This window comes from Arthrobacter sp. P1_C12_2, from assembly GCF_056406415.1.
In genome coordinates this window covers 280,230-508,023 of record NZ_JBFUAF010000001.1, presented here as the reverse complement: position 1 = coordinate 508,023, position 227,794 = coordinate 280,230, and the positions used below count along the sequence as shown (strand labels likewise).

Below are 227,794 nucleotides of genomic sequence, written 5' to 3'. Positions count from 1 at the left end.
CCGAGGCGCGGGACATGCTCATCGGCGCGGGCGTCTGGGTGCCGGGCTACGTCCCGGCGACGCGGATGCGGCCGCCGGCGCGGGACGCGGGGCAGCTCCTGCTCACGGCCGAAGCGCTCGCGGTGTCCCGCGAGCGGCCACGGCGTGCCGGGCTGCGCGACGGCTTCCGCACCATCGCGCCGCGACCGGTCCAGTCCGGGGTCTCGGTCCAGGTCCGCGCCGGCGAGGCCCTGACCATCACCGGACAGAACGGCACGGGGAAGTCCACCCTGGCGCTGACGCTGGTCGGTCTCCTGCGGCCCGTCGCGGGAACGGTCTCGGCCGCGGCGGAGCTCAGCGATGACGCCGGAACCGATCCCTACCGGTGGAAGGCCCAGCAGCTGATCGCCAGGATAGGAACCGTCTTCCAGGAACCCGAGCACCAGTTCGTCACCGGCAAGGTCCTCGACGAGCTCATGTTCGGCCCGCGCCACCTCGGCTACGGCGAAGACCGCGTGGACGAGCTACTGGAGCGGCTGCGGCTGACGGAGCTCGTGGACGCCAACCCCTACACGCTCTCCGGCGGCGAGAAGCGGCGCCTTTCGGTAGCCACCGTGCTGGCGGCGCACCCGCAGGTGCTGGTCCTGGACGAACCCACCTTCGGCCAGGACGCCAATACCTGGGCCGAACTCGCCTCGTTCCTGTCCGAGCTCCTCGACGCCGGCACCGCCGTCGTGTCCGTGACCCACGACGCCGAATTCAGCGCCGTCCTAGGCGGTACCGAACTCCGGCTCCGGCCACGGGATACTGCCACCGCGGATGCTCCGGGCCCGGATCTTGAGTTGCCGGAGGGGGCCTCGCCATGAGGGACGCACTGAGCCTGCGCGGCAACCATGCGCTGCTGACCCGCGCCAACCCGCTCGCCAAATTCACGGCGGTCACCCTGATCACCCTGGTCCTGGCGCTGTCCATTGACTGGGTCTCGGCGTCGGTGGCGCTGGCCTTCGAACTGCTGCTCCTGCCGCTGACCGGCCTGACCGTGGCCTTGCTGTGGCAGCGCGGCTGGCCGCTGATCCTCGCGGCGGCGCTGGGCGGCTGGAGCACCGCCATACTCTCACCCGACGCCGGATCCGTCCTGCTCGACGCCGGGATCTGGTCCATCAGCGCCGGATCCCTGCAGTTGGGGATCGGCTTCATGCTCCGCGGGCTCGCGATCGCGCTGCCCGCGGTGCTGCTGATGAGCTGCACCGACCCCACCGACCTGGCCGACGCCCTGGCCCAGAACGCAAAACTGCCGCACCGGTTCGTCCTGGGCACACTGGCCGCCATGCGGCTCGTCGGGATCATGGCCGAGCAATGGCAGACCATCGGCATGGCCCGGCGGGCACGCGGCGTCGGCTCGAGCGGCAACCCCTACCAGCGGTTCCGCGCCGCACTGGGCCAGAGTTTCGGTTTGCTGGTGCAGGCGATCCGGAGCGCCTCGCGGCTCGCGGTGACCATGGAAGCCCGCGGGTTCGGCGGCGCCGCGCGGACCTGGGCCCGGCCGTCCACGTTCAGCGGACTCGACGCCTGGGTGCTGCTCGGCGGACTCAGCATCGCGGCTGCCGCCGTCGCCGCGGCCCTCGGCGCGGGCACCTGGAACCTCGTCTTCCTCACGCGCCAGTAACCGGCGGTCGCGCCGCAGACGGGCGCCCTCCGCCGGTTCGACGGGGATCGCGCCGCCGGTTATCGCATGATGCGGGTATTTGTGTGAGATTGGCGCCATTCCGGCCGCAATTGCGGCAATTGATAAATCATGCGTGATATTTTCGGGGCATGACTCAACCGACTGCTGAACACGTAGGCATCCTGCTCCGCGAGGCGCGCGGGGCGAAGGGCTGGACCCAGGGACAACTCGCCGCCGAGCTCGGCACCAGCCAGAGCGCCATCGCCCGGATGGAACAGGGCAAGCAGAACCTGAGCCTGAAGATGATCCAGCGCCTCGAGAAGATCGTCGGGCACAGCATCGTCAAGGTGGGCCGACCCCAGATGACCCACCTCCGCGTCGAGGGCGGCCGCACGCTGGCCGGTGTGGTGGACGTCAACAGCAGCAAGAATGCCGGCGTCGCGCTGTTGTGCGCCAGCCTCATCAACCGCGGCACCACCACCCTGCGCCGGCTGGCCCGGATCGAGGAAGTCAACAGGATCGTGGAGGTGCTGATCAGCATCGGCGTCGAGTGCACTTGGCTCAACGCGAACGACCTCCAGATCCGCCGCCCCGCAGTCCTGGACCTGGCATCGATGGACGTCGAGGCCGCCCGCCGGACCCGCAGCGTCATCATGCTGCTGGGCCCGCTGCTGGACGAGGCCGACACCTACCGGCTGCCCTACGCCGGCGGCTGCGACCTCGGCACCCGCACCGTGCAGCCGCACATGCAGGCACTGCGCCAGTTCGGCCTCAGCGTGGAGGCGAAGTCCGGATTCTATGCGGTGCAGGCGCCGCCGTCGGACGGTCACGACCGCTCCTTCGTGCTGAGCGAACGCGGCGACACTGTCACCGAGAACGCCATTATGGCCGCAGCCCACCGCCGTGGCACCACCATCATCCGCAACGCCAGCCCCAACTACATGGTGCAGGATCTCTGCTTCTACCTGCAGATGCTCGGCGTGGACATCGCGGGGGTTGGCACCACCACGCTGAAGATCACCGGCCGCCCCTCGATCGATGCCGACATCGAATACTTCCCGTCCGAGGACCCGATCGAGGCGATGAGCCTCATCACCGCCGGCATCGTGACCAACTCGGAAGTCACCATCCGCCGCGTCCCGATCGAGTTCATGGAAATCGAACTCGCCACGCTCGAGCAGATGGGCCAGCGGCTCGAGGTCTCCGGAGAGTACTTTGCCCGCAACGGCCGCACCCGCCTGGTGGACGTCACCACCAAGCCTTCGGTGCTGCAGGCGCCGGAGGACAAGATCCACCCCATGCCGTTCCCCGGCCTGAACATCGACAACCTGCCCTTTTTTGCGGTGATCGCCGCCAACGCCCACGGCCAGACCATGATCCACGACTGGGTCTACGAGAACCGGGCCATCTACCTGACCGAGCTCAACAAGCTCGGCGCCCAGGTGCAACTGCTCGATCCGCACCGCATCTACGTCAACGGGCCCAGCAAGTGGCGTGCGGCCGAGGTCGGCTGCCCGCCGGCCCTCCGTCCCGCCGCCTGCCTGCTGCTGGCCATGCTGGCGGCCCGCGGCGTCTCGGAGCTGCGGAACATCTATGTCATTGAGCGCGGCTATGAGGACCTGGCCGAGCGGCTCAACACCATCGGCGCCAAGATCGAGTACTTCCAGGACTAATCCCAGACTGAGCCCCAGCAACGCGCCGGTCAGATCGCGCCGGTCAGATCGCGTCCGTCCGAAGGGGCGGCATGGGCGCGGCCTGACCACGCGTTGGTGTGGGGCATTTCGGCGGATCCTGACGCACAATAGATTCATGCGCACCTTCGGCGTGGAGGAAGAACTGCTGATAGTGGACCCCGAATCGGGGATGCTGCTTGCCCTCGCCGACCTCATGCTGCCGAGCCTGGTCCCGCCGCAGCAGGAAGCCGCCAGGGTTCTCGCAGCACAGAATCCGGTCCACGAAGGCGCCGACTTCAGCTACGAGCTCAAGCTCGAACAGATCGAGACCCAGACGCATCCGTGCCTGGAGTACACGGAACTGCTCCGGCAGCTCAGGCGTGGCCGGGCCCTGGCGGACCAGGCCGCCCGGGCGCACGGCGGGCGCGTCGCAGCATTGGCCACCTCGCCCCAGGGCTCCGCCACGCACCTGACCCCGAATCCGCGCTACATGACCATGCAGCAACGCTTCGGGCTCACCGTCCGGAACCAGCTGACCTGCGGCCTCCACGTCCACACGTTTGTGGAGTCCCCGGAGGAGGGCGTCGCCGTGATGGACCGGATCCGCGACAAGCTCGCTGTGCTGATAGCACTCAGCGCGAATTCCCCGTACTGGAACGGGGCCGAGACCGGATTTGAAAGCTACCGCACGCAGGCGTGGAACCGCTGGCCGGGATCGGGTCCCACGATGATCTTTGGCAGCCTGCCCGTCTACCGCCGCGTGATCACCCGGCTGGTGGAAAGCGGCGTCCTGATGGATGAGGGGATGGTGTATTTCGACGCGCGGCTGTGCCGCCAGCATCCCACCGTGGAGATCCGGGTCGCGGATGTCTGCCTGCGGGCCGAGGATGCTGCCCTGATTGCCGTGCTGGTGCGCGCCCTCGTGGAATCGGCGGCGCGGGAGTGGAACGACGGCGTCGATCCCGCCCCGGTGCCCACCCTGCTGCTGCGGATGGCCGCCTGGCAGGCCAGCAACTGCGGACTGCGCGGGGAGCTCCTGGACTTCGGAACCTTCACCCCTGCACCGGCCGCGGACGTGGTCAGGGCGCTCGTGGACTTCGTGGCCCCGGTGCTTGAGGAGCAGGGCGAACTGGAGCTGGCGCGCGAGGGCGTCGAGCGGATCCTGGCGGAGGGCACCGGTTCGCAGCTGCAGCGCGGCCCGTTCCGGGCCGGCGGGCTGCCCGCCGTCGTCGAACGGGCCATCGAACTGACCACCCAGGGGGCCATCGCCGAGGGACCTGCCGACAACCGTTCGCCGCTGGGGCGGTTGCGCCCGGCCTGACTCGGGGCCGGGGCAGGAACGGGCGCCGAAGCAGGAACGGGAGCCGGAGCCGGCGGCCCTAGACCTGTTTGAGCGCCTGGCCGAGGTCGCGGATCAGGTCCTCGACGTCCTCCAGGCCCACCGAAAGCCGGATCACGCCGTCGCTGAGCCCGATCGCCGCGCGGCCTTCCGGGCCCATCGCGCGGTGCGTGGTGGTGGCCGGGTGCGTGATGAGCGTCTTGGCATCGCCGAGGTTGTTGGAGATGTCGATGATCCGCAGCGCGTCCAGGAGCGCGAACGCGGCCTCCTTCGCCGTGCGGCCCGGGGCGGGCTGCAGTTCCAGGGTGAGCACGGTCCCGCCGGCCTTCATCTGCTTCGCGGCGAGCCGGTACTGCGGGTGGGACGGCAGCAGCGGGTACTTCACCCAGCTGACCGCAGGCTGTCCTTCGAGCCATTCGGCCAGCCGCAGTGCGGAGGCCGAGGAATGGTTGACGCGCAGGGCCATGGTCTCCAGGCCCTTGGTGAGCACCCAGGCGTTGAACGCCGACAGCGCCGGACCCGTGTGCCGCATGAGCTGCTTGACGGGCCCGTCGATGAATTCCTTGGTGCCCAGGATGGCCCCGCCCAGGACCCGGCCCTGGCCGTCGATGTGCTTGGTGCCGGAGTAGACGATCACGTCCGCGCCGAGGTCGCCGCAGCGCTGCAGCAGCGGCGTGGCGAAGACGTTGTCGACCACCACCGTGGCGCCGGCCGCATGTGCCAGTTTGCTCACGGCCGCGATGTCCACGATTTCCTGCATCGGGTTCGACGGCGACTCGAAGAACACCGCCGTGGTCGGCTCGGACAGTGCGGACTGCCACTGCTCCAGGTCCGGGCCGTCAACAAAGACCGCCTCGACACCCCAGCGCGGCAGGATCTCGTTGAGGATCACGAAGCACGAGCCGAACAGCGAGCGGGCCGCGACCACCCGGTCGCCGGCCGCCAACAGCGCGCCCAGGGCGGTGAAGACGGCGGACATGCCGGACGCCGTCGCAAAACACGCCTCGGTTCCCTCGAGCAGCCGGAGCCGTTCCTGGAAGGTGGCGACGGACGGGTTCCCGTAGCGGGAGTAGACGAATCGCTCATCTTCCCCGGTGAAGGCGCGCTCGGCGGCGGCCGCGGACTCGTAGACGAAACCGGAGTTGAGGAAGATCGGCTCGGTGGTTTCCTGGAAGCCGGTGCGGTCCAGGCCGCCACGGACAGCCTGGGTGTCGGCCGCCCAGCCGGCGGCGTCGGGATTGAAAGTCACTTAAATCTTTCCGAGGTTGGTGGGCAGGCCGCGGTTCTTCCAGCCGTTGACGGTGCGTTCGCCAAAGCGGTCGGTCTCGCCTTCGAAGCCCTCAAGAACGTTGTACGAGGTGTAGCCGGCGCCCGTCGCGGCCGTCGCGGCGGCGATCGACCGGGCACCGGAGCGGCAAAGGAACACCAGCTCGACGGCCGTGTCCTCCGGCGCCTGCTGTCTTAGCTGTTCCACGAAGTGCGGGTTCGACGTGCCGCCGGCGAGGTTCCACTGGATGAAGAGCGGATCCTTGCGCCCTTCGCCCGCGGTGTCCGGGATGCCGATGTGGGCCCATTCGCCCTCGGTCCGGACATCCACCAGGACGGCTCCCGCCTCCAGCTTGGCCCACGCCTCATTCGGGCTGAGGTCTCCGGCGTAGCTCATGCGTGGCCCGCGAATGCCTCATCGGCGCCAAACTCGTCGGCGTCGAGCTCATCAACGGCATTGGCCACGGCGGCGTCCGCACTGGCAATCGCGGCCGGCAGGACCAGCGCCTGCGCCACGATCACGGTGCTGCCGTTGAAGCTTGCGGCGGGGCTTCCGTGCAGCACATAGCCCTCGGCCAGGGCGGCCGACACCCGCTCACAAAAGGCGCGGTCATCCGCGCCGGTGAACAGGCGGTAGGCCAGCCTTTCCTCGCCGGCAGTCGGCGCGCTGGGGGCTGTGCCGGGGGCTGTACTGGCGGCTGTTGTGGGTATTGACGTGTCGGGCACGACGGATCTCCTCTTTCACGCTTGCAGCTCGAATGGTCGATATGCCGAGTATTCACCTGAGGCACCCCGCCGCGAAAGGGAGGGTTGCCGACCGGCCAGTCAGGGCTTGGCACCGGTTCTCATTACTCCCCAAAAACGTAACACCTACGACGCCGGCCCGCACCGCCGCCGTCGTCATGTTCCGTAACCGGACCGCCCCCTCTGACTGGCGCAGCCTGGTGTCGCCGGCGTGCGGCGTGCCCCGGACGAGTAGTGGCGCGCTCCAGTTTCGGGTACTGTCCACTCGTGCCTGCCGGGACGTTTCGCCGTCTACTGGGGGATAGGTCGGACGTGTCGGCCGGAGCTGCAGGGTGATTCGCGCAGTCCGTGAATCGGGCGGCCCGTGAAACCGACTCGTCTGTCCGTCAACAAGTTTTGTCTGAGCATCGTTGGCTGGAACCGTCGGAGCCGCAACCGCGGCCCGGCCGGTGACGGCGGAATGGAGCAATTGTGGGCCCGCGCATACTCGTTACCGGGATGGCCAGCGCCGCCGGACGGACCGTCGCGGCCCAGCTCGAGGCCCGCGGCCTCCCGTACCTCGGCTCCGACGCCCGCGCCGAAGCCCGCCAGGCCGGGGAGGCTTCCGCCGCCGCCGCGGTCAGGCTCCTGCCGGCGACGGACCCGGATATGGTCCTAGATCTGCGCCGGCTGGTGGACCGCGAGGCCATCAATGTCATCATTCCGACCCTCACCGTGGAACTCCCGGTCCTGGCAGCGGCCCGCGCCGGATTCGCCCAGGACGTGCGAATCATCGTGGGCGACCCCGCCGCGGTGGCCCTCGCCAACGACCACCTGTTCACCACTTGGGCGTTGGAGGCAGCCGGCATTCCGGTGCCCCGGTTCGCGGTTCCGGGCGACCTCGCCGCCGCACCGGCATCCCTCGCCGGCCTCAGCGGCCCCGTGGTGGTCAAGCCGCGGGCCTTCAAAGGCTCCCATGGTATTCACCTGCTGGCCGGCACCGCTGCCGTCAGCTGGAAGAACATGCCGGCGGGGCAAGTGGTCCAGGAGTTTATCCCGGGCGCCGACTACGTGTGCCTGGTGTTCGGCACCCCGGCGCGCAACGCGATGGCCCCGGTGGCGGTGGTCCTCGAAAAGACCAGGACTCCGTATGGACGCGCCGGCAGCGACGAGGTCAGCCGCAGGGTGCCGGCGAACCAGGCCGGAGACGTGCGCAAGCTGGGCCTGGCCGCCGTCCGTACGCTCGGGCTGACCGGGCCGGTCCAGGTCCAGATCCGCCGCCGCGCGGACGGGACGCCAGTGGTGCTGGGTGTCTGCGCGACCCTCGGGGAGAACAGCACGTGGGCCCCGGAAATGCTCGACGCCGTGCTGGCAACCTTCATGCTCCCAGCGTTCAACCCGGCCTCCTTCCGCCGGTGCCCCGCAGTTCCCGCGGACGCCCTGGGGTGAGCCCGCGTTGCTATTCGATAGTGGCGAAGAGGGTGTTGAGTTCGGCCGTGAGCTGGCGTCGCAGTTCCGGGGTGCCGATTTCCTGGCCGTCGATGTGGTTCACGGGGGCCAGGAGCCGGATGCTGGAGATCAGCCAGACCGCGTCGGCGTCCAGCAGGTCCTTCGGCTCAAGCGGGCCGTAGCCCAGCTCCCAGCCGGCAGCCTTGGCGGCGGTGAACAGGGCGCCCTGAGAAGTGCCGGGCAGGATGCCGCTGTCCAGCTGGGGCGTGATGAGCCGCCGGATTGTGCGGATGCCGCCGGCGCCGTCGTCCGAGGTTTCCAGGTGGGCCAGCAGAACGGTCGACGTCGGTCCCTCCAGGACCCGGCCGTCCGCGGACGTGAAGATGACGTCGTCGGCGCCCTGCCGGTGGGCGTAGCGCAGCGCCGCCATGTTTACGGCGTAGGAAAGGGTCTTGGCGCCGAGCAGGAGCCAGGGGGCGCGCTCGCCGACTTCACTGTCGTAGCCGCGGTCCAGCAGGATGACGTCAATCCCGGTCTCGCGCTGCCGGCGGCCCGCGGCCGCTGGGGCGGAAGCCTGGACCCAGCACGTCGGGGCCGCCGCGCCCTCGGGCCCGCGGGTGACAATGAGCTTCACCACAACCTCGTCCTGGTCCGGGCCGCCCGTTGCGGCCGCGGCGGGTTCCTCCACCCGGAACTCGCGGATCGCGGTTTCCACCGCCCGCCGCCACGCGTCCTCGGCCGGGATGTCCAGCTCCAGCAGCCGGGCCGAGCCGGCCAGCCGGGTCAGGTGCGCCTGGATCTTGCGGGGCCGGCCGCCGACGGCGAGCAGCGATTCGAAGACGCCGTCACCGCGGGTGGCGCCAAGGTCGGTGGCCATCAGTTGCGGCTGCGACGCGTCGGCAACGCGGCCGCCGTCGAACGCCGGGTCGAGGAAGACCAGCACGGTCGCGGGCGCAGGAACAGAGGCAGGAGGGGTCATGGTTACAGCTTAGTCTCGGGGGTCCCGGGATAGGATTTGCACACTGCCCGTTCCGGAACTGTTCCGCGGGCCTGTACTTTGAGGGGTTCGCCTGTGCTTTGGCCACTTCCGCTGGCGGAGACGTTACCGTCCTGGGCGATTCTGATCCTGACCCTGCTCGACTTCGCCATCCGCGTGCTGGCACTGGGCATCATCCCCGGAAACCGGCGGCCCACCACCGCGATGGCCTGGCTGCTGTGCATCTTCATTGTGCCGACCCTGGGCCTGCTCTTGTTCTTGCTGTTCGGCAACTTCCGGCTCTCCCGCCGGCGCCGTGCCCAGCAGGATGCCGTCAACACCCGGATCCGGGCCGGGACGTCGGACCTGGAAGAAATGGAAAGCCGTTACGACGGACCCGAATGGGTGGCGTCCGCCGCTGAACTGAACAAAACGCTGGGCTCGCTGCCGATGGTGGACGGCAACAGCGTGGAGTTGCTGCCCGGATACCCCGACTCCATCAAGGCGATGGCCGAGGCTGTCCGCGGCGCCAAATCCTTCGTCAACGCCGAGTTCTACATCATGAGCACGGACCACGTCACGGACGATCTGTTCACCGCAATGGAGGAGGCGGCGGAGCGTGGCGTCGAGGTCCGCGTCCTTTTCGACCACCTTGGCTCCATTCGCATCAAGGGCTACAAGGAGCTCAAGGCCAGGCTCAACGCAAGCAAGATCCTGTGGCGGCCCATGCTGCCGCTGAACCCGTTGCACGGGCAGTGGCGTAGGCCGGATCTCCGCAACCACCGCAAGATCATGGTGATCGACGGCGAGATCGCCTTCACGGGATCCCAGAACCTGATCGAGCCGTCCTACAACAACCCCAAACACCGCAAAGTGGGCCGCGAATGGGTGGAGCTCATGGCCTGCATGCGCGGGCCGATTGTCACCACACTGAACGTAGCCTTCGCGACCGACTGGCTCAGCGAAACCGACGAATCCCTTGAAAGGCAGCTGGAACACCGGCCCGAGCCCCACCCCGGCAACATCACCGCCCAGGTGGTACCCAGCGGCCCGGGATTTGTCACCGAGAACAACCTGCGGCTGTTCAACACCCTCATTTACTCGGCGCAGCACAGGATCTCGCTCTGCAGCCCCTACTTCGTCCCGGACGACTCGCTGCTCTACGCGGTGACTACGGCGGCGCAGCGCGGCGTCGAAGTGGAGCTCTTCGTCTCGGAAAAGGGCGACCAGTTCCTCGTCCATCACGCGCAGCAGTCGTACTACAAGGCCCTCCTCGAGGCAGGCGTGCGGATCTACCTTTACAAGGCGCCCTTCGTGCTGCATGCCAAGCACTTCACGATCGACAACGAGGTAGCCGTGCTGGGCTCCAGCAACATGGACATGCGCTCCTTCTCTCTGAACCTCGAGGTGTCCGTGATGCTCCTCGGTGAGGACATCGTGCAGAGGATCCGCGCCGTGGAGGACACCTACCGTGGCATTTCGCACGAACTCCTGCTGGAGGACTGGATGAAACGGCCCATGAAGGTCAAGTACGTGGACAATGTCGCGAGGCTGACGGCAGTCCTGCAGTAGTCCGGGCGTCCGGCTGCACAGCCTTCGGCAAGCCCTGGGGAAATCAGCCTCGGGGAAACTCAGCCTTGGGGAAACTCAGCGCCGAGCGCCGAGAGGACGCCGAACGCTTTGGTCCGGACTTCCTCGTACTCCTCCTGCGGCGACGAATCGGCGGTGACGGCGCCGCCGACGCCGAGACTCAGGTCCGCGGTGCCGTCGCCCAGGGCGCTGACGACGAGGGTCCGGATCGCCACGGAAAGGTCGGCGGCCCCGTTCAGGGAGAAGTAGCCGATCGCTCCGGAGTACACACCGCGCGGCGCGGCCTCCAGCCGGTCCAGGATGGCCATGGTGCTGACCTTCGGGGCGCCGGTCATGGAGCCGGCGGGGAAGCAGGCGGCAACCGCCTCGGCCCGCGGCAGTCCGGGCCGCAGCCGGGCATCGATGGTGCTCACCATCTGGTGCACGGTGGCGTAGCTCTCGATCGCGCACAGCCGGCTGACGGCCACCGAACCCGGGACGGCGAAATGGCTGAGGTCATTGCGCAGCAGGTCCACGATCATGATGTTTTCCGCGCGGTCCTTGGCCGAAGACTCCAGTTCCTGCCGCAGGGCGGCATCCGTCCCCGGTTCCGCATCCCGGCGGCGCGTGCCCTTGATCGGCTCGGCCCGCATCCTGCCGTCCGCGGCAATCTGCAGGAAGCGCTCCGGCGACGTGCTCGCCACGGCGAGCCCGCCGAACCGCAGAAAGCTGGCGAACGGGGCAGGGTTCCGGTGCCGTAGGTCCAGGTAGGTCGGCCACGGATCCAAGCCCTGAGGCCCCGCGGGCGAGGCAGCCGTGAGCACCGTGGTCAGGCAGACCTCGTACGTGTTGCCTTCCGCGATCTCACGCTGGGCCTCGGTGACCTTTGCCTTGTAGCCGGCTTCCGTGTCGCGGGCGGCGAAGCGCGGGGCAGCGGGTTGCAGGGCACTGGACCCGAACGCCGTGGACCCGGGGCCGGGCGCCGACGTGGCCGTGGCGACGGCCGTGCGGGCCGCCTCGAGCCAGTCCCCGGCGTCGGGCGCGTCCAGGGTCAGCAGCCAGGCTGTACCCTCGGCATGGTCAAGGACCACGGCGCGGCCGGCGAAGATCAGGCAGGCGTCCGGGGTGGTGGCGGCCACGTCGTTGCCGCCGGTTTCGCGTTTGAGTTCATAGCCGAGGTAGCCGAGCCAGCCGAGGGTGAACTCGCACGGGTAAGCCTCGGGGGCACGGAGCGCCCGGCGGCCCCACACGCCGTCGAGCCAGCGGAAGAACGGGCCATCGGTGGTCACGGTGGCCTGGCCCGTGCTGACGCGGGTCCGTCCGGAACTGTGCCGGACGGCCTGGCCGAAGCGGCCGCCGTCGTCGGCCAGGATGCTGAAGCGGCTGCGCTCCGCGGCCTGCGGGGCGAGGCCTGCCGGGTCAAGGGAGGAGTCGAGCCACACGGCGTTGGTTGAACCGCCAAAGAGCGCCGCAAACAGCTGCGCGGCCTCGGGCCGGGCGTCGATCCGTTCCGCCAGCAACTGCAGCCCCCGCCGGGCGGCGAGTTCGGGCAGCAGGGCGGAGGCGACTGCGGGAAGGTACTGCAACGCCTGCAGGACATCGTCCGGGGCGGTGCCGTCCGCAAGGTTGAGCACGTGCACATCCGCCCGGGCCGGGACGTCATCGGCCGCCAGCCACTCCGCTTCCTGGGCAGCCCACTGGTCCCAAAAGGGTTCGTACGTCTCGCCGTCCCGGGCCAGCGCCCGGGCCCGCCGGTCCGCGTCGGAGGAGTCCGCCCAGATCACGGCGTCCAGCAGGGGCACCGCGGCGGCTGCGGCGGCGCCGACGCCCTCCACCAAGACGATTTCGGCAGGGCGCGTGGTGCGGGCTTCGCCGTCGTAGTGCCGCTCCCAGTCCCAGCTGACCCATTCCGCGTTCTCCCCGCGCCGCAAGGGCGAAAGCACGGTGGTGACGTAGCGTTCGATCCCCGCCGCCAGCCCGTTCCAGCCGGGATAGATGTCCTCAAGGTGGAACAGCGAGACCTTGTGGTGCTCCCTGAGCCGCGCCGCCAGTTCGATGGCCAGGGTGGTCTTGCCGGAGCCGGACCGCCCGTCGATTGCGATGATGACGGGTGCGGGGCTCATGAAGTAGAGCGTACCGGCTGCCCTGCATTGGGGTGATCACTGCCGTGACGGTGCCCGTCCTGCCGCTCCAGCTCGGTGCGCACGTGCTGCACAATCCCCGGAATGGAGCCCCGGATGAGGTTCCAGGTGATGTCGAAGTCGGTGTGGCCGCCGTACCACGGGTCCTCGATGCCCTGCTCCAGCGGGTCCTTGTCCGCCACGGCGGGGTCGAAGCTGCGGAGCATCCGGATCTTGGCCAAGGATTCCCGGTCCGGTGCCGCCTGCCGGAGCCAGCCGTAGTGGTCGACGTCAAGGGCCAAGATCAGGTCCCGGTTGGCGAACCATTCGGGCCGCCATTCGCGCGCCACGTGGCGGTCCGAAGCGATGTTCTGGGCTGCGAGTTTTCGCGCGGCCCGGTGGTCGATGGGCCGGCCCGCCTCATACGCGGTGGTGCCGGCGGAATCGACCACAGCCCCGGTGAGGTGCTCGGCCCGGAATGCCTCCGCCAGCATGAGTTCGGCCATCGGGGACCGGCAGATGTTTCCGGTGCAGACCGCGATGATCCGGTACTGGCTCGACGTTGAGGTCATAGCTAAGCATGAACGATCCCGGGCCTCTTGGCTAGCTGGCCTCCGCGATGTGTTACAAAAAATGTCAACTGACATTCAGCTTCTGTCATGCCTGTTCCCGGCGGCAGGCTCGTCGCGTGCTGCCGGGCCAAGCCCAAGGTGCCGGACCAGCGCGTCGAGGACCGGCAGCTGGCCCTTGACCAGCCTGGACCGGGCTGCGGGCTCGGCGGTCCATTCGGCGCGGTCGATCTCGGGGAAACTGCTGATCGTGCCGGATCCCCTCGGCCACTCCAGTGTGAAGGTGTTGCTCACGATTCGTTCGGGCTGAAAGTCCGATTCGGCCGTGAAGACCGTGATGATCTTGCCGGAGGGCTGGCGGAAGTCGCCGAGCCGGTGGTACTCGGCGACAGGTGCCGGCGTGCCGATTTCCTCCGCGAACTCGCGGTGCGCAGCCGCCAGCGGGTCCTCGTCGGCCGGGTATTCACCCTTGGGGATGGACCAGCCCTGGGCGTCCTTGCGGGCCCAGAACGGTCCGCCCATGTGGGCTATCCAGACCTCAAGCTGGGGTGCACTCCCGGACTGGAGCGCACCGTTAGGCGGGGACGCACTCCTTAGCCGGTACAGCAGAATGCCGGCGCTCCGAACGGTCATGGCACCTCCTGCCCCAAGGGTATTCCTCTTGCCCGAATCCGGCCCGAGTCCGGCCCGGAACCGGGCATGCGATCAGGCCGCGGGCCCCCACAGCGCCTTGCGGAGCAGTCCCTTGAGCGCCGCGATCTCGGTGCCGTTGAGCCCCGCCAGCGCGGCGGATTCCGCCTCCCGCGCCGCAGCCTCGGCCTGCCGGAAAATGGTTGCCCCGTCCGCGGTTGCTGAGACGATCTTGGCGCGCCGGTCCTGCTTCCCGGGCGCCCGGATCACCAGCCCGCGCTTTTCGAGCTCGTCAATCAAGGCGACGATCTGGCTGGGATCCAGGCTGAGGAATTCGGCCATCTCCCGCTGGGTGGGCTCCAGCTCGCTGTTGGCCAGGGCGAGCACCGAATAGGAGCGCTCCTTGAGTCCGAATCCGGCCAGTGCGCGGTTGTTCAGGACCGAGCCGGCGGCATGGAGTTTGGCCAGCAGGAAGCCCGCGTCCTGGCTGATGGTCGCCGCCTTGAGCTTTTCTGCCGGTTCGGTGTCCAGCTGTTCGTCTGCTTCGGTCGCCATGCCCAACTCCAATAGTCCCAAAAATAAATCATTGACTTTTTCAACTATCCATATTTTCATGGATGCAGAACAGCATCCCATGCCGCAGGGCCGGATGCACACGGCAGCTAGCAAAGGAGCGGCAATGAGCCTGTCAGGAAAAGTAGCAATCGTCACCGGAAGTGGCCGGGGCCTCGGCCTGGCCTACGCCCGGGAACTGGCCCGCCAGGGCGCCGCCGTCGTCATCAACGATGTGGACGCCGGCGTCGCTGCGGAAGCGGTCCGGACCATCGAGTCCGACGGCGGCCGGGCCGCCGCCGTCGTGGCCCCGGTGGGCAGCTCCGAGGTCGCCCGGCAGCTGGTGCAGGCGGCCGTCGCGGAGTTCGGCCGGCTGGACATCCTGGTCACCAATGCGGGCATCCTGCGGGACAAGAGCCTGCTGAAGATGACCGACGAGGACTTCGACGCCGTGATCAACGTCCACCTGCGCGGCACCTTCACCTGCGCCCGGGAGGCCTTCGGCTACTTCAAGGAGCACGGCATTGCCGGCCGCATCATCACCATCGGCTCCCCGACCGGCCAGCGCGGCAACTTCGGCCAGACCAACTACGCCGCTGCAAAGGCCGGGATCGTGGGCATGGTCCGCACCTGGGCACTGGAAATGAAGAAGGCCGGGGTCACCGCCAACGCCGTCATCCCGGTGGCCGCCACCGCCATGACCAAGACCGTCCCGTACTTCCAGAAGGCCGTCGAGGCCGACGAGCGCGGCGAGGCCATGCCGGCCTTCTTCCGCCACGACCTCGGCTTCGGCACGGCCGGCGACGTCGCCGGGCTGGTGGCCTTCCTCGCCTCCGACGCGGCGTCTTCAGTTACCGGCCAGGCAATCGGCGCGGGCGGTGACCGGCTGCAGCTCTGGACCCACCCCGAGGCTGCGGCCACCGAATACCGCGACGGCGGCTGGGGCTACCAGGACCTCGTGGACAACTTCGGCGTGCTCTTCGGGGACAAGCTGCAGAGTGTGGGCGAGGACTTCCTGCCGCTGCCGGAAGAACTGAAGCCCGAACCGGCGGAGGTCGGCTAGCCATGCCCGCGCGGCGCTACGAACTCGGCATCGACGCCGCCGCCCTGGACGCGATCGACATGCACGTCCACCTCGAGGTGGACGGCCACGGCCACGGGTCCTTGCCCGCGGCCCTGACCGAGGCCTCCGCCAAGTACTTCAAGGCCGAGGACCGGACGCCGTCCCTGGACCGGATCGCCGAGGTCTACCGCGAACTAAACATGGCCGCCGTCGTCTTCACCGTCGACGCCCGGACCCAGCTCAAGCACGAGCCCAACAGCATCCCCGAACTCATCGCCGGCGCCGCCCGCAACAACGACGTCCTGATCCCCTTCGGCAGCGTGGACCCGCGCACCGGCGCCGACGCCATCCAGGGCGCCAAGCACCAGGGGATCGACCTCGGCGCGCGGGGGTTCAAGTTCCACCCGAGCCTGCAGGGCTTCGACCCTTCGAACGAGCAGTTCTACCCGCTCTGGGAAACTCTTCAGGAGCTGGGCCTGCCGGCCATCTTCCACACGGGCCAGAACGGCATGGGCGCCGGTCTCCCCGGCGGGTACGGCATCAAGCTGGCCTATTCCAACCCGCTCCTGCTCGACGCCGTGGCCGCGGACTTCCCGGAACTGCAGATCATCATGGCGCACCCCTCGGTGCCGTGGCAGGACGAGGCCAACTCGATCGCCACGCACAAGGCGAACGTGTTCATCGACCTCTCCGGCTGGTCCCCGAAGTACTTCCCGGAGTCCCTGGTCCGCATGGCCAACTCGGTCCTGCAGGACAAGGTCCTCTTCGGCACCGACTTTCCCCTGATCACCCCGCAGAAATGGCTGGGCGCCTTCGCGGACCTGCCGCTCAAGGACGAGGTCCGGCCCAAGATCCTCAAGGACAACGCCGTCCGCCTGCTCGGGCTCGGTGGCTGAGAATGTCCGTCGAGACCGCGCCCCAGAAAGCAACGCAGAAACGCCTCTACAGCGTCTGCGACTACTACGATGCCGAGTCCCTCCTCACGGACGGGGAGCGGAGAGTGCTGGGACGGCTGCGGGAGTTCCTGGACACCCAGGCCCGCCCGCTCCTGGCCGACTACTGGGAGCGCGGCGAATTCCCGGACCAGCTGGCCCGGCCGCTGATCGATCTGGACCTGATGGAACCGGCGGAACTGACCGGCGCCCCGGGTGCCGAGCAAGAACCCGCCCGGGGAATCTACCAGGGGTTCCGGATCTTCGAACTCGCCCGGACGGACGCCTCGCTGGCCACCTGGTACACGGCCCAGGCCGGGCTGTTCCGGACCGCCATCCGGGTCGGCGCCTCCGCGGAACAGCAGGCCGAGTGGATGCCCAGGGTCATCGGCTTCTCGCTCAAAGGCGTCTTCTCGCTGACCGAACCGGAGTCCGGCTCGGACATTGCCGGGGGACTCGCGACCACCGCCCGCAGGGAGTCTGGCCCAGACGGCGACACCTGGGTCCTGGACGGCGCCAAACGCTGGATCGGCGGCGCGGCAACGGCCGACGTCCTGGCCGTCTTCGCCCGCGACGCAGCCGACGGGCAGGTCAAGGCGTTCCTCGTGGACCGTGAGGCCGCCGGCGTCACCCTGGAGAAGATCCGCGGCAAGACCGCACTGCGGATGATGCAGAACGCCCACATCACCCTCGACGGCGTCCGCGTCCCCGAGGCCAGGCGGCTCCACAACGTGAACTCGTTCCGGGACGTGGCCGCGATGCTGCGGGCCATGCGCTCGGACGTCGCGTGGATCGCCACCGGCATCCAGGCCGGGGCCTTCGAGGCGGCGCTGAAGTATGTCACTCAGCGTCAGCAGTTCGGCCGCCCGCTCGCGTCCTTCCAGCTGGTTCAGGAAAAGCTTGCCCGGATGCTGGGAAACCTGACCTCGTCGCTGTCCCTCGTGGTCCGGCTGACCGAACAGCAGGCCAAGGGCATCTACCGGGACCAGGACTCCGCCCTGGCCAAGATGCAGACGTCCTTGCTGATGCGCGAGACTGTCGCGCTGGCCCGCGAAGTGGTGGGCGGCAACGGCATCACTCTCGAATCCGACGTCGCGCGTTTCCATGCCGATGCCGAGGCCGTCTATTCCTACGAGGGCACCCACGAGATCAATGCCCTGATCGTTGGCCGCGCCCTCACCGGCGAAAGTGCCTTCACCCGCTGACGCTCTTTACCCGCTGACGGCGCGTCCCGCCGCCGTCGTTCGACTCATCCAAACCATCACAGGAGCCAAAGATGCCCAACCTCGTCGTCGACTTCGACAAACTGCTTACGCTCGCCGGCACCGACCTCGGTGTCACCGACTACCGCGAAATCACCCAGGAACAGATCAACAAGTTCGCCGATGCCACGGGCGATGACCAGTGGATCCACGTGGACCCGGAGCGCGCCAAGGATGGCCCCTTCGGCGCCCCGATCGCCCACGGCTTCCTCACCCTCTCGCTCATCATCCCCTTCTGGGGCGAGCTGTTCGACGTCGACGGCGTCACCACCAAGGTCAATTACGGCCTCGACAAGGTCCGCTTCACCTCCCCGGTCAAGGTGGGTTCACGCATCCGCATGCGGGCCACGATCGCAGAGGTCACCGAGGTCAAGGGCGGCGCCCAGATCAAGGTGGCCAACACGATCGAGATCGAAGGCCAGGAGCGCCCCGCCGTCGTGGCCGAGTTCCTCGCCCGCTTCTACAAGTAAGCCGCCACAGCCACTTCACCATCCCTCTGCCATAAGGAACAACGATGTCCCAAATTTCGCAGTTGCAGGCCATGGACGCAGGTACGCGTCGCCGTGAAGCACGGACCGTCATTGCCTCCAGCTATCTCGGCAGCACCATCGAGTACTACGACTTCCTGCTCTATGCCACGGCCGCCGCCGTGGTCTTTCCCAAGGTGTTCTTCGCCGGCGCGGACGWGTGGGTGGGGGTGGTGGCCGCCTACGGGACGTTCGCCGCCGGCTATGTGGCGCGGCCCCTCGGCGGCATCATTTTCGGCCACTTCGGCGACAGGCTCGGACGCAAGAACATGCTGATTGTCTCGATGCTGGTCATGGGCATCGCCTCCACCCTGATCGGGCTGGTGCCCGGCGCCGCGGTGGCCGGAGCGTGGGGTGCCGTGATGCTCGTGATCCTCCGCGTCTGCCAGGGCATTGCCGTCGGCGGGGAGTGGGGCGGCGCCGCCCTCATGGCGCTGGAGCACTCGGAATCGGGCAAGCGCGGCTTCGCGGCCTCGTTCGTCAACGCCGGCGCCCCCACCGGCGCGGTGCTGGGCACCCTGGTCATGGGTGCCTTCGCGGCCCTGCCCAACGAGCAATTCCTGGCCTGGGGCTGGCGCGTGCCGTTCCTGCTGTCCTTCGTCCTCCTGGGCGTCGGCATGTTCGTCCGGCTCAAGGTCTCCGAAAGCCCTATCTTCAAGGCGGCACTGGAACAAGAGAAGGCCGAGCGGGAAAAGGCCGAGCAGGAGCAGGCTAAGCGGGACAACGCCCAGCCGCAGCGGACAGCGCAAGGCAGCGCGCCCGTGCGCCGCGAGATTCCCCTCCTGCAGGTCCTTCGCCGGCCCAAGACCCTGATCTTCACCATGCTGGCCGGTGCGGCCGGGTTTGCGCTCCAGGTGGTGCTGGCGACGTTCTCCGTGACCTATGCCGTGTCCAAGGGTGCGGACCGACAGGGCGTGCTGTACGCCTTCGCGGCAGCCTCGTTCGTGTCCATCACCTTCGTGATCATGGGCGGTCGGCTCTCCGACAAGCTGGGACGGCGGCCCGTGATGATCGGCGGCCTGGTGCTCTTCATCCTCTACCTCACGCCGATGTTCCAGCTCCTGTCCTCCAACAACATCGGGCTGATCTTCGTGGCTTTCGCCGTCGGCCTGATGATCCACTCCACCCTTTTCGGCCCGCTCGCGGCCTTCGTATCCGAGCAGTTCGGCACCACCTCGCGCTACACCGGCGCGTCCCTGGGCTACCAGCTCGCCACGCTGCTCGGCGCGGGCTTCACGCCGGGCATCGTGGCGCAGATCTTCAAGGATTCAGGACAGGACACCTCCGCCGTGGTCTGGTACCTGGCCATCATGTCCCTCGTGTCGATCGTCTTCATCCTGCTGACGCGCGAGCCCAAGAACAACGATCTGCAGGCTGTCGGGTCCTGACCGGCCCGCAGGCGCTACCGTCTAACTAGAAAGGATTTGCCGTGGAGAATTTTGGCATCGGCTCGTGGCTGCAGCGGCGCCGCCCGAAGTCGGGCACCAAGACCGCCGTCATCGCAGGGGACATGGAACTCAGCTACGTCCAGCTCGCGGATCGTTCCACCCGGCTCGCCAACGCCCTCCGGGACCGCGGCGTGGCCAAGGGCGACAGGGTGGCCTACCTGGGCGAAAACGATCCCTCCTTCCTGGAGACCCTGTTCGCCGCCGGCATGGCCGGGGCGGTCTTCGTTCCGCTGAACACCCGGCTCGCTCCACCCGAAATCCAGTTCCAGCTCCGGGACAGCGGCGCCGTCCTGCTGGTCCACTCGGCGGCGCTCGCGGTGCTCGCCGAACGCGGCTCGGCGGAGACCGCTGTGGGTTCGCGGATCGTCGTCGACGACTCAACCGTCCCTGACAAAACAGTGCCCGACAAAACAAGGCCCGACGGCGGCGCTGACGGCGGCGCCGCGGCCGGGGGAACCGCCGTGGAGTCGTTTGAGGCCGTGATCGCCTCCGGTGCGGCGCTGGCGCCGGACGAGCCCGTGGGCCTGGACGATGCCGCCATGATCCTTTACACCTCCGGAACCACGGGAAATCCCAAGGGCGCGCTCCTGACGCACGGCAACATCACGTGGAACTGCGTCAACGTACTGGTCGATTTCGATTTTGCCTCCACCGACGTGGCCCTCATGATCTCCCCGATGTTCCACGTTGCCTCCCTTGACATGGGCGTCCTCCCCACGCTCCTGAAGGGCGGCACCGTGGTCCTGGAAGCCAAGTTCGATCCCCGCCGGACGCTGGAGCTGATCGAGCGGCACCGCGCAACCACCATCAGTGGGGTGCCCACCACCTACCAGATGTTGTGCGAGCACCCGGACTGGGACGCCACGGACCTCAGTTCGCTGAACAAACTGACGTGCGGCGGTTCCGCCGTGCCCATGCGGGTCCTGGAAGCCTACGAACGGCGGGGACTGCGCTTCTCCAACGGCTACGGCATGACCGAGACGGCACCGGGCGCCACCACGCTGCCGGCGGCCCGGTCCCGGGACAAGGCCGGTTCCTCGGGACTGCCGCATTTCTTCACCGACGTCCGGGTGGCCGATCCCCTGGACCCTGCGGCGGGCCCGGCCACGCCCGGAACCGTAGGGGAGATCCAGATCAAGGGCCCCAATGTCATCCGCCAGTACTGGAACCGGCCCGAGGCCTCGGCAGATTCCTACACCGCGGACGGCTGGTTCAAGTCCGGTGACATGGGCTACAAGGACCCGGACGGTTTCGTGTTCATCTCGGACCGGCTCAAGGACATGATCATTTCCGGCGGGGAGAACATCTACCCGGCCGAGGTGGAGCAGGCGATCGCCGAGCTCGACGCCGTCGGCAGTGTCGCGGTGATCGGCATGCCGGACGAGAAATGGGGCGAGGTGCCGCGGGCCGTGGTGTTGCTGCGGGAGGGGGCCAGGCTTACGGAAGAGCAACTGCGCTCCCACCTGGAGGGCCGGCTGGCCCGGTACAAGATCCCCAAATCCGTGGTTTTCGTGGACGAGATGCCGCGGACAGCGAGCGGCAAGATCCGCAAAGCGGACCTGAGGAAGCTCACGCCCGGCCACGTCTGACGGGAGCCTGGACGCCGTCGGCACGAGCGTACGACGCAAGGAAAGCCGGGGGCCGCGGTGACGCAGCCTCCGGCTTTCCTCGTGCCCGGTCGTCGGGCCGTTAATCGACCGTGAAGATCCTGATGACCACTCGGCCGGGCTGCCGTTCGCCCGTCCCGAGGGTGAGGCGTGTATTCAGCCATTCCAGGGCGGGGGAAGCGGTGGTGAGTCGTGGCCAGCAGCGGAAGTAGATCCTTGAAGGATCGACGGCGGCGCCGGAGTTCAGCAGTTCGATGTCCCCGACGCTTCCGTGGCGCAGCGCTGAATTGTGCACGAAGATCCGGTGGCCGTCGTCGGTTTCCAGGACGTACCGGGCGTCGAGCTCCGTCAGGGTGGGGCTCCGGAGGAGCTGGTAGTCCGCGCCGCCCGGGAGGACACGCCCGTTCAGGGCCGGCCCGCTGACCGTTCCGCCCGTGATCGGGATGACGCGCCGGTGGCCCTCCGGCGTGGGCCCGACGTCGATCGGCTCGCCGACGGTGACTGAGAGTTCCGCGAGGAAGGTCAGTCCCGGCGCTTCCGGGACGCCAAGAAATGGCGCGCTCACAGGATTCCAGCCGTCAGCCGGCTGGGGTAGTCCGCGCCGAAAAGTACGGTCTGCGTGGCCACAACCGCTTCGGCGGAGTCATAGGCCAGCTTGCCCGTGTTGAGGTTCCGGTCCCAGCGCGGGTGGCAGCTGGACGTGACTTGGACGCGGAGCCGCTCGCCGGGGGCAAAGGTGTAGGCCGTCTGCCAGAGGTTTACGGTGTATTCATATGGTCGGCCGCGTTCGATCAAAGACGGCGCGTGGCCCGGCTGGTACAGCCCTGTCCCTGCATGGCTTTCCCGCCAGGAGGCGCGGACAATGCCGTCGGCAATGCCCAGGGATGTGCCGTCCGGAGCGACCCGGCAGAGCCGCACCACGAAGTCCGTGTCCACGGCGGTGGAGGCCGCGAAGAACGTGGCGCTGACCTCGCCGAACAGCGTGACCGGCTCCTCGAACGCCTCTGACGTAAAGGTGAGGACGTCGGCGCGGGCCTCCACGGCATGCTGCACGGCCGGCCCAGCGGGAAAGACCCCGTGGATCATGGTTGCGCCGCCTGCGGTGGGGACCGGATCCAGGGGGTCGTAATCGTATTCGACAGACCCGTCGGATCCCGGTGTGTCCTGCAGCGACCCGTCCCCGCCGAGGAACCAGGAGCGGTGGCTGCGCGGGGAAGGCAGCTCATTAAAACCGCGCCACTGGTTTTCGCCCATGAAATAGAGCAACACGGCCGGGACGTTGCGGAGCCGCTCGGGTTCGTCCTTGAGTACGGCGTCGAACCAGGCCGTCTGGAGCCCGGAAAGATCCCCCAGACCGTTCATCATGCCCCCGGCCGCGTTTAGTCCGAAGCTCACCTCGGGGTAGCCGCCGGAGAAGTTCGTGTGGGACCAGGGGCCCACGATAAGCCGGGGCGCAGGCGCAGCCCCGGCACGGCTGTGCTCGAGCTGCATTGCGTACTGGGAAAGGGTGCTGGGGCAGAAGATGTCGAACCAGCCGCCGATATGCAGCGTGGGCAATGACACCGGCCTGATGGAGGCTTCGTCCCACAGGCACGTGAAACTGTTCCCCGGCGATTCACCGGCCGAGGGAAGGACATGGCGGTTCATGAACGTGCCAAGCCGCCCCGAGAGGTCGCGCAGGGGCAGGGTGCCGAATGCGCTGCCGTCGGAAAATGAGCGGTCCAGATCCAGCCACGTCTGGAATTCCTTGCCCTGCAGTTCCGGGTCGCCCGCAAATTCGCGGAGGAGCTCGTTGGCTGAGATAGAGGCGTGCCCCCAGCTGAACCGGCTGCCGAGCTCGTAGGCGCCGCCGCGGTACAGGGAGCCGTTGTTCGCGTTGGCCCCGGCGGAGATGCCGGGCGAGAGGGCGGCGAGGCCGCTCGGAGCCAGGGACGCCGCCCGCCACTGCGTCTCCGCGAAGTAGGAACGGCCCCACATCCCCACGGCGCCGTTGGAGTACGGCAGCAGGGCGGCCCACTCGACGGTTGCGGCGCCGTCGGACGCTTCATTGGCGGACGGGTCGAAGTCCCCGTCGGAGCCGAAGCGCCCGCGGCAGTCCTGCATGATGACCACGTAGCCCGCGGCCGCGACCGTTACGGGGTTGAGATAGGCGGAGTTGACGGAGAGGTCGCGTCCGTAGGGCGTCCTGGTCAGCAGGACCGGGCACGGTTCCCCGTCCGCCGGGCGGTACACCGTGGATCGCAGGATGGCGCCATCCGGCATCTGGGTTTCGACGTCTTGTTCAATGAGCACTGGTTTTAGCGCGGTGCGCGGTGTCACGGAAGGTTCCTCACTGGTTTGTTCAGGGGCTGTAGTTTGTTCCGGGACAGTGCCGGAGGGGAGCGGCCAGGTGCTGCCCGGCCGCTCCCCTCCGCACTGTCCGGGAATCAGGATCTAGGCGTTCGCGGATTCCTTGGTACCCAGCGCCTCGGTGGGGACGTTGTAGGTTTCCTTGACCCAGATGGCGGTGACGGCGGCCGAAGCAAGGCAGCAGGACGCGGTGAACGCGGCCACGGGAATCCACCCAGTGGGACCAGGTTGGACGATGGCCGCGGCGATGGCCGGCGCGAAGCCCGTGACCACAAGGCCCAGCTGCGAGGCCGTGGCCGCGCCGGAGTAGCGGATCTTCGTAGGGAACATTTCGGCCGTCATGGCCGGGCCCAGCGGGTTGACCATCCCGTAGCCCACGGTCATGAACAGGATGCCGCTGGCGAAGATCAGCGGTATGGATCCTGTGCTGATCGACCAGAAGTAGGCGAAGGCGGCCACGGCGCAAATGATGTTGCCGGTGATGAAGACCGGCTTGCGGCCGATCCGGTCGGCCAGGATGCCGGCGTAGGGCTGGGCGATGATGCCCAGGGCGGCCGTGGCGATGGTGACCCCGAGCATGGCAGCGGACGGGATTCCGAATTTTCCGGTCGCGTAGGCCAGCCCGAAGGCCGCGAAGACCGAAGACACCACGCTCCAGAGCCCAAAGAAGATGACTTTGACGATGGTGCGCCAGTGATCGCGGAGGACCACCTTGATGGGCAGTTCCTTCTCGGTTTCCGCTTCTTTCGCGGCTTCAAACACCTCGGATTCGGGCAACCGGAGGCGGATGTAGAGGCCGACGGCGACCACCAGGATGCTGGCGAGGAAGGGCAGCCGCCATCCCCAGCTGAGCAGGTCCTCCTGCGGAAGGAGGGACACGGCGAGGAAAGCCAAAGAGGCGAGCATGATCCCGGCGACGGCGCCGGTGTTGACCCAGCTGCTGTAGAAGGCCCGCTTGTTGCTGGGGGCATGTTCCATGGTCATGGTGACGGCGCCGACGGATTCGCCGGCGGCGGAGGCGCCCTGAAGTGCGCGCAGGACGATCAGGAGGACCGGCGCGGCCGCGCCGATGGCGGAGGCCGGCGGCAGGCAGCCGATGAGGAAGGTGGCCACGCCCATCACCACGAGCGTCAGGACCAGCATCTGGCGGCGTCCGATGCGGTCGCCGTAGTGGCCGATGACGCTGGCCGCGAGGGGACGGACGACGTAGCCGATGCCGATGGTGGCCATGGACAGGATGGTGCCGAGGGCGGGGTCGATGCCGGGGAAGAAGATCTTATTGAAGATCAGGGCCGACGCCGAACCGTAGATGAAGAAGTCGTAGTACTCCAGGGTGCTGCCGATGAAGCTGGCGGTGGCGGCGCGGCGGGCATGTTTGGTTCCCTCGCGGGAAGCGGGGCGGACCTGTTCCGCGGGCGGCGTCAACGGCGTCGGCGGAACGATGGGACCAGCGGTCATTGCGGATCTCCTAGGTGGGCAGGGATGTAGCAGGGGAAAGGTGGGGCTGGGGAAGATCTGGGGCTCGCATGCTGAGCAGGGCGGCGGGGTCGGCTGTGGCCTCCGTCACTCTGGTGCAATAGTATGCACTTAGACTTGCGCCCGTCAATCTAAGTGCAAAATAAAATGGTGACGGATGTGACTGGCATGATGGAGGCGTGATGAGCGAGCGGCCGGACTCCGTACCCGGCATGGACCCGGACCTGGCCATCGACTTTCCGCGGCCTTTGAAGGGGCCGTCCACCCAGCACCAGTTGCTCACCCTGCTGGTTGACTACTGGTTCCAGAGCGAGGAATGGCTGCCGTCCCGGCTCATCGCCGCCCTGGCCTCGGGCCTGGGGATCACGGCGTCGGCGTCGGCGACGGCGTTGAGCCGCCTGGCGTCCCGGGGCGTACTCGAACAATCCAGTGCCGGGCGTACGTCGCGCTACCGCATCACGCAGGGCGCGCGGAACCGGCTCCGTCACGGCCTCGAGCAGGTCTCCGTCTTCGGCGAAGAGTCCCGCCAGTGGGACGGCCACTGGACCGTCATCGCGTTTTCGATTCCGGAGACGTCGCGGGATGTCCGCGAAATGTTCCGCTCACGCCTGCGTTGGCGCGGATTCGCGCCGCTGTTCGGGGCGCTGTGGGTCTCTCCGCGGGACCACTCCGAGGAACTCGAAAAAACCTGCAGGGGCTACGGCGTGGACGACTACGTCATCTTCCGCACCGCGGAAGCCAGCCTCCGCGGCAAACGCCTCGTCGAGGCCTGGTCGCCGCGGGAGTTCAGGGAACAATACCGGCCGTTTACCGAAAAATTCACGCCCTGGGCCGAACGCCTCGACGCAGGAACAGTCAGCCCGGCGGAGGCCTTCAAGGTCAGGACCGAACTGATGGACGCGTGGCGGGCGTTCCCCTGGAGTGACCCGGACCTTCCCGCCGAGCTCCTGCCGGAGGCCTGGCCCCGGACTGAGGCCAGGGAACTCCTCGTCCGCCTCTACGACGGGCTCGCGGACGCTGCCACTGCCTACGTCGAAGAAGTGGTGGCCCGGGAAGCGCCCGAACTGGCGGGCACGGCGCGGGCATTGTCGGTGACACCCGGGCTCTGATCCGGTCCTGGATCCGGACTGTGATCCGGTCCGGCGATCGGCCGCCCGCGGCGCCTAGTGGATCGCGGCCAGCAGGATGCCTACGCCGACGAAGAGCCCGCCGAAGGTCCGGTTCAGCACCTTCTGTCCGCCGGCGTCGCGGGTGAAGCGCTGGAAGGACCGGGCCGCCGCCGCAAAGAAGAACCACATGACCAGGACGTCGATCACGATCACGGTGGCGGCCAGGACCATGTACTGCGGCAGCAGCGGCTGTTCCGGCCGGATGAACTGGGGCATGAAGGCCAGGAAGAAGACCACGGCTTTGGGGTTGAGCAGATTGACCCAGAGGCCGCGGCGGAACATGGAGAGGCCCGGTTCGTTGCGCAGGGCGGCTGCCTTCTCCTGGTCCAGGTCCGGTTTGTGCAGGAACTGCCGGATGCCCAGGTAGACCAGGTAGGCGGCGCCGGCGTAGCGGATCACGTTGAAGGCCACCGGTGAGCTCGCCACGAGCACCCCGACGCCGAGGGCCACGATCAGGATGTGCACCACGAGGGCGGCCTGCTGGCCCAGGATGCCCCAGAGGGACCTGCGGAATCCTGAGTTCAGGGAGTTGCTCATGGTGTTGATGGCGCCCGCGCCGGGAGTGAAGCTGATCAGGACGCCGGCGCCGGCCAGGGCCAGCCAAAGGGAGGGTTGCACCAGGCAAGTTTACGGTCCCGGCCGCTGCGGGCCTGCTTGATGACGGGAGTCAGTCGCGGCGGAGGCCGTAGCTGAGAATCATGTTGCCTTTGCTGGTCTGCTGGGACGACTGCAGCTCCAGCCGGGTGAGGGGATCGCCGTCGTTGAACAGCCGCCGCCCGCTGCCCGCGACCACGGGATGGACGATCAGCATCAAGGTGTCGAGCAGCCCGGCGAACAGCAGCTGGTGGACCAGGGAAATGCTGCTGAAGATCCCTATTTCGCCGCCGTCGCTGTTCTTCAGAGCCGCCACGAAGTCCTCCAACGGGCCCTCGATCAGGCGCGAGTTCTGCCACTCCAGCTCTCCGGCCAGGGTCCGGGAGGCCACAAACTTCGGCAGCGGGTTGATGAACCCGGCGAAATCGGCGTCGCTTTCGGCGCTCGGCCAGTATTCTGCCCACTGCTGGTACCCCACACGGCCCAGGAGTGCGGTGTCGATCCGGCCCATCATCTCGCCCATCCCGGCACCCAGTTCTTCGTCGAAGCTGTCGAATTGCCACAGGAACGGGTCTTCAACCACGCCGTCCACAGAACAGAAAAGGCCGGCCGTCAATTTGCGCATGAGGGTTCTCCTTGCCGTGGGTCTCGAGTGCACCGCGGATATCCATGCGTGGGTCTCCAGTGCAGGTCTCCAATGCACCCTATCTGCAGACCCCGAAACAGGGAATGGCTGCCGGTAACTCGCTGGCAAACGCCCCGGAGACCGGCTGTGCGGCCAGGATCGCAGGCCTTAGGCGTGCCCCGGGGCGCGCCCAAGGCCCGCTAAGGGTTAGCCGTTGGACGTGTAGCCATCCGTGGCTGCACCGCCCGGGCCGCCATGGCCGCCGCCGGGGCCGCCCTGGCCTTCCTGGGTTGCGGTCACGGTGAAGTTCGCATCCAGCAGGACGGTCGCGGGCGTGCCGTCCGCCTTCGTGATGTGGGCTTCGTAGGTGGCGCCGTCGGCGTCGGTCTCCATCCTTTCGATCGTCGCGTCCGGCTGGGCGGCCTTTACCGCCGCCTCGACCTTCGTGGCGGTGTCGCCGGTGAGGACCTCCTCCGTCTTCCCGTTGGCCTGGTGCGGGCCGCGCTGGCCGCCGGTGCCGTAGCCGTCGGTGGCCTGGGTCGAGGACGAGCTGCCGGTGGAATCGGCAGCCATCGCGGGGATGGCCGACGCGCCGATGGCGCCACCGCCGATCACCGCAGCGAGCATGATGCCCGCGGTGGCCTTGTTGATTCTTGCCATGGTGTTACTCCTTTGCTGGGGCCCGGATGCCGGGCCGGCCGAGTTTTCGGCCTGTACCCAGCCTCAGCGCGGCAGGTATGGCAGCACTTAGGCGGTGCTGTGCCGGCGCTGTGAGTGCCGACGCGTTTAGCCGCATTTGCCCAGCTTCGAATGAGCCCAGTGGACCATGGTCCTGGGAAGGTCATCGTGATTCGGATATTGGTCAAAATAGGAGAGCGCGCGGGCAGACATATAGCCCGTTTCGTCGATGGCGAAGTGGCCGATCAGCTGCATGCCCCGTTCTGCTGCCTTCGATTCCAATGCGTCTGCCTCGTCCATGATTGGTTCCGAGAAGTCGTATTCGCTGAATCTGCCAGGGTGTGCGATCGCAAAGTACTTGGTGAATTCCGGATTCAGCGCCGCCAGGACAGCATCGTGGAAAGGGGTCAGGGAACCAGCAAAATCTTCGGCCATGACCTCGACGGTGTCCAAACGCATTTCCTCGTCCACACATATCAGCACCAGCTTTGGCATGAGCTTGCCGTCCTGGACGATATACGGGCGGGCGAGATCCTGGAAGTCATAACCTGCTTGGATGATCATTCTTTGATGCTAGAAACCGCACGTCTCCGGCCCCAGAGCCAGACACGCCTATGTGGAAAAGGCCTGCGCCTCAGGCCCGGGCGATGACCTCGCCGTTGGGAATCAGGAACCAGCCGTCGTCGGTGGAGCCCCACCGGTGCCAGCCCGCGGAAATCCGGGCCAGGTCCGCCTCGCTGGCCAGGCCGTACTCGAGCGCCTGGTCGGCAAAGGAGGAATGCAGCACCCGCTCGCCCCACACCCGGGCCTGCCAGCGCCGCTCATGTCCGGTGGCGTAGAGCCAGTTGCTGCTGGACGGCGCCACGTCCGTGAACCCGGCAGCCTGCGCCCAGGACACGAGCCGGCGGCCGGCGTCGGGCTCGGCTCCGTTGCGGCGGGCGATCCGCTGGTAGAGCTCCATCCAGTCATCGAGCTCGGGGATGGCCGGGTACCAGCTCATGCCATGGAAGTCGGCGTCGCGCACCGCCACGATCCCGCCGGCCTTGGCCGCCCGGCGCATCTCCCGCAGGGCCGCGACCGGGTCCGTGAGGTGCTGGAGGACCTGATGGGCGTGGACGACGTCGAAGGACTCCTCCGGGAAGTCGAGGTCGTAGATGTTGCCGGTGGCAAAGCCGACATTGTCCACGCCGCGCTCGACGGCGAGGGCCGCGGCCTGGGCGATGATGTCGGGGGAGCGGTCCAGGCCAGTGACGCTGCCCGGTGCCACCAGCTCCGCGAAGTCGCACGTGATGCTGCCCGGCCCACAGCCGACGTCGAGGACGGACGCCCCGGGCGTGAGATGCGGGATCACGAACGCCGCCGAGTTTTCCGCCGTGCGGGAGGCATGGGCACGGACCACCGACTCGTGGTGGCCGTGTGTGTACACGTCGTCAGGCTGCTGCGCACTCATAATGGAACGCTACCCTCCCGCGGTCAGAAACGGGTGGACCGCTGCGGGTCGGCCGGTGCCGGGACAACAGGCAGGCAGTTTTTTGCGGCTGGCCGTCAGTTTTGCCGCTTCCGGCGCCGGGGATTCTGCGGATGAATGGAGGGGTGGAAATCAACAACAATAATGACGGCAGCGGCAGCGGACTGGGCCTGTTCCGGGCCACCGGAATCTATGTCGGGGCGATCCTGGGCTCGGGTGTCCTGGTGCTTCCCGCCATCGCAGCCAGGGAGGCCGGTCCGGCGTCGCTCCTGGCCTGGGCCGTCCTGCTGGTGTTCTGCATTCCGGTCGCCTTCAGCTTCGCGGAAATGAGCCGCCAGCAGCCCGACGCCGGCGGGATCGCCCACTTCGTCAAGCGTGCCTTTGGGCGCCGCGCCTCGGTGGTGGCCGGGTACCTCTTCTACTTTTCGATCCCCTTCGGCGCCCCGGCAACGGCCGTGATCGGCGGCAACTACATCGCCCACGCCGTCGGCGGCGGCCGGGAAACCGCGGTCCTCGCGGCGGCAGTGATCCTGCTGGCTGCCTTCGCGAGCAACGCCGTCGGCATCAGGGTTTCCAGCCGCATGCAGTTGGCGCTCATGGTGCTGCTGGTGGGACTGCTCGCGCTCGCCGTCGTGCTCGCGGCGCCGCACGCCAAGGCCGAGAATTTCCAGCCCTTCGCCCCGCACGGCTACTGGGCGGTCGGCGGCGCCGCGAGCCTGCTCTTCTTCTGCTTCGCCGGCTGGGAAGCCGTCTCCCACCTGGCCGGGGAGTTCCGGAACCCCGGGCGCGATCTCCGGCGCGCCACATGGCTCACCTTGATTGTGGTGGGCGCGGTCTACATCGGCGTTGTCGCCGCCTCGGTGGCCGTCCTCGGCCCGGAACTGCCCGCTACGGCGGTGCCCGTCGCGGCGTTGCTGGAGAAAGGGTTGGGCTCACTGGCGGCCCCGCTCACCGCGGTCGCCGCCGCCGTGCTGACGTTCGGCCCCATCAACACCTTTGTGGCCGGCGCCAGCCGGCTCGGTGCCGCCCTGGCGTCCGACGGCGTGCTGCCGCCCGCCCTTGCCCGCGGCGCCGGGCGGGGAAAGGTGCCCGCCGGAAGCCTGGTAACCCTGGCCGTCCTGACGCTGCTGTCCTTCACCGCCGCCATCGCCGGAATCACCGACATGCAGTTCCAGATCGGAGCCGCCTCGGCGTGCTTCACGGCCGTCACCGCCTTTGGGCTGGCGGCCGGCATCCGGCTGCTGCAGCCGCGGACCGTCGCCTGGTACGGCGTGATCGTGGCGGCGGCGGTCATGGTGGCCGTCCTGCTCTTTAGCGGCTGGGCGCTCGGGGTCCCGCTGGCACTGGCAGCGGCCGCCGTCGGCGTCGGCAGGCGCTTTGGCCGGAGACCGGAGCCGGAGGCGGCGCACGAAGCAGCGCAGCCGGTACCGGCTGGCCAGCCGCAGGCGGCTGCGCACCTGTGACGGCGCCTGCTGCGCATCAGCCGGGGCGGTGCTCCGGCCCCGGGCCGCGGGCGGCTTCTTCGCCGGCCCGGACGGTGGCCTCGATCATGGAGTTCATGAACCGGGTAACAATCTCCAGTTCCTCCGGCGTGAAGTTTTCCATCGCCGTGCCCATGTGGCGGGCCAGCGGGAGGAACATGGCGCTGCCGTCGCGGTAGGCCTTGGGGGTCATGCGCAGCTGCACCTGGCGGCGGTCCGCGCCCTCGCGCTCGCGGACCACGTGGCCGGAACTGTGGAGACGGTCGATCAGTGCGGTGGTGGCAGGGGAGCTGAGGTTCAGCTCTTTCCGGAGCACTCCGGGGGTGACAATCTGGTCCCGCGCCGCGTGCCGCATGATCACGGCGAGGGCGTTGAGATCCGTGCGGTGCATGTCATTGCGGCCGCCGGCGGAGTCCACGTAGCGGTTGGCTTCGAGGGTGAATTCCTGCAGGAGCCGGACGAGGGGCGGCGGGCCGGCCGCTTCGGGCGGGCCTGCGGATTCGGATGGGCCTGCGCCTCCGGGCGGGCCTGGGTCCTCGGATGGGCTTGCGTTTCCGGATTGGCCCCGGGATTCGGCTGACACGGCGGACCTCCTTCATCCCTTGGTGCGGCCGCGATGCCCTGACCGCGGCGGCTCGGCGCTGTCGACGGCGCCTTTGGGAGTTTACTTCAGTGTCTACTGCAGGGGCTTCACGCGGCGGCCTGACGCCGGGCGTGCTTCCATTCTCCCGGTAATTCGCAACCCCAGCTTATCTCTATGGTAGAGATAGTCTACTATGGAGTTGATTCTTGACCTCAGCCCGCAGCGCATCCCGGAGGGACACATGAAACCGACTTCGCCCACGACGACGCGCGTCCCGTTCTGGCTGCGCTGGCTGATTCCCGCAGTGCTCGTCGTGGCCTGGCTGGCGATCGCCGGCGTCGGTGGCCCGACATTCGGCCGCCTGAGTGAGGTGTCATCGAACGATCAGGCATCGTTCCTTCCCGCCGGGGCGGAGGCCACCGAGGCCCAGGACTGGCAGGCCAAGTTCCGGGACTCCAGGGAGATCCCCGCCGTGATCGTGGTGGAGAGCGACTCCGCCTTCACTCCGGTCCAGCTCCGCGAGGCCGCGGCACTCAAGGACAGGCTGGAGGCCCTGCAGGCCGGCAGCACGGTGATTGGCCCCATCCCCTCCGAGGACGCCAAGGCAGTCCAGTTCGTGGTGCCCATTGCCTCCTCGGCGGAAGTGAAGGCGGTGGTCAAGGAACTGCGCGACGAGCTCCGGGCATCCGCGCCGGCAGGAATGCAGACCTTCGTCACCGGTCCGGCCGGGCTTACGGCGGACCTGGTGAGTGCCTTCGCCGGAATTGACGGCATCCTGCTGCTCGTGGCCCTCGGGGCCGTGTTCCTGATCCTGCTGATCGTCTACCGTTCCTTGCTGCTGCCCGTCATGGTGCTCTTCACCTCCGTGTTCGCGCTGTGTGCCGCGATCCTGCTGGTGTTCGCCATGGCCAAGGCCGGCTGGATCCAGCTGAACGGCCAAAGCCAGGGCATCCTGTCCATCCTGGTGATCGGCGCGGCCACCGATTACGCCCTGCTGTACGTGGCTCGGTTCCGCGAAGCCCTGACCCGCACCGCCGACCGGACGGCCGCCGCCCTCGCCGCGTGGAAGGCCGCCTGGGAACCGATCCTGGCCTCCGGCGCCACCGTGATCATCGCACTGCTCTGCCTGCTCTTCTCCGACCTCAACTCCAACAAGGCCCTCGGCCCCGTGGCGGCGGCGGGCATCCTATGCGCGCTGTTCGCGGCCCTGACCCTGCTGCCGGCCCTGATGGCGCTGCTGGGCAGCGCCGCGTTCTGGCCGTTCCGGCCCAAGCTGCTGCCGGAAAATCGGCGGGAACCGGAACTGGTCACGGGGCTGGAGGGCCAGAAGGGGCTATGGCGGGCCACCGGATCGCTCGTTGCCCGCCGGCCGCGCACCGTCTGGGTTGCCTCGGTCCTGCTGTTGCTTGTCGCCGGTGCGGGCGTCCTGCAGCTCAAGGCCAACGGCGTGGCCCAGACTGACGTCATCCTCACCGCCTCCAATGCCGTGGACGGCCAAGATGCCCTGGGCCGGCACTTCGACGCCGGGTCCGGCAGCCCGGCGGTGATCGTGGCCGACCAGGCAAAGGCCCTAGAGGTGCTGGAGCGGGTCAAGGCGAGCAGCGGCGCCGGGAACGCCTACCTGCTGGCCGAAGGCGGCGTCCCAATCATCACCGGGGCCCCGGGCGCTCCGACGGCCCCCGCGGTCCGGGACCGGAAGGTCTTGATCAACGCGACGCTGGACCACGCCGCGGACTCCACCGAAGCCGAAAGTGCCGTGGTGTCGCTCCGCCAGGAACTGAAGAATATCGACGACGGCGTATTGGTCGGTGGCGTGACGGCGACGGCCCTGGACACGAACACCACCGCCCAGCGTGATCTCGTCACCATCATCCCGGTGGTCCTGGGCGTAATTCTGCTCATCCTCATGCTGCTGCTGCGCTCGGTGCTCGCGCCGGTCCTGCTGGTCGCCTCCGTGGTCCTGTCCTACGCGGCGGCGATGGGCGTCGCAGCCTTCGTGTTCAACAACGTCTTCGGCTTCCCGGGGGCGGATGCAACAGTGCCCCTGTTCGGCTTCGTCTTCCTCGTGGCGCTGGGCGTCGACTACAACATCTTCCTGATGAGCCGCGTCCGGGAGGAATCCCTCAAACACGGCACCCGGACCGGCATCCTGCGCGGCCTCGGCGTGACGGGCGGGGTCATCACCTCCGCCGGGGTGGTCCTGGCCGCCACGTTCGCGGCCCTGGGCGTCATTCCGATCATGTTCCTGGTCCAGCTCGCCTTCATCGTCGCGTTCGGCGTCCTGCTGGACACGGTGCTGGTCCGCTCCCTGCTGGTGCCCGCGCTGGCCTACGACATCGGCCCGCGGCTGTGGTGGCCCGGCAGGCCCGGCCGGGCCGGGAACGATGCCGCGGCCCGCGACGGCGCTCTGTCCTCCCGGGCGGCGCCCTCCCGGCCGGCAGAAAATCCGGCTGAAAATGAGGAGGCCGGCGTCCGCTAGGCAGAACCGAAGACCGCAGCCGCCGTCACTGTCCCTGGTCCCCCCACCAGGCCACGGTGGCGGCGGCTGCCTCGTGCAGCGGGGTCGGCGTTAGTCCCAGGGCGGCCTGGCTCGCGGTGGAATCCATCACGAACGGGTGCTCGAACTGATACATCGTCTCGGTCAGGTCCCGCATATCGGGGGAAAACACCCCGATTGCCTTCACCGCCCACCCGGGTACGCCGGTGACACGCGGTGCCCGGGCGCCGGCCGCCTGGGCGAATGCCCCCGCGATCTCGCGCTGGGTCAGTGCAGGTCCGGTGGGCGCATGCCACACCCGGTTCCACACCTGAGGCCTGTCCGCCGCCGCAATCATGGCGGCCGCGAGGTCCGGGACGTACGTGAAGGAATGCGGCTGGTCCGCCCGTCCGATCACCTGCATGGGCTTTCCGGCCGCGACGGGCCGGACCATGCGCTCGCCGGCGTGCGAATTGCGGACCCGCGGCCCGAAGAAATCGCTGGCAACCACGCTCACGGTAGCGGTGGGGGACTCCGCGCGGGCCGCGAGCAGCGCGGTCCGTACTCCGCGCTTGCCGCCCTGCGCCTGCCGCGGGCCGTCCTCGGTCATGACCTTCTCCGGGGCGCTGTAGGAGTACAGGCTTTCCGGAAAGACCACGACGGCGCCCGCCGCGCCCGCCGCGGCGAGCACGTTCTGCTCGGCGGCCGGCAGTTCCCTGGTCCACACATCGGCGTTGTACCGCGATCCGTGGATGCAGTGGAAAACGGCCGTGGCGCCGTGGAAGGCCTCGCCGAGCCGGGCGGGCTCCGAAACATCGACAGACAGCCTTTCGACCAATGGGTGGGAGGGTCCGCTGCCGGACCTGGTGAGGAGGCGCACGCGGTGGCCCGCCGCGGCAAGTTGGTCCGCGACGGTCCAGCCCACCGGGCCGGCCCCTGTGACGACATAGAGCCTGGACGATTGGTGCCCGGAGGCTACGGGTTGGGACATTCCGATCTCCTTTGAAGTTGCGAGAGCGGTGCTCTCCCATTCAGGATGCGACGCCGGGGCCGCAAAGTCAAGAGCAGTGCTCACATTTGTTGACAGTGCTCTTGTTTGTGGAATGCTGGACTCATGCCAGAAGACAGGATTGAAGCCGCGACAGGCGCCGACGGCCCCACCGGAACCGCGGCCGCGACGGCGCGGCCGCGCACCCCACGCGAGCGCGCCCGGGCCCAGACCGTCGCCGATATTGTCCGGCTGGGCCGGGAGCATCTGGCGGTGCACGGGGCCGCCGCGCTGTCCCTCCGCGCCGTGGCCCGCGATCTCGGCGTCGTCTCCTCGGCGGTCTACCGCTACGTGGAGAGCCGTGAGGAGCTGCTGACCCTTCTCCTGATCGATGCGTACAACGAACTCGGCGATGCAGTGGATGCCGCCATCGGGGCCGTGCCGGAGGCTGATTTCGGCGGGCGCTTCGCGGCGCTGGGCGGCGCGGTGCGGGAGTGGGCGCTCCGGGAGCCGTCCCGCTACGCCCTGCTCTTTGGCAGTCCGGTGCCCGGTTACCGGGCCCCGGCGGAGCGGACCACCGGCCCCGGGACCAGGGTGATTACGGCCCTCATTGGAATCCTCGACGGCGCCTTCCGGGCCGGGCGGCTCGCCGGGACCGGCCGGCGGGGTCCTGCCGTGGCTGCCGGACTGGCCGGGGACCTGGCGAAAATCCGTGCCGAGTTCGGCCTGGCGGTGCCGGATGACCTCCTGGCCCGCGGCGCGCTGGCCTGGACCTCACTTTTCGGTGCCGTCAGCTTCGAAGTTTTCGGCCAGTATGGCGCCGATACGTTCACCGCCCGGGAGGAGCTCTTCGGCCACCACCTGGCGGTGCTGGCCGACGTCGCGGGGCTACCGCCGGCCGGAGTTGACCCGTAAACCAGGTTCCCCTGTTGCCCTGCCGTGGCGCTCGATAGACTGCCCCTGCGCCCGCACGGGCGCGCCCGATGCGTCCAGGAAGGATCCATCCATGTCTGAAGAGAACAGGCCTGCAGAGAACAGGCCTGAAGAGAACACGCCTGAAGAGAACGTGTCCGGAAAAGCGGCGTCCCAAAACGCCGATGCGGGTCCCACCGAGGATGAAGCGGAGGCCGCGGCGCCAGAGGGGTCGTATGTCGAGGGCGACTACGGCTCCGCCGGCACGGCAGGCGAAGTCCCGCCCACCGCCGTCGAAGGGGCGTATGCGGCAGGGGACTACGGCAGCGCCGGCGTGGCCGAAGCGGCCGTCGTCGGCGAGGTGGAAGGCGACTACCCCGAGGGCGACTACGGCGAGGACGGGGTCTCCAGTGAACCCGCCGGCGTCGCCGAGGAGGGCGAGTATCCCGAAGGTGACTACGGGACCGCGGGAACGTCCCGTCCCGAGCGCGCCGGCCGGCCGGCAGCAGAAGAGCCTGGCGGTGACGACGCCGCTCGGGGCGACAACTAGCGCGAAGGAAGTTTGCGGGACCAGCCGGCTGGGGCGCCGGCTGGTCTGCGGCATGGGTCCGAGTGTCGGCGCTCTGTGCGCCCGTGCTCAGTGCGCAGGTTCGCGCAGGGCGAAACGCTGCCCGGGAAGCGCCAGAACGGCTGTAATCCGCGGGAATCCTGGCGGTGATGACTGACCGCGGGCCGGACTCGAAAGCAAAGTTGAGCCGATGTCGCTCAACTTTGAATTGACTTATGTCCGCGTCTGGGTAAAGTTGAGTGTAGATCGCTCAATAACGGTCGGACCCTTTGCGGTTAGAAGCATTAGAAGCACTGTGGTCCGCGGCCATCTCCGCAAGATTCCCAGGAAAGTAAGGAAGCAATCCATGTCACGTGCAGTAGGTATTGACCTCGGAACTACTAACTCCGTCGTCTCCGTTCTCGAAGGTGGCGAGCCCACCGTCATTGCCAACGCCGAGGGCGGCCGCACCACGCCGTCGGTTGTTGCCTTCTCCAAGTCCGGCGAGGTCCTGGTCGGCGAGATCGCCAAGCGCCAGGCCGTCAACAACATTGACCGCACCATCGCGTCCGTCAAGCGCCACATGGGCACTGACTGGACGGTCGCCATTGACGACAAGAAGTACACGGCGCAGGAAATTTCCGCCCGTATCCTCATGAAGCTCAAGAACGACGCCGAGTCCTACCTCGGTGAAAAGGTCACCGACGCCGTCGTCACCGTGCCGGCCTACTTCAACGACGCCCAGCGCCAGGCCACCAAGGAGGCCGGGGAAATCGCCGGCCTGAACGTCCTGCGCATCGTCAACGAGCCCACCGCGGCCGCCCTGGCCTATGGCCTGGACAAGGGCAAGGAAGATGAGCTCATCCTGGTCTTCGACCTCGGCGGCGGAACGTTCGACGTCTCCCTCCTTGAGGTCGGCAAGGACGAGGACAACTTCTCCACCATCCAGGTCCGCGCCACCGCCGGTGACAACCACCTCGGCGGCGACGACTGGGACCAGCGCGTCGTGGAGTACCTGCTGAACCAGCTCAAGGTCAAGGGCATCGACCTCACGAAGGACAAGATTGCCCTGCAGCGTCTTCGCGAAGCCGCGGAGCAGGCCAAGAAGGAACTCTCCTCCTCCTCCAGCACCAACGTTTCCCTCCAGTACCTGTCCGTCACCCCCGACGGCCCGGTCCACCTGGACGAGCAGCTGACCCGCGCCAAGTTCCAGGACCTCACCAAGGACCTGCTGGACCGCACCAAGAAGCCGTTCCAGGACGTCATCAAGGAAGCCGGCATCAAGCTCTCCGAGATCGACCACATCGTGCTCGTCGGCGGCTCCACCCGCATGCCGGCCGTCTACGACCTCGTCAAGGAACTGGCCGGAGGCAAGGAGCCCAACAAGGGCGTCAACCCCGATGAGGTCGTCGCCGTCGGCGCAGCCCTGCAGGCCGGTGTCCTCAAGGGTGAGCGCAAGGACGTGCTGCTGATCGACGTCACTCCGTTGTCCCTTGGCATCGAAACCAAGGGCGGCATCATGACGCACCTGATCGAGCGCAACACCGCCATCCCCACCAAGCGGAGCGAGACCTTCACCACCGCGGATGACAATCAGCCGTCCGTAGCCATCCAGGTCTTCCAGGGCGAGCGTGAGTTCACCCGCGACAACAAGCCGCTGGGCACGTTCGAGCTGACCGGCATCGCGCCGGCTCCCCGCGGTGTCCCGCAGGTCGAGGTCACCTTCGACATCGACGCCAACGGCATCGTGCACGTTTCGGCGAAGGACAAGGGCACCGGCAAGGAACAGTCCATGACCATCACCGGCGGCACCGCGCTGTCCAAGGAAGACATCGACCGCATGGTGCACGACGCCGAAGAGCACGCGGCCGAGGACAAGGCACGCCGCGAGGCAACCGACACCCGCAACACGGCCGAGCAGCTCGCCTACTCCGTGGACAAGCTGATCGCCGACAACGCCGACAAGCTGCCCGAAGAGGTCAAGACCGAGGTCAAGGCCGACGTCGACGCCCTCAAGAAGGCCCTCGAAGGCACCGATGACGCCGCCGTGAAGACCGCGTTCGAGAAGCTGCAGGCTTCCCAGAGCAAGCTCGGCGAAGCCATCTACGCCCAGGCCGGTTCCCCCGACGGCCACGCCGGTTCCCCCGACGGCCACGCCGGCGCTCAGGGTGCCCCCGCAGGCGAGCACGCGGCCGGCTCCGACGAGGACATCGTCGACGCCGAAATCGTTGACGAAGACGAGAAGAAGTAATCATGCCGCACCACGGTAACGAAGAAGAGCACGGTTCTTCCGAGAACCCGAGCCGCGGCAACGAGCAGGAGAACGAGCCGCAGAAGCCGGTGATCCACGACAACCGCAAGGTTGATCCGAAGACCGGCCAGGCCCGCCACCCTGACCAAGAGCACGCCGGTGCTGCGGACTCCGGTTCCGGGGACGCCCTGTCCCAGGCGGAGGACATCCTCAACAGTGTTGAGGTGCCCGCCGAGGAGTCGGTAGCGCAGGGCGTTGACGCGGCCGCGGCGGAGGAGCTAAGGAATGACCTCCGCCGGCTGCAGGCCGAGTACGTCAACTACCGCAAGCGTGTCGAGCGCGACCGCGCCGTGGCGGGCGAGATGGCCGTCATCGGCGTCCTGAACGCGCTGCTGCCGGTACTCGACGACGTCGACGCAGCCCGCCAGCACGGTGACCTCGCGGACGGCCCTTTCGCCGCGATCGCCGCCAAGCTGGAGGCTGCGCTGAAGACGTACGGACTGGTCCGCATCGATGAGACCGGCGTGGAGTTCGATCCGACCATCCACGAGGCCCTCATCCAGCAGCCCGGCACGGATATCGAAATCGACACCGTCAGCCAGGTGCTGCGCTCGGGCTACAAGTCGGGCGACCGCGTCCTCCGCGCGGCCCAGGTGATAGTCGCAGTTCCGGCGTAGTCACCTTCGCGAAGCGAGACAAGGGGCCCCGCCCCTCCGCCGGGTGGCCAAGGATCTGCGATCCTCGGCCACCCGGCTCCGGCAGGCCCGATGCCACTCCCGGGCCCCTTGTCTCGCTCCGCTCAGCGGTTGTCTCGCCTAAGGTGAGATGAGCGCAGCGAAGTTGGATAGGGGGCTGCGGCGTGGCGGGCACCGCGAAGCGGGCACGGCCCCCTATCCAGCGGAGCTCCAACGCAACAAAGAATTAGAGAGGAAACGCCATTGGCTAGCCAGGACTGGGTGGACAAGGACTTCTACAAGATCCTTGGTGTCGCCAAGGACGCTTCCGACGCCGACATCAAGAAGGCCTACCGCAAGCTTGCCCGGCAGCATCACCCGGACAGGAATGCGGGGGATGTCGCGTCGGAGAAGAAGTTCAAGGACATCTCCGAGGCCTATTCCGTGCTCTCGGATCCCGATGAGCGCCAGCAGTACGATGCCATCCGGGCCATGGGCGGCGGCGCACGCTTTGCTCCCGGCGGAAGCGGCGGCGCTGCCGGCGGAGCTGGCTTCGAGGACCTCTTCGGCGGCCTGTTCACCGGCGGTAGCGGGCGCCATTCCGGCGGCTTCAGCACGGCCGGCGGCATTCCGCCCGAGTTCGCAGATCTCTTCGGCGGCGGCGGATTCGGTGGCGGGGGCCAGTCGTTCCAGCGGGCTCCGCAGAAGGGCTCGGACCGCACCGCGTCCACGTCGATCTCGTTTGCCGGATCAATCCGCGGCACCACGATCGGCCTGCGTGAACCGGACGGCGAGGTCATCGACGTCCGCATCCCGGCCGGCATCAAGGACGGACAGAAGGTCCGCGTCCGCGGCAAGGGGCAGTACGCTCCCGCCGGCAACGGCGACCTCATGGTCACCGTCTCGGTGAAGCCGCATGAGTTCTACGTCCGCGACGGCGACAACCTCCGGATCCACGTTCCGGTCTCCTTCCCGGAGGCGGCCCTGGGTGCGGACATCGAGGTTCCGACGATCGACGGCGACAAGGTCAAGGTCAGGGTTCCCGCAGGGACGCCCTCGGGCAGGACGCTGCGCGTCAAGGGCCGTGGCGTCAAGCACGCCAAAGCCACCGGCGATCTGCTGGTGACAATCGACGTCGCTGTTCCGCGGAAGCTGAGCAAGGAAGCGGAGCAGGCCGTGAAGGCCTTCGCCGCGGCCACCGCCGATGAGGACGTCCGCGCGGGCCTGGCAGCCAAGGCCCGGCTCTAGGAACGGGATCCAGTCATGGGCATCGACTTCGATCAGCCGATCTTCGTCATCTCCGTTGCCGCGGAACTGGCGGACATGCACCCGCAGACGCTGCGCCAGTACGACCGGCTGGGTATCGTCTCGCCCAGCCGCGCCCCGGGCAAGTCGAGGCGCTACTCGCAGCGGGATGTGAACATGCTCCGCGAGGTCCAGCGGCTCTCCCAGGAGGGCGTCTCGCTGGAGGGCATCAAGCGGATCCTGCAGCTGGAGAACCAAGTGGCCGCCCTGCAGCGCCGGGTCAGCGAACTGACTGAGGAGCTCGGCCGGCGCCGCCAGGGGGCCGATTCGCGGATCTTTGCCGCAGGAACTGCCGGCGACGTCGTCAGCCTGGCCCGCGGCAAGCGTCCGCAGGCGAGGTCTCAGGCGCTGGTGGTGTGGCGGCCGCGGGGCATCGACTAGGACAAATCGACTAGGACAAACAGCGGTGCCCGGGACCATTGGTCCCGGGCACGCTGTTGTTGCGTCCGGCGGGTTGCTGCCGGTGGGCTTACTTGCTGGCGGCGATGAGCTGGTCGACGGCGGCGCGTTCGCGCTTTCCCCAGGTTTCCCGGGTGACCAGGGCGGCGATGAGCCCGATGGCTCCGCATGCCATGTAGACGATTGCCACGCCGCTCCAGCCCCAGGCGGCGGCCGTGGCTGCTGCGATGAGCGGGATGAAGCCGGAGATTGCGGCCGAGAACTGGTATCCGATGGAGGCTCCGGAGGTCCGGGTGTTGGCGGGGAAGAGCTCGGAGAACCAGGCGCCTTGGGCGCCGGCGAGCATGTCGTGCAGGATCGGCAACCCGACGATGTACGCGAGGATGACCAGGAACGGGACGCCGGTGTTGACCATGAGGAACATCGGGAAGCCAAAGAGGATAATGCCGGCAGTGCCGATGATGTAGAGCCGGCGGCGTCCGATCCTGTCCGTGAGCCGGCCCCAGAGGATGGTGGTCACCACGCCCAATGCCGCGGCGAGCACCAGCCCGGTTAGGCCCGTCTGGCGGTCGACCAGCTTGTTGGCGACGATGTAGGAGAGCAGGTACGTGACGATCACGTAGAAGCCGCCGGATTCTGCCAGCCGAAGGCCGATGACCCGCAGGATCGTGCGCCAGTCATTCTTGATGACGGTCAGGAGCGGATTCTTGACGAGTTCGCCTTTGGCTTTCGTTTCCTCGAACTCGGGGGATTCGCTGACCTTCATTCGGATGATGATGCCGGCAATGATCAGGACGGAGCTGGCGAGGAACGGCACGCGCCAGGACCATTCGTTGTTCCAGCCGGTGGTGGCAAGGAAGACGAGGTTGGCCAGCAACAGGCCAAGCGGGACACCAGCCTGCGGAATGCCGGTGTAGCGGCCGCGCTGTCGCCATGGAGCGTGCTCAAAGGTCATCATGATGGCGCCGCCCCATTCGGCGCCGAAGGCCAGGCCCTGGATGATGCGGATCGCGACGAGCAGGATTGGGGCCAGGACGCCCACCTGCTGGTAGGTGGGCAGGACGCCGATAAGGAAGGTCGCGGCACCCATGACCAGCAACGCGCCGACCAGGACCGGTTTGCGGCCGTACTTGTCGCCGAGGAAGCCGCCGATCAGTCCGCCCAGCGGCCGCATGGCAAAGCCCACGGCGAGGGTGGCGAACGCCAGCAGGGTGGCGGCGACGGGGTCCTGGCCGGGAAAGAATGCGGTGCCGAAATAAAGCGCGGCGGCCGTGCCGTAGGCGAGGAAGTCATAGTTTTCGATCGTCGTGCCGACGGCACTTCCGATCGCGACCTTGAGCTTGTCCGGTGAACCGTGTTCAGCCTGGCGGGTCTGTGTTTGCGTGAGCGTGCTCATCAGCGTCCCTATCTTTTCGATATGGGCGGGGGATTTTCCCCCTGTCCCGGGTGCCGAGGGCCCTGCACCGGGCGACGCCGTCAGCGGGCGTCAGCGCGGGTGGTTCGGTTCCTCGACGTTTCCAATGTTGTAAAAGCTGCGGATGTGGTCCCCCACAGCGCGCCTGGACTCATTCGCGTCCCGTCGCCGGATGGCATCGAGAATGTGGCGGTGTTCGCTGCGAACGACTGTGGCGGTTTTCTTCCAGTCCTCCAGCCGCGCATAGGCCTCGATCATCTGGCGGTTGATTGCGGTCCGAAGCGAGCCCATCAAGTGGGAGGAAAGTGTGTTGCCTGTTGATTCGGCGATCCGGACGTGGAATGCGGCGTCCAGTCGGTTGAACTCTGCGGTGGAAATGTCGGGTTTATCCATCGCATCCAGGATCAGTTCCAGTTCGTGGTGGTCCTGTTCGCTGGCCCGCACCGCGGCTTCCTCGCAGCACCAGGTTTCCAGTGCGATCCGCGTTTCAAGAACCTCTTTCTGGTCGAATTGACCCAGTGCGAGCTGGAGCTTGAGCAGGTTGACGAATCCGGATCCCGGCTCGCCGACCAGCACTGCCCCGCCTTCGGCCCCGCCTCCGGGGCGGATGTCCACGATGCCCAGGGCCTCAAGGACCCTGAGGGATTCCCGGAGCGATGGCCGGGAAACTCCCAGAAGTGCCGAGAGGTCCCGTTCGCTGGGCAGCTTGTCACCTGCCTTAAGCCTGCCGTCCAGGATCCTGTCCTCGATCTGGGACATCACCTGTTCGTAGGTCCGGACTCTTTGGACCGGTTCCCATGCTTCTGCGCTCATGTTCGACCACCTCGTTGATTGCCATGCCGCCAGCCGACCGCCGGCGGCATTTCCATCGTAGCCTCGGCCTGAAGGTCTGACCTATGCGTGCGTCAGCATCTCGGCCCGGAATTCCGTCTCCAGCTGCCGCCGTATCTGGACCGCCAGGAGGGTTTCGTCGGCGTCGACGTCGTCCCAGGAGACGGTGCCGTCCTTGGGGACGTCGCGCTTGAGTTTCATCCCGTGCGCCAGGCCCAGCGGCAGGGCGTTGCGTTCCAGGGAGATCCGGGCCGGAGCCAGCTTGCCGAACGCGGTGTAGCCGCCTTCGCCGTCCAGGATTTCGCCCGCCTTGAGGTCCTTCTTTGCCGTCGTCATGACGTCGCCGCGGAAGCCGGTCGGTGAACCGGTGGCCTCCCCACGCAGTACGGCCGAGGCGATACTGACCCCCAACTCGAGTCCGATCATGTGATACGGGCGGTACAGCGATCCGTACCGGCCGGTGGGGTCGGTCTTGACGCCGTATTCGGCGAAGCACTGCACTGCGTAGTCGGTCTTGGCCTCGAAGGTGACATAAACGCCCCAGCGCAGGTCGCGCTCGACTTCGGTGCCGTCCCGGTTCAGGCTGGAGGCGATCTCCACGGTGCCGCGCCGGGTCAGGATCCCGCCTACGGACTTTTCGCGGTACACGTTCGGCAGGTCATCCACGCCGGCCGGAGGGAAGAAGAGCCCCTCGTCCTGCGGGGTGAGCCCCGTGCCGTTGGCCACTGCCGCCATTTCGATCGCCGACTTGGTGCCGTCCAGGAAGGAGTTGAACATCTTGGGGTTGAAGTCACCGGACGCAAGCTGCTCGTCACTGAAGCCGTAGTAGTTCCATACGGTGTCCGGGGTGGAGTAGTTGTACTCCGGGAGGTACTTGGTGCCCTTGCCGGCGGCGACGATGTCGAAACCGACCGTGCGGCACCAGTCGACCATTTCGCAGATCAAGGCGGGCTGGTCGCCGTAGGCCATGGAGTAGACCACGCCGGCGGCCTCGGCGCGGCGCTGGAGGATCGGGCCCACCATGCAGTCGGCCTCGACGTTGACCATGATGATGTGCTTGCCGTTGTCGATGCTTTGCACGGCATGGGCGGTGCCGACGATCGGGTTTCCGGTCACCTCGAGGATGACCTCAACTTCCGGGAGCCTGATGAGGTCCGCGGAACTTTCCGTGACGAAGGTGGTGCCGTTGCGGAGGGCCTCGGCGAAGTTCTTGGCGGCATAGCGCTCGGCCGGCCAGCCCGTGCGCTGGAGTGCGCCCCTGGCCTTGGGAACGTCGATGTCGGCAACGCCGACAACGTGGATCCCTTCCGTGTTGAGTGCCTGCGTCAGGAACATCGAGGCGAACTTTCCGGCGCCAATGACGCCGACCCTGATGGGCCCCTGCGTGGCGGTTCGCTTCTGCATAAGCGAGTAGAGATTCATGTGGCTACTTCCTCGTAGTATCGCTGGGAGTCATTTGGTCTGTTGGTCAGACCATCTGGTCTTGTAACCATGACACGCCCGCAGGGAATGTGTCAACCATCACGTTTTTCGGTTACGTGGCGCAGGCCCGTGGCGGGACGCGTCGAAGACTGAATCCGGACTTAACGCAAGAGTGCCCGGGACCTGGGGGGTCCCGGGCACTCTCGTTGTTAGAAGCGTGAAGTGCTGGTGCTAGTGAAGGTGGCGGTGGCGAGGGGGTTGCCGGCGATGTCCTTGATCCCGTCCGGCGGAGAGTAGGACGGCGCCGCAGCGAGCTGTTCCGTTCCGTTGACGGTTCCCGAGCGGGTTCCGAGCGTGATCGTCAGTGTCTTGGCGCCGGCGTTCCAGCTCAGGGACGAGGCGTTCGAGCCGTTGCCTCCGTAGCTGAGAGTGCCCGAGCCGTGGTAGACGCCCGCCAGCGCCACCGAGCCGATTCTCGACGTCGTGCATCCTGCGCTTGTCACTGTGACGCTGAGGATGTTGGCGGGACTGACATTGACCGTGACCTGGCCGTTCCCGTTCACGGTCCCGTCGGCACCGGCGGCCCATTTGCTGCAGATTGTTGAGGCGTCCATGGACTTAGAGAAAGTGATGGTGACGTTGTCTCCGGGATCAAGCAGCCCCTGGGTGCTGCCCTTTGGGCCGGATGTGCCGGCGTCCGCCAGCGCTACCGCTACCACAGTCGGCGCGGTTAGGTCCTTGAAGGAGGTCGCCGTGCCGGGCGCCGCGGGATTGCCTTGGTTGCCCGCTGTGTCGGTGGCGACCGCCCGGTAGGTGACAGTTCCGGCGTTGAGCCCCGTCAAGTTGACGGTGGCGTTCCAGACCCCGGAGCTGTCCGCGGTCGCCGTGGCGGGGACGGCGTGCGCCGGCACTCCGTCGGTCACAGACAGGGCAATGGATGCGCCGGGCTCGGTGGTGCCGCTGACCGGCACCGCCGCGACGTTGCCGATGTTGACGTAAGCGGGAGCAACCACTGTTGGAGTGCCTGGCGGCGTGGTGTCCACGGCGGTTACGGCGGCTACGGCGCTCCGGGCGCTCTCGGCTCCTTGCCATGGCCCGAACACCGGGGTGACCGTGTAGTACCAGGTGCCGGTGGGGACCCCCTGGTCCACGCAGCCGAGCCCGGCAATAACCGTGACCGCGCAGGTTCCCCCGGCGGTGACCTTGTTACCTCCGGAGGCGGAGGCAAAGCGTGCCACCGTGTATCCGCTGACAGGACGGCCGGCCGCGGTGGTGCTGGCATTCCACGCCAGCGTGACATTTCCCCCTGACACCGTGGCCGACGGCGTGGCGCCGGCGGCCACGGCATCTGCGGCGGCCGACGCGGATCCTCCGGGGGAGAGGGCCGTCCAGAAGGCGTTGGCCCCAGGGCCGGCCCACGAGAGGAGGGCAGCGCCGGCAAGGATGACGGCGATGCGGCTCCGGATGCGCGGGCGTGCCTGGCGGGTGTTGTGACGGCTCATCGCCGGGCCTCCACGGTGACGGGGACTTTGAAGGTCGCGCCCTGGCAGGCGGACTGTGACTGGTCGGACATGCTGGCCGCGCCCGGCAGGGTGACCAGCAGGGAAGAATGTGCCGGGATGGTGACGGCCGGGGCGAGCGGCGCGGCCGGGGCAGTGAAGGAAACTCCCGTGGTGAGGCATCCGGCATGGGCGGCATCGGCCGAGACCGGCCCGCTGGCGGCCACCGAGTACAGCCTTACCGCGAAGGCGTTGGGGTTGCTGGTCCGGAGGATGACGTCCGCGGTGCCGCCCGGAACCAGGCTGGTGCCGTTCGAGTCGCCCGCCACCAACGCGTCGACGGTGACGTGCATCGTTGCGGCGGCTGCGGCGCCGGAACCAGCGCCGGTGGTGGCCCAATAGGCGTAAGCCGTCCCCCCGCCGGCCAGCAGGCAGAGCGCGGCGGCAGCGGCGGAGGCAGATCCGGCGAGCCTGGTGCCGCGCAGTATGGATCGTGTGGATTGCATGTCAGTTTCCCTGCCCTGATCCCGAGTAGGCCAATTGGAGTACTGCACCCTTGCAGCCGTCCTGCAGGTGAGGAGTGTCGAGCATTGCGATCCGCGGCCATTGGGCTGGCGGCACGCCAAGTTGCGAGAGTGAGCTGCTGCCCGACGGAGCCGTCAAGGGATAGCGTCCGCTGTACTGCATCACGGAATAGTCCTGTGCGGTGCAGGGCAGGTTGGCAGCAATCGCCTTCGCCGTTCGGACCACACCCGTGATCGAGACCGTCAGGTTGCCGACGTCGATGCCCTTGTCAGGGTTGGTGAATCCGAGATCCAAAGACCGGCTTGTGCCTGGCGCCAAGAGGCCGGACACGTCGCCCGATAGCCCGAACACGCGCAGGGGCGCCTTGACCCGCAACTGGGTTTTTGCGGCAGCCGACTGGATGGCTCCGCTCTGTCCCGAGAGTGTCAGCTCGTAGTCTCCCGCGGCAGCGGTGGGTGCCGTGGATACGTTGATGCTGAGCTGGGCCGTGCTCCCGGCCGTCAGCTTTACGGACGACGGCGCCAAACTGGCCGCTGCCCCCGCGGGGAGACCGGAGGCAGCCAGCAACACCGTGCCGGCAAACCCGCCCGTGGAGCTGACGGTGGCGGAGTAGCTCGTGGCCTGTCCCTGGTCCACGTTCCTGCTGGACGGTGTGATCTGCACCAGGAGTCCAGGCTTTTGCGGGGCCGACTGCTGCCCCGCCGCGTAGAGCGTGCCCGCGGGCAGGAAGATGGCCAGCAGGCCAATGATGAGGACGCGGCCGGCGAGGCCCGCATGTTCCTTGGCGAGCCGGATGAACCGCAGTGGATGCTGCATTCCCTATCCTCCTTGGACCCGGCGGCCTTGCGCGGATCGTGGGTGTCGACGGTTGCTGATGAGTTCTTGCGCGGTGGCCCGAAGGCCGCCCCGGGTCCGGGTGTMCGGCACCCGGGGACACCAGCTACACGCTGCCGACGTTGACCGTGACGACGGCGGACTTGCAGGCATCCTGGTTGGCGGCGTTATTGAGGAACGTCAAAGTTCCGGCGCCGACCTGGGTGCCCGTGCTTTTCGCCGCGACGGGAGAGTTCGATGTGTCGGCGCTGACCGTGAACCAAGCCGGCAGGCACTCGGCCGCGCTCGTGGTGACCGTCGCGGTGAGGGCGCCGACCACCGTGCCGGTGTTGGTGCTGTTGTCGGCCGTGTACGTCACGGGCACCGAGTTGCCCGGGGCCAGTCCGGCATCGAAGCTGGCATGCAGGGCCACGGTGCCGCCGCCGACGGAGTTGGCAGCCGCGCCGCTGCCGCTGCCTGTGGTGGTCCAGTAGGCGTAGGCAGTGCCACCGCCGACGGCCACGAGGGCGACCGAGGCTGCAACGGCGATGACCTTGCTCTTCTTGGTGAGCTTGCGCATTTGTGAGACTCCTTGTGTGGGTGGCACCCGGACAGGAGTCATCAGGCCTGAGCCGCATGTCCCCCAATCCTGCGGTTGCCTCGCTGAATCGATGGCCCAATCGTTGCGGCGAACCGCGGACGGTACAACGCGTAGTTTGTACTCGTCTTTTGGCTCCAGCACTACGTGCCTCCGGGGAAAGTACTCGTGGTCCGGTGCGGACAGCCTCTGGGATCCGGCCGGAAAACACCCACACGGCGACGCTTGGAGGCAAATATTGGCGCGAAACTACCTGCCTGCGGCCGGTGCCGGGCCGTTTGGCCCCGTCAGGAGTAGCCGAGCAAGTAGTCTGCTTTTTGTTCGAACAGCCGGCCGGCAGGCTGTGGGACGAATCCGCCCGGGCAAGTATCCACAGGAGCGAACTGAGTACACCGGAACACAAACAGGTAACCGGCCATCCGATAGTCGGGTACCTGATTTGCGTGACATCCTGCCCGGGTCGCGCGTTGAATTGGAGTGTCAGAAAATGCTGGCGTGACACGCTCACAGCTCCTACGGGAAGCCCGGGCGCGGAGCCAGCGCAGGAGCAGCGTAGACGCCGGGGGGCATCGCATGCATGATTCAGCTGAGTTTGATCCGTCCACTGTCGATCCTTCGCTGTTTGATCCGCCCAGGCAGGATTCGCCCCTCCGGGGCGGGTCCTGGCTGCGGCCGGCTGCGCTGACGGGCACGCCGTGAACCCGGGGCTCCAGGGGGCCGTCTTGTTTGCCGGTTCCCTGCCAGGGCACATCCTGCTGGCCCTGGGGCAGGCCCTCGTGGTCGTTTGCCTGTGCTTCGACTTCGTCCGGGCGGTGTCCGCACCGCGGTCCCACAGCCGGTACGTTGCCAACACCTGGTTCCGGACACTTGCCCTGCCGTCCATCCTGATCATGGCGTGCAGCGTGCTCCTCGATGCCGCCTCTGGCGCTTGGCCGGACGTCGCCGCCGGAGTGTTCATCATGGTCGCCGTGATCTTCCGGTGGCATCATGGCACCGACGAAGACAGCTGGTGGACGGGCAAAGGCAAGGCCCTGGGCCGTTGGCTCCGGAACCGGGCGGCCTCCGGGTCCATGGTTGCTCCGGCCACGGCCTGAAAAAGCCCTTGCTGTCCGGGCGTCCCAGGGTGTCCAATCCTTAACACAAGGCCCTGCGGGGCACGAGTGGATGCGACGCCGGGAGGTTCTCATGCCGTCGAAAGGCGCCAAGACGCCGTCAAGGGGGCCGGTCCGGGGTACGTCTGACCTCAGGCGGGCAGACGCCAACAGCATCGCGCCGCCCGAGCAGCCGGACAAGATCCGCAATGTGGCACTCGTGGGGCACTCCGGTTCCGGAAAAACGATGCTCACCGAGGCCCTGCTGTCCGCCACCGGAGCCATCACCCGCAAGGGCTCGATCGCCGAGGGCACTACCGTGAGCGACTCGGATCCTTCCGCTATCGCGCAGCAGCGCTCAGTGGCGCTGGCGGTGGTGCCGGTGACGGTGGGGGATATCAAGGTGAACCTGCTGGACACTCCGGGCTATACGGATTTCATCGGCGAGCTGCGTGCAGGGCTGCGTGCGGCGGATGCGGTGCTGTTCGTCGTCTCGGCCACCGACGATGTCGACGCCTCGACCACGGCGCTCTGGAGCGAGTGCCAGCGGCTCGGGATGCCGCGGGCCGTAGTGATCAGCCGCCTGGACCATCCGCGCGCGGATTTTGACACCGCCGTCGCCCGCTGCCGCCTGGCGTTCGGCGACTCGATCGTTCCGCTCTACCTGCCGGTCCCCGCGGACGGTGCCGTCACCGGGCTGCTGGGACTGCTGACCGGGACGGTTTCCGGGTACGGTCCGGCGGAACCGGCGCCGGCCACCCGGGCCGCGACCGGCGTCGAACTTGGCGCGGCGGAGTCCGCACGGGGCGCGCTGATCGAGGGGATCATTGCGGAGAGCGAAGACGAGACGCTCATGGACCGCTACCTCGGGGGCGAGGATATTCCCCCTGATGTCCTGATCGCCGATCTGGAGACGGCCGTGGCCCGCGGGTCCTTCCACCCGGTGCTGCCGGCGTCGGCGGAGTCCGGGCTCGGCCTGGCGGAGCTGCTCGAGGTCCTCGTGCGTGCGTTCCCGACGCCGGCGGAGCGCGCCGTCCCGTCGGCGACAGACCTCGCCGGGGTGCCCGCCGGCCCGCTCGGCTGCGATCCCGACGGCCCGCTGCTCGGTGAAGTGGTCCGCACGACGATCGACCCGTTCCTTGGCCGGGTCTGCCTGGTGCGCGTCTTTTCCGGCGTGGTGCGGGAGGACGCCGCCATCCATGTGGGCGGCCGGGGCATGGCGGACCGCGGCCACGAGGACCACGACAGCGACGAGCGCGTCACCCACCTGTACTCGCCGCTGGGATCGGGACTGCGGCCGGTGCCGTTCTGCGTCGCGGGGGACATCTGCGCGCTGACTAAGCTGGGCACCGCCGAGACCGGCGACACGATTTCGGCCAAGGAGCTGCCGCTGCTGGTCGCCGCCTGGGACATGCCGGACCCGCTCATGCCGGTGGCCATCGAAGCCGCCACCCACGGCGATGAGGACGCCCTGGCCAGGAACCTGGGGAAGGTCACCGCCGGGGACCCGACGCTGCGCGTGGAACGCAACTCCGAAACCCACCAGCTGATCCTGTGGTGCATGGGCGAGGCGCACGCCGACGTCGTCCTGGGCAGGCTGCGGGACCAGGGCGTGAACCTGCAGACCGTCCCGGTCATCACGCCGCTGCGGGAGACGTTTGCCGCGCCGGCCGCCGGGCACGGGCGCTATGTCAAACAATCCGGCGGCCACGGCCAGTACGCGGTCTGCGACATCGAGGTGGAACCCCTCGACCGCGGCGCCGGGTTCGAGTTTGTCGACAAGACCGTGGGCGGAGTGATTCCCGGGCCGTTCATCACGTCGGTGGAAAAGGGCGTGCGCGCCCAGATGCAGAAAGGCGTCTCCGCCGGGTTCCCGGTGGTGGATATCAAGGTGACGCTGACCGGCGGCAAGACGCACAGCGTGGATTCCTCCGATGCGGCCTTCCAGGCTGCCGGGGCCCTGGCCCTCCGGGAAGCGGCGGCGGCCACCCGCATCCAGTTCCTGGAACCGGTCTCATCCGTGACCATCAGCGTTTCGGAGGACCATGTGGGCGCCGTGATGAGCGACTTGTCTTCCCGGCGGGCACGGCTGACCGGAACGACCTCCGCCGGGGCCGACGGCACCGAGATCAGCGCCGAGGTTCCGGACCAGGAACTGCTGAGATACGCGGTGGAGTTGCGGGCCCTGACTGCCGGCAGCGGCCGGTTCCGGCGCAGCTACCTGCGGCACGAGCCCGTGCCGCAGGCGCAGCACTGAATACCTGTGTTGATGAAAGCTAGCCGCCCAACAGTGTCAGGAACCCCTCCAGCTGCTCGTTCAGCCCGAGCTCCATCTGGCCCTCAGGGGCGAGTGCCGCCGCGATCTGCGCGCCGAGGAGGAAGTTGAGCAGCTGCCCGACCAGCGCGGCGTCGGCGACGGCTGTGGATACGGCGCCGGATTGTCGCGCCTCGGCCAGATACTGACTCATCGCCGCAATCCACTGCTGCATTGAATCCCGGTGGATCCGGGCCTTGCCGGGATCGTTGATGGCTTTTTGCCAGAAGGGAATGACAATCCGGGCCTCATTGATCCGCTCCTCATCCAGGGGCAGCACCTCAACGCAAAACGACCTCAAGGCCACGAGCCCGGACTGCCCGGCGGTGACCTCCGCGATGCGTTCGTTGGTGCGGTTGAAGACGTGCCCGAACGCGAACGTCAGGAGGTCATCCTTGGTGGGGAAGTAGGGCTTGAGGGCCCCGTTCGCAAAGCCGGCCTCGAGGGCGATTTCGCGCATGGTGGCGCTTTCAATGCCGAGCCGGGCGATGATTCGCCACGTCGCGTCGACGAGTTCAAGCCGCCGCTGGTCGTGGTCGACAATCTTTGGCACCGGGCTGCTCCCCAAAATATTGGCGTCGGACTCTTGTGGCACATCGTACGGTTCCGTAGTCTCTACAACTTTAGAAAATAAAGTTCTGACCCGCTACCTAGCCCGGCTCAGCCCTGCAGCCCCGCAGCAGAGCAGGCTGAGCCGGCCGGGGCCCGGCTGAACGTCAACGGATGAACAGCGTCAGTCGTTGAACAGCCCCGCCAGGTCCTCCGCCGTCAGGGCGCCGCCGGTGAGCGCGTCCCCTTCCATGACGTCGGCGAAGAGCTGGGATTTCTTCGCCTTGAGCGCCATGACCTTCTCCTCGATCGTGTCCTTGGCGACGAGCCGGTAGACCATGACGTTCCGGGCCTGGCCGATCCGGTGGGTCCGGTCCACGGCCTGGGCCTCCGACGCCGGGTTCCACCACGGGTCCAGCAGGAACACGTAGTCGGCCTCAGTGAGGTTCAGGCCGAAGCCGCCGGCCTTGAGGCTGATGAGGAACACCGGCGCGGCGCCGTTCTTGAACTCGTTCACGACGTCGGTGCGGTTGCGGGTGCCGCCGTCGAGGTAGCAGAACTCGATGTTCTCCTCGACCAGCCGCTCCCGGACCTTGCCCAGGAAGCCGGTGAACTGGCTGAAGATCAGGGCCCGGTGTCCTTCGGCCACCAGGTCCGCGAGCTGCTCGAACAGGACATCGAGCTTGCTGGAGCGCACCCCGGACAGCGAAGGATCGATCAGCGAGGGATCCAGGCTCAGCTGCCGGAGCAGGGTCAGCGACTGGAAGATGGTGAACCTGTTCTTGTTGACGTCCTCAATCAGGCCCAGGATCTTTTGGCGCTCCCGCTGCAGGTGCGTCTGGTACACCTTCTGGTGGCGCGGATTCAGCACGACTTCCAGGATCTGCTCCTGCTTGGGCGGCAGATCACTGATGACCTGCTCCTTGGTGCGGCGCATCATGAGCGGCCTGACTCGCCGCCGGAGCTTGTCCAGCTGCCCCTTGTCGCCGTTCTTCTCCACCGGCTTCTGGTAATACTCGGCGAACCGTTTGGGACTGGAAAAGAGCCCGGGTGCCACAATCGAGGTGAGCGCCCAGAACTCCATCAGGTTGTTCTCCAGCGGCGTGCCCGTGATGGCGAGTTTGAAGGCGGCGGGCAGTTTTCGGGCGCACTGGTAGGCCTTGGACTGGTGGTTCTTGACGAACTGCGCCTCGTCCAGGACCAGGCCGGCCCAGGTCTGGGAGGCGTAGGCCTCGTAGTCGATCCGGAACAGGGCGTAGGAGGTGATGATGATGTCCGCGCCGGCCATCGCCTCGGCCGGGTGCGTGCCGCTCTTGGCGAAGGTTTCGCCGATGGCGCGCACGCTGAGCCCGGGCGCGAACCGAGCCGTCTCCGCCTCCCAGTTGCCCACCACACTGGTGGGGGCGACGACGAGGAACGGGGCGGTCCCCGCGGTCCCCTCGGCGGCGTCTTTCGCGGCGCAGATAAGCGCGAGGGCCTGCACGGTCTTGCCCAGGCCCATGTCGTCGGCCAGCACACCGCCGAGGCCGTGGCGGTACAGGAAGCTCAGCCAGTTGAAGCCCTCAAGCTGGTACGGGCGCAGCTCGGCGTTCAGCGACCCGGGCAGGGGAAGGCCCTTGATGCCGCCTTCGAGCAGGCCGCCAACGGACTCGCGCCACGCGGTGGCCTGTTCCTCCACGATGCCCAGATGCGCGAGCTCGTCCCACAGCCCGGCCTGGAAGCGGCTGATCTGCAGCGGCGCGTCTTTGTCGCCGGGGTTGTCCTGCAGGGAGCGGGCCTCGTCGATCAGCGCCCGCAGCTGGTGCAGCTCCGGCAGGTCCAGCGAGAAGTACGCGCCGCTGGGGAGCAGCATGCGGGTCTGGCCGGCGGCGAGGGCGGAAAACAGTGCCGCGAAGGAAACCGGCTGGCCCTCCAGGGTGATGACGATGCCCAGATCGAACCAGTCGCGGCTGTCCGTCGCCTTCGTGGAGATCGCCACCACCGGGGCTTCTTCGGCCTCGCGGTAGTCCGCAATCTCGCCGGACGTATCCACGGAGACGTCGGGGAGGTCGCGGAGCCGGGGGAGCACGTCCTCGGTGAAGGCGAGCGTATCCAGTCCGGCCAGCTCTGCCGTGGCGGCCAGGCGCGGCGTGCCCCAGCCGCCGGTCGCGGATTCACCCAGGGCAGGCACCACGTCCCAGGGCTGCCCGACCGCCTCAAGGACGCGGGCCTCGGCGGGGTCGTCCCGGTAGCCGTGATCGCCCGGATGCCGCCACAGCGGCTGCGCCGTGACGAGGTTCCCGGACGTGTAGTGCCATTCCCAATGCAGCCGGACCCGGTGGTCCGCCCCGTAGTTGGCCAGCAGGGACAGGGTGGGGACGGCGAGCGTGGGCAGTTCCACCGACTCGTCGGAGGCCGTAACCCGGGCGGTCTGCTTGAGCTTGGGGTAAAAGCCGGTCAGGAACCGGCTTTCGTCCCGTGCGGGGATGTGCAGGGTGGTCCCGCCCGTGACGAAGGTCAGCAATTCCTCGCTGAGACCGCTTTCCAGCGGGGCAAGGGTGATGACGGGGTCGGTGGGGGCGACGCCGGGCAGGGTGTCGGCGTCGGTAGCCAGGAAGATCCCGTGCGCCGGGCGGCCGATGGTGCCGACCGACGCCGGATCCACCACCTCGCCTTCGACCGTGATGGTCGGCGCGAGCTCAAGGCCGCCGTCGTCCCCGCCGGTGCCGAACCGCGCCAGGTTCAGCCCGACGGCGGCAGGCTGCTCGACCAGCCGCACTGGCTCCGTGCCGCGGCTGTGCACCAGGGCGACACCGATCTTCTGGGCCTGGGACAGCAGGCTCCACAGGTTCTTGCCGGCGTAGGTGTTCAGGCCCAGCCACAGCCCGGTGCCGGAGTGCTGGCGGTTCGCCACGGCGGTGTGCGAGGCCAGGAATTCCTGCATCCACTCAACATGCGCTTCGTTGCATTCGCGCCGGTAGTTCAGGTAGCTCAGCGTGCTCCAGGAGACGTCGCCGCGGATCCACTTGCCTTTGGCCCCCATGATGACGGGGCGTGCCTTGAGCTGGCGGACGCTGCGGAGCGGATCGCGGCGTCCCGTGTAGGAGAAGTGCGGGGCGGGTTCCTCGACGTCGAACTGGAGCGCCAGCGGGGTGCCGTTGGCCGACGGCGTGATCCCCGGGTGGGCGATCAGGGGGCTTAGGGCCTGCTCCCAGTCAGCCATTTCCGGCGGCGCGCTCTGGCGGGACAGCCGTGTGCTCTCGGCGGGGGCCAGCAGCTGCAGCCGGGTGGCCGGGTTGTCTTCGGCCGAGAAGAGCAGGGCCGCCACGTGCTTGCAGTCCTTGCGGACCGGGCAGCTGCAGACGCCCACCGTGCAGCTCCAGCCGCCTGCCTTCCGGACTAGCTTCGCCGTCGTGGAGTAGGGCACGTCGGAACCGCCCCGGACCTTGCCCAGCAGCAGGCCCGTGGCGGCGTCGAAGGAGATCCCGGAAACGCGGCTCCCCATGGCGTAAGCGAGCCCGGCCGCGAGGGAGCGGTCGTTGATCGCGGGAGTCTGTATCGCCAGTGCCGCACTCTCGTCCGGATGGGATGGCATGTGCGCGCTACTTTCGGCAGGTGGTCATCTGATCCATCTTACCGAGCCTGCCGGGACCCTGGAACTTCGCCCCTGCCCGCCGAACCGCCGCTCAAACTTCGCCTGACGTTCAACTGGGGCTCGGCTGCCCGCCGTGAAGTCGGACCTACCGTGGAGACGTCCGGAGTATCAGCAGTGCCAGCAGTAAGGATTCCGCATGACCAACGGCGAGCCCACCATCCAGTCCGCCCACAGCTACCCGACAGTGCTGACCACGGAAAGCCTCAAAGGCGGAAACGAGGACGTTGTCGACGCGAACGTCAACGTGGTCAACGCCATGTTCGAGGAGTTGCTGGACGCGGACGAGATCTCCCCGGCCGCGCTGCGCAGCTACTACGTGGACTTCTACCTGACGCAGGCGCTGGCCGGCGGCTTCGCGCAGTACGTGTTCACCGCGCCCGAACGTGAGGAAGTCGATCCCTACGTCCGGGAAGGCCTCGCGGCCATGGGTGCCGCCGCACACCTGGACCTCTTCAACCGTACGGTGGCCGCCTTTGGCGCCCTGGCCGACACCGACGTCGATGCCTACCTCGACGGCGGCACAGAGGGAGACGAACCGGGGGACGGGGTCTCCGACGCCGTTCGGCACATTGAAGAACTGGACGGGGAATTCGAGTCGCTCCTCGCGACAGAGGACATCGGAGCGCTGAACGCCGCCTGGCTGCGCGGCCAGGCCGACTTGCTGGTCCTTTCCGACGACGACCTCGACGCCCACATTGCCGGGCGGGTGGCCCGGATTCCCGACCTTGCGGAGCGCCAGGCGGCAGCCGCCGAGGAAGCACTCCTGGACGCGCCGGAGTTCGAACAGATCATCCGGGAGCTGTGCGACATTGCGGGCCACAGCCTGGAGCGGATCACCATGGGTGATCCGAATTACGAGCACAACGGAGAGACCACCCTGGCCTGGCACTTCACCACGGAACAGGGCGATTTCCTCATGCTGGAGGACGACGACGAGGCCTTCATGCTCAATCCGCGGACCCAGGAAATCCTCGCGGCCGTGGAGTTTGAAGAGACCGTGGAGTTCGAAGACACAGCGGAGTTCGAAGAGGCCCGCGCGTAGGCGGCCTTCCCCGATAGTTTTTCCGGTGCGGCCGGCGCCTGCCCCCAAATGCAGGCGCCGGCCGTGCCGCGCTTAATATCGGTCAGGTTCCCGGTCCCGGCCCCGCCCCGGGAACCGCACTGGGCGGATCCGCGGCCCGTGGGCCTACCCGGCAGGCGGTGCGGTGATCATTTCCCCGGAGGGTGACACGAGGTACCAGACCCCGCCGACGCCCTGGCCCGTGGTGTCTCCGGCGGCCTGGTCCTTGGAGAAGTAGTAGATCGGCATCCCGTTGATGGTTATCTGCATCTTTCCGTCAGCCGTTGGGATGGTTCCGACCTTGCCGGTGACGCCGTTGACGGTGGGAGTCGCCGTCGTCGAGGTGACCGGGGGCCACGACGTCAGGCAGTCGCCGGTGCAGGCGCTGGTCCCGGAGTCCTTCGTGTTCTTGGTGAAGTAATAGACGCTCAGTCCCTGGTCGGCCACGACGATCTGGCCCGCCTTGGACTCGCCCACCGAGAGCTCCGCGGCGGCCATGGACGCTGAGGCGGAAGTCGCCGGCGCGCTGGTCTCTGCGGGAGCGGTGGTGGCCGGCGCCGCTGACGTCGGAGTCGTGCTCGTTCCACCGCCGCAGCCGGACAGTAGCGCGGCAAGAGCGAATGCGGACAAGCCAATGCTGAGGTGCTTCTTCATTGCTGCTCCTAGACTCGAGCCAGCCCAACTCGGAGGCCGGCGCTACGAGATAGGACGCCATGGAGCGCGGAATGGTTCACGGCGGAGCGGACATGTTCGTGTCGGGCCGTCCTGGGGCACACTGAACTATTGGGTCTGCCCGTACGTCATACAGGGGCAGAACAAGAATTTCCGGGAGGTGGGCCATGCCGCTGGACGAAGACGTCGTGGCTGTGATTTACCGCGACCACGGGACGGCCTTGAAGCGCTTTGTCCTCAGCGTGTCCCGGGATTCGCAGCTCGCGGACGACGTCGTCCAGGAGACCGTGCTGCGGGTCTGGCAGCAGGCGCCGCAGATCACCGGCAGCCTGCGCAGCTACCTGTTCCGGACGGCCCGCAACATCATGATCGACAACTACCGCAAGGCCCAGCGCCGCCCACAGGAAGCCGGCGAACGCGATGTCCAGGCCCTCCCGGACGGCGCCGCCGGCGCCGGGCGCATCGATGACCTGCTCAACAAGGTGCTGATGGAAGAGGCGTTGCTGCGGCTCAGCGCGGAGCACCGCGAAGTCCTAGTCGCGCTCCACTACCGCCGCTACACAGTCCAGGAGGCAGCCGCCCAATTGAAGATCCCCAGCGGCACGGTGAAGTCCCGGGCGTTCTACGCCGTGCGGGCCCTACGAACAATCCTCGACGAAATGGGGGTGGAGCAGTGAACGGGACCGAGCTGCATCAACTCCTCGGCGCGTACCTGCTCGGCGGGCTGGAGCCGGCCGAAGCCGCGGCCTTCGAACAGCATCTTGCCGTGTGCGCGGACTGCCGGCAGGAGCTGGACGAACTTGCCAGCCTCCCCGCGCTGCTGGACGCGATCCCCGTGCCCGACGCCGTCGCGCTCACCGCCGCGGCTGCGGCCGCCCGGGAACGCGCGCTGGTTCCGCCAGAACCCGAACCCGTCCCGCGCCGGCTCCTGGACGAGCTCGCCGCCCGCCGCCGGAAGGTGCGGCAGCGGTGGACGGCGGGGGTGGCCGCGGCAGCCGCCGCATGCCTGGGGCTGGGAATCATGGTCGGTCCGCTGCTGAACCAGGCAGCCAAACCGGACGCGAGCTATTCCGTGGCGGCCAGCAGCGGGCTCGAGGTCACGGTGGGGCTCGTCAAGAAAACCTGGGGCACCGAGCTGGCGGTGGACGGCCGCAGCCTGCCTGTCGCCGGGACCCTCTCGCTCTGGGTGAAGGACCGGGACGGCGGCGTGGACCGCGCCTGCGCGTGGACAGCCACGCCCACCGGCAGGGTCCGGATAACCGGGGCGACGCCGGTGCAGCTGGCGAAGATCGCCAGTGTAGAGATGCGCGACGAGCAGCAGCAGACCGTGGCTGTCATCGCCGTGCCTCAGGGTTAGCCCACTCCTGGCGGCACGGCGGTCCGTCCGGCCGTGATCTGGTTCGGCGCGAGCCTACATCTTCGCGAGCTTGGCCCGCACCGCCATGTAGATGCCGTAGCAGATCAGGCCCACACCCACTGCGGCCAGCAAATACACGCCGAAAGGCTGCTCCCGCAGGGCTTTGAGGCTGCCGTCTAGGCCGGTCGACTCTTCCGGATGCGCCTTGACGGTGGCGATGATGATGAGCAGGCCCACCAGCAGCAGGGCGAAGCCCTTGGCGACGTAGCCCACGACGCCCACGATGGTCACCGCAGTGCGCGCCTGCGGCTGGGACGGCATACGCAGGTACTTGATGAAGGACTTCTTGAAGCCGCGGATCGCGTAGACGATCCCCGTGACGGCTACCGCGGCGCCGATGACCACCAGGAGCGCCACGCCGCCCGGAGCCTTCATGAGGTTTACGGTCATATCGGAAGTCGACTCGCGGTTGTCGGAGCCGGCCCCGGTGGCGACCGACGCGAGCGTGAGCGCGAAAAAGGCGTACACCACGGCCTGCAGCGCTGCCTTGAGCTTCTTGCCGACCTTTTTCTTGGTCGGCAGATGCCGGAAGTCGAAGATGGCGTCGGACGTCTGCCAGATGGCCAGCGCAACGCAGGCGACAAAAGAGGTCCAGAGCAGCAATGGCCCGGCCGGCTGCCCGGCGAGCTCTTCCACCGCGCCGCTGACGTCGGCCTGGCCTTGGCGGCCCATTGCGAGCCTGATCGCGACCACCCCGATGAGGAAGTGCAGCAACCCAGACACGGCGAATCCGGCCCGCGCTGCGATTTCGAGGGGCTTCGAATTGGTGACGTCCTCGGCGACGTCCGCGGCGTCCTTCATTTCTTCTTTGATGATCGTTTCCTTAGTGCTGCCCAGCGTGGTTCGTTCCGTAATCGTGCCACGCCAAGCCGCTCAGGAACAGATGCCTGCGGGCCCGGGGTGCCTAAATTCTGCGGTAGCTGAGGTCGAAGATCAGGCGCCCGGCTTCGTGCGCCTTGTTCTCGAAGCTGGTCAGAATTCTGCCGTCAAAGCGCGGCGCCCAGCCGCCGGTCCCGTCGACGCCTTCGTTGGGTCCGGTGTGCTCGGTGCTGACCGGCGCCCGGCCTTCCTTGACGGGTGCGCCGCCCACGCGGGACTCGACGCCGGATTCCCACACCTGGGTCAGGGGGCTGTCCGCTCCGGCGCGCTCGCCCTCGTGCGGGTTCTCGAACTCCGTGGAAGCCGCCATAACTTCGCGGACGTGAACGGCGTAGTTGGACCAGTCGGTCGCGATCCGGAAGGTCCCGCCAGGCTTGATGGCCCGGGCGGCGAGATCAGCGAAAGCCGGCTGGATGAGGCGGCGCTTGTGGTGCCGGGACTTGTGCCACGGATCCGGGAAGAACACCCATAGTTCCGTGACAGAACCGGCCGGGAGCATGGTCGCGAGCACCTCGGGGGCGTTCGCCTCGACCACCCGCACGTTGCGCAGTCCGCGGCTGTTGATTTTGATCAACGTGTTGGCCAGGCCGGGGGTGTAAACCTCCACGGCCAGGAAGTCCGTGTCCGGGTTCTGCTCCGCGGCGTGGCAGACGGCGTCGCCCAGTCCTGAGCCGATCTCGACAACCAGCGGAGCCGTGCGGCCGAATTCGGCCTCCGCGTCGAACACGTAGTCCGGGTGGACAGAGGTGTTGGCGACGTGGCGGGGGACCTCAACCGCCCAACGGTCCGCGTGTTCCTCCCAGGCCGCCTGGCGGCGACCCTGCAGTCGCGTGCCGCGGCGCACGAAGCTCACCGGACGGCCTCCGTACGTGCCGAACGAGGCCTGGCTGCCGGGGGTCACGGGGCGCGGCAGCTGGGTCTCGTCAGGGGCGCCGGACTCCGGGTCTGCCGGCGTGCCGGGGGATTCTGGGGATTCGCTCATCCCTTCCAGAATAGTTGAGTTCGCCGGGCCGGGCCGCCCGGGGGATCCGCGGCCTCCCGCTGGGGGCGGTGAGACAGACGATTAGTACTTCATGGCCCGGATCGAGGCTGAAAACGCAGCGCGGGGTGTCCGATTTTCTTTAATCAGGCCAAATGAATTCTTTCCCTCGTCACGCAATTGATAGACGATAATTGCAAGTGGTCCGGCCTCTTTCGCGGCTTCTATCGCGGCAGGCACGAACTGGGCCTGGTCCTCGGAAGTCCACTTTCCCGCCACCTGCAATCCGAGTTCCGCGACAATGACGGGTTTCCCGTACCGACGCTCGGTGTCGGCGATGCGGATCGGCAGCTTCTGGATCTCGGTGAGGTTATCGGCAGGGTACGTGTCCAGAGAAATGACATCCAAATTCGCCTGGATGCCGTCAAAGTACTGTTGCCAGCGACTCTGGGCCGCATCGGACATGGGCCATCCGGTTGAGTTTGTGGTGACCAGAATATTGGGGTTGACGGCTTTAACGGAATCGCGGGCGATCCTGAGTACGGACGCGAGGTCTTGCAGGTAGCGGGCCGTGATCCGGGTGACGGGTTGATGTACCAACCTGAAGTGTGATGAGTCTGACTCGTTGTAGACCTGCCAGACGGTCACCTTCCTGGCATATCTGCCTGCAATTGCGGACCAGTACTCTTGCATGATTGCTTTGTAGTCCGCGAATGTTGTGGACGGCTCATTTGCGCCATCGGCAAGAACAAGATGAATTTGCAGTCCTTTGGAGTACGCGTAGTCCACCGCCTCGTCATACTGCGTTAGTGCGGCCTCAGACCAGTGGATGGACCGTGGGCCGCCCCGAACGGCCATGACTTCCCAACCAATGATGCCCATCCGGACCCACTTCTGTCCGTTGGTGACGAGCATATCGATGTCCTTCCGGAAGTCTTCCAGGCCGGGACCGTGGCCGGTGGCGGAGAACGAGACCATGAACCCAAATCCGGCTGAAGGGGCTGCGCCTGGACCAACCCATTGGATTTGAGGGGCAGTGCCGGCAGACGCGGTGACAGCCCGGATTGGGGCCGCCGCCGTGCTGGTGGCGAGCAGGACGACAAAGATGGCTGCGGCAACCGCGAGCATGCGCGGGGATGGTCCAACGCCATTCATGTCGATTCCTGAGTTGACGCGACGTCGAATCCTGCCGCGACCCGATCCGCTGCCGGGTGCTTTAGCAGGGCCGGGCGACGGCCAGCGGCCTCCCGGTACACGCTCAGGTAGTCTCTGCAGACTGAGGGCCAGCTAAGTTGCGGGTGCACCGCTCCCCGGACGGTGGAGCAGAGGGACTCGAATTCAGCCGAGGTCCACAGGGCGATGATTCCATCTGCGATGCCTCGCGCGTCCACCCCGGGAGCGATCAGCAACGGCGATACGCGACTGACGACTTCCGGGTTGGCAGCAACGGGAGTCACCAGGGGGACCGTGCCGCAGGCCATGGCTTCGACCGTCGAGAGGCCGAATCCCTCCAGATTGCGGGTCGGCGTTACAGCGATGTCCGCCTTTCGGTACCACTCGCGGAGTTCCACTTCGCTGATTCGGCCCAAAAGGCTCACCGAATGCCCCAGGCCCAACTCCATTATGACCTTTTGCAACCTTGGTCGCAGGGGGCCATCCCCTGCCACCGCAAGTATGGCTGTGGGCGCGTGTTCGAGGATTGGCGGCATGGCGCGCAGGAGTTCCTCGACGCCCGTACGGCTGACTAGCCTCCTTGCGGTGAAGATTAGCGGACCAGGACTTGTCCGCAGGCCCTCGTCTTCAGCGAGGGGCGAGAACCAGCCGGTGTCCAGGCCGCCAGGGATTCGAGTGATCGTGTCCGGATTTTGCCGCGTGAGGTCGCACACCTCCTGGGACACGAACTGGCTCAGGGTCACCACGCGCACTGCCGTCTTGAGAACGCGCCTTTCGGCCAACTTGAAGCAGCCGACGAGGACACCGAGGGCCCACTGCGGAAAACGGTAGCTGCCTTGGCGTTCATCCAGAATTTCCTTGTAGACGGGTGCATGGCACGTGTACACGTACGGAATTCTCTTCATGACAAGAGGCAACATGGGAAGGGGAAAATGTCCGTGGATCACGGTTCCGCCCGGGTAGCTGGTCCTCAGTGCCGCGCCCAGCGCCTCCCGGACTCCCCTCGTCACGTAGTAGGGGTACTTGAGTGCGAACAGTGCGTCTTCTTTGCGTGGCACCTTGTACCGCATTACCTTTACGCCATCGGGACATTCCTGAACGTCGGGCTGATCGGGCGACGTCATCTTGGAAATGACGGTTACTGCGTTGCCCTGGCGGACCAGTTCCTTCGACAGTTCGCGCACATATCTTTCCAGCCCGCCAAGCTTGTCCGGAGCAATAGCATTCGTAACCATTACGATGTGCATCTGACAGGATTTTCCGTTCATTGTGCCACTCCCTTGCAGTGCTGGGTGCCGACAGGCTCATTCAAAACTTATGTAGTTTCCGCGGCGGGTCAAGGGGGCTTTTAAACCCTCCATAAAAGCGCGTTGGCGGAGCACAAAGCCGGACCACGTGTCCTTACGCAAGGTCACCCGGGCAACCATCCACAGCTGCATGTACGCATATCCCGATACGCGCTGGAGTGTGTTGCAGCGTTTTCTCGCGACCACTACCCAGTTTTTCGAGATAGAATGCACTGTAAACGGCGAAAGGTAGCCGCCGGTTAGACTACTCGCCTTGTGAATTATTTTATGTTCACCGCTTACCCAGTAATCAAATCCCGCGGTTTTGGCCCGGATTGCAAAGTCAACATCTTCGAAATAGACAAAGAAGTCTTCATCCAGGGCGCCGATGTCACGGAAGACGCGTTGGTGAATCAACAGGCAGCTGCTCGGCGCGTATGGCGTAGTACGAACACCCGCCGGTGCTGTATCTATGGGGGCACCAATATTTTCATGCCGTACTCTCATCCCCTGGTACGGATAAATTGAGCCCCCGCAGTACCAGACGCTGTTTTCCGGCTCTGTTCCCTCGATCGTTGCACTGAGAATGTTTATGCCACGCGTATCGGCGGTTTGCACAAGGCCAGAGAGGGTGCCGGCAGGAACAACGGTGTCATTGTTGATGAGAAATATCCATTGTGCGCCGTCGGCCAATGCCCTGACGATTCCGGTATTGTTCCCACCCGCGGCCCCAAGGTTGCTTCCGTTCGGGATAACTGTCAGGTCCAGAGCCTGCTCGAAGCTGTGGGCTATCGCAATCGAGTCATCGGTTGAACCATTATCTACCACATATACTCTGATCCGTGGATAGCAGTCATCGCTTATTAGGCTTGTGAGGAAGTCCGCGAGCACCTCAGCGCTGTTGTAGGTCACGGTTACAATTGACGGTCCGGCGGTCATCTCGGTGTTCGGAATTTCGGTGTTTGCCGCTGCCTCGTTCATTATTTCCCTTCCCCTCACCCGGATGCGTGATTGCTGGCGACTCTGCTCCCGGTCAAGGGCAAGGCCCCAGGAAGCTGATCTAGGTAGCCGCGACTGGATTCATTGCAGTGACTTTCAATAATCCCTAAAACTGCTCTGAGCTCGTCCTTGGTAATATTCGGACTGCTGGGCAGCACAAGCCCGTTTTTGAAGAAATGCTCGGCCGTGCCGTTGACGCACCGTGGGATGCTCATCTCATCAGCGAAGAGAGGCTGCAGGTGCATTGGCTTCCAGATTGGTCGCGTCTCAATGCCCTCTAGTTGGAGATGGCAGGACAGGGAATGAGCACTAAATGCGGACTCCTCAGGGTCTACAACTATTCCCGTCAGCCAACAATTATCTCCATCATCAGCTCCACCGAAAATACTTAGCCCGGATAACCTGGCACACAGGTCCCTGTACGCTGATCGAATTGAACGACGGTGCGTGAGGAACTCCGGCAGTCGTTCTAGCTGCGCCCGGCCGAGAGCTGCCAGAACATTCGACAGGCGATAGTTATAACCGACCTCGGTGTGCTCATAGTGGACGACCGGCTGACGTGCCTGCGACGAAAGATAGCGGGCGCGTTCGATAAAAGGTTTATCGTTGGACAGCAGTGCGCCGCCGCCCGCCGTCGTGACGATCTTGTTGCCGTTGAATGAAAAGACGGCGCAGTCTCCGAATGACCCTGCCGGACGACCGTTGCGGCTTGCCCCAAGCGACTCGGCTGAATCGGAAATGACGGGCACACCGTAGTGTGCCGCGATTTCGCCTATCGCTTCATAATCGGCGACCTTGCCCAGCATGTCGACGACGAGGACTGCGCCAATCCTGGCCCCCGAGGAAGCGAGTCCTTGGAGAGCAAACGCCAGCAGTTCTGGATCCATGTTTCCTGTTTGGTCGCAGTCGACGAAATACGGAACGGCGCCGGCGTACATTATTGCGTTCGCCGTTGCGATAAACGTCATGGTGGAGCAGGGGACGACATCTCCCTTGCCCACTCCCGAACATACGAGCGCAAGGTGCAGGGCCGCAGTGCCGGAGCTCACCGCGAGAGCAAATTCGCGGCCGGCCAGGGCTGCCACTTCCTGCTCGAAGTGGACGAGTTCTGGGCCCATAGGCGCAACCCAGCCCGACCGAAGGGCCCGAATCACGGCTGCCTCCTCCGCGTTCCCAACATCCGGTGTCGACAGATGGATCTTGTAGTCGGTGTAATTCTGGCTCGGGTTGATTGAGGCGTTCATGATCCGGTTCCCATCAGCTCGGGTTCCAACTCAGCGGGATTGGCCGCTGAATAGGGGGATTTTTGGGGGGTGATAGCGGCCACGGCAACGATCGATCCGCCGGACTGCCGGATGAGCTCGGATGTCTGCCGCAGCGACCGCATCCGAGGCCTCTTTAGCGGGGTTGTCAGAATGACGTCGCCGCCCAATTTGAGGAAGGTGTGCGTATTGGCGTCCACGTTGATGCCCCGGGCGGCCACGATAACGACGTCGGCGGCATCCGTGACCATGAGCAGAGCCGCCTCCAGATGTTCGAGGGTCAGGACGCCGCCCTCGGACATCTGGAGTCTCTCTGGTGTCAGCACTTCCAAGTCAGCAGGCCGACCTGGCGACGATCCGGCCAGGGACCCGTTGTGCTCGATGGCTTCTGCGGTGTCGGCGGTCGGAGCCACTACGACGCAATGCTGACCGCTTGCCAGGCACGTCGCCGCCAATCCCGCTGCCACAGATGCGGACGATGTATCCACCGCCGTCGGTACTACCACCAGGACGCGGGGGCGGCTGGCGAGGCTGCCCAGGCCAAGGCGCGAATAGAGATGCGCGTACGGATTATTCTGTCCCCCAAACCGACCACCACCGCCCCGCCGGGCGCTGCCCCGGGGGCGAGATCCTGACTGGACGGAGGCTTCGCCATTCGGAGAGGGAGGCAACACAGCGACGCTGTCCGTCCCGGTGGCGCGGGCAATATCCCGTGTGTCGCGGGCATAGGGCGTGTAGACACCCCACAGAAGGACGGCAAGTAGTCCGACGGTCAGGCCTGCCACGGCTCCTGTTAAGGCCGTGGCCCGAACAGGAGGACCCGAGGCTCGGTCGGGGGCGACCGCGGCCTCCACGATGTCGACCTGAAGGACGGGGTTGTCTTTGTTCTCGAGCCGCGGTGCCACTTCGGCGTACGCTCGCGCGACGCCGTTGGCCAGCGCGGCAGCGTCGTCTGGATTGGCCGCCTGCGCGGTGAGCATAATCAGCACCGTGGCCGCATCCACCCGTGCTGATACCCGGGTGGAAAGGAGGTCTGTCGTCGCGTCCAGCCCAAGGGACTGACGGGCGTTGTCGAGAACGGGCTTTGATTCGATCAGAGCAACATAGGTGGGCATTCGCTCCCTGACGAAAATGCTTCCTTCATTTGGATCGGTGATCTTGGGGGCCGTCAGAATCAGCTGCGCCGAAGCCTCATACGACTTCGGAAGGAGCGCGCTCCCGGCTACGGCCGCAATTCCTCCAAGAAGTGAGCAGGCGACCATCACCCACCAGTACCGTCGAAGGGAGGAGAACAAGAATTCGATCGTCATGGGGTCACCCTTTTGTAGTATCCGAGTACCTGTCTGTGAAGTTGGGGCGCTGCTTTGGCGAGCGAGAGTGACGCTGCCAATGTGAACTTGCCTTGGGTTGCGAACCAGAACAGGTCCCTCCACTGGATGCGTGCGCGTGTCCAGGCATGAACTTCTCGGGCGAGCTCGCTCTGACCGCCGTCGGAAGCGGATCCATTGATGAGGGACCAGTACACGACGCTGTAGACAAAATGCTTGCGGAGCGCGTGGGCGGTCCGGGCGTCGAAGACTTCATCCAAGACCGGAAATACGAAGCCCGGCAAGGCGGTGAGATCCCAAGCGCTGGGCCGCAGCGACCCGGTGACTGACTCCGGACGACGGCAGTAGTTGTAGAGCGGTTCCTTGACAAACGCGACGCGCCTTGCGCGGCGCAGCAGCTCTGGCATGATGGCGGCGTCCGAGTAGGTGTTGCCCGGGCTCACAACGCCGTCCCAGAGACTCCTCGCGATGAGCTTGTTTGTTTGAAACGCCAGCAGCTCCCCCCGTGCCAGTCTCGATAAGGCCTCGCGGCCGGTGGAAACGGAGTGCCTCGGCGACCACTCGCTCAGCACCTTGCCAGTGCCCGTGGCCAGTCGAACCCTCCTCATCTGTGCCATGGCAATCTCGGCGGAGTTCTCGAGGGCGGCGTCAAGGATGCGCTGGAGCATCTCGGGTTGGGCCCAGTCGTCGCCATCGACAAACCAGATCCACTCACCCCGGGACATGCTGATGCCGGTATTGGTCGCAGCGGCGTAGCCCTGGTTCTTGTCTCTGGCGATGACGCGCACTTTGCTGAGGGCTTCGGGACCTTCGCACCGCAAAGTGCTGTGCACTTTCGACAGCGAATTGTCAGTGGATGCGTCGTCGATAATGATCAGCTCGAAGTTACGGAAAGACTGGCCGAGCACGGAACGAACGGCGCGTTCTACAAGGTCCTCGGTGTTGTAGACCGGCATGACGATTGTGACAATCGGATTCACGAGGCCTCCCCGGTCCGAACGTCGTCAGAGATGGATTCCGGGAAGCGGTTTCGAGCGAGAAACCGCCGGTATGACCAACCAAGCAGACACGCAATGAGGACCTCGGTCGCGCACACGCCGCCGGCCGCTCCCAAGGCCCCGAAATTCGAACACAGAATGGGCAGCAGGAGGAGGTGGAACACGGCTGCAGCAATCAGCACCCGCGAGGAGATGCGGGCTTGTCCGTAGGCAATGAGCGCCAGAGTCAGGGCCGTCGACACCCCCGTGACACACAGCGCTACCCCGAGCAACTTCGCCACAGGGACAGCTGCTTTGTAGTCGTTCCCCAGGTACCAGGGGATAACGACGTCGGCGGTGAGAATCAACCCTATGCCGGCGAGGCCGTAGGCAACGATCAGGCCGGTGAGTATTCGCCGCCGCAGCGTGCGGCCGTCAGCGGCTCCGATCGAGGCGCTCATTCGGGGAAGCATCGACTGCTGGACTCCGCCAAGGATCCCCCTGAGGGCATTCGAGAACCGTTCGGCCGCGCCGTAGAAGGCGACCTCTTGGATCACCGAAAAGGCGCCGAGGAGAACAGTGTTCATGGCGGAAATCACTATGGTGGCCACGGACCCAATGAACAGGGGAAAGCTTTCCCTGAGGGCGCTCAAGCCCCCTTTCAGGGTTGGCCGATCCATCTGATGACAGCGGATCTTTGCCAGGAATGCCCAAGATCCTACGGCGGCGATGGTGGCCGGCGCGAACTGCCAAAAGATGGCCCAATTGACATCGGAAGGTGAAGTCACCGTCAGGAGCAGGCCGCCGAGGGCAATAAGACGCGAAGAAGCATTGAGCACTGCAAAAGTCTTGATCCGGCCGATGCCCTGTAAGAGCCATGTCGGGTACGCTACGTCCCCCGCCGTGAGAAGGATGCCGATGAGATACAGCTGCCAATGATCCCGGAGCCCCGGGGTCAAGAACACGACAAATCCAAGAACTGCGCCCCCACCCACGAAAAGGAGAGCCTTTGCCGTCACAGTTGCCGCGACAATCGACGCCCGTGCGCTGGCCGTCGCGGCCAGCGAAACGCGCCGCAAAGCGCTCATGGCGAACCCGAAATCGACGAACAGCACGAGCACATTGACTATTGCCATGGCCAACAACAGTTGTCCGAAGCCGTTAGTACCCAGAATGTGGCTGAGGATGGGAATCGATATGAGGGGATAAACAACGGAGCTCAACTGACCGAGGGCGACGACGGCGGCGTCCCCGCCGAGCCGGGACTGACCATGCCGCTGAGCACCGGTTTGAGTCGTCAAGACCTTCATGACGGCCCCCCTTGCACGGTCGGGCGCGAGACATACACGTCCATGGACCGTTGAGCCAGGTTACGAGTATCGAAGAACAGCCGGCTGCGGACCAGCGAAGCGCGGCTCATCCGCTTCAACCGTTCATCGTCCACTAGCAAGCCGGTTACATAACGAGCGAGTTCCTCGGGCGAAGCAGCGAGATATCCGGTTTCTCCGTGATGCACGACGTCAGTCACGCCAGCGACCTTCGACGCGACGATGGGAAGTCCCAGTCCTTGGGCCTCGAGCAGGGCCAGCGGCATGCCCTCGCCGCGCGAGGTAAACAAGAGGACGTCCGCGAGTGCCATTTCCTGGCGAAGACGCTCTGGCCCCAGCCAGCCGCTTACCTGAATCTGCCCACTGTCGTCATTCAACAAGGACCTTTTTCCGTCACCCAGCCATAAGGCCTGAAGTTCGCCGCGGTGATTCGCCGTGAAGTCATTGTCGATGGCCTTAATAGCTGCGCTGAACAGGGCGGGAGCCTTCTGCTCGGCAATGCGTCCGACGTGAATGACCCTTCGTGTTCTCGGGTATGTTTCCGTTTGAGGGTCCTCTGTTGTGAGCCTTTGCCTGTGCAGGAAATCAGCGAGAGCCGCATTGTCGACGGCGTTGGGTAAGACAGAAACATGCGCGTGTGGCAACGCTTTTCGCGCGATTGCGGCCTCTGAATCGGAAACCACCACGACGCTGGCACCCCGCCGAGTAGCCGCTCTCTCCAACGCGAGGTAAAGAATCTTCTGGAACGTGGGGAGATCGTTGCGGGCGAAAGCGAAGCAATGCGGGCTATAGACGGTCTGGTCGCTGGTGCCTGTCAGCGTCGCCGCTACCCGTCCGATGAAACCTGCGCGTGATGAATGGCAATGTATGACGTCGTAGTGTCCCGAGCGCAGTGACCTAAAGAGCCGGAAAGACAGTGCCGCCAGGCGAGCTACGCCAGTCGATGAAGACCACTGCTGCAAGAACACGCGGGGGCCCAGTAGCCTCTGTATGTCTCGCGGGGCCGGAGTGTCCGCACGGCGGACGTAGGCAAACGTGACCGGCCCAAATAGGTCCGAGGTTGACTGTGCCCGCGCGAGGGTCGCGACAGACGTCAAGACGCCTGCGGAACTCGCGTCCGTGACGTGCAGAATCTTCACGGCAGCGCCTCCGAAGCGTGCAGGGGAACCAGGGTGAGGAACAACGGCAACAGTGGCGTCAGATGTTTCACATATGATCCGTAATCCGGCTCGAAGATGGCCTGAACCGACACGACAGCCAGCAGCAATGCCGCCCCTCTTGTTGCCCTGAGCGAACGTGAATCCCCGCCCCCGCGAGGGGAAAAAGTGTCGTTTGGTGCCGCCGCCCCCGTGGCCTTCCGTGAGCGGAAGATGCTGGACCCTGCTGATATCCAGAGAAACGCGATCATGGCGCCGGAAACGACATGAAACAGGTTTCGTGACAGGAGAAGCTGGACGGGAAAGAGTAGTCCCAGAAGGGTCAGTATGGCACTGGGTACCATTGAGAATTGGGCGCCTGACAACGGGCTAGTTATCAGCGAAGCAACCTCCACGCCGGCCCGTGAGTCGTTGACCTCCTCCCGAAAGTCGGTGAGGCCCTGGCCGAGCACGTTGGCAAAGAACACTTCCATCAGCCAGTACAGCAGTATGAGAATGCAGGCCATCCACGCCGGATGGCGGGTTCTCGGCAGCAGGGCTCGCCAGACGACGTAGAAACCGGCTACGAAGAACCAGTACGGACGAAAGAGCACGGCGTAGACGACAGCAGTTGCGACGAAGAAGACTTCTGCCGCCAGGCGCCGGGGCATGGTCATCATCAGCGGTACCAAGAGGAGCGGAACCGATTCTTTGGTGTACTGCGCCAGATACACGACAGCGCAAAGAAAGCAGGCCGCTAAAACGATGAGTCCGACAGCGCCAAACCGTGCAATTTCGGACCACCGCGCAGCCGCGAAGACCGCGACCGAGAAGATGATGAGTGTCAGCAAAGCGTCGACGGCCGGCTCGTAACCGAGATTGAGAGCCCTGTAAAAGGTCGCGGTGTTCCGGAAGGACTGAGACTTCTCCTCGTCAGCCAGGGGACTCGATATGTTCAGCAGTATGTGGTGATCGTCGAGCAAGAAGCGACCCGGGAGGAAGCGCCGGGCAAGCAGCGCCAATGTGCAGGCAATGCCTGCCAAGGCTACGGCGAACAGCTGGGCAGGCGCCCCTGGAAAGAGCCGCGGTGCGGTCAAAACTGTAGTCCTGCTCACTGGGCACCCTCGCCCGCGATGACGGCACGGGCGGTGCGCGCCAGGATGTGCAGGTCTTCCGCGATCGACCAATTGTGGGCGTAGTCGATGTCCAGCTGCTGGGCTTCTTCCCAGCTAAGGCGTGAACGGCCGCTGACTTGCCACAGTCCGGTCATCCCGGGCCTCACACCCAGCCTTTGCGCCGCATCCCCGCAGTACAAAGCGACTTCGGCCGGCCGTTGCGGCCGGGGGCCCACGAGGCTCATGGAACCGGCAAAGACATTGAAAAGCTGCGGTAGTTCGTCCAGGGAGTAGCGGCGCAGAACGGCTCCCAGTGGCGTGATTCGGGGGTCATCGTCGACCTTGAACAGGGGCCGGTCATCCTTGTGTTGCGCGTGCAGCAGAAGGTGGAGTTGCGCGTCGGAGCCATCGGTCATCGATCGGAATTTCAGGATCCTGAAAATTCGCCCGTCCTTGCCCACGCGGTCCTGCAGGTACAGGACCGGCCCGGGGCCGCTCCATTTGACGGCCAGCGCGAGCATGAGGAGCAGCGGGGCAAAAGCGAAGATCAGCAGCGCCGAGCCGACTACGTCGGTGGTGCGCTTCGCGAGTCTCTGGCCCAGCGACCGGGCCGGCGCCGAAATCTCAATGACAGCATGTCCGCCCCGCACGGTGCAGTGGATCCTGTGTTGACGCAGGGCACCACCGTCCATGGGAAAACGCAGGCTGGCGTGCTGTTCCCTCAGCTCCCAGCCAAGGCTGCTGCGCAGCGGCCCGGAAAGGCCGAGGTCTCCAATGACTTCTACAGCACACGCATCGAAATCCCGTGCTTGGGAGCTGATGTCGGCGACCAGCCTGCCTGGGTCGGCTATTTGGGACTCGCTTAGCTCCATAAGCCGCACAATCGCTCCGGCCGTGCGCCTCGGCCGGAGATGCTCCTGCTGGCGCGTGACCACCAGGACCCGCGGCGGATCGAGCCGCGTGAGCAGGATTCTGGCCAGGGCGCTGATGAGCGTCAGCTCAACGATGACCTCCACGTAGCTCAGTTCGCTCTGATGCTCGCCCAGCACGACCGCGATGAGGGTGCAGACAGCGAGGGCGGCGGTCCCGGAACGGACGCTGAGGCCGAGCGAGGAGACTGCGTACCGCTGGGACGAGAATTCGCCTAATCGGGAGAAAGCACCCATCGCGATTGAACAGATCAACCACGCGGTGAGCCAAATTGAGGGAAGCAAAAGGTCCGAAAGCGATACAGCGGGGGAGCCTGCGGCGTAAATCAAGAGAACGCAAAAAGCTAACTCCAGGTCAGTGGTCACAAGAAGGAGCGTGAAGCGCTGTGCTGACCAGAGCCGACGCCGGTTCGCGCCCCGCGTCCGGGCTGTGCCACTGTTGCCAGGGGCCGAACTCGTGATGAGGCGCTGAGCCCAGGACCACAATCGGCCCAGGCTGGCAATGACGCCAGGAGAGCGGGCCGGTTGCGGCCCGTGGCCCGCACTCCCGGCCCCGGGCGGCTCGGGGATCGCTTCCGATGCAATATGCGGATTCACAGTTCCTCCTGAGTGCTGGCTATTCTCCCGGCGCCGACTCTCTTGACGCCGACGGCACTAAAACGCCGATTTCGCGGTGCCGGTTGACCGGAGATGATGCTGATTTTGGGGTGTCGCGTGGACACGCGAAAGCCTGGCGTTGGGCATGACGGGATAGAGCGCTACCAAGACACTAAGACCAATGGTTTAGCGGCCCCGAGCGCTGATGTGCCCCGGAGCGAACGTGCGGGCGGCGTGCGCCCGCTTGTGCCAGGAAGTCACCGCTGAACCGGTACCTGTGGCACGCCCATTCCCCCATACGCAAGCCGGCCCCAAACGGAACTTGCGTGAACCGCGGCGCTGTCTGGATAGCGCGCTGCGCTGTTCTAAAGAGACGCGATTAGAACGAGCCAGCCTGGGATCGAATCCTCCGGCGCGGACCAGCAGTGCTTACGTCTGCTGGGTACGGTCAATCTATTGGCGCGAGGCAAAGGCCCACACGAGTATTCAGTACTTGCTTTTTCTTCGGTGGACTACTTGGTTAGTCAAACGCCGTCAAGTCGGCACTTACGCCGCCAGGCCCGCGAAGGGGTGGCGGCTTGGCCCAACTGGGTCGCGTTTGTTCACGAAATGGGCGCCCGGAACGCCAACGTATACGAGTCAGCTGGAATCGCTCGCTGACCCTCCCAAAACAAGATGAGCTATCAGTTGTTGCTGTTCTGAGCTTTCCAGAACAGCAACAACCGATAGCTCAACCGGGCCGGACGGAAATCAGAGGGTGAGGTCCTTGCCCTTCGTTTCCGGAATGGTGAAGACGAACACCGCGGAGATGGCGAGGAGGATCACGGCGTACACGTTGAACAGCTGCGGCATCTGTACGGTGGTGCCGAGCCACTGCTGCAGATAAGGCGCGGTTCCGCCGAACACCGCTACGCAGATGGAGTAGGGGACGCCGACGCCGACCGTGCGGATGCTCGTGGGGAACAGTTCGGCGTAGACGGCCGGGACGATCGCCGCGCTGGCGGCGATGAAGATCAGCATGACGGACATGCTGACGGCCAGCTGCCAGGCGGAATCCTTGAGCAGCGCGGTCATCGGAAAGTGCATGACGCCTGCGCCGATCGCGCCGGCCCACAGCACCTTCTTGCGTCCGATCCGGTCGGACAGCTTGCCCCAGAAGGGGAGTGCCGCGATGAATACGATGTTGCCGACCACGCCGGCCCACAGGGCCTCACCGCGGTCGATCTTCAGGGCGGTGGTGGCGTAGCTGGGGGCGACGACGCCCCAGATGTAGTAGATGACGGTCAGGCCGACGGTCAGGCCGATCACCTGGAGGGCCTGCTTGCGGTGGCGGACGATCTGCGGCCAGATCGGAGCGCGCTTCTCGGCCGCGGCAACGCCGTCGAAGACATCCGTTTCGTGCAGCCGGGACCGCATGATCAGAGCGTAGAGGCCCATGGCCGCGCCGATCAGGAACGGGATGCGCCAGCCCCATGCGTTCATGGCTTCGGTGCTCAGGGCCATGTTCAGCACGGCACCCAGCAGGGTTCCGAACAGGATGCCCACAGTGCCGGAGGTGTAGATCAGGGTGGCCCAGAAGCCGCGGTGTTCCTTCGGCGCCATTTCGGACAGGTACGTCTGCGACGACGGCAGCTCGCCGCCGTGGGCCAGGCCCTGGATCAGGCGCGCCACAAGGAGCGTGAGCGATGCCCACACGCCGACTGCCGCGAAGGTCGGCGCGATGCCGATCATCAGGCTGCCCACCGACGCGAGCCCCACGGCCAGGGTCATGGACGCCTTCCGGCCGATCCGGTCACCGATCCAACCGAACAGGAAGCCGCCAAAAGGGCGGGCAACGAAACCGACGGCGAAAATCGCCAGCGTGGACAGCACCGCGGACGCCGGGTCCGACTTGCTGAAAAGCTGGCTGGCGATGAACGGCGTGAACGTGGCGTAGATGGCCCAGTCGTACCATTCGACGGCGTTGCCGATGCCGGTGCCGATGAGCGTCTTGCCGGTGGATGTTCGGGTTGCCGCCGGTGTAATCGCGGGTGCAGTCATGGTCTTCTCCCTCGGGGGTGGGGGCTAGGAAAGGGCGGAGGCGGCGGCAACAGTGTTGGCCGCGGCGGGAGCGTCGGCTGCGGCAAGCGCGGCCAGCCTCGAAATGGCGAGCTCCGCGTAGAGCGCGGCGCCGTCAGCCAGCACGCCGTCGTCGAACGTGGCGTACGGGGAGTGGTTGAACGCGGATGTGGCGTGGTCGGCGTCCCGGGGGACGGCGCTCAGCCCGATGAACGTGCCCGGGACCTCGGCGAGAACCCGCGAGAAGTCTTCGGAGCCGCTGAGCGGGGTGGCCCAGCGGGCGAGCCGGGAATCGCCGAACAGGCCCGCAATGACATTCTCCGCGGTGTGCGTTTCGTCCTCGTCCGTGATGGTGAGCGGATACTCCTGCTGGTAATCGACGTCGACGTCGAGGCCGTGCGCCGCCGCGATTCCCTTCAGCAGGCGCGGCACGGCGTCCATCATTTTCTGCCGTGCTTCCTCGGAGAAAGTCCTGATGGTGGCCTCGATGCGTGCGGTTTCCGGGATGATGTTGCGCTTGGTGCCGGCCTGGAGGACCCCCACGGAGAGGACTACGGGATCGAACATGTTGAACTGTCGGGTGATCATGACCTGGAGGGCGGTGACCATCTCGGCGGCCGCCGTCACAGGGTCCTTGGCCGAATGCGGGGCCGACCCGTGGCCGCCGGCGCCGAGCACGGTGACCATCAGGCCGTCGGAGGAGCTGAGCATGACGCCGGGCTTGGTGCAGAACGTGCCGTGCGGTTCCAGGGCGGAAAACACGTGCATGCCGTAGGCGGCGTCGACACGCCGGCCGGCGGCATCCAGCACGCCTTCGCGGATCATGTGGCTGGCGCCGTCGAAGCCTTCCTCGCCGGGCTGGAACATCAGGACGACGTCGCCGGCCAGCTGGTGCCGGCGTTCGGCCAGGAGCGTGGCGGCTCCTGCCAGCATGGAAGTGTGCAGGTCGTGACCGCACGCGTGCATGGCTCCGTCGATCCGGGAGGTGTAGTCCACGCCCGTCTTCTCCTGCACGGGAAGGCCGTCCATGTCCGCGCGCAGCAGCACGGCCGGGCGGGGGCCCGCTTCGGCTCCGGATCCCTGGCCGCGCAGTACCGCGGTGACCGACGTCGTGTCCTGGCCCAGGGTGATCTCATAGGGAAGCCCGTCCAAGGCCTTGAGCACCTTCTCCTGGGTGCGGGGCAGCGTCAGGCCGATCTCGGGTTCCCGGTGCAGTTCATGGCGGAGCCGGGCAAGGTCCGCCTGCATTTCCCGGGCATCTGCGGTGATCGGCACGTGTTCTCCTTGTTTGTCGAAATCGCTGGGCTGTCACATTGGCTTGCTTAGCGTCCGGTGAGGACTCCTGCGTCTATTCTCAAGTGACATGGTTCACACACGGATAAAGGCCAGAAAAAATGCAAAAAGTGGCCTTTGCCGCAGGTTTCATGCATGAACGAAGGGGAACATGACGGAACTCAGCGAGGAGGACCTCGCCCTGATCAACGTGCTGCAAATTGCCCCGCGCCTGAGCTGGGCGGATGCTGCCCAGGTGCTGGGCGTGCACGCCACCACGCTCGCCGCCCGTTGGGAGCGGCTGCTGGACTCTGGCGTTTCCTGGATCACCGCCCACCTGATCGGCGACCCTCAACAGATGTGCCTGGCGTTCGTCGCCGTGGATTGCGAAATGCACCGGCGCGAGGAAGTCACCGCCAGGCTCGCCGAGATGCCGGAAATTGTCACGGTGGAGGAGGCGGCCAGCCACCGGGACCTCATGCTGACCGTCATTACGCCCTCCCTGGACGACTTCAGCCTGAAGGTCATCTCGCGGCTGAAGGAGATCGACGGCCTCCTCAAATATCAGACCGCCCTGTGCACCAGGCTGCACGCCAGCGGCGGCTCCTGGCGGCTGAACGTGTTGAGCCGCGCGCAGCAGTCCGCCGTGCGGGCATTGGCTGGTCCCGAGGCCACCGGGGTTGTCCAGGCTGTCGCCCGGGAAGCGTTGCCGGAAAACCACCTGGCGCTCCTGCCGTTCCTGGCCAAGGACGGACGGGCCACGGCGGCGGACATTGCCCGCGGCCTGGGCAGGCACCCTGCCACCGTCCAGCGCCAGCTCAACCGCGTGCTCGCCAGCGGCATCCTGTCATTCCGGTGCGAGGTGGCCCAGAAGTTCTCGGCCTTCCCCGTGACCTGCCAATGGTTCGTCAACGTCCCCGCCGGGCGGCACGAGGCGGCCGCTGCCGAGCTGAGGACCATGCGGAACGTGCGGCTCAGCGCCTCCACCACGGGGCCCACGAACTTCGTGATCATCATGTGGCTGCAGTCCCTGGCGGACGTCATGAACATCGAGGTGGCGCTGCAGCAGAAGGTGCCCGGGATCGAGCTCGTGGAAAGCGTCGTCATGCTGAGCACCGTCAAGCGCGTGGGCTGGATGCTGAACCCGGACTCCCGGGCGAGTGGCGCCGTCGTGGTTCCTGCCCAGGGGTTCGACGAGGCGGACTGACGGCGGCGGGGTGGAAGGACAACCGGAACACGGCGCGCCCTGGTTGCGCGCCCCGGTTGTAAGCTGTGGCACGTGCCACGAACTGATCCGCCACCTCATCAGGAATCCCGTCCGACCCCCGTCCCGGAATCCGCCGGCATCTTCCACCGCAACTACGTTCTGGTGACACTCGGCGCCTGCGCGCTGGTGTTCCTGGCAGCCTTCGAGTCCCTGGCGGTGACCACCATCATGCCGCTCGTCAGCCGGGAACTGAACGGCGCAGGCCTCTACGCATTGGCCTTCGCCGGGCCGCTCGCCACCGGGGTGATCGGCATGGTGGCCGCGGGCAGCTGGTCGGACCGCAAGGGGCCCGTGGCGCCGCTCCTGGCCGCGGTGGCCATGTTCGTGCTCGGCCTGCTCATCGCCGGTACCGCCGGAACCATGCCGGTCCTCGTGTCCGGGCGGCTTGTGCAGGGGCTCGGCGGAGGCGGGCTCACCGTGGCCCTGTACGTGGTCATTGCCCGGGTCTACCCGCCGGTCCTGCATCCGAAAATCTTCGCCGCCTTCTCCGCGGCCTGGGTCATCCCGTCCCTCGTGGGTCCGTTCGCGGCCGGCGCCGTGGCGCAACTGGCCGGCTGGCAGTGGGTCTTTCTCGGCGTGGTCGGACTCGTGCTGCCTGCCCTGCTCCTGACGGCCCCTGCCCTGCGCGGCCTGAACGGCAGCCCTGGCGCCGCCGGAGATTCCCCGGCCACGGGGCCTGCGCCCGGCGGCCGTTCGCCGGGTGGCCTTGCCAAGTTGGCGCTGGCGTCGCTGGCAGCGCTCGCCGTGCTGGGCCTGAACCTGTCCGCCGCGGTACCGGGCGCCGGCGGAGTGCTGGCGGCGGCCGCTGTCGCCGTCGCGCTCCTGGCCGTCCGTCCCCTCATGCCGCACGGAACGCTGACCGCCCGGCGCGGCCTGCCGAGCGTGATCCTCACCCGCGGGCTCGCGTCGGCGGCGTTCTTCGGCGCCGAGGTCTACCTGCCCTATCTGCTCGTGGAGCGCTACGCCTTCGCCCCGACGTTTGCGGGCCTCACGCTCACCGGCGGCGCCATCGCCTGGGCGGCGGCGTCGGCCATCCAGGGCAGGCTGGGGACCCGCCTGGAGCACCGGAGGGCGGTGCGGATCGGCTCGGCCCTCGTCCTTGGCGCCGTCGTCCTTGCCCTCGTGACCACGGTGCTGGCCTGGCCGGCCACCGTCGCGATCGCGGGATGGATCTTCGCCGGGGGTGGCATGGGCCTGATGTATCCGCGCCTGAGCGTCATGACCCTGGCCCTCTCCACCAAGGACACCGAGGGCTTCAACAGCTCGGCGATGTCCATCTCGGATTCCCTGGGCGGTGCGCTGGCCCTCGCCGGCACCGGGATCGTGTTCGCCGCATTCGCGACGGCGGCGCCGGCGGCGTCGTTTGCTGGAGTCTTCGCGCTGACCGCAGTGATCGGGATCGCCGCCGTGGCCGTCGCGCCGCGAGTCGCCGTCGTCCCGACCGCCGTCAGGACACGCGCGTAACGGCACGCCACCATAACGGCACAGCACCATAACGGCACAGCACGGCAGGGGAGCCCCGGCCGGATAATCCGGCCGGGGCTCCTGTGCATCACGGTTCAGGCAGCCGCGTGGGCTTCCTCCTGTGAGCGGACGGCCTTCCATTCCACAATCCGGGCCTGCTGCAGCGGGGACTTGCGGTTGAAGTGCCAGGCCGCGCCCAGCAGCAGGAACCACACGGGTGCCACGAAGAGGGCCAGACGGGTGTCATCGGCCTGCCCCAGCGCCACCAGCATGAAGACGAAGAACGCGAGCACCACGTACGGCATGAAGGCTGAGCCGGGCATCTTGAAGGCCGAAGCCTCGTGCAGGGCCGGCCGCCGACGGCGGAACGCGATGTAGCTGATGAGGATCATCGACCACACAAACATGGTCAGCACCGAGGCCACGGAAGTGACGATCGTGAACGCGCCGATCACGGAGTCGCCGGAATAGAGCAGGACAAGGCCGGCCAGCAGGAAGATGCAGGAGAACAGCAGTGCGTTCTGCGGTACCTTGCGGACGCTGAGCTTTCCGAATGCCTTGGGCGCGTTCCCGTCCTGGGCGAGGCCGTAAACCATCCGGGACGTTGAGTAGATTCCGGAGTTGGCGCTGGAGGCGGCGGAGGTCAGGACCACAAGGTTGATGACCACAGCGGCAATCCCCAGCCCGGCCAGGGTGAACATGCCGATGAACGGGCTGCTGGCGGGGTCGATGGTGCGCCACGGATTGACAGCCATGATGACCACCAGGGCGCCCACGTAGAACAGGAGGACACGGACCGGGATCGAGTTGATGGCCCGCGGCAGGTTCTTCTCCGGGTCCTTGGTTTCCGCGGCGGCTGTGCCCACCAGTTCGATCCCGGCGAAGGCGAAGATGGCGATCTGGAAGCCGAGGACGAAGCCGAACATGCCGTGCGGGAACATGCCGCCGTCGTTCCACATGTTGGCGAGGTTGGCTTCAGCGCCGTTCGGGGACGTGAAGTGGGTGGCGATCATGACCGCGCCGGTGATGATCAGGGCCACGATGGCGACCACCTTGATGATGGCAAACCAGAACTCTGCTTCACCGAACGCCTTCACGGTGGGGAGGTTCAGGAGGATCAAGACCACGGGCGTGAGCAGCGCCGGGATCCACAGGGGAGTGCCGGGCGCGAGCTTGTCCACGTAACCGGCAATGGCGACGATGTCCGCCACCCCAGTGACCACCCAGAAGAACCAGTAGGACCAGCCGGTGAAGAAGCTGGCCCACGGGCCCAGAAGATCACCGGCGAAGTCGCTGAAGGATTTGTAGTTCAGGTTGGAGAGCAGGATCTCGCCCATGGCACGCATCACGAAGAACAGCATGAAGCCGATGATCATGTAGACGAAGATGACGGACGGCCCGGCGAGCGAGATGGTCTTCCCGGACCCCATGAACAGGCCGGTGCCAATTGCGCCGCCGATGGCGAGCAACTGGATGTGGCGGTTGCCGAGGGCCCGGGCGAGGTGCGGCTCGCGGTTCCCGGCGCCGGAGTCACCGTTGGCGGAGGCGGCAGTGTCAGATTCTGAAATGGCCGGAGCGGCCGAGGTGGTGCGTTCAGACATGAGGCTTCTTCCTTGTCACAGGCGGCCGCAGCGGGCGGGGGTTCCGCAGTGCGGGCCGCACGGATCCGTCAGAGTGTGACGGAGGTAACAGTTTTGGCGGGTAGATCAAGGTTAGGGCCGGTATTTCGTGGTCCCTGTTGTCGTGGCGGCCCGCGCCTGAGGCCCGGCCGGCCGGTGATGTGCCGCCGCGCTCCCGGCGGGGCGGAACTCCCGGAAGGCGCGGGAGCGGACCTGGAACCCGCATCCTTCGCGGGCCCTAGGGGGAATTGCGACGCCGGCACGGCCGCCCACTGCCGGCTCCGGTATCGCATTTCCTCGGATCAGCCGCCTGCGGGCAGGTTCGACAACTGTCGACCATCTTAGCTTCAGTTGTCGTCCGGTGTCTTTCGTCACATTTTTGCGCAGGGACGACGGCGACGGCGGCGGCCTGTCGGCGCTGGCCGCGGCTGGCCGGCCGCCCAGTTGCGCCGCCTAATTGCGCGGCGCGCGGACGCTACTCCTTGCCGAAGCCGTCCTTGAGCTTCCGCGTGGCGTCCCTGATGTTGTCCCCGATGTCGGCCGCTGCGTACTTGACCCGTTTGCCGGCCTCCTGCAGCTTGGCCGGGCCCTGCCCGTGCTGGCCTTCGCGCTTGAGGTCCTCGTTGCCCAGAATCCCGCCGGTATCTTCTCTGGCAGCACCGATGTGGTGGATGACGGTGAGGTCAGCCTTGCGGTCGCTTCCCATGATGTTCCCTTTCCCATAATTGCCTAACGCCAACGGTGGTTCGGCGCAGGTCCGGAAGTGGATGGCCCAGCAATGTGTCGAATATAAGGAAATTTGAGGACCGGTTCGGCGGCGGTGTCCGATGAGTCAGGGTGGGCCCATCGCGGCAGCCGCGAACGCTGGCCCGGCAGCCTACTGGGCGGCCAGGCGGGTGGCCCGCAGCACGGCATCCGTGAGGGACACCGCCTGGCCGTCGGGTCCGACGGCGCTGCGGCGCCGGCTTGCGAGGGCCTCGACGCGCCAGAGCGGTTCCTCGATCCGGAGCTCCCGGGCGAGGTCTTCAGCGGTGAAGAACTTCTCCGGCGTATGGTGCGCACCCCACGGAGGCAGTCCGTCGGGGTGATGGCCGACGATCAGCAGCGTTCCGCCGGTCCGCACCGCGGCCGCGGCGAGCTGCAACGCCTGCTGCCACGGCATCTGGGTGGAATGCAGGAACTGGGCGGTGACGAGGTCGAATATCCGGTCCGGGACCCATGTGGCAAGATCCTGCTGCACCCACTCGATGGCGGCGTCCTGTCCCCGTTCCCGGGCGTGGACGGCCGCCCGTTCCAGGGCGACGGCAGAAACGTCCAGGCCAGTCACCCTCCAGCCGCGGGCAGCGAGCCAGATGGCGTCCGCACCCTCGCCGCACCCCAGGTCCAGAGCCTCGCCGGGAGGCAGGTCCGCCACCTCCGCGACGAGCTGCGGATTCGGCTCCCCGCTCCACATCTTGGCGCGGCTGCTGTACTTTTCATCCCACATCCGGGCTGCGGTGCCGGGTGCCGCATGCTCGACGGCGTCATGCGCGGCCGCGTCATGGACGACCGCGTGGTGTTCGGCAGCGCCATGCTCGGCGGCGTCATGCGAGTGGCTGTGGCTGCGTTTTGTCATCGGTTCCCCTTAGCTGCTGCGCGTGGATGACCAGGATGAAGCCAGCGGCGACCATTCCCGGCGTCGTGCACCGTCTCCTCTTGTCGCCTGGCCCGCCCACCATGGTCCTCCCGGACGCAATGGCGGTCAATACACTGTCTGGGATTCCCTTCGAGCGCCGCGACGGCGGACGGACACGTGGAAATCACGCTCCCGAAACGATTTCGAAACGTGTGTCGTGAATGCTGGGCACAAGACATTGAACGCTGGGGAAGGGCAATGATCATGGACGTTGACGAAGCACGGCAGATCCGCAGCTCCGCCGAGTTGAACGTGGGGGATGAGATCGAGGCGTGGCACAACGGGAAGCTCTTCCATCGGGGCGCGGTGACCCGGACCGTCACGGGTGTGGAGCTGTTCTGGATCCTGGATGCCCGGACCGGAGCCCGCCGCCTTATCGACGCCGAGGCGCTCGTGATCCTCCGGCCGGCCGGGCCGGGCCAGGCTCAAACACCGTCACCGTCACCGTCGCCGTCACGGGCTCCCGACCGCACGGCCGCCGGGTCCTCCCATGTTCCGCTGTTTCAAGCCCCCAGTCTGGCGGGTTAGGCCGGGCCGACGGTCACGGATGCGGGCCCGGCCCGGCTGGGTGATAGACTGCTATAACTTGATGTGCAGTGATGCCCACTCTCGATTCGGTTGACCGGCTTCGGTCCATCAGCCGGATCCCTGCCGGAATCCTTCGGGAATCCGCACGCAGGGAGTGGGATTTTTTCATGTGAGAGGCACATCCTGCGTCGATGAACGCGTTCCATTTGGTCCCGGCGGCCGCTTGCTGAAGTTTGGCAACAGCCCGGTTGATCACCTGACTTTTCTTCGGCGAACCCTTGAGCCAACCGGCATCGGGGGCCGATATCCGCATGGATACCGCCTGAAAGACTTTGAAACACATGACTACATTTGCTGCCCTCGGCACGCCCAAAGCACTTGCCGACACCCTGACCGCCCAGGGGATCGTGGAGCCCTTCCCGATCCAGGTCAAGACCCTCCCCGACACGCTGTCCGGACGCGACGTCCTGGGCCGCGGCCGCACCGGCTCCGGCAAGACCATTGCATTCGCCATCCCGCTTGTGGCACGACTCGCCGAGCGGGAAGCCAAGCACTTCCGCAAGCCCGGCCGCCCGATGGGCCTGGTCCTGGCTCCGACCCGCGAGCTGGCCACGCAGATCAACGCGACCATCGAGCCGATGGCCAAGGCCATGGGCCTGACCACCACCGTGATCTACGGCGGCATCTCCCAGGCCCGCCAGGAAAAGGCCCTGCGCGCCGGCGTCGACATCGTCATCGCCTGCCCGGGCCGCCTGGAGGACCTGATCCGCCAGCGCATCCTGACCCTCGAAGCAGTCGAGATCACCGTCCTGGACGAGGCCGACCACATGGCCGACCTCGGCTTCCTCCCGGTGGTCAAGAAGCTCATGGACATGACCCCCACCCAGGGCCAGCGCCTGCTGTTCTCCGCCACGCTGGACAACGGCGTGGACAAGATCGTCCAGCGTTACCTGTCCAACCCGCTGACCCACTCCGTGGATGACCCGCAGGCCGCGGTGACCACCATGGAACACCACGTGCTGGTGGTCAACGACCAGACCGTTAAGAAGCAGCTGATCGTCGAGCTCGCCTCTGGTGCCGGCCGCCGCGTGCTCTTCATGCGCACCAAGCACCACGCCCGCAAGCTGGCCAAGACCCTGACCGACGCCGGCATCCCCGCCGTCGATCTGCACGGCAACCTCTCGCAGAACGCCCGTGACCGCAACCTGGCCGAGTTCTCCTCCGGCGACGTGCGCGTCCTGGTGGCCACCGACGTCGCGGCCCGCGGCGTCCACGTCGACGACGTCGAACTGGTCATCCACGTGGATCCGCCCACGGAACACAAGGCGTACCTGCACCGTTCAGGCCGTACGGCCCGCGCCGGTTCCGACGGCACCGTGGTCACGCTGACCCTGCCCGAGCAGCAGTCCGACGTCAAGAAGCTGATGAAGGCTGCCGGCGTCGAGGTCAACTTCGAGCGCGTCACCGCCAACTCGCCGCTGGTTGCTGAACTGGTTGGCGAAATGGCCGACAAGATCGATCCGCGCACCCGCGCCGCCCTGTTGGCCGCCAAGGCCGCGCAGCACGGCGGCGGCACCTCCACCGGTGCCAACGCCGAGCGCAAGCGCGCCCGCCGCACCACCCAGGCTGCACCCACCGCGGGTGGCCGTGGTGGCCGTGGCGGACGCGGACGCGTCGGAGCCGAGGCTCCCCGCACCGATCTGCCGCGCGCCGAGCGCCGCGCCGTCGCCTATGAAGGTCAGGCTGCTGCCCGCAACGCTGCAGAGCGCGTCGCGGAGAAGAATCAGGACCGTTCCGATGCCGAGCGCGCCGAGCGCCGGAATGCGCGTGGCCGTGGCCGCACCACCGCCTATGCGCACCACAACGACGTTCCGGCCGCCGGCGGCCGTGCCGCGTCCGGCCGCGGTTCGGACGGACGCGCCGCAGAGGGACGCAGCGACGCCCGGGGCGCTTCGGCTCCCCGCAGCGGAGCACCCCGCACCGGTGGCGCTCCCCGCGCCGGCGCTTCGACCGGCGGCCAGCGCGGCGGACGTCCGGCAACCGGCCAGCGTGCAGCTGCCGGCGCCAAGTCCGCTGGCAGCAAATCCGGAGGCAGCGCGGCTGTCTGGTCCTCCAACACCGGCGGCACCTCGGGCGGATCCTACGCCGGCGGCGGCAACGGCCGCTCCGGTGAAGGACGTCCGGCCCGCAGCGCCGGCCCGCGCCGCGCGTCGGCTCCGGCCTCGAACGAACGCCGCAGCCGCTAAAGTCCGCTTGCTCGCTACTTAAAGTAGCTGGTGACGCGCATAATGCCGGTCGCTACGGGAATTCCCGCAGCGACCGGCATCATGCGCAGCGCAATCCACGAAGCGCAGCGCCAGCTACCAGCCGCGGGCGCGCCACTCTTCCAGATGCGGCCGTTCCGCGCCCAGGGTGGTGGGTTTGCCATGGCCCGGGTGCACCAGGGTGTCATCCGGGTACACGTCGAACAGCCGCTCGCTCACATCGGTGATCAGCTGGGCAAACCGCGCCGGATCCTTTTGCGTGTTGCCTACCCCGCCGGGGAACAGCGAATCGCCGGAGAAGATGTGTGCCGGCCCCGCGGGGTCCTGGTACACGAGGGCGATCGAACCCGGTGTGTGGCCACGCAGGTGCACAGCAGTCACGTCGAAGCCGTCGAAGTTGCCGACGTCCCCATGATCCAGCAGTACATCGACCGGCACCGGCAGTTCCGGGGCATCGTCTGTCCCGGCCGCCGTTTTTACACCCGTGGCTTCCACCAGGCCCGGCAGCGCCCGGACATGGTCCCAGTGCTGGTGGGTGGTGGCAACCAGCGCCAGCTTAGGCGTCGCGGAAGTATCCGCGGCGGCGTCCGCGAGCAGCCCCTGGATGGCGGCCAGATCATCGGCCGCATCGATCAGGAGCTGCGCTCCGGAGGCCTTGGCGGTGAGCAGGTATACATTGTTGTCCATCTCGCCGACCGAAATCCGGCGGATGGTGATGTCACGTAACGAGTGAATGAGCGAGTCCATGGGCTTCAGTCTACGGAGGCGCTATTCACGGCCCTGGGACACCCAGTTGGGGTCCGCGGAGCGGGAGCCGACGACGGCGTCCGCGGCGGCGTCGAGCGTCTGCAGTTGCGCTGCGGTGAACTCGAGCGTCAGGGCGCCCAGGTTTTCGTCGATCCGGTCCGCCTTGCGCGTGCCGGGAATGGGGACCACGGGCAGTCCCAGTTTCCGGCCCTGCGCGAGCAGCCAGGCCAGAGCCACCTGGGCGGGAGTTGCAGCCTGCCCGGCAACGCTTAGTTCGGCCGCGACCGCCTGTACGGCCGCCACCACACCCTGGTTGGCGCCGGCAGCGTCCGCGGCGAAACGCGGGATGTTGCGGCGGAAGTCGTTGCTGCCCAGAGTCGAGGCGTCCACGGTGCCGGTGAGGAATCCCCGGCCCAGCGGCGAATAGGGCACAAAGCCCACCCCGAGTTCGGCTGCGGCGGGAACCACGTTGCGTTCCACGTCGCGGCTCCAGATGGACCATTCGCTCTGGACCGCGGCGATCGGGTGGATGCTGTTGGCCTCACGCAGCTCCCCGGCCGTCACCTCTGACAGGCCCAGATGCCGCACCTTGCCGGCCTGCACCAGCGCCGCCATGGCCTCCACGGTTTCCACTATCGGAACGCGGAGGTCACGGCGGTGCAGGTAGTACAGGTCAATGGTGTCGGTGCCCAGCCGTTGCAGGCTGCGGTCCACCGCCTGCCGCACGTAGGCGGCGTCGCCGCGGATGTCCGTGTAGCCGGCCGACGGTGTGCCCACGAGGCCGAACTTGGTGGCCAGCTGGACTTCGCCGCGGCGATCCCTGAGCAGCCGCGCTATCAGCTCCTCGTTGCTGCCGCCGCCGTAGATGTCCGCCGTGTCGATGAAGCTGACGCCGGCATCCACCGCATGATGCAGGGTCCGCAGGGCCTCGGCCGGGTCCACCTCGCCGTAAACAGGGGTCAGGGCCATGCCACCGAACCCCAGTGGGCTGACCGTGAGGCCGTCGCCGAGCTGGACTGTTGCTGCCGTCATCTGGGTCTCCATTCGCGCACTGACTAGTGCCGTAGTAGTTCCGTCCCTGCCAAGAACCCCGGGGTGCGCGCGGCTATTCCGGCTTTAGGGTGTTGGCGCGCCGGAAGATTCTCCCCACCTTTGACTGCTGGGCCGCCAGTACGACGGCGCGCCGCTGGGACACGCCGTCGTGCTGCCTCAAACGTGGGGAGTTTCCGCGGGGGAGGACGGCTGCACGGCATCCACTGCCGGTTTCGGCGCCGGTTCCGGCGCCGGCAGGAGCTTCAGGCCCGCCGCGCAGCCGACGATCCCGGCGATGAAGAGCAGCTTGAGTGGACTGGCCGGTTCGACGCCGGTGGCCATCGCCCAGCCGACCGTCAGTGCGGCGCCGATCCCCACCCAGACGGCGTAGGCGGTGCCGAGCGGAATGCGCTTCACGGCCATGCCAAGCCCCGCCATGCTGAGGGTGGCCGTCACGGCGAACACGAGAGTCGGCAGCGGGCGGGAGAACCCGTCGGACAGGCCCAGGGCCGTGGCCCAAACCGCCTCCAGCAGGGCGGAAGCGAGCAGGATCATCCATGACATTGCAGCTGATTTCACCATGGTCACGCCACCAGCTTCAGGCCGACGACGCTCGCGGCAATCCCGCCAAGCAGCAGGATACGCGCCGCGGTCGGGCGCTCAACTTTGGCGAAAATCGCGTAGCCGGACGTCAGGACGACGCCGACCCCCACCCACACGGCGTAGGCCGTTCCGGTGGGGATGGACTGCATGGCGACCGCGAGGCCGCCGGTGCTGGCGAGGACGGAAACGAGGAAAACGAGGGCCGGTACCAGCCGGCGGCGTTCGCTCGCCTGTGCGGTCCGGTGCAGGGCGGCGGCCCAGACGGCCTCCAGCGCCCCGGCAAGAATGAGTATTAACCACGGCATGACAGCTCCTGTGGCCAGTCTTGTCGCGTGCCGGGTACTGAACCGTCGTCCGGAGGCCCGGAAACGGGGGCCTTGACCTCCAAGTTTAGCAAAGCCGAGTCAGAGTCCTTTGTCCCAGTCCCGCGTCACAGCCCGACTGCGTCGCTCCAGACTGTGAACGTGCGCCCCACCCGGTAATGCGAGCACGGTTCGTGCGGCGCGGTGAGGTCGCCGGCGTCGATATCGGACGCCGCCGAGACCACGGCCCGGCCGTCGGCGGTGGCTAGGGTGGCCCGGCCGCCGATCCGCCGCAGGGCCGCCATGGCCCCGCGCTCCAGGCGCTGAACCGTGACGTCGATGCCCACGATTCCGGCGACCGGGCCGCCCGGGCGGGTGAACACCGGGTGTGTGAAGGTCAGGACGTACTCGTCGGTGCAGAGGAAATCCACATACGGCCCGGTGACATGGGCCCGGCCTGTTTCCACGGGGATCCGGAACCACTCGGCCTTGACGTAGCGGCTGATGGAGTTGGGACTGAAGTTGGCCAGTGCGTCGACGTGTTCCAGGTCCGGGCCCTGCCACCAGGCGATATAGCTGCGTTCTGGCCCGAGCAGGCCGGCATTGGCGATGAACCCCGCGCCGGCCGCGTAGCCGCCGGGCAGCTGCACCAGTTCCTCGACCACCGGACGGATGAGCTTGTCCACTGCCGTGCCCGTGACTTTGCCGGATATGGCGGCCAGGGCCGCCCCGGTGTCGGCAGCCCACGCCGTGAGGCGGTGCTCGATGCCGGCGATGGTCGCGTCGAGTTCGGCGGCGGCCAGTTCGGCCGACGCTGCTTCCGGCGATGGCAGGGACGCTGCGGTGGGGCCTGCGGTGGAGGTGGTTTCGGACATGGTTGCTGCCTTAGTTCGAAGGTGCCGGACATTTGCGGTCAATAGTGTTTCGCCTGCTCCGTCAGCAGCCAGTCGGTGGTGGCGGAGATGAGGGCCTTGACCCCCGTTTCGGCGGCGCCTGGATCGTGGGCCTCGATGGCCGCTGCCACGTCGTCGAGGATCACGGTGGTGCGCCCTCGATAGCCGGGGTCGGCGCAGGGCAGCAGCGTGAGGGTGCCGAGATCGGCCTGTAGTCGGATGAGCTCCCGGGCGAGCCGGGCGGAGCGGGCAATGGCCGCGACTTCCAGCAGGAACTCCGAGAGGGCCAGACGCCAGCTCAGGGAGTCATCGTCCGCTGCGGGGATGAACGAGCGCAGCGTGGCGATGTCGGCGGCGTCGGAGCGCCGGGCCGCCACCCCCGCGCAGGCCGCGGCGATCGCCTGGTAATGCAGGGCGAGGTCCGTGATCTGCAGCCGGCTCAGCTCATGCAGTTGCGCCAGTGCCCGTTCCCGGGAGGGCAGCACGTCGTCGGCGATGAAGCTTCCGCCGCTGCGGCCGCGTGCGGTCCGGATGATTCCCGAGGCGCGCAGTTGGGAAAGGGCCTCCCGTGCCGTTACTGCGGACACTCCCAGGGCCGCGGCCAGCTCGGTTTCGTTTGGCAGCCGCTGGCCGCTGGTCAGCAGCCCGGTCTCCACGGCCTGTTCGATCCGGCCGCACACTTCATCCACAAGCCCGCGTGATTTGATCGGCGTGAACACCGCCGCCAGGCTCCGGGAGGCGCCATTCGGCGACAACAACATCCGGGCCTCCCTTCCCTCCGGCGGTATCCGGCTGCCCCGTCCGGGGTATCCATGCAGCTTCCGCAGGCGGCGCCGCCGCGCGTCGCCCGGGCTGATGTCATCCTAATCCGGGCTTTGCCGGAGGGTCTATACATAAAACCTATGAAGTAATAGCATTTGGCCCAGCAGCCCGGTGTGGACTGGATCACATTCCGCTGCGTGGCTCTCCTGTGGACGATCCGGCAACGGAGTAAGGCGCAATCCATGACCGAAACACTGGCCGCCGGCACCTCGACCGGAAGCGAAGGGGTTCCGGCGATCCGCCTGCGCAAGCTCACCAAGGTTTTCGGGGACACCGTCGCGGTAAATGGCGTGGACCTGGACATCCGCCACGGGGAATTCTTCTCCATGCTTGGCCCGTCCGGCTCCGGCAAGACCACGGTCCTGCGCTTGATCGCCGGCTTCGAGCTGCCGACGTCCGGAAGTATCGAACTCGAGGGCAAGGACGTCACGGGGAGTGCGCCTTTTCAGCGGGACGTCAACACCGTCTTTCAGGACTACGCGCTGTTCCCGCACATGTCCCTCGTGGACAACGTGGCCTACGGGCTCCGGGTGCGCGGCATGCCCGGGAACCAGCGGCGGGAGCGGGCCAGGGAGGCCCTGGACCGCGTCCAGCTCGGGAAGTTCCTCGGCCGCAAACCCGCCCAGCTCTCCGGCGGCCAGCGGCAGCGGGTTGCCCTTGCCCGGGCCCTCGTGGTCGAGCCGAAGGTCCTCCTCCTGGACGAGCCGCTCGGTGCCCTGGACCTCAAGCTCCGGCAGCAGATGCAGGTCGAACTCAAGGAACTGCAGCGCTCGCTGGGCATCACCTTCATCTTCGTCACCCACGACCAGGAGGAAGCCCTGACCATGAGCGACAGGATCTGCGTCTTCAACAACGGCAGCATCGAACAGATCGGTACCGCGCACGAAATCTACGAGCGCCCCGGCGGCATCTTCGTGGCCAACTTCGTCGGCACCTCCAACATTTTCGACGCCGCCCAGGCCCAGGCGGTCTATGGCCGGCCGGATCCACTTTGCATCCGTCCCGAGCGGCTGCGCGTCGCTTGGACCGGCGAACCCGAGCACCGTTCCGGCACCACCTCCCGGCGCGGGACGGTGACGTCGTTCGTCTACGTCGGGCACGCCACCCAGGTGCGGGTGCAGCTCGACGGCGGCCCCGCCGTCGTCGCGCTGGTGCCGGAAAAGCTGCCCGGCAGCGACGCGGAGCTGGTGAACGGGCCCGTCACGGTCAGCTGGGACGACGACACCGTCGTTTGGCTTCCGGCCCGCGGCACCTGACGCCGGGCCATGCCCATACATCGATTCACCCCCCATCGAAAGGCAAGGATCATGGCACCAAGAACGAAGGCCTCCCTCGTGGTCGGGGTGGTTGCGGCGGCAGCCCTCGCGCTGGCAGCCTGCGGAACCAGCGGCGGATCCGCCCCGTCGGCGCAGCCGGTCAAGACCGAGATCGGCTCCGGTGAAGGCCAGGTGTCCATCCTCGGATGGCCCGGCTATGTCGAGGATGGCAGCAACGACCCTGCAGTCGACTGGGTGCATCCGTTCGAGCAGGAGACGGGGTGCAAGGTCAGCTTCAAGCCGTTCGGCACCTCGGACGAGGCCGTGACGCTCATGCGCACGGGACAGTACGACGTCGTCTCGGCCTCCGGGGATGCTTCGCTGCGCCTGATCGCCGGCCAGGATGTGCAACCGGTCAACATGAGCCTCCTGAAGAACTATCCGGACATCTATCCGTTCCTGAAGGACAAAGCCTGGAACACCGTCAACGGCGTTAACTACGGAATGCCCCACGGTTGGGGCGCCAACCTGCTGATGTACTCCACGAACAAGGTCACGCCGGCGCCAGCCTCCTGGAGCGCAGTGTTTGACGACGCCGCCAAGAACACCGGCAAGGTCACGGCCTACGATTCGCCCATCTACATCGCCGATGCCGCCATGTACCTCATGACCCATAAGCCGGACCTGGGCATCAAGAACCCCTATGCCCTCGACAAGGACCAGCTGGCCGCCGCCGTCGACCTGCTCAAGCAGCAGCGCACGCATATCGGCGAGTACTGGAGCGACGTCGTCAAGGAAGTCCAGGCGTTCACGTCCGGGAGCACCGTGATCGGCACGACCTGGCAGGTGGGGGCCAACATCGCGACGGCCGACGGCGCCAAGGTCGCAACCCTCGTACCTGTTGAGGGTGCCACCGGCTGGTCGGACACCTGGATGATCGGATCCAAGACCAAGAACCCGAACTGCGCCTACAAATGGCTCGACTACATCGCCAGCCCCAAGGTCAACGCCCAAGTAGCGGAGTACTTTGGCGAATCCCCGGCCAACACCAAATCCTGCGGGCTGACCAAGGATCCCAAGCACTGCGAGACGTACCACTCCGGTGATGCGGCCTACGCCGACAAGCTCTGGTACTGGACCACCCCGGTGGCCGAGTGCCTCGATGGCCGCAAGGACGTCAAGTGCACCGACTATTCGGAATGGACCAAGGCCTGGACGGAAATCAAGGGCTGATTCCGGCACCGCCGCACCAGAAGCGCAATGAAAAAGCTGGCCCCGGCGGCTGGCAGAGATTAAGGCGAGATGGCACAACAGATTCAACAGTTGCCGCCCGGCCCACCCCGTCATGCCGGGGCTGTACCCCGGGCGAAACCCAACGCCTTCTCGGCGTTGCTGCACCGCTCACCCCGGCTGAGGCTCGCCGCGCTGATCACAGCCCCGGCGGGCTGGCTGGTGCTGGTGTACATCGCTGCCCTGGCGGCACTGCTAATCACCGCGTTCTGGACCGTGGACACCTTCACTGGAGAGGTGTCCACGGAGTGGACCACGGAGAACATCGTCACGGTCCTGACGGATCCGGTGTACCAGCGGATCACGCTGCGGACTTTGTGGATCGCGGTGGCGGTTACCGTGATCGACATGATCCTGGCCCTGCCCATCGCATTCTTCATTGCCAAGGTGGCTCCGGCCCGCTGGGAGAAACTGCTGGTGGTGGCCGTGCTGATGCCGCTGTGGGCAAGCTACCTCGTGAAGGCCTACGCCTGGCGGAATGTCCTTGCCGAGGGGGGCCTGCTGGAGTGGTTGGGCGCGCCGATCGGCCTCTCGTCCCCGGGCTACGGCGAGACGGCTGTCATCCTGACCCTGTCCTACATCTGGCTGCCGTACATGATCCTGCCGATCTACGCGGGCTTTGACCGGGTACCCGACTCCCTGCTGGAGGCCTCCGGGGACCTGGGCGCGAAGCCGCTGACCACCATGCGCCTCGTCATGCTTCCGCTGCTGGTCCCCTCCATCATCGCGGGCACGATCTTCACGTTCTCCCTGTCCCTGGGCGACTACATCACCGCGCAGATCGTCGGCGGGACCACGCAGATGCTGGGCACCGTTGTCTACGCGAACGTCGGGGCGGCCAACAACCTGCCATTCGCCGCCGCGGTCTCCCTGGTTCCGATCGCCATCATCATGTTCTACCTCTTCATCGTCCGCCGCACCGGCGCCCTGAACAACCTGTAGCGAAAGGCGCGGCATGAGACTTTCCCGTAGCGCCAAAGTGGTCTTGGGCTTCATCACCGTGCTGGTGCTGTTGTTCATCTACGTCCCGCTGATGCTGGTGGTGGTGAACTCGTTCAACGCAGACCGGACTTTCGGCTGGCCGCCCAAGGGCTTCACGCTGGAATGGTGGGGCAAGGCTTTTGACTCACCCGGTGTCCGGGACGCTGTCCTGTCCTCCGTGTGGGTGGCAGTGGTCGCGACCTTCATCTCGCTGGTGCTGGGGACGCTGCTGGCGATCTCACTGCAGCGCTATGAGTTCTTCGGCCGCGACGTCATCAGCCTCCTGGTGATCCTGCCGATCGCACTGCCCGGCGTTGTCACTGGCATTGCCCTGAACAACATGTTCACCACCATTCTTGGCGTCCCGCTGAGCCTGTGGACGGTGGTGATCGCCCACGCCACGTTCTGCATGGTGACCGTGTTCAACAACGTCATCGCGCGGCTCCGGCGAACGAGCCCAGGCCTGGAGGAAGCTTCCGCCGACCTTGGAGCCGGTGTCTTCACCACCTTCAACCTGGTGACATTCCCCCAATTGCGTTCCGCCCTGCTGGCCGGCGGCCTGCTGGCTTTCGCGCTGAGCTTCGACGAGATCATCGTGACCACGTTCACGATCGGGGCCGGCGAGACCACGCTGCCGATCTGGATCCTGCAGAACCTGTTCCGGCCGAACCAGGCACCCGTGGTCAACGTCGTCGCCGTCGTGCTGATCGTGGTTTCGATCGTGCCCATCTGGCTCGCCCAGCGCTTGTCCGGGGACTCCGTGCGTGTCAGCGGCGCCCGGGTGAAGGCGGACGAGCGCTAAACGCCGGGTTCCGCAGGATCGATCGAGATGACGGCCAGGAATCCGCGGCCCACGATTTCCGGCGTCGCGGTATCAGAGCCGACGACGGCGTCATAACGGCTCAGTTCGACAAGCTCCGGCTCCGGGGCGACGGCGGCCGTCGGCCCGGTCGGAGTGCCGGCGTCGGGCCCGGGGCCGCCGGCAGCCCCGGGGCTGACGGTCCCCTGCCCCTGCAGGAGGATGGCGAACTGGCCTTCGAACACCGGATGGGCGCGCTTCTTGGACAGCTCGATGATGGACGTGTAGCCCTTGAAGGCGCCGTTGCGGGTGATGACGTTCAGATCGCGGATGTCGCCGGTGGGCAGGGCCCCCGCCGAGTCCGCGTCGCCGGAGAACCGGAACGGCCGGTACTTCTCCAGCGGGTGCTCGGCCCCGTCCACGCTCAGGAGCAGCAAGTCGCCGTCGATCACGGTCAGCACGCGGTCCATCCCGGCGAAGGCGGAGAAGGGGCCGGCCTTGGAGACTTCGGCAATGCTGACGCGCCAGTCCCATGCGTTGTCCGGCGCAGTGTTTTGCGGGGCGGTTTGCACGGACGGGGTCCGGGGATGGCGCGCCACTTCACGGGTCACCCCGCCTCCGTTGCGCCAGGGGTGGGCTTTGAGCTCGGCGTAGCGGATGATCTCCATGGCCTCAGCCTATCGGCCCGTCCCCGGGCGCCGGCCCCCGGGACGGCCCCCCGGGCACTGGCCGCCGGCCGGGCTGCCCACGCTCATGCCGACGCCGGTGCCGACGCAAAGTCGGCGTCGGCGGTCCGGGCTTGCTAACGTCAGAAGCAGGAAGCGTGCAGAAGGAGCCCGAATGTTTGTCAAAGTGTGCGGCCTGAGCACCCCGGAGGCGGTCCGCGTCGCGGCCGGCGCCGGCGCTGACGCTGTCGGCTTCGTCCTGACCCGCAGCCCCCGGGAGGTCACGCCGGAACAGGTCAGGAACCTCCTCACCCACGTCCCGAACGGGCTGCCCGCGGTGGGGGTGTTCCGGCACGAACCGGCCGGCGACGCCGTCGCCGTCGCCCGTGAGGCGGGTCTGGTCTGGGTCCAGCTCCACGGGGACCGCTCGCCCGCGGACGTCCGGACGGTGCACGACGCCGGGATGAAACTGATCAGGGCCGTCACCATGGCCGCCGCCGCGGAAGCTTTCGACAACTGGGGTGAGGAACTGCTCCTGATCGACGCCGCCGTGCCAGGCTCAGGCGAGGCCTGGGACTACGGCTCGGTCCGGGCAAAGGCTCTTTCCGGGCGCAAGTGGCTGCTCGCCGGCGGTCTGGATCCCGCCAACGTGGCCCGGGCAGCGGCGGAGGCCGGGGCGTGGGGCGTCGATGTGTCCTCCGGCGTCGAGTCGGCACGCGGCATCAAGGACCTGGCCAAGATCGGGGACTTCGTGCGGGCGGCCAAGGCGCCGGAATGAGGCTGGGCCGCCCGCGGACCATCTGGGGAACTAGGAGCGTTTGATGACGACGTCATCGATGTATTCGTCGCCCTTTTGCCGGTTGTGCTCGGCCCCGAGCTGAACTTTGCTCAGGCTGGTCCCCAGCATTTTGACGCTCGTGCTGCTGTATCGCTGCACGCCGTCGAACCATACCTGGATGGTTGACGTGTTGCCGTTGGCGGTCACCCGCATGGACACATGGTGCCAGGCGCTCAGGGAGATGCTGCTGGAGATCAGCTTTGTGTAGACAAAGGTGCCACTCGGTGACGTGACCCGGAGCCACAGCTGCCCGTTGCTGTTGTAGCGGTAGATGTCCGCGACCCGGGTGGAGCCGGAGAAGAAGCGGAAGTACGGGACGTCATTGCCGGAAACGCCGGCAACAGTGATATTGAACCAGCCGTCTGCGTACGAGGTCTTGGTCCCCGAGGAGAACGCCGGGGAGGAGAGGTTTGCGAGCGAGCCGGAATCGGTGGTCACGTGCAGCTTGGCTGCATGCGTGCCGGTATGCGGGCGTGAGGTGGACATCGTTGCGGTGCCGGTGCCGGACACTTTGGGGACGAGGCCGCAAAAGCCGCTCGCTTCAAAACTGGTGGCGAGCACAACGGTGCCGGGATAGGAGTTCGTCGGTGCGGGGCTGCAGGTTGCGGCAGTGGCAGCCTGGGCGGAACCGAAGACAAGGGAACCGGCTACGAGCATTCCGAGCGTCCCAACCATGCTGAGTGTTCTGAGTTTTCTCATTGAAGGTACTTTCCGTGATTGGTTCGACTTGTTGATGTCCGCTCGTGCCGCGGCACCGGGCGGGCGGCTTCTGTCATGCCAGCTGCGCCAAGTGCACCAACTGCATGACCACCGCGACGCCGACTATGGCCAGCAGGGCTGCGGTGATGATCACCACGACGCGCGGGAGTGCCTTGTCCGGCTGCAACACGCGGAGCACATCGCAACTCACGAGTGCCGTCATTGTGGCCAGTCCTGTCAGGAAGATGATCATTTCGCATGCACCAGGGCCCGCTTTGGCCTCTTGAGCTCAAGGCCCAGGAAGACGAGGGTCATGGCCGCCAGGAGGCAGACGCCCGCCGGCGGTGACCAGAGACGTGCATAGATCATCGCCGTCGCCACGAGGGTGGACATCGCGAGGCTGAAGGCAATTGCGATGGCGATGCTGAGGGGGAGCGCGCCAGTGGCCTGGGCTGAGCGCGGGGGGTCGAAGCGGAGGAGCAGCACCAGCGCTGTTCCAGGCCCGGCCAGCATCAGCAGTCCTATCACCGCCAGGCGCAGGCCCTCGGGGCCGACAAACGAGAGCGGTATGGCTGCTACGGCGACGGCTGCCGTCGCATAGCTCACGTAGCTGCGTTCAGTTGCCATTGCTAAACTCCTTCGATGTGAAAAATCACGCCGCCTGCGTTTTCAAAAACCTTCGTCCAGCCCGGACTGGTGGCGCATGTGGCGGTAAAGCGTTGAAGGTCGCCGGTGGGAGTCGAACCGCGAAGTTCGGCTGCCTCCTGCTGGCTTTCGGTAACGATGAGGTACGCGCCCGCTTTGTGGGCGATCTGGTTGGCCGCGTCACAGCTGAGCGGCGCGGCGTTGGGAATGGGCTCGGCAGCAACGAGCGCCCGGTAGTCATAGTCCGCGTAGTGCTGGTATCTCCACGGGGTGTTGCGAACTGCCTCAATGAGGACGGCACCGGCGGGCGCAGTCGAATAGAGGTGGTTCACTAAGGCGATTTCGTCGTCGTTGAAGCTTTCCATGCCGTCATTTCCGTAGCGGGAAACGACAGTGGCTGTCGCCAGTACCGCGCCCATCAGCAGCAGCGCAAGGGCTCGGCGCAGACTCAGTCCGGCGGTACTGTCTGACATCAGCGGCAGCACCACCAGGCACACGGCGAACGGAAGGCTGAAGAGGTACAGGCGCAGGAGCAGTTCACCGCCATAGGGCTGGAGGGGAACCAGGACCAGCGGCGCCAGCGCCGCGGCCCCGGCCGCCAGCCACGGTGCCTTCCGCCGGTAGCCCACTATGGCGCCGGCAACGGCAAGCACCCAGACCAGGGCGACCTCGGCCATGCGGGTGTAGACGACGAACATATGGGCATCGCTGCCTGAGACCCTGGTGCTCAGCGCGCCGACGCTGTTCGCCCCGATGTCACCGAGCGAGCCGAGCAGCTGGCCGAAATGCCCCTCCATGAATGTGGACGCCGCAAAGAGCAGCCAGCCGACGGGCAGGACTACGGCCAGCACCGGCAAGAAGCGCAGCCGGAGACGGCCGGTCAGCAGCAGCGCGGCCAGGATGGGGATCACCGCGAAGGGGCTGAGCTGGTGTGAAGCCGTCATGGCCAGCAGGATCAGGGCGCAGACGACCACGAGAATCGCCGTGTCCGCCCGGTGCGGCTCCGCGGCGCCATACCGGGGGACTGAGCTGTCCAGTTTGCTGACAGTGCGGGCAAGCCATCTGGTGAACCTGGTGCGTTCCGTGGGCCAGGCCCATCCGCCGAAGACACTGAGCAGGCAGGCGACCAGGGTGAGCAGGAGGAGGAAGGAATAGGCCTGCGGCGACAGGTAGTCCTGTCCAATCCAGCTGGCCAGGTAGAAGATCCAGACAGCCGCCCACGCCTGGCGCGGATTTGCCGTCAACCGCCGGGCCAGGGCCAGCAGTGGCGCGAGCAGGAGGATGTTGATCCCGACCGGCGCCCAAGTTGCGATACCGAAAAGGTCCTTGGCGCCCGTCGCCCCGGAGAGCATTCCCAGTACGTTGAAGAATCCGGGCCAGTTGAAGTAGGCGTCTAGGGTCGGATCCAACTGGCCCGATTGGCTAATGGTGTCGGCAATGCCCAGATGCCGGAAGCTCGCCTCGAGCCGGGGCAGGCCATGGATGATGGGGTCAGCGCCGTCGAGGAGAACCACTGTGACCAGGAGCTGCCAGGTCAGAAGAGCCGGGACCAGGCGGCGGAGTCTCAGCGAGGCCACAAATCCGGCGAGGCTGAGCACCAGCGCAACGAAGTAGGCAGGCGGGAGGACGCCAATGAGCCCGGCCCCGCCGATCTGAAAGACATCGACCTGGTTCATGCTCCACACGCCGAGGCCGAGCGCGGCCGCGGCTGCCGCGGCCAGGGCACCGATGTGCCACGACGGCGTGAGTCCGAGGTTGCGGTGGGTGGGCGGCTTGGCACCGCCGACGTGCGCATGCGCCTCATGCCGATGGGCGGTGCCCGCCGGGAGGCTTGTTGCCGTTTCGTGTGTCATCATTTCTCGATTCAGGTCGGCTGGTGGCGCGCCGCTGAAGGAATCTCGCCTGCGGTGGCGGCGGGCTTCATCCGGGTCAGGGTGATCAGACGCCAAGCGGCAATCAGCGAGGCCGCCGCTTGGGCAACGGCCCAGAGGACTGAGACGCCGGTGAGGCCATATTGCTGGGCCACGGCCGCGGCGGGTGCCACGACCAGAATGGCGGCCAGGGCGGCGACTACCGTGGATTCCAAAAGCCGCCCTTGGGCCCGGCACAGCCCGTAGTAGACCTGGGTCACGCAACTCAGGAGGAGTGCCGGAACGAGTACAGGAATGAGGACCCACGCGGACGCGTACTGCGGCCCGAGGAAGCCCAGCAGCAGGGGCCCGGCCAGCATCAGTATCAGCCCGGCCACGAGAGTCAACAGGAAGCTGGCGCGTAACGCGGAGGCGAGGAGGCCCGGCCGCGCGCGTGTTCCCGCGAGGGCCGTTTGCAGGGTAAAGCCGGCGGACTGCGGCACGAAGAACACCGCCATGGCCATCATCCACACCACGTACCAGGCGGCAGTCGGCGCCGGGCCCAGAGTGGCTGCAACGATGAGCGGGAGCAGGTAGCCCGGCGCGCGGTCGGCGAGCGTGAGGGCGTGGTTGGGAAGCCCCGGCTTCAGGAGTTGTAGGGCCGGGCGCGGCCGGAAGCCATGCTTCCAGTCGGGGGAGACGTGGGCCCGGGCCAGCTGGCGCAGCCCTACGAGGACGCTGGCCAGCGCGCCGGCGGCAACGGCGCCCACAATCACCGGCAGGTCACGGAGTCCGACGGCGAACGCGGCGGCCAGGAAGAGGAGCTGCACGAAGGACTGCGCGAGGCTTCTGACCAGCGTACGGTCGGCCCGTTCCTGGGCTACGCCCACGTGGTCGAGCTGGTAGGCGCTGGCGGCGAGCAGTGCCGTGGCCAGGAAGAGAACCGTGACCAGGGGGTCTGCCCAGGCGACGCCCACGCCGGTGCCGAGCCAAGAGGTGACGGCAACCAGCAGGCCCGCGCCCAGCAGGGAGAACGTAGCGACGGTAAGCAGACCGGTGGCGATGAGGCGCCGGCCGCCGTCAGTTTCCGCGGGCAGGAGCGTCAGCGTGGCGGGCCCGACCCCGAACATCCCCAGCTGCACGGTCAGGAGCGCGGCGGCGACCACCGCGGAGCCGAGACCTATTTGCTCCGGCGGGAGCACGAGGGCCGCGAGCGCCCAGAACAGGAAGCCCGTCACCATGGGGGCGATCCTCGCGGCGGCCAGCCAGGCCGCGTTCCCGCCGACCGAGATGGGCTTGTGGGCCGGGCGCAGGAGCTCGCCGGCCATGGCGCGGTAGTTGTAGAGCAGGAAGCCCATCCAATACGGCAGGAAGCGGGGTGCGCGGACCAGGGACAGGCCCACGCCCCGCACGGTGGCCAGCAGGGGCAGCATCACCAGCCAGCCGGCGCGACGGTGCTTGCGGACGGTGCGGGCCATCCCGGCCCCGTCCTGGAGCCACTGGTCGCGGGCGTAGTCGAACGTGTCGTCGAACCGGTGCCTGACCACCACGGAGTCGGAGACGCCGAGCCGGTACCCCGCCTGCTCCAGCCGGATCCGAAGCTCCACATCTTCCCCGGAGCGGAAGTCGTCGTCGAACCCGACGTCGAGCAGCACGTCACGGCGCATCAGTGTGGCGCTGACGCCAAACCACCTGCGCACCCGGCTGTGGTTGTGGTGCCAGGCCAGCGCAGCCCCCCAATACCCGGGACCGTCGGCTTCGCTGGCCAGCCCGAATTGCAGGCCGTCGTAGCCGCCGGCCTCGAATTCAGTTAGCAGCCGGGGCAGACTCTTCGACGGAAGGACGACGTCGGCGTCGATCAGGGCGACTACTTCACCGGTGGCGCTCCGGGCGCCGAGCATCCGTGCGGCCGGCAGGCCGCGTCCCTCATCGGAGATGACGGTTGCCCCGCAGTCGCGGGCGATTGCGGCAGTGTCATCGGTCGAGCAGCCATCGACCACGATCATTTCGTGCGGGTGTTGGCTGCGGATCGACTCCAGGCACTCGCCCAGCCAGGCTGCGGCATTGCGCGCCGGAACGACAACCGACACCTTCAGATCGCTCACGTGGCCTCGCCTCACTCATCCAGTTTTGAACGAACCAGATTCGCGATGAAGTCAGAGGCCTGGTCCGCTGACCAGGCGGCGGGCAGCCGGAGCAGCCAGCAGGGAACGTCCTCCAGGGCCCGGCGCACCACGGCCGCCTTCTGGCCAAAATGCTCCTCCAGGGGTACGAGACTGGTGGCGCCGAGGGCCTCGACGAGGCGCCGCGAGACCATGGGCAGTTCCGAATGGAAGTTGCCGACGATCCGGGACGTCATCCACTCCGCGCTTCGTGCTTCCAGCCGCGCGTCCGCCCCGTCGAAGCGCTCGAGGAAGATGGCCAGCTGTGCGGGTGCGGCGGACGAGATCCGCTGCGCCCCGAAAACATGCTCCGGCTGCACCATGCGGTGCTCGGGGGACCAGCGCCGGGTGAACGCGGCTGTTTTCGGATAGCGAACAATGACCGGATGGACCGCCGTGGCCAGATGGGCGACAGGCGTCGTCAGCCATCCGGGCGCCAGGGGCTTCCGCGTTCCCCGGAACATGTCCGGGTAGATGTCGCGGTGGTGGGGCTTGATGAACATCGGTTTGGCATAGCCCATGAGCATTCCGCCGGCGCCCATGAAGGCCCAGTCGTCTGCCATGAACCGCACGTCGGGCATGGCCACCAGCTTCGCCACCGTACTGGTCTTTCCCACGCCTCCCCAGGCGGGCAGGAGAACCCCGGAGCCCCGGAAGTCCACGACGGCGGCATGGATCATCGCCGTCTCCTCCTGGACACACAGCCGGTCCAGCAGCGGAATCACAGAGGTCAGGAGCTCGCCGGCGCCTTCGATCCGGTACCCGTCCTTCGTCTCGACAATCTGGACTCGGTCCGCCGGAATATAGAGGGACTCCCCGGTGAACCGGTAAGCATCCTCCGCATGCGACTGGCTCGAAATCGGCGATATCTTGGCGCCGATGGTGATCCGCCGCGGCGCGGCGGAGTCGCCCAGGAACGGGGCGAGCATGTCCCTCAGTTGCGGTTCCCCTGGCGTTCCTGCCTCCACGTCGATGCCCACGATCCCGTGGACGTCGAAGGAGGCTCCGGCAGAGGCGCCAATCGGCTGTTTCACGTCGCGCTCAGGTTGGCTCATGATCCAAGCTTTCTGGGGTCGGGTTCCTGCGGTCGGGTGGTTCCGGGTGCAGGGCCTGCACCGGGTGGTGGTGTGCGGGGACGGGCGTTGGACGGTTCACTGGACTTCCCTCCACGGCTCTTCCGTCGACACCGCGGCCGCTTTGGCCGGCGACGGCGCCGTAGGCAGGCGGCGGCCGCGCACATAGCCGGTCGCGGTGGCCGCGAGTACGGCGATGATGGTCGCCGCACGGCCGAGCCCGGCACGGTCCCCGCCGCTGAGCCAGCCGCGGATTCCGGCAAACACCGCACGGGGCAGGACCTGCCGAACATAGCGCCGTTCGGGGCCAAGTGCCCGTTTGTGGCCGACCACCCTGCTGACCTGCGCCTTGGAAATCCCTTCGCCCCAGGAACGGGCAAGCATGTAGCGCAGGGTGCCGCGCTCGACCGGAACGTGGTGGTGCACCAGGGCCGCGGGCTCATAGACCACCCGGGATCCGGGAGCTCCGATCACCGCGCGGATGCACAGTTCGGTTTCTTCGCAGCCCAGCGGCACGGCGTCCTGGCGGCCCAAGGCTGTGTTGAAACCGCCGACCCGTTCCAGGACATTGGCGCGGAAGGACATGTTCGCGCCGATGACATTGCGGACCTCGGTAGCGACTTTGGGCATTCCCCGGTACGTGCAGCCGACAATCCAGTCGAGCTCGTTGGCGAAGTGGCCCGGTCGCCCGGCTTCCCAGAGCGGCTCCACCCTGCCGCCCACCGCCAGAACGTCGGGATCGTCGTACATCGCCGCGAGCCGCTCGAGCCAGTCCGGCGCGGCTTCGGCGTCGTCATCGAGGAAGGCCACGATCTCTGCCTTGGCAACGCCCGCTCCGGTGTTGCGGGCGCCGGAGAGACCCTTGGGTCCGGTGTTCTCGACGATTACGGCGTCCGGGACGGTAAAGATCAGGCGCTTGTACAAGTCCACGTTGTAGTCGACGACGACGATCGTCTGCTTGGGCGGTGCGGTCTGGGTGCGGACCGAGTCCAGGGCGCCCATCAGCCGGTCCCACCGGTCCTCCGAGTAGGAGCAGATGACCACGGATACTGCCGGAAGGCTGGAGTCATCGGACATCCTATTCGCCTGCCCGTACGCCCAGAACGCTGCTGGGATCGGTGGGAACGTGTGGGAACACTTCGTTGGGGTACTTGTACTTGACCCGACGCAGGGCTTCGGGGCGGGCGCCGGCGGTCGGGGCCTCCCAGCTCACGCGCTCGCGGGCCAGGGTGCGCAGGACCCGCCAGCCGTCCCGGAACGTGTGCAGGTTGGACTGCCCGGAGATGCGGGACAGTTCATGGCTGGGAACCTCGGCAATGCGCAGACCGGCCCTTGAGGCCCGCACAATCAGTTCAGTTTCGATCTCGAACCCGTCCGACTCCAGCTCCAGAATGTCAACGCATTCGCGGCGCAGGGCGATGTAGCCGTAGCAAAGGTCCGAGTAGTCGCTGTGCAGGACAGTGTTGGCGAGCCGGGTGAGCATCTTGTTTCCCCCGCTGCGCAGCCATGTGAGATCGTCTGAGCCGCCGCCGGTCACATAGCGGGAGCCTTTGACGAAGTCGTATTCGTGCTGGAGTGGAGTCACCAGCCAGCCGATCTCCTGGGGGTCCATGCTGCCGTCGCCGTCGAGCATGACGATGATGTCGCCGGAGGCCGCGGCGAATCCGGCCCGCACGGCGTTTCCTTTGCCGGGGCGGGGTTCTGCCACCACCACGACGTCCAGGCGCAAGGCCCGGGCCACATCTACTGTGCCGTCCAGGGAACGGCCATCAACGATTACCACCTCATCCACATAGGAGGGCATACGCCGCAGTACCCACGGCAGGTTCATTGCCTCGTTCAAAGTGGGGATCACCACACTGACCGAGGGATTTGCCGGCGGGGGCGTCGTTTGGGGGCGCACGTTCGGCTTGAGATTCGGGATGGACACTGGCCTCACCACTCAATGACGTATTCTGCTCGTCGCAACTGCAGCGCTTTCCGACTCCTCCAACCGGAAATTAGACCCAAAGCTGACGCTGTTCGGTTGTCGACAACTTAGTGAAATACCCCAGGGTTAAAGTTTGGTCACGCCACCTTGCATTAACCTTGGATTAACTTGAACATTCAACTAAAAATGGTGCAAAACTGTTGATGGACGATTGCCGCCATGCGACACTGGCCGGATGCGGACACCCGTTATAAGGGGGCGCGTGCCGGCAGGACGCCGGCGTCTCCCCACCTTCAGGATCATGGCGGTTCCCGCCATGATCCTGGGCCCGGTCCTGGCGCTGGCGGCGTGCGGCGCGGATGCCGCTCCCCAGGGCGAGCGGCCGCTGTTCACGTCCATTTCGGCGTCGCCGCCGGCTCCGCCGCCCGCCGGAACAGGGCCCCAGCCCGGATTGCAGTCGGTGGCGCCTACTGAGCCGCCGGGGGGCGGCGACGCCTCTGCCACCCCTGCGCCGGAGAGCGCGCCGGCGTCCCAGCCTGCCCGGACATCGGCACCGCCTCCGGACCGGACCACTGACACTGCCATGTCGGGGGATCTGCCCGGATGGAGGAACGTCTTTGTGGAAGACTTCTCCGGCGGCGACGTCCCCTTGGGCTCCTTCCCCGGTCCGCTTTACCGGGACCGGTGGAGTGCCGGGTATAAGGACGGAACACCGGATACGGACGGACAGGTCAGCGGCGGAAAGTCGGGCTACTACCCCTCGAAAGTCCTGAGCGTCAAAAACGGCGTTCTGGACTGGTTCATGCATTCGGAAAACGGTGTCTTCATGGGTGCCGCGCCCACCCCCAAATTCCCGAATGCCAGTAAGAATCCCCCGAGGGCCAACAGCATGCTGTACGGCCGCTACTCAGTCCGGTACAGGGGGGACGCCATGCCTGGCTTCAAGACGGCGTGGCTCCTGTGGCCGGATAGTGGCATCTGGCCGCGGGACGGGGAGATCGATTTCCCCGAAGGTGACCTCGGAGCAATCCTGACGGCAGCTGCCCATTTCATGTCCTTGGATCCAAAACGGTTTGAACAGTTCTTTTCCAATAAAGTTTCCACGGACTGGCATGTGGCCACGACGGAGTGGACACCCGGACGCGTTGAGTTCTTCATTGACGGACGATCCATCGGCGCGAGCACAACGGACGTGCCCTCGACGCCCATGCATTTCATCCTGCAGACCGAATCCTGCCTGCCTCTGTGTCCGGCTCCTGAAACCCAGGGCCACGTCTACTTGGACTGGGTCAGCATCTGGGTGCCGGCCTGAGCCCCCTTGGGGCGCCGCCGGCGGCCCACCTGCCGCCAAATGCCGGCGGTCTGCCGGCGCCCGAACCGTCGGCCGAATATCGGCGGCAGATTACCGGCGGAGGGTAAAAGAATCCGAGAAGCTGTAGCCGTCGGCGGGAATGAACCGGGCGGCAAGTTCATCCGCCGTCGCCGTGACATCCAGGGTCCCAAAGGCCGGGTCCTGGTTCTTTCCGGATGTGCTGGCGAAATAACGCATCTCGGGGTCCTCGGATCTCACGTTGTAGAGTCCGACGCCGCCAACGCCGACGGTGGCGAACACGGTCCCTGAGCCCTGGGCCATGGCGCCATCGGTATCGGCCAGGCATCCGGAGGTGAAGGTCGCGGGAACGAGTTGCGCGCAGCCTCCGCCCGTGGCCAGTTGATGCGTCCGCTGATAGACGTGGTCGTGGCCGGACAGGACCAGGTCCACCTGCTTTTCGATCAGCATGTTCGTGAAGTCCTGCCCCGCCTGGCAGTCGTAGTTGCCGACGCTCAGGCACGGGGTATGCATGCCCACCACCGTCCAGGGGATGTTCTGCGATTTGGCCTCGTCGATGGCGTCCGCGGTCCAGCGCCAGCGTTCGCTGCCCCTTGAGTAGTCCAGTTGCTCCCCGCCACGGAAGTCGATGCCGGGGGAGACCAGAATGAAGCGGACCACCGGATTCTGCTCGGGGACATCGACGCGCCATTGGACGCCGTATTCGCCCTGGAGGYCGGGCATCTTGTTGGGCAGGCACTGGACATATTTCTCGATGTCGCCGTCGCGGCCGTCACTCTCGTGGTTCCCGGTCACCAGCTGGTACGGGAAGTTCTCGCCGAGACGGGCGGTGACCATGTCGCAGAACTCCTGTTCGAATCCGGCCTTGTACGCGAAGTCGCCGAGGGCGAGGTTCAGGTGGGGCTTGAGGCCGGAAACTACGTCGAGCACTTTCTTGGCGCCCGCGCCGACGCCGATGTCCCCCTGGGCGGTGAAGTGCACGGGCTCGCCGGCCGACGGCGCGGCAGACGACGACGGCGGGGCCGACGGCGGCGGTGAGGACGACGGCGGAGCGGACGACGGTGTGCTGGGGCTCGGGCGCGGTGCGGGTTCCGGCGGGTCGGGCTGGCAGGCAGAAAGAAACAGACCCAGGATCAGCAGGCAAGCGCCGATACCCGCCTTGCCACGTTTCCCCAGGGACCCGGCCACTATTCCTCACATCATTTGGTCTATCAGGACTTGGTTTGATCAGGACTGCGCGAATGGTTCTGCGAAATTAGGTGATTGCCCGGCATTTATAGGCCAGAGTAACCCGGCCGTGAAGCGAAGGCCAGAGAACGCATCGGCCCCGGATAACTGGATCCGCCGTCGGAAATCCGGACACCGCAAGCCGGCGTGGCCGCTGGCGAGTCGCGTGCCGCGTGTTCCGCGTCGGGACCGGCGGGACCGGCGGGACCTAGCCCGGGACGGGCTTCCTCGTTAGCATGCAGAGTGGGGAAATACCCCGACCGCCCGGCGGGACAGGCCCGCCACCGCTCGAAGGAGACCGTTGTGACTCTGCCCGAAGGTTTGACCCCCGGAGTGTGGACGCTGGACATGTCCCACAGCGAAATCGGCTTCAGCGTCCGCCATGCAGGCATCAGCAAGGTCCGCGGCCGGTTCAACGAGGCCTCCGCCGAGGCAAGGGTGCGCGAGTCGCTGGCTGACGCAAGCCTTCACGCCACGGTCAAGACCGCCAGCTTCGATTCGGGGGACGCCAACCGCGATGGCCACGTCCGCGGCCCGGACTTCTTCGACGTCGAGCAGTACCCCGACATGACATTCCGGGCCACCGGGATCCGGGGCGACGGGGACGACTATGTGCTGACCGGCGAGCTCACGATCCGTGGCGTCACCAAGCCCGTGGAACTTGAAGTCGAGTACACCGGCGTGGCGGTGGACCCCTTCGGTGCCACCCGGGCCGGATTCAGCGCCGAGGCGGACATCAGCCGGAAGGAATTCGGCCTGACCTGGAACGCCGCCCTCGAAGCGGGCGGCCTGCTGGTCAGCGACAAGGTCAAGATCAACGTCGAGGCTGCCATGGTCAAGCAGGCCGATACCTAAGCACCGATTCCTAAGCGCCGAAGAGCCTGGCCCAACCCGGGGCCGGGCACCCCCGGGCCGGTCTCGGGGGGAACCTCTCCGGGCCGGGCGCCAATGCCAGTGAAATTTCCGGGTTAAGCCCTGATCCGAATGTCACTCCTACGGGCGAGAATGAATGCATGAAGACACTCCTGAACATCATCTGGCTGGTCTTTGGCGGCCTGTGGCTGGCCCTTGGATACTTCCTGGCCGGCGTCGTCTGCTGCGTGCTGATCGTCACCATCCCGTGGGGGCTGGCCTCGTTCCGCATCGCGTCCTACGCACTGTGGCCGTTCGGCCGCATGGTGGTGGACAAACCCGGCGGAAACGGCATATTCGCCCTGCTGGGAAACGTCGTCTGGCTGCTTGTGGCAGGCATCTGGATCGCGATCGCGCACGTCGTCACGGCCTTCGCCATGGCCATCACGATTATCGGCATCCCGCTGGCGATCGCCAACCTCAAGCTCATCCCCATCTCGCTGATGCCGCTCGGCAAACAGATCATCCCGAGCAACACCCCGTATGTGACCGCCTACAGCCCCAGCCGGCGCTAGGTCGGCGGCAGCGCAGCCGGCGGGGGCCGAGGGGCGCTTCCCTGTCAGTTCAAGCAATCCAAGGGAGAGGACCATGAGCGAACCGGCGTCCGGGGACACGGACCTCATGCTGGTCATTGTCCGCGAGTTCAGGGCCCCGATCCTGGGTGTGTGGTCCGCGTTGACGGACCCGGACCAGGCCCCGCAGTGGTGGGGGCCGCGCGGCTTCCATGTCCCGCGTGAGAGTGTCGACGCGGACCTCGAAGTCGGCGGCCTGTACCGGGCCTGCATGATCCAGGACAGCACCGGGCAGCAATTCTGGTGGAGCGGGGTGCATACCGACGTTGAGCCGCCGCACCTGTTCATGTTCACCCATGCCTGGGACCGGCCGGACGGCACCCGCGGCTTCGAGACCGAGGTGACCATCCGGCTGGAGGAGATCGACGGCGGCACCCAGATGACGTTCACCCAGGGGCCGTTTGACTCCGCGGCCAGCCGCGACCGCCACGGCGAAGGATGGCGCGAGTCGTTCGACCGGCTGGCGAATCACCTCAGCGTTGCCGCCTGAGCGTCACCGGCGGCCGGTGGGCGGCCGGTGGCCGGCCGGTACACCGCTCATGCGAGTTCGCCCTGCAGGTTCCGGCGGGCCGCCTCCAGCCAGAGTGTCCGGCCGCGGTCGGTGTGGAAGAGCGGATCAAGCTGCAGCAGTTGGCGGACGACGGCGGCGCGGCCGGCGGCGAAGTCGGCGTCGCCGATATGCGCGAAGTCCTCCCTGACGGCGGCGCGGTAGCGGGCGTAGGCCGCCGGTTCTCCGCCGAGGACGGAGAGATCGGCGTCGCTGAGCAGGGCACCGCCGTTGTCGCCGGGCTCCGGACAGTGGTCCGCCGTCAGCAGCACCAAGCGCACCACTTCATCCACCTCGGCGGCCGGGAGACCGGCATGCCGGAGCCGGTCTTCGGCCAGCCGCGCCGATTCTTCCTCGTCCTGTCCCGCCACGCCGCGGTAGACGGCGTCGTGGAACCAGGCGGCCAGCAGCACGACCCGGGGCGGACCGGGCGGATCACACAGCAGGTCCAGGGCCTCCAGCACCGCCAGCAGATGGGTGCGGCCGTGGTACTTCCGGTGCTCCTCGCCCCAGCGGTCCAGCAGGTCCAGGAAGAGGGCGTCGTGGCCCGGCAGCGCCTCATTCCAACGGTTCAGGAGCGGAACCCGGAGGGACTTTCCGCGCCGGCGGGCCGGGATCCGCAAACCGCTGGCGATCAGCTTGCGGACGAGGACCCGGCCCTCCACAGGGATGGCGCCGGCAGCCACCAGGGCCTCGTACCGGGCCTCGGCGACGTCGTAGTGGTCGCCGTCGAACGCCCGCTCTGGGATGCCGGCGGCTGCGGCGAACGCGTGCAGCTCAGCGAGCGAGGTGTCCGAGACGAGGTGGGAGAAGCGGGTTCCGTGGGCTGGCCATAGCGGCGGATCGAGATAAATCAAGTTCTCCACCTCCTGGGCCTCTGCGCTTCTCATCGTAGGCCCTGGGAAACGCAAAAAGACCCCCAAAGGAGATTATCCCTTGGGGGTCTTTCGCTGGTCGCCTTACGCGGTGAGGCCGAAGGCGGGCCGGCGCAGGTCGTAGACGTAAGGACCGTCATATCGTCATGGTTTCGTCATGCGGGGGGCGAAACCAGCGCCTTCGGCGTCTCTTCCGGCGGCCTCGAACCCCTTCTGCCACAGGGCGCGCTCGCGTTCGGCGTGCATCCGCCGGGTGGGAGTCCACCTCGGCAGGTAACTGGGTTCGGGCGGGGACTGGATCGGCCAGGGCTGGGCGGGCTTAAGCGCGGGCAGGGCCTTGACGGCCTTTGACTTGACGGCCTTCGGCGGGCGAACCGGCTTCGGGTCCCGGCTCATGAAGAACACAAACATCCAGATGATGAGTCCGGCCAGGACGAAGGGCCAGAGGTAGACCAGCAGCCAGATGATGAACACGACCAGCAGGAAAACGGGGATCCACATGGCAACTAGCCCTCCGACTTGCCCCTTGAAGGATTAATGCTTCATTTTCCCACGTCAGTCGGCCTACGGGTAGGGCCGGCGTCAGCTCTGCCAGAGGATTTCGAGCCGGGAAGGGTCCAGCGTTGCTCCCCGCGGGATGCGCGAGCCGACGCGGACGTGGTCGATGCCTTCCTTCAAGAGTGAGCGGCGTGCCTCGACGTCGTCCGTGGCGTTCCAGGCTTCGCGGAGCGTGCGCCCGGTCGGCAGTATCTCTCGGGTGATGGAGGACGGGATGCTCCGGAGGGCCGTGCGCCGCGTCGGACGCGTCCGGCGGGGTTCACACCGCGACGGCGGGGCGGATGTTCTGGTTGCCGCGGAACACGTTCCCGGGATCAAACTCGCGTTTCACCTCTGCCAGCCGGTTGTAGTTTTCGTCGCCATAGGCCGCGCGGATCCGGGCTTGTCCTTCGTCGCCGATGAAGTTCAGCCAGACGCCCCCGGTCGCGTAGGGGGATATTTCCTGGCGGAAGCGTTTGACCCACGCCTTCGCTTCCTGGCCGCCCTCTGGAGTGTCGCCCAGGCCGAACGGGTGGCTCACCCAGCTGGCGCTCCGGTTCAGCAGCGGGGTGGCCGCGGCGGCAGGCCCGCTCACCGCCCCGCCCCAATGGGCTATCAGCTGCTGGGAACTTGGTCCTGGGAGGTTCCGGGCCGATTCGATGATGACGTCCAAGGCGCCGTCGGAGAGTTCGTCGTGATAGTCAGCGCTCCAGTAGTTGTACTTGCCCGGCGGGTCGTCGAGGGAGCACTGGAAGTCTGCGTAGTCGGTATCCTCCACCAGGTCCACAGCCGGGCCAAGCTCCCGGTAGGCCTTGGCGTGTTCTTTGCCTTCCTCGGCATCCCCGGCGAAGACGTACACGACATACACCGCCATCTTGCCCACCATGTTCGGGGGCACGAAGGGTTCCGCCGGTGCAATCCCGTAGATGAGGGTGGCGGACTCTTCGTTGGGAGCCGCAACGGCAAGGTCCCGGTACCCGCGGCTGAGTTCCGGCGCCGCATCCCCCGGCCACATCAGCACTCCGGCGTGTACTTTTGGCCCGAGCTGGTGCAGGCCGAAGGTGAACGATGTGACGACGCCGAAGTTCCCGCCGCCGCCGTGCAGGGCCCAGAACAGTTCGGGATTCTCCTGGGCGCTGGCCGTCACCTGCTCGCCGGTGGCCGTGACCAGATCCACGGAGACGAGGTCGTCGCACGCGAAGCCGAAGGCGCGCTCGAGCCAGCCGGACCCGCCCCCAAGCGTGAAACCGGCGAGACCCGTCGTGGAGACCCGCCCGCCTGTGAGGGCGAGGCCGTGTTCCTGGGTGGCGCGGTCAAACTCGCCGCAGGTCAGGCCTGCGCCCACCGTGGCAGTGCGGGCCTCCGGGTCCACCCGGGCGGATTTCATTGGACGAACGTCGATCACAAGGCCGCCGTCGTTCATGGACATGCCGGCCACGGAATGGCCGCCGGCCCGGACCGCGACATCGAGGCCGTGTGTCCGCGCATACGCCAACGCCTCGGCCACCCCTGCCGAGTCGGCACACGGGGCAATGACGGCCGGATGGCGGTCGATCATGGCGTTGAAGAGTCGTCGTGTTTCGTCGTATTCCGGATGACCCGGCCTGACCCACCTCATGGCAGTGCTCCCTCGGTGACCGCGGCTCCGCCCCACTTTTCGAGCTTACGACTGCGCGCCAGTTGTGGCTACGGCCTGCTGCTTGGGCTGCCGGGGTTAGTCGCGGGCCCGTCAGTCGCGGACGGCGCGGACCGGGTGCTGGCTGACGATGGAGACCCGGTTGAATGCGTTCATGGTGATCGCCAGCCAGCTGACGGCGGAAAATTCGTCGGCCGTCAGGTGCCGCCGGGCCTGTGCGCCTTCGCGGTCGCGCGCATGGGCGTCAGAGATGGTGGTGATGGCCTCGGCCAGCGTCAGGGCTGCGCGTTCTTTTTCGGAGAAAAGAGTGGTGTCGCGCCATGCGGAGAGCACGGCCAGTCGCTGGGCCGATTCGCCGTTCTTGACGGCATCGCCCACGTGCATGTCCAGGCAGTAGGCGCAGCCGTTGATCTGCGAAATGCGGACATTGAGCAACTCGATCAGCGTCCCGTCCAGCCCGGCCTCGGTGGCGGCTTCCTTGGCTTTCAGGCCCAGCCCGTTGAGTGCGCGCCAGACAGCAGGGTGCGCCTTGTCGAGGAATACACCCCGCTGCTCGGAATTCTGCGGTGCCGCCGTCTCATTCATGGATTCCACAATACCGACGAGCTTCGGCACGGCCCGGAGCGCCGTGTGACAATTTTGTCAAACATGTGACAAGCTTTGGGGGTGGGAGTGTTTGGTTCGGTGGCCGGTTCCTTGGGGGACCCAGCCACCGAACCGCTCCTTCTGTGGCCGCATCTTCCGTGGCCGCATCTAGCAGCGTGGTACATGTCCAGTCTTCGGGCCCGGGAATGGGCACAACGGGACCATGTCCACCGGTGCGGGCCAGCGGAGGGCATGTCCCGTGGCCTCACGTGCACGGACTAGCCACAGTGGAAGCAGTAGAAGCAGTAGTAGGAGCAGCAAGAGTAGCCGCCCGGGCCAGTTCGGCCCCCGCGGCCTGCATGGCTGCCGGGGTTCCGGCCACGATGATGCCGGCAAAGCTGTCCGCGTCGTCGCCGAGGTCCGGATCCACCGATCCCACCACGGCGTACACCGGTTTGGCGCCGGCGCGGGCCAGGATCGCGGCAATGATCTTCCCCTGGCCGGTCTGGGAATCCAGCCGGCCCTCGCCAACCACCACCGCGCTGCTCGCGGCCAACTGCGCGTCGAAGCCCAGCAAATCCAGCACATAATCGGCGCCCGACACCAGGCTGGCGCCGTGACGGGCCCACATGCCGCCGGAGAAGCCGCCGGCCGCGCCCGTCCGGTCCACCAGGCGGGGATCGCGGCCGAAGTCCCGGGCGAACTCCGCCGCGAGCAGCTCGAGTCTGCGCGTCAGCAGCTCAACCGCGGCCGGATCCGCGCCCTTCTGCGGCCCGAACACGCGTGCGGCGTCCGAGAATCGTGTCGTGACATCGCTCAGGATCACAAGCTCGGCGCCGCGGAGCCCGCCGCGTTCCTCGATCGCGGCGATGGCGCCGGCCCCGCCGTCGGTGGTCGCCGAGCCACCTGCCGCCACGACGATGCGGCGGGCGCCGTGCCGGGCGGCCTCCGCAATCAGGACCCCGGTGCCGTACGTGCTTGCTGTCAACGGGTCCCGGTCGCCGTCGGAGGGCAGGTTCAGGCCGCTAGCGAAGGCCAGCTCGACGACGCCGGTCCCGTCGGCGGCCAGCCCGATCTCCGCCTCGACGGGGTCACCCCACGGCCCCGCGGTGCTGATCCTGACCGGCCGGGCATCCAGCCCGCGGACCAGGACCCCGAAGGTGCCCTCGCCGCCGTCGGCCACGGGCAGCTCGCGGGCCGCCGCGCCGGCCATTCGGATCCCGGCCGCGATGTGCCCGGCCACCTCGGCCGCGGTGAAGGTGCCCTTGAAGCTGTCCGGGGCCACCAGGATGCTCATCGGCTCAGAACCCTACGTTGTCCCGGCCCTTGAGCTGCAGCATCTGCCGCGCCTCGTCGGGGGTGGCAATCTCAAAATTGAGGGCTTCCAGGATGGTGCGGATCCGGGTGACCTGCTCGGCGTTGGACGCGGCGAGCTGGCCGGGACCGATCCACAGGGAATCTTCCAGGCCCACCCGGACGTGGGAGCCCATGGCGGCGCCGATCGTGGCGAGCGGCATCTGGTTCTTGCCAGCGCCCAGAATGGACCACTCATAGTCCTCGCCGAGCAGCCGGTCCGCGGTGCGGCGCATGTGCATGAGGTCCTCGGGGTGCGCGCCGATGCCACCGAGCAGGCCGAAGACCGACTGGACGAACAGCGGGCCCCTGGCGAGTCCGCGGCCGTGGAAGTGCGCGAGGTTGTTCAGGTGTGAGATGTCGTAGCACTCGAATTCGAAGCGTGTGCCGTTCCGGTTGCCGATGCCCAGGATGGTCTCGATGTCCTGGAACGTGTTTTTGAAGACGAGGTCGCGGCTCTTTTCGAGCCCTTCGCGCTCCCAGTCGTGGCCGAACTCGGTGAAGCGTTCCAGCATCGGGTACAGCCCGAAGTTCATCGAGCCCATGTTCAGCGAGGCGAGCTCGGGTTTGAACAGCGCCGCCGGCTGCATCCGCTCCTCGACGCTCATGTGCGGGGAGCCGCCCGTGGTGATGTTGATGACGGCGTCGGTGTTGCGCTTGAGCTTGTCCAGGATCGGGGCGAAGTGCTCCGGGTCCTGCGAGGGGCGGCCGTCTTTCGGGTCGCGGGCGTGCATGTGCACAATCGCGGCGCCCGCCTCGGCGGCGCCGATGGCGGCGTCGGCAATCTCGTCGGGGGAGACCGGCAGGTGCGGGGACATGGACGGGGTGTGGATGGCGCCGGTAACGGCGCTGGTGATGATGACCTTGCGGGCGGCAGCCATGGGAATGTCTCCTTGGTGGGCGGGGCAGAATGGGTCGGGGGGCGGGTGCGCGGGCGGCGGACCGGATCCCCAAAAGGCGGGGCCGGATCCCGGCGTCAGTTCAGGTCAATAGAGTTTTTCGGTGTTGCCGTCCACGGCGAGAGCCTGGCCGTTGACGTTGCGGGCCATGTCGCTGGCCACGAAGACGGCCATGTTGGCGATGTCCTCGGCCTCGATCAGCCGGCCCAGCGAGGACTGGTTGTGGTACAGCGCGGATACCTCGTCCGCCGGCAGGTCCAGCATCCGGGCTTTGGCGCCGATGACGGCGTCGATGCGGGGGCCGTTGACGGCGCCGGGGCAGATGGCGTTGACGCGGATGCCGTCCGGGCCAAGTTCGATCGCGAGGGTCTTGGTCAGCCCGACGACGGCCCACTTCGACGCCGAGTAGGCGCTGCGGCCGGCCATGCCCAGCCGCCCGGCGGCCGAGGACAGGTTCACGATGGAGGCGCCGCTGCCCTCGCGCAGCAGGGGCAGGGCATGCTTGATGCAGAAAAACTGGCCATGGATGTTGACGTCGAAGGTCGCCTTCCACGCCGCGGCGTCGAGGGATTCCAGGGGGCCCGTGGGCCCGGCGATGCCGGCATTGTTGACGAGGACGTCCAGCCCGCCCATTTCTTCCCGGACAGTGTTCATGAGCCCGCGGACCTGGTCCTCGTCCGAGACATCGCTGACCGCGGCCAGCAGCCCGTTGACGCGGGCCTTGTCGACGGCGTCGGGGTCAATGTCGGTGACGAAGACGGCGGCTCCGAGTTCCCGGAACTTGTTTGCGATGGCCACGCCGATGCCGTTGGCTCCGGCGGTGACCAGGACGCGCTTGGTGGTGAAATCCATGAGTATTCCTTGCAGTGAGATGGCTTGCGGGGCCCGTTCCGGACGCGCAGTGGGGCGCGTCCGGAACGGGCGGTGGGAGCAGCGGGTCAGTGGGCGGCCGTGACAGTCTCGGGCTTTTCCGAGCCGCGCTTGAGCAGCAGGGACAGCAGCGCGCCGATGATGCACATGGCCACGATGAACCACAGGCCGGAGAGCTTGGAGCCGGTGGCGTCCTGCATGAAGCCCATGACGTAGGGGCCGAGGAAGCCGCCGCAGAGGCCGATGGTGTTGACGAATGCGATGCCGCCGGCGAGGGCGGCGCCGCTGAGTCGTGTGGCCGGGTAGGTGAAGAGGATCGGCTGCAGGGCGAAGAAGTTGAAGGCGGCGAGGCAGAAGCCGATCATGCCGAGCAGCGGGCCGCCGACGGCACCGAGCGCGAAGCCGGCGACGATCCCGGTCATGGTGCCGGTGACGAGCATCCGGGAGCGGCGGCCGTCGGTGGCGAACCGGGGGACCAGCAGGGCACCGGCCGCGGAGAAGATCCAGGGGATGGCCGTCAGCAGGCCGATCTGCAGCGGGTTGAGCTTGCCGTAGGTGCCGATGATGGAGGGCAGGAAGTAGGACAGGGCGTAGACGGCGATCTGGTGCGTGAAGTAGACGCCGACGACGAGGAGGATCTGCTTGTCTTTCAGGACATCGCGGAGCCGGTGGTTGCCGGAGGCCTCGGCACCGGCGGTTTCCTCGGCGGCGATGCGGGACTCGAGATCGGCCGCTTCCTCGGCGGTGAGGAACGTCGCCTTGCTGGGGCGGTCCGGGAGCTTCTTCCAGACGACGTACGCGAGGATGCACGCCGGGAGGCCTTCGACGAGGAACATCCACTGCCAGCCGTGCAGGCCGCCGAGCCCGTCCAGGGTCAGCAGCAGGCCGCCCAGCGGGGCCCCGACAATGTTGGCGATGGAGACGCCGAGCAGGAACATGCCGTTGGCTTTGGCGCGGTCCTTGACCACGAACCACTGCGTCAGGAAGTACATGACGCCCGGGAAGAGTCCGGCCTCGGCCACTCCGAGCAGCATCCGCATGATGTAGAACGACCATTCGCCCTGGACGAAGGCCATGCCGGCGGCAATGATGCCCCACGTGATCATGATCCGCATGATCCAGAACCGGGCGCCGACCTTGTGCATGATCAGGTTGGACGGAATTTCGGACAGGGCGTAGGTCAGGAAGAACAGTCCGGCGCCGATGCCGTACGCGGTGGCCGAGATGCCGAGGTCGATCTCCAGCCGGTCCTTGGCCATGCCGATGTTGGTGCGGTCCAGGAAGGCCATGATGTAGGCGCCGATCAGCAGCGGCATGACGCGGCGTAGGATCAGGCCGTTAATTTCCTGCGGTGTGCGCATCTTCTTTGGTGCGGTTACAACTGACATGGGTCGCGTCCTTGGGTCGGCGGGATACGTGGTCGGTTCGGGCGTGCGGAAAGTGGGCAAGCGGGAGGTGCGGCCGCGGTAGTGCGCGCGGCGCGTGGTTCGTCAGGGACTCGTGGACGTCTGGGGCTGGCCGCGGACGGGCCGGCGTGTGGCGCCTGGCCTCAGATGTCCGGCGGCGTGCAGCCGCACGTCCGCCCGATATGCAGGCGGTGCCGGCACACTTTCGAGGTGTAGGTGGCGGACGGGGAATCGATGCGTTTGAGCAGCATGGCGAACGCCTCGTTGGCCATTTCCTGCTGCGGTTGGACGATGCTGGTCAGGTTAATCAGGCCGGAGCGGCTGTGGGGTAGCCCGTCGCAGCCGGCGACGGCGACGTCGTCCGGGATGCGCAGGCCGCGCGACAAGGCGTATTCCATGACGCCGATGGCAAGTTCGTCGCTGCCGCACACCACGGCCTGCGGCGGCGTTCCGGCGGAGAACAGCCGTTCGGCCGCCAGCCGGCCGCCCTCGTTGTTGACCCTGGTGCTGATCTTCCGGTCGCCGCTGATCGTGATGCCCGCCGTGGCGGCGGTGCGGACAAACGCCTGCTCGCGGGCCAGAGAGGCCGTGGAGAAGCGGGGTCCGATTACGGTGGCGATTTCGGTGAAGCCGTGGCTGAGCATGTGCTGCATCAGCGTGGTGGCTGCGGCGTCGTCGTCGATCCCGACGAAGTCCGAATCGAGGAAGTCTGCCCGGCGGGACAGGCACACGTAGGGGATCCGGGCCGCCCTGAGGGTGCGGAGTGCGGTGGCGTCGTCCCGGAGGGAGGCGGCCAGGATGATGCCGTCCACGTTGCGGTGCGCGAGCGTCGAGGTGACCTGGGCGAGCACCGCCGGATCGTCCTGGGTGGTGGCGACGAATACTTCGTAGCCGGACTCCGCCGCGGCCGTGATGACGCCCTGTGCCCAGCGCGGAAACATCGGATTGATGATGTTCGGCAGGATCAGCCCGATGACCCGCGTCCGCTGCGGGTCGGTTGACTGCGAGGGCTTACGGGGCCTGAAGCCGAGCTCGTTCGCCACGTGGATGATGTGGCGCCGGGTCTCTGGCGAGACGCCGCCCTTGCCGTTGAGGACGTAGGAGACCGCGGCCGAGGAAACCCCTGCGGCCCGGGCCACTGCGGCGGCCGAAACCGGCGCCACGGGGCCGTCCACGGTGGCGCTTGTGGCGTGTTCGTGCATGTCCGGCCCTCCTTCGCGTCGGTTCGAGTTGCTGTGACTCCAGTTACAGTAAGGAGGCCGCCGATCGTTAAGCAACGTTAAGTCATTCTTGCCGGCCGGGTGGGGCCGCGGCGCTGGACATGCTCATTGGTGGCACCCAGGCCGACGGGACATGTCCATTCTTCGAGCCCAGGCCGACGGGACATGTCCATTCTTCGAGCCCAGGACCAGGGGACATGTCCAGCCTTGGGCCCAGGCGGTGGACATATTGGGACTATGTCCAGTCTTCGGGCCGAGGGGAGGGCATGTCCCGGCGGGGAGGCGGGGGTGGGTAAGTGCGGGGACGGCGGGGCGCCCGGGGCCGAGGGGGCATGTCCACCCGGGGACCGCGGGCAGTGCCCCTAGACAGGCGTTTCGCTGTCGGCAAACATGGAGCCAGCGTCCCTCACGTCAAACTTGAGCGATGTAGACTCAACTCTAATATCAAGCCCATTCCGGAAGGAGCCCTCTTTGGACGCCAAATTCACCACCAAGAGCCAGGAGGCCCTCGCCGCGGCCGCCATGAACGCCTCGACGGCGGGCAACCCGCAGCTCGAGCCCGCTCACTTGCTCAAGGCGCTCATGGACCAGCGGGAGGGTGTCGCTGTCGCACTGCTCCGGGCCACCGGCGCCGACCCGGACGTCGTCAGCGTCCAGGCGAGCACTGCCATCAAGGCCCTGCCGTCGACGTCCGGGAGCAGCGTGCAGCAGGCGCAGTTGTCCCGGGCCGGGCTGCAGGCGGTCAAGAATGCCCAGAACGAGGCCGAGCGGCTCGGTGACACCTTTGTTTCCACCGAACACCTGCTGCTGGGCCTTGCCGCCGGGAGCGACGGAGTCGGGAGGCTGCTGCGCGAGGCCGGCGCTTCCCATGAGGCACTGCTGGCCGCGCTGCCGGGCGTCCGCGGCGACCGCAAAGTGGACAACGCGGACCCGGAAAACTCGTTCCAGGCGCTGGAGAAGTACGGCACGGACCTCACCGCGGTCGCCCGCTCGGGCAAGCTGGACCCGGTGATTGGCCGCGATGCCGAGATCCGGCGCATCATCCAGGTCCTGAGCCGCCGCACCAAGAACAACCCCGTCATCATCGGCGAGCCCGGCGTCGGCAAGACCGCCGTCGTCGAGGGCCTTGCCCAGCGGATCGTCGCCAACGACGTTCCCGAAAGCCTGCGCGGCAAGACCCTGATCGCTCTGGACCTCGCCTCGATGGTGGCCGGTGCCAAGTACCGCGGCGAATTCGAGGAGCGGCTCAAGGCCGTCCTGGAGGAAATCAAGAACTCCGAGGGCCAGATCGTCACCTTTATCGACGAGCTCCACACCGTGGTCGGGGCCGGCGCCACCGGGGACAGCTCCATGGACGCCGGCAATATGCTCAAACCCATGCTGGCCCGCGGTGAGCTGCGGCTGATCGGTGCGACCACGCTGGACGAGTACCGCGAGAACATCGAAAAGGACCCCGCACTGGAGCGCCGGTTCCAGCAGGTCTACGTCGGCGAGCCCAGCGTGGAAGACACCATCGGCATTCTGCGCGGCCTCAAGGAACGCTACGAGGCCCACCACAAGGTCTCCATCTCCGACTCAGCCCTCGTGGCGGCCGCGACCCTTTCAAACCGGTACATCTCCGGCCGTCAGTTGCCGGACAAAGCGATCGACCTCGTGGACGAGGCGGCGTCCCGGCTGCGCATGGAAATCGATTCAGCCCCGGAGGAGATCGACCAGCTGCGCCGCCAGGTGGACCGCCTGACCATGGAGGAACTGGCCCTGGACAAGGAGACCGATCCCGCCTCGGTGGAACGTCTCGCGGCCCTGCGCGCTGACATGGCGGACAAGAAGGAAGAGCTCGCGGGCCTGAACGCCCGCTGGGAGGCCGAGAAGGCGAGCCTGAACCGGGCCGGCGACCTCCGGGCCAAACTCGATGAGCTGCGTTCCAAGGAAGAAAAGGCCGAACGTGAGGGGGACTTCGAGACGGCGTCCAGGATCCTCTACGGCGAGATCCCGGCCCTGGAACGGGAACTGAACGCCGCCGCCGCGGCCGAGGCGGCCGTGCCGGACAAGTCCGGGCAGATGGTGGCCGACCAGGTCACCGCCGACGACATCGCCGAGGTGATTTCGGCATGGACCGGCATCCCTGCGGGGCGCATGCTCCAGGGCGAGAGCCAGAAGCTGCTGAACATGGAGCATGTCCTGGGCGAACGGCTGATCGGCCAGAAGAAGGCCGTCGCCGCGGTCTCCGACGCCGTGCGCCGCGCCCGCGCCGGGATCAGCGACCCCAACCGGCCCACCGGCTCGTTCCTCTTCCTCGGCCCCACCGGCGTCGGCAAGACCGAGCTTGCCAAGTCCCTCGCGGACTTCCTCTTCGATGACGAGCGCGCGATGGTGCGGATCGACATGTCCGAGTATTCGGAGAAGCACTCCGTGGCCCGGCTCGTCGGGGCGCCTCCCGGGTATGTCGGCTACGAGGAGGGCGGCCAGCTCACCGAGGCCGTGCGGCGTCGGCCGTACTCGGTGCTGCTGCTGGATGAAGTGGAAAAGGCCCACCCGGAGGTCTTCGACATCCTCCTGCAGGTGCTCGACGACGGCCGGCTCACCGACGGTCAGGGCCGCACCGTGGACTTCCGCAACGTGATCCTGGTGCTCACCTCGAACCTGGGCAGCCAGTTCCTGGTGGATCCCAACCTCGACGCCGCGGCCAAGAAGAACGCCGTCATGGCCATGGTGAACGCCTCCTTCAAGCCGGAGTTCCTGAACCGGCTCGACGAGGTGGTGCTGTTCGATCCGCTGAACGTGGAGGAGCTGTCCCGAATCGTGGAACTGCAGGTCAAGGAGCTGGGAGAGCGGCTCAAGGGCCGCCGGCTGAGCCTTGAGGTTACCGAGGGTGCCCGCGCCTGGCTGGCCGTATCCGGCTTCGATCCCGCGTACGGCGCGCGGCCGCTGCGGCGCCTGGTGCAGCGCGAGATCGGCGACCGGCTGGCAAAGGCCATCCTGGCCGGCGAAATCACCGACGGCGACACCGTCCTGGTGGACACCGCGCCGGACCTGATGGAACTGACCATGGGCGGGCTGGAGGACAGGGACCTGTCCGACGGCGGCGCGGCCGCCGGTAGCGGGCTCTCGGTCCGGCGCAAGGAGTAGGCGCCACCGGCCAGAGTGCGCTTAGCGCCACTGGCAGCCGGGCGCGTCCCGGCTGCCGGTGGGCTGAATCCGTGCGTCTTGCCAGCGCTCTAAGCCGGGTAAGGCTAGGGCAGCAGGGACTCCTTGATGACGTTTCCGGCGTTCGTCACGGCGTAGCAGTCGACCCGTCGGTCGCCCATGTCCCAACTGCGAGGGCTCGGGTAGGCCAGCTTGTAGCTCAGGTCGTAGTCACCGGCCTTTTGAGTCAGCGGAGCCACCTTGCAGGCATTGCGTGCTTTCTGCTTGAGCTGGTCCCGGCCGGGGTACGAGTCATCCGACCCGTATTTTTCCACGGCGACCAGCTGCGCCGAGTGACCGGTGGCGCAATCCACAACGGTGGACTGTTGCGCATCCGGATCGAAGTCCTTGAAGCAGTCCCGCAGCTGGAAGTCCAGGGGGCTGACGCCTTCCAGCGGCAAGGCTCCGCGGCTGGCCGGGGCCGACGCCGACGAAGCTGCGGGTACCGGGCTGCCGTTTTCCGGGGAGGCCTGGCCGTTGCCGGCAAATGCGGCCACAGCCCACCAGACCAGAAGCGCAACGGCGACCAGAACGGCCGCGGCCACGCCGAGCCGCTTTGGCCCTTGCCGGCGGATCCGGCGGACCAAGGGGCGTGCCCGCCGTGCCAGCGCTTTCTTGGCGCGGGCGAGGGTGAGTCGCGAGGGTCTCGCCTTCTTGGCGCCGGCGAGGGTCAGACCCGAGGGTCTCGCCGCTGGGCGTGCCGCCGTAGGATTCGTGGACCGCGCAGGGTCGGCTGTGATGACGGGCACGGCGGACGTCGGCGGCCTCGAAGGCGGCGGCGGGATGGACCCGGCGTCGTTCCTTGGATTCTCTTCGGTCACTGAGAAATTCACCACTTCCGTGCGTCTTTGCCGGGGCTGGAAGCCCGGCGTAGCGACCCTTTTCTGGGCGCACATCACGAAACTCTATCGAAGATGCACGGCAACGCGCATGCGCCAGCGGCTAAGGCCACCGTTGCGGGAGGCGCCACACTGTCCACAGGGGGCGGGCCGGGGAGCAGTTGGCGCCGAAAGCATGTAATCTAGGTGTACGACAAATTGACCAAACATTCCGGGGCCTCACCGATCGCCAAAGGTGACCACCTCCGGTCCAAGTACAAAAGGGGGTCACGCCATGGGGCGCGGCCGTCAAAAGGCAAAAGCTACCAAGCAGGCTCGGGACATCAAGTACTACTCCCCGAACACTGACTATTCGGCCCTTCAGCGCGAGCTCACGGGCCCGGGGAGTCGTGCCACGAGCCACTTCGCGGATGACCCGGTCGAGCCGGATTATTCAGCGTATGTGGATAAGTACGCGGACGATGTGGAAGACGACGACGACGAGGTTGATTCCCGTCGTATAGGTTAGTCGACGCTTCCTTCCGGCAGTTTTCTCCGGGGGATCCTTCCGGCACTGCGGTGCCAGCCAAAGATTTTCAGGCCGCCGGCCACACCTGTAACAGGTGTGGCCGGCGGCCTTTCTTGTGCCAGCAGCGTACTGTGCCGCGACCCGCCGTGACTCGCCGCGGCCGGTCACTTCGCCCCGCGCTTCGCCGCAGTTTTGCCGACGCAGTTGTCTCCGGCGGGGCCCCGGGCTAGGTTGTTCGTGCCGGATTTACCCGGACGCGACCCGATGCCCCGGAAGGACTGCCATGACCATTCGCAAAGGATTCGCCGAGGGTGAGCTCTGCTGGACGGACCTCCAAACCAGTGACGTGGAGGCGGCGAAGGCCTTCTACGCCGAGGTTTTCGGCTGGCGGTATGAAGACCTGCCCACCCCGGACGGACGCAGCTACGCGAAAGCCTTCCTCGGCGATGACTTGGTTACCGTGCTCGCACCGCAGAACCCCCAGCAGGAAGCCGCGGGCGACGCGGGCCGGTGGAACGTGTATTTCGCAATCGACAACGCCCGGGACCTGGTTGCCGAACTGGCCCATTCCCCCGGGCAGCTTGAATTCGGCCCCGAGGGGATCGGTGACACCGGCGTCATGGTGTTCTTCGCCCCGCCCGGCGGCGGAACCACCGGGGCCTGGCAGGCGGGCAGCCACTTCGGAGCCGGCCGGAGCCAGGAGGCGGGCACCCTGGCCTGGGCAGAGCTGCTCACGCCGGAGCCGCAGGCCGCCGTCGGCTTCTTCCAGCAGCTCTTCGGGCACGAGGTGACCGAATACCCCCAGGACGACGGCGGCACCTACACCACGCTTATGGTCGGCGGCGCCGAAGTGGCCGGCATCGCCCGGGTTCCCGGCGATGCGCAGGACACTCTCGAGCCGGGATGGCAGGTCTACTTCGGCGTCGCCGACGTCGCGGAGGCGGTGCAGGCCGCGGTGGCCGCGGGCGGCACCGTGCTGATCGAACCGGACGAGGTCGAGGAAGCCGGCACCATCGCCACCCTCAAGGACCCGCAGGGCGGCGTCTTCAGCCTGCTGGAGGTCTAGGGCGGCGGCTTAAGAACATCGAGTGCTCCCCAACTGCCGTTTTCAGAGCTGAAAACGGCAGTGTGGGCCCACGCCGGCAGGGTTCCCTGGCCGAGCTTGCGAGGCGAGGGAGCCGGCGGGGAACACTCGACGTCGGTACGGGCCCGCTTAGGCGTAGGCGTTGACCAGCCGGACGGCGCCGCCGTCGACGCCCTTGGCGCCCTGGACGTAGTCCGGGCCGGTCTTGAGGATGGAATCCGAGTTCTGCTCGACGGTGCCCATGACCCAGGACGGCAGGCCGCGGTCGTTGAGCCGGTTGACGGCGGCGTCGGCCGCTTCCGGCGACACGATGGCGACCATGCCCACGCCGAGGTTCAGGGTGCGCTCGAGGTCGGCCAGCGGGACGTTGCCGAGCTCGGAGACCAGCTTGAAGATGGCCGGAAGCTCCCAGGTGGAGCGGTCGACGGTGGCCAGCAGGCCCTGCGGGAGGACGCGGGCGAGGTTGGCCGCGAGGCCGCCGCCGGTGACGTGGCTGAAGCCGTGGACGGCTTTGCCGGCGGCGGAGCCGTTGACCGGGAAGGTGCGGGCGAGGTCCAGGCAGTCCGCTGCGTAGACGCGGGTGGGCTCGAGGAGTTCCTCGCCCAGGGTGCGGCCGAGTTCGGAGACCTGGCGGTCCAGGGCCCAGCCGGCGTGGTTGATGACGCGGCGGACCAGGGAGTAGCCGTTGGAGTGCAGGCCGGAGGAGGCCATGCCGATCACCACGTCGCCGGCGCGGACGCGGTCCGGGCCGAGCAGTTCGGAGGCCTCGACCACACCGGTGGCGGCACCGGCGACGTCGTACTCGTGCTCACCGAGCAGGCCGGGGTGTTCGGCGGTTTCGCCGCCCACCAGGGCGGTGCCGGCGACCGAGCAGGCGGCCGCGATGCCGCGGACGATGTCGGCGATGCGCTCGGGGACCACCTTGCCGCAGGCGATGTAGTCGGTCATGTAGAGCGGCTCGGCGCCCACGACGACGATGTCGTCCACCACCATGCCGACCAGGTCGAATCCGATGGTGTCGTGGATGTCCATGGCCTGCGCGATTGCCACCTTGGTGCCGACGCCGTCGGTGGAGGTGGCCAGCAGCGGGCGCTTGTACGTCAGCAGCCGGGAAACGTCGTAGAGGCCCGCGAACCCGCCGACGCCACCGATCACCGAGGCGTTGTGGGTTGCCTTGACGGCGTCCTTCATGAGTTCGACGGCGCGGTCTCCCGCTTCGACGTCGACGCCGGCGGAGGCGTAAGTGATGCCGGCGTTCTGGGCGGCGTTCATGTCAGCGGCCGGGGAGGCGGAAGTCATACTGGCTCTTTCTTGTCGGCTGTGGTGACGCGGTCGGCATCGGTGAGCAGTTCTTCGAATTCGGAGTCCGGCCCAGGATCGCAGCCGGTGGCGCCGGCCTTCTCGGCCGGATCATCGGAGATTGAGGTGCCGGGTTCGGCGTCGGACGCTGCGGAGGCCGCGGGCGCCGCCGGCGCCGCGCCGGAAACAGCCGCGGCGGGCGGGAGTCCGCCGAGGTCGGTGCGCTCGAGCAGGTTCTTGCCGAGCTTGTCCGCGCCGGGCAGTGCGATCGGGTACTTGCCGGTGAAGCAGGCGGTGCAGAGACGCTCACGCGGCTGCCGGGTGGCGTCGATCATGCCGTCTTCGGAAATGTAGGCGAGCGAGTCGGCGCCGATGGCCTGGGTAATTTCGTCGATGGTGGCGCCGTTGGCGATCAGTTCCGCCCGGGAGGCGAAGTCGATGCCGTAGAAGCAGGGCCACTTGACCGGCGGGGAGGAAATCTTGATGTGGACGCTTGCGGCGCCCGCTTCCCGGAGCATCCGCACGATGGCGCGCTGGGTGTTGCCGCGGACGATCGAGTCATCCACCACCACAACACGCTTGCCGCGGATCACGGACTCGAGGGCGTTGAGCTTGAGCCGGATGCCGAGCTGGCGCAGCGTCTGCGAGGGCTGGATGAACGTGCGGCCCACATAGGAGTTCTTCACGAAGCCGTGCGCGAAGGGGATGCCGGACTCCTCGGCGTAACCCACCGCCGCGGGGGTGCCAGATTCAGGCACCGGGATGACGATGTCAGCTTCCTGGGTGTTTTCGCGGGCCAGCTGGCGGCCCATTTCCACGCGGGATTCGTACACCGAGCGGCCCGCAATGGAGGCGTCCGGGCGGGCGAGGTAAACGTATTCGAAAACGCAGCCGGCCGGCGTCGCCTCGGCGAAACGCTCCGAGCGGACGCCGTCCTCGTCGATCGCGATGAACTCGCCGGGTTCGATTTCGCGGATGAAGCTGGCGCCGACGGTGGCGAGGGCGGACTGCTCGGAGGCAACCACCCAGCCGCGTTCGAGCCGGCCCAGGCACAGCGGGCGGATCCCGTAAGTATCGCGGGCCGCGTAGAGGGTGCCCTCATCCATGAAGACGAAGCAGAAGCCGCCCTTGATCTTGGGCAGCAGCTCCATGGCGGTCTGCTCGAGCGACTTGCCCTCTTCGCCCTCCAGGAGCGCGGTCACCAGCGCGGTGTCCGACGTGTTGCCCTGCTTCATCTCGCCGCTGAGGTTTCCGCCATTGCGGTCCTCGATCATTGCCTTGAGCTCGGCCGTGTTGGTCAGGTTGCCGTTGTGGGCCAGGGCCACGGTGCCCGTGGACGTCGCGCCCAGGGTCGGCTGGGCGTTGGCCCAGTGGCTCGCGCCGGTAGTGGAATAGCGGCAGTGGCCGACGGCCAGGTGCCCGGTCAGGGTGTTCAGCGTGGTCTCGTCGAAGACCTGGGAAACGAGGCCCATGTCCTTGTAGACGTTAATCCGCTTACCGTCGCTGGTTGCAATACCAGCCGACTCCTGACCGCGGTGCTGCAGTGCATACAGCCCGTAGTAGGTGAGTTTTGCTACTTCTTCACCGGGTGCCCAGACCCCGAAGACGCCGCATGCGTCCTGAGGGCCTTTTTCGCCTGGGAGAAGATCATGAGAAAGTTTTCCATCGCCGCGTGCCACTGGTCGATTATCTCACGATGTGCGCTAAGACTTTTCCGGCAGCCGGTTTATGACCTGACGCCCGGCTCAGGCGCCGTTCTCGTCGTCGTCGGCTTCCGGTGCGGACTCGACGACGGCGTGCTCGGCGCGGCGGACGCTCAGCCGGTCCAGCACCAAGGCGGTCGCGGCACCCAAGATTACGCCGCCGGCGGCGCAAAGGACCATGAAGAAGCCGAAGACCGAGCTGGCGTCGTAGCTAGCGTCGCCCGGGAGAGCGTAGGCGATGATGGCCGCCACGGCCACGCCCACGAGGCCGCCCAGGATCAGGAAGGGCACATATTTGGGCGCCCGGCGGACGGTGACCTCGCGGCGCTCCGGGACGCCGCCCTGAACACTGCCCGGAACGTTGCCCTGTGCCGGTTCCCGCTGGGGGTCGTTGCCTGCGGTTCCGGGGGTTTCGTGGGAAGACATGCAGATAAGCCTACTGCCCTTCGACTCATTGCCGGTGACGGATTCCCGGCGCAGACTAGGGATGGGGAAGGGCTAGGTACACACGAGCTAAGGAACCGCCATGTTAGCCTCGGCCGATCGCGTTCGTGAGCAGCAGCGCTTGCTCTGGGATGAGTTTTCGGCGGGCTGGCAGAAATGGGACGCTGAACTGCTCGGCTGGCATGCCCCGTTCGGGGACGCACTCCTCCGGGAGCTCCGGCTTCGCCCCGACTCCGAGGTGCTGGATGTCGCGGCAGGCACAGGGGAGCCCGGACTCAACGTGGCCGCGCAGGTGCCGGACGGCCGTGTGGTCCTGACTGACATTTCGGCCGGGATGCTCCGCGTGGCCGAGGAGAAGGCAGCCGCCCGGCACCTGAAAAACGTGGACTTCGAGGTTTGCGACGCTGCCGCCATGCCCTTCGGGGACAGGACGTTCGACGCCGTGTCCTGCCGCTTCGGCTTCATGTTCTTTCCGGTGATGTCCGCGGCCTTGGCAGAGATGGCGCGCACCGCGAAGCCGGGCGCCCGGGTTGGCGCCGTCGTCTGGGGACGCGCGGCGGCAAACCCCTGGGCCAGCCTGATCCTGGGCACGATTGCCCGGCACCGGGAACTGCCCATTCCGCCCGCAGGCACTCCCGGGCTGTTCCGCTGCGCACCCACCGGGTTCATGACCCGGATGTTCAAGGACGCCGGGCTGGCAGAGGTGGCCGAGCACCAGGTCAGCACGGACCTGGTGCATGAATCCCCGGAGAGCTATTGGGAATTCATGACCGACATTGCGACCACCGTGGCGATGGGGCTGGCCAAGGCGGACGCGGAGTCGCGGGCCCTGATCCGCTCGGACGTGTTCGCACTGCTGGGCCGCTACGAGCACGACGGCGCGATCCGGCTCCGGTCCACCGCCACGGTGGTGGCGGGAACCAAGGTGTAGCCGGGCTGCTAGACGCCCAGTGCTTCCTTCAGCGCCGCCACGTGGCCCTGGGCCTTGACCTGGTACTGCGTCAGCTTCACTTTGCCCTCCGGGTCCAGCACCACAGTGGAGCGGACGATGCCCTCCGTCACCTCGCCGTGGATCAGCTTCTCGCCCCAGGCGCCGTAGGCGAGGGCCACGGCGTGGTCCTCGTCGGCCAGGAGCGGGAAGGTCAGGGCGAAGTCGCCGGTGAAGTGGGCCAGGGCCTCGGGGCCGTCGGGGGAGATGCCCAGGACCTCGTAGCCGGAGCCCTGCAGGGACGCGAGGTTGTCGCGGAAGTCGCAGGCCTCGGTGGTGCAGCCGGGAGTCGCGGCCTGCGGGTAGAAGTACACGATGACGTTTTTGCCGCGGTAATCGGCAAGGGCAACCGGCTTGCCCTCGGCGTCGGGCAGGGTGAAGTCCGGGGCCGAGGTGCCGGGCTGAAGCTTGACGGTCATGTTTGCGCTCATGATGATCCTTCGGGGAGTGGACAACGGGTCTGTGATGCACAACATCGTGGACCGAGGCTGTATTCCGCCGCCTGAGCCTCTCAAGGACCCGTCCGGGGCGGCTTTGGAGGGTCCTACGCCCTGACAGCTTTTTCATAGCTCCGGCATAGCTGCCGTGGCTAGCTTGGAGCCACTATGGAACAGCAAACTCCACGACAGCCACGTTTCGGATCCCGACGCACGGCCACGGGACGGCAGCCGACGTCTGGCCGGGTCCGGGCCATGATCCTGGCGGCCTGTGCCGCGGTGCTCGCAGTTGTGCTGGCCGCAGGTATCTATTCCTCCGCGGAAGCCCGCTCGGCTGCCCGCTCGGCTGCGGCGAATCTCACGACGGCGTCGGCCGCGCCGACTGCGGCGGCCAGTGCTTCGCCGTCAGCCAGTCCCGATGCATCGGCCCAGGCGTCCGCCCCGGCTGCGGGAACCGTCGACGTGGCACTGGACTCGAGTATCCAGGCCATTCTCGATGCCAACAGCCAATACCAGATCGGCGTGGCGCTGGTCGACCTCTCCCAGGACCCCCGCTCCGCGGACGTCCATGAATACGGGGTCCGGGAGCGGTTCGTGGCCGCGAGCACCGCCAAAGTCCTGGCTGCGGCGGCCTACTACCACCTGGTCGAAACCGGAGAGGCCAGCCTCGATGACCCCTTGGGGAACTACACCGCCGGATTCCAGCTCCGGGAGATGATCCAGCAGAGCGACAACGACTCGTGGTCGCTGATCATGGATGCCGTGGGCCACGAGGAACTGACTGAGTACGCGGCATCGCTCGGCGTGAGCTATGACCCGGAAATCAATATGCTGACCCCGGCGGAAATGGCGACCATCGTCTCCCGCCTCTATTCCGGCGCGCTCCTGAATGCCGTGGACACCGCCCAGCTGTTGTCCTATATGCAGGACACCAACTATGAGACGCTCATTCCCGCCGCCGTTCCGGAAGGGATCACGGTCTTCCACAAGTACGGGCTCCTGGATGACGAACTGCACGACGCCGGCATCCTCGCGCAAGGCAACACCGCGTACGCCCTGGTGATTTACACCAAGGGCCAGGATCTGAGCGACGTCCCGGAACGCACCGAGGTGATCCATCAGCTGACGCAGGCGGTGACGGGCGCCCTCTTCTAGGCCGTTTCCAGGCCGAGCGTGTCCGGGGCCGCCCAAAGGGGGTCGGGTGCCCTAGATGCCGAGCGCCTCCCGCAGCGCCCGCACGTGGCCCTGCGGACTGACCTGGTATTGCGCCAGGACCACGTTGCCGTCGGGACCGACAACCACGGTGGACCGGACCGTGCCTTCGCGGACCTCGCCGTCCACGAGCTTCTCGCCCCAGGCCCCGTACGCGAGGGCCACGGCGTGGCCTTCGTCGGCGAGAAGGGGGAAGGTCAGCGCATGCTCGGCGGTGAAGGCGGAGAGGGCCTCGCGGGCGTCGGGCGAGATACCCAGGACGTCGAAGCCCGCGCCCTGGAGGGCAGTGAGACTGTCGCGGAAGTCGCAGGCCTCGGTGGTGCAGCCGGGGGTGGCGGCGCGGGGGTAGAAGTAGACAATGACGCTTTTGCCGCGGTAATCGGCAAGGGACACGGGCTTGCCGTCGGCGTCGGGCAGCGTGAATCCGGGGGCGGGATCGCCGGTGCGCAGCTTGTTGGTCAGTGCAGTTTGCATGCAGTTCCTTCGATGGGTCTGGATGGGTGGTGCGGCGTCAGATGCTGTATTCCGCCGGCCCGCGCACAGTTGCCAGCGGGCCGGGGATGAAACGGTAGCCGCCGCTGCGGACGGTGACGACGGCGTGACGGCAGCCCTTGAGTTTCCGGCGCAACCGGCCGACGTACACGTCGATGGAGCGGGTTGCCGCACCCGGGGTGTCGAACGCGTCGAGGCACTGCTGCAGCTCCTGCCGGCTGACTGTGCGGGAGCAGTTCTGCACGAGGCATCTTAGGAGGGTGAACTCCAGATCCGTCAGGGGCACCCGCTCGYCGTCGAGCCTGGCGTCCCCTGCCGCGAGGTCGACGGCGAGCCGGCTGATGCTGCCGGGGGCGGGCGCCAGGCCCGCCCCGCCGTCGACCCCGCCGTCGTCCCCTGCGGGGTCCCCGGCGGGGTCCTCGTCCCCGCCGGTGTCCCGGGCGGGATCCTCGGGCGCGGTTCCCGCCGGCGTGCCGTCATCTCCGGGGGACCGGACGACGGCGGACGTTGCGGCTCCGGCGGCGGGCCTAAAGTGGACTTCCGCCTCCGGGGCACATCTAAGGGCGCGGCCGAGCACGAGTTCGGCCGCCCGGGCCAGGCAGGCCGGGTCAAGGTCGGCGTCGTCCGGCACGGTGATCCAGACAGCCAGCCCCTTCGCCGTGAGGCCGGCCTGCCGAGCCTGTCCTTTGCGCCTGGCCTGTCCGTGACCGGTGCGTGCGGGGCCGGCCACGGCCGCCTGGCTCATACGCCGCCGCGGCGGATCAGCTTGCCGGTCGGCGTCCGGCCGTCGATCAGGGTGCCGCGGAGGTAGGTCTGCCGGACCACGCCGGAAAGCGCCTTGCCGTCATACGGGGTGATGGGGTTCTTGTGCTTGAGCTTGGAGACGTCGACGACGTACGCCTCGTCCGGGGCAAAGACGGCGAGGTCGGCGTCGTACCCCAGCGCCAGCTGGCCCTTGTTTCCCAGACCGGCGAGCTGGGCCGGCTTGGCCGCCATCCATGAGAGAACCTGCTCCAGCGGGATGCCGCGGTGCCGTGCCTCGGTCCAGATCAGCGACAGGCCCAGCTGCAACGAGGAGACGCCGCCCCAGGCCACGGCGAAGTCCCCGTTTTCCAGGTCTTTCAGGTCCAGGGTAGACGGGGAGTGGTCCGAGACGATGCAGTCGATGGTGCCGTCCTGCAGCCCGGCCCACAGCAGTTCGCGGTTGGAGGCTTCGCGGATCGGCGGGCAGCATTTGTAGGCTGTGGCGCCGTTCGGGATTTCCTCGGCCGTCAGCGTCAGGTAGTGCGGGCACGTTTCCACGGTGAGGCGAACGCCGTCGCGCTTGGCGGTGGCGATCATGGGGAGCGCGTCGGAGGACGACAGGTGCAGGATGTGGGCGCGGGCGCCGGTCCAGCGGGCCCGTTCGATGACCTCGGCGATGGCCTTGTTCTCGGCCCCGCGCGGGCGGGACGCCAGGAACGTGGAGTAGTGGTCGCCGCCCGGGTGGGGCGCATGGTCGATCGCGTGGGAGTCCTCGGCGTGGACGATCATGAGCGAGTCGAAGGACTTGAGCTCGGCCATGTCCTCTTCCATCTCGTCCGCTTCCAGGTGCGGGAACTCGTCCACACCGGAGTGCAGCAGGAAGCATTTGAAGCCGAAGACTCCCTCGTCGTGCAGCGGCCGCAGTTCGTTCTTGTTGCCCGGGACGGCTCCGCCCCAGAAGCCGACGTCCACGAACACCTGGTCCTCGGCCACCTCGCGCTTGAGTTTCAGACCGGCCACCGTAGTGGTGGGCGGGATGCTGTTCAACGGCATGTCAATGATGGTGGTGACGCCGCCGGCCGCTGCCGCCCGGGTGGCGGACGCGAAGCCCTCCCATTCGGTGCGGCCGGGCTCGTTGACGTGCACGTGGGTGTCCACGAGGCCTGGCAGGAGGGTTTCGTCGTCGGCGAGTTCGATGACTTGCCGGCCGGAGAGGCCGTTTCCCAGCGGCTCGATCGCGACAATCACGCCGTCGCGGATGCCGACTTCCCGCGCGGCGATGCCGGCTGTGGTCAGCACCTGCCGCCCGCGGAAGACGACGTCGTAGGTTTCTTCAGACACGGAGGGTCTCCTTTCCAGGAGCACTGTCCAGGGCGCGGGCGCCCTGGAGAGGGTGCGCCACGTTGGTCAATTGCTCGCCGAGTTGCCGTCCGAGGCGCTCCAGCAGCGGAGCGGCCTCGGCTATACATGTGTCTACATTGCTTTCCAGTTCCGTCAAAGCGTGGACCGCGAGGAACCCTGAACTGCTGATCTGCTGCCGCGTAAGGGCGGACCGGCCGCAGACCGCGATCACCGGAACCCCGGCGCGGCGGGCCGCCCGGGCAACGCCCACCGGAGTCTTGCCCAGCAGGGTCTGTTCGTCGAGGCTGCCTTCGCCGGTGATCACCAGGTCCGCGCCGGCCAGCCGGTCGGCCAGCCCGGTGAATTCAAGGACGACGTCGATGCCCGGCCGGCGGGTCGCGGCCAGTACCGCGATCGCGGCGTAGCCCACGCCCCCGGCTGCCCCGGCGCCCGGCGCGTCCGCGGCCTTCCGCGCGCGGGGTCCGATTTCGGCGGAGAGCACGTCCACAAAGCGGGCCAGGGCGGCGTCGAGGGCTGCCACGTCCACCGGCGTGGCGCCCTTCTGCGGGCCGAAGATTGCCGCGGCGCCTTGGGATCCGAGCAGCGGGTTATCGACGTCGCTGGCGAGCACGAAGCGTGCGCCGTCCAGGCGGGCATCGAACCCTGAGAAGTCGATCCAGTCCAGCCGGGCCAGGGCCGCGCCGCCGGGCGGCAGTTCGTTGCCGTCGGCGTCGAGGAACTTGGCGCCGAGTCCCTGCAGGACTCCGGCACCGCCGTCGGTGTTGGCGCTGCCGCCGACGCCCAAAATGATCTGCCGGCACCCGGCCTCGAGCGCTGCCCGGATCAGTTCCCCGGTGCCCAGGCTGGTGGCGCCATTGGCGTCCTTGATGCCGTCCGGCAGCACCGCCAGACCGGACGCGACGGCCATCTCAATGACCGCCTCGCGGCCGCGGACCGCGAACTCTGCCCGGATCGGCTCGCCGGTGGGGCCGCTGACGACGGCGCTGCGGCGGGTGAAACCGGAGCCGACGGCGGCATCGAGGGTGCCCTCGCCGCCGTCGGCCACGGGAATCCGCAGGACCTCCAGGTTGCCGCCACACGCCCGCTGCAGCCCCGCTTCCAGGTGCCGGGCGACGTCAGGGGCCGAGAGCGATCCCTTGAACTTGTCCGGCGCTATGACGACGCGCATCTCAGGCCTGCAGGGCCAGGATGGCGGTGGGGGCGTCCTCGGCGGTCTCGGCCAGGGCCTCGAACTCGTTGACGGCGTTGATTTCGGTTCCCATGGAGATGTTCGTGATCTTCTCCAGGATGACTTCCACCACCACGGGAACCTTGAACTCGCCCATGAGCGCCTTGGCCTTGTCGAACGCGGCAGGCATGTCCTCCGGGTTTTCCACCCGGATCGCCTTGCAGCCCAGGCCCTCTGCCACCTTGATGTGGTCCACGCCGTAGCCACTTGCGGTTGCAGAGAGATCAGTGGAATTGATGTTCTCGAACGCCAGTGACACGTTTTGTTCCATGTTGAACCCGCGCTGGGACTGGCGGATCAGGCCGAGGTAGGAGTTGTTAACCACCACGTGGATGTACGGCAGGTTGAACTGCGCACCCACGGCCAGTTCCTCGATCATGAACTGGAAGTCGTAGTCACCGGACAGGGCAACAACGGTCTGGTCCGGTTTGCCGCGGACCACGCCCAGCGCGGCGGGGGCGGTCCAGCCCAGCGGGCCGGCCTGTCCGGCGTTGATCCACTTGCGCGGGCCGAACACGTGCAGCATCTGCGCGCCGGCGATCTGTGACAGGCCGATGGTGGACACGTAGGTGGTGTCCTGGCCGAATGCCTTGTTCATTTCCTCGTAGACGCGCTGGGGCTTGATCGGCACGTTGTCGAAGTGGGTCTTGCGGTGCAGTGTGGCCTTGCGCTCGGAGCATTCGGCAACCCAGGCGGTGTAGTCCGGCAGCGACCCGGCGGCCCGGCGTTCCCGGGCCAGTTCCAGCAGTCCGTCCAGGGCGGCACCGGCGTCGGAGGCGATGCCGAAGTCCGGGGAGAACACGCGGCCGATCTGGGTGGGCTCGATGTCGATGTGCACGAACTTGCGGCCGGCGGTGTAGGTGTCCAGGCCGCCGGTGTGGCGGTTGGCCCAGCGGTTGCCGATGCCGATCACGAAGTCGCTGCGCAGGAAGTTCTCGTTGCCGTACCGGTGGCTGGTCTGCAGGCCCACCATGCCGGCCATGAGTTCGTGGTCATCCGGGATCGCGCCCCAGCCCATCAGGGTGGGGATCACGGGGACGTTTAGCAGTTCGGCCAGTTCCACGAGCTGCCGGGAGGCGCCGGCATTGATGATGCCGCCGCCGGCGACGATCAGCGGGCGCTCGCCGGCTGTGAGCATGTCCAGTGCCTTTTCCAGCTGCTTCCGGCTGGCCTTGGGCTTTTCCACGCTCAGCGGCTCGTAGGTGTCGATGTCGAATTCGATCTCGGCCATCTGCACGTCGATGGGCAGGTCCAGCAGGACCGGGCCGGGACGTCCGGAGCGCATCAGCTGGAAAGCCTTCTGGAAGGCTCCGGGAACCTGGCCGGGCTCCCGGATGGTCATGGCCAGCTTGGTGACGGGCTTGGCGATGGACTCGATGTCCACGGCCTGGAAGTCTTCCTTGTGCAGCTTCGCGACGGGCGCCTGCCCGGTGATGCAGAGCATCGGGATGGAATCGGCCCATGCGGCGTACAGGCCGGTGATCATGTCGGTGCCCGCGGGGCCCGACGTGCCGATGCAGATGCCGATGTTGCCGTCGTTGGCCCGGCTGTAGCCGTCAGCCATGTGGCTGGCGCCTTCAACGTGGCGGGCCAGGGTGTGGCGGATGCCGCCGTGGGCCCTCATGGCCGAGTAGAACGGGTTGATCGCCGCGCCTGGCAGGCCGAACGCCTCGGTGGCGCCCTCCTTTTCCAGGATGGCGACGGCTGCGTCTACGGTGCGCATCTTCGTCATGGTGTGCTCCTTGAAAGTCCGTTTTTGGGTGTGCTTAAGATGCCGGCGCCGGAATGTACGACGCCGGGAGGCTGGGTTCTGTTGGTGACCGGCGCTTGGCCGGGCGGCTTACTTGCGGCCGCTGAGCTGGAGGACCTGCTTGAAGAGGCCCGAGTGGTCCAGGCCGCCGTCGCCCTGGTTGACAGTGGCGGCGACGAGCTGCGCGACGACGGCGCCAAGGGGGACGGCGACGTTGGCCTCGCGGGCCGCGGAGGTGACGATGCCGAGGTCCTTGTGGTGCAGGGCCAGGCGGAATCCGGGGTCGAAGTTGCGGTCCAGCATCTTCTGGCCCTTCTGCTCCAGGACCTTGGAGCCGGCCAGCCCGCCGCCGAGGACCTTGAGGGCGGCGTCCGTGTCCACGCCGTAGGCCTCGAGGAAGGCGATCGCCTCGCCGAGGACTTCAATGTTGACGGCAACGATCAGCTGGTTGGCTGCCTTGACGGTCTGGCCGGAGCCGGAGGGCCCCACATGGACGATGGTCTTGCCGACGGCGGCCAGGACATCCTGGGCGGCCTCGAAGTCGGCGGCGTCGCCACCCACCATGATCGAGAGCGCGGCGTCGATGGCGCCTTGTTCGCCGCCGGAGACCGGGGCGTCGAGGGGACGGATCCCGGTGGCCCTGGCGTCGTCGGCGAGGCGCTTGGCGACATCGGGGCGGATGCTGCTGGCATCGATCCACAGGGCGCCCTTGCGGGAGTTGGCGAAGACACCGTCGGGGCCGCTGACAACGCCTTCGACGTCAGGGGAGTCCGGCACCATGGTGATGACGACGTCGGCGTCCTTGACGGCCTCCGCGATGCTGCCGGCGCCCCGGCCGCCTTCGGAGACCAGCTTGTCGGTCTTGTCCTTGCTGCGGTTGAAGCCGGTGACCGTGTGGCCGGCCTTGACGAGGTTGATGGCCATGGGCAGGCCCATGATGCCGAGTCCGATGACTGCGATGTTGCTCATTGTGGTTCTCTTTCCGAAGTCTTTGTGTGCGTTTTAGCGCGGGTGTGCTGTTGTGTCGCGGCGGGTGCGGGGGGATTAGTGCGAGACGCGCTGGCGGATGGCCCAGCTGAACGCGGTCGCCGCCGGTTCCTTGTACTCGAGCCCGATGTAGCCCTCGTAGCCGAGTTCGCGGCTGCGGGCGATCCATTCGCCGAGGGGAAGCTGCCCGGTTCCGGGAGCCCCGCGGCCGGGGTTGTCGGCGATCTGGATGTGGCCGAAGTCTTTGGCGTGCTTTTCGATGACGGCGGCGACGTCGTCTCCGTTCGCGGCCAGGTGGTAGAAGTCGGCGAGGAGCTTGATGTTCCCGGCACCGGACTCTTCCCGGACCCGGGCGATGACGTCGAGGGCGTGCTGGGCCTTGAGCAGCGGGTAGCGGGGTGCGCCACTGACGGGTTCCAGAAGGACCGTGCCGCCGATGCTGGCGACGCCGGCGGCCGCCGTCGCGAGGTTTTCGGCGCCGACGGCGTCCTGGCGCTCAGCGGATTCGCCGTCAATGCGGTTGCCGTAGAGGGCGTTGAAGGCCTTGCAGCCGAGGCGCTCACCGATGCCGGCGACGACGTCGATGTTGTCCTGAAATTCGGTGGAACGTGCCGGCCAGGAGACCAGGCCGCGGTCACCGCCCGGCATGTCGCCCGCGTTGAAGTTCAGGCCCGTGAGCTGCACGCCGGCGTCGGTGATGGCGTTCTCAAACCGGGTGACCTGGGCGTCGGTGGGGGCGGAGGTCTCGAAGGGCCACCAGAATTCGACGGCGTCAAAACCGGCGGCCTTCGCCGCGGCAGGGCGTTCCAAGAGGGGGAGCTCCGTCAGGAGGATGGAGCAGTTCACGGTGTACGTCATTGTGGGTTCCTTCCGGTGTGGGCGGGAGCTGGATCCCGGGCGTCTTTGCCTTGCAGATCCTTTTGCACGTTTTCCGCTTTGTTTCCGCTTTGTGGAATTAAGATTCTGCTTTATGAAAAGTGTAGGGAAAGTTGGGCCGGGGAGTCAAGGGGGTGGAGCGTCAAAGAAAAAGGGTGTTGGGCTGCGGGGTGCTCACGCGGCGGCACATCTTTGGTGCCCGGGCACTTCCTCGTCGTCGGGACCGTACTGATCCCGGCGAAGGCCATCTCTACCGCTTCGTAGGGTCCTTCCGGACCCCCAGGCCCACGAGTGCGCCGACCCCGAGGCCGATTAACATGCCCGTGAAAGGCATGTCAACGGTGGCGGCTCCGATGGCGAAGCCGAGGGCCGCGCCAAGGAGCATTCCGATCCACAGGGATTCGTACCTCACAGCCTCAGGCTAGCAAGCAACGCCCAAGCCACAAGGGTTCCCGGCGCCGGCAGGGCACCCTGCACCGGAACAGCTCCGGAACCACGAAGGAGTCCGCCCCGTCAGACGAGGCGGACTCCTTCGTGGTGGATCGGTCTTAGGTCAGGCGGATCTGGCGGTTGACGTCCTTGTACAGCAGGTACCGGAAGTTGCCCGGACCGCCGGCATAGCAGGCCTGGGGGCAGAAGGCACGCAGCCACATGAAGTCGCCGGCCTCCACCTCCACCCAGTCGTCATTGAGCCGGTAGACGGCTTTGCCTTCCAGGACGAAGAGCCCGTGTTCCATGACGTGGGTTTCCGCGAAGGGGATGGAGGCCCCGGGCTTGAGGGTGACGATGTTGACGTGCATGTCGTGGGCGAGGTCCTCCGGGTCCACAAAGCGCGTGGTGGCCCAAGCCCCGTCGGTGTCGGGCATGGCCCGCGGTTCGACGTCCTGGTCGCGGGTCACAAAGGATTTCGCCGTGAAGCCTTCCAGGGGCTCGTAGGCCTTCCGGATCCACTGGAAGCTGGCGATCTGCCCGGACTCGTTCGCCACGGACCATTGGGCCCCCGCGGCGAGGTAGGCGTAGCCGCCCTCTCCCAGTTTGTGGATTTCCCCATCGAGGGTCAGCGCCAGGGCGCCCTTGGTCAGGAAGATGACACCTTCGACGCCGGCCTCCGGCTCGGGTTTCTCCGAGCCTCCGCCCGGTCCCACCTCGACGATCAGCTGCGAGAACGTCGTGGCAAAACCGGCGATGGGCCGGGCAAGGATCCAGGAGCGGGTGTTGGTCCAGCCGGGCAGCTTGCTCGTCACGATGTCCCGGAGCACGCCCTTCGGAATGACGGTGTAGGCCTCCTTGACCACGGCCCGGTCGGAGAGGATCTGGGTCTGCGGCGGAAGCCCGCCCTCGGGGTAGAAATAGTTGCTCATGGGTGTGCTCCTTCTGCTGAGGGGGTGGAGGTGTTGGCCAGCCGCGGGTGGGCCAGCACGGTGAGTTGGGGGAGCCCGACGCCGGCAAGCGCCAGGACTTCTTCGGCACCGACGGCGCCGCACTGGACGCCGCGCAGCACGAAGGCCGCCAGGGCGCGTGCGGTGGCGGGTTCATCCATGACGCCGCCGGCGGTTTGTTCCACGTAATTGCGGAGCCGGGCAGCAGCGGCGGGGAGCCCTTGCCGGTAGAAGGCGTAGGTCGCGGCGAACCGGCTGGGCAGCTGGGCCGGGTGGAGGTCCCAGCCCTGGTAGTAGCCGCGTTCCAGCGACCGGCGGACCAGCCGACCGTGGAGCTGCCAGGCCTGCTCCACGTTCTCGCCCACCGGGATGATGTTGGTGGAACCGTCGGAGAGCCGGATCCCGGTGCCGGCCACGGCAAGCTGCATGACTTCCTTGGCAAAGTCCGCCACGGGATGCTCCATGGACTGGTATTCGGCGGAGATCTGCAGCGATGCCGAGTAGTCGTAGGTGCCGTAGTGCAGCCCGCTAATCCGGCCGGGCACCGCGTGCGGCAGGCGGGCCACCGGCGAGGTTCCGTCCGGACCCAGGATGAGCTGCGGCGTTTCCACCTGCACCTCAAAGCGGAGCCGGCCCGCGGGGAGCGAGTGGACTTCCTCGAGCCGGGACACGGCGAAGGCCATGGCCTCCACCTGCGCCACCGTGGTGACCTTGGGCAGGGTGAGGATGAGCCCGTTCGGGAGTTCGCCGGCCGCGGCCAGCTGCGACACGAAGAGATCCAGGGTCCGCAGGCCCCGGGCGCGGGTGGCGGCCTCGAAGCACTTGAAGCGGATCCCGATGAACGGCGGCGCGGTACCGGCGGCGACGGCGGCGGCCACGGCGGATGCCGCGGCGACAGCGGCGGCGTCCTCGGCATCGTCGCCCCGGTCCCCGAACCCGTCCTCAAAGTCCAGGCGGAGGTCCTCGATCGGCTCGCGTGAGAGCTTGGCCCGGACCCGCGGTGCGACGGCGGCGGCCAGTTCGGTTTCCTGGCCGAGCAGCGCGCACAGGTTTTCGACTCCGCCGTGGGCATCGGCCGCGGCCAGGGCCTGGGCGCCCCAGTCGGCGGTGAACTCCGGGCTGAAGCGGTCGGCCGGGACGTAGACGGTGTGCACCGGCTGGCGGGAGCCGTCGTCGCCCGGGTAGCTGCGCTCCAGCAGCCGGTCGGTGTCGGCGAGCTGGGCATCGATCCGGGCGAGGTCGGCCCCGGAGAGGGCCGGAGTTACCGAACCGTGGCTCGGGGGATGGCTCCGTGGATGCGGCCGGGCACTGGCGGAGGTGGCTGCCATGCCTCAGCCCACCAGCTCGTACGCCGGCGTGGTGAGGAAGTCCGTGTAGTCCTCGGAGAGACAAATGTCGCCGATGAGCTTGCTGGCGGGCAGGTAGTGCTTCGCGAAGGCGTCCTCGCCCACCTCGCCGCGGAGCTTCTCGGTTTCCTCGGCCAGGATCCCGGACACCAGCTCACGGGTGACGGTCCGGCCGGTGTCGGCCAGCACCGAGTGGTTGCGGATCTGCTGCCAGACCTGGGACCGCGAGATTTCCGCCGTCGCGGCGTCCTCCATCAGGTTGTGGATGGCGACCGCGCCGTTGCCCGAAATCCACACCGCCGTGTAGGCGACGGCGACGTAGAGGTTCAGGCGCATGCCTGCCTCGGTGACCGTGCCATGGGCGGAGGCGACGTCAAGGAGCTGGTCCGCGGTGACCGAGACTTCCGGGCGCTGCCTGTCCAGCTGGTTCGGCCGCTCGCCCAGAACGGCGTCGAAGACGTCCCGGCAGACCGGCACCAGGTCCGGGTGGGCCACCCAGGAACCGTCAAAGCCGTCGTTCGCCTCACGGGTCTTGTCGGCGCGCACTTTCTCGAACGCCTGGGCCGTCACCTCCGGTTCGCGGCGGTTGGGAATGACCGCCGCCATGCCGCCCATGGCGAAGGCGCCGCGGTGGTGGCAGGTCTTGACCAGCAGTTCGGTGTAGGCACGCATGAACGGCGCGGTCATGGCCACGGTGGCGCGGTCCGGCAGCACAAAGCGCGAGCCGGCGTCGCGGAAGTACTTGATGATGCTGAACAGGTAGTCCCAGCGGCCCGCGTTCAGGCCTGAGGCGTGGTCGCGGAGTTCGTAGAGGATCTCGTCCATTTCGAACGCTGCGGGGATAGTCTCGATCAGGACGGTCGCGCGGATGGTCCTTTGCGGAATGCCGAGGTAGTCCTGGGCGAAGACGAAGACCTCGTTCCAGAGGCGGGCCTCGAGGTGGCTCTCCATCTTGGGCAGGTAATAGTACGGACCATGGCCGTTCGCCAGCAGTTGCCTGGCGGTGTGGAAGAAGTGCAGGCCGAAGTCCACCAGGGCGCCCACGGTGTGTTCGCCGTCGATTAGCAGATGGCGCTCGCCCATGTGCCAGCCGCGTGGACGGGCGACCACGACAGCCAGCGGGGCATCGGTCCGGAGCGTATATTCCTTCCCCTCGGGGGAGGTGTAGGCCAGGGTGCCCGCCGCGGCGTCGCGGAGGTTGAGGATCGATTCGATCACGTTGGACCACGTGGGGGTGCTGGCGTCCTCGAGGTCCGCGAGCCAGACCTTGGCCCCGGAGTTCAGGGCATTGATCGCCATCTTGGCCGGTGCGGCCGGGCCCGTCATTTCCACCCGGCGGTCCTGCAGAGCTGTGGGGGCTGGGGCCACTGTCCAGTCGCCCTCACGGATATCGCGGGTTTCCGGCAGGAAATCGAGCCGGCCGGTGCGGGCCACCTCGTCGCGTTTGACCGCGCGGGCCTTGAGCAGATCCCCGCGGGTGGCGGCGAAACGCTGGTGCAGTTGCTCAATGAAGGCCAGCGCCTCGGGGGTAAGGATCTCCTCCGCACGGTCAATGGGGCGGGGGGCTGAAATGGTGAGGGCCATTGTGGTCCTTCCTGGTCGGTGAATCAGGCGGCGAATCAGGCGTGGGTCAGCGCGGCGGCCGGGACCGTCGCATGGGCGGCCGCGGCAACTGCGGCGGCGACGTCGGCAGCAACGTGGGGGTCGAAGACGCTGGGAATGATGTAGCTGGCATTGAGTTCATCGTCGGCGACCCGGTTGGCGATCGCCGCGGCGGCAGCCACGAGCATCTCGGGGGTGATGTCCGCCGCCCCCGCGTCCAGCAGCCCGCGGAAGAACCCTGGGAAGGCCAGGACGTTGTTGATCTGGTTGGGGAAATCGCTGCGGCCGGTCGCCACCACAGCGGCGTGCCGTGATGCGACCACCGGGTCGATTTCCGGCGTGGGGTTGGCCATGGCGAACACAATAGCGTCCTTGGCCATGGATGCCACCTGTTCTTCGCCGATCACGTGCGGTGCGCTGACGCCGATGAAGACGTCGGCCCCCTTGAGCGCTTCGTGCAGGGTGCCGGAGAAGCCTTGTTCATTGGTGTTCTCGGCAATCCAGGTACGGTGCTCGTCGTTGTACTGTTCGCCGAAGTGGATCGCTCCAGAGCGGCCAGCGGCGATGATGTTGCGTGCCCCCTGCGCCTTGAGCAGCTGGATGATGGCGGAACCGGCGGCGCCGACGCCGGAAACGACAATCCGGACCTCGGCGAGTTTCTTGTCCACGACGCGCAGGGCGTTGGTCAGGGCTGCCAGCGTGACGATTGCGGTCCCGTGCTGGTCGTCATGGAACACCGGGATGTCCAGTTCCTCGCGGAGCCGGGTTTCGATCTCGAAGCAGCGCGGCGCGGCGATGTCCTCGAGGTTGACGCCGCCGTAGACCGGGGCGAGTGCCTTGACGATCCGGATGATTTCCTCCGTGTCCTGGGTGTCCAGGCAGACCGGCCACGCGTCGACGTTGGCGAACTGCTTGAAGAGCGCGGCCTTGCCTTCCATGACCGGCAGCGCCGCGGCCGGGCCGATGTTGCCGAGGCCCAGGACAGCGGAGCCGTCGGTCACGACGGCGATGGTGTTGCGTTTGATGGTCAGGTTCCGGGCGGCCTCGGGGTTTTCCGCGATCGCCAGGCAGACGCGGGCGACGCCGGGGGTGTAGGCCCGGGAGAGGTCGTCGCGGTTGCGCAGGGCGACCTTCGGGACAACCTCCAGCTTGCCGCCGAGGTGCATCAGGAAGGTGCGGTCCGAGACGTTCCGGACCGTGACGCCGTCGAGCGCGTTGAGCGCGTCCTTGACGCGTGCGGCGTGGTCGTCGTCCGTGGTGTTGCAGGTGACGTCGACAACCAGGGTCTCGTGGTGGGACTCGGTGACGTCCAGGGCAGTGATCGCGGCGCCGGCAGCACCGACGGCGGCGGCCAGTTCGCTGGTGGCGGTGAAGCTGGACGGCGCCTCCACGCGCAGGGTGATCGAATTTCCGGGGCTGGGATTCGCCATTGAATTTCCTCCTAGTCGGCCCGCGGACGGGCTCTCGCTGCATTCATTTATTTCGTATGATGGATATTATTATCTACTTTGTGGAATTACAAGCCCCTAAGGGACCGTCGACGGCGGGCTGGCGGTACTGTATCTTGGGTCTACTAGGCACCTTTTTCACGATGTGGATAAAATTTGTCGTAAGCAACCCCTCAGGAGAGCAAAGTTATGGCGGAAAAAGCCCCCGGAGGCGTGCAGTCCGTTGAACGCGTTTTCGAGCTTCTGGAACTGATTACTGATGCCGGCGGCGACGTCACACTCAGTGAACTCTCGTCGTCCACCGATCTGCCGCTTCCCACCATCCACCGGCTGCTGCGCACCCTCGTCACCCTGGGCTACATTCGGCAGCTGCCGAACCGCCGCTATGCCCTGGGCCCGCGCCTGATCCGTCTGGGCGAGGCGGCGAACAAACAGCTGGGGGCGCTCGCCCGGCCGCAGCTCCAGTCCCTCGTGGAACGGCTCGGGGAAACCGCCAACATGGCTGTGCTGGACTCTGACATGGTGATGTACGTGGCCCAGGTCCCGTCCCTGCACTCCATGCGGATGATCACCGAAGTGGGCCGACGCGGTTACATGCATGCCACCGGCATGGGCAAGGCGATCCTTGCCCAGCTGGATGATGAGACAGTGCGTGGCATCGTGACCCGAAAGGGCATGCCCACCCCCACTCCGAAGAGTATCGGCGACGTCGAGTCCCTGTTCGCCGACTTGAAGCTGATCCGCAGCCGTGGCTATTCGATCGATGAGGAAGAGCAGGAGCTCGGCGTCCGCTGCTTCGCGATTGCCATCCCCAATGCGCCGACCCCCGCGGCGATTTCCGTCTCCGGGCCCGTTTCCCGGGTGGACGAGACCTTCGCGGACCGGGCGGTGCCGTTGCTGCGCGAGGCAGCCCTGGCGATCTCCCAGGACCTCAACAAGAGCTGACCTCCGGCGCTCATGCCGCAGCCTGCCAGGCAAGGTTGCGGCCCCTTTTCCTTCACGGGGAGGGGCCGCAACGCTCATGCCGGTGGTGACGCAGGCGGCTAGTGTTCGGACGTCGCGGCGGACTCCACCGGGACTTCCTTGCCGTCGCAGTCGATCAGTTTGCCGTTCTCGTAGCGGTCGCCCTCGGCCAGGCACTGAAGGTCTTCCTCGCGGATGACCCGGCCCGTGCCGGCCACGAAGACCGACTGGTTCTCCGAGTTGCCCGTCTTCAGGTGGTTGAAGAGGAGGTTCAGCGCGATGGCCATGACCGCCGCGGAGCTGATGCCGGAGTGGAAAATCGTGCCGAACCAGCTGGGGAACTTGTCGTAGAACGTGGGGGCGGCGATCGGGATCATGCCGAAGCCGATCGAGGTGGCGACAATGATCAGGTTCATGTTGTTCCGGTACTCCACCTTGGCCAGGGTGCGGATGCCGCTCGCGGCCACCGTGCCGAAAAGCACGATCCCCGCACCGCCCAGGACGGCTGTGGGGACCGCCGCGACCACGCGGCCGAGCACCGGCAGCAGGCCCAGCAGCACGAGGATGACGCCGCCGGCCGCCACCACATAGCGGCTCTTGATCTTGGTGACCGCGACAAGGCCAACGTTCTGGGCGAACGCGCTCTGCGTGAAGGAGCCGAAGACCGGCGCCACGAGGCTGGAAACCATATCGGCCCGCAGGCCCGCGGCGATCCGCTTCGAATCGACCCGGGTGCCCACGATTTCGCCGACGGCCAGGATGTCGGCCATGGTCTCGGTCAGGATCACCAGGACCACGATCAGCATGGAGATGATGGCGGCAGCCTCGAAGGTGGGTGCGCCGAGGTGGAACGGTGCGGGGAAGGCGACGATCGGGCCGTCACCGACCTTTGAGAAGTCCGCCATGCCGGTCACGACGGCGACCCCGGTTCCGGCCACCATGGCCAGCAGAATGGACAGGCGGGAAATGGTGGCGCTGCCGACCTTGCTCAGCAGGAGCACGAGGGCCAGGGTAATGGCCGCCAGCCCGATGTTGGCCACGCTCCCGTAGTCCTCGGCCTTCTTGTTCCCGCCCATGGCCCAGTTGGCCGCCACGGGCATCAGCGTGAGGCCGATGGTGGTGATGACTGTGCCGGTGACCACCGGCGGGAAGAACCGGACAATCTTGGAGAACACCGGGGCGATCAGCAGCCCGATGGCTGCAGAGGCAATGACGGCGCCGAAGACGGCCGGGAGGCCGCCTCCGCCGGTGACGATGGCGACCATGGTCGCCACGCTGGCGAAGGAGACGCCCTGGACCAGGGGGAGCTGGGAGCCGAAGAACGGCACGCCCAGGGTCTGGAGCAGCGTTGCCAGGCCGCCCATGAAGAGGGCCGCGGCGATCAGGACCCCGACGTCGGCCGGTGCCAGGCCGGCGGCCTGGCCCACGATCAGGGGGACGGCGATGATGCCGCCGTACATGGTCAGGACGTGCTGGAAGCCGTAGGCGAAGCTGCTTCCGACGGAGAGCCGTTGGTCCTCGGGGCGGGGAATGCCGCCGGAGCCTCCGGTGCGTCCGGTGCGTGGCAGTCGGGCGGTCAATTTTTTGCGTGCGTTCATGGCAGACCTTCTTGGTTCATGGCGGACGTCGTCGTCCGGCTAACAATGTCTGGCTAACGGGTACTGGAGTGCCGGCGCCGGAGGCCCGGGCCGGCCGGCTCTGGAGTCCTAGCAGAAGCCGGCGATCCCGGCCCAGGCGATCTCTGCGGGGCTGGCGTCCTCACGCTGGACGGTGGCCTCGATCAGGCCGTAGGGGCGGTCGGCGGCAAAGAAGACCTCGTTGGGGTTGTCGAGGCCAAAGGGTGAGAGGTCAACGAGGAAGTGGTGCTTGTTGGGCATGGAGAACTTGATCTCGTCGATCTCGGTGTGCGCTTCCAGGACCTTGGCGCCCATGTCGAAGAGGGTCTGCTGCAGGGCGTGGGAGTAGTTTTCGCTGAACCCCTCCAGCAGCAGGCTCTTGACGTCCTCGTAGCTCTTGTTGAAGTCGAAGGTGCCGAAATCGGTGCCGGTCCTGAAGCGCCAGCGGGCCGATACGTCCGTGGCGAGGATGCGGTCGGACGTTTCCGGGAGGGTGGTGTACTTGTCCCGCGGGAAGCCGCTGAACCCGGACTGGGTCGACTTCAGCACGGTGAGGTCCTTGAGCCCGGCGATGAGGTGCTCGGTACCGCCGTCGCGGACGAGGACCGCGGTGCGGACTTCCTGGCCGCTGCGGACGAAAGAGTGGTCATGCCCGGCCCCGTGGGCCTGGATCCGGTCCCATTTGTAGGACTCGGCCGCCCAGCGGCCGCCGGTGACCCAGTCGAAGTTCGAGGTAAAGTGCTTGCCCAGCCGCAGCAGGAAGGCTTCCGGGGAACCGATGCCGTCCCGGGCGAAGGCATAGATGGTGTTCTTTTGGGTGTCCGTGGCCACCACATGGCTGTTGTCGCCTTCGAGGTGGGCCGCTGCGAAGTCGCCGCGCAGCTGCGAGGTGACGTTCAGGTCTTCGATCTCATGGCGGTCGGTGTCCCTGGTGATCTTGACGACCCGGACTTCGGCTTTTCCGTACTGGTTGTGGCCGAGGACGATCTTGTTGCTCATGGTCTGATTCCCAACTTCAGGTATGTGGCACCAAAGTCCCACATAGAAATTAAGCGCTTGTTTCCCGCGCGTTTCTTATTCCGTCGGCCCACAAAAAAGAGCCGACATCAGTTGATGCCAGCTCATTACGACCCTGCCTGCTGCTCCCAGGTTACGTGACCTGCGCCACGAGTTGGGATTAAGCGTAGCCCGGCCCCGGCGTGGTGTACATCACTTTTCGAAAAAACGGATTGCGACCGGGACTGCCGCGGGCCTTGACCGCCGGCTCCGGCGACCCCTACTTTTTTCCATATAGCAATAAACTATTTCCAAATTGTGGAACTGCGCTGGCGTGATTCGACCCGGCGCGAAGCAGCGGCCACACAATGAACGAGGAGGAGTCCATGGACATACAGGAGAAGGACAGCGCCGTAGAATTTCCGGCGCCCGGCCAGGAGCTGTACCTGCCGTTCGGCGCCACGGACTTCGGCGCTACAGACCCGGACTTCTACATTCCGGCCGACTGTGAGCGCAAGGACCGCGGCCTTTCCCGATGGCTCCGCGCGCTGCCGCTCTTCGGTCGGTAGGCGTTTCATTGGGCGGTAGGTAGTTGGCGTGAAGACCCGGAAATAGAGATTTCACAAAACGAAACTGGGCTTCCCCCAAATAAGGAGCGCCGGGCGGACATCCCGGTGCTACTGTCGATCTTGCCAACGGCGGGCAGCCCGATCCCGGGAAGCTATCTACCAGGCGCAACCTTCAAGGCAAATGCTGAAGACTGGTCACCGTCCCATCCGGCCCTTGCGTACCCGTCACGGTGTACCGGCTTCCGCAGGTAGGGAGTGGCGGCATGACTGCAACCGATACGGCCCAGAAGTTCCTGGCGAGATCCGTCGAGTTGGCCATGGCCAACGTCCTGAACAGCGGCGGCCCGTTCGGCGCTGTGGTGGTCACCGCGGACGGGCAGGCGTTCGACGGCGTCAACCGCGTCACCGCCACCAACGATCCAACTGCGCACGCCGAGGTCACGGCCATCCGGCGGGCATGCAGCGAACTTGGCACCTTCGATCTCAGCGGAGCCACGCTCTACTGCAGCTGCGAGCCGTGCCCCATGTGCCTGGCGTCCGCGCTGTGGGCGCGCGTGTCACGCGTGGTGTTCGCCGCGGACCGGCACGATGCCGCGTCCGCGGGGTTCGATGACGCCGTCTTCTACGAATACTTCGAAAACGATCAGCGCGACGCGCTCATGCCGGTGGGCAGGCTGGAACTGACAGACCCGCAAGCCCCCGCGGCCCTGGATCCCTTCAACGCCTGGAACTCGCTCGAGTCCAGGACCGACTATTAGCGCCGGGGACTGCGGCCATGTTGGATCTGCTCCCGCACTTGGGCACGTGGCGGCCGGCCGCGTCCGGGCAGCGCTGCGCGGTGGCCACCGTGGTAGGCACTTCCGGCTCGGTGCCGAGGCCCGTGGGCACGTCCATGCTGGTCTCCGAGGCCGGCGAGGTGCTGGGCAGCCTGTCCGGCGGCTGCGTTGAAGGGGCCGTTGTGGAGGCGGCCCTTGAGGCAATGCGCGACGGCGGGACGCGCCGCGAGTTCTTCGGCTACAGCGCCGAGGACGCGTTTGCCGCCGGGCTGACCTGTGGCGGCGGGCTGGAAATCCACATCGAACCCCTCGGTGCGGAGCCTGGACGGCTGCGGCTGGACAGCCTGCACGGCCTGGCCGGGCGGCATCCGGCAGACGGGGCGGCGCTGATCCGCAGGGTGGACGCCGGCGGGGGCGGCGCCGTCGTGGTTCCTGAGCCGGCGTCCTTCCAGGTGCTGCAGTCGGCCGAACTCGCCGCGCTGCTGGGAGAGGGCGGTTCCGCCGGTGCCGGGCGCGTGCTGCTGGCGGCGGCAGCCCAGCTGGAACCGCTGCTGAGGGGAGGCCGCACCGGGCTGGTCCGGCTCGCGCCCGCGGGGGACTGCCTGCCGGAACCCGTAAGCCTGCTGGTGGAGAGCCGGCTACCGGCGGCGCGCCTGCTGATCTTCGGCGCCAATGACTTCGGTGCGGCACTCGTGCCGGCCGCGAAACTCCTGGGCTTCCACGTCACGGTGTGCGATGCGCGCCCGGCGTTCGCGCAGCAGGACAGGTTCAGCGCCGCGGACGAGGTGGCCACAGCCTGGCCGCACCGGTACCTGGCGGAGCAGGCCCGGGCCGGCCGCACCGACGCCCGGACGGCCATTTGCGTGCTCACGCATGATCCCAAATTCGATGTCCCGCTCCTGCAGGCCTCGCTAGGCCTGGACGTGGCCTACATCGGCGCCATGGGGTCCAGGCGCAGCCACAGCGGGCGGATCGATGCCCTGAGGCAGGCCGGTGTGGCCGACGCCGACCTTGCCCGGCTGCACTCACCCATCGGCCTGGACCTCGGGGCCGTCACACCGGAAGAGGTCGCGGTGTCCATCATGGCGGAACTCGTGGCCAGCCGGAGCAAGGCCGCCGGCCTGGCCCAGGGCGGCGTGTCCCTGAAGGATGCCAGCGGCCCCATTCACCATTACGCCGCAAGTCATTACGACAGCAGTCATCACGACAGTAACCGTCACGACAGCAGCGCCGGCATGCCGGAACCTCAGGAGGCCCCATGGACATGAACACCATCGAGGCCGTGGTCCGCACCGCGGATCCGGCGCAGTGGCGCGACGGCGACGCCTGGCTCGCGGGGGGCACCGTGCTTTTCTCCGCCGGGAGCCCCGCCTCCGGACCGGAACCGCTCCGGCGTCTCCTGGACCTCGGCTCCACGGACTGGGCACCCCTGGCTGTCTCGGCGGCAGGCATCGAGCTGGCGGCAACCTGCACCATCGCGCACCTGTATGCATTCCCCGACTCGGACGCCGCCCGGGGACTGGCCGGGAACTGGCCCGGCGTGGACCTCGTCCGCCCCTGCTGCGAGTCCTTTGTGGCCTCCTTCAAGGTCTGGACCATGTCCACGGTGGGAGGCAACCTGTGCACCTCGCTGCCGGCCGGGCCCATGATCTCGCTCTGCGCGGCGCTCGACGGCACGGCCACTATTCTGGGCCCCGGCGGCGCCCGCCGCACGCTCCCCGTGCTGGAGTTCGTCACGGGCGACGGGACGAACTGCCTCGCTCCCGGCGAGCTCCTGCGCAGCGTGAGCCTGCCGGCGGCGGCGCTGTCCGCCCGGGTGGCCTTCCGCCGGCTGTCGCTGAGCAACCTGGGCAGGTCCGCGGTGCTGCTGATCGGCAGGCTCGACGCCGGCGGCGCCCTGGTCCTGACCGTCACCGCAGCCACCAAACGCCCCGTGCAGCTGCGCCTGAAGTCCTCCGCGGCGGCGCTCGCCGACGCCCTCTCCGAGTCCCTGGATGCCGCCATCCCCGATGAGCTGTACCACGACGACCTCCACGGCCTGCCCGCCTGGCGCAAGGACATGACGTACCGGCTGGCCCATGAAATCCAGGCCGAACTCACCGCCCCGGCAGGCCTTGATCCGTTACGCGTATCAGGTGACTTCTGGCCGCCGCGGGCCCGGACGGAAGGGGCCTGAGCATGTCCATCGAGATCAACGGCGTCCGGGCGCAGGCCGAACCCCGTCCCGGCCAGTGCCTGAGGACATTCCTTCGCGAACAGGGGAACCTGGGTGTGAAGAAGGGCTGCGACGCCGGCGACTGCGGCGCGTGCACGGTGCATGTGGACGGGGTGCCGGTGCACAGCTGCATTTATCCCGCCATTCGGGCGGAGGGCCGCGCCGTGACCACGGTGGAAGGATTGGCTGCCACCTGCGCCTCCGGCGGACCTGCTGACCCCGACGGCGCCGCGCTCCATCCGATCCAGCAGCAGTTCCTGGACCGGCAGGGCTTCCAGTGCGGCTTTTGCACGGCCGGCATGGTGATGACGGCCGCGACCTTCGATGACGAGCAGAAGGCGGACCTGCCGCGGAACCTCAAGGGCAACCTGTGCCGGTGCACCGGGTACACGGCCATCGAGGACGCCGTCTGCGGGAGGGGGAGCCGCCCGGGCGCCTCCCGCCCGGAACCCTCTGGTACGGACACCTCGGGTACGGACACCTCTGGTACGGACTCGGCAACCGCGGGGCATGGCCGTCCGGAGCCGCGCTCCGGACAGCTGGGCGACGACGTTCCCGCACCCGCCGGCCTCGCCATCGTCACGGGGCAGGCCCGCTACACCCTGGATGTCCCGGCCGAAGAACTGCCCGGGCTGCTGCACGTGAAGCTGCTGCGCTCCCCGCATGCCCACGCCCGGATCCGCTCCATCGACGCGGCGGGCGCGCTGGCGATTCCCGGCGTCGTGGCGGTCTTCACCCACGAGGACTCCCCGGCGCAGCTGTTCTCGACCGCGCAGCACGAGCTCTACACCGACGACCCGGACGATACCCGCGTGTTCGACGACGTCGTGCGGTTCATCGGCCAGCGGGTCGCCGCCGTCGTCGCCGGCACGGTGGCTGCTGCGGAGGCAGGCGTGCGGGCCCTGAAGGTCGACTACGAGGTCCTGGACGCCGTCTTCACCCCGGAGAACGCCATGCTCCCCGGGGCTCCCGCCCTCCACGGGGACAAGGACGCAGCCACGGCCCGCATCAGCCGGCCGGAGCGGAACGTCGTGGCGGAACTGCATTCCGAGCTCGGCGATGTGTCGGCCGGTTTCGCCGCGGCGGACTTCATCCACGAACACACCTACCGGACTCAACGGGTGCAGCACATGGCGCTCGAAACCCATGCCTCCATCGCCTCCTTCGGCAGTGACGGGCGGCTGCTGATCCGCACCTCCAGCCAGGTCCCGTTCCTGGTGCGGCGGACCCTGGGCCGGGTATTCGGCCTGCCGGAAGACCAGATCCGGGTGGTGGCGGGACGGGTGGGCGGCGGTTTTGGCGGCAAACAAGAGGTGCTCACCGAGGACGTCGTCGCGCTGGCCGCCCTGAAGCTCCACCGCCCCGTGCAGCTTGAATTCACCCGGACCGAACAGTTCACCGCCGCCACCACCAAGCATCCCTTCACCATCCATCTCAAGGCCGGCGCCAGCCGCGACGGCAGGCTGACCGCACTCCAGCTGGAGGTGCTCACCAACACCGGCGCCTACGGCAACCACGCGACGGGGGTCATGTTCCACGGCTGCGGCGAGTCGCTGGCGGTGTACAAGTGTGCCAACAAGAAGGTGGACGCCCACGCCGTGTACACCAACACCGTGCCGTCCGGTGCCTTCCGCGGCTATGGGCTCAGCCAGATGATCTTCGCGATCGAATCCGGCATCGACGAGCTCGCGACAGGGATCGGCATGGACCCCCTGGAGTTCCGCCGCCGGAACATGGTCCGGGAAGGCGACGACATGCTTTCCATCCACGACGAGCCCCAAGAGGACGTCCGCTACGGCAGCTACGGCCTGGACCAGTGCACCAAGCTGGTGGAGGACGCCCTGGCCCGCGGACTGGAACGCTACCGCGCGGCCGGCCGCGACAGCCTGGGCCCGGACTGGGTCCTCGGGGAGGGGACTGCCCTGTCCATGATCGACACCGTCCCGCCACGCGGCCACTTTGCCCACTCCAGGCTCCGGCTCCTGCCCGACGGGACGTACGCCGCCGACGTCGGGACGGCAGAATTCGGCAACGGCACCACCACCGTCCACGCGCAGCTCGCGGCCACCGCGCTGTTCACCTCTGCAGCCCGCGTCACCGTGCGCCAGTCCGACACCGACCTCGTGGACCACGATTCCGGTGCGTTCGGATCTGCCGGCACCGTAGTGGGGGGCAAAGCGACGCTGGCCGCCGCAGAGGACCTCGCCCTCCGCATCCGCGCCTTCGCCGCCGGCATCCGCCGGGTGCAGTCCTCCGGCTGCGTGCTGGACGGGGATGCCGTGGTCTGCGAGGGAACCCGGGTGCCCCTGACGGAAATTTACGACGCCGCGGAGCAGGCCGGCGTCGAGCTCGCCGCCGAGGGGCATTGGGGCGGGACACCGCGTTCAGTGGCGTTCAATGTCCAGGGCTTCCGGGTGGCCGTGAACACCGGGACGGGGGAGTTGCGGATCCTGCAAAGCGTGCAGGCGGCCGATGCCGGCGTGGTGGTCAATCCGCGCCAGTGCCGTGGCCAGATCGAAGGCGGTATCGCGCAGGCCCTCGGCTCTGCGCTGTACGAGGAGGTCAAAGTCGACGACGCCGGCCTCGTCACCACCGACGTCCTGCGGCAGTACCACGTCCCCTCCTTCGCCGACGTGCCGCGCAGCGAGGTCTACTTCGCCGACACCAGCGACAAGCTGGGCCCGCTGGGCGCGAAGTCCATGAGCGAGAGCCCGTTCAACCCGGTGGCACCGGCGCTCGCGAACGCCATCCGGAACGCCACAGGCGTGAGATTCTCCGAGCTGCCGATCTCCCGCGACAAGATCTACCTGGGACTGAAAGAGGCAGGGCTGGTCCCCTCCCGCTAAGACCAATGCGGGGATTCAACGCGGGCGCCCAACGGGCTGCCGGGAGTCGTAGCAACCGTTTGTGACTTGCCGTGATTCGGCAACCCTTGACCGATGCGTGATCCAGGTCATACCGTTATTTCACTACTCGATACCCATCTTCCGCATTATGGAATTTGAGCAATGACGCTCCTGCCGGTAATTTCCGGCACAAATCCGAATGCGGAATGCATGGAAGACATCTTCAAGAAGCGAGATCACGATGCAGACGACCCCGTTGACCGGCGTCGAACCGGCTCCCGAGACCGCAGTTGACTTGGGCAAAGCTACCCACCCTTCCATGGGTGTCGACGCGCTTTGCGATGCAGCCAGCGCCGCCTCCGGCCGAACGATCAGCCCCTCCCTGTACAACATCGACCTTGCCCCGACGAAGCGGGAAGGTCGCCGCTGGACCAGCTACAGCATTTTCACCCTCTGGGCCAACGACGTCCACAGCCTTGGTAACTATGGCTTCGCCATCGGACTCTTCGCCCTCGGACTGGGTGGCTGGCAGATTCTTCTCGCCCTGGGAATCGGGGCCGTCCTGCTGTTTGCGCTGCTCAGCTTCTCTGGATTCATGGGCGTCAAGACCGGTGTCCCGTTCCCCGTCATGAGCCGGATCAGCTTCGGCATCAGGGGAGCCCAGATCGCCAGCCTCCTGCGCGGGGCAGTGGCCGTGGCATGGTTCGGTATCCAGACCTACCTGGCGTCAGTGGTGCTCCGCGTTATGCTCGTGGCCATGGCTCCGTCGCTGCGGGACCTGGACGCCAACTCCGTCCTCGGCCTCTCCACGCTGGGCTGGGCATCGTTCGTGTTCCTCTGGATCGTCCAGCTGGTCATCGTCAGTTTCGGCATGGAAATGATCCGCAGGTATGAGGCCTTCGCCGGGCCCATCATCCTGGTGACCATGGCGGCCATCGCCATCTGGATCTTCGTTGAAGCCGGCGGTTCCATCGCCTGGGCCTCGGACAACCCCCTCGAAGGCGCCGAAATGTGGCGCACCATCTTTGCCGGCGGTGCGCTGTGGGTGGCCATTTACGGAACGTTCGTCCTGAACTTCTGTGACTTCACCCGGTCCGCCGTCTCCAAGAAGGCCGTGGTGCGGGGCAACTTCTGGGGTATCCCCATCAACATGCTCCTCTTCGGCGCGATCGTGGTGGTCATGGCCGGCGGCCAGTTCAAGATCAACGGCACGGTCATCGAAAGCCCGTCGGACATCGTCCAGACCATCCCGAACACGCTGTTCCTTGTCCTGGCCTGCCTTGCGTTGCTGATCCTGACCATCGCCGTGAACCTGATGGCCAACTTTGTGGCTCCCGTCTACGCCCTGACCAATCTCTTCCCGAAGCACCTGAACTTCCGCAAGGCGGCCTGGGTCAGCGGCACGATCGGCCTCGTCATCCTGCCGTGGAACCTCTACAACAACCCGCTCGTGATCGTGTACTTCCTGGGTGGACTCGGTGCCCTGCTCGGCCCACTCTTCGGCGTCGTGATGGCCGATTACTGGCTGCTGCGCCGCGGCCGGGTCAACGTCCTTGAGCTCTACACCGAGAACCCGGCGGGAGCCTACTACTACAAGAAGGGCTTCAATCCCCGGGCGATCATCGCCATGGTGCCCGCCGCCTGCGTTGCGCTCCTGGTCGCCTTTGTTCCGGCGTTCGAGGCAGCCGCCCCGTTCGCCTGGTTCGTCGCAGCCGGAATCGCCGCGGTGGTCTACTACGTCATCTCGGACCGCTCCCAGCGGCTCGACGACGTCGACGGCGAGGCAATCGCCGTCGCCAGCACCCACTGACCAAACCTGTCTGAAAGCGGAAAGCACCATGCGCATCCTTGTCGCCAACGTCAACACCACGCAATCCATGACAGACTCCATCGCCGCGCAGGCCCGCCAGGTTGCGCTTGCGGATACGGAGATCGTGGGACTCACTCCCCGCTTCGGGGCGGACTCCTGCGAGGGAAACTTTGAGAGCTACCTCGCCGCGATCGCAGTCATGGACAGGGTCCTGTCCTATCCGGAGCCGTTCGACGCCGTTATCCAGGCCGGCTACGGCGAGCACGGCCGCGAAGGGCTCCAGGAGTTGCTCGACGTTCCGGTGGTGGACATCACCGAGGCGGCTGCGAGCACCGCGATGTTCCTCGGCCACAAGTACGCCGTGATTACCACTCTGGACCGTGCCGTTCCGCTGATCGAGGACCGGCTGAAGCTGGCCGGCCTCGACGCCCGGTGCGCCTCGGTCCGGGCCAGCGGAATGGCCGTACTGGAACTGGAGGAGGACCCGCAGCGCGCCGTGGAAGCCATCATCGAACAGGCGCTGGTGGCCGTCCGTGAAGACAAGGCGGAAGTCATCGTCCTGGGGTGCGGCGGCATGGCCGGCCTGGACGAGGAGATCCGGAAGCGCGCCGGCGTCCCCGTGGTGGACGGCGTGGCGGCTGCCGTCACCATCGCTGAATCGCTGGTCCGGTTGCGGCTCAGCACTTCCAAAGTCCGGACCTACGCCACCCCGCGCCCCAAGACGGTCATCGGCTGGCCGCTGGCGGCCGCCCCCGCGCCGGCCTCCCCGTGAACCGGACTTAGCGGCGCCCGACGGCGTCGGGCGGCTTTCAGGTCCACCCTCCCGTTGGGAGGGTGGACCTGCTCTTTGGCCGTCCCTCGTTGGCAAGGTGCCGCCTTGGGCAGGTGCCCGGCTACCATTTCAGGCACATACCGGCTGCTGGAAGGAGCGCCCTGAATGGCCGATCCCGCGATCCAGGCCTTCGTCGATCGGCTGGCGTCCGTGCAGACCGGTCCGGGCTGCCAGAACTTCTATGATTTTGCCGCTGCCGGAAATGCCCAGCGCCGCCGGAACCTGGAACTCTATCTGCAGGAAATGCTGGACCGGCGCCCGGACGTGCTGCTGCTGGGCGAAGCGCCGGGATTCCGGGGCATGAGGATCACCGGGATTCCGTTCACAAACCGCTCCATTCTCGAAGGCCCTGCCAACGAGTTTGGGCTGTTCGGGCCGGGGAAGGGATACGTGCTTCCGGCCGACTCAGAAGGCATAGCCGCGGAACCGACGGCCACGGTGATGTGGCAGGTCCTGGCGGAGCTGGAGTTCCTGCCCCTGCTCTGGAGCGCCTACCCCCTCCACACCCATGCCCCCGGGCGCCCCTTCTCCAACCGGACGCCCACCCTCGCCGAGACGGCCGTCGGAGTTCCGTTTTGGCAGGACCTCAGGGCTCTCTTCGGGGTCCGGACAGTGGTGGCGGTGGGGAGGGTGGCGGAGCGGAGCCTACAGAGAAACGGCGTGGTGGCGCCGAGAATCAGGCATCCCGCTCACGGCGGCAGAGCCGCGTTCAAGCTCGGCCTGCAGGAGCTGTTGGCTGCCGGCATGGAGCATTAATCGAGAAGGTGCAGCTGGTCCGGGGAGTCGAGGTCGTCGCCGCCGGAGAGGTCGCTGCAGTCCACCAGATCAACCAGGTCCGCGTGGGCCCGCAGAAAGACACGTGCTCCGGCGTCGCCCGTTGCTGTTTTCGCGGCTTCAGCGCGAAGTCCGGCATCGAGCAGCAGCGGATGTCCCCGCAGCAGCTTCCCCTCCGCATCGCGGTAGGCGGCCGCCGTCACCCGGCCGACCCGGTGAGACGCCAACAGCCGGGCCACGGTCTCAGTGGTCAGCCCGGGCTGGTCTACCAGCGCGATGAGCACGTGGTCCTCCGGGGCCGCCGCGGCAACACCGGCCCGGAACGAACTGCCCATCCCGGTGTCCCAGCCAGGGTTGTCGATGACCCGGTGCCGGCTGAGGTCGGTGGCGGCGCGGACCCTTGCCGCGTCCGCGCCGAGCACCGTCACCACTTCCCGGCAGCCGCCCGCGAGCAGCACGTCAGCGAGCACTTCGACCAGCGTGCGGCCATGGAAGGGGAGCAACGCCTTGGGCCCGAGCCCCAGCCGGGTCCCGGCTCCGGCGGCCAGCAGCACCGCCGTCGTGCCCTGTGCTCGGATACCTTGCGCTCGGATGCCCTGCGCTCCGCCGTCGCTCATCTGCCCACCCTAACGCGCGGTCAGGCGTCGCCGCCCGCTCCGCCGGTGGTCCCGGCGTTGACGTCCAGGAGCTTGTAGCGATCCATCGCGTAGGCTGGCACCCCGCCGTCGACCTCTCCGCGCGAGGCCAGCAGCTGGAGGGTCTTCACCACAATCGAGTGCGTGTCGTTCTTGAAGAAGCGGCGGGCTGCGGCGCGGGTGTCCGAGAAGCCAAAGCCGTCAGCCCCGAGCGAGGCGAACTGGTGCGGCAGGAACTGGCGGATCTGGTCCGGCACGGCCTTCATGTAGTCGGTGACCGCCACGATCGGCCCGGTGGCGCCGGCGAGCTGCTGGGCCACAAACGGCACGCGGGCGGGCTGGCCGGGGTTCAGGAAGGCCTCTTCCTCTGCCGCGAGCCCGTCGCGGCGCAGCTCGTTCCAGGACGTCACGGACCACACATCGGCGCAGACGCCCCAGTCCTCGGCCAGGATTCGCTGGGCTTCGAGGGCCCAGGGCACGGACACTCCAGAGGCAAGGATCTGGCTCTTGGGCCCCTCGCCGTCCGACACCGACACCCGGTGGATGCCCTTCAGCACGCCGTTGACGTCGAGGTCCTCGGGTTCGGCCGGCTGGAAGATCGGCTCGTTGTAGACAGTGAGGTAGTACATCAGGTTCCGGTCCTCCGAGCCGGGCCCGTACATCCGCTCCAGGCCATCCCTGATGATGTGGCCCATTTCGTACCCAAAGGCGGGATCGTAGGTCAGGACGGCCGGGTTGGTCGAAGCCAGGATCGGGGAGTGCCCGTCGGCGTGCTGCAGGCCTTCGCCGGTCAGGGTGGTGCGGCCGGCGGTGGCGCCGATGATGAACCCGCGGGTCATCTGGTCCGCTGCGGCCCAGAAGGAGTCGCCGGTGCGCTGGAAGCCGAACATCGAGTAGAAGACGTAGACCGGGATGAGCGGTTCGCCGTGCGTGGCGTAGGACGTGCCGGCGGCGGTGAACGCCGCCACCGCCCCTGCCTCATTGATGCCCGGGTGGATCAGCTGGCCCTGGGCCGATTCCTTATAGGCCAGGACCAAATCCCGGTCCACGGACAGGTAGCCCTGGCCGTCCGGGTTGTAGATCTTCGCCGAAGGGAAGAACGCGTCCATGCCGAAGGTACGGGATTCATCCGGCACGATCGGGACGATGCGGTGTCCGAACTTCTTGTCCCGGAGCAGGTCTTTGAGCAGGCGCACAAAGGCCATGGTGGTGGCGGCATGCTGCTTCCCGGAGCCTCTCTTGGCAACCTCATATGTTGCGGGGTCGGGCAGCTCCACGGGCGCGTGGTCCGGCCGCCGCTCGGGGACGAAGCCGCCGAGTTCCTTGCGCCGGCCCATCAGGTACTGGATCTCSGGGGAGTCCATGCCGGGGTGGTAGTACGGCGGCCGGTASAGGTCCGCTTCGAGCTGYTCGTCCGTGATCGGGATGCGCAGGTGGTCGCGGAAGGCCTTCAGGTCCGCCATCGTGAGCTTCTTCATCTGGTGGGTCGCGTTGCGGCCCTCGAAGTGSGTGCCCAGGCCGTAGCCCTTGACCGTGTGGGCCAGGATGACGGTGGGCTTGCCCTTGAACTCGGTCGCGGCCTTGTACGCGGCGTAGACCTTGTTGTAGTCGTGSCCGCCGCGCTTGAGCTTCCAGATCTCGTCGTCGGTCAGGTCCTGGACCATTTCCTTGGTCTGCGGGGTCTTGCCGAAGAAGTGCTCGCGGACGAACGCGCCGGATTCGGCCTTGTASGTCTGGTAGTCGCCGTCGACGGTCTCGTTCATGATCTTCACCAGCGAGCCGTCCTCGTCCCTGGCCAGCAGGTCATCCCACTCCCGGCCCCAGACGACCTTGATGACGTTCCAGCCGGCGCCGCGGAAGAAGGCCTCGAGTTCCTGCATGATCTTGCCGTTGCCGCGGACGGGTCCGTCGAGGCGCTGGAGGTTGCAGTTGATGACGAAGTTGAGGTTGTCGAGCTTGTCGTTCGCGGCGAGCTGGAGCAGGCCGCGGGACTCGGGCTCGTCCATTTCGCCGTCGCCCAGGAACGCCCAGACCTGCTGGTCACTGGTGTCCTTSAGGCCGCGGTTGTGCAGGTAGCGGTTGGACTGGGCCTGGTAGATSGCGTTCATCGGGCCGATGCCCATCGAGACSGTGGGGAAYTCCCAGAACTCCGGCATCAGGCGCGGGTGCGGGTAGGAGGAGAGGGCGTGGCCTTCCTTGGAYTTCTCCTGCCGGAAGCCGTCCAGGTCCTCCTCGGASAGCCGGCCYTCCATGAAGGCGCGGGCGTACATGCCGGGGGAGGCGTGGCCCTGGAAGAAGAYCTGGTCGCCGCCGCCGGGGTGGTCCTTGCCGCGGAAGAAGTGGTTGAAACCGACCTCGTACAGGGTCGCGGCCCCGGCGTAGGTGGAGATGTGCCCGCCGACGCCGATGTCCGCCCGCTGCGCCCGGTGCACCATCACGGCGGCATTCCAGCGCAGCCAGGCCCGGTACTTCCGTTCGATCTCCTCATCGCCCGGGAATGCCGCTTCCTGGTCCACCGGGATGGTGTTGACGTAGTCCGTGGTGGTGACCATCGGGACACCCACGCTCTGCGCCCCGGCCCGCTGGAGCAGGCTGCGCATAATGTACTGGGCACGCTCGGTGCCCTGTTCCTGAATCAGGGTATCCAGGGACTCCAGCCATTCGGCGGTCTCTTCCGGATCACGATCAGGCAGCTGGTTTGTCAACCCGCTGAGGATATGGGAGGTATCTTCTCCTGCAGCCACGTCCAGCCTCTTTTCATCGTTGAATGGTTGGCTCAAGTTTTCATTCTGTGAGAAAACTTTATTGCATTTCGAGATTATCTAGGCGGCAATCCGTGCGTCAAGGCAGACGGGCAGTCACAATCGGGCGATAGTGGCGCCACGAGCAACGCGGGGTCAGATACGGCTCATTAAGCCGCCCAGAATGGGCCGTTCTGACCACGCGTTGCTTTTTCAGGCTGAGGTGAGCAGCCTGCCCCACCGCGGGGAGAGCAACGGGGCGCCGGCCATTTTGAGGCAGTGCCACAGGGTCACAGCTACCGAGTCGAGCACCGGAACGCCCATGGCAGCCTCGATTTCCTCCGCGATGTTGGCCCCGTAGAGGTTGGTGCAGAGGTACACGAGCGCGTCCGGGTTCAAGGCCGCGAGTTCCAGGGATCCGGGCCGCATTTCGGCGTCGGAGACCCGGGCGAATGACTCGTTGTCGCTCAGGCCGAGGAAGCGGTGGTCGAGTGTTTTGATCCCGTCCCGTTCGTACGACGCCACGATCCGTTCGTTGACGTCCTCCGTGTACGGGGTGAACAGTCCGATCCGCCCGGTGCCGAAGGACCGGAAGGCCTCCATATAGGCCAGTGTGGACGTGGTGGCGGGGATGCCCGTGGCGTCCTGTATTTCCCGGACAAGTTCGCGGTCGTGGCCGGCGCCGAGCCATGAGCCCGAGGTGCCGTTCCACGCGATGACGTCGACGTCGGCGGTTGCCAGGATCTCGGCGGCGGCCCGCATCACCGGGGCGTCGAACTGCTTGTCGGAGGAATCGTCCAGGGCGATCCGGGTGACCTGGACCCTGGCGAAGTGGATTGTCACGTCGTCGCGGTCGCCGAGGATCCGGTAGCTTTGCGGCTCGAGGCAGGTGTTGGAGGACGGCACGATCATGCCGATGCGGGTGGGGCGGGTTGCGGAAGGCATGGGTGCTCCTAAAGGGCAGCGGGGGCGGTAATGGGGGCGGTTGCCGCGGCCGTCTGGTGCTCGCGGAAACCGTTTCGGGCCACGAACCGGCCCACGGGGCCGGGATCATGGAAGCCGCCGGCGTCCAGCACCACGCGTCCGGCGGACACCACGACGGCGGGCCAGCCGGTGAGCGTCCTGCCGTCGAACGGCGAGAAATCCGTTCCCATGTGCAGGGCAGCGCCGTCAACGGTGCGTTCCTGTGCGGGATCGAAGACGACGAGGTCGGCGTCGTACCCTGCTGCGATCGTTCCCTTGCCCGGCAGGGCGTTGATCCGGGCCGGACCGGCGGCGAACACCTCCACGAAATCCTCCACCGGGGCCGCCCCGCCGGCGGCGTCCATCATGGCGGTGAAGGTGACCGGCATGCGGGTTTCCACCCCCGGCAGACCGTGCGGCATGGCGCGGATGTCATCGGACCGCTCGCGCTTTTGCGTGAGGTCGTAGCAGGAGTGGTCCGAGGCCACCGTGTGGATGGCTCCGGCGGCAAGCCGGTCCCGCAGTGCGGCGACGGTCGCGGGGCTGCGCATCGGCGGGCAGCAGGCGTACCACTCGGGGAAGGAGGTGCCGTAGACGGTGTCGTCCAGGGTGAGGTAGTGCGGGCACGTTTCCGAGAAGGCGTCCCTTCCGTGGCTGCGGGCCTCGGCGACGAGGTCCACGGCCCCCGGCGTGGACTGGTGCACAAAATAGACGGGAGCGTTGGTGTACTCGGCCATCGCCAGGGTCTCCTTGACCGAGATCTCCTCCGCGAGTTCGGGCCGGGTCCGGTGCAGGTGTTCAATGCCGATCCGGCCGTCGTCCGCATGCTGCTGGGTGCAGTCGGCAATGATGGGATCGTGTTCGGCGTGGATGTAGGTGAGGCCGTCGAGCCGGACCATCTCGCGCATGACTTTCAGGATGGTGTCCCCGTCGGCCATGGTGGTGCCCCGGTTGGTGGTGTACATCTTGACCGAACGGACACCTTCGGCGGCGAGCTGTTCGAGCTGCCACGGCACGGTCTCGTCCCACTGGACCACCGAGCCGTGCAGGGCGACGTCGCAGCGGGACTCGCGGGCCAATTCCTTCTTGTGCAGCACCGCGGCCAGCGGGGTCTCGCGGGCGTCGCGGGGGATGCCGAAATCGATAATGGTGGTGGTGCCGCCCCAGAGGGCAGCGGTGGATGTGGTCCGGTAGTCATCCAGGGTACGGAACCGCCCGGTTACCTGGGCGACATGGCAGTGGCCGTCCACGCCACCCGGAATCACCAGCTGGCCGGCGGCGTCGATGGTCCTGGCGGCAGCGGGGACCGGCTCAGAAGCGTCCACGAGCTGGACGATCGTCCTGCCGTGCACCACGACGTGAGCATCCTGGCGGCCGAAACTGTTGACCACGGTGCCGTTGGCAATGACAAGGTCTGGGGTGTGGGACATCGTTGTCCTCTCCTTCGAGAAAGAAAATTAGTGGGACGGTGCGGGCAGCCGGGCGGCGTGCTGCGCCGTCGTGAGGGCGGCATCGAGGTTTTTCGACAGCCCCTTGCGGGCCTTGACCGGTGGCGGCGCGAAGGCGCCGGCCCGGTGCGGACCGGAATCGAGGCCGACGACGGCCTCCGCCATTCGTATGCCTGCGGAGATGCCGTCCACCACGGGGACCCCTATCTGCCCGCGGAGTTCGCGGGCCAGGCCGGCGAGCGGCGCACCGGCGAGGATCACGACGTCGGCCCCGTCCTCGGCGACGGCCTGGTGGCTGAGTGCCAGCAGGGTCTCCTTGAAGTCCGCCTGCACGGAACCGATGCCGGTGAGGGTCTCGTTGATGGAGCGGATCGAGGCCAACCGGCCACTGAGCCCGAATCGTTCCACGCAGTCCAGGTACCAGGGCCGGATCCGGTCGGAGATGGCGATGATCGAGAACCGGTGCCCCTGCAGGGCGGCGGCGCAGAGTGCCGCCTCGGTGATCCCGATGACGGGGACGTCGGCGAGTTCCTTCAGCGCCGGCATTCCTGGGTCGCCGAATGCGGCGACCACCACGCCGTCGACGCTCGCGCCGTCCCGGGTGTACTCTGCGATGATTTCGGCGACGGCACCGGCGGCGATCAGCGATTCAAAGCGGGTTTCGATGTATTCGACGCCGTGGCCGGCGGTCCGGACCACCAGTTCGGTTCCGGGCGAGGCGGAACGCCGGGCTTCGGATTCGATCAGCGAAGTGACGTCGTTGCTGATGTTGGGGTTGATGACAAGGAGTTTCATTTCTTCTTCCGATGAAGGTCGGGTTCCGTCCGGCGGAAATTCTCCGGAAACTGTTCCCGGTATTTGTCGATGTGCGACGCCGACTGGGCAGCCGCCCGGTCGGGGTCACCGCTGGCGATCGCGGTGTAGAGCGCCCGGTGTTCCTCGATGAGTTCGGGGAGGTCGCTCACGTGCCGGAACAGCCAGTGCATCCGGCCCTGGAGGGGTTCGAGCGCCGATTTGAGGAAGCCGTTATCCGCGATCCGGGTGATGGCATCGTGGAATTCGCTGTTGGCCCGGTGGGCGTCCATAATGGCGCCCTTGGCTAGAGAGAGCTCGGCCACGTCCAACAAGGCTTCCAGCGCACTGAGGTCCTCCGGTGTGGCGCGGGCCGCGGCCAGCCTGCAGGCCAGCACTTCGAGCGACTGGCGGACGTCGAAGAGATCCTCCACGTCTTTGGGGCTGAGCGAGCTGACTTCGGCCCCGCGGGCGCCGCGGTCGCTGACCAGGCCTTCCTGGCGCAGCATCCGCAGCGCCTCGCGGACCGGGAGGCGGGAGACGTTGAATTCGGCGGCGAGGTCGCGCTCCACCAGCCTGGTGCCAGGAACGTAGTGCCCTTCAAAGATCCTGTTGCGGAGGGTGTCCCGGACAGCCTCCCGGAGGGGGCGTTCCTTGTCCTGGGTTTCTTCTGCGGTAGGCATGGTGCTCCATTCGGGTTCTTATGGCACTGCGTTCCCGGCTTCGGGAACAGGTGTTTCGTGGCCTAGCTTAGACAGGGAGCCGCTTGTTGTAGTTCAGGGTCAGCACGGATACGCCCATGATGATCGCGGATCCCACGAAGTACAGCAGCGCCCAGGTGTAGGAGCCGGTGGCGCCGACGATCAGGCCGACCGCGATCGGGGTGACGAAGCCGGAAATGTTGCCGCTGAAGTTCATCGCGCCGCCCAGGACGCCGGCGTTGGTCCGGCCACCCAGGATCGAGGGGATGCTCCAGAAGAGGCCCACCCAGCGAAGGAAGAACATGACGACGGAGAGCAGGACTACCGCCGTCGTCGGGTCGGCCACGACGGTAACGCCGATGAGGCCGCCGATCACTACGACGCTGGAGGTGCCCAGGAGGGTGCGCATGACGCGGTTGGCCGAGGCGCCGGATGCCCGCCATTTGTCGGCGATGGTGCCGCCGAGGATTTCGCCGACGAAACCGGCGCCGAAGATCACGAACGTGGACCAGCCGATGGTCTTCAGGTCAAAGCCCTTGGCCTGGGCCAGGTAGAGCGGGCCCCACGTGAGCAGGCCGTAAAAGACGCCGTTGAAGCCCAGCCAGCCGAAGCACATGGCCCAGAAGGAACGGAACTTCAGGTAGGGGAGCAGGGCGCGCTTGCCCTTGCTGCCGTCGAGCTCGGCCTCGGCGTCCTCGGCGGCGTGGGAGGCCTCGATGTACTCGGCCTCGGCGTCGTTGACTCCGCGGTGCTGGCGGGGGTTGTCCCGGACGTACCACCAGACGGCGAGGCCCATGAGGACGGTGGCGGCGCCGGCGATGATGAAGGAGCTCCGCCAGCTGCCCGTCGAGGCGATCAGGCCTGCGATGAGGATGCCGCCGAGCCCGGCGCCCAAGGGGGCTCCGGCGTCAAGGATGGTGGCGCCGCGGCCGCGTTCCGATTTGTGCATCCAGATGGCGTTCAGTTTTCCGCCGGCCGGCATGACCCCGGCCTCGGTGACGCCGATGCCGAGGCGGGCGATGAACATGCTGAGGAAGCCTCCGGCCAGGCCTGATGCTGCCGTTGCGGCGCCCCAGCCGACGCAGGACGCGGTCATCACCTTGCGGGGGCCGAACTTGTCGATCAGCCAGCCTACGGGGATCTGCATGAGGGCGTAGGTCCAGAAGAAGGCCGAGAGCAGGAGGCCCACGAGCTCCGGGGCCATGTTGAATTCCTTCTGGATGATGGGCAGGGCGACCGAGATGGATCCCCGGTCGATGTAGTTCACGGAGACGAGGACCAGCAGGAGGAGGAACAGTTTCCAGCGGACATGGGTGCGACGTTGCACGCCGTCCTTGGAGCTTGTGGGGTCAGTGGGCTGTACCGCGATTTCGGTGTTGGTGGTTTCGGTATTTGCGGTTTCGGTATTTGGAAGAGACACAACTTCTCCTTGATAGAGAGGAAAGATGCCGGCAAGTGATGAGGGGGATTCGTTTGTGGGTCAGGATGCCGGAGTGTGGGGCGTCCTGTGCGCGGGCCCGGTGTTGATCGCAGCGGTTGATAGGGGCTGATGTCAGCGCTGACATCAGTTCCGGGATCAGGTGCAGATCCTGGGAAGCCGGGGCCCGGCAAGCTTTCTTGTTTTGGGATCCCGTTTTGGGATCCCAAAATTCAGACTAGGAGTGACGTGGGCCGCTGTCAAGGGATATGGGCCGGCTGGGCCGGTTTGCCGGGAAAATGTCGTTTGTGACTGGCCGAGTTTCCCGGGCGGGCCGCATCCGGGCATGGCTGCCCTGGGACGTAGCTGCCCTGGGACGTAGCTGTGCCCGGGCATGGCTGCGCCCGCAACCAGCCGCATGCGCTATCAGATCGGGCTGCTCTGAGGGCTTCAGAGCAGCCCGATCTGATAGCGCAACGTGCGGCCGGTGGCGGGCGAATTGTTGCTGGGCTGCTCCGGGCTTAGCTGCCTCGGTAGGTGGAGTAGGCGAAGGGGCTGAGCAGCAGGGGGACGTGATAGTGGGACTGCGTCTCGGACACCGCGAAGGTCAGGGTGACTTCGGGGAAGAAGGTCTCCGTCCCGGTGGCGGCGTAATACGCTCCGGTGTCGAAGCCCAGCCGGTACGTTCCGGAGTTCAGGCTGGCAGGTCCAAGTGACTTGGCGCGCCCATCGTCATCCGTGGCGCCGGCCGCGATCCTGACCCAGCGTTCGCCGTCGAGCATGTCCAGGGTGACGGCGACGCCCGCGGCGGGCTTGCCGGAGCCGGTATCCAGGACGTGCGTAGTGATGTGGGAAGTGCTCATGCGCCGATCAGTCCTTCGAGTCGGAGTACCGCGATTTCGCGCAGCTGCTGGCCGATGACTACTTGTTCCTCTTCGGGAGTGTGGGCGAGCCTGGCGTGGAGGGCGACCAGGATCTCACCCCGGCTGCGGCCGGCCGCACGGATCAGGAATACCTGGCCGAATTTTTGTTCATAGCTTCGGTTCCCTTCGGCGATGGCTGCTGCGACGGCCGGATCCGGGGAGCCCAGGCTCGCCTGTTCCGACTGCGAGAGCCGGGCCTCCGTGCTGTTTCCTGCGGCCCGTTCGCCGATGCGGGGATGGTGGGCCAAGGCGGCCAGTACCTCCGCGTCGGTGAACGGTTCCGCCGCGCGGCCGGCGGTTTCCAGGAGGATGTCCGTTGTGTCGAAAGGCCGGGAATCGACGATCTCCTCAATCCACCGCCCAATGTCCAGGCAGGGACGCAGGGCGGCCGCGGCCTCCTCGCGTCCGGCAGCGTTAAAGTCTTCCAACAGCATGTGCCAGATCCTTTGTGTCAATGCTGGCATCCACGGCGTGGGCTATACGAACGAAATATTCGTATCGTGGAACTGTTATTTCAGCATATGCAAGAGATTGAATCGTACCGGGTGGCGGGTGTCAACCGGGAAGACAGGATCCGGGCGAGCCCCCGGCTAGCTCCGCAGGAACCGCAGCAGAACCTCGTTGACCTCCGCCGCGTGAGTCCACAGCAGGCCGTGCGGGGCGCCGTCGATCTCCACATATTCGGCACTCGGCAGCGCCTTGGCGAACTGGCGGCCCGCGACGTCGATCGGCAGGATGTTGTCCGCCGTGCCGTGTGCGATGAGGGTCGGGACATCGATCTTGGGGATGTCGGCGCGGAAGTCCGTGAGCCAGGTGGGCTGCGCTGCCACGGACGCCGTGGGTCCGCCTGACGTGGCGAGATTCCAGCCGGCGTTCATCACTTCCTGGCTGAGCCGCGGGGTGCCGAGGAAGGTCTCGCTGTTGTAGAAGTTCTTGAAGAACTCCGTGAAGAAGGCGTACCGGTCCGCCGTCACAGCTTCCAGCAGCCCGTCGAACACCGATTGCGGGACACCGCCTGGGTTGTCCTCGGCCTGCAGGAGGTAGGGCTCAAGCGAGCTAAGGAACACGGCCTTCGCCACCCGGGCGGAGCCGTAGGTTCCGAGGTACCGGCCCACTTCGCCGGTGCCCATCGAGAAGCCCACCAGCACGGCGTCGTTCAGGTCCAGGTCAGTAAGGAGCGTGTTCAGGTCCGCCGCGAACGTGTCGTAGTCGTAGCCCTCGGTGGGCTTGCTCGACTGACCGAAGCCGCGCCGGTCGTAGGTGATGACGCGGTAGCCGGCACCGAGCAGCGCTGCGGTCTGCTTTTCCCACGACGAGCCGTCCAGCGGGTAGCCATGGATCAGGACCACGGCCTGGCCGGATCCGTGGTCCTCGTAGTACAGCTCGACGTCGGTGCTGTTCTCGGTTCCAACCTTGATGTAAGCCATGTCAGCAGTCCTCCCGGTTTGGTGCAGTGCAGTGCACGGCAGTGCGGTGCGCTGCGCTGCGGTTCGGTGCGGTGTGCAGTCAGTACGTGGGCTCCACTTTAGCGGCCGGGACCCCCGCGGCTAGGGACTGTTCACTATCCGGAATTAGGAAGTCCTCGGCGAGGGCCGCCCATTGGGGCCGGAAGGAATAGAGGCAGCCCAGCCGCAGGCGTGTCGCGCCGGCGTAGGCGTCGAAGCGCGCAGGGGTGACCTGCAGTTCTTCGGCAGTGGCGATCACGTGGCGGCGGGCGGTTTGGTACCTCTCGGCGGTCAGGCGGTGTTGGTGCAGGCGCAGCTGAAGGTGCATGGCGAGGTTTGCGAGGTCGGCGGCGGCCTCGGCCCGGCCGGCTTCGTCGAAGTCCAGCAGCCCCAGGGGAGCGCCGGGATCCACGGTGAATATCTGCTTGTCGTGAAGATCGCCGTGGGACCACGCCAGCGGATCCGGATCGGCCTGGAGCAGCTTTTGGGCGGTCTGCCCTGCAGCCACGCGTACGGCGGTGCGCTCGGGCTGCGCTGCCGGAATGTCCCGGGCGTGCACGAGCCATCGGTTCACTATGCGCCGCAGGTTGTCCAGTTCGACGGCGGCCGGCCGGGGCGGGAGCGCCTCGAGGGTGGGGCGGTGCGCCGGAGTCCGGGCCAGGGAATGCTGCCGGACCCAGGCCCGGGACCATTGTTGCCAGGCTTTTTCGAACAGCTCATCGCTGACCGCGGGGTCGTTTCCCAGCTCGAACAGGGAACGGCCCGGCAGCGTCATAAGGGTGAGGCAGCCAGGGGCGGAGGAAACAATTTCCGGGGTGAGGAAGTCCCCTGCGCCGAGGAGTTCGTTCATAAGGGCGTGCCTGCCCACTGCTTCGTCGGTCTGGCGGGCCCGGAAGAGCTTGACGTAGTGCTCCCCGGCCCGGACCACGGCACGCTTGTGGGCCCGGTGCACCACCACCACCCCCAGCGGCGACGCGTGCTTCAGGGCGGGCAGACGCCGGTCGCGGCCGTCCCGCAGGAGCTCCAGCTGCCCCGCCCGGAGATGGGCCGCCCGGACCCCTGCTCGCTCAGGGGCAGCCAGTTCCAGGACATAGTCCTCCGCGGAGTCGTCGGGCCAGGAGCGGATGACTTGCCATTCGAAGTTGTCCGCATCCAGGACGGCGGCCGGGACGGGCGGGTGCCAGCCCATGTGGATCAGCTCCGGGATTCGAGGGACCGGCTGGCGGCCAGGGCGGTGGCTCCGAAGGACTGACGATGCTTTACCCGTTCATCAAGAACGCGGGTCGCCAGCAATGAGCCCGAAGGGAACGAAGAACAGGCCAGTCGCATCCAGCGTGCGTCCGCGTAGGCATCGAACCGATCCGGGCTGACCTGCAATTGCTCGGCGACGGCCAGCACCTCCGTGTGGGCCTTAAGGTATCGCGCCGGCGTCAGGTTATTGCGCCACATGCGCCGCTCCAGATGGAAATCCAGGTAGGCGAGGTCGCGGGCGGCCTCGGCCTGGGCAGTATCGTCGAAGTCCAGCAGCCCGAACGGCGACCGGCCGTCGCCGGCGATGATCTGCCGGTCATGCAGGTCTCCGTGGGCCCATACCAGCGCGTCCGGTACCGAGCCGAGCAGGTTCGCCGTGACGTAATCTGCCATGGCGATCAAGGTGTCGCGTTGGGTGGACAATTCCGGAACATTCTCTGTGTGGCGCAGCCATAGTTTCAACCAACGGGCCACGCCCCTCGCTTCCACCTCCGGTGAATGGACAGGCAGGGCGCCCAGAACGGTTTGTCTGCTGACGTCAGACGCCGCGCTCAGCTGGGCGAGCCACGCGCTGGACCATTCTTCCCATGCGCCGGCAAACTCCTTCTCGCCGATCGTGACGTAGTCCTCGCCGATTTCGCCCAGCGTCGGTCCGGAGAGGGCGCTCAAAACGAGGGTGTCCGGGGAGCTCTGAAGCACCTCGGGCGCCGTAAAGGCGCCGGCGTCCAGCAGGAGGTCCATCTGAGCGTACCGTTCGGCCGGGACCGCGGCCCTGCCGGGCCGGAAGACCTTGATGTAGCAGCCTTCCGCCCGGATGATCGCCCGCGTGTAGGGCCAGTGGGAAATGATTTCCCCGCGCTGTCTTTCGGTCCGAAGAGCCGGCAGCTCGGGATCGTCCTCCGGCAGGATCTCAAAGTGGCCATGGCTCAGATGTGCTCCCCGGACGCCGGGCCGTTCCGCAGTCCCGACCTCCAGCAGGTATTCTCCGGGTTCTTTATCGGGCCACGCGTTGTGGACGCGCCACGCCGTGCCGGCGTCGTCGGTGTATTTCCAAAGCGGCGGGTGCCAGATCATGCGATCAACTCCAGGGCTCGGCGGATATGCCAGCTCGTGTCGGCCGGCCAGTCGCTGGCCCGGTTCCGGAACGGGTCGACGCTGTTCAGGAACAGCCGGAATGCCGCCCAGGTCTCCACCCTTGCCTGCGATACGTGCCCGCCGGCCTCGCGGTAACCGTCGATCAGCTGGGCCGTCTTGCGGCCGCCGGCGACGGGCCCGACGCCGGCGGGGTCTGCGATGTCCTCCACCGCGGCAAAGGACCCAAGGTCCCTCGCCGGGTCGGAGGTCCTGACGCGGTCGAAATCGATGATGCGGACCGCCGGGCCGTCCACCAGGACCTGGTCCGCCGAGAAGTCACCGTGGACCAGCACTTGCTGCGGCGTTCCCCGGGGTCCGGCGGGGCCGACAGCTGCCAGGAGCCGTCTGGTGAGTGCGGCTACCGGAGCCTCGAGCCCCGGGAGCAGGCAGGTGATCATGGACCGCGTGGCGGCGAGCTGCCGTACCAGGTCCGCCACTTCCGCCGCGGGGTCCGGCCCGGTTCCCGCGTCCATTCCATGGATCGCCGCCAAGGCTTGGCCGGCCCGGTATGCGGCCGGATCGTTGTCGCCGCCGCTCAGGTCTCCGTGGCCCCAGTCCGGGGAGGCACTGATGCCGTGCGCGGCGCATTCCAGGTCGGCGAGTTCGGGCAGGACCGGGATGCCGTGGCTCTGAAGCCGCTGCCGCAGGCGGAGGCCTGCGGCAACTTCGTCAGCTTGGACGGCGGTCTTGACGACGACGGGCAGTGTCGCCGAGGGGACCCTGACAACGAGCCTGCGCTCCGGGTTGTATCTCAGCACGCTGACCGGGGGGTCCAGGAAGCGTCCTGCCGCGGGGAGTGCTCCGAGCCGTCCGAGTCCATGGTCCCGGAGCCACTGCAGGTTGGGGCGCAGCGGCCAGTCTTCTTCGATGGGGCCGACCGCCACGACGAGGTCCCCGTGCGGACGATCGGGCTGGACAAGCCGGATGCCGCCGCCGCGCTTTTGCGAACTRTCCGCCCGCCGCTGCAGATTCCCGACGTGCTCCGGTGTTGTGGTCAATGCCCAGCCGTAGCTGCCGGCCCCGTAGCCGGCCCGGCGGAAGGCGACGAGGGCCGAGGTGTGCGGTTTGTAGCGGGTCCTGATGATCCGGACGTTTTCGCCCAGGAGCTCCGAGAGCAGCTCGTCGTCGAGGACCCAGTTCAGGCCCGGGATCCGGGCGTCAAAGGCCGCCAGGGCACGGTCAGCCTCGCGCCGCTGGGCCTGCAGCCATTGTCCCTGCAGCCGTTCTCCCTGCAGCCATTGTCCCTGCGGGGCGGTGCTCATGTCGGCACCTTGAACAGTTCACCCGGCTCTGCGGTCTGCTGCCGGTGGACCCAGCCGGCAAAGCGGGAATCCGGATCGGCCAGCAATGACTGCGGCGGCCCATCTTCGAGGATTTCGCCGTCCTCGAGCCAGATCACGCGGTCGCACGATTGGGCCGAGATGACGTCGTGGGTAATCGTGACGGAGGTCCGGCCCTCGGTGAGTGTGTCCAGGGCGCTGAGGACCGAATCCCGGGATGCCGGATCGAGTCCGGCGGTCGCCTCGTCCAGGATCACGATAGGGGCCTTGCGGAGCATGGCACGGGCGACGGCCAGCCGTTGACGCTGGCCCCCGGAAAGATCGTTGGCCGCCTCGCCGAGGACGGTTTCGTAGCCCTGGGGCAGTGCGCGGATGAAACCGTCGGCCTGGGCAAGGGCCGCCACGGCTTCGATCTCCTCATCGGTGGCATCGAGGCGGCCGAACCTGATGTTCTCCCGGACCGAGGTTCCGAACAGCACGGAGTCCTGGAGCAGGATTGAGACATGGGAACGCACGGAAGCGATCTTCAGGCCCCGCAGGTCCTCGCCTCCGAAGCTGACACTCCCCTCCCAGGGATCCACCATCCGAAGGATCATGCTTGCCAGTGTGGACTTTCCGGCCCCGGAGGGCCCCAGAACGGCGCAGTGTTGACCCGCCGGTATGGTCAGGGTGATCCCCTTGAGTACCGCAGTTCCGTCGAAGTGGCCGGCCCGGACATTGTCGAACACGATGTCCGGGTGCGGGTTCTTGAGGTCGACGGCGTGCGGTGCCTCGGGAACGTCACTTTGGGCCTCAAGCAGGTCCGCCACCCGTTCCCCGGAGGCCGTCGCCCGTGCGATACGGCTCGTGTACCTGGCCACGTCCTTGAGCGGCCTCAGCCCGGTTTTCAGGTAAGTCAGGAAAACGACCAGGTCTCCGGGGGTCATCGCATGCTGCATCACCCTCCATCCACCGGCAGCCAGGACCACCGCCGTCGCGATTCCCGTCAGGACGTCAGTCTTCCGTTGCAGGCTGGCGGCCAGCCGCAGCGTGACCACCCCTGAGCCAAGTGCTGCCTGATTGCTCTGGCGGAAACCCGAGCTGAGGGTGTCTTCGAGTCCATACGCCTGGACGTCGCGCATTGCTCCCAACGTCTGTGCGGCGGTGGTGGCCAGGGCGCTTTCACCCTTGCGTGACTTGCGGGCCGCGGTAGTAATCGATCCCGTGTTCTTGCGGGACAACAAGACGAATATCCCGATGGACAGGAACGTCACCAGTGCGATCAGAGGATCGAGCCAGAGCATAATGATCATCATTGCTATCAGCGCCACGAAATTGCCGATGAGAGGCAGCCCCGCCGTGACGGCCACATCCTGCAGCCGGGACACGTCCCCGACGAGCCGCTGGACCGTGTCGCCGGTAGAGGCGCGGCTGTGGTGGCGCATCGACAGGCCCTGGAGGTGGCGGAAGGTTCGGGCGCGCAATTCGGAGGAAATCCGGGTACCCACGAGGGCAAACGAAATCGCGGACACGTAGCCGGCCACGGCCCGGATCAGGCAGATGACAACCACTGCGCCGGCGCAGAGGAGCAACACCTCCGCGCTCGCCTCCACGCTGAGCGGGGACCTGCGCAGATTGGCCCCGAGTGAGTGTGAGACGGAGTCGAGGACGATTTTCACTGGCCACGGCTCAAGAAGCCGGAAGAGGATTTCCACGGCCATGGCGATGAATCCCCAGGTGATGAGCAGCCTGTGCCCGCGCAAATGCGGGCGGACGCACCGCAAGGTCCGCCGCAACGGTGAGGGTTCAGCCGGTGCGTTGGCGCGGGTCGTTCGCCACAGGGTCCGCCAGCTGCGGGGTTGCGAATGCCTGGAAGCGGTGGTCATTGCCTTGCCAGCCTGCGTGCAGGCGGCAGCGCCCCAGTGATTCGGGACAACACACCGCTCCAGCTGAACCTCTGCACTGCGTCGCTGCGGGCCTCGAGCCCCAGCCTGTCCCGTAGATTCGGGTCCTCGCCGAGCCGGATGAGGGCGTCCGCGAGTGCAGCGGGGTCCCCGGGCGGGACGAGGATTCCGGTGCGGCCGTCCTGGATGATGGACGGGATCTGGCCCACGGCGCTCGCGATCACGGGCAGCGCGGCCGCCATGTACTCAAAGACCTTCAGCGGCGAGAAGTAATCGTCCTGGCCGGGCGCGTCCGGGGGATAGGGCGCGGCGGCGGCGTCGAATTCTGCCAGGAGACCGGGCACCTCAGCCGGCGCAACGGCGCCGGTGAACACCGTTGGCACGCCGAGGGACTCGGCAAGCCGTTCGAGATCCTCCCGGCCGGCGCCGTCACCCACCACGCCGACGTGCCAGCGCAGGCGCGGGTCAACGGTCTGTTGGTTGGCCAGGGCCACACCGTGCAGCAGGCCCGGGACACCGTGCCAGGGCTTCAAGGTTCCGACAAACCCGACCGTGAGGTGGTCCGGATTCCTGCGACCGGGGCGGCGGGCCGGGATCCGTTCGACGTTCACGCCGTTCGGTGCCAGCACGGTCCTCGCGGTCGGCACCCGCGCCCGCACCCAGCGCACCACGGGATCCGAGACGCAAGCCACGACGTCGGCCGTCGCGGCGTTGCGGCGGAACACCGTCTCAGCCTTCTTCACATCCAGCAACTGCCGGTACCGCTGCTGCTCCTCGATCAGCGGAGCATTGACCTCAAGCACCGACGGCACGTCCAGGATGCGGGCCACCACGGACAGTGCCGGGCTGAACAGCGAATAGCGCTCGTAGAACAGCCCGCAGCCGTTGCGCAGGACCTCGTCCGCCAGGCCCAACGCGGCGTCCTGGACCGCCCGTTCCCGCGCGGGGCCGGGGACGGATTCCGGCTTGACTTCGACGACGTCGAGATCGGCAAGATCACTGGGCCGCTCTGTGCCGAGCCGGGTGCAGTAGACCGTGACGACGGCGCCGGTCCCGCGCCACGCCCGGACGATTTCCTGGACGTGCACAGAGGAGCCCTTGGTGCCGAAAACAGGTACGCCGGGGTCGGCGCAGAGGTAGGCCACGCGTGTCATGCGACTCTCCTTTCGGAACGGGAGAGGGACCTCAGGAGCTCGGCCTGGCGGTGGACGTCGTAGTCCTCCTCGATCAGGGCGCGGGCATTGCGGGACACGGCAACCCTGTCCGTGGCCGGCGAGCCGAGCGTGCGGATGCCGCGGGCCAGGACGTGCGGGTTGCCCGGCCGGACCAGGACTCCGGTGGAGCCGTTCCGGACCACCTCTGGGATCCCGGTGACGGAGGTGCTGACGCAGGGGACGCCCGTGGCCATGGCCTCGAGCAGGACCGTGGGCATGCCGTCCGCGTTGCCGTCGGCGCCCACCACGCAGGGCGCCACGAAGACATCGGAGGAGTGGAGCAGCTCGTGGACCTGGTCCTGGGTCTGGGGGCCGAGGAGGCGGACATGCTCTCCGAGCCGGAGCTGATCGATGCTGGCCTCCAGCTCTTCGGCCATGATCCCGGCCCCGGCGATCCGAAGGTCCATTTTGAACCCCTGGTCCAGCAGTTCGGCGGCCGCGGGCAGCAGATGCTGGAAGCCTTTCTTCTCTATCAGGCGGCCGACGGCGGCGACCCGCAGGGTGGCTCCGAGCGGGCGGGGCTCACGGTACGGGAAGCGTTCCAACTCCAGGCCGTTGCGCACCAGATGGAGCCTGGACGTCGAGCCCGGGAAGCGGTGGCGCAGGTAGCGCATGTTGTACTGGCTGATGGTCACTGCGTGGTGGGCCTCCTCCAGCTTGAGCCGCAGATCCTCGTCCTGGACCGATTCATGGAAGATATCCACCGCGTGGGCGGTGAACGAGAACGGGATCCCGGTGATGAGGGACGCCAGCCGGGCCACTGTGGTGGCGCCCGAGGCGAAGTGGACATGCATGTGCTGGATGTTGCGGTCCTGCAGGGCGGTGGCCAGACCGATGGCCTGGACGGCGTCATCCGCCGTGGCGGCGGCGAGTTCGCCCAAATTCCGGCCGACGGCGGCCGTGAGCCCGGCCGCTTCGGCCATCCGGAGGCTCTCCCACAGGGCCACAGTCTTGATGGGGCGGTCGATGTACGTCACCGGTGCCTGGACCCGGGCGAGCTCAGGGTGGAACCGGGGGTCGTTGGTGGGCCGGAGTGAGAAGATCTCGATCCGGTCCCCCGCCGCCTCGCGGGCCAGGATTTCAGAAACGATGAATGTTTCGGAGAAACGCGGATACATCTTCAGGACGTACGCTGTCCCCGGTTCAAACGGCGACACGGCTGGCACCGCCCTTCACGCTCGCTGCGGCATCGCTTTCGTCCGCGCTGAATTGTTCGACTCTGGCCCGTGCGGCAGTGAACTCATCGGCGCTGGCCCGATCGGAATTGACCAGACCGGTACTGGCCAGACCGGAATCGGCCAGCGGCCGCAGCAGCTCGGCGGCCAGTTGCGGAACCCGGATCAGGCCGTCCAGCACCGCGCGGCGCCGGTCCACGGTGGTGCCGAGCCGGGAGGCCAGCCAGCCGGCCAGGATCTCGGGCGTCAGCGTGCCAATGTCGTGTTGCTCCAGATACCCTGCTGCGGCCAGGGATGCGGCCCGGATCCGCTGCTCGGCGCGCGACTGCGTGCGGGGTACGATCAGCGCGGGGACAGCGGTGCTCATGATCTCGCACACCGTGTTGTATCCGCCCATGGCGACTACGGCACTGGCGTGCCGGATGTGGAACACGATGTCATCCACTGTGGGCACCACTTTTACGCCGGGGCGGGCCTGCTGCCGGAGGTCGTTGAGCTGCTCGGCGGGCATCTGCGGTCCGGCGACCACCAGATGGCCCAGCCCGTCCGGCACCCGCGCGGCGACGGCGACGCGGGCCAAGGCATAGCCGTCCGAGCCCCCGCCGACTGTCGTCATGCAGTACCGGCCGGGCATGCAGCTGGTGCCGGAGGCCGAAGGGCGGCCCTCGGCAAGGTAGCCCGTGTACCGGATGAGCTTTCTGAGGGCGAACGGTATTTCTCCTGCGGCCACGGGATCGTGGACGGCGGGATCGCCGTAGACCCAGATGGCATCGAACAGGGCCTTGACCACGCGGGGCCCGCCAATCCTGGCCCATTCGCTGAGGGCAGCGGCGGGCGAATCCAGGACCTCGCGGAGGCCCAGCACCACGCGGACGGGCCCGGCAGCGCGTGCGCGCCGCAAGGCTGTTTCGAGTTCGCCGTGGACACCAGTGGCGTGCCGGTCCACCACCACCAAGTGGGGGGCGAAGCCGGCCAGCGCTGCCTGCAGCAGCCTGGCCCGCAACGGAACGAGCTCATGCATGGGCAACGCCAGGTTCCGGGGCAGGTAGCCCGCGGACCCTTTGGCCACGCCGGGAAGAAGCACCCAGTCCCAGCCCTCAGGCAACCGGAACGCCGGGGCAAGGGCTGTGCCGGTGATGAGGATTCCGGTGACGGGGCGGCCGATCAGCCCGGGAAGCTGATTGTTCAGTGCATGGGCCAGCGCCAGATTCCGACGCACATGTCCCAGGCCCACTGAATCATGTGAGTACAGCACTATCCGCATTGGCTCCACGGCAAATCCTCCCCGCCCCCGGTGCCCCGGACATGGCTGCGATCGCAACTGTGCCCGGTGGCGGCGCTCTCTGATGATAGTCATCAGCCTGCGCCCCGAGAGTGAGGGTGGGATGAGGGGAAGATGAAGGATTTCTCATCCAAGGTCGTGCCCAGGCGGCCCCGCGCTTAGGCACGCGCCCGTTTACATCCGGGCGTGAGTCAGACGGCGGGCCAGCTCAGACGCGGACGCTGGCAGACTGCAGGGGGATCCGGAGCAGGAACGTGGCCCCGTGGCCGTATTCCGATTCCACGGTGGCCACGCCCCCGTGCGCCTGGGCGATTGCCGAGACAATTGCCAGGCCAAGCCCCGAGCCTTCCTCGCCGCGGCCCGTGTGCGCCCTGCCGAACCGTTCGAAGATCCGTTGCTGGTCCTCGGCAGCGATGCCGATCCCGTCGTCACGCACCCACAGAACGAGGGTGTCCTGCGGGGGCAGCGAGGTGCCGGCGTCCGCCGTCGGGGGCTCAATCCGGGAGCCGAGCGCGATCGTGGAGGACTGGCCGGTGTACTTGATGGCGTTGGCGGCGAGCTGGACAAGGGCCTGGGTGAGGCGCTGCGGATCCGCCTCCACCACGTAGTCGGCTCTTTCATCGATCTGCCAGCGGCGGTCGGCCAGGACGTGCACTTTCTCCATGACATGGTCCAGGAGATCCGGGATCCGGACGGGTTCACGCCGGATGAAGCCGGGGTCGCCGGAGTTGGCAAGCAGCAGCAGATCGTCCACCAGGCGCTGCATCCGGTCCACCTCGTCCAGCAGCACGTCCCTGGTGGCAATGACATCGTCCGGATCATCCACTGTCACGAGCTCGAGGTGCCCGCGGAGAATGGTCAGCGGGGTCCGCAGCTCATGGCCGGCGTCGTCCAGGAACTGCTGTTGCTGCTGGGCGCCCTCATCCAGCCTTTCCAGCATGGTGTTGAAGGTCTTGGCAAGCAGGGTGACGTCGTTCTCGCCCTTGCGCACCTCGACCCGCTGCGTGAGGTCCTCCGGGCCCACCGCCCTGGAAGTCTCGCGCATACGGCGGAGCGGATCGAGCAGCCGGCCGGCAACCACGCTGCCAATCACCGCGGCAGCCAGGAGCATGCCGAGGGCCACCAGCGCATACGTCCGGACCGAGCTGGCGTTGTGCTCGCGCTGGTCGCCCGCGTCCCGGCCGACCAGAAAGAATGTCCCGGGGGCGCCCGTCATGGGCACCACCACTGTCCTGAGTGGACGGCCGTCCGAGTTCAGCTCGCCGAAGGACGCGCCGGCCTGGTTCCTGAGCTCGGCGGCATCGGGGAACATGCTGTTGTTCAGGAGGTCGCTATCCCCGTTGCCCTCAACGGTCCATGCCACATGCCCGTCCACTATCCCTGCCATGACCTCGTTGCTGCGCGGCTCGATATCCTCCGCAGCCTCGTGAAGTGCGCTGATGTACGTCCTGTTGGCGTAGTCACCGGACGTTTTCTTCTTTGTCTGCACGACCCTGACCACGGAGTTGGCCTTGTCCAGAACCGCCTGGTCGGTCCTGGCATCGGAATCCTGGAACTGGACCACGAACGTGACCATCCCGGCTGTGACCACCCCGGCGAGCATCATGGCCAGCATGGCGGCCACCACCCGGAAACGCACTGAGTGGATCTTTGCGCCCCAGCCGGACGGGTCCTGGGAGTCCGTCGCAGGGGAGACCGGCGCGGCCTGGACGTCTCCGCTGGGATGTTCATCCAAGGTGGCCACTCTGGTCCCTTCCTGTGACGATCAGCTTGCCCTGTAGCAATTAGCTGAGCCTTGCCTAGCTGAGGCGGTAGCCGGCGCCGCGGGTGGTGAGGATGCGGTCGGCGCCGAGTTTCATCCGCAATTGGCGCACGTACACGTCCACCACGTTGGACGTGCCGTCGAAGTCGTAGCCCCAGACGTGGCTGAGCAGTTGCTGCCGGCTCAGGACCTGCCCGGGGTGAAGCAAAAACATTTCCACCAAGGCGAATTCGCGGGCAGAGAGCTCCACCATCCGGCCGTCGACGCTGACAGTGCGGGTGAGCAGGTTCAACTCCAGGGGCCCGTAACGCATGACGCTACCCGCCAGGACATCGCCCGTGTCCCCCTTGCGTATCCGGGCCCGGATGCGGGCCACGAGTTCCTCGAAGTGGAACGGCTTGACGATGTAGTCGTCGGCGCCGCCCTCCAGCGCTGCGACGGTGTCGGTGGACGAACCGCGGGCCGTGAGGAAGATGACAGGGATGCCTACCTGGCCGCGGCGCAGTGCCGCGAGGACGGCGTAACCGTCCAGGCGGGGGAGCCCGATGTCGAGGAGCAGGAGATCGAATTCGCCGCTGGAGGCGTAGTCCACGGCCGATACGCCGTCGGCCACCACCGTGGGCACGTAGCCCGCCGCGCGCAGACCCTTTTCGATGAAGCGGGAAATGCGTTCTTCGTCTTCTGCGATGAGGATACGGATCAAGGTGACTCCCTGGAAAAGCCCGGATCCGGGAGTCCCCGTGGGCCACGCGTCGGCGCTGGCCTTATTTCGCGGGATCCTGGCTTGCCCCAATACTGCGGCGTCTCCTGCACACGAGCCGGGAGGAATCCGAAGCCCCAGCAGCCTCGATCAGCCCGGAGTGCGGGCGGGTTCCGGGCCCAATGGTGTGGGGCCCGCGGTCTGGGCGGCGCGTTCCGGTCAGGGCGGCGCGGCGGGCCGTGCGGGACCGGAGGTCCCGGCTTCGGTGGGACGGCAGGTTCGTGATTCAGAAGGAATTGACATCTGGTGCTCCTCCAGAGGGTGGCCCAACATCGTGGGATTCCATCGGGCAGCTGCGGCTGAGACTATTCCCGCTCCTTTCATCCTGCCCCCGTAATGGAGCGTGCGCCACCTTTGATCGGTTGATTTTCAGACTATTAACAGGTGGCACGTAGCAGCACGCCCAGTCTGTCCTGTTACTGCCCGAACAGGGCACCCGTGAGCTGGTGAGTCAGGTCGTGGATGAGGTGCAGACGGTCCGCGCTGTCGGCGTCGTCCGGTCCCCACGTGTAGATGACCACCGCGTAGGAGCGGTCGCCGGCGCTGAGCAGCGCGGCGTCGTGCACGTAACCCTGCACCACGCCGTATTTGTGGTGGACCGTGATGCCGGGGGCGACGGCGGCCGGGATGAGGTCCTCGTCATTGGTGTGCTGCATGTAGCCGAGCAGTTCCGCGGTGTGATCGGCGTTGAGCAGCTTGCCCGTGGCGAGCTGCTGGAGGAGCCGTGCCATGTCCGACGGGGTCAGCAGGTTTTGCTCGGGATCGTAGGTGATGCCGAGGGTGGCGGCGTAGGCGGCGAGGTTGGGGTAGCCAATGTCCCGCATCAGCAGCAGCCATGAGTCGTCGCTGCTGGTGTTGATCATGGCCTTGAGCTGGAACGCGGCATTGAACGCGCCCAGGGGAGCGTCGAGGGACTTCTCGCCGGTTTCCGCGAGGTGGTAGTAGGCGGCGGCCGTCAGGACCTTCGCGGTGCTCGCCGCCGTGTACGGTGCCATGTCGCCGTAGCTCTGCAGCTGCCCGTCGCGGGTGTCCATCACGGCGACGCCGATCCGGTGATCGGGGTGTTCGCCGATGATCCGCTGCAGCTCGGCGGGGAGGTCGACGGCGGCGGGTGGGGTGGCCGGGGCAGCCTCGGCCGGGCCCGGCGCCTGCTGGTGGGCGACGGTCAGGACACTACCGGTCAGGAAATCGCGGGACAGGAAGTCACTGCTAGGTGACGGTACGGTGCGGATCGCGCCGAGGACCACGACGGCTGCCAGCACCAGCACGGCGGCGGCCCAGACCAGGACGACGTTCCTGCGGTGGGTGGGGGCGGCCGGCCGGGGGCCCGGATTCGTCATGTGCGTGGGCCTTCCGGACTGGACTGGGTGGTGCCTCCGACGTTAGGCCGGGCCGGGGGTGAAGTCCACGGAGCGCGCGGGGCGCGGCCCAAGTGGGACAAAAATCCCAGATGCGGGTCCACTACGCTGGCATTCATGACCCGGAAAATTACTGTCAGCCTGCCGGACGCCTCGCTGCGTGAATACCTTCAGCCGCACCCGGACGTCACCGTCCTGGAGTGGGACCTGTCCGGGGAACCGCCGCTGCCGCGGATCGACATCGTGGTGCCGCCCTACATGGATGGCCCGCAGGTCCTGCAGAGCCTGGCCTCGGTGGACACGGCCTTGGTGCAGAGCCAGTCGATCGGGTACGACGGCGTGGCGGAGTTCCTGCCGTCCGGGCGGGTCTTCGCCAACGCGTCCGGCGTGCACGAGACTTCCACCGCGGAGCTGGCACTCGCCCTGATCCTCGCGAGCCAGCGTGAGCTTCCCCGCCTGATCCGAAACCAGCAGGAAGGCCGGTGGGACGCCAGGCCCACCGCCAGCCTGGCCGACCGCCGGGTCCTGATTGTCGGCTACGGCGGGGTGGGCAAGGCCATCGAGGACCGGCTCCTTCCCTTCGAGACCAGCGTGACCCGGGTGGCCAGCACCGAACGGACGGATGAACGCGGCCAGGTGCACGGCATTGCTGACCTGCACACGCTCCTGCCGGAGCACGACATTGTGGTGGTGGGGGTTCCGCTCAGCGATTCCACCCGGCACCTGATTGATGACGCCTTCCTCGCGGCTATGCCGGACGGCGCCCTGCTGGTGAATGTGGCCCGCGGCCCGGTGGCGGACACCGACACCCTGGTCCGCCACACCGCCTCCGGACGGATCCGCGCCGCGCTGGACGTCACCGATCCCGAACCCCTGCCGGAGGACCACCCGTTGTGGCGGACCCCGGGCGTCATCATCAGCCCGCACGTGGGCGGGGCGAGCTCGGCGATGCGCCCCCGGATGGGCCGGCTGCTGGAACGGCAGATCGGGCTCATGCTGGCAGGGGAGCCGCCGGCCAACGTGGTGCTGAACGGCTAGTTGCCAGGCTGCCGTTCTGGTCTTTGTGGTCTAGAGATAGTCGCCAGCTCGTTCGCGGGCGATTTCCAACAGGGTGGAGTGGAAGGCTACCTCGGCCGGGGCGTAGACCTTGTCCTCGCGCTGCGCCAGCAGTATCCGCCGCAGCGGGGCGGCGGAACCCAAGCTCAGCACCTTGACGTCTGGATGCTGAAGCGCCACCGCGGTCTTGGGCACCATGGCCACGCCCATTCCTACGCTGACCATGGCCTGGGCCTCCTGGTAGTCGTTGGCCAGGAAGGCAATCTCCGGTTCGAATCCGGTGTCGTGGGCGGAACGCAGCAGAACCTCCACGACGGGGTGGGCCTCGGCGCGCACAATCCAGGATTCGTTGCGCAGGTCTTCCATGCTCACCTGCTCCCGGTCGGCGAGCGGGTGGCTGCGGGACACCAGGATCACGGTGCTCTCCTGGAAGACCTCTGTTACGCGGATGGAATCGTCCCGGAAGGGATTCCATGGGTAGTCCCAGAGCAGGCACAGCCCCGTGACCCCGGACTGCAGATCTGCCACGAGTTCATCTAATCGGGCGCTGCGCAAAGAAAGGTTGATGGCCGGATAGCGCTTCTTAAAGGTCCGGATGACGATGGGCAGGAAGGATCCTGCCAGGGTTGGGAAGGTGCCCACGGTCAGGGAACCGCGTTTGAGGCCGGCAATCTGGCCGAGGTCGGACCGGGCTGCCTGCATCTGCCAGACAATTTTGCGGGCGTGGCCGGCCAGCACCWGGCCGGCCTCGGTGGGCACCACCCCGCGGGAGCGGCGGGTGAGGAGAGGCTGCCCCACTTCTTGTTCGAGCTTGCGCAACTGCTGGGAGACAGCCGAGGGCGTGTACATCATGAGCTCGGCCGCGGCGGTGATGGAGCCCTGCTCCACCACTTCCAGCAGGAGCGCCAGCCGCCGTATGTCGAATAAGTCCCGGCCTTCGTCGTTAAGCAACGCTTCACCCTTCTCCGAATTCGTTTCATTCTCTGTCAGGACGTGGCCTCCGCCCGGGAAATCTGACACCAATCCGGCCAAGGGAAGCTGGGGGGTGGGAAATATCCCTTCTTCCTAAGTGAATTAAGCAATTCTACATGCCCCCATGAAAATCCAACATTGTCTAAAGATGTGATCTGGCTCAATCTCTTTTTAGGTCCTCATTCAAATCTGAGGCACGAAGAGAAGCGGGAAATACCATGGAGATCGAAGCCCGATGGATGCGCGGAGGCACCAGTAAATGCTGGGTGTTTGATGCGGAGCATCTTCAGGAGGGCGGCACCAGCCTCGATGTGCTGCTGCCGCGGCTGTTCGGCAGCCCGGACCCCCGCCAGATCGACGGCGTCGGCGGGGCGACGTCAACAACCAGCAAGGCCGTGATCCTGCACCGGCCCGTCGGTGACGACGTCGACATTGAATACACCTTCGCCCAGGTGGGTATCGAAGAGGCCGCGGTGGACTGGGGCAGCAATTGCGGGAACGGTTCTGCGGTGGTGGGACTGTACGCCATCGAGAAGGGGTGGGTGATCCCCGCCGGAGACGTCACCCGGATCGTCACCCGCAACACGAACACCAACCAAATCATCGTCCAGCGGGTGGCCACCCCTGCCGGCGCCCTGGCACCGGTTCCGGAGGCGCAAATGCCCGGCGTACCCTTCCCTGGCTACGCGGTGGGCCTCGGCTTCCAGGACCCGGCCGGCAAGACGACCGGTGCGCTGCTGCCCACCGGGGCGGCCATTGACACCATCACCGCCGGCGGAACCCGTTGGACCGTGTCAATGGTCGACGCCGGAGCGCCTGTGGTGATGGTCCGCGCCGAGGAGCTGGGATTGGACCCGGCCAGGTACGACAGCTGGCGCGCCGGGGTGGAGCTCCAGCTGGATACCCTGGAGCAGATCCGGAGGCAGGCAGCGGTGCGGATGGGGCTGGTCCCCACGATGGCCGAAGCGGCCCGGGCCATCCCGAAGCTTGCTATCGTCGCCGCGCCTGCCCCGACGGACCCCGGCGCCGACGCCAGCGTCATGATGCTCTCCATGGGAAAGCCCCACCCGGCCCTGGCCATCACCGGCAGCATTGCCCTGACCCTGGCCGCCCGCACCGCCGGCACCGTGATGCACACCATCACGGGCGACACCCCAAGAAGCACGCTCCGGCTCCGCACCCCCGCCGGGGTGATCGAGACGTGGAGCGAGGAGCACGACGGGACGGTCCTCGTCGGCGTCGACCGCACGGCCCGCACCATTGCCACAACCATCATCCATCTCCCCGAGGTCCCAGGCAGCGCCGTCGCCGCCTCCCTCGCGGGAGCCATTCGCTGAGGAGACCATCATGACCCAGACTGAGCACCGCACCACTGTCGCTGCGGCCAAGACCCGGGACAGCGATGCCCCGCGTCCATCCCGGCGCCGCCGTATCATACTGGTGGCGGTGGCCGCCGGGTTCGCGATCCTGGCTTTGATTGCCCTCGTGCTGGGGGGTGACATCTTCAACCCTTCAGCCACCGCGGAACCGGAGCACTCCATGACCGCTGTGCAGATCATCCCCCTTGTCATACTTGTCGTAATGTTCGTCGTCGCCACAAAATGGCCGCTGAACATCGGTGTCATGGGGCTGGTCGCATCCTTCGGCGTCGGCTACTTCATGCTTGGCATGTCGGACAAGCAGATCCTTGAGGAATTCCCGGCCAGCATCGTCGTGACGATCATCGGAGTCACGTACTTCTTCAGCATGGCCCAGAGGAACGGCACCATCGACATCATTGTCCAGAGCTGCGTGCGCCTTGTCAGGGGCAAGACGATGCTGCTGCCTTGGGTGTTCTTCCTGATCGCCGCTGCTCTCACGTCACTTGGCACCTTCTCGCCGGCTGCGGTCGCGTTGCTGGCACCGGCGGCCATCGGGTTCGCCTACGAGTCCCGGATCCACCCCGTATTGATGGGCGCGTTCATCATCAACGGAGCCCACGCCGGCGGATTTTCCCCGCTGTCCGTGGCCGGTGTGCTGGTACACGACATCGCCCTCAAGAACGGATTTCCCGTTTCCCAGGGCGCACTCTTTATCGCCAGCTTCGCCATCAATCTCGTTCTCTCCGTGCTCACCATCGTCGTGTTCGCTCTCCTGGGCAAGCTGCGCGACGGCGAAGGCGGCCAGCATGCCGAGGTCGAAACCGCCCGGACCGGCCGTCCTCACGGCCAGCAGATCCTCACGCTGGCACTGATCGCGGTGATGCTGGTGTGCACCCTGGGCTTCCACATGCCGATCGGCTTCGTCGCCCTCTCCGCTGGCCTGCTGCTGGCCCTGGTCAACATCAAGGAACACCGGACCTTCATCGGCGGCGTGTCCTGGTCTACGGTCCTGCTCGTGGCCGGCATGATCACCTACGTCTCCCTGCTCCAGCACGTGGGCGTCATCGACACCCTCGCAGAGCAAGCGCTGGCACTCGGCGCACCGCTGCTGGTGGCATTGGTCCTCTGCTACGTCATTGGCGTCGGTTCGGCCTTCGCCTCCTCCACGGCGTTGCTGACTGCGTTTATCCCGCTCGCCGGTCCGCTCCTGGCTACCAGTTCGCTGAGCGCCTCCGGAACCGTGGCGGCGCTGGCCATCGCCGCCACCGTCGTGGACGTCTCCCCCTTCTCCACCGACGGCGCGCTGGTGGTCGCCAACGCCCGCGAGAACGACCGGCAGCGCGTCTACCGCCAGCTGATGGCCTATGCCGGAGGCGTGGTTCTGGTGGCCCCGGCCCTCGCCTGGGTACTGCTGGTACCCACCGGCATCATGTAGCCGGTCCCGCGGCATGGCCGGCTCAGCCAGGACGGTTGAGACGCCAAGGAAGACGGCCCGGACGCATATAGTCCGTCGGCACCAGACCGCAGTGGGGCGGCGAATGATGATCACCGGGATCATCGCCTATTCGCAACGCGCGCCGCCCCACTGCACTGACTCCAGAACAATGCCGGCGTCGCCGCTGCGGCGGCGCCGTTCCCCGTAGAGCGTCAGCCGGAGTGGCTACGTGGCTTAGTAGGGGGAGTTGCCCGTCCCGGCGGTGTCCACCACGCAGAACCTGTTGCCCTCCGGATCGGCAAGGATGACGTAGTCCGCGTCCGCCGGCCGCCTGCTCCACTCGACCCGGGTGGCTCCCAGGGCCAGGAGGCGCTGCACCTCGGCGTCCTGCTGGTCTGTGTACAGGTCCAGGTGCAGGCGCGGGGGAATCTGGACGGCCGCGGGGACACGGTCCAGGGAGATGCACGTGCCTTTACCGCCGGGCGGCTGGAGGATGACAAAGTCGCCGTCGGGCGCGTACCGCGGCTCGTAGCCCAGGGCAGCCTGCCAGAAACCCATCTGGCGTTCGAGGTTGTCCACCCGGATGACGATTGAGCCAATGCGCAGCATCCGCAAAAGCTACACCCGGGCGAACCGCCCGGCAAGCAGTCCGGCCCGGCAAGCAGTCCAGCCGGGCAAGCAAACCGGCACGTGAACATCACCGCAGGCCAACCCCCGATTCGCCCTGAGAGAAACCCAGCTAGCTCCCGGCAGCCGGACGTAGACTGACCTTCATTAGTGCCTGTGACGCGTGAAGTGGAGACCGGATGCTCTGGAAACTGCTCGTCGAATACCTGAGGCCGCAGCGGCGGCTGCTGTTCGCCGTCGTCGTCTTCCAGCTCGCGGCGTCCATCGCCTCGCTGTACCTGCCCACCCTGAACGCGGACATCATCGATCAGGGCGTGGCGACGGGAAACACGGACTACATCCTGCGCATCGGCGGGCTGATGCTGGCGGTCACCCTGCTGCAGGTCGCTTGCACCGTGGCGGCCGTGTACTTCGGCGCGAAGGCCGCGATGGCCTTGGGCCGGGACGTCCGCGGTGCCATCTTCAGCCGGGTGGCCGCGTTTTCCGAGCAGGAAGTCACCCGCTTCGGCCCGCCCAGCCTCATCACCCGCTCCACCAACGATGTCCAGCAGGTCCAGCAGTTGGTCCTGATGTCCGCCACGCTCATGGTCACGGCGCCTATGCTCTGCATCGGCGGGGTGATCATGGCCATCCGGCAGGACCTGCAGCTGTCCTGGCTGATTGCCGTCAGTGTGCCCGTGCTCCTGGCCGGGGTGGGCTCGATCATTTTCCGGATGGTGCCCCTGTTCCGGCTCATGCAGACCCGGATCGACACCGTCAACCGGGTGCTGCGCGAACAGCTCACCGGCATCCGCGTGGTGCGGGCCTTCGTCCGGGAGGACGTGGAGACCGCCCGCTTTGCCCGCGCCAACGAGGACGTCACGGACACCGCGCTGCGCGCCGGCCGGCTCATGGCGCTCGCGTTCCCCACCGTGATGCTGGTGCTCAACGTCTCCAGCACGGCCGTGATCTGGTTCGGCGCGTTCCGGATCGAGGACGGCTCCATGCAGGTGGGCACCATGATCGCGTTCCTGAGCTACCTCATGCAGATCCTGATGTCCGTCATGATGGCCACGTTCATGGCGATCATGATCCCGCGCGCCGCCGTCTCGGGGGACCGGATCGGCGAGGTGCTCGGGACCGAATCCAGCGTCCGGCCGCCGCTGCATCCGGTTTCGCGCGCGGCCGGCCGGGCCGCCCGCGGCGAGCTGGAGATGCGCGACGTCGGGTTCGCCTACCCGGGCGCCGAGCAGCCGGTGCTCCAGGACGTGAACTTCACCGCCCGCGCGGGGCAGACGACGGCGATCATCGGCAGCACCGGCTCCGGCAAGACCACGCTGGTGAACCTGATGCCGCGGCTGTTCGACGCGACCTCCGGCGCCGTAAAGATTGACGGCGTGGACGTGCGCGAGCTCCACCCGGACCTGCTGTGGGGGCACATCGGCCTGGTCCCGCAGAAGCCCTACCTGTTCTCCGGCACGGTGCGCAGCAACCTGCTCTACGGCAAGCCCGACGCCACCGAGGACGAGCTCTGGCGGGCCCTGAGGATTGCCCAGGCGCAGGACTTTGTGGAGGAGCTGGAAGGCGGACTGGATGCACCGATTTCGCAGGGCGGCACCAACGTCTCCGGCGGCCAGCGGCAACGGCTGGCGATCGCCCGGGCGCTCGTGAAACAGCCCGAGCTGTACATCTTTGACGACTCCTTCTCCTCGCTGGACACCGCCACGGACGCCCGGCTGCGGCAGGCACTCAAGCAGCACACCGCCGGGGCCACCATGGTGATCATTGCCCAGCGGGTCTCCAGCATTGTGGACGCGGACCGGATCCTGGTGCTCGAGCGCGGCAGGATCGTCGCCCACGGCACGCACGAGGAACTGCTGGCGACGTCGGAGACGTACCAGGAGATTGTGAACTCCCAGCTCGCAGCGGAGGAGGCAGCATGAGCCGCACCGACAAGGCGCCGACGCCGGCCCCCGCCGCCGGGGCACCCGGGGCACCCGCCGCAACCGCTCCTGCCGCCGCGCCCGTGGCGCAGGCGCCGCTGCGGATTCCGCGTCCCGCGGGCGGGCCCGGCCGCGGCGGACCGTTTGCCGGGATGAACATCCCGGCCGAGAAGGCCATGAATTTCGGGCCGTCCGCCCGGCGGCTGCTGGGGGAGCTGCGGCCCGAACGGCTGTGGCTGACGCTGGTCCTGTTCCTCGCCGTCGTGAGCGTGACGTTCTCGGTGATCGGGCCCCGGCTGCTGGGCGAGGGCACCAATCTGATCTTCGCCGGCGTCGTGGCCAAGCAGCTGCCGGCGGGGGAGACCCAGGCCCAGGTGATCGCCCAGATGCGCGCCGCCGGGCAGAACCAACAGGCGGACATGCTCAGCGCCATGACGCTCACGCCGGGCACCGGAATCGACTTCACCGCGCTGGCCACCGTGCTGCTGTGGGCACTGGTCCTGTACGTGCTGGCCTCGGTGTTCGGCTGGATGCAGGCGTACATCCTCAACGGCGTCGTGCAGCGCACGGTTTTCCGGCTGCGCGAACGGATCGAGGCCAAGATCAACAAGCTCCCGCTGCGCTACTTCGACACCGTGCAGCGCGGCGAGCTGCTCAGCCGGGTGACCAACGACGTCGACAACATCTCCACGAGCCTCCAGCAGTCCATCAGCCAGGCCGTGACGTCGGTGCTGACCGTGGTGGGGGTGCTGGTGATGATGCTCCTGCTCTCGCCCACGCTGGCGCTGATTGCGCTGGTGACCATTCCGCTGACCCTGGTGACGACGGCGGTGATCGCCAAGCGCTCCCAGAAGCTGTTCGTGCTGCAGTGGAGGCACACCGGCGAGCTGAACGGCCAGATCGAGGAGACGTACACCGGGCACGCGCTGGTGAAGGTGTTCGGCCGGCAGCGCGAGGTGGAGGAGCGGTTCCGGCAGAAGAACGTGGAGCTGTACCAGGCGAGCTTCGGCGCGCAGTTCATTTCCGGGCTGATCATGCCGGCCATGACGTTCATCGGGAACCTGGTCTACGTGGGGATCGCCGTGGTGGGCGGGCTGCAGGTGGCCTCCGGGGCGATGCAGCTGGGCGATGTGCAGGCGTTCATCCAGTACTCCCGGCAGTTCACCCAGCCGCTGGCCCAGCTGGGGTCCATGGCGAACCTGCTGCAGTCCGGCGTGGCGTCGGCCGAGCGGGTGTTCGAGCTGCTGGATACCGACGAGCAGTCGCCGGATCCTTCGCCGTCTGAGGCGCCCGACGGCGGCCGGGGGCGGCTGGTGTTCGAGGACGTCTCCTTCTCGTATTCACCGGACAAGCCGCTGATCACTGACCTCAGTCTCGTGGCCGAGCCGGGCCAGACCGTGGCCATTGTGGGCCCGACGGGAGCGGGCAAGACCACCCTGGTAAACCTGATGATGCGCTTCTACGAGCTCGACGCCGGGCGCATCACGCTCGACGGCGTGGACGTCACCGCGATGTCGCGCAACGAGCTCCGCTCGCGGATGGGCATGGTGCTGCAGGACACTTGGCTGTTCGGCGGAACCATCCGGGACAACATCGCGTACGGCCGGCCTTCGGCTACGGAGGACGAGATCCTGGAGGCCGCGCGGGCGACGTATGTGGACCGGTTTGTCCGGTCGCTGCCGGAGGGCTACGACACCGTGCTCGACGACGAGGGCTCCAACGTCTCCGCCGGCGAGAAGCAGCTCCTCACCATCGCCCGGGCGTTCCTGGCCCGGCCGTCCGTGCTGATCCTGGACGAGGCCACGAGCTCGGTGGACACCCGCACCGAGGTGCTGGTGCAGAAGGCGATGAGCGCGCTGCGGTCCGATCGGACCAGCTTCGTGATCGCGCATCGGCTCTCCACCATCCGCGACGCCGACCTCATCCTGGTGATGGAATCCGGCCAGATCGTGGAGCAGGGGACGCACACCCAACTGCTGGCTGCGGGCGGGGCTTACGCGGCGCTGTACGCGGCGCAGTTCGCGGCTCCGGTAGCGGAGGTTTAGCGGCGCTGCTTCGCTGGACGGGACTTACGAGTGGACGATCTGCGGCGCGACAGCACGGCGGTCGCTCCAGCGACGGAAAGGTTTACATAATATCCGCTATCAGCAGTCTCGACTGGTGGGGGAGTAGCGCTCAGTGCGGCCTTGGTGCGGTCAACGGGCTACGTCGTCGCTGAGCTCAAGACCGGCAAGTTCCAGCCCGAATACGCCGGCAAGCTCAACTTCTATGTCGCGCTCGTCGATGACGTGCTCCGGCGCCAACACCATAACGAAACCATAGGAATCCTCATCTGCGGCACCAAAAACGACCGCAGCGTCCGGTACAGCCTGGGACGCTCCACCTCACCCATGGCCGTCGCCGCCTACACCTACGACAACCTTCGGCCGAACAACAGGCACTCCCCAACGAAGGACACATCGTCGCAGCGCTGGAATGGGCCGAACCCGAGACCTCGGCAGCGCAAGACCAATAAAGCCTCCCGGGACAGCGCTGGGGTGCGTTTCCGCCCCCGTCCCGGGCCAAGACCGGGACCAGTTGTCGGGCCCCACATGGCCTGCCAGTCCCCGCCACACGGGAACACCGGGACCCGGCATACGTTGCATTCCCGTCAGCTAAGAACGCCAGAAAAGAGAATGACCCCAGTGGCAACCGACTACGACGAAGTACGTTCCGACGTCAAGGAATCACAGGACCGCTCCCTCGAAGCGCTGCAATCCGCGAACGCCCCCGATCCCCGCAGCGTCGTCCGCGAGCTGGACGAGTCCGACGCACTGGACGACACCATGACCCCCGGCGGGGAGTTCGTCGCCGAGGAACTCATCGTCCAGGTCATTCCCCAGGCCGAGGACGAGTTCACCTGCTACTCCTGTTTCCTGGTCCGGCACGTCAGAGGCCCCTAGTGACGGCGTCCCCGCGGTTCCCCGGGACATGGCTGCGCACCCCGGCCGCATTGGCCGCGCACGTGACCTCTCAGATCGACCGGGTCGGGCTGAAAGTGGATTGCGAGAGGAACTGCCAGCACTCAAACTGGACCACAAGCAGACCGCTGGACGGCGACCTGAATCGACGGAAATCACCCACGGAAAGGACAACACGATGGATCCGACCAGGGCGGCACTCGAGGCACACTGGCGCACATCGGAAAGCAGGGATAGCGAAGCCGAGCACGCTATCTATTCCGACGACGCGATCCTCGACTATCCCCAGTCGGGTGAACGCTTCCGAGGCCGAACGACGATTGCGGCGCAGCGTGGTGGACACCCTGCCGAGAGGCATTTCACGGTGCTGCGGATCCTCGGAAGCGGGAATCTTTGGGTGAGCGAGTGCATCATCACGTATGACGGCGTGCCGACCTACTCGGTGTCCGTCATGCAATTCGCTCAAGAGAAGGTAGTGCATGAGACGCAGTACTTCGCCGACACCTTTGGCGCCCCCGCATGGCGGATAGCAATCGCAGAGCCGATGCCGGGCCGGGAGATCGAAAGGGCATGATTCCGACCGGAGGGACGACTAATGCGGCCGCAATCGACCCGAAGCACGTCCTGATCATCGGAGCCGGACCGGGCCTCGGGGCCGCTGTGGCCCGTCGCTATACCAGAGAAGGGTTCCGAATCACGCTCGTCGCGCGCCACGAGGAGTCCCTTGCCGCTCTCGCCGACGAATTGCGCGCTTCCGGCGCCAACATCGACACCGTGCTCGCCGACGCCGCCGACCAGGATGCGTTCCGTTTACGGCTGCAAGCCATCGCACAGATCGACGCCCCAGGAATCGTGGTCTACAACGCTGCCCTGATCGCAAGAGACAGTGTCCTGGCCGCGGACGCCGAGTATCTGATGGCCGCGTACAACGTCGACGTGCTCGGCGCCATCACTGCTGCGCAGGTTCTCACGCCGGCGATGGCACAGGCCCGCACCGGCACGTTCCTGACGACGAACAGCTGGCTCAGCCACGACCCGCAGCCCGAGCACGCGACCCTCTCGATCGGAAAGACCGCCCTGCGCGCGGTCACCCATTTGTTGCATGACGAGCTGGTCCGGCAGAACGTGCACGTCACCGGGGTCACCATCGCCGGAGACATCGCGGATGGAACAGCGTTCGCGCCGGAACTGATCGCCGAAGCCTACTGGCGGCTTCACTCTCAGCCGGCATCGGAGTGGAGCCCAGAGGCTGTCTTCGACGGCAACTGATCAGCGTCGCCTACAGGGAAGTGCCGTGCAGGGAAGTGTCGTGCGCCGACCCGGCTTCCTCACTCCTTCCCAAGGACTTGCTCGCCGCCATCGACGTCGAAGGTCGCACCCGTCAGTGCAGAGTTGGTCATGATGTGAACAGCGAGCCGGGCCACGTCCTCCGGTTCCACGACCCTCCGGATGGGCAGGGTTCTGCCAAGCTCGCTGCGACGGGCGTCGAGATCGTCGCCGAGCAGTGACGCCGACAGGGGCGTGTCGACGAAGCCTGCCGCGAGCAGGTTCACTCGGATGGGCGCCAGCTCCAAGGCGAGATTCGCGACCAGAGCCGGCAGGGCCGCTGCGAAAACGCCCGCGACGGCCAGGCCGGGGCCGGGGTGGCGTGCGCCGGTGCCGGTGATGAAGATCAGCGTGCCACCTGGGCGCACGGTGCCGATGGCCGATCGGGCGACGTTCAGGGGGAGGAGGAGATGCTCTTCGAGCGCGTCGCGGACGCGTGCCAAATCCATATCGGGTACCCGGGCGTAGTAGGACCCGCCAGCGGTGACGAGCACATGGTCGATCGGTTGGGGGAGCTCGTCGAAGAACTGTTCGAGGCGCTCGTGTTCCGTGGCGTCGAAGGCAGCCGTGCTGAGCGCGCCAACCTCCTGCGCGGCCAGTCGCAAGTGATTAGGATCGCGGCCGGTGAGAATGACTTCGGCCCCCTGTGCGCGGGCCTCGAGGGCAGTCGCACGGCCGATCCCCATGCTGCCGCCGATCACGACGACAGTCTGTCCTGTGAGCGGTCCGGATGAGCGCCGGGTCTCTTCGTTGATGAACACGGTCATTTCACTCCTTGCGTAACGGGACGGTGCACAGCGGCTGTCGGAGGTGTCACCAGCAGGCCGGCTCCGAGCCCCCAAAGCAGGGCACCGGGAAGGATCGCCTGCACATAGCTGGTATCCGGTGGCATCGGTCCACTCACTGGTTCTCTGCGTCTTTGCATCCCCGCGCGTTCCAGCGGCATGCGGTCCTTGTGAGTGCAGGCTCGCCGGGACCGCTAGCCGCTCGAACAGGGGAGATTTTGCCACTTGCACGCGGTGAGCGTCAACACGTATTTTGAGGAATTCTCTGCTGGGTGGCACCGAGGCGACCGAGCTCGCCAGGATGGAAACGAGGTCGTGCCCAGGTACGCGAACTCCTCGCGGGTCAGGCGTCCAAGACGGCTTCGGTGGTCGGTTGAGCACAGCACAGCAACGTTTGCGACGCCTCCGGTCGCTCCAGCGGCTCGGGCGAGTAGTCGACCGCGCCGCTGAGCAGTCCGGTAATGCAGGTATGGCACACGCCAGTGCGGCACGACCATCGCGTCGAAACGTCGCAGGCCTCGGCCAGGTCGAGCAGCGACCCGTACCGGTCCGACCAGTTCACCGTGAGACCGCTTCGGACGAAGGTCACGGCCGGCCCGGTTCCCGCGGTTCCCACCGGCGGGTGCGGCGCGACCGGCGTCATCGCCACGACACCGGGATTGAGCGACGCCAGCGCGCTGAAGAGCTCGGAGTGGATGCGTCCTGGAGCGATGCCGATGGCCTTCAACGCCTCGGTCATCCCTTCGATGAATCCCGACGGGCCGCAGACGTAGGCGCTCGACGCCACGTCGAAGCCGAGCGCGCGCAAGCCGTCCCCATCCAGTCGTCCGAACATCGTTCCGGGCGCCGGCCCCTCGAGCGGCGGGGCCGCACGGGTGAACCAGAGGAAGGAGTGGGCGTTCGTCAGCCGGCCGAGCAGCTGCTCAACCTCGGGAGCAAGGCCGTAGTCTGCCTCGGCCCTGGCGACATGGAGCCACCACACCTGCCGATCCGGATGCGCGGAGGCCAGCGAGGCCAGCATCGACAGCACCGGGGTGATCCCGATTCCCGCCGAAAGCAGCAGCACCGGCTCGTCGGTGTCGTCGAGCACGAACTCCCCGCGGGGAGCCGCGACGTCGATGACGCTTCCGTCGGCGACCGTGTCGTGGATGTACCGGCTAACGGTTCCATGCTCCTCCCGCTTCACGCTGATCCGGTAGGTGGCGTCGTCCGGGCGGCCGGAGATCGAGTAGCTGCGGACCGCGGACGTGCCGCCGACCGGCAGCCGCAGCGTCAGGTACTGGCCGGGCTTAGCCGCCGGGAGGGCCGCGCCTGATCTGTCGCTCAGATAGAGGGAGAGCACGGACGGTGTCACCCGGACGGTCTTGGTCACGGTAAAGGGCCGGAACCCGTTCCATCCAGGTTCCTGTCCCGCCTCGGCCTGCGGCAAGGTCTGGCCCATGTCCGCCGCGGCGAGCAGCTCGTGGAAGGACTGCTGCCAGCCGGGGCTCAGCGCCGGAATGTCGACCGCGAGCTTCAGGAGCTCGTGAGATCGGTCCGGCAGATAGAGCAGGCCGTCGATCGCTTCAACGGTCAGCTGATGGCGTCCATCGGCGACTTTCACGATCGGATCGCCGGCCTGCACTGTGCCTTCCGTGACCACCCGCAGGTAGAAGCCGGGTCGCCGGTGAGAGACGAGGAGCGAAGCCATCTGCGGCACCCCCAGGCGCAGGCCGACGCGGTAACACGTCACTCGTGGCTGTGTCACCTCGAACTCGGCGTCACCGATCCGATACCGGTCGCCGATGCAGACCTCATCATCCGCGAGGCCCGTGACGGTGAAGTTCTCGCCGAAGTTACCGGGCACCAGATCATCGCGGTTGAGGTGTTCAGACCAGTGGTCATACGACCCCTGCTGGTACACCATCACCGCGCGCTGTTCACCGCCGTGGCCACCGAGGTCGCCTTGGCCGTCGCCGTCGACATTGAATCGTCGAACGAACCGGGGGCCGTCCACCGGGTATTTGTAGATGCCGGTGTGGACCGTCTTGCCCTTCCAAGCAACGTCTTTCGGCATTCCCACGTTGAGCGACAACAACTTTCCAATGCTGTCGCTGACGCGAAGATGATCGGTCGCGGCCATCAGCTCGGCACCTTCTCGCCCATCACAGCCTCCGTGATATCTGGCGCCTGCCCAGTAGTGACTGTGACAGCGCTCATCCCAACACGCTCAATTCATCCCGTCTCGATCTCCCCGCTGGAAGCGCTCGAATCGCCACCGGTCGACGACACCGATCGCAACTTGACCAGATGCAAGGCAGCCTCTGAGGTCAACTCTGCAGTTCGGCCTTCCACAGCATCCCAAACGCCTCCGCTCATCGCCGATGAGGAAATCCCAACGCAGGAGCTCGTTGGCCGTGTGTTCCAGTTTCGCGGAATCACGGCCGGCGAGGATGATGCCGGCGCTGCCGCATATCACCACCACGGGTTACCCGCAAGATCCTGCTTGCGTGCGGCCGGCGAAGCGGCGGCTGCGGTGCTCATCGGATCGCCTTCCCTCAGTCCGCCGAGGATGGTCCCGCGCCGACCGGCCGGCGGGCAGCCGCGATCTCCCCGCGTAGTCCCTTAAGCGCGGATACATAGATTTCTGAAAATGTCGGGAACGGCTGGATCGTGTCGCTCAGGACATCGATGGGCACACAGGCCCGGATCGCCAGCGTCGCCTGCTGCAGCCACTCGCCGGCGTCCGGGCCGAGCGCGTACGCACCGGTCAGCCGTTCGCCGTCGCTGAGGACGGTCAGGAAGCCGTTGCTCTCGGCGTAGGCACGGGTGTAGGTGGATGTTTTCGGCAGTTCCGCTACGGGGGCCGTGGCGCTGAAGCGGCCCTCGGCGGCACCCACCGCCGCGGCCTGCGGGTCCGTATAGGTGACCCGCGGAACGGCCTCATAGTTTGCCTCCCGCGCCTCACCGAGGATGTTCGCGGCGACGATATCGCCCTGGTACTTCCCTACGTGGGTCAGCGGCCAGATGCCGGTGACGTCGCCGATCGCCCACAGCCCGTCCGCCACGCGAAGGTGCCCATCGACCGGTACTCCGCGGGCGTCCGGCTCGATGCCAACGGTCTCCAGACCGAGCGCCTGGGTACGCGGGCGCCTGCCCGTGGCGATGAGCAGGCGGTCGCCTCTCAGCTCGCGCCCGCCGTCGATCTCGACGATGTAGTCCCCACGGTCTCGCCGCACCGCGGTCGAGGTTGCCGGCAGCACGAGTTCGATGCCCTCACGACTCAGAACCTCGCCGAGGGCCTCACCCAGCGGCGCCGGCTCCCGGGCCAGGACGTGTCCGGACCTGTCGATGACTGCCACCTCGCCGCCGAATCGGCGAACGGCCTGGGCCATCTCGACGCCGACCGGGCCGCCGCCGAGGATGAGCAGGCGGCGGGGGACGGCCTTCATCGAGGTCGCCTCGCGGCTGGTCCACACGCCGTCGAGCTCGCGCAGGCCCGGGACCGGCGGCACGACGGGATCGGCGCCGTTGGCCAGGACCACGTGGTCGGCCGTATGCCGCACGCCGTCAACCTCGACCACGCCCCGACCGGCGAGACGGCCGGTGCCGCGCAGCAGGTCGATGCCGTGATCGGCCAGCCAGCGCTCCTGCCCCGCGTCGGAATAGTCCGAAACCATGAAGTCGCGCCAGGCGAAGGCCGCCTCGATGTCGACTTCGGCAGTGGCGGCAGCCTGGCGTGCCGCATGGACCGCCTCGCCGGGCCGCAGCAAGGTTTTCGACGGGATGCACGCCCAGTAGGTGCACTCACCGCCGACCAGCTCGCGCTCGACGACGGCCACGCGCAGGCCGCCCTCGGCGAGTTCGCCGGCGCAGTGTTCGCCCGGTGAGCCGGCGCCGATCACGATCACGTCGTAGTCGCTCATGTCGGCAACTCCTCCCCGGCGTGTTCGCGGACCATGTAGAGCGCGTACCAGTCGGGCCAGTTCGGGTCTTCCTGGCCGGTGAGTTCCTCGTGCTTGCCGTGGGCAGTCGCGGCGCGCCGGAGGGCGTCCGCGAGTTCGCCCACGGACTCGTAAACGGTGGCCATCGGGGTCTCCTTTCAGCGTTGGCGTCAGCGGCCCGGGAGCCGGGTCTTGATTTCCTGGAGGACCCAGCCGTTGCCGTCCGGGTCGGTGAAGGACGCGAACGAGCCGTAGTCCCGGTGGTCGGGAGCCGGGCCGTCCACGCGTGCCTCGGTCCCGGCGTGATGGAAGACGCCCGTGCTGTCGTGGAATGTCGAGCTGACCTCGACCCCGCGGGAGATGAGGTCGGCCCGGGCCGTGTCGATGTCATAGACCGCCAGGTGCAGGCCCTGGGCCGACCCCGGCGGGGCCGAGGTGACGCCCTCGCCGAAGATGATCGAGCAGCCCGACCCCGGGGGCGTGAACTGCATCAGCCGGTAGCCGGCCTCGATGGCGGCGTCGGCGTCGAGCCGCCAGCCCAGGGACTCGTAGAACTGCTTGGCCCGGTCGACGTCGGAGACCGGCACGACGATGACCTCGAGCCTGAACTCCCCGGGCTTCACCGGCGGGCTGCCGGTTGTACTTTGTTTGCTTTCGTCGACGGTACTCATCCCGGCCTCCCTTGGTCGGGCGCGCCAAAACAGGGCGACACCAGACTAGTGGACCCGGGAACGCTGCCGAACGCCGGTCAAAATGCTGACGCTCCGGGCCGCGCTCCAGGTTCGCAGCAAGCTTTTCCTGGTCGCCCCCCGGCCGGTCTGCGGACCGGGGACGCTGCCCTCGGAACCCCACATTTGTCCGCTCCAGAGCGAAAGTCAAGGGTAAATTACCGTCCACTCCAGGCACCCTTGCTGGCTTCCCGGCCTCGGCGTAGGCTCGCCCGCAGGAGCGGCGGAACCATGGCGCCGGCAACGACGTCGACGGCCGGGACCATCGCTGCGTACCGTTATCTGAAAGGCGGCCCAATCGTGCGCTCCGACATTGCACCCGGCGGCATCTTTCCCGATTACGAGTTGCCTGACCACGAAAACGTTCCCCGTAAGCTCAGTGAGTTGCAGGGCGAGGACCCGTTGGTGCTGACGCTTTCACGCGGACACTACTGTCCGAAGGAGCATCAGCAACATCTCGAGCTTGCAGCGTTCTATCCGAAGGTCGCTGTCGCCTACACGCAGATGGCAACAATCGCGACCGATGACCACCACGTGCTCCAGGAATTCCGCGCGTCAGTGGGGGCGCAATGGCCATTCCTCTCGGATCCTGGCCGCATTGTGCAGAAGGATCTGGACATCCTGGAGTACACCGACCCGGACCACGATCCGATGATCCCCCACACCCTGGTTCTCAAGCCCGGCCTGGTCATCCACAGCATCTACAACGGCTACTGGTTCTGGGGGCGCCCCTCCGTCGAGGACCTGCGCCACGACCTGCGCGCCGTGATGAGCGAGATCCGGCCGGACTGGGACCTCAGCACCCCGGGCCTCCGCGACGCCTGGGACGCGGGCAACTGGGCACCGTTCCACGGATGGAACAAACGGGTGCGGCCGGACTGAACTCGTATGTCCGGTATTCGGCACGGAAGGACCTGCGATGAACGCGGCTGAAGTACCCGGCCCCGGCAACGGCTGGCCCGAACTCCGGATCGAAGACTGGATTCAAACCCGGGACACTGTCCGCATGTGGATGCAGATTGTCGGCAAGATCCGCATGGCGCTCACGCCAATGCTGAACCACTGGTGGCACGTGACGCCATACGTCACACCGCGCGGTTTGTCGACGTCGAAAATCCCCTGCGGGGGCGGGGCATTCGACGTCGAATTCGATTTCTGCGACCACCAATTGCACGTCCGCGCCAGCGACGGGACTGCCCGGAGCGTCGTCCTCGAACCCAAGTCCGTGGCCGCGTTCCATGCGGAGGTGTTTGACACCCTCGCCAGGCTCGGCATTCAGGCACCCATCCGTGCGGTCCCGAACGAGGTGGAACCGGCCATACCCTTCGCCGAGGACTATCAGCACGCCTCTTATGACAGCGAAGCCGTCCGGCTGTTCTGGCACCAACTGATCCAGGCCGACCGCCTGCTCAATGCGTTCAGGTCCTACTTCCCGGGCAAGGTGAGCCCCGCGCACTTCTTCTGGGGAGGAATGGATCTGGCCTGCACGCGGTTCTCCGGGCGGCCGGCGCCCAGACACCCGGGAGGGTCCCCGAACTGCGCCGACTGGGTCATGGAGGAGGCCTACTCCAACGAAGTCAGCAGCTGCGGGTTCTGGCCCGGCGGCGGGACGAGGGCGCGTTTTATGCCTACGCCTACCCGGAGCCGGCAGGGTTCACCGGATACCCGGTGGAACCGGCCGATGCAGCCTACGACCATGACTTAAGACTCTATCTGCTGCCCTATGAGGCGGTCCGCCGCGCGGCCGACCCCGACAAGCATGTGCAGCAATTCCTGCATTCCACGTACCTTGCCGCAGCGGAGGCCGGGCGCTGGGACCGCGCCGCGCTCAAGACGAATCCCGACAGATTGCGGCAGCCCCTGGGCCGTGACCCGTACGACCGCATCCCTCCCCGGGGCGGGCCGGCCGGCGTAAAGTTGGCCTTGTTCCACGCGCACCCGAGCGAGGAGGCGGCCATGGGCGATACCCCCGGCATCGATGTTTCGGTGCCGCCCAGCGGGACCGGCTGCGTTGAATGCGAAGCCGACGGCGGCTGGTGGCTTCACCTGCGGCGATGTGCCCAGTGCGGCCACATCGGCTGCTGCGACAATTCACCCTCCCAGCACGCCACAGCCCACGCCCGCTCAAAGCGGCACCCGGTCATCTGCAGCTTCGAACCGGGCGAGGACTGGTTCTGGGACTACCGCCAATCCACCTACTTTGACGGTCCGGAACTGGCGCCCCCGGCACATCATCCGGCGGACCAGACGGTCCCTGGACCGGCCTCACGGGTGCCCGGCGACTGGCAGGAACAGCTGCGTTGACACCCGACCGGCCGCCGGGCATTCAGGTCTGGATGGCTGCCCGGGGCGGGGTTATCACCTTCCGTGATGGTGTGACCAGAGGCCGGACATTTGGTAGTGCGGGCTTGACCCCTTTTCAGGGTGCCGGTGTCACAGCTCGGAGTTTTTGCGCGCTGCTCGGGTGCGTCTCTGACTGCAGTGGTGTCGACGCTGGGGAATCGGCAATGAACGGGCCTGTTCGTGCCGGATGTCCCTGAAGTTCGTGGCGATGCCATGACCTTCGCCATGACCCAGCCGGGAGATTTCCATATCCGTTTCAGACGATGAAATCCGGAGACATCGGCATCCTCATCTGCGGGACCAAGAACGACCGGAGCGTCCGGTACAGCCTCGGGCGGTCCACGTCGCCCATGGCCGTCGCCGCCTATACCTACGACAAGCTACCCCCGGCCGAACAGCAAGCTCTTCCCAACGAAGGACACCTGGTATCAGCGTTGGGACGAACCAGAGGCACCTGCGGGGCGAAACCACTAAGGAGTTCGGGACCGCGCAGGCGGACATGGAGCTGCCCGACCGGGATGCGGTCGGCTAAGGGGGATCAAGGTCGACACGCCGTTCGAAGCGTTGGATAGTTCACACCAGAGGTGAGATGACCAGCAAAATCGCGGGGTGTGGAAATGTTCGCCTATGCGTAGTCGTACGCGCTCGGGACGGGCGCACAACATTGTCACTTCCTCTCACCGGGGTGGGGGTAGAGGCTTGTCCAGATGTTGTATCCCATGGCTTTGTCGATGTACTCGCGTGTGTGATGGCCTTCGGCGGCAAACCAGATGCCGGAGGCATCCGGCATCGCGTCGTCAACAAGACCTCGGCGGTACAGCTCACCTTGAAGGCGTACGTCGACAGTTGTGCCTCGGAGGGATTGTGATTCTTTGGTGCGGTGCATCTTCATGCTGCCTCCTCCTGTCCCGCTGTCGGTGTTGAAATCTCAAGGCTCTGACCGAATCCGTTGGCCTCACGGGTGTCCTCATGCAACTGGCAGCGATCGTGGCGTCAGGGTTGTCGCCGGCGCGTCGAACGATGGCCTAACTAGCGGACGGGATAGCCGTAGTCTCGGCGCCTGCAACGACTGTGTCGACGATATGACGCGCGATCGGCATTGCCGATGTCGCTGCAGGTGAGGGAGCGTTTACAACATGAACGGTGCGCGCCGTCTGTCGAATGAGGAAGTCGTGCTCAAATCGCCCGTCCCTCATAACAGCCTGGGCCCTGATTCCTTCTTCCCTCGGGACCAGATCACGCATCCGGAGTGTGGGTGCATACTTTCGGGCCTTCTGCAGGTATGCCCGCTTGTTAATGGAGTTCCAGATTTCGACGATACCCATACGAAGGTTGGACCTCGCCACATGCCACAGGGCAGGGAATTGGGCGCGCTGGCGATGATGTAGTCGGTAGCGGCCGGCCCGGTCATTGTCAGGCGGTTGTGAGCCGGGTTGATCCGGCGTTCCTTCAGCGCGGCCCACAGGGACCGGGCTGCCTGTGGCTGGTCTTGGTTGATCAGGCACCAGCTGGTGTAGAGGCCGTACAGTTCGTCTTTGCCCAGCCCGGCGTCGGATTCGCGCTCAGTGGCGAGAGCTTCGCTGAGGAACCGGTCAAAGTGCGGGGAGGTCATCTCAGTTCCTTTCATACCGTTGTTCTCGGCTGGCGCGTCTGCTTCGGCCGCCGTTGATATCGTGCGTTCCATACCGGAGCCTCGGGCCTTGAGGTGTTGTGCAGGGGGACCTTGTGCCCGGTGCAGGACGCGGCCTAGGGCTGGGTGCCGTAGATGAATTCCTTCGCGTGGCTGACGGCTTTCCTGAAGGCGTCGTTGCGGAGCGAGAGCTGTTCCTGGGTGCTTTCCTTGCCGCCCTCTGTGTAGGCAGTGATTCCGGGCCGCAGCATCCAGATATCGCCGGCGGGAGGGAGATAAAAAACTCCGAAGGAGCGGTGCCGCGGGTCCTCGGTCCAGATGGGGACCACCGCGAGAGCAGCCCCGGTGTCCGGGTTGATCCACTGGGCCCGCGGCAGGGGCTGCTCATGCACCTCGGGATCCAGAAAAGGTGCGGTTTCCTTTCCCCAGCGTTGTTCGAACCGCTCGTAGAATGCCGGCAGCAGCTGGCTGTCGTACGGGCGCCAGGCGCTCATTTCGGGCCCCTTTCCCCGGCTGGGTGGCGGGATGGCCCCCGGTCCGCGAGGAACCGGGGACCATCAGTGGGGGTCAGGCGTTGATTTCCTGGCGCTGGTTTTTGTCGATCTCGATCGGGATCCGGCGCGGTTTTGCCTTTTCGGCCATCGGGATTCGCAGCGTGAGTACCCCCGCGTCATAGCCTGCCTTCACCGCTTCGGCGTCAAGGGCATCGCCGAGGATTAGCTGGCGGCTGAAGACCCCGCAAGGACGCTCGGAGGCGATCAGCTCCGTCGTCTCGCCCGTCGGGTTCTTGCGTTCGGCCTTGACCGTCAGGACATTGCGTTCGACGTCGATGTCCACCGAGTCGACATCCACCCCTGGCAGGTCGAATGCGACGATGAATTCTTCCCCGTCCTGCCAGGCGTCCATGGGCATCGCGGCGGGCCTGGCCGTCGTCCCGAGCACCTGCTGGGTGAGCCGGTCGAGCTCACGGAAAGGGTCGGTTCGCATCAGCATGGTCTTCTCGCTCCTTACATATGTTCGTTAACCCAGCCAGATTATCTGTGGTGGCTGGCATAGATTTTTTATAGCACCGGTGCGACACTGGTGCAAGAGGGTATTTTGGAGTTTTTTGGAGGATGCGATGGCGCCGAAAACCGGCAGGGCCGCGGGGGTCTATGCCATCTCCGTGGCGGCCGAACTTGTGGGAATGGGGCAGCAGAACCTGCGCCTGTATGAGCGCAAGGGCCTGCTGGAGCCCGGCCGCACACTGGGCGGCACCCGCCTGTACAGCGAACAGGACCTGGCGACCCTGCGCCGAATCAGCACCCTGCTGCAGGACGGTCTTAACCTGGCCGGCATCCGCACCGTCCTTGAACTCGAGGCTGCCAACCAGCGCTTGGAACGCGAACTCGCGGCAGCCAAAGCCGCCCGGCGCAAACCCTGACCCGAGTCAGCGCTCGAATGGGCGCTCAGTTATGCGCTTCGAAGCGGCCCTTACCGGCCGATTCCGGTAACGCCGATAACCTGCCTTTCGTCGAGCAATGCGTGGCAGGGGAGAGGTTGCGTAATTACCAGTAACGATCAGCCCGTCCATGGCGTAGTATCCGCTATCGGCCGCAGGACGGACTCACAGACTCCGGTAGTGACAGGCTCAGTTACCTTTGCCAGGCCGGCAGAACAGTTGAGCAGAACGATTGTGCAGACAGTGTCTGCACAAAATGCCCCGTTCCTGACGGGGAGCGGTGCCGAGCATCAGCTGTGAATTGCATTGTTGGTGCGGTTAACGGGCTACGTCGTCGTTGAGCTCAGGACGGCAAGTTCCAGCCCGAATACGCTGGCAAGCTCAACTTCTACGTCTCGCTCGTCGATGACGTGCTCCCAGACGCGCACGCCATTTGCTACCCGCGCGGTCATGGGCGGGCTGTGAAAGACTCCACTTTTGCGGGGTCCCGTTCAATGACGGGGTCCAGGATGTGGTCGACCTGTGCCAGCAGGGCGGGGTCCAGTTTCACTCCGGCTGCGGTTGCGGTGTCTTTGAGCTGGTCCGGGCGTGAGGCTCCGACGATGGCTGCTGAGACGTTGGGGTTTTGCAGTACCCAGGCGACGGCGAGTGCGGGCATGGACAGGCCGGCGTCCGCGGCGAGCGGTTTGAGCTGCTGGACTCGGGTGAGGATGTCGTCGGTCAGGTAGCGGTTGTCTGACTTGAGCTTGCCGTTCCCGCCTGTGAAGCGGGATGCTGCCGGGGCTTCTTGGCCGGGGACGTATTTTCCGGTCAGGACGCCCTGGGCCATGGGTGACCAGCAGATCTGTCCCAGGCCCAGCTCCTCGCAGGTGGGGACGACTTCTTTTTCGATGACCCGCCAGAGCAGGGAGTACTGGGGCTGGTTGGAGATGAGGTGGATGCCCAGTTCCCGGGCGAGGGCGGCGCCGGCGCGGATTTCGTCCACGGTCCATTCGGAGACGCCGATGTACAGGGCTTTTCCTTGCCTGACGACGTCGGCGAAGGCCTGCATGGTCTCTTCCAGCGGCGTCTCGTAGTCGTAGCGGTGGGCCTGGTAGAGGTCCACGTAGTCGGTCTGCAGCCGCTTCAGGGAGCCGTTGATGGATTCCATGATGTGCTTGCGGGACAGCCCGCGGTCGTTCCGGCCCTCGCCGGTGGGGAAGTAGACCTTGGTGAAGATCTCGACGCTTTCGCGCCGCACACCGGCTAGCGCTTCACCCAGCGTGTTTTCTGCCCGGGTGCCGGCGTAGGCGTCGGCGGTGTCGAAAGTGGTGATGCCCAGATCCAGGGCCTGCCGGACGCAGGCCGTGGCGGCGTCCTGGTCGATCTGCTCACCGTGGGTGACCCAGTTTCCGTAGGCCAGTTCGCTGATGTACATCCCGGATGAACCAAGTTTGCGGTATTCCATGCTGGTGCCTTTCATATCTGGTTTGCTGCGGCCGTATTGCGGTGTGCGGCTGCGTCGTGTGGGACGCCGGCCTATACCAGGGGCGTGATCCTCAGGCTCTCGAATGTGGCGGAGCCGCCGTGGGCGTAGATGGAAACTCGGGTGCTTGTTTCGTCCGGGAAGATCAGGTCCGTAAGCACCAGTTCGCCGTGTTGGGCGAAGACCTCGACGGAGCAGTGGTCGACGTAGATCTTCAGGCTGTATCGGCCGTCCCGGGCGCTGATGGGGGCGGTGTCGACGGAGGCGAATCCACCGTGGAAGCCGGTGTCACCGGAGGCCGTCCGGTCGAGGATGAGGCGGCCCTGGGCGGGGTTGATGCCGATTCGGGTTCCTTCCGTGCCGCTCCCGCGAACGACGAGGCCGAATTCTTCGGCCGTCCCGGCCGTGAACTCGGCTTCAATGAGCTGAACCGTGCCCGTGGCGGCTGGGATCGGGCGTGTTTCCCCGGCCAGATGGACGGGGCCGTCCTGAACAGCCGGCTCCTGATCGCTGCATACGGCTTCCTCTACGACGTTCTGGACTAATCTGGTGCGGCCGCCAACTGTGGCCAGGGAGAGTTCCCGGGGCAGAGACATGGGGCTCCGCCAGGGTGAAGTCGGGATCTGATTGGCATAGTCCCAGTTGTTCATCCAGCCGATCATGATCCGCCTGCCGTCGGGGGCGTCACTGAAGGAGACGGCGGCATAATAGTCCCGTCCCCAGTCCAGCCAGTTGTACTCCTGAAGGCGGTCGGGGTCCTGCTCCCCGCTGGTGATGATGGAGTCGGAGGTGAATTGGACGCCGTCGAAGTCTCCTGTGAAGTATTGCCCGGCTGAACCGCCGTTCGGGCCGCCGGGATTCAGATTCACCGTCAGAACCCATTTCATCTCCAGTGGATTGCCGTCCACCGGCAAAGCAAACAAGTCCGGGCATTCCCAGATTCCGCCTGTGGCGTTGACGGGGCCGAAATCGCTAAGGTGTTCCCAGGTTTTCAGGTCATCGGACTTGTAGAGGACTACTTTGTAGTCGTGGGCTTCGACGGCCGCCATCACCCAGTAGGAGCCGGCCCCGCCGTCATAGCGAAAAACCTTGGGGTCACGGAAGTTGGCCGAGTTGCGACTGAGCACGGGATTGCCCGCGTATTTTTTCCAGGTGAAGCCGCCATCCAGACTGTAGGCCAGCGACTGGGCCTGGACGCCGTGCAGCGGCGAGGCTTCCTTGTAGGCGCTGGTGTAAATGGCCACCAGCGGGGGCGCCGATTCGGTGCCGAACCCGCTGCAGTTTTGGCTGTCGAACACGATGCTGCCGGAGAAGATGTCCTCCTGCTCGTCGCAGGCAATCGCGACAGGCTGTTCGGTCCAGTCGGTGAGGTTCTCCGACGTGGCGTGGCCCCAGGACATGTTTCCCCAGGTGTCTCCAAACGGGTTGTTTTGGTAGTAGAGGTGGTAGAGGCCCTGATGGTAGATCAGTCCGTTGGGATCATTGAGCCAGGTGTTTCGGGCCGTGTAATGCAGGGCGGGCCGGAAGGCTTCCGGGTGTGTGGTGGTCACGGCCGTCATGGGAGGTGCACTCGTTTCAGGTTCGGAATGGGGCAAGGAAAGGGCCAGGATCTGACGGTGATCGTCAGATTGGCCGCGGTGTTGGAGACGGAAAGTGGTGGTCAGCTGACCAGGGCCTGCATTTCAGCCAAGAAGGGCAGGTCCGCCCCTGGACGGCCCACCGTAATGGCGGCTGCCATGGATGCCATGCGGGCGATCTGTTCGAGAACGGGCGGAGCCAGGCCCTCGCCTCCTCTGGTCAGCAGCCCCAGGATGAGGGCCGCCATGTAGGCATCTCCTGCCCCGATGGTGTCCGCGACAACGGTTGCCACGGAGGGGACGCTGAAACATCGAGACGGGCGAGTCCGTAGGCCACGTTGGCGGGGGAGCCCCCCGGGTGCTCGGTGACGCCGTTCCCCGTGTGGACCACATCGATAAGTGCTTCGCCGACAACGACCACCTCGGGTAGGGCGGACAGTGCAGCAGAGGGGTTCATCATGGGATTCTTTCTGGGTTTTCGGCAGCCAATGGAGCTGTGCGGGTCTGATTCCGCGGGTAAAGCGGCCTCTCGGACGGCGGATTTGGGGCCGTCAGTGGGCGGATTCCGGCACTTTCAGCGCCCAATGGGATTTGCTCAGGGTGATCCGCTCGCCGGTGCCCCGGGCAGCGTTCCGCCCTGTGGCGTCCCTCTTCGGTGGGCGAACGGTCTGGGTTCTGCGGGCGTCGGGTACGGCGGAGAGCAGCAATTGTGTGTAAGGGTGATGGGGGGCGGCCATCAGCTCAATGCTCTCGCCACCCTCGACCAGGTCCCCGGCGCACATCACCATCGTTGTGTCTGCGATGTAGCGTGCGGATGCGAGGTCGTGGGTGATGTAGAGCATGGACACGCCCCGTTCATCGCGGAGTTTGCGCATCAGATTGAGAATTCCGATGCGGACCGAGACGTCGAGCATCGAGGTGGGTTCGTCGGCCAGTATGATTTCGGGTTCCACGGCCAGGGCTCTGGCGATGGCGACGCGCTGCCGCTGTCCGCCGGACAGCTGATGGGGGTATCGGTCCAGCATCTGTTCGCCCAGACCGACTGTTGCCATTAGTTCACGCAGCTTGAGTTTGAGGGCCTGCGGGCTGTCGTTTTCTCCGTGAAGCTGCAGGGGACGCGTCAGGAAGTGCTCGATGCGGTGCGCCGGGTTGAGGGATCCGAAGGGGTCCTGGAAGACCATTTGGACCTTGCTGCGGTACTTCATCGACGCCCGGCGGCGTTCGGTGGCAAATATGTCTTGTCCGTCGAGGATGAGCTGGCCGCCTGTGGGCTGCTCGAGGCGGGCGAGGATCCGGGCGATGGTGCTCTTTCCGCTGCCGGATTCCCCGACGAGTGCCACAATCTCGCCGCGGTTGATGTCGAAGGAGACGTCGTTGACCGCATGTACGGTCGAACGGAACGGGAAACTTCCAAGCTGATAGTCCTTGCTCAGGTTGCGTACCTGAACCAGTGGCTCGGTCGCCGTTCCTGGGAGGGATGAGGTGCTGTGTGCGGGGCTCATCGGCGTGACCTTTCGCGGGGGACGACATATCCGGGTACGAGCAGACAGGCTGCCTCGTGGTTTTCGGCTCCTGGAAGGAGCGGCGGTTCGATGGTGCGGCAGGAGTCGATAGCAAGCGGGCACCGGGGGTGGAAGCGGCACCCGGTGGGGGGGTGAGCCATGTTCGGCGGGGCGTCCGGGATGCCTATCAGCTCCACTCTTGGTCCGGTCAGCGGAGGGAACGCTCCCATCAGGGCGTTCGTGTAGGGGTGAAGCGGGTTGTCGAGCATTGTCTTGGAGGGAGCGACCTCGACCAGCTTTCCTGCATACATCACAGCCATGCGGTGGGAGAGTTCGACCATGAGTGAGATGTCGTGGGTGATGAACAGAATGGAAAATCCCAGCTGCTGCTGAAGTTCTTTGATCTGGTGCATGATTTCCTGCTGAACGACCACGTCCAGGGCCGTGGTGGGTTCGTCCATGATGAGGAGAGAGGGTTTAAGCGCCAGCGCTATCGCGATCACTGCCCGCTGGCGCATTCCGCCGGAGAGCTGGTGCGGGTAGGACTTGAGGCGGTCKGGGCTGATGTCGACAAGTTTCAGCAGCTCCGCGGCGCGTTCGCGGGCGGCTTGCTTGGACATTTTTTCGTGAGTGGTGAAGACATCAACGATCTGATCTCCGATGGTCATGACGGGGTTCAGGGAGTTCATCGCGCTTTGGAAGACCATGGCGACGTCGCGCCAGCGGGTACGTCGCAGTTCTTCCTCGCCCAGCTCCAGGAGATTCCTTCCAGCGAGCTCGATGGAACCACCTGTGATTTTTGCCGGGGTCTGCAGGAGCCGCATGATGGCGTTTGCGATGGTCGACTTGCCGCAGCCTGATTCACCGGCGAGGCCGAACACTTCTCCGGCGCCGATATCGAAGCTAACACCATCCACGGCGGTGACGTTTCCGCTTTCCGCCGTGTACTGGACCTGCAGGTTTTTCACGCTCAGCACGGGGCCGGCAGCGGCACGGCCGATGTTTCCCCGTTCCAGTTCAGTCAGGGTTTCCATCTGTCAGCCTTTCTTTTCCACGCGCAGGCGAGGGTTGGTGATTTCATCAACGGCGTAGTTGATCATGGCCAGGGCAAATGCCACGACGGCGATGGCGACACCGGAGGGCAGGAGCACCCACCAGTCGCCGGTCATGAGCGCACCGTCGTTGTTTGCCCAATAGAGGTTGGTTCCCCAGCTGACGGACCCGGTGTCGCCGAGCCCCAGGAACTCCAGGCCTGCCTGGGCGCCGATGCCGTAGATGACGCAGCCCAGCAGGGTGCTCATCACGATGGAGGCCATGTTGGGCAGGATCTCCCGGAACATGATGCGCCATGCTTTCTCGCCGGTCACGACGGCCGAAGCGACGAAGTCCTTGCTGCGCAGGGACAGAGCCTGGGAGCGGAGCACCCGGGCGCTGCCTGCCCAGCCCGTGATGATCAGGACGATGACGACGGTGACCGGCCCCGGCGGCAGGAATGCGGCGAGAACCACCAGGAGCGGAAGCCCGGGGATGAGCAGGAATATGTTGGTCAGCAGCGAGAGCAATTCGTCGATGGCTTTGCCGAAGTACGCGGAGGCTATGCCGACGAGGCAACCGAGGAAGGTCGCCGCCAGACCTACCGTGAACCCGACCGCCAGTGAGCTTCGCGATCCCCACAGGGTAAGGGCGAGCACGTCCTGGCCTTTGGAGGTGGTTCCGAGCAGGTGGTCCGCGGAGGGCGCCAGGGATGCTTCGGGGCCGAAGTCGGTGGGGTTCCCCGGTGCCAGGAGAGGGGCCAGCAGTGCCAGGAGGGCAAATATCACCAGGATGGCCAGTCCGAAAAGGGACTTCTTGTTCGTGAGGATGCCGTGGACGAATCCTCCATGAACCAGGCGTCCGGGGGCCGGCGGTTCAGGTATTTGAACAGTGGGTTTGCCGGCCGTGGTGATCGTGGCGGGTGTTGATTCTGTAAGTGACATGGGGAACCTGTTTCTAGCTGACCCGGACCCGGGGGTCCAGCCGTACGTAAATGATGTCGACCAGGAAGTTAGCTGCCAGCACGGCGGCGGTAATGGTGAGGAAGATGCCTTGGGTCAGCGGGTAGTCCAGCGCCTGGACGGAGGTCAGAAGCTGGTAGCCAATGCCCGGGTACGCGAACACGGTTTCGGTGAGGAGAGCGCCGCCGACGACGAATCCAAGGGACATCCCGAACGACGTTACGGAGGGCAGCATGGCGTTGCGGGCCGCGTACTGGAACATGATCCGTGCCGGACGGAGTCCCTTGGCCCGGGCCATCGTGATGTAGTCCTCAGCGGTGGTGGCGATCATCGTGTTGCGCATCCCCAGCATCCAGCCGCCGATGGAGACCAGGACGATGGTCAGGGCCGGAAGGATGAGGTGAGTGGCTACGTCGCCGATGTATTCGAGGGAGAACGAGGGGCTGAGGCCTGTGGAGAAGGCATGGCTCAGAGGCAGCCAGCCCAGAGTTATCCCGAACAGATATAGAGCGGCCATGGCCAGCCAAAAATAGGGAAATGATCCCACGAAAATCAGCAACGGAGGAAAGACCGAATCCAGGAATTTTCCGCGCCGCCACGCTGCCAGAACGCCGAGGAAATTGCCCAGAATGACGGCAATAACCAGGGAGGTGCCGCCCAGCAGGAGGGTCCACCCGATTTGTGATGCGATCACCTCCGAAACGGGGGTGGGGAACCGGGAGAGCGAGATGCCCATGTCCCCGCGGAAGATGTTGCCGATGTAGGCGAGGTACTGCTCCCACAGGGGCCGGTCGTCCAGGCCGAAGAGCCGCCGGAGCGCATCCACCTGGTCCGGGCGCATCTGAGACTGCACTTGGGAGAACATTCGGCTGACAGGGTCCCCGGGCATCAGCCTGGGGAGGAAGAAATTCAAGGTGATGCAGGCCCAGAAGGCGATGATGTAGAACCCCAGGCGGCGGAGGAGGAATACCATGATTCCGCTTCTTTCTTGATGATTGTTGCGCCGCCCGGAGATCGGTCCGGATCCGGCAGGTGGTAACGGTGCAGGTGCCGTGTGCGCGGCGGCCATGGTGGCTGTCCGGGGCCGGTTGCCCCTGACAGCCACCAGATGGCTACTGCGCCGGCTTGAGTGAGGTCAGAACCAGCACTGTGGTGGCGGAGCGGGCCGAGAGAGTTGCATACGGGTTGTCGTTGCTGGGCCAGCCCGTGAATCGCTGGTCGGTGTAGGCGCCCCACGCCGGGCCGGAGAACAGCGGGATCACCGGGGCTACGTCATTGAAGCGTGCCTCCAGGGAGTTGACGAGGGTCTTCTGCGCTGCCGGCTCTGCCGTTGCCGCCAGCTTGTCCAGGGTTGCGGTTGCTTCCTGGTCGCCAAAGCGGTGGTAGTTTTCATTGGCCTTTGCACCGACCGGCACAACGACCTTCTGTGACATTACGCCGCGGTAGAACTCGTACGGGGTCGCGCCGGCGTTGCTCCAGACGATGCCGCTGTCGAAGGATCCGTCAGTGTAGCCGGAGACGACCTGGGACCAGTCCGGGGAGTTGACCTCGAGCTTCACGCCAAGTTTTTCCATGTTTTTAGAGATGATCTGGCCGACGGAAAGCCAGTCCGAAGATGCCGATCCTACAGAGAACTTGAACTGGAACGGTTTGCCGTCCTTGAGGGTGCGGATGCCGTCGGTTCCCTTCTTGTAGCCGGCGTCATCGAGCATCTGGTTGGCTTTGTCGACATTCAGCTTGGTCCAGTCGCATTTGTCAACGATGCTCTGGTCGCGCCAGCTGGTGTAGGTGTCGCTGAGGCCGGTGCAGTCGGCCGGATGCGTGTAGCCCGCCATGCCCAGGCTGTCGACCTGGTCGCGGTCCACGGCCATGCTGAGTGCTTTGCGGACGACCGGATCGTTAAAGGGAGCCTTCGTGGTGTTCAGTTGCCAGTTGATCGTGCCACCGGTGGTGGGGTACCAGAAGTGGCGGTGTGCCGGATCCTTGTCGATATAGGTTTTCTGAACGTTGGGGATGAACTGGTCGCTCCAGTCCACGTCGCCGTTCTGCAGGGCGAGGTTGGCCCCTGAGTTGCCGGCGAAGGCCAGCATCCTAATGCCGGTGAGCTGCTGCTTTTCCGGCTGCCAGTAGTTGGGGTTCTTATCCAGTTCGAATGACTGTGTCTGGAAATGTGAGACCTGTGTGTAGGGGCCAGTGCCCACCGGGTTGTCGTTGGTGGCCTTTGCTGGGTCCGCGATCTTGGACCAGACATGCTTAGGGGCGATGACCTGCTGGCCGACCTCGTAAAGTCCGGGGGAGTAGGCCTTGTTGAAATCGAAGCGAACGGTGTGGGCATCTACGGCTGAGACTTTGGCCAGATAGTCGAATCCTCCCTGGATCTTTTTCTGGAGGTCAAAGGTGTACACGACATCGTCGGCGGTCAGGGGCTGTCCGTCTGACCACTTAACGCCGTCGCGGAGCGTGAAGGTCACGCCCTTGCCGTCTTCGTCTGCTTTCCACGAAGCCCCGAGCCAGGGGACCGGTTCCCCCTTGACAGGGTTGACGATCAGCAGGGGTTCGAAGACCGACTGCTGCGTCATCGGCAGCGCGTTCGGGGAGAACGGGTTGAAATTGCTGGTGAACGTTGCGGTGTCTTCCCGGGGGATTGTCAGGAGCCCGTTGGAGGCGCTCCCACCCTTTGCTGTGCTTCCAGGTGTGTTTCCGGCGCCGCAGCCGGTGAGGGCCAGGGCGCCGATCGCCAGTGTGGCCGCAACAACGGTCAGTGACCTTTTGGGGTGGATTTTGGGCATGAGGGAGCTCGTTTCGTCAGTGAAATTGAGAGGGGGTTAGCGGGTGGGGACGTCAGAACGCCGCGACCGGCTGGCGCACAGATGTACGCTCCACCAGAGGGCATTCGACAATGCGTTGGAGCGGGGCCAGATCGCGGTTCGCTGCCAGTTTGGCCAGCATCGCGACGCCGGTTGCCCCCATTTGCTGGAACGGCAATGCGACTGTCGTCAGGCTGGGCCGCAAATAGTTGGCGATGACTTCCTGGTTGTCGAAGCCAACCACGGAGATATCGTCACCAATACGTAGCCCTCGTTCTTTGATGGCGTCGTAAGCGCCCATGGCCATGCGGTCAGTGGCGCAAAAGATCGCGGTAGGTGGCCGGCTGCCATCCAGGAGGGCAACTGCCGCGCGGTAGCCTTGGTCTGCCTCGCCGTCCTCGTTGATCACCAAGCTCTCATCCAGGCCGATGCCTGCCTGTTCAAGTGCTCGGACATAACCAGCCCGGCGGCCGATGGCGGCGGGAATGACGGGATCAAGGTTGATGAGCCCTATCCGGTCATGTCCGGCCCCGATAAGCCTCATCGTGGCAACATAGCCACCCTGAGCCTCATCCGGAATGACGGAATGCAGTTTTGTTGCTTCGTCAAAGCAGTGAACCAAGACCGTCGGCACCTCCTCCGCAACAGCAGGCAACCGCACACCCCTATGCCAGCTTGTGGCATAGATCAGACCCTCGACACGGTGCTCGAGCATCGTCTCGATGGCCCGCCGGTCGGCGTCACTGCTGCCGTCGGTGCTGGCGATAAGAAGCGTCTTACCCTCCTGCGCGGCCTGTTCCTCGGCGCCGCGGACAATGTTGGCGGCATAAGGCGCGATCACGATTTCCGTGATCAGCCCGTAAAGCTTGGTCTGCTTGGAAGCCAACGCACGGGCTCCCGCGTTCGGGCGGTAGCCCAGTTCGGTCACAGCCTGGTGGACGCGGTCACGGGTTTCTTCTGGAATTCCGTTTCCCGTTCCACCATTAAGGACAAAGGAAACAGTCGTCCGAGAAACTCCGACATGGTTCGCGACATCCTGCATCGTCACTTTGGCCTGCCGTGGGTTCGTCTCCATTGACCGTCCGATGTCTCGTAATAGGGATGAATATTGGATGAGAGTCTAGCCGCACCTACTGATGCGCGTTACTAACGCGCGTTAGTAGATGTGAGATAGAACATATCCCGCATTGGGTTGGGGTGTCAAGGAGCGTGTGAAGGGCCAACTAATACGCGTCAGCTTGGAGTGGGCGCCCGTCGCATGCGTTCCGTGCGATCAGGGTTGCCCGCGCCGGGGAAGGATGTCGACGTGCGGGCCTAGCCTGAGGAAGGGCGTAACCGGCAGCCTTGGTTGTAGCCTACTTGTCCTTACATGCCGACAACCTTACATAACGTCGGGTATCGGCCGTCGCAGGTTGCCTTGGAGCCGCTGTCCTCGACGGGCGTGTGATCCAAAGGTCTGAGCCGCAGGCACCCGCAGCACCCCAACAGCCGCCACCAAGGACGACACCGCATTTGGATCCGTCCCCGCGGCCCACTGCATCCACGCCTCGAACGTCGCGTCGATCAAAGCGGTCCACAGATTCCCGGCAACCTCCTCGCGGACCCCGGCCGAAACCAAATAGGCCCGCGCCCGCTCGCGCTGCGGCGCCAGGGACTCGTAGCTACGGCTGACCAGGTCCGGTGTCCGGGGATGAGCGCAGTCGGCCACGCGTGACTGCGGGGTCCGGCGACACACCAAGGGAATCGCAATTGGCGACACACCAAGGGAATCGCAATTAAGGAAAGCGGACGACGGTGGGAGGTCCCGCCGTCGTCCGCTTGTCTCTACTGCGAAATTATATTGCCCTGGACTGGGCCGCCAGTTTCGGCGCTTACAGGTAGCTCTTAACGCTCGCGCGGAGGGCTTCGGTGTGCTCGTAGATCTCTTCTAGCGAGCTAATGGGAACCCGCGTCTCTTCCCTGTTGTCGTCGAAAATGCCGATGTACTTCTGGGTGCGGTTGAAGTGCAGGCGTGCGATCGGCTTGCGGTTGTTGTCGTCCAGCAGCACCGCGAAATAGGACTTGGCATCCCTCTGCGCTACGCGAGCGGGCTTGACTTCGCTGCAGACGATGGCCCGCACGATCTGGTATCCCTCGATTTCCTCCAGCGTTGTTTCCAAGCCGTCAGCCTCGGCCAGGTCTGCTTCGGCCACGGGGGCGCTGGTGACGCTGGCAGCCACTGTTGCATCGTCATTCTGCGGGAAGGCCGGGGCGCCGAGGGCCTTCTTCAGCCGCTCGTTCACCTGGTCGTTCAGGAACTGTTTGGACGCTTTGGTCACCAAAGCGGTGAATTGTTCACGCACCTTCTGGGTGTAGGCACCCGTATACACGCGACCCGTGAGGAACTTGATCCACTCGTCCTCAGGCTCCTTGAATTGTGAGGCCAGGGTCCTCTTGAGTTCGCCGATGTATTTCAGTTCGCCGGCCGCGCTGATTATCGAGTCGAGATCAAAGACGTCCTTGGACAGTTTCTGCAGCTCCGGAATGAGGGATTCGTCGATGTCGTTCAAATCCAGCACGAGGAACGGCTTGGCGTCCATGCGGTTCGGTGCATCGAGGTCGGTGAAGAATTGGTACACCTCGCCGTTGGTAAGAATGGCGATCCTGGCGTTGGTGACGGCAAAGTACCGGAAAAGCTGAGAGGCGTGCTCGATCTTCACGGGTTCCGAGGACTTCTTGCACTCGATCAGGATCTGCACCTCGCCGTCCTTGACGATCGCATAGTCGATCTTCTCGCCCTTCTTGAGACCCACATCCGCGATGAACTCCGGAACCACTTCCATGGGATTGAAGACGTCATAGCCAAGGATTGTGGAAATGAAAGGCATGACAAAGGCATTCTTCGTTGCCTCTTCCGTCTGGATCACACCTCGCTGCTGGCGCACCTTTGCTGCCAAAGCCGAAAGTTTTTCTGCAAAATCCATTTGTCCCCCTACGAATTGATAGTGCTGCCAACCGTAGCGCAGCCCTGTGCCAAGTTGATGAAAGTTGCGTTAGAGGGTCCAATTGGGGATCCCAGCTCGCGGCCGAACGCCTCGGCCCGCTGATGCAGGCCACCGTCCCGACACCCGCCACCGCGGCGCAGCTCGCCGCCTCCATCACGTTCCTGCTCAGCGACGACGGCACCAACATCAACGGCGCCATCCTCGCCTCCGACAGCGGCTGGTCCGCGCTGTAGGGGAGGTGCACCCAGGCGCAAGCGGACGACGGCGGGGAGTCCCGCCGTCGTCCGCTCGTGAAGCTCGTTCGCCTGGTCGTTCAGGAGGGCAGCGCAGCGCCGGTTCAAGTCCGCCCTCGGGCCCTACCGGAAAGACGCTGGACGGCCTAAGGTGGTCCCTGCCACAGCCCGAGGGAAAGGAACGACGATGTTCACCCTGCAGATTAGCTATCCGGTCCGGGAATACGAGGCTTTCAAGAAAGTGTTCGACACGGATCCCGCAGGCCGCGCCGCCTCGGGCGCCCGGTCTGTCCGCTTGTTCCGGGATACCGAGGACCAGAACAGCGTGGCAGTGCTCCTTGACTTCGACACCAAGGATGCCGCGACCGGCTTTCTGGAAAAGTTGCGCAGCCAGGTGTGGGACAAACCCGACGTGATAGGGCAGCTGATGACGGCAGCGCCGACAGCCAGGATTCTGGAAGAGGTGGCCCGCGAGGGCCAAGGTGCCGGCTGACCGCTGAGAATACGGTGGTCCTCGTCGGATGAGCCAGCCGCCACAACACCACCGCCCGGCCCCGCCATCCCTAACAGATTCCTATCGGTCCTTAGTCCCTATCATCGCCATCACGGTGCGGGCTGCTCGGCCGATCCTGAATCCGAGGACACCTCGGGCTGCAGGGTCTGTTCGGTTGCGGGGGCGGGGTCCGGGCTCTGGCCGGTTTCGGGGGCAACGTCCGCCGGCGTGGTATCGCTTGGTGCGCCGGCTCCCGGCACTTCGGTTCCGGCCGAGCCGCTGTCCGCGCCACTGGGGCTACCGTCCGTGGTCAGGCCATCTTTTTTGTTGGCGCCTTGCTCGACTTGCCCAGGCACTTGCGCGACTTGCCCAGGTCCTTCATTCACGTCCTTAGTCGATGCGTCCGTCCCGTCCGGGACAGTCGGATTGCCGCTCAATGCTGTGCCCAGCGTCGTCGTGGGCCCGGTCGCACCGCCGTCGATGCTCGAGTTCGACGAGACAAGGCTGGAGATGGGCTTATTTGTTCCGAATTCGAGTGCAGTGACACCGACCATGGCGATAACGAATGCGGCAGCACTGACCACCCCGACCTTGATCCAGGTCTTGGGGGTGAACTGCCTCTTCAGCCGTTTGGCTCGAGGTTCGTCGCTCTCGGGCGGAGCGCTGGCGGCCAGCATGTCGCCGTCGTCAGCGGGCAGTCCGCCCCTGCGTCGCTTTGGGATTTTCGTCAATGCCACGGTGGCTGCCGAACTGAGTGTCCGCGCATAGAGAGCGGCGCCCACCGTGGCAACGATAGAGCCGAGTGCGGCGCCGATAAGCGTCCCGGCAACGCCTAGGAAGGACCCCACCAAGGCAGAGGTCACCGCGGCCAGCGCCGAGCCAATAGTCTGGGTGCCACTTAGCCCGAGGAGCTGTTTCGGCTTGTCTTCATTAGCGGAGTCTGCAGGCATCTTCAAACACATTTCAGTCAGGTAATGTTACGAACAGATAACTTTACCTGCCCGCGGCTGGCTCCCGGCTGCCGCCGTAATAATTTGAGACGCTTCTCACGGACAAGAGGAGGGTCAAGGTTCATGCCATCGAGGCGACCGGTGGAGGTCGAGAAGTGTCGATGATCTAGGGACGTCGGGACCGAGGCTGAAGAATTCGAGGAACAACTCCTGCTGGCCCGCGCCGCAGCCCGCATCGATCGTTGTCGTGAAGGCCCAGTGCCGGGGCCGGAGGTTGCGCGGCCCTTTGCCGCGTGCATAGGCGATCCTCAACACAACCTATTGACGTGAGGCAACAGCGGGCGTTGACTGGAAAGGTGCCCCGGGCAATTATCCCGGAAATGACATCGGTCCTGTAGACGCGGACCGATGACCGCCGGTCTCGATCCCGGGCGGACAATTCCACTGACTATCAAGCCGACGTCCCGGTTCCCTGCCCAGGATCGCGTCCAGGGATGCGGATCCTGCCGACGCCATTTCTGGAGTGCATCGGTGGGAGAAGCGGAAACGTCGACCCCTTCGAAGGACCAAGTTCATGAACAAGGCTATGCGCATCATCGGAACAACTGCTGCGACGGCCGCGTTGGGCCTGGGCGCCAGCGCCGTGCCTGCCAGTGCTGCCGTTACAACCTCCACCGTTTCCTGGAACCAATCTTCGTTCGAGCACCGGCATCAGATGCGGGACAACAACCGGCACGATGCCGGACGTGGCTGGTGGGACGGCGATAGCCGCTGGCACGACCACTCTGACGGGTGGGGCTGGCGCGACGACAACGGGAATTGGCGTGACGACAACGACCACAACGGCTCATGGACGGGACGGGACGGCTGCCGTCACGACAAGGATGGGTTCTGGGACCATAACGGTCACCGGCATGACCACAACAAGCGCCACCACGGCTCGGGCACCTGGTGACCGGACACTTCTGAGAGTCTCGGGAGCAGGAATCAACGGGAGGGCGGGACGATTTCCCGCCGTCCCGCTCGTTGTTGTCCTCACACCGGACGACGGCGGGCCCCGCGTCCTGCCCGCCACAGATCCGCAAGGGCGTCCGCCCGGACAGTGTGTCGAATTAGCTACGGCTCGGACCTCGCGCTTGTCGGGGATCTCGGAAGATATTCACGAAACGGGAGAGATGTTCCCGAGGAAGTTCCCATCCGTCGAAGTCTGCTGCAACGGCGGCGCTTTCCGCCTTGCGGGCTGCTCTGAGGGTCGGTTACCTCAACCTGGAACTGGCGGCGGCCATGTGGGTTGCGTTTCCTCGTGACGAAGCCTCCAGCCTCCAGCCGGGTCAGGACGCGGCCTAGGGTCTGGCTTTGAACGGTGGACCGTTGCGGCGAGCTGTTCTTGGTTCATGTGGTGCGGGGCCCCGGCCTTGAGGGCGATGACTGCGGCGCCTGGCCCCACCCTCACCAACATCGTGACCACCAGGGGATCCCAGCGCGGCCGAACGCCTCGGCCCGCTGATGCAGGCCACCGTCCCACGCCCGCCGCGGCGCAGCTCGCCGCCTCCATCACCTTCCTGCTCAGCGACGACGGAACCAACGTCAACGGCGCCATCCTCGCCTCCGACGGCGGCTGGTCCGCACTGTAGGGGAGCGGCACTAAACGCCAGCGGACGACGGCGGGGAGTCCCGCCGTCGTCCGCGGGAACAGCGACTCAATTGAAATAAATTTTGCATCCTGCCCGGCAACCAGATAAATTGTGAGCTGTGTCACCGACCAGTGGCACAGCTTATGATCTGCGGCGGGAGAGTCCTGCCGGTACGTTCAGCAGGCGCCGTAGGAGCAAATCCTCCCCAGGAATCTCTCAGGCCCACGTACCGCCGCGGCAAGGCAACTCTGGAAAGCAGTCCGGGCAACCGGGCTCACCGACGGTGCAAGTGGCGCGCTGCTGAACAGCAGGGCAAAACGGAAACTCTCAGGTCCAATACAGAGCGGGGAGGAACCCGAATCATCGTGGCGTTTTGATGCCACCTGAATTATGGAGTTCCTCTCATGACGGTTCAATCGTCCCCGTCCACCTTCGCAGACCGCCACATCGGCGCCCGCCGCCAGACCGACATCGACACCATGCTCAAGGCTGTCGGCTACGACAGCGTTGACGGCCTCGTTGACAACGCGGTCCCCGATTCCATCCGCCAGGAAAAGCCCCTCACCCTGGACAGCGCCCTCAGCGAAGTCCAGGTGCTGGCCGAACTGCGCAAGCTCGCCTCCAAGAACAAGACCGCCGTGCAGATGATCGGCCAGGGCTACTACGACACCGTCACCCCGCCGGTGATCCGCCGCAACATCCTCGAAGCCCCGGCCTGGTACACCGCCTACACGCCCTACCAGCCGGAAATCTCCCAGGGCCGGCTCGAGGCGCTGCTGAACTTCCAGACCATGGTCCAGGACCTCACCGCGCTCCCGGTCGCCAACGCCTCGCTGCTCGACGAGGCCACCGCCGTCGCCGAGGCGGTGCTTCTCATGCGCCGCGCCAACAAAAACAAGTCCGCTGCCGGGGCCAAGACCGTCCTCGACGCCGACTGCCTCCCGCAGACCATCGCGATCGTCAAGGGCCGTGCCGCAGCGCTGGGCTTCGAGGTGCAGGTCGCCGACCTCTCCGCCGGTCTGCCCGACGGCGACATCAACGGTCTCGTCCTGCAGCAGCCGGGCGTCTCCGGCCGGGTGTGGGACCAGTCCGGCGTGATCGCCGAGGCCAAGGAACGCGGCGCACTGGTCACCGTCGCCGCCGACCTGCTTGCCCTCACCCTGATCACCCCTCCGGGCGAGCAGGGTGCGGATATCGCCGTCGGCTCCACCCAGCGCCTGGGCGTGCCGCTGTTCTTCGGCGGCCCACACGCGGCCTACATGGCGGTGCGCGAGGGCATGGAACGCACGCTCCCCGGCCGCATCGTCGGCGTCTCCAAGGACAACGCCGGCGTCCCGGCCTACAGGCTGGCCCTGCAGACCCGCGAACAGCACATCCGGCGCGAGAAGGCCACGTCCAACATCTGCACCGCGCAGGCATTGCTGGCCATCGTGTCCTCCTTCTACGCCGTCTACCACGGCCCTGACGGACTGAAGGCCATCGCCGAGACCGTCCACAACAACACCCGCGCCCTCGCCGCCACGCTGAAGATCGTCGGCCGCGAACTGGCGAGCGACTCCTTCTTCGACACCCTCACGGTCCGTGTGCCCGGCAAGGCCGCCAAGGTCATCGCCGCCGCCGAGGCCCGGGGCATCAACCTGCGGCTCATCGACGCGGACACAGTTGGCGTGTCCGTCGATGAAACCACGACGCCGGAGGTCCTCTCCGCGGTCGTCGTCGCCTTTGGCGCCGGTCCACTGGTGGAGGCCAAGGGCTTCGAGCTGCCCGAGACGGTGCTGCGCACCTCCGACTTCCTGCAGCACCCGGTCTTCAACACGCACCGCTCCGAAACCCAGCTGCTGCGCTACATCCGCAAGCTCTCGGACCGGGACCTCGCCCTGGACCGCACCATGATCCCGCTGGGCTCCTGCACCATGAAGCTGAACGCCACGGCCGAGATGGAAGCCATCTCCTGGCCGGAGTTCGCGTCCATCCACCCGTTCGCGCCGGACTCCCAGACCGAGGGCTGGCGGGAACTCATCGGCGGCCTCGAAGCTGACCTCGCCGAAATCACGGGCTACGACCAGGTCTCCATCCAGCCCAACGCCGGCTCGCAGGGCGAACTCGCCGGCCTGCTGGCCATCCGCGGCTACCACCTCTCCCGCGGTGACGCCCAGCGCAACATCTGCCTCATCCCGGCTTCGGCCCACGGCACCAACGCGGCCTCGGCTGTGCTGGCCGGCATGAAGGTGGTTGTGGTGGCCACGGCTTCGGACGGCACGATCGACCACGCCGATCTTCAGGCGAAGATCGAGCTGCACAAGGACGTCCTCTCGGCGATCATGATCACCTACCCGTCCACCCACGGGGTGTACGACGCCGACGTCCGCGAGGTGTGCGATTCCGTGCATGCGGCCGGCGGCCAGGTCTACGTCGACGGCGCCAACCTCAACGCCCTCGTCGGGCTGGCCCAGCCGGGCAAGTTTGGCGGCGACGTTTCGCACCTGAACCTGCACAAGACCTTCTGCATCCCGCACGGCGGCGGCGGACCGGGCGTTGGCCCGGTTGCCGCAAAAGCGCACCTGGCGCCGTTCATGCCAGGGGACGCGAACAAGGCGCACGACGCCGGCGCTATCGAACCAGGAACTGGTGCTGCGATCTCCGCTTCACGTTACGGATCCGCCGGTGTCCTGCCGATCTCCTGGGCGTACGTGAAGCTGATGGGCGGCCAGGGCCTCACCGAGGCCACCAAGTCCGCGCTGCTCGCGGCGAACTACATCGCATCCCGGCTGGATGAGCACTTCCCGGTGCTCTACACGGGGGAGAGCGGCCTGGTGGCCCACGAGTGCATCCTGGATTTGCGGGAACTCACCGCCAGGACCGGCGTCACCGCCGAGGACGTGGCCAAGCGCCTCATCGACTTCGGCTTCCACGCCCCCACGCTGTCCTTCCCCGTGGCCGGCACCCTGATGGTGGAGCCCACCGAGTCCGAGGACCTTGCGGAGATCGACCGTTTCATCGAGGCGATGATCACCATCCGCCAGGAGATCGACCAGGTCGCCAACGGCGATTTCACGGTGGAGAACTCCCCGCTGCGCAACGCACCCCACACGGCAGCCGCCGTCGTCAGCACCGACTGGACCCGCGAGTACCCGCGTGAGCAGGCCGCATTCCCCGTCCACACACTCAGGCAGGACAAGTACTTCCCGCCGGTCGGACGCATCGACGGCGCCGCCGGAGACCGCAACCTGGTCTGCTCCTGCCCTCCGCTTTCCGAATTCGAGAACTAAGGATTTTCTGATGAGTGAGAACTACACCGCTCTCTACGAGCAGCACAAAAAGGCCGGCGCCTCCTTCACGGACTTCGGCGGTTGGCAGATGCCCCTCAAGTACGAATCGGAACTGGCCGAGCACCACGCTGTGCGCAACGCCGCGGGCCTGTTCGACCTCTCCCACATGGGCGAAGTCTGGGTCAGCGGCCCGGACGCCGCGGCGTTCCTCGACTATGCCCTGGCCGGGAAGCTGTCGGCGGTCTCCGTCGGCAAGGCGAAGTACTCGCTGATCTGCCAGGAAGACGGCGGCATCATCGATGACCTCATCTCTTACCGCCGCGGCGAGGACAAGTACCTGGTGGTCCCCAACGCAGGCAACGCCAAGGTCGTGGCCGCGGCACTGGCCGAAAGGGCTGGTTCTGCCCAAGAAGGCGGGTTCGACGTGACGGTGGAGGACGTTTCCGCCGAGATCTCGCTGATCGCCGTCCAGGGCCCGAACGCCGAAGCCATCCTGCTGACGCTGGTCCCGGCCGGGCAGCATGTCCTGGTCACCGAGCTGAAGTACTACGCTGCGGTTGAGGTTCAGATCAACGGACAAGATCTGCTCCTCGCCCGCACCGGTTACACCGGCGAGGACGGCTTCGAAATTTACATTCCCAACGGGGACGCCGCCGGCCTCTGGGAAGCACTGCTGGAAACCGGTGCCAGCCGCGGGCTCATCCCCGCCGGCCTGGCCTGCCGTGACTCGCTGCGTTTGGAAGCCGGCATGCCGCTCTATGGCAACGAACTCTCCCGCGAAGGCAACCCGTACGCGGCAGGCCTGGGCCCGGTCGTTTCGCTCGCCAAGGAGTCGGACTTCGTCGGCAAGGCCGCCCTGAGCGAGCTCAAGGCAGCCGGCGCCGGCTCCACGGCCGGCCGCAAACTCGTGGGCCTCAAGGGCCTGGGCCGCCGTGCCGGCCGCAGCCACTACCCGGTCCTCAAGGACGGCAACGTCGTCGGCGAAGTGACCTCCGGACAGCCCAGCCCCACCCTCGGCTACCCGGTCGCGATGGCCTACGTCGACATCGAATTCACCGAGCCCGGCACAGCCCTGGACATTGACCTCCGCGGCAAGGCGGAGCCTTTCGAAGTTGTCGCACTGCCGTTCTACAAGCGCCAAAAGTAGCCGGCCGCCGCCGGCTGAGCCTGCCGAAACCACATACGAACTTAAGGATTGAGATAAATGAGCAAAGTTGTAGCCGAACTGAAGTACTCCGCTGAACACGAGTGGGTTGCTGCCGACGGATCGGGCCCTGCAGGAATTGGGATTTCGGCCGTGGCTGCCGATGCCCTGGGCGACATCGTTTACGTGGACCTGCCGGAAGTTGGGTCGACGGTGACCGCGGGGGAGACCTGCGGCGAGGTGGAGTCGACCAAGTCTGTCTCGGACCTTTACGCGCCGGTCACCGGCGAGGTGGTGGAGATCAATGACGCCGTCGTTTCCGATCCGGCGCTGATCAACAGCGATCCGTACGGTGCCGGCTGGCTGTTCAAGGTCGCCGTGACCGAAGAAGGCCCACTGATGTCGGCCCAGGAGTACGCGTCCAAGAACGGTGGCGAGCTGTGAGCCCCGCAGCGACGGGTACCGTCGCGTTTGAGCAGGTCGTTTCCGCGAGCCTGGACGCGGACCTGTCCGCGCTGGATCCGGAGATCGCGGCGAAGATCGACGCCGAGCTGTCCCGCCAGCGCGACGGCCTGGAGATGATCGCCTCGGAGAACCACACCGCCAGGGCAGTGATGCAGGCGCAGGGCTCCGTGCTGACCAACAAGTACGCCGAGGGCTACCCGGGCAGGCGCTACTACGGCGGCTGCGAGCACGTTGACGTGATCGAACAGCTCGCGATCGACCGGGTCAAGGCTTTGTTCGGCGCGGACTACGCGAACGTGCAGCCGCACTCCGGTGCGCAGGCCAACGCCTCCGTGATGCATGCCCTGATCCGTCCGGGCGACACCATCATGGGCCTGAACCTGGCGCACGGCGGGCACCTGACCCATGGCATGCGGATCAACTTCTCCGGCCGGCTCTACAACGTGATTCCGTACCAGGTCCGTGAAGAGGACCACCGGATCGACATGGCCGAGGTCGAGGCCCTGGCCCTGGAGCACAAGCCGGCGCTGATCGTTGCCGGCTGGTCCGCGTACGCCCGCCAGCTCGACTTCGCTGAGTTCCGCCGGATCGCGGACTCGGTGGGCGCGTACCTGATGGTGGACATGGCGCACTTCGCCGGGCTGGTCGCGGCCGGGCTGCACCCGTCCCCGGTGCCGCACGCCCACGTCACCACCTCCACCACGCACAAGACCCTCGCCGGTCCGCGCGGCGGCATCATCCTGTCCAACGACGCCGAGATCGCCAAGAAGATCAACTCGGCGGTGTTCCCCGGCCAGCAGGGCGGGCCGCTGGAGCATGTCATCGCCGGCAAGGCCGTGGCGTTCAAGATCGCCGCGTCCGAGGAGTTCAGGGAGCGCCAGGAACGTGTCCTGGCCGGCGCCAGGATCCTCGCCGAGCGCCTGGTCCAGCCGGACGTGACCGCCAAGGGCATCAACGTGATCTCCGGCGGCACCGACGTGCACCTGGTCCTGGTGGACCTGCGCGACTGCGAACTCAACGGCCAGGAAGCCGAGGACCGGCTCGCGGCGATCGACATCACCGTCAACCGCAACGCCGTCCCGTTCGATCCGCGCCCGCCGATGGTCACCTCCGGGCTGCGCATCGGCACCCCGGCGCTGGCGACCCGCGGCTTCGGCGAGGCGGCCTTTACCGAGGTGGCGGACATCATCGCCGAGGCCCTGACCGCCGACGCCGGCGCGGACCTCTCCGGTCTGCGTTCCCGGGTGGAGGCCCTCGCCGCCGCCCACCCGCTCTACCCCTCGGTTGCGAACCTCGCCTAGCGCTCAATGGGCGCATCATCGCACCGGTCCAGGGTCATTGGGGGGCCGGGACCGGTGCGGTGAGCCCGCCTCTAGTCATTGACCATCATTCTCTTTCTCCGCGGAAGGTACGCATCATGGCAGTTGGAGCCTTCGACCTCTTTTCCATCGGAATAGGGCCATCCAGTTCGCACACCGTTGGCCCCATGCGGGCCGCCGCCGTGTTTGCTGAAGAACTCAAGTCCCTCGGCAAGCTGGCGGAGGTGGCGTCGCTGCGGGTGGACCTTTACGGCTCGCTCGCTGCCACTGGCCACGGCCACGGCACCATGACCGCCATCCTGCTGGGCCTGGAGGGCTTCCACCCCGAGCAGATCCTCCCCGAGGAAGTGGAGGACCGGCTGGCCGCGATCGCCGGGACCGGCACGCTGCAGCTGGGCGGGGCTGTGTCCCTGCCGTATGGGGTGAAGGATATGGTCCTGCGGCCGCTGACCATCCTGCCCCGGCACACCAACGGCATGACGTTCACGGTTTCCGGTGCCGACGGCGAGGCGCTGCACCAGGCCACGTTCTTCTCCGTCGGCGGCGGCTTCATTGTCCGTGAAGGCGAGGAGGACGCGGCGCAGCAGGAGCTCGACGAATCCAAGAAGGAACTGCCGTTGCCGTTCCGCACGGCCGCCGAACTGCTGGAACACTGCCGGAAGACCTCGCTGAGCATCAGCGAGGTGATGCGGATCAACGAGGAGGACAGTCGGACGGAAGAGGAGATCCGGGAGGGCCTGCTGCACATCTACTCCGTGATGGAAGGCTGCGTCGAGGTCAGCCTCAAGCGCGAGGGGCTGCTGCCCGGCGGGCTCAAGGTCCGCCGCCGCGCGCCCGACTGGCACGAGCGGCTCCTGAAGGAAACCCGCGGCCAGGACCCCGACTACCGGGACCCGAAGTACTGGCAGGAATGGGTCAACCTGATCGCGCTGGCCGTGAATGAGGAGAACGCCTCCGGTGGGCGCGTGGTCACCGCCCCCACCAACGGCGCCGCCGGCATCATCCCGGCCGTGCTCTACTACGCGCTGCACTTCGCCCCCGGCATGGACAAAGCCACCCAACAGGACCGGGACGACGTGGTGGTCAAGTTCCTGCTGACCGCCGCCGCGATCGGGGTGCTCTACAAGGAGCAGGCCTCGATCTCCGGCGCCGAGGTCGGCTGCCAGGGCGAGGTGGGCTCGGCGTCGTCGATGGCGGCCGCCGGCCTGGCCGAAGTCATGGGCGGCACCCCCCAACAGGTGGAGAACGCCGCGGAAATCGCGATGGAGCACAACCTGGGCCTCACCTGCGATCCCATCGGCGGGCTCGTCCAGGTCCCGTGCATCGAACGCAACGCGATCGCCGCCGCCAAGGCCATCAACGCCGCCAAAATGGCGCTCTGGGGCGACGGCACGCACCGGGTCTCCCTCGACGAGGTCATCGTGACCATGCGCGAAACCGGCAAGGACATGAGCTCCAAATACAAGGAAACGGCCATGGGCGGCCTCGCCGTCAACGTCGTCGAATGCTGAAGGAAAGAGAACTATGACACTGGCACCAGAAGGCCGGAAGATGCTGCGCATTGAGCAGCGAAACGCGGCCACACCGGTGGAACGGAAGCCGGAATGGATCAAGGCCAAGGTCCAGATGGGCCCGGAGTTCGTCCAGCTCAAAAACCTCGTCAAGAAGGAGGGCCTCCACACGGTGTGTGAGGAGGCCGGCTGCCCGAACATCTTCGAATGCTGGGAAGACAAGGAAGCCACCTTCCTGATCGGCGGCTCCGAATGCACCCGGCGCTGCGACTTCTGCCAGATCGACACCGGCAAGCCCTCGCCCGTGGACATGTTCGAGCCCACCAAGGTGGCCCGCTCGGTCCAGGCCATGCAGCTGCGCTACGCCACCGTGACCGGYGTGGCCCGCGACGACCTCGCCGACGAGGGCGTCTGGCTSTACGCCGARACGGTCCGCAAGATCCACGAACTGAACCCGGGCACCGGCGTCGAACTGCTGATCCCGGACTTCTCCGGCAAGCCCGAGCACATCGCGGCGATCTGCGACTCCAAACCCGAGGTCTTCGCCCACAACGTCGAAACCGTGCCCCGGATCTTCAAGCGGATCCGCCCGGCGTTCCGCTACGACCGCTCCCTGGACGTCATCACCCAGGGCCGCAAGCTCGGCATGGTGACCAAGTCCAACCTGATCCTGGGCATGGGCGAGACCCGCGAGGAAATCTCCGAGGCGCTGCGGGACCTGCACGAGGCCGGCTGCGACCTGATCACCATCACCCAGTACCTGCGCCCGTCCGAGCGGCACCTGCCGGTGGACCGCTGGGTCAAGCCACAGGAATTCGTGGACCTGCAGAACGAGGCGGACGAGATCGGCTTCCTCGGCGTCATGTCCGGACCCCTGGTGCGTTCCTCCTACCGCGCCGGCCGGCTCTGGGCCACCGCGATGCGCAAGAAGGGCTGGGAAATCCCGGCCGAGCTCGCGCACATCGAAAGCTCGGGCAGCACCCGCCAGGAAGCCAGCTCGCTGCTCGCGGCTACGGCCTGAACAACCCAGCCCTGATACCCAAAACCTGATGCCCAAAACCTGATGCATTGAGAGGACCAATGATGTTCCCCATCAGAATAGAAATCATCCCTTCCGAGGGAATCGTTGAGCAGGTCACGGATCTGGTGCCGGTGACCACCACGCTCACGGTTACCTGCCTGCCCCATCACGGCATCGAGCGGACCATGCGTACTGCCGTGCAGCTTGGCGTGCTGGGCTACACCGTCATTCCGCACCTCGCCGCGCGGAGCCTGCGTGACCGGGCCGAGCTGACCCGAATCCTCCGCGACTGTGATGCTGCCGGCATCCGCGAGGTGTTTGTCATCGGCGGGGACCGGAAGCAGCCGGCCGGCCCGTACGAGTCCGCCCTTCCTCTGCTGGAGGACATCGCGCAGTACTCAGGCGGGTTGATGCGGGCAGGCATTGCGGGCTACCCGGAGGGCCACCCCTCCGCCGGGCCCGTGGACTTGCTGGACGCGCTCCTGGCAAAGCAGCACCTGGCCTCGCACGTTGTGACCCAGATGTGCTTCGCTCCGGAGAAAATCCTTGATTATGCGGCGCTCCTGCGCCGCGAAGGCGTTGAGCTG

At 66.6% G+C, this 227,794-nt stretch carries 202 protein-coding genes, 5 pseudogenes and 4 riboswitches (2 of these 211 only partly in view); of the genes and pseudogenes, 77 read left to right on the top strand and 130 right to left on the bottom strand.

From position 1 onward, the window contains the following. The 4 genes from AC1DZQ_RS02385 to AC1DZQ_RS02370 all read left to right on the top strand — a co-directional run. Window positions 1-845 carry the 3' portion of an ABC transporter ATP-binding protein gene (locus AC1DZQ_RS02385; RefSeq protein WP_476961974.1) on the top strand. Its footprint begins 772 nt before the window's first position, so only the last 845 of its 1,617 coding nucleotides appear in the window; its start codon lies off the left edge, out of view; its stop codon occupies window positions 843-845. Then, window positions 842-1,645: an energy-coupling factor transporter transmembrane component T family protein gene (locus AC1DZQ_RS02380; protein ID WP_476961973.1), complete on the top strand. Its 804-nt coding sequence runs from the start codon at window positions 842-844 to the stop codon at window positions 1,643-1,645. Before AC1DZQ_RS02385 ends, AC1DZQ_RS02380 begins: the two co-directional genes overlap by 4 nt. 149 nt (window positions 1,646-1,794) lie before the next feature. Further along, complete coding sequence (locus tag AC1DZQ_RS02375) at window positions 1,795-3,318, top strand: UDP-N-acetylglucosamine 1-carboxyvinyltransferase (RefSeq protein WP_476961972.1); 1,524 nt, start codon at window positions 1,795-1,797, stop codon at window positions 3,316-3,318. A 136-nt stretch (window positions 3,319-3,454) separates the two neighbouring features. Continuing rightward, window positions 3,455-4,639 (top strand): glutamate--cysteine ligase 2, encoded by a 1,185-nt coding sequence (locus tag AC1DZQ_RS02370; protein WP_476961971.1) that lies wholly within the window; start codon window positions 3,455-3,457, stop codon window positions 4,637-4,639. A 58-nt stretch (window positions 4,640-4,697) separates the two neighbouring features. Here AC1DZQ_RS02370 and AC1DZQ_RS02365 read toward each other — a convergent pair whose 3' ends face one another. Genes AC1DZQ_RS02365 through AC1DZQ_RS02355 form a run of 3 tightly spaced genes read right to left on the bottom strand, consistent with a single transcriptional unit; the run spans window position 4,698 to window position 6,634 of the window. After that, window positions 4,698-5,906 (bottom strand): O-succinylhomoserine sulfhydrylase, encoded by a 1,209-nt coding sequence (locus tag AC1DZQ_RS02365; RefSeq protein WP_476961970.1) that lies wholly within the window; start codon window positions 5,904-5,906, stop codon window positions 4,698-4,700. Then, window positions 5,907-6,320 carry a rhodanese-like domain-containing protein gene (locus AC1DZQ_RS02360; protein ID WP_476961969.1) on the bottom strand — a complete coding sequence of 138 codons (414 nt, stop codon included), beginning with the start codon at window positions 6,318-6,320 and terminating at the stop codon, window positions 5,907-5,909. It abuts the gene before it with no gap. After that, window positions 6,317-6,634: a DUF1737 domain-containing protein gene (locus tag AC1DZQ_RS02355; protein WP_476962034.1), complete on the bottom strand. Its 318-nt coding sequence runs from the start codon at window positions 6,632-6,634 to the stop codon at window positions 6,317-6,319. The genes AC1DZQ_RS02360 and AC1DZQ_RS02355 overlap by 4 nt, the downstream gene beginning before the upstream one ends. 27 nt (window positions 6,635-6,661) lie before the next feature. Next, a riboswitch (SAM riboswitch) is annotated at window positions 6,662-6,776 on the bottom strand. 362 nt (window positions 6,777-7,138) lie between these two features. On the opposite strand from AC1DZQ_RS02355, the gene AC1DZQ_RS02350 reads away from it, so the two are divergent. Further along, entirely contained in the window at window positions 7,139-8,095 is a 957-nt protein-coding gene (locus AC1DZQ_RS02350; protein ID WP_476961968.1) for an ATP-grasp domain-containing protein, read from the top strand. A gap of 10 nt (window positions 8,096-8,105) precedes the next feature. Here AC1DZQ_RS02350 and AC1DZQ_RS02345 read toward each other — a convergent pair whose 3' ends face one another. Continuing rightward, a complete protein-coding gene (locus tag AC1DZQ_RS02345; protein WP_476961967.1) occupies window positions 8,106-9,074 on the bottom strand; it encodes an aminodeoxychorismate lyase in 969 nt (322 codons plus the stop codon). Between the two features lie 93 nt (window positions 9,075-9,167). Here AC1DZQ_RS02345 and cls point away from each other — a divergent pair, with 93 nt between their 5' ends. Next, entirely contained in the window at window positions 9,168-10,643 is a 1,476-nt protein-coding gene (gene cls / locus AC1DZQ_RS02340) for a cardiolipin synthase (RefSeq protein WP_476961966.1), read from the top strand. Window positions 10,644-10,702: 59 nt separating this feature from the next. Here the strand turns inward: cls and pabB are convergent, their stop codons facing one another. From pabB to AC1DZQ_RS02320, 4 genes are all read right to left on the bottom strand, one after another. Beyond that, window positions 10,703-12,763 (bottom strand): aminodeoxychorismate synthase component I, encoded by a 2,061-nt coding sequence (gene pabB, locus AC1DZQ_RS02335; RefSeq protein WP_476961965.1) that lies wholly within the window; start codon window positions 12,761-12,763, stop codon window positions 10,703-10,705. Continuing rightward, window positions 12,760-13,332 (bottom strand): low molecular weight protein-tyrosine-phosphatase, encoded by a 573-nt coding sequence (locus AC1DZQ_RS02330; RefSeq protein ID WP_476961964.1) that lies wholly within the window; start codon window positions 13,330-13,332, stop codon window positions 12,760-12,762. Before AC1DZQ_RS02330 ends, pabB begins: the two co-directional genes overlap by 4 nt. Before the next feature lie 75 nt (window positions 13,333-13,407). Beyond that, entirely contained in the window at window positions 13,408-13,962 is a 555-nt protein-coding gene (locus AC1DZQ_RS02325; protein ID WP_476961963.1) for an NUDIX hydrolase, read from the bottom strand. A gap of 72 nt (window positions 13,963-14,034) precedes the next feature. Then, window positions 14,035-14,514: a MarR family winged helix-turn-helix transcriptional regulator gene (locus AC1DZQ_RS02320; protein ID WP_476961962.1), complete on the bottom strand. Its 480-nt coding sequence runs from the start codon at window positions 14,512-14,514 to the stop codon at window positions 14,035-14,037. Between the two features lie 124 nt (window positions 14,515-14,638). Between AC1DZQ_RS02320 and AC1DZQ_RS02315 the strand changes: the two genes are divergently transcribed. The 6 genes from AC1DZQ_RS02315 (at window position 14,639) to AC1DZQ_RS02290 (ending at window position 21,332) form a co-directional block, all read left to right on the top strand. Further along, entirely contained in the window at window positions 14,639-15,574 is a 936-nt protein-coding gene (locus tag AC1DZQ_RS02315; protein ID WP_476961961.1) for an SDR family NAD(P)-dependent oxidoreductase, read from the top strand. Between the two features lie 2 nt (window positions 15,575-15,576). Further along, complete coding sequence (locus tag AC1DZQ_RS02310) at window positions 15,577-16,470, top strand: amidohydrolase family protein (protein WP_476961960.1); 894 nt, start codon at window positions 15,577-15,579, stop codon at window positions 16,468-16,470. Window positions 16,471-16,472: 2 nt separating this feature from the next. Further along, window positions 16,473-17,711: an acyl-CoA dehydrogenase family protein gene (locus AC1DZQ_RS02305; RefSeq protein ID WP_476961959.1), complete on the top strand. Its 1,239-nt coding sequence runs from the start codon at window positions 16,473-16,475 to the stop codon at window positions 17,709-17,711. A gap of 71 nt (window positions 17,712-17,782) precedes the next feature. Then, a complete protein-coding gene (locus AC1DZQ_RS02300) occupies window positions 17,783-18,238 on the top strand; it encodes a MaoC family dehydratase (protein WP_018774069.1) in 456 nt (151 codons plus the stop codon). 44 nt (window positions 18,239-18,282) lie between these two features. Further along, complete coding sequence (locus AC1DZQ_RS02295; RefSeq protein ID WP_476961958.1) at window positions 18,283-19,683, top strand: MFS transporter; 1,401 nt, start codon at window positions 18,283-18,285, stop codon at window positions 19,681-19,683. A gap of 41 nt (window positions 19,684-19,724) precedes the next feature. Then, entirely contained in the window at window positions 19,725-21,332 is a 1,608-nt protein-coding gene (locus AC1DZQ_RS02290; protein ID WP_476961957.1) for an acyl-CoA synthetase, read from the top strand. A gap of 100 nt (window positions 21,333-21,432) precedes the next feature. Here AC1DZQ_RS02290 and AC1DZQ_RS02285 read toward each other — a convergent pair whose 3' ends face one another. From AC1DZQ_RS02285 to AC1DZQ_RS02275, 3 genes are all read right to left on the bottom strand, one after another. Continuing rightward, a complete protein-coding gene (locus tag AC1DZQ_RS02285; protein WP_476961956.1) occupies window positions 21,433-21,915 on the bottom strand; it encodes a DUF3237 domain-containing protein in 483 nt (160 codons plus the stop codon). Next, complete coding sequence (locus tag AC1DZQ_RS02280; protein WP_476961955.1) at window positions 21,912-23,669, bottom strand: CocE/NonD family hydrolase; 1,758 nt, start codon at window positions 23,667-23,669, stop codon at window positions 21,912-21,914. Before AC1DZQ_RS02280 ends, AC1DZQ_RS02285 begins: the two co-directional genes overlap by 4 nt. 114 nt (window positions 23,670-23,783) lie before the next feature. Next, window positions 23,784-25,157 (bottom strand): MFS transporter, encoded by a 1,374-nt coding sequence (locus AC1DZQ_RS02275; RefSeq protein ID WP_476961954.1) that lies wholly within the window; start codon window positions 25,155-25,157, stop codon window positions 23,784-23,786. A 200-nt stretch (window positions 25,158-25,357) separates the two neighbouring features. Here AC1DZQ_RS02275 and AC1DZQ_RS02270 point away from each other — a divergent pair, with 200 nt between their 5' ends. Beyond that, window positions 25,358-26,284 carry a PaaX family transcriptional regulator gene (locus tag AC1DZQ_RS02270; RefSeq protein ID WP_476961953.1) on the top strand — a complete coding sequence of 309 codons (927 nt, stop codon included), beginning with the start codon at window positions 25,358-25,360 and terminating at the stop codon, window positions 26,282-26,284. 54 nt (window positions 26,285-26,338) lie between these two features. Here the strand turns inward: AC1DZQ_RS02270 and AC1DZQ_RS02265 are convergent, their stop codons facing one another. The 5 genes from AC1DZQ_RS02265 to AC1DZQ_RS02245 form a co-directional block, all read right to left on the bottom strand. Next, window positions 26,339-26,962, bottom strand: coding sequence for a LysE family transporter (locus AC1DZQ_RS02265; protein ID WP_476961952.1), 624 nt, complete (start codon window positions 26,960-26,962; stop codon window positions 26,339-26,341). A 49-nt stretch (window positions 26,963-27,011) separates the two neighbouring features. Continuing rightward, window positions 27,012-27,563 carry a dihydrofolate reductase family protein gene (locus tag AC1DZQ_RS02260; protein WP_476961951.1) on the bottom strand — a complete coding sequence of 184 codons (552 nt, stop codon included), beginning with the start codon at window positions 27,561-27,563 and terminating at the stop codon, window positions 27,012-27,014. 207 nt (window positions 27,564-27,770) lie between these two features. After that, a complete protein-coding gene (locus tag AC1DZQ_RS02255) occupies window positions 27,771-28,223 on the bottom strand; it encodes a hypothetical protein (protein WP_476961950.1) in 453 nt (150 codons plus the stop codon). Between the two features lie 126 nt (window positions 28,224-28,349). Then, window positions 28,350-28,805 (bottom strand): hypothetical protein, encoded by a 456-nt coding sequence (locus AC1DZQ_RS02250; RefSeq protein WP_476961949.1) that lies wholly within the window; start codon window positions 28,803-28,805, stop codon window positions 28,350-28,352. Between the two features lie 70 nt (window positions 28,806-28,875). After that, the gene (locus AC1DZQ_RS02245; RefSeq protein WP_476961948.1) at window positions 28,876-29,691 is read right to left on the bottom strand and encodes a methyltransferase domain-containing protein; all 816 of its coding nucleotides are present in this window, start codon (window positions 29,689-29,691) and stop codon (window positions 28,876-28,878) included. Between the two features lie 143 nt (window positions 29,692-29,834). On the opposite strand from AC1DZQ_RS02245, the gene AC1DZQ_RS02240 reads away from it, so the two are divergent. After that, entirely contained in the window at window positions 29,835-31,172 is a 1,338-nt protein-coding gene (locus tag AC1DZQ_RS02240) for an APC family permease (protein WP_476961947.1), read from the top strand. A gap of 16 nt (window positions 31,173-31,188) precedes the next feature. Here the strand turns inward: AC1DZQ_RS02240 and AC1DZQ_RS02235 are convergent, their stop codons facing one another. Beyond that, window positions 31,189-31,773, bottom strand: coding sequence for a MarR family winged helix-turn-helix transcriptional regulator (locus AC1DZQ_RS02235; protein ID WP_476961946.1), 585 nt, complete (start codon window positions 31,771-31,773; stop codon window positions 31,189-31,191). Between the two features lie 241 nt (window positions 31,774-32,014). Between AC1DZQ_RS02235 and AC1DZQ_RS02230 the strand changes: the two genes are divergently transcribed. Next, entirely contained in the window at window positions 32,015-34,252 is a 2,238-nt protein-coding gene (locus AC1DZQ_RS02230; protein ID WP_476962033.1) for an MMPL family transporter, read from the top strand. Between the two features lie 25 nt (window positions 34,253-34,277). On the opposite strand, the gene AC1DZQ_RS02225 is transcribed toward AC1DZQ_RS02230, so the two are convergent. Then, complete coding sequence (locus tag AC1DZQ_RS02225; protein WP_476961945.1) at window positions 34,278-35,240, bottom strand: NAD-dependent epimerase/dehydratase family protein; 963 nt, start codon at window positions 35,238-35,240, stop codon at window positions 34,278-34,280. Window positions 35,241-35,363: 123 nt separating this feature from the next. Here AC1DZQ_RS02225 and AC1DZQ_RS02220 point away from each other — a divergent pair, with 123 nt between their 5' ends. The 6 genes from AC1DZQ_RS02220 (at window position 35,364) to AC1DZQ_RS02195 (ending at window position 41,307) form a co-directional block, all read left to right on the top strand. Further along, window positions 35,364-36,152, top strand: coding sequence for a TetR/AcrR family transcriptional regulator (locus AC1DZQ_RS02220; protein ID WP_476961944.1), 789 nt, complete (start codon window positions 35,364-35,366; stop codon window positions 36,150-36,152). 91 nt (window positions 36,153-36,243) lie between these two features. Further along, entirely contained in the window at window positions 36,244-36,699 is a 456-nt protein-coding gene (locus AC1DZQ_RS02215; protein WP_476961943.1) for a hypothetical protein, read from the top strand. Between the two features lie 364 nt (window positions 36,700-37,063). Continuing rightward, window positions 37,064-38,947 carry a molecular chaperone DnaK gene (gene dnaK / locus AC1DZQ_RS02210; protein WP_476961942.1) on the top strand — a complete coding sequence of 628 codons (1,884 nt, stop codon included), beginning with the start codon at window positions 37,064-37,066 and terminating at the stop codon, window positions 38,945-38,947. A gap of 2 nt (window positions 38,948-38,949) precedes the next feature. Beyond that, entirely contained in the window at window positions 38,950-39,624 is a 675-nt protein-coding gene (locus AC1DZQ_RS02205; RefSeq protein WP_476961941.1) for a nucleotide exchange factor GrpE, read from the top strand. Between the two features lie 261 nt (window positions 39,625-39,885). Continuing rightward, the gene (locus AC1DZQ_RS02200; protein ID WP_476961940.1) at window positions 39,886-40,869 is read left to right on the top strand and encodes a DnaJ C-terminal domain-containing protein; all 984 of its coding nucleotides are present in this window, start codon (window positions 39,886-39,888) and stop codon (window positions 40,867-40,869) included. A gap of 15 nt (window positions 40,870-40,884) precedes the next feature. Further along, window positions 40,885-41,307 carry a heat shock protein transcriptional repressor HspR gene (locus tag AC1DZQ_RS02195; protein WP_476961939.1) on the top strand — a complete coding sequence of 141 codons (423 nt, stop codon included), beginning with the start codon at window positions 40,885-40,887 and terminating at the stop codon, window positions 41,305-41,307. 88 nt (window positions 41,308-41,395) lie between these two features. Here the strand turns inward: AC1DZQ_RS02195 and AC1DZQ_RS02190 are convergent, their stop codons facing one another. From AC1DZQ_RS02190 to AC1DZQ_RS02160, 7 genes are all read right to left on the bottom strand, one after another. Beyond that, a complete protein-coding gene (locus AC1DZQ_RS02190; RefSeq protein WP_476961938.1) occupies window positions 41,396-42,721 on the bottom strand; it encodes an MFS transporter in 1,326 nt (441 codons plus the stop codon). Window positions 42,722-42,811: 90 nt separating this feature from the next. Next, window positions 42,812-43,552, bottom strand: a complete 741-nt coding sequence (locus tag AC1DZQ_RS02185) for a FadR/GntR family transcriptional regulator (RefSeq protein ID WP_476961937.1) — start codon at window positions 43,550-43,552, stop codon at window positions 42,812-42,814. Window positions 43,553-43,633: 81 nt separating this feature from the next. Beyond that, the gene (locus AC1DZQ_RS02180; protein WP_476961936.1) at window positions 43,634-44,992 is read right to left on the bottom strand and encodes an NAD(P)H-dependent oxidoreductase; all 1,359 of its coding nucleotides are present in this window, start codon (window positions 44,990-44,992) and stop codon (window positions 43,634-43,636) included. A gap of 209 nt (window positions 44,993-45,201) precedes the next feature. After that, window positions 45,202-46,494, bottom strand: a complete 1,293-nt coding sequence (locus AC1DZQ_RS02175) for a hypothetical protein (protein ID WP_476961935.1) — start codon at window positions 46,492-46,494, stop codon at window positions 45,202-45,204. Beyond that, on the bottom strand, window positions 46,491-46,997 hold the full coding sequence (locus AC1DZQ_RS02170; protein WP_476961934.1) for a hypothetical protein: 507 nt from the start codon (window positions 46,995-46,997) through the stop codon (window positions 46,491-46,493). The genes AC1DZQ_RS02175 and AC1DZQ_RS02170 overlap by 4 nt, the downstream gene beginning before the upstream one ends. A gap of 1 nt (window position 46,998) precedes the next feature. Beyond that, window positions 46,999-47,832, bottom strand: a complete 834-nt coding sequence (locus AC1DZQ_RS02165; protein WP_476961933.1) for a COG1470 family protein — start codon at window positions 47,830-47,832, stop codon at window positions 46,999-47,001. Between the two features lie 124 nt (window positions 47,833-47,956). Beyond that, entirely contained in the window at window positions 47,957-48,409 is a 453-nt protein-coding gene (locus tag AC1DZQ_RS02160; RefSeq protein WP_476961932.1) for a hypothetical protein, read from the bottom strand. A gap of 740 nt (window positions 48,410-49,149) precedes the next feature. On the opposite strand from AC1DZQ_RS02160, the gene AC1DZQ_RS02155 reads away from it, so the two are divergent. Continuing rightward, window positions 49,150-49,521 carry a hypothetical protein gene (locus AC1DZQ_RS02155; RefSeq protein ID WP_476961931.1) on the top strand — a complete coding sequence of 124 codons (372 nt, stop codon included), beginning with the start codon at window positions 49,150-49,152 and terminating at the stop codon, window positions 49,519-49,521. 91 nt (window positions 49,522-49,612) lie between these two features. After that, window positions 49,613-51,775: an elongation factor G-like protein EF-G2 gene (locus tag AC1DZQ_RS02150; RefSeq protein ID WP_476961930.1), complete on the top strand. Its 2,163-nt coding sequence runs from the start codon at window positions 49,613-49,615 to the stop codon at window positions 51,773-51,775. 19 nt (window positions 51,776-51,794) lie between these two features. Here the strand turns inward: AC1DZQ_RS02150 and AC1DZQ_RS02145 are convergent, their stop codons facing one another. Further along, a complete protein-coding gene (locus AC1DZQ_RS02145) occupies window positions 51,795-52,385 on the bottom strand; it encodes a TetR/AcrR family transcriptional regulator (RefSeq protein WP_476961929.1) in 591 nt (196 codons plus the stop codon). Between the two features lie 180 nt (window positions 52,386-52,565). Continuing rightward, window positions 52,566-55,955: a DEAD/DEAH box helicase gene (locus tag AC1DZQ_RS02140; protein ID WP_476961928.1), complete on the bottom strand. Its 3,390-nt coding sequence runs from the start codon at window positions 55,953-55,955 to the stop codon at window positions 52,566-52,568. 196 nt (window positions 55,956-56,151) lie between these two features. Here AC1DZQ_RS02140 and AC1DZQ_RS02135 point away from each other — a divergent pair, with 196 nt between their 5' ends. Beyond that, window positions 56,152-57,057: a DMP19 family protein gene (locus tag AC1DZQ_RS02135; RefSeq protein ID WP_476961927.1), complete on the top strand. Its 906-nt coding sequence runs from the start codon at window positions 56,152-56,154 to the stop codon at window positions 57,055-57,057. Between the two features lie 144 nt (window positions 57,058-57,201). Here AC1DZQ_RS02135 and AC1DZQ_RS02130 read toward each other — a convergent pair whose 3' ends face one another. Continuing rightward, window positions 57,202-57,729: a COG4315 family predicted lipoprotein gene (locus AC1DZQ_RS02130; RefSeq protein ID WP_476961926.1), complete on the bottom strand. Its 528-nt coding sequence runs from the start codon at window positions 57,727-57,729 to the stop codon at window positions 57,202-57,204. Between the two features lie 185 nt (window positions 57,730-57,914). Between AC1DZQ_RS02130 and AC1DZQ_RS02125 the strand changes: the two genes are divergently transcribed. Then, window positions 57,915-58,424: a sigma-70 family RNA polymerase sigma factor gene (locus AC1DZQ_RS02125; protein WP_476961925.1), complete on the top strand. Its 510-nt coding sequence runs from the start codon at window positions 57,915-57,917 to the stop codon at window positions 58,422-58,424. After that, window positions 58,421-59,104, top strand: coding sequence for an anti-sigma factor family protein (locus tag AC1DZQ_RS02120; RefSeq protein WP_476961924.1), 684 nt, complete (start codon window positions 58,421-58,423; stop codon window positions 59,102-59,104). The genes AC1DZQ_RS02125 and AC1DZQ_RS02120 overlap by 4 nt, the downstream gene beginning before the upstream one ends. A 54-nt stretch (window positions 59,105-59,158) precedes the next feature. Here the strand turns inward: AC1DZQ_RS02120 and AC1DZQ_RS02115 are convergent, their stop codons facing one another. The 14 genes from AC1DZQ_RS02115 to AC1DZQ_RS02050 all read right to left on the bottom strand — a co-directional run bounded on the left by AC1DZQ_RS02115 (window position 59,159) and on the right by AC1DZQ_RS02050 (window position 76,485). Continuing rightward, complete coding sequence (locus tag AC1DZQ_RS02115; protein ID WP_476961923.1) at window positions 59,159-59,965, bottom strand: DUF1206 domain-containing protein; 807 nt, start codon at window positions 59,963-59,965, stop codon at window positions 59,159-59,161. A gap of 103 nt (window positions 59,966-60,068) precedes the next feature. Beyond that, complete coding sequence (gene trmB / locus AC1DZQ_RS02110; protein ID WP_476961922.1) at window positions 60,069-61,025, bottom strand: tRNA (guanosine(46)-N7)-methyltransferase TrmB; 957 nt, start codon at window positions 61,023-61,025, stop codon at window positions 60,069-60,071. An 81-nt stretch (window positions 61,026-61,106) separates the two neighbouring features. Then, on the bottom strand, window positions 61,107-62,177 hold the full coding sequence (locus AC1DZQ_RS02105) for a glycosyl hydrolase 53 family protein (RefSeq protein WP_476961921.1): 1,071 nt from the start codon (window positions 62,175-62,177) through the stop codon (window positions 61,107-61,109). Continuing rightward, a complete protein-coding gene (locus AC1DZQ_RS02100; protein WP_476961920.1) occupies window positions 62,174-63,463 on the bottom strand; it encodes a glycosyltransferase family 4 protein in 1,290 nt (429 codons plus the stop codon). The genes AC1DZQ_RS02105 and AC1DZQ_RS02100 overlap by 4 nt, the downstream gene beginning before the upstream one ends. Window positions 63,464-63,499: 36 nt before the next feature. Beyond that, window positions 63,500-64,462 (bottom strand): glycosyltransferase family 2 protein, encoded by a 963-nt coding sequence (locus AC1DZQ_RS02095; protein WP_476961919.1) that lies wholly within the window; start codon window positions 64,460-64,462, stop codon window positions 63,500-63,502. A gap of 14 nt (window positions 64,463-64,476) precedes the next feature. Further along, complete coding sequence (locus AC1DZQ_RS02090) at window positions 64,477-65,724, bottom strand: DegT/DnrJ/EryC1/StrS family aminotransferase (RefSeq protein ID WP_476961918.1); 1,248 nt, start codon at window positions 65,722-65,724, stop codon at window positions 64,477-64,479. After that, on the bottom strand, window positions 65,721-67,052 hold the full coding sequence (locus AC1DZQ_RS02085) for a YveK family protein (protein ID WP_476961917.1): 1,332 nt from the start codon (window positions 67,050-67,052) through the stop codon (window positions 65,721-65,723). Before AC1DZQ_RS02085 ends, AC1DZQ_RS02090 begins: the two co-directional genes overlap by 4 nt. Beyond that, complete coding sequence (locus AC1DZQ_RS02080; RefSeq protein ID WP_476961916.1) at window positions 67,049-68,050, bottom strand: glycosyltransferase family 2 protein; 1,002 nt, start codon at window positions 68,048-68,050, stop codon at window positions 67,049-67,051. Before AC1DZQ_RS02080 ends, AC1DZQ_RS02085 begins: the two co-directional genes overlap by 4 nt. Beyond that, window positions 68,047-69,357 carry an oligosaccharide flippase family protein gene (locus tag AC1DZQ_RS02075; protein ID WP_476961915.1) on the bottom strand — a complete coding sequence of 437 codons (1,311 nt, stop codon included), beginning with the start codon at window positions 69,355-69,357 and terminating at the stop codon, window positions 68,047-68,049. The genes AC1DZQ_RS02080 and AC1DZQ_RS02075 overlap by 4 nt, the downstream gene beginning before the upstream one ends. Beyond that, window positions 69,354-70,514: a glycosyltransferase family 4 protein gene (locus tag AC1DZQ_RS02070; protein WP_476961914.1), complete on the bottom strand. Its 1,161-nt coding sequence runs from the start codon at window positions 70,512-70,514 to the stop codon at window positions 69,354-69,356. The genes AC1DZQ_RS02075 and AC1DZQ_RS02070 overlap by 4 nt, the downstream gene beginning before the upstream one ends. After that, window positions 70,511-71,626: a hypothetical protein gene (locus AC1DZQ_RS02065; RefSeq protein WP_476961913.1), complete on the bottom strand. Its 1,116-nt coding sequence runs from the start codon at window positions 71,624-71,626 to the stop codon at window positions 70,511-70,513. The genes AC1DZQ_RS02070 and AC1DZQ_RS02065 overlap by 4 nt, the downstream gene beginning before the upstream one ends. Beyond that, a complete protein-coding gene (locus tag AC1DZQ_RS02060; protein WP_476961912.1) occupies window positions 71,623-72,792 on the bottom strand; it encodes a sugar transferase in 1,170 nt (389 codons plus the stop codon). The genes AC1DZQ_RS02065 and AC1DZQ_RS02060 overlap by 4 nt, the downstream gene beginning before the upstream one ends. A gap of 1,110 nt (window positions 72,793-73,902) precedes the next feature. Further along, entirely contained in the window at window positions 73,903-75,192 is a 1,290-nt protein-coding gene (locus AC1DZQ_RS02055) for an MFS transporter (protein ID WP_476961911.1), read from the bottom strand. 24 nt (window positions 75,193-75,216) lie between these two features. Continuing rightward, entirely contained in the window at window positions 75,217-76,485 is a 1,269-nt protein-coding gene (locus AC1DZQ_RS02050; RefSeq protein ID WP_476961910.1) for a M20 metallopeptidase family protein, read from the bottom strand. A 169-nt stretch (window positions 76,486-76,654) separates the two neighbouring features. On the opposite strand from AC1DZQ_RS02050, the gene AC1DZQ_RS02045 reads away from it, so the two are divergent. Together AC1DZQ_RS02045 and AC1DZQ_RS02040 are read left to right on the top strand one after the other, a co-directional pair. After that, window positions 76,655-77,689 carry an Lrp/AsnC family transcriptional regulator gene (locus AC1DZQ_RS02045; protein ID WP_476961909.1) on the top strand — a complete coding sequence of 345 codons (1,035 nt, stop codon included), beginning with the start codon at window positions 76,655-76,657 and terminating at the stop codon, window positions 77,687-77,689. 72 nt (window positions 77,690-77,761) lie between these two features. Continuing rightward, a complete protein-coding gene (locus AC1DZQ_RS02040; protein WP_476961908.1) occupies window positions 77,762-79,213 on the top strand; it encodes an MFS transporter in 1,452 nt (483 codons plus the stop codon). 95 nt (window positions 79,214-79,308) lie between these two features. On the opposite strand, the gene AC1DZQ_RS02035 is transcribed toward AC1DZQ_RS02040, so the two are convergent. The 3 genes from AC1DZQ_RS02035 to AC1DZQ_RS02025 form a co-directional block, all read right to left on the bottom strand. Beyond that, window positions 79,309-80,814: an amino acid permease gene (locus AC1DZQ_RS02035; RefSeq protein WP_476961907.1), complete on the bottom strand. Its 1,506-nt coding sequence runs from the start codon at window positions 80,812-80,814 to the stop codon at window positions 79,309-79,311. 493 nt (window positions 80,815-81,307) lie between these two features. Further along, complete coding sequence (locus tag AC1DZQ_RS02030; RefSeq protein ID WP_476961906.1) at window positions 81,308-81,538, bottom strand: CsbD family protein; 231 nt, start codon at window positions 81,536-81,538, stop codon at window positions 81,308-81,310. 171 nt (window positions 81,539-81,709) lie between these two features. After that, window positions 81,710-82,447 (bottom strand): class I SAM-dependent methyltransferase, encoded by a 738-nt coding sequence (locus tag AC1DZQ_RS02025; protein ID WP_476961905.1) that lies wholly within the window; start codon window positions 82,445-82,447, stop codon window positions 81,710-81,712. Window positions 82,448-82,711: 264 nt separating this feature from the next. Here AC1DZQ_RS02025 and AC1DZQ_RS02020 point away from each other — a divergent pair, with 264 nt between their 5' ends. Together AC1DZQ_RS02020 and AC1DZQ_RS02015 are read left to right on the top strand one after the other, a co-directional pair. Then, window positions 82,712-83,035: a hypothetical protein gene (locus AC1DZQ_RS02020; protein WP_476961904.1), complete on the top strand. Its 324-nt coding sequence runs from the start codon at window positions 82,712-82,714 to the stop codon at window positions 83,033-83,035. Between the two features lie 341 nt (window positions 83,036-83,376). After that, a complete protein-coding gene (locus tag AC1DZQ_RS02015) occupies window positions 83,377-85,281 on the top strand; it encodes a DEAD/DEAH box helicase (protein ID WP_476961903.1) in 1,905 nt (634 codons plus the stop codon). A 114-nt stretch (window positions 85,282-85,395) separates the two neighbouring features. Here AC1DZQ_RS02015 and AC1DZQ_RS02010 read toward each other — a convergent pair whose 3' ends face one another. The 6 genes from AC1DZQ_RS02010 to AC1DZQ_RS01985 all read right to left on the bottom strand — a co-directional run bounded on the left by AC1DZQ_RS02010 (window position 85,396) and on the right by AC1DZQ_RS01985 (window position 89,637). Continuing rightward, a complete protein-coding gene (locus AC1DZQ_RS02010) occupies window positions 85,396-86,046 on the bottom strand; it encodes an MBL fold metallo-hydrolase (protein WP_476961902.1) in 651 nt (216 codons plus the stop codon). A gap of 21 nt (window positions 86,047-86,067) precedes the next feature. After that, the gene (locus AC1DZQ_RS02005) at window positions 86,068-87,078 is read right to left on the bottom strand and encodes an aldo/keto reductase (protein ID WP_476961901.1); all 1,011 of its coding nucleotides are present in this window, start codon (window positions 87,076-87,078) and stop codon (window positions 86,068-86,070) included. Window positions 87,079-87,255: 177 nt separating this feature from the next. Beyond that, window positions 87,256-87,642 carry a DMT family transporter gene (locus AC1DZQ_RS02000; RefSeq protein WP_476961900.1) on the bottom strand — a complete coding sequence of 129 codons (387 nt, stop codon included), beginning with the start codon at window positions 87,640-87,642 and terminating at the stop codon, window positions 87,256-87,258. 20 nt (window positions 87,643-87,662) lie between these two features. Next, window positions 87,663-87,986 carry a DMT family transporter gene (locus tag AC1DZQ_RS01995; RefSeq protein ID WP_476961899.1) on the bottom strand — a complete coding sequence of 108 codons (324 nt, stop codon included), beginning with the start codon at window positions 87,984-87,986 and terminating at the stop codon, window positions 87,663-87,665. A gap of 9 nt (window positions 87,987-87,995) precedes the next feature. Continuing rightward, window positions 87,996-88,063: riboswitch (guanidine-III (ykkC-III) riboswitch) on the bottom strand. A gap of 48 nt (window positions 88,064-88,111) precedes the next feature. Further along, the gene (locus AC1DZQ_RS01990; protein ID WP_476961898.1) at window positions 88,112-88,858 is read right to left on the bottom strand and encodes a cache domain-containing protein; all 747 of its coding nucleotides are present in this window, start codon (window positions 88,856-88,858) and stop codon (window positions 88,112-88,114) included. 38 nt (window positions 88,859-88,896) lie between these two features. Continuing rightward, the gene (locus AC1DZQ_RS01985; RefSeq protein ID WP_476961897.1) at window positions 88,897-89,637 is read right to left on the bottom strand and encodes a FadR/GntR family transcriptional regulator; all 741 of its coding nucleotides are present in this window, start codon (window positions 89,635-89,637) and stop codon (window positions 88,897-88,899) included. Window positions 89,638-89,880: 243 nt separating this feature from the next. Between AC1DZQ_RS01985 and AC1DZQ_RS01980 the strand changes: the two genes are divergently transcribed. The 4 genes from AC1DZQ_RS01980 (at window position 89,881) to AC1DZQ_RS01965 (ending at window position 94,027) form a co-directional block, all read left to right on the top strand. Further along, on the top strand, window positions 89,881-90,954 hold the full coding sequence (locus tag AC1DZQ_RS01980) for an ABC transporter ATP-binding protein (RefSeq protein ID WP_476961896.1): 1,074 nt from the start codon (window positions 89,881-89,883) through the stop codon (window positions 90,952-90,954). Window positions 90,955-91,005: 51 nt separating this feature from the next. After that, on the top strand, window positions 91,006-92,187 hold the full coding sequence (locus AC1DZQ_RS01975) for an ABC transporter substrate-binding protein (protein ID WP_476961895.1): 1,182 nt from the start codon (window positions 91,006-91,008) through the stop codon (window positions 92,185-92,187). A 69-nt stretch (window positions 92,188-92,256) separates the two neighbouring features. Beyond that, window positions 92,257-93,186: an ABC transporter permease gene (locus AC1DZQ_RS01970; RefSeq protein WP_476961894.1), complete on the top strand. Its 930-nt coding sequence runs from the start codon at window positions 92,257-92,259 to the stop codon at window positions 93,184-93,186. 13 nt (window positions 93,187-93,199) lie between these two features. Beyond that, window positions 93,200-94,027, top strand: coding sequence for an ABC transporter permease (locus AC1DZQ_RS01965; protein WP_476961893.1), 828 nt, complete (start codon window positions 93,200-93,202; stop codon window positions 94,025-94,027). On the opposite strand, the gene AC1DZQ_RS01960 is transcribed toward AC1DZQ_RS01965, so the two are convergent. After that, window positions 94,024-94,692, bottom strand: coding sequence for a HutD/Ves family protein (locus AC1DZQ_RS01960; RefSeq protein ID WP_476961892.1), 669 nt, complete (start codon window positions 94,690-94,692; stop codon window positions 94,024-94,026). The genes AC1DZQ_RS01965 and AC1DZQ_RS01960 overlap by 4 nt on opposite strands. Before the next feature lie 172 nt (window positions 94,693-94,864). On the opposite strand from AC1DZQ_RS01960, the gene AC1DZQ_RS01955 reads away from it, so the two are divergent. After that, complete coding sequence (locus AC1DZQ_RS01955; protein ID WP_476961891.1) at window positions 94,865-95,467, top strand: phosphoribosylanthranilate isomerase; 603 nt, start codon at window positions 94,865-94,867, stop codon at window positions 95,465-95,467. Between the two features lie 30 nt (window positions 95,468-95,497). Here the strand turns inward: AC1DZQ_RS01955 and AC1DZQ_RS01950 are convergent, their stop codons facing one another. From AC1DZQ_RS01950 to AC1DZQ_RS01915, 8 genes are all read right to left on the bottom strand, one after another. Beyond that, window positions 95,498-96,202 carry a hypothetical protein gene (locus AC1DZQ_RS01950; RefSeq protein WP_476961890.1) on the bottom strand — a complete coding sequence of 235 codons (705 nt, stop codon included), beginning with the start codon at window positions 96,200-96,202 and terminating at the stop codon, window positions 95,498-95,500. Window positions 96,203-96,299: 97 nt separating this feature from the next. Next, window positions 96,300-96,449: a hypothetical protein gene (locus AC1DZQ_RS01945; protein WP_476961889.1), complete on the bottom strand. Its 150-nt coding sequence runs from the start codon at window positions 96,447-96,449 to the stop codon at window positions 96,300-96,302. Between the two features lie 26 nt (window positions 96,450-96,475). Further along, window positions 96,476-96,853 (bottom strand): hypothetical protein, encoded by a 378-nt coding sequence (locus AC1DZQ_RS01940; protein ID WP_476961888.1) that lies wholly within the window; start codon window positions 96,851-96,853, stop codon window positions 96,476-96,478. Between the two features lie 2 nt (window positions 96,854-96,855). Then, window positions 96,856-98,727 (bottom strand): hypothetical protein, encoded by a 1,872-nt coding sequence (locus AC1DZQ_RS01935; RefSeq protein WP_476961887.1) that lies wholly within the window; start codon window positions 98,725-98,727, stop codon window positions 96,856-96,858. Between the two features lie 8 nt (window positions 98,728-98,735). After that, window positions 98,736-100,826, bottom strand: coding sequence for a glycosyltransferase (locus tag AC1DZQ_RS01930; RefSeq protein WP_476961886.1), 2,091 nt, complete (start codon window positions 100,824-100,826; stop codon window positions 98,736-98,738). A gap of 11 nt (window positions 100,827-100,837) precedes the next feature. After that, complete coding sequence (locus AC1DZQ_RS01925; protein WP_476961885.1) at window positions 100,838-101,938, bottom strand: hypothetical protein; 1,101 nt, start codon at window positions 101,936-101,938, stop codon at window positions 100,838-100,840. Between the two features lie 96 nt (window positions 101,939-102,034). Beyond that, window positions 102,035-103,033: a glycosyltransferase family 2 protein gene (locus AC1DZQ_RS01920; RefSeq protein WP_476961884.1), complete on the bottom strand. Its 999-nt coding sequence runs from the start codon at window positions 103,031-103,033 to the stop codon at window positions 102,035-102,037. A 1-nt stretch (window position 103,034) separates the two neighbouring features. Continuing rightward, window positions 103,035-103,886: a glycosyltransferase family 2 protein gene (locus AC1DZQ_RS01915; protein WP_476961883.1), complete on the bottom strand. Its 852-nt coding sequence runs from the start codon at window positions 103,884-103,886 to the stop codon at window positions 103,035-103,037. 301 nt (window positions 103,887-104,187) lie between these two features. Here AC1DZQ_RS01915 and AC1DZQ_RS01910 point away from each other — a divergent pair, with 301 nt between their 5' ends. After that, window positions 104,188-105,198: a glycoside hydrolase family 16 protein gene (locus tag AC1DZQ_RS01910; protein ID WP_476961882.1), complete on the top strand. Its 1,011-nt coding sequence runs from the start codon at window positions 104,188-104,190 to the stop codon at window positions 105,196-105,198. Between the two features lie 90 nt (window positions 105,199-105,288). Here AC1DZQ_RS01910 and AC1DZQ_RS01905 read toward each other — a convergent pair whose 3' ends face one another. Next, entirely contained in the window at window positions 105,289-106,404 is a 1,116-nt protein-coding gene (locus AC1DZQ_RS01905) for a metallophosphoesterase (protein ID WP_476961881.1), read from the bottom strand. A 342-nt stretch (window positions 106,405-106,746) separates the two neighbouring features. Here AC1DZQ_RS01905 and AC1DZQ_RS01900 point away from each other — a divergent pair, with 342 nt between their 5' ends. From AC1DZQ_RS01900 to AC1DZQ_RS01890, 3 genes are all read left to right on the top strand, one after another. Continuing rightward, window positions 106,747-107,298 carry a YceI family protein gene (locus AC1DZQ_RS01900; RefSeq protein ID WP_476961880.1) on the top strand — a complete coding sequence of 184 codons (552 nt, stop codon included), beginning with the start codon at window positions 106,747-106,749 and terminating at the stop codon, window positions 107,296-107,298. A 158-nt stretch (window positions 107,299-107,456) separates the two neighbouring features. Next, a complete protein-coding gene (locus AC1DZQ_RS01895; protein ID WP_476961879.1) occupies window positions 107,457-107,870 on the top strand; it encodes a YccF domain-containing protein in 414 nt (137 codons plus the stop codon). A 73-nt stretch (window positions 107,871-107,943) separates the two neighbouring features. After that, window positions 107,944-108,417 (top strand): SRPBCC family protein, encoded by a 474-nt coding sequence (locus AC1DZQ_RS01890; RefSeq protein WP_476961878.1) that lies wholly within the window; start codon window positions 107,944-107,946, stop codon window positions 108,415-108,417. A gap of 47 nt (window positions 108,418-108,464) precedes the next feature. Here AC1DZQ_RS01890 and AC1DZQ_RS01885 read toward each other — a convergent pair whose 3' ends face one another. The 9 genes from AC1DZQ_RS01885 to AC1DZQ_RS01845 all read right to left on the bottom strand — a co-directional run bounded on the left by AC1DZQ_RS01885 (window position 108,465) and on the right by AC1DZQ_RS01845 (window position 117,837). Next, entirely contained in the window at window positions 108,465-109,364 is a 900-nt protein-coding gene (locus tag AC1DZQ_RS01885; RefSeq protein ID WP_476961877.1) for a DUF4031 domain-containing protein, read from the bottom strand. 129 nt (window positions 109,365-109,493) lie between these two features. Further along, window positions 109,494-109,850 carry a hypothetical protein gene (locus AC1DZQ_RS01880; protein WP_476961876.1) on the bottom strand — a complete coding sequence of 119 codons (357 nt, stop codon included), beginning with the start codon at window positions 109,848-109,850 and terminating at the stop codon, window positions 109,494-109,496. Between the two features lie 316 nt (window positions 109,851-110,166). Then, entirely contained in the window at window positions 110,167-111,504 is a 1,338-nt protein-coding gene (locus AC1DZQ_RS01875; protein ID WP_476961875.1) for an FAD-binding oxidoreductase, read from the bottom strand. A 111-nt stretch (window positions 111,505-111,615) separates the two neighbouring features. Beyond that, window positions 111,616-112,107: a carboxymuconolactone decarboxylase family protein gene (locus tag AC1DZQ_RS01870; protein ID WP_476961874.1), complete on the bottom strand. Its 492-nt coding sequence runs from the start codon at window positions 112,105-112,107 to the stop codon at window positions 111,616-111,618. Window positions 112,108-112,372: 265 nt separating this feature from the next. Beyond that, entirely contained in the window at window positions 112,373-113,404 is a 1,032-nt protein-coding gene (locus tag AC1DZQ_RS01865) for a glycerate kinase (protein ID WP_476961873.1), read from the bottom strand. A 4-nt stretch (window positions 113,405-113,408) separates the two neighbouring features. After that, window positions 113,409-114,341: a 3,5-dioxohexanoate:acetyl-CoA acetone transferase gene (gene kce / locus AC1DZQ_RS01860; RefSeq protein ID WP_476961872.1), complete on the bottom strand. Its 933-nt coding sequence runs from the start codon at window positions 114,339-114,341 to the stop codon at window positions 113,409-113,411. Window positions 114,342-114,446: 105 nt separating this feature from the next. Further along, window positions 114,447-115,211 carry an SDR family oxidoreductase gene (locus AC1DZQ_RS01855; RefSeq protein WP_476961871.1) on the bottom strand — a complete coding sequence of 255 codons (765 nt, stop codon included), beginning with the start codon at window positions 115,209-115,211 and terminating at the stop codon, window positions 114,447-114,449. 86 nt (window positions 115,212-115,297) lie between these two features. Continuing rightward, window positions 115,298-116,617: an MFS transporter gene (locus AC1DZQ_RS01850; RefSeq protein ID WP_476961870.1), complete on the bottom strand. Its 1,320-nt coding sequence runs from the start codon at window positions 116,615-116,617 to the stop codon at window positions 115,298-115,300. Window positions 116,618-116,778: 161 nt separating this feature from the next. Then, a complete protein-coding gene (locus AC1DZQ_RS01845; RefSeq protein WP_476961869.1) occupies window positions 116,779-117,837 on the bottom strand; it encodes a LacI family DNA-binding transcriptional regulator in 1,059 nt (352 codons plus the stop codon). Between the two features lie 489 nt (window positions 117,838-118,326). Here AC1DZQ_RS01845 and clpB point away from each other — a divergent pair, with 489 nt between their 5' ends. Beyond that, window positions 118,327-120,984, top strand: coding sequence for an ATP-dependent chaperone ClpB (gene clpB / locus AC1DZQ_RS01840; RefSeq protein ID WP_476961868.1), 2,658 nt, complete (start codon window positions 118,327-118,329; stop codon window positions 120,982-120,984). Between the two features lie 104 nt (window positions 120,985-121,088). Here the strand turns inward: clpB and AC1DZQ_RS01835 are convergent, their stop codons facing one another. After that, window positions 121,089-121,862 carry a septum formation family protein gene (locus tag AC1DZQ_RS01835; protein WP_476961867.1) on the bottom strand — a complete coding sequence of 258 codons (774 nt, stop codon included), beginning with the start codon at window positions 121,860-121,862 and terminating at the stop codon, window positions 121,089-121,091. A 292-nt stretch (window positions 121,863-122,154) separates the two neighbouring features. On the opposite strand from AC1DZQ_RS01835, the gene AC1DZQ_RS01830 reads away from it, so the two are divergent. After that, on the top strand, window positions 122,155-122,388 hold the full coding sequence (locus AC1DZQ_RS01830) for a DUF3073 domain-containing protein (RefSeq protein ID WP_018774150.1): 234 nt from the start codon (window positions 122,155-122,157) through the stop codon (window positions 122,386-122,388). 283 nt (window positions 122,389-122,671) lie between these two features. After that, window positions 122,672-123,454 (top strand): VOC family protein, encoded by a 783-nt coding sequence (locus AC1DZQ_RS01825; protein ID WP_476961866.1) that lies wholly within the window; start codon window positions 122,672-122,674, stop codon window positions 123,452-123,454. Between the two features lie 147 nt (window positions 123,455-123,601). Here AC1DZQ_RS01825 and purM read toward each other — a convergent pair whose 3' ends face one another. From purM to AC1DZQ_RS01810, 3 genes are all read right to left on the bottom strand, one after another. Continuing rightward, the gene (purM, locus tag AC1DZQ_RS01820; protein WP_476961865.1) at window positions 123,602-124,771 is read right to left on the bottom strand and encodes a phosphoribosylformylglycinamidine cyclo-ligase; all 1,170 of its coding nucleotides are present in this window, start codon (window positions 124,769-124,771) and stop codon (window positions 123,602-123,604) included. After that, window positions 124,768-126,450 (bottom strand): amidophosphoribosyltransferase, encoded by a 1,683-nt coding sequence (purF, locus tag AC1DZQ_RS01815; RefSeq protein ID WP_476961864.1) that lies wholly within the window; start codon window positions 126,448-126,450, stop codon window positions 124,768-124,770. Before purF ends, purM begins: the two co-directional genes overlap by 4 nt. A gap of 66 nt (window positions 126,451-126,516) precedes the next feature. Then, the gene (locus AC1DZQ_RS01810) at window positions 126,517-126,900 is read right to left on the bottom strand and encodes a hypothetical protein (protein WP_476961863.1); all 384 of its coding nucleotides are present in this window, start codon (window positions 126,898-126,900) and stop codon (window positions 126,517-126,519) included. Between the two features lie 100 nt (window positions 126,901-127,000). Between AC1DZQ_RS01810 and AC1DZQ_RS01805 the strand changes: the two genes are divergently transcribed. Further along, on the top strand, window positions 127,001-127,849 hold the full coding sequence (locus AC1DZQ_RS01805; RefSeq protein WP_476961862.1) for a class I SAM-dependent methyltransferase: 849 nt from the start codon (window positions 127,001-127,003) through the stop codon (window positions 127,847-127,849). An 8-nt stretch (window positions 127,850-127,857) separates the two neighbouring features. Here the strand turns inward: AC1DZQ_RS01805 and bcp (AC1DZQ_RS01800) are convergent, their stop codons facing one another. Further along, entirely contained in the window at window positions 127,858-128,337 is a 480-nt protein-coding gene (bcp, locus tag AC1DZQ_RS01800) for a thioredoxin-dependent thiol peroxidase (protein WP_476961861.1), read from the bottom strand. A gap of 174 nt (window positions 128,338-128,511) precedes the next feature. Between bcp (AC1DZQ_RS01800) and AC1DZQ_RS01795 the strand changes: the two genes are divergently transcribed. Further along, entirely contained in the window at window positions 128,512-129,498 is a 987-nt protein-coding gene (locus AC1DZQ_RS01795; RefSeq protein ID WP_476961860.1) for a serine hydrolase, read from the top strand. A gap of 51 nt (window positions 129,499-129,549) precedes the next feature. Here AC1DZQ_RS01795 and bcp (AC1DZQ_RS01790) read toward each other — a convergent pair whose 3' ends face one another. The 12 genes and pseudogenes from bcp (AC1DZQ_RS01790) to AC1DZQ_RS01735 all read right to left on the bottom strand — a co-directional run bounded on the left by bcp (AC1DZQ_RS01790) (window position 129,550) and on the right by AC1DZQ_RS01735 (window position 142,751). Then, window positions 129,550-130,029 carry a thioredoxin-dependent thiol peroxidase gene (gene bcp, locus AC1DZQ_RS01790; RefSeq protein ID WP_476961859.1) on the bottom strand — a complete coding sequence of 160 codons (480 nt, stop codon included), beginning with the start codon at window positions 130,027-130,029 and terminating at the stop codon, window positions 129,550-129,552. 37 nt (window positions 130,030-130,066) lie between these two features. Further along, a complete protein-coding gene (locus tag AC1DZQ_RS01785; RefSeq protein ID WP_476961858.1) occupies window positions 130,067-130,792 on the bottom strand; it encodes a winged helix-turn-helix domain-containing protein in 726 nt (241 codons plus the stop codon). Beyond that, entirely contained in the window at window positions 130,789-132,132 is a 1,344-nt protein-coding gene (gene allB / locus AC1DZQ_RS01780) for an allantoinase AllB (protein ID WP_476961857.1), read from the bottom strand. The genes AC1DZQ_RS01785 and allB overlap by 4 nt, the downstream gene beginning before the upstream one ends. Then, the gene (locus AC1DZQ_RS01775; RefSeq protein ID WP_476961856.1) at window positions 132,125-133,321 is read right to left on the bottom strand and encodes a glycerate kinase; all 1,197 of its coding nucleotides are present in this window, start codon (window positions 133,319-133,321) and stop codon (window positions 132,125-132,127) included. The genes allB and AC1DZQ_RS01775 overlap by 8 nt, the downstream gene beginning before the upstream one ends. Before the next feature lies 1 nt (window position 133,322). Next, on the bottom strand, window positions 133,323-135,113 hold the full coding sequence (gene gcl / locus AC1DZQ_RS01770) for a glyoxylate carboligase (RefSeq protein WP_476961855.1): 1,791 nt from the start codon (window positions 135,111-135,113) through the stop codon (window positions 133,323-133,325). A gap of 108 nt (window positions 135,114-135,221) precedes the next feature. Beyond that, window positions 135,222-136,109: pseudogene (locus AC1DZQ_RS01765) on the bottom strand (2-hydroxy-3-oxopropionate reductase); the annotation flags it as partial. Between the two features lie 66 nt (window positions 136,110-136,175). After that, complete coding sequence (locus AC1DZQ_RS01760; protein ID WP_476961854.1) at window positions 136,176-136,976, bottom strand: hydroxypyruvate isomerase family protein; 801 nt, start codon at window positions 136,974-136,976, stop codon at window positions 136,176-136,178. Between the two features lie 268 nt (window positions 136,977-137,244). Then, window positions 137,245-137,406 (bottom strand): hypothetical protein, encoded by a 162-nt coding sequence (locus tag AC1DZQ_RS01755; RefSeq protein ID WP_476961853.1) that lies wholly within the window; start codon window positions 137,404-137,406, stop codon window positions 137,245-137,247. A gap of 136 nt (window positions 137,407-137,542) precedes the next feature. After that, window positions 137,543-138,355 carry a bifunctional allantoicase/(S)-ureidoglycine aminohydrolase gene (locus AC1DZQ_RS01750; RefSeq protein ID WP_476961852.1) on the bottom strand — a complete coding sequence of 271 codons (813 nt, stop codon included), beginning with the start codon at window positions 138,353-138,355 and terminating at the stop codon, window positions 137,543-137,545. Beyond that, the gene (locus AC1DZQ_RS01745; RefSeq protein WP_476961851.1) at window positions 138,352-139,701 is read right to left on the bottom strand and encodes a DUF6986 family protein; all 1,350 of its coding nucleotides are present in this window, start codon (window positions 139,699-139,701) and stop codon (window positions 138,352-138,354) included. The genes AC1DZQ_RS01750 and AC1DZQ_RS01745 overlap by 4 nt, the downstream gene beginning before the upstream one ends. A 3-nt stretch (window positions 139,702-139,704) precedes the next feature. Continuing rightward, the gene (gene aceB, locus AC1DZQ_RS01740; protein ID WP_476961850.1) at window positions 139,705-141,303 is read right to left on the bottom strand and encodes a malate synthase A; all 1,599 of its coding nucleotides are present in this window, start codon (window positions 141,301-141,303) and stop codon (window positions 139,705-139,707) included. Between the two features lie 35 nt (window positions 141,304-141,338). Further along, window positions 141,339-142,751, bottom strand: coding sequence for an NAD-dependent malic enzyme (locus AC1DZQ_RS01735; RefSeq protein WP_476961849.1), 1,413 nt, complete (start codon window positions 142,749-142,751; stop codon window positions 141,339-141,341). A gap of 207 nt (window positions 142,752-142,958) precedes the next feature. Here AC1DZQ_RS01735 and AC1DZQ_RS01730 point away from each other — a divergent pair, with 207 nt between their 5' ends. Next, on the top strand, window positions 142,959-143,714 hold the full coding sequence (locus AC1DZQ_RS01730; RefSeq protein ID WP_476961848.1) for an IclR family transcriptional regulator: 756 nt from the start codon (window positions 142,959-142,961) through the stop codon (window positions 143,712-143,714). A 98-nt stretch (window positions 143,715-143,812) separates the two neighbouring features. Here the strand turns inward: AC1DZQ_RS01730 and AC1DZQ_RS01725 are convergent, their stop codons facing one another. Both AC1DZQ_RS01725 and pucL read right to left on the bottom strand, forming a co-directional pair. Then, complete coding sequence (locus tag AC1DZQ_RS01725; RefSeq protein WP_476961847.1) at window positions 143,813-145,330, bottom strand: nucleobase:cation symporter-2 family protein; 1,518 nt, start codon at window positions 145,328-145,330, stop codon at window positions 143,813-143,815. A 108-nt stretch (window positions 145,331-145,438) separates the two neighbouring features. Further along, window positions 145,439-146,347: a factor-independent urate hydroxylase gene (gene pucL / locus AC1DZQ_RS01720; protein ID WP_476961846.1), complete on the bottom strand. Its 909-nt coding sequence runs from the start codon at window positions 146,345-146,347 to the stop codon at window positions 145,439-145,441. Window positions 146,348-146,730: 383 nt separating this feature from the next. On the opposite strand from pucL, the gene AC1DZQ_RS01715 reads away from it, so the two are divergent. From AC1DZQ_RS01715 to AC1DZQ_RS01680, 8 genes are all read left to right on the top strand, one after another. Beyond that, window positions 146,731-146,913, top strand: coding sequence for a hypothetical protein (locus AC1DZQ_RS01715; protein ID WP_476961845.1), 183 nt, complete (start codon window positions 146,731-146,733; stop codon window positions 146,911-146,913). Window positions 146,914-147,176: 263 nt separating this feature from the next. Then, complete coding sequence (locus AC1DZQ_RS01710; RefSeq protein ID WP_476961844.1) at window positions 147,177-147,671, top strand: nucleoside deaminase; 495 nt, start codon at window positions 147,177-147,179, stop codon at window positions 147,669-147,671. 17 nt (window positions 147,672-147,688) lie between these two features. Then, window positions 147,689-148,957 carry an XdhC family protein gene (locus AC1DZQ_RS01705; protein ID WP_476961843.1) on the top strand — a complete coding sequence of 423 codons (1,269 nt, stop codon included), beginning with the start codon at window positions 147,689-147,691 and terminating at the stop codon, window positions 148,955-148,957. Continuing rightward, complete coding sequence (locus AC1DZQ_RS01700) at window positions 148,948-149,865, top strand: FAD binding domain-containing protein (RefSeq protein WP_476961842.1); 918 nt, start codon at window positions 148,948-148,950, stop codon at window positions 149,863-149,865. Before AC1DZQ_RS01705 ends, AC1DZQ_RS01700 begins: the two co-directional genes overlap by 10 nt. 2 nt (window positions 149,866-149,867) lie before the next feature. Next, window positions 149,868-152,750: a molybdopterin-dependent oxidoreductase gene (locus tag AC1DZQ_RS01695; protein WP_476961841.1), complete on the top strand. Its 2,883-nt coding sequence runs from the start codon at window positions 149,868-149,870 to the stop codon at window positions 152,748-152,750. Window positions 152,751-152,991: 241 nt separating this feature from the next. Continuing rightward, the gene (locus AC1DZQ_RS01690; RefSeq protein ID WP_476961840.1) at window positions 152,992-154,560 is read left to right on the top strand and encodes an NCS1 family nucleobase:cation symporter-1; all 1,569 of its coding nucleotides are present in this window, start codon (window positions 152,992-152,994) and stop codon (window positions 154,558-154,560) included. Between the two features lie 28 nt (window positions 154,561-154,588). Continuing rightward, a complete protein-coding gene (locus AC1DZQ_RS01685) occupies window positions 154,589-155,332 on the top strand; it encodes an aspartate/glutamate racemase family protein (RefSeq protein WP_476961839.1) in 744 nt (247 codons plus the stop codon). A 165-nt stretch (window positions 155,333-155,497) separates the two neighbouring features. Continuing rightward, window positions 155,498-156,148, top strand: coding sequence for a uracil-DNA glycosylase (locus AC1DZQ_RS01680; RefSeq protein ID WP_476961838.1), 651 nt, complete (start codon window positions 155,498-155,500; stop codon window positions 156,146-156,148). Here the strand turns inward: AC1DZQ_RS01680 and nboR are convergent. The 20 genes from nboR to AC1DZQ_RS01580 form a co-directional block, all read right to left on the bottom strand. Continuing rightward, window positions 156,145-156,783, bottom strand: a complete 639-nt coding sequence (nboR, locus tag AC1DZQ_RS01675) for a nicotine blue oxidoreductase (protein WP_476961837.1) — start codon at window positions 156,781-156,783, stop codon at window positions 156,145-156,147. The genes AC1DZQ_RS01680 and nboR overlap by 4 nt on opposite strands. 20 nt (window positions 156,784-156,803) lie before the next feature. Then, on the bottom strand, window positions 156,804-159,545 hold the full coding sequence (gene aceE / locus AC1DZQ_RS01670) for a pyruvate dehydrogenase (acetyl-transferring), homodimeric type (protein WP_476962032.1): 2,742 nt from the start codon (window positions 159,543-159,545) through the stop codon (window positions 156,804-156,806). A 210-nt stretch (window positions 159,546-159,755) separates the two neighbouring features. Next, on the bottom strand, window positions 159,756-160,487 hold the full coding sequence (locus AC1DZQ_RS01665; protein WP_476961836.1) for a maleate cis-trans isomerase family protein: 732 nt from the start codon (window positions 160,485-160,487) through the stop codon (window positions 159,756-159,758). A gap of 8 nt (window positions 160,488-160,495) precedes the next feature. Beyond that, window positions 160,496-161,935 (bottom strand): amidohydrolase family protein, encoded by a 1,440-nt coding sequence (locus AC1DZQ_RS01660; RefSeq protein ID WP_476961835.1) that lies wholly within the window; start codon window positions 161,933-161,935, stop codon window positions 160,496-160,498. Between the two features lie 27 nt (window positions 161,936-161,962). Continuing rightward, entirely contained in the window at window positions 161,963-162,748 is a 786-nt protein-coding gene (locus AC1DZQ_RS01655; protein ID WP_476961834.1) for an aspartate/glutamate racemase family protein, read from the bottom strand. After that, window positions 162,745-163,428: a GntR family transcriptional regulator gene (locus AC1DZQ_RS01650; RefSeq protein WP_476961833.1), complete on the bottom strand. Its 684-nt coding sequence runs from the start codon at window positions 163,426-163,428 to the stop codon at window positions 162,745-162,747. The genes AC1DZQ_RS01655 and AC1DZQ_RS01650 overlap by 4 nt, the downstream gene beginning before the upstream one ends. 67 nt (window positions 163,429-163,495) lie before the next feature. Further along, a complete protein-coding gene (locus tag AC1DZQ_RS01645) occupies window positions 163,496-164,866 on the bottom strand; it encodes an MFS transporter (RefSeq protein WP_476961832.1) in 1,371 nt (456 codons plus the stop codon). Between the two features lie 518 nt (window positions 164,867-165,384). Beyond that, window positions 165,385-165,726, bottom strand: coding sequence for a hydroxyisourate hydrolase (gene uraH, locus AC1DZQ_RS01640; RefSeq protein ID WP_476961831.1), 342 nt, complete (start codon window positions 165,724-165,726; stop codon window positions 165,385-165,387). Continuing rightward, window positions 165,723-166,220 (bottom strand): 2-oxo-4-hydroxy-4-carboxy-5-ureidoimidazoline decarboxylase, encoded by a 498-nt coding sequence (uraD, locus tag AC1DZQ_RS01635; RefSeq protein ID WP_476961830.1) that lies wholly within the window; start codon window positions 166,218-166,220, stop codon window positions 165,723-165,725. Before uraD ends, uraH begins: the two co-directional genes overlap by 4 nt. A 156-nt stretch (window positions 166,221-166,376) precedes the next feature. Then, entirely contained in the window at window positions 166,377-167,213 is an 837-nt protein-coding gene (locus AC1DZQ_RS01630; RefSeq protein WP_476961829.1) for an alpha/beta fold hydrolase, read from the bottom strand. A 79-nt stretch (window positions 167,214-167,292) separates the two neighbouring features. Then, window positions 167,293-168,420: a phosphotransferase gene (locus AC1DZQ_RS01625; RefSeq protein ID WP_476961828.1), complete on the bottom strand. Its 1,128-nt coding sequence runs from the start codon at window positions 168,418-168,420 to the stop codon at window positions 167,293-167,295. Between the two features lie 5 nt (window positions 168,421-168,425). After that, window positions 168,426-169,556: a phosphotransferase gene (locus AC1DZQ_RS01620; protein WP_476961827.1), complete on the bottom strand. Its 1,131-nt coding sequence runs from the start codon at window positions 169,554-169,556 to the stop codon at window positions 168,426-168,428. Beyond that, a complete protein-coding gene (locus AC1DZQ_RS01615; RefSeq protein WP_476961826.1) occupies window positions 169,553-170,878 on the bottom strand; it encodes a phosphotransferase family protein in 1,326 nt (441 codons plus the stop codon). The genes AC1DZQ_RS01620 and AC1DZQ_RS01615 overlap by 4 nt, the downstream gene beginning before the upstream one ends. Next, window positions 170,875-172,761 (bottom strand): ABC transporter ATP-binding protein, encoded by a 1,887-nt coding sequence (locus tag AC1DZQ_RS01610; protein ID WP_476961825.1) that lies wholly within the window; start codon window positions 172,759-172,761, stop codon window positions 170,875-170,877. The genes AC1DZQ_RS01615 and AC1DZQ_RS01610 overlap by 4 nt, the downstream gene beginning before the upstream one ends. Beyond that, a complete protein-coding gene (locus AC1DZQ_RS01605) occupies window positions 172,758-173,933 on the bottom strand; it encodes a glycosyltransferase family 4 protein (RefSeq protein ID WP_476961824.1) in 1,176 nt (391 codons plus the stop codon). The genes AC1DZQ_RS01610 and AC1DZQ_RS01605 overlap by 4 nt, the downstream gene beginning before the upstream one ends. Beyond that, on the bottom strand, window positions 173,930-175,150 hold the full coding sequence (locus tag AC1DZQ_RS01600; protein WP_476961823.1) for a glycosyltransferase: 1,221 nt from the start codon (window positions 175,148-175,150) through the stop codon (window positions 173,930-173,932). Before AC1DZQ_RS01600 ends, AC1DZQ_RS01605 begins: the two co-directional genes overlap by 4 nt. Then, window positions 175,137-176,387: a glycosyltransferase family protein gene (locus AC1DZQ_RS01595; protein WP_476961822.1), complete on the bottom strand. Its 1,251-nt coding sequence runs from the start codon at window positions 176,385-176,387 to the stop codon at window positions 175,137-175,139. The genes AC1DZQ_RS01600 and AC1DZQ_RS01595 overlap by 14 nt, the downstream gene beginning before the upstream one ends. A gap of 271 nt (window positions 176,388-176,658) precedes the next feature. Then, window positions 176,659-178,194 (bottom strand): sensor histidine kinase, encoded by a 1,536-nt coding sequence (locus tag AC1DZQ_RS01590; RefSeq protein WP_476961821.1) that lies wholly within the window; start codon window positions 178,192-178,194, stop codon window positions 176,659-176,661. Between the two features lie 55 nt (window positions 178,195-178,249). After that, window positions 178,250-178,915 carry a response regulator transcription factor gene (locus AC1DZQ_RS01585; RefSeq protein WP_476961820.1) on the bottom strand — a complete coding sequence of 222 codons (666 nt, stop codon included), beginning with the start codon at window positions 178,913-178,915 and terminating at the stop codon, window positions 178,250-178,252. Between the two features lie 473 nt (window positions 178,916-179,388). Next, entirely contained in the window at window positions 179,389-180,312 is a 924-nt protein-coding gene (locus AC1DZQ_RS01580; RefSeq protein ID WP_476961819.1) for a serine hydrolase, read from the bottom strand. A 135-nt stretch (window positions 180,313-180,447) separates the two neighbouring features. Between AC1DZQ_RS01580 and AC1DZQ_RS01575 the strand changes: the two genes are divergently transcribed. Next, a complete protein-coding gene (locus tag AC1DZQ_RS01575; protein WP_476961818.1) occupies window positions 180,448-181,368 on the top strand; it encodes a 2-hydroxyacid dehydrogenase in 921 nt (306 codons plus the stop codon). 30 nt (window positions 181,369-181,398) lie between these two features. Here the strand turns inward: AC1DZQ_RS01575 and AC1DZQ_RS01570 are convergent, their stop codons facing one another. Then, window positions 181,399-182,337 (bottom strand): LysR substrate-binding domain-containing protein, encoded by a 939-nt coding sequence (locus tag AC1DZQ_RS01570; RefSeq protein WP_476961817.1) that lies wholly within the window; start codon window positions 182,335-182,337, stop codon window positions 181,399-181,401. A 239-nt stretch (window positions 182,338-182,576) separates the two neighbouring features. Between AC1DZQ_RS01570 and AC1DZQ_RS01565 the strand changes: the two genes are divergently transcribed. Together AC1DZQ_RS01565 and AC1DZQ_RS01560 are read left to right on the top strand one after the other, a co-directional pair. Further along, entirely contained in the window at window positions 182,577-183,695 is a 1,119-nt protein-coding gene (locus AC1DZQ_RS01565; RefSeq protein WP_476961816.1) for a PrpF domain-containing protein, read from the top strand. A 10-nt stretch (window positions 183,696-183,705) separates the two neighbouring features. Then, window positions 183,706-185,154, top strand: coding sequence for an SLC13 family permease (locus tag AC1DZQ_RS01560; RefSeq protein ID WP_476961815.1), 1,449 nt, complete (start codon window positions 183,706-183,708; stop codon window positions 185,152-185,154). Between the two features lie 234 nt (window positions 185,155-185,388). On the opposite strand, the gene AC1DZQ_RS01555 is transcribed toward AC1DZQ_RS01560, so the two are convergent. Next, complete coding sequence (locus AC1DZQ_RS01555) at window positions 185,389-185,763, bottom strand: VOC family protein (protein ID WP_476961814.1); 375 nt, start codon at window positions 185,761-185,763, stop codon at window positions 185,389-185,391. A gap of 197 nt (window positions 185,764-185,960) precedes the next feature. Between AC1DZQ_RS01555 and AC1DZQ_RS01550 the strand changes: the two genes are divergently transcribed. The 6 genes and pseudogenes from AC1DZQ_RS01550 to AC1DZQ_RS01525 all read left to right on the top strand — a co-directional run bounded on the left by AC1DZQ_RS01550 (window position 185,961) and on the right by AC1DZQ_RS01525 (window position 191,932). Continuing rightward, the gene (locus tag AC1DZQ_RS01550) at window positions 185,961-187,703 is read left to right on the top strand and encodes an ABC transporter ATP-binding protein (protein WP_476961813.1); all 1,743 of its coding nucleotides are present in this window, start codon (window positions 185,961-185,963) and stop codon (window positions 187,701-187,703) included. Continuing rightward, complete coding sequence (locus AC1DZQ_RS01545) at window positions 187,700-189,748, top strand: ABC transporter ATP-binding protein (RefSeq protein WP_476961812.1); 2,049 nt, start codon at window positions 187,700-187,702, stop codon at window positions 189,746-189,748. Before AC1DZQ_RS01550 ends, AC1DZQ_RS01545 begins: the two co-directional genes overlap by 4 nt. A gap of 144 nt (window positions 189,749-189,892) precedes the next feature. Further along, window positions 189,893-190,054: pseudogene (locus AC1DZQ_RS01540) on the top strand (PDDEXK nuclease domain-containing protein); the annotation flags it as partial. A 333-nt stretch (window positions 190,055-190,387) separates the two neighbouring features. Continuing rightward, window positions 190,388-190,645, top strand: coding sequence for a DUF4193 family protein (locus tag AC1DZQ_RS01535; protein ID WP_476962031.1), 258 nt, complete (start codon window positions 190,388-190,390; stop codon window positions 190,643-190,645). Between the two features lie 196 nt (window positions 190,646-190,841). Then, window positions 190,842-191,237: a nuclear transport factor 2 family protein gene (locus AC1DZQ_RS01530; protein WP_476961811.1), complete on the top strand. Its 396-nt coding sequence runs from the start codon at window positions 190,842-190,844 to the stop codon at window positions 191,235-191,237. Continuing rightward, window positions 191,234-191,932, top strand: coding sequence for an SDR family NAD(P)-dependent oxidoreductase (locus tag AC1DZQ_RS01525; protein WP_476961810.1), 699 nt, complete (start codon window positions 191,234-191,236; stop codon window positions 191,930-191,932). The genes AC1DZQ_RS01530 and AC1DZQ_RS01525 overlap by 4 nt, the downstream gene beginning before the upstream one ends. Before the next feature lie 59 nt (window positions 191,933-191,991). On the opposite strand, the gene AC1DZQ_RS01520 is transcribed toward AC1DZQ_RS01525, so the two are convergent. The 5 genes from AC1DZQ_RS01520 to AC1DZQ_RS01500 form a co-directional block, all read right to left on the bottom strand. After that, window positions 191,992-192,756: an SDR family oxidoreductase gene (locus tag AC1DZQ_RS01520; RefSeq protein ID WP_476961809.1), complete on the bottom strand. Its 765-nt coding sequence runs from the start codon at window positions 192,754-192,756 to the stop codon at window positions 191,992-191,994. A gap of 361 nt (window positions 192,757-193,117) precedes the next feature. Continuing rightward, on the bottom strand, window positions 193,118-194,896 hold the full coding sequence (locus AC1DZQ_RS01515; RefSeq protein WP_476961808.1) for an MOSC domain-containing protein: 1,779 nt from the start codon (window positions 194,894-194,896) through the stop codon (window positions 193,118-193,120). A gap of 415 nt (window positions 194,897-195,311) precedes the next feature. Further along, window positions 195,312-196,679: a dihydrolipoyl dehydrogenase family protein gene (locus AC1DZQ_RS01510; protein WP_476961807.1), complete on the bottom strand. Its 1,368-nt coding sequence runs from the start codon at window positions 196,677-196,679 to the stop codon at window positions 195,312-195,314. Next, a complete protein-coding gene (locus tag AC1DZQ_RS01505; RefSeq protein WP_476961806.1) occupies window positions 196,676-196,843 on the bottom strand; it encodes a hypothetical protein in 168 nt (55 codons plus the stop codon). The genes AC1DZQ_RS01510 and AC1DZQ_RS01505 overlap by 4 nt, the downstream gene beginning before the upstream one ends. Before the next feature lie 24 nt (window positions 196,844-196,867). Then, a complete protein-coding gene (locus tag AC1DZQ_RS01500) occupies window positions 196,868-197,368 on the bottom strand; it encodes a VOC family protein (RefSeq protein ID WP_476961805.1) in 501 nt (166 codons plus the stop codon). 288 nt (window positions 197,369-197,656) lie between these two features. Between AC1DZQ_RS01500 and AC1DZQ_RS01495 the strand changes: the two genes are divergently transcribed. From AC1DZQ_RS01495 to AC1DZQ_RS01485, 3 genes and pseudogenes are all read left to right on the top strand, one after another. Next, on the top strand, window positions 197,657-198,307 hold the full coding sequence (locus AC1DZQ_RS01495; RefSeq protein ID WP_476961804.1) for a redoxin domain-containing protein: 651 nt from the start codon (window positions 197,657-197,659) through the stop codon (window positions 198,305-198,307). Between the two features lie 37 nt (window positions 198,308-198,344). Further along, window positions 198,345-199,198 (top strand): annotated as a pseudogene (locus AC1DZQ_RS01490) (DUF5996 family protein); the annotation flags it as partial. Between the two features lie 183 nt (window positions 199,199-199,381). Then, entirely contained in the window at window positions 199,382-199,729 is a 348-nt protein-coding gene (locus tag AC1DZQ_RS01485; protein WP_476962030.1) for a UBP-type zinc finger domain-containing protein, read from the top strand. 706 nt (window positions 199,730-200,435) lie between these two features. On the opposite strand, the gene AC1DZQ_RS01480 is transcribed toward AC1DZQ_RS01485, so the two are convergent. From AC1DZQ_RS01480 to AC1DZQ_RS01470, 3 genes are all read right to left on the bottom strand, one after another. Continuing rightward, window positions 200,436-200,660 (bottom strand): hypothetical protein, encoded by a 225-nt coding sequence (locus AC1DZQ_RS01480; RefSeq protein WP_476961803.1) that lies wholly within the window; start codon window positions 200,658-200,660, stop codon window positions 200,436-200,438. A gap of 854 nt (window positions 200,661-201,514) precedes the next feature. Then, entirely contained in the window at window positions 201,515-201,892 is a 378-nt protein-coding gene (locus AC1DZQ_RS01475; protein ID WP_476961802.1) for a hypothetical protein, read from the bottom strand. Window positions 201,893-201,965: 73 nt separating this feature from the next. Next, window positions 201,966-202,391 carry an Hsp20/alpha crystallin family protein gene (locus AC1DZQ_RS01470; RefSeq protein WP_476961801.1) on the bottom strand — a complete coding sequence of 142 codons (426 nt, stop codon included), beginning with the start codon at window positions 202,389-202,391 and terminating at the stop codon, window positions 201,966-201,968. 127 nt (window positions 202,392-202,518) lie between these two features. On the opposite strand from AC1DZQ_RS01470, the gene AC1DZQ_RS01465 reads away from it, so the two are divergent. Then, the gene (locus AC1DZQ_RS01465) at window positions 202,519-202,821 is read left to right on the top strand and encodes a MerR family transcriptional regulator (RefSeq protein WP_476961800.1); all 303 of its coding nucleotides are present in this window, start codon (window positions 202,519-202,521) and stop codon (window positions 202,819-202,821) included. Between the two features lie 466 nt (window positions 202,822-203,287). On the opposite strand, the gene AC1DZQ_RS01460 is transcribed toward AC1DZQ_RS01465, so the two are convergent. The 10 genes and pseudogenes from AC1DZQ_RS01460 to AC1DZQ_RS01415 all read right to left on the bottom strand — a co-directional run bounded on the left by AC1DZQ_RS01460 (window position 203,288) and on the right by AC1DZQ_RS01415 (window position 215,147). Beyond that, window positions 203,288-204,286: an aldo/keto reductase family protein gene (locus AC1DZQ_RS01460; RefSeq protein WP_476858053.1), complete on the bottom strand. Its 999-nt coding sequence runs from the start codon at window positions 204,284-204,286 to the stop codon at window positions 203,288-203,290. 71 nt (window positions 204,287-204,357) lie between these two features. Further along, complete coding sequence (locus AC1DZQ_RS01455; RefSeq protein WP_476961799.1) at window positions 204,358-205,863, bottom strand: glycoside hydrolase family 32 protein; 1,506 nt, start codon at window positions 205,861-205,863, stop codon at window positions 204,358-204,360. A gap of 101 nt (window positions 205,864-205,964) precedes the next feature. Continuing rightward, window positions 205,965-206,186, bottom strand: a pseudogene (locus AC1DZQ_RS01450) (PfkB family carbohydrate kinase); the annotation flags it as partial. 246 nt (window positions 206,187-206,432) lie between these two features. Beyond that, complete coding sequence (locus AC1DZQ_RS01445) at window positions 206,433-207,383, bottom strand: ATP-binding cassette domain-containing protein (protein WP_476961798.1); 951 nt, start codon at window positions 207,381-207,383, stop codon at window positions 206,433-206,435. Next, window positions 207,380-208,417 (bottom strand): ABC transporter ATP-binding protein, encoded by a 1,038-nt coding sequence (locus AC1DZQ_RS01440; protein WP_476961797.1) that lies wholly within the window; start codon window positions 208,415-208,417, stop codon window positions 207,380-207,382. The genes AC1DZQ_RS01445 and AC1DZQ_RS01440 overlap by 4 nt, the downstream gene beginning before the upstream one ends. A 3-nt stretch (window positions 208,418-208,420) precedes the next feature. Next, the gene (locus AC1DZQ_RS01435) at window positions 208,421-209,359 is read right to left on the bottom strand and encodes an ABC transporter permease (RefSeq protein WP_476961796.1); all 939 of its coding nucleotides are present in this window, start codon (window positions 209,357-209,359) and stop codon (window positions 208,421-208,423) included. 13 nt (window positions 209,360-209,372) lie between these two features. Further along, complete coding sequence (locus tag AC1DZQ_RS01430) at window positions 209,373-210,350, bottom strand: ABC transporter permease (RefSeq protein ID WP_476961795.1); 978 nt, start codon at window positions 210,348-210,350, stop codon at window positions 209,373-209,375. Window positions 210,351-210,489: 139 nt separating this feature from the next. Next, a complete protein-coding gene (locus AC1DZQ_RS01425) occupies window positions 210,490-212,166 on the bottom strand; it encodes an ABC transporter substrate-binding protein (RefSeq protein ID WP_476961794.1) in 1,677 nt (558 codons plus the stop codon). 52 nt (window positions 212,167-212,218) lie between these two features. Continuing rightward, entirely contained in the window at window positions 212,219-213,259 is a 1,041-nt protein-coding gene (locus AC1DZQ_RS01420; RefSeq protein WP_476961793.1) for a LacI family DNA-binding transcriptional regulator, read from the bottom strand. A 796-nt stretch (window positions 213,260-214,055) separates the two neighbouring features. Next, window positions 214,056-215,147, bottom strand: a complete 1,092-nt coding sequence (locus tag AC1DZQ_RS01415) for a type I restriction endonuclease (protein ID WP_476961792.1) — start codon at window positions 215,145-215,147, stop codon at window positions 214,056-214,058. A gap of 77 nt (window positions 215,148-215,224) precedes the next feature. Between AC1DZQ_RS01415 and AC1DZQ_RS01410 the strand changes: the two are divergent. After that, a pseudogene (locus AC1DZQ_RS01410) lies at window positions 215,225-215,401 on the top strand (short-chain dehydrogenase); the annotation flags it as partial. A gap of 187 nt (window positions 215,402-215,588) precedes the next feature. After that, window positions 215,589-215,894 (top strand): hypothetical protein, encoded by a 306-nt coding sequence (locus tag AC1DZQ_RS01405; RefSeq protein ID WP_476961791.1) that lies wholly within the window; start codon window positions 215,589-215,591, stop codon window positions 215,892-215,894. Window positions 215,895-216,004: 110 nt separating this feature from the next. On the opposite strand, the gene AC1DZQ_RS01400 is transcribed toward AC1DZQ_RS01405, so the two are convergent. Then, entirely contained in the window at window positions 216,005-216,844 is an 840-nt protein-coding gene (locus AC1DZQ_RS01400) for a hypothetical protein (RefSeq protein ID WP_476961790.1), read from the bottom strand. A gap of 574 nt (window positions 216,845-217,418) precedes the next feature. Between AC1DZQ_RS01400 and AC1DZQ_RS01395 the strand changes: the two genes are divergently transcribed. From AC1DZQ_RS01395 to AC1DZQ_RS01355, 9 genes are all read left to right on the top strand, one after another. Continuing rightward, window positions 217,419-217,799 carry a hypothetical protein gene (locus tag AC1DZQ_RS01395; RefSeq protein ID WP_476961789.1) on the top strand — a complete coding sequence of 127 codons (381 nt, stop codon included), beginning with the start codon at window positions 217,419-217,421 and terminating at the stop codon, window positions 217,797-217,799. Between the two features lie 469 nt (window positions 217,800-218,268). Beyond that, complete coding sequence (locus tag AC1DZQ_RS01390; protein WP_476961788.1) at window positions 218,269-218,478, top strand: hypothetical protein; 210 nt, start codon at window positions 218,269-218,271, stop codon at window positions 218,476-218,478. Between the two features lie 144 nt (window positions 218,479-218,622). Beyond that, a riboswitch (glycine riboswitch) is annotated at window positions 218,623-218,720 on the top strand. A gap of 1 nt (window position 218,721) precedes the next feature. After that, a riboswitch (glycine riboswitch) is annotated at window positions 218,722-218,830 on the top strand. A 52-nt stretch (window positions 218,831-218,882) separates the two neighbouring features. Next, the gene (gene gcvP / locus AC1DZQ_RS01385) at window positions 218,883-221,747 is read left to right on the top strand and encodes an aminomethyl-transferring glycine dehydrogenase (protein ID WP_476961787.1); all 2,865 of its coding nucleotides are present in this window, start codon (window positions 218,883-218,885) and stop codon (window positions 221,745-221,747) included. Between the two features lie 10 nt (window positions 221,748-221,757). Next, the gene (gene gcvT, locus AC1DZQ_RS01380; protein ID WP_476961786.1) at window positions 221,758-222,894 is read left to right on the top strand and encodes a glycine cleavage system aminomethyltransferase GcvT; all 1,137 of its coding nucleotides are present in this window, start codon (window positions 221,758-221,760) and stop codon (window positions 222,892-222,894) included. 57 nt (window positions 222,895-222,951) lie between these two features. Beyond that, window positions 222,952-223,335, top strand: coding sequence for a glycine cleavage system protein GcvH (gcvH, locus tag AC1DZQ_RS01375; protein WP_476961785.1), 384 nt, complete (start codon window positions 222,952-222,954; stop codon window positions 223,333-223,335). Beyond that, a complete protein-coding gene (glyA, locus tag AC1DZQ_RS01370; RefSeq protein ID WP_476961784.1) occupies window positions 223,332-224,657 on the top strand; it encodes a serine hydroxymethyltransferase in 1,326 nt (441 codons plus the stop codon). Before gcvH ends, glyA begins: the two co-directional genes overlap by 4 nt. Before the next feature lie 116 nt (window positions 224,658-224,773). Then, on the top strand, window positions 224,774-226,186 hold the full coding sequence (locus AC1DZQ_RS01365; protein WP_476961783.1) for an L-serine ammonia-lyase: 1,413 nt from the start codon (window positions 224,774-224,776) through the stop codon (window positions 226,184-226,186). A 13-nt stretch (window positions 226,187-226,199) separates the two neighbouring features. Beyond that, window positions 226,200-227,207 (top strand): lipoyl synthase, encoded by a 1,008-nt coding sequence (gene lipA, locus AC1DZQ_RS01360; protein ID WP_476961782.1) that lies wholly within the window; start codon window positions 226,200-226,202, stop codon window positions 227,205-227,207. Window positions 227,208-227,266: 59 nt separating this feature from the next. Further along, on the top strand, window positions 227,267-227,794 hold the 5' portion of the coding sequence (locus AC1DZQ_RS01355) for a methylenetetrahydrofolate reductase (protein ID WP_476961781.1). It continues 309 nt past the right edge of the window; 528 of the gene's 837 nt are visible here — the first part of the coding sequence; it begins with the start codon at window positions 227,267-227,269; its stop codon lies beyond the right edge, outside the window.

Bases quoted from the DNA above. Each gene is read 5' to 3' on its own strand.
- AC1DZQ_RS02380 (WP_476961973.1), top strand. From the start codon at position 842: ATGAGGGACGCACTGAGCCTGCGCGGCAACCATGCGCTGCTGACCCGC.
- AC1DZQ_RS02375 (WP_476961972.1), top strand. From the start codon at position 1,795: ATGACTCAACCGACTGCTGAACACGTAGGCATCCTGCTCCGCGAGGCG.
- AC1DZQ_RS02370 (WP_476961971.1), top strand. From the start codon at position 3,455: ATGCGCACCTTCGGCGTGGAGGAAGAACTGCTGATAGTGGACCCCGAA.
- AC1DZQ_RS02360 (WP_476961969.1), bottom strand. From the start codon at position 6,320: ATGAGCTACGCCGGAGACCTCAGCCCGAATGAGGCGTGGGCCAAGCTG.
- AC1DZQ_RS02345 (WP_476961967.1), bottom strand. From the start codon at position 9,074: ATGACCCCTCCTGCCTCTGTTCCTGCGCCCGCGACCGTGCTGGTCTTC.
- pabB (WP_476961965.1), bottom strand. From the start codon at position 12,763: ATGAGCCCCGCACCCGTCATCATCGCAATCGACGGGCGGTCCGGCTCC.
- AC1DZQ_RS02330 (WP_476961964.1), bottom strand. From the start codon at position 13,332: ATGACCTCAACGTCGAGCCAGTACCGGATCATCGCGGTCTGCACCGGA.
- AC1DZQ_RS02325 (WP_476961963.1), bottom strand. From the start codon at position 13,962: ATGACCGTTCGGAGCGCCGGCATTCTGCTGTACCGGCTAAGGAGTGCG.
- AC1DZQ_RS02320 (WP_476961962.1), bottom strand. From the start codon at position 14,514: ATGGCGACCGAAGCAGACGAACAGCTGGACACCGAACCGGCAGAAAAG.
- AC1DZQ_RS02315 (WP_476961961.1), top strand. From the start codon at position 14,639: ATGAGCCTGTCAGGAAAAGTAGCAATCGTCACCGGAAGTGGCCGGGGC.
- AC1DZQ_RS02310 (WP_476961960.1), top strand. From the start codon at position 15,577: ATGCCCGCGCGGCGCTACGAACTCGGCATCGACGCCGCCGCCCTGGAC.
- AC1DZQ_RS02305 (WP_476961959.1), top strand. From the start codon at position 16,473: ATGTCCGTCGAGACCGCGCCCCAGAAAGCAACGCAGAAACGCCTCTAC.
- AC1DZQ_RS02300 (WP_018774069.1), top strand. From the start codon at position 17,783: ATGCCCAACCTCGTCGTCGACTTCGACAAACTGCTTACGCTCGCCGGC.
- AC1DZQ_RS02275 (WP_476961954.1), bottom strand. From the start codon at position 25,157: ATGACCGCTGGTCCCATCGTTCCGCCGACGCCGTTGACGCCGCCCGCG.
- AC1DZQ_RS02270 (WP_476961953.1), top strand. From the start codon at position 25,358: ATGAGCGAGCGGCCGGACTCCGTACCCGGCATGGACCCGGACCTGGCC.
- AC1DZQ_RS02260 (WP_476961951.1), bottom strand. From the start codon at position 27,563: ATGCGCAAATTGACGGCCGGCCTTTTCTGTTCTGTGGACGGCGTGGTT.
- AC1DZQ_RS02255 (WP_476961950.1), bottom strand. From the start codon at position 28,223: ATGGCAAGAATCAACAAGGCCACCGCGGGCATCATGCTCGCTGCGGTG.
- AC1DZQ_RS02250 (WP_476961949.1), bottom strand. From the start codon at position 28,805: ATGATCATCCAAGCAGGTTATGACTTCCAGGATCTCGCCCGCCCGTAT.
- AC1DZQ_RS02245 (WP_476961948.1), bottom strand. From the start codon at position 29,691: ATGAGTGCGCAGCAGCCTGACGACGTGTACACACACGGCCACCACGAG.
- AC1DZQ_RS02230 (WP_476962033.1), top strand. From the start codon at position 32,015: ATGAAACCGACTTCGCCCACGACGACGCGCGTCCCGTTCTGGCTGCGC.
- AC1DZQ_RS02225 (WP_476961945.1), bottom strand. From the start codon at position 35,240: ATGTCCCAACCCGTAGCCTCCGGGCACCAATCGTCCAGGCTCTATGTC.
- AC1DZQ_RS02220 (WP_476961944.1), top strand. From the start codon at position 35,364: ATGCCAGAAGACAGGATTGAAGCCGCGACAGGCGCCGACGGCCCCACC.
- AC1DZQ_RS02215 (WP_476961943.1), top strand. From the start codon at position 36,244: ATGTCTGAAGAGAACAGGCCTGCAGAGAACAGGCCTGAAGAGAACACG.
- dnaK (WP_476961942.1), top strand. From the start codon at position 37,064: ATGTCACGTGCAGTAGGTATTGACCTCGGAACTACTAACTCCGTCGTC.
- AC1DZQ_RS02205 (WP_476961941.1), top strand. From the start codon at position 38,950: ATGCCGCACCACGGTAACGAAGAAGAGCACGGTTCTTCCGAGAACCCG.
- AC1DZQ_RS02195 (WP_476961939.1), top strand. From the start codon at position 40,885: ATGGGCATCGACTTCGATCAGCCGATCTTCGTCATCTCCGTTGCCGCG.
- AC1DZQ_RS02190 (WP_476961938.1), bottom strand. From the start codon at position 42,721: ATGAGCACGCTCACGCAAACACAGACCCGCCAGGCTGAACACGGTTCA.
- AC1DZQ_RS02185 (WP_476961937.1), bottom strand. From the start codon at position 43,552: ATGAGCGCAGAAGCATGGGAACCGGTCCAAAGAGTCCGGACCTACGAA.
- AC1DZQ_RS02180 (WP_476961936.1), bottom strand. From the start codon at position 44,992: ATGAATCTCTACTCGCTTATGCAGAAGCGAACCGCCACGCAGGGGCCC.
- AC1DZQ_RS02175 (WP_476961935.1), bottom strand. From the start codon at position 46,494: ATGAGCCGTCACAACACCCGCCAGGCACGCCCGCGCATCCGGAGCCGC.
- AC1DZQ_RS02170 (WP_476961934.1), bottom strand. From the start codon at position 46,997: ATGCAATCCACACGATCCATACTGCGCGGCACCAGGCTCGCCGGATCT.
- AC1DZQ_RS02165 (WP_476961933.1), bottom strand. From the start codon at position 47,832: ATGCAGCATCCACTGCGGTTCATCCGGCTCGCCAAGGAACATGCGGGC.
- AC1DZQ_RS02160 (WP_476961932.1), bottom strand. From the start codon at position 48,409: ATGCGCAAGCTCACCAAGAAGAGCAAGGTCATCGCCGTTGCAGCCTCG.
- AC1DZQ_RS02150 (WP_476961930.1), top strand. From the start codon at position 49,613: ATGCCGTCGAAAGGCGCCAAGACGCCGTCAAGGGGGCCGGTCCGGGGT.
- AC1DZQ_RS02140 (WP_476961928.1), bottom strand. From the start codon at position 55,955: ATGCCATCCCATCCGGACGAGAGTGCGGCACTGGCGATACAGACTCCC.
- AC1DZQ_RS02135 (WP_476961927.1), top strand. From the start codon at position 56,152: ATGACCAACGGCGAGCCCACCATCCAGTCCGCCCACAGCTACCCGACA.
- AC1DZQ_RS02130 (WP_476961926.1), bottom strand. From the start codon at position 57,729: ATGAAGAAGCACCTCAGCATTGGCTTGTCCGCATTCGCTCTTGCCGCG.
- AC1DZQ_RS02125 (WP_476961925.1), top strand. From the start codon at position 57,915: ATGCCGCTGGACGAAGACGTCGTGGCTGTGATTTACCGCGACCACGGG.
- AC1DZQ_RS02115 (WP_476961923.1), bottom strand. From the start codon at position 59,965: ATGAAGGACGCCGCGGACGTCGCCGAGGACGTCACCAATTCGAAGCCC.
- trmB (WP_476961922.1), bottom strand. From the start codon at position 61,025: ATGAGCGAATCCCCAGAATCCCCCGGCACGCCGGCAGACCCGGAGTCC.
- AC1DZQ_RS02105 (WP_476961921.1), bottom strand. From the start codon at position 62,177: ATGAATGGCGTTGGACCATCCCCGCGCATGCTCGCGGTTGCCGCAGCC.
- AC1DZQ_RS02100 (WP_476961920.1), bottom strand. From the start codon at position 63,463: ATGAACGGAAAATCCTGTCAGATGCACATCGTAATGGTTACGAATGCT.
- AC1DZQ_RS02095 (WP_476961919.1), bottom strand. From the start codon at position 64,462: ATGAACGAGGCAGCGGCAAACACCGAAATTCCGAACACCGAGATGACC.
- AC1DZQ_RS02090 (WP_476961918.1), bottom strand. From the start codon at position 65,724: ATGAACGCCTCAATCAACCCGAGCCAGAATTACACCGACTACAAGATC.
- AC1DZQ_RS02085 (WP_476961917.1), bottom strand. From the start codon at position 67,052: ATGACGATCGAATTCTTGTTCTCCTCCCTTCGACGGTACTGGTGGGTG.
- AC1DZQ_RS02075 (WP_476961915.1), bottom strand. From the start codon at position 69,357: ATGAAGGTCTTGACGACTCAAACCGGTGCTCAGCGGCATGGTCAGTCC.
- AC1DZQ_RS02060 (WP_476961912.1), bottom strand. From the start codon at position 72,792: ATGGGTGCTTTCTCCCGATTAGGCGAATTCTCGTCCCAGCGGTACGCA.
- AC1DZQ_RS02055 (WP_476961911.1), bottom strand. From the start codon at position 75,192: ATGACTGCACCCGCGATTACACCGGCGGCAACCCGAACATCCACCGGC.
- AC1DZQ_RS02045 (WP_476961909.1), top strand. From the start codon at position 76,655: ATGACGGAACTCAGCGAGGAGGACCTCGCCCTGATCAACGTGCTGCAA.
- AC1DZQ_RS02035 (WP_476961907.1), bottom strand. From the start codon at position 80,814: ATGTCTGAACGCACCACCTCGGCCGCTCCGGCCATTTCAGAATCTGAC.
- AC1DZQ_RS02030 (WP_476961906.1), bottom strand. From the start codon at position 81,538: ATGGGAAGCGACCGCAAGGCTGACCTCACCGTCATCCACCACATCGGT.
- AC1DZQ_RS02025 (WP_476961905.1), bottom strand. From the start codon at position 82,447: ATGACAAAACGCAGCCACAGCCACTCGCATGACGCCGCCGAGCATGGC.
- AC1DZQ_RS02020 (WP_476961904.1), top strand. From the start codon at position 82,712: ATGGACGTTGACGAAGCACGGCAGATCCGCAGCTCCGCCGAGTTGAAC.
- AC1DZQ_RS02015 (WP_476961903.1), top strand. From the start codon at position 83,377: ATGACTACATTTGCTGCCCTCGGCACGCCCAAAGCACTTGCCGACACC.
- AC1DZQ_RS02010 (WP_476961902.1), bottom strand. From the start codon at position 86,046: ATGGACTCGCTCATTCACTCGTTACGTGACATCACCATCCGCCGGATT.
- AC1DZQ_RS02005 (WP_476961901.1), bottom strand. From the start codon at position 87,078: ATGACGGCAGCAACAGTCCAGCTCGGCGACGGCCTCACGGTCAGCCCA.
- AC1DZQ_RS02000 (WP_476961900.1), bottom strand. From the start codon at position 87,642: ATGTCATGGATGATCCTGCTCGCTTCCGCCCTGCTGGAGGCGGTTTGG.
- AC1DZQ_RS01995 (WP_476961899.1), bottom strand. From the start codon at position 87,986: ATGCCGTGGTTAATACTCATTCTTGCCGGGGCGCTGGAGGCCGTCTGG.
- AC1DZQ_RS01990 (WP_476961898.1), bottom strand. From the start codon at position 88,858: ATGTCCGAAACCACCTCCACCGCAGGCCCCACCGCAGCGTCCCTGCCA.
- AC1DZQ_RS01985 (WP_476961897.1), bottom strand. From the start codon at position 89,637: ATGTTGTTGTCGCCGAATGGCGCCTCCCGGAGCCTGGCGGCGGTGTTC.
- AC1DZQ_RS01980 (WP_476961896.1), top strand. From the start codon at position 89,881: ATGACCGAAACACTGGCCGCCGGCACCTCGACCGGAAGCGAAGGGGTT.
- AC1DZQ_RS01975 (WP_476961895.1), top strand. From the start codon at position 91,006: ATGGCACCAAGAACGAAGGCCTCCCTCGTGGTCGGGGTGGTTGCGGCG.
- AC1DZQ_RS01970 (WP_476961894.1), top strand. From the start codon at position 92,257: ATGGCACAACAGATTCAACAGTTGCCGCCCGGCCCACCCCGTCATGCC.
- AC1DZQ_RS01965 (WP_476961893.1), top strand. From the start codon at position 93,200: ATGAGACTTTCCCGTAGCGCCAAAGTGGTCTTGGGCTTCATCACCGTG.
- AC1DZQ_RS01960 (WP_476961892.1), bottom strand. From the start codon at position 94,692: ATGGAGATCATCCGCTACGCCGAGCTCAAAGCCCACCCCTGGCGCAAC.
- AC1DZQ_RS01955 (WP_476961891.1), top strand. From the start codon at position 94,865: ATGTTTGTCAAAGTGTGCGGCCTGAGCACCCCGGAGGCGGTCCGCGTC.
- AC1DZQ_RS01950 (WP_476961890.1), bottom strand. From the start codon at position 96,202: ATGGTTGGGACGCTCGGAATGCTCGTAGCCGGTTCCCTTGTCTTCGGT.
- AC1DZQ_RS01945 (WP_476961889.1), bottom strand. From the start codon at position 96,449: ATGACGGCACTCGTGAGTTGCGATGTGCTCCGCGTGTTGCAGCCGGAC.
- AC1DZQ_RS01940 (WP_476961888.1), bottom strand. From the start codon at position 96,853: ATGGCAACTGAACGCAGCTACGTGAGCTATGCGACGGCAGCCGTCGCC.
- AC1DZQ_RS01935 (WP_476961887.1), bottom strand. From the start codon at position 98,727: ATGATGACACACGAAACGGCAACAAGCCTCCCGGCGGGCACCGCCCAT.
- AC1DZQ_RS01925 (WP_476961885.1), bottom strand. From the start codon at position 101,938: ATGAGCCAACCTGAGCGCGACGTGAAACAGCCGATTGGCGCCTCTGCC.
- AC1DZQ_RS01920 (WP_476961884.1), bottom strand. From the start codon at position 103,033: ATGTCCGATGACTCCAGCCTTCCGGCAGTATCCGTGGTCATCTGCTCC.
- AC1DZQ_RS01910 (WP_476961882.1), top strand. From the start codon at position 104,188: ATGGCGGTTCCCGCCATGATCCTGGGCCCGGTCCTGGCGCTGGCGGCG.
- AC1DZQ_RS01895 (WP_476961879.1), top strand. From the start codon at position 107,457: ATGAAGACACTCCTGAACATCATCTGGCTGGTCTTTGGCGGCCTGTGG.
- AC1DZQ_RS01890 (WP_476961878.1), top strand. From the start codon at position 107,944: ATGAGCGAACCGGCGTCCGGGGACACGGACCTCATGCTGGTCATTGTC.
- AC1DZQ_RS01885 (WP_476961877.1), bottom strand. From the start codon at position 109,364: ATGAGAAGCGCAGAGGCCCAGGAGGTGGAGAACTTGATTTATCTCGAT.
- AC1DZQ_RS01880 (WP_476961876.1), bottom strand. From the start codon at position 109,850: ATGTGGATCCCCGTTTTCCTGCTGGTCGTGTTCATCATCTGGCTGCTG.
- AC1DZQ_RS01875 (WP_476961875.1), bottom strand. From the start codon at position 111,504: ATGAGGTGGGTCAGGCCGGGTCATCCGGAATACGACGAAACACGACGA.
- AC1DZQ_RS01870 (WP_476961874.1), bottom strand. From the start codon at position 112,107: ATGAATGAGACGGCGGCACCGCAGAATTCCGAGCAGCGGGGTGTATTC.
- AC1DZQ_RS01865 (WP_476961873.1), bottom strand. From the start codon at position 113,404: ATGAGCATCCTGGTGGCCCCGGACAGCTTCAAGGGCACCTTCACCGCG.
- kce (WP_476961872.1), bottom strand. From the start codon at position 114,341: ATGGCTGCCGCCCGCAAGGTCATCATCACCAGCGCCGTTACCGGCGCC.
- AC1DZQ_RS01855 (WP_476961871.1), bottom strand. From the start codon at position 115,211: ATGGATTTCACCACCAAGCGCGTCCTGGTCACCGCCGGAGCCAACGGC.
- AC1DZQ_RS01850 (WP_476961870.1), bottom strand. From the start codon at position 116,617: ATGTCAGTTGTAACCGCACCAAAGAAGATGCGCACACCGCAGGAAATT.
- AC1DZQ_RS01845 (WP_476961869.1), bottom strand. From the start codon at position 117,837: ATGCACGAACACGCCACAAGCGCCACCGTGGACGGCCCCGTGGCGCCG.
- AC1DZQ_RS01830 (WP_018774150.1), top strand. From the start codon at position 122,155: ATGGGGCGCGGCCGTCAAAAGGCAAAAGCTACCAAGCAGGCTCGGGAC.
- AC1DZQ_RS01825 (WP_476961866.1), top strand. From the start codon at position 122,672: ATGACCATTCGCAAAGGATTCGCCGAGGGTGAGCTCTGCTGGACGGAC.
- purM (WP_476961865.1), bottom strand. From the start codon at position 124,771: ATGACTTCCGCCTCCCCGGCCGCTGACATGAACGCCGCCCAGAACGCC.
- AC1DZQ_RS01810 (WP_476961863.1), bottom strand. From the start codon at position 126,900: ATGTCTTCCCACGAAACCCCCGGAACCGCAGGCAACGACCCCCAGCGG.
- AC1DZQ_RS01805 (WP_476961862.1), top strand. From the start codon at position 127,001: ATGTTAGCCTCGGCCGATCGCGTTCGTGAGCAGCAGCGCTTGCTCTGG.
- bcp (WP_476961861.1), bottom strand. From the start codon at position 128,337: ATGAGCGCAAACATGACCGTCAAGCTTCAGCCCGGCACCTCGGCCCCG.
- AC1DZQ_RS01795 (WP_476961860.1), top strand. From the start codon at position 128,512: ATGGAACAGCAAACTCCACGACAGCCACGTTTCGGATCCCGACGCACG.
- bcp (WP_476961859.1), bottom strand. From the start codon at position 130,029: ATGCAAACTGCACTGACCAACAAGCTGCGCACCGGCGATCCCGCCCCC.
- AC1DZQ_RS01775 (WP_476961856.1), bottom strand. From the start codon at position 133,321: ATGCGCGTCGTCATAGCGCCGGACAAGTTCAAGGGATCGCTCTCGGCC.
- gcl (WP_476961855.1), bottom strand. From the start codon at position 135,113: ATGACGAAGATGCGCACCGTAGACGCAGCCGTCGCCATCCTGGAAAAG.
- AC1DZQ_RS01760 (WP_476961854.1), bottom strand. From the start codon at position 136,976: ATGACGTACACCGTGAACTGCTCCATCCTCCTGACGGAGCTCCCCCTC.
- AC1DZQ_RS01750 (WP_476961852.1), bottom strand. From the start codon at position 138,355: ATGAGCAACTATTTCTACCCCGAGGGCGGGCTTCCGCCGCAGACCCAG.
- AC1DZQ_RS01745 (WP_476961851.1), bottom strand. From the start codon at position 139,701: ATGGCAGCCACCTCCGCCAGTGCCCGGCCGCATCCACGGAGCCATCCC.
- aceB (WP_476961850.1), bottom strand. From the start codon at position 141,303: ATGGCCCTCACCATTTCAGCCCCCCGCCCCATTGACCGTGCGGAGGAG.
- AC1DZQ_RS01735 (WP_476961849.1), bottom strand. From the start codon at position 142,751: ATGGCGAATCCCAGCCCCGGAAATTCGATCACCCTGCGCGTGGAGGCG.
- AC1DZQ_RS01730 (WP_476961848.1), top strand. From the start codon at position 142,959: ATGGCGGAAAAAGCCCCCGGAGGCGTGCAGTCCGTTGAACGCGTTTTC.
- AC1DZQ_RS01725 (WP_476961847.1), bottom strand. From the start codon at position 145,330: ATGAACGCACGCAAAAAATTGACCGCCCGACTGCCACGCACCGGACGC.
- pucL (WP_476961846.1), bottom strand. From the start codon at position 146,347: ATGAGCAACAAGATCGTCCTCGGCCACAACCAGTACGGAAAAGCCGAA.
- AC1DZQ_RS01715 (WP_476961845.1), top strand. From the start codon at position 146,731: ATGGACATACAGGAGAAGGACAGCGCCGTAGAATTTCCGGCGCCCGGC.
- AC1DZQ_RS01710 (WP_476961844.1), top strand. From the start codon at position 147,177: ATGACTGCAACCGATACGGCCCAGAAGTTCCTGGCGAGATCCGTCGAG.
- AC1DZQ_RS01705 (WP_476961843.1), top strand. From the start codon at position 147,689: ATGTTGGATCTGCTCCCGCACTTGGGCACGTGGCGGCCGGCCGCGTCC.
- AC1DZQ_RS01700 (WP_476961842.1), top strand. From the start codon at position 148,948: ATGGACATGAACACCATCGAGGCCGTGGTCCGCACCGCGGATCCGGCG.
- AC1DZQ_RS01695 (WP_476961841.1), top strand. From the start codon at position 149,868: ATGTCCATCGAGATCAACGGCGTCCGGGCGCAGGCCGAACCCCGTCCC.
- AC1DZQ_RS01690 (WP_476961840.1), top strand. From the start codon at position 152,992: ATGCAGACGACCCCGTTGACCGGCGTCGAACCGGCTCCCGAGACCGCA.
- AC1DZQ_RS01685 (WP_476961839.1), top strand. From the start codon at position 154,589: ATGCGCATCCTTGTCGCCAACGTCAACACCACGCAATCCATGACAGAC.
- AC1DZQ_RS01680 (WP_476961838.1), top strand. From the start codon at position 155,498: ATGGCCGATCCCGCGATCCAGGCCTTCGTCGATCGGCTGGCGTCCGTG.
- nboR (WP_476961837.1), bottom strand. From the start codon at position 156,783: ATGAGCGACGGCGGAGCGCAGGGCATCCGAGCGCAAGGTATCCGAGCA.
- AC1DZQ_RS01665 (WP_476961836.1), bottom strand. From the start codon at position 160,487: ATGCCTTCCGCAACCCGCCCCACCCGCATCGGCATGATCGTGCCGTCC.
- AC1DZQ_RS01660 (WP_476961835.1), bottom strand. From the start codon at position 161,935: ATGTCCCACACCCCAGACCTTGTCATTGCCAACGGCACCGTGGTCAAC.
- AC1DZQ_RS01655 (WP_476961834.1), bottom strand. From the start codon at position 162,748: ATGAAACTCCTTGTCATCAACCCCAACATCAGCAACGACGTCACTTCG.
- AC1DZQ_RS01650 (WP_476961833.1), bottom strand. From the start codon at position 163,428: ATGCCTACCGCAGAAGAAACCCAGGACAAGGAACGCCCCCTCCGGGAG.
- uraH (WP_476961831.1), bottom strand. From the start codon at position 165,726: ATGAGCACTTCCCACATCACTACGCACGTCCTGGATACCGGCTCCGGC.
- uraD (WP_476961830.1), bottom strand. From the start codon at position 166,220: ATGCTGTTGGAAGACTTTAACGCTGCCGGACGCGAGGAGGCCGCGGCC.
- AC1DZQ_RS01630 (WP_476961829.1), bottom strand. From the start codon at position 167,213: ATGGCTTACATCAAGGTTGGAACCGAGAACAGCACCGACGTCGAGCTG.
- AC1DZQ_RS01625 (WP_476961828.1), bottom strand. From the start codon at position 168,420: ATGGGCTGGCACCCGCCCGTCCCGGCCGCCGTCCTGGATGCGGACAAC.
- AC1DZQ_RS01620 (WP_476961827.1), bottom strand. From the start codon at position 169,556: ATGATCTGGCACCCGCCGCTTTGGAAATACACCGACGACGCCGGCACG.
- AC1DZQ_RS01610 (WP_476961825.1), bottom strand. From the start codon at position 172,761: ATGACCACCGCTTCCAGGCATTCGCAACCCCGCAGCTGGCGGACCCTG.
- AC1DZQ_RS01605 (WP_476961824.1), bottom strand. From the start codon at position 173,933: ATGACACGCGTGGCCTACCTCTGCGCCGACCCCGGCGTACCTGTTTTC.
- AC1DZQ_RS01580 (WP_476961819.1), bottom strand. From the start codon at position 180,312: ATGACGAATCCGGGCCCCCGGCCGGCCGCCCCCACCCACCGCAGGAAC.
- AC1DZQ_RS01575 (WP_476961818.1), top strand. From the start codon at position 180,448: ATGACCCGGAAAATTACTGTCAGCCTGCCGGACGCCTCGCTGCGTGAA.
- AC1DZQ_RS01565 (WP_476961816.1), top strand. From the start codon at position 182,577: ATGGAGATCGAAGCCCGATGGATGCGCGGAGGCACCAGTAAATGCTGG.
- AC1DZQ_RS01560 (WP_476961815.1), top strand. From the start codon at position 183,706: ATGACCCAGACTGAGCACCGCACCACTGTCGCTGCGGCCAAGACCCGG.
- AC1DZQ_RS01555 (WP_476961814.1), bottom strand. From the start codon at position 185,763: ATGCTGCGCATTGGCTCAATCGTCATCCGGGTGGACAACCTCGAACGC.
- AC1DZQ_RS01550 (WP_476961813.1), top strand. From the start codon at position 185,961: ATGCTCTGGAAACTGCTCGTCGAATACCTGAGGCCGCAGCGGCGGCTG.
- AC1DZQ_RS01545 (WP_476961812.1), top strand. From the start codon at position 187,700: ATGAGCCGCACCGACAAGGCGCCGACGCCGGCCCCCGCCGCCGGGGCA.
- AC1DZQ_RS01530 (WP_476961811.1), top strand. From the start codon at position 190,842: ATGGATCCGACCAGGGCGGCACTCGAGGCACACTGGCGCACATCGGAA.
- AC1DZQ_RS01525 (WP_476961810.1), top strand. From the start codon at position 191,234: ATGATTCCGACCGGAGGGACGACTAATGCGGCCGCAATCGACCCGAAG.
- AC1DZQ_RS01520 (WP_476961809.1), bottom strand. From the start codon at position 192,756: ATGACCGTGTTCATCAACGAAGAGACCCGGCGCTCATCCGGACCGCTC.
- AC1DZQ_RS01515 (WP_476961808.1), bottom strand. From the start codon at position 194,896: ATGGCCGCGACCGATCATCTTCGCGTCAGCGACAGCATTGGAAAGTTG.
- AC1DZQ_RS01510 (WP_476961807.1), bottom strand. From the start codon at position 196,679: ATGAGCGACTACGACGTGATCGTGATCGGCGCCGGCTCACCGGGCGAA.
- AC1DZQ_RS01505 (WP_476961806.1), bottom strand. From the start codon at position 196,843: ATGGCCACCGTTTACGAGTCCGTGGGCGAACTCGCGGACGCCCTCCGG.
- AC1DZQ_RS01500 (WP_476961805.1), bottom strand. From the start codon at position 197,368: ATGAGTACCGTCGACGAAAGCAAACAAAGTACAACCGGCAGCCCGCCG.
- AC1DZQ_RS01495 (WP_476961804.1), top strand. From the start codon at position 197,657: ATGGCGCCGGCAACGACGTCGACGGCCGGGACCATCGCTGCGTACCGT.
- AC1DZQ_RS01485 (WP_476962030.1), top strand. From the start codon at position 199,382: ATGGGCGATACCCCCGGCATCGATGTTTCGGTGCCGCCCAGCGGGACC.
- AC1DZQ_RS01480 (WP_476961803.1), bottom strand. From the start codon at position 200,660: ATGAAGATGCACCGCACCAAAGAATCACAATCCCTCCGAGGCACAACT.
- AC1DZQ_RS01475 (WP_476961802.1), bottom strand. From the start codon at position 201,892: ATGAGCGCCTGGCGCCCGTACGACAGCCAGCTGCTGCCGGCATTCTAC.
- AC1DZQ_RS01470 (WP_476961801.1), bottom strand. From the start codon at position 202,391: ATGCTGATGCGAACCGACCCTTTCCGTGAGCTCGACCGGCTCACCCAG.
- AC1DZQ_RS01465 (WP_476961800.1), top strand. From the start codon at position 202,519: ATGGCGCCGAAAACCGGCAGGGCCGCGGGGGTCTATGCCATCTCCGTG.
- AC1DZQ_RS01460 (WP_476858053.1), bottom strand. From the start codon at position 204,286: ATGGAATACCGCAAACTTGGTTCATCCGGGATGTACATCAGCGAACTG.
- AC1DZQ_RS01455 (WP_476961799.1), bottom strand. From the start codon at position 205,863: ATGACGGCCGTGACCACCACACACCCGGAAGCCTTCCGGCCCGCCCTG.
- AC1DZQ_RS01445 (WP_476961798.1), bottom strand. From the start codon at position 207,383: ATGAGCCCCGCACACAGCACCTCATCCCTCCCAGGAACGGCGACCGAG.
- AC1DZQ_RS01435 (WP_476961796.1), bottom strand. From the start codon at position 209,359: ATGTCACTTACAGAATCAACACCCGCCACGATCACCACGGCCGGCAAA.
- AC1DZQ_RS01430 (WP_476961795.1), bottom strand. From the start codon at position 210,350: ATGGTATTCCTCCTCCGCCGCCTGGGGTTCTACATCATCGCCTTCTGG.
- AC1DZQ_RS01425 (WP_476961794.1), bottom strand. From the start codon at position 212,166: ATGCCCAAAATCCACCCCAAAAGGTCACTGACCGTTGTTGCGGCCACA.
- AC1DZQ_RS01420 (WP_476961793.1), bottom strand. From the start codon at position 213,259: ATGGAGACGAACCCACGGCAGGCCAAAGTGACGATGCAGGATGTCGCG.
- AC1DZQ_RS01415 (WP_476961792.1), bottom strand. From the start codon at position 215,147: ATGGATTTTGCAGAAAAACTTTCGGCTTTGGCAGCAAAGGTGCGCCAG.
- AC1DZQ_RS01405 (WP_476961791.1), top strand. From the start codon at position 215,589: ATGTTCACCCTGCAGATTAGCTATCCGGTCCGGGAATACGAGGCTTTC.
- AC1DZQ_RS01400 (WP_476961790.1), bottom strand. From the start codon at position 216,844: ATGCCTGCAGACTCCGCTAATGAAGACAAGCCGAAACAGCTCCTCGGG.
- AC1DZQ_RS01395 (WP_476961789.1), top strand. From the start codon at position 217,419: ATGAACAAGGCTATGCGCATCATCGGAACAACTGCTGCGACGGCCGCG.
- AC1DZQ_RS01390 (WP_476961788.1), top strand. From the start codon at position 218,269: ATGACTGCGGCGCCTGGCCCCACCCTCACCAACATCGTGACCACCAGG.
- gcvP (WP_476961787.1), top strand. From the start codon at position 218,883: ATGACGGTTCAATCGTCCCCGTCCACCTTCGCAGACCGCCACATCGGC.
- gcvT (WP_476961786.1), top strand. From the start codon at position 221,758: ATGAGTGAGAACTACACCGCTCTCTACGAGCAGCACAAAAAGGCCGGC.
- gcvH (WP_476961785.1), top strand. From the start codon at position 222,952: ATGAGCAAAGTTGTAGCCGAACTGAAGTACTCCGCTGAACACGAGTGG.
- AC1DZQ_RS01365 (WP_476961783.1), top strand. From the start codon at position 224,774: ATGGCAGTTGGAGCCTTCGACCTCTTTTCCATCGGAATAGGGCCATCC.